Origin of the sequence: Photobacterium sanguinicancri (assembly GCF_024346675.1) — a bacterium.
GTDB classification, from domain to species: Bacteria; Pseudomonadota; Gammaproteobacteria; order Enterobacterales; family Vibrionaceae; genus Photobacterium; species Photobacterium sanguinicancri.
Genome location: NZ_AP024850.1, coordinates 3,460,292 through 3,690,977 on the forward strand (window position 1 = coordinate 3,460,292; position 230,686 = coordinate 3,690,977).

The window sequence follows — 230,686 nt, forward strand, 5'->3', positions numbered from 1 at the left end:
CAACGCTTGAGAATTGCTTTCGGTACTCACTAAATAGCGATCACCATGAGAACGGATCTGCAACAACTTACGAGGAACGCCAAGCTCAATCAGCATGGCAGCAACTTCCTCGGCTCGCTGGCGAGAAATACGCATCTTGCTACTGAATTGCCCTAATTGATCGGAATAACCATCAACTAACACTTTCTGAACCTGTGCATCAATACGAATATATTCAGCAATCCCTTTTAGCTTGTTAATATCTTGCTTATTTAAGCTTGAAGACGCGGCATTAAAATAAAATTCAGAATCTCTAATTTGTTGATAGTTATATGCTATTAATTGATTTTTACATTGCTGAAACTCAGCCATCGGCTCAGTTAAATTAATATTTTGAATTACTACACTGCTGTTTTTTTGACGGTCATCCGTCAAAGTAACTTTAACCCATCGGCCATGATTTAACTCATTAATAACATTCTCAGCATTGTTTATTATTAATTCATCAGCAGATTGAGAACGTTGAGCCTGGGTTTTTGAATATAACTTAACAGCTGGAGTCGATGTCCAAAATGGTGATACTGATTCCACATCAACAATATTAATAAATGGCTTAATTTTAGTGGATTTTATCTTTAAGCGTGTTTTTTCCCCTGCTTCAGAAATAAGTTTCACTGAACCAAAATCTCGGATCTCATGAGAAATAACACAAGAAGTTTTACTACCATAAAAATCCCACCCACTATCGTCTAATGCTGCCATCCATTTATTTTCTCGCGCATTAACTGCACAGGAAGCAATCAGCATAAGAGTGACAATGATTCTATTGCAAACCATTACAAGGAACTCCAGAACAACCTTCAAACACAGCCAAAGCTATTTAAATAGCATAAGAAACGCCAAAGCGACCAACCTTGAACAAATCTTAAATTTTATTTAATAAAAAGAATAAAAATAAAATAAATCTAATTTTTCAGCAACTTAAATAGATAAAACGACAAAAAAATGACATCACCCAATCAGGATAAATATCACCTCAAATAACATGGAAATTTATTATTTCACTTTTAATATACGCGCTAATAAGAATGCATTAGCTCTGGCATGTCAACTGTCAATAAAATGAACATTAAAAAGTCAATAATTTGGTCAATTATTAATCCAGTGGATAGCACCCATTATATAACACGACGTACAGTATATTATTGCACTACTAAAAGTGGATTGGTTTGACAAGGCAACCATTATAAAGGTAGTCTCTCTCGCCAAAATGAAGCCGTAATAAAAATAACAAAAACACCGATATTAACCAGTGAAATTTAACTTTTCCCGTTTTAATTATTTAAAACATTTCATTAACTTTTATTCCGTGTTTATTATTTAATATAATTTATCAAGAATATAAGCGTTTTTGTTCAACTTGATAATGACCACTATCCATCGACTGTCAGACTTATTATTTGCAAGTGATTATGACTAAAAAGAGTAAAATCATATCCAATACTGATCAGGTCGAAGTTCGCGATTTTGATCTTGCTAGCCCAGAACATCGTATCGGTGCGCTCCAAGCGATCATCGATAATGTCTGCAAACAATTTGAACGAACGGCTCGGCAGTCATACCATCATCTACTTCGCCACCCTGTATCGTTCAGCCTTGAACAGCAAGATACGCTGAAACTTCAAGATTACTTACAGCAAATGCCAAAGCCGTCACTGTATCGTGAGTTTATTGTGTCACCACATGACTTACACGGCACCATTGCGATTGATGGCGAACTGCTTTTCTTTATGGTCGATCTGTTCTTTGGTGGTCTCGGCAGTAATAAACGAAAACGTACTGAGATGAGTGATACGGAACTTCGCTTAGTCGAACGCTTTTTTTGTGTCGCCCTTGAGCATTTCTCCAACGGCTGGCACAGCATCACTAATTGGCAAAGCGAGCTAACCGAGAAGAATACACTGCGCCTCGGCAACATGATGCAAACCAATCAACTCTATCAAGTCTGTCACTTCACAATGGAAGTCGCCGGGCATAAGGGCTGGCTGGCCATCTCGCTACCTTTTGCCGGGTTGGACTTTTTACGTGACCAGCAAAAACCGATAGATATTGATACCGACCCTGAATTACAGGCCCGAATTCAAAATAAAATCTGTCAGGCGCCAATGCACCTAACAACAACATTAGCTGAGCGCCGTTTGCCTTTAGGTAACGTGATGGATCTAAAAGCTGGTGATGTTATTCCGATTGAGTTACCAAATGAAGTTACGGTTAAGGCGGGGAATACAGCCCTGTTTACTGCGCGCGTTGCGGAAAACAATGCCAGCCTAGTTCTTCAAGTCCAAAGCGTGATTAAGCAAAATAGGAATTAAAATGTCTGAACAAGTCTCTGATTTAAATATCGATCTTGATGACCTTGATCTTGGCAGCTTAGGGCAAGACCCAATGCCCGCTGCGATGAATACTCCAACGCAAGATATGAGCTTCATTCGAAATATTCCAGTCAATCTGACACTGGAAGTGGCGAGCACTGAACTGATGGTCGGTGACTTAATGAATGTCGGTTTAGGCACTGTAATTGAGCTTGATAAGCTTAGCGGTGAAGCGATGGATGTGAAAGTCAACGGTACTCTACTTGGCCATGCTGAAGTGGTTATTGTGAACAACAAATACGGCCTACGTTTAGTCGATGTGGTTGATGACAATGACATGCTAAAAGGGCTTACCAAGTAATGCGCTATCTGGCTTTAATGGGCTTATGGCTCTTTGCTTGTACGCCTGCATGGGCACAAGATTTGTCATTACTGACCATTAACGGCCCTGCAGGGCAAGAGGAATACAGCGTAAAGCTACAAGTCTTCTTGCTCATGACAGCACTGGCTTTTTTACCCGCCATGTTGCTGATGGTAACCAGCTTTACCCGCATTATTATTGTGCTCGGTATTTTACGCCAGGCCATGGGTTTACAACAAAGTCCACCCAATCGTATTTTAGTCGGTATCGCGATGACAATGACCTTATTTATCATGCGTCCCGTGCTTTACGACATCTATGATAATGCGGTCATTCCTTATCAAGAAAACCAAATGACGTTGCAAGATGCGGCACAAACAGCGGCAAAGCCACTACGCCAGTTTATGTTGCAGCAAACACGTGAAACCGACTTAGAACAAATTCTGCGTATAGCCAACGAGCCCGCACCTGACAATCTCGATGACCTCGATTTTCTGATAGTCATGCCCGCATTCGTCCTTAGTGAGCTTAAAACCGCGTTTCAAATCGGCTTTATGTTATTCATCCCCTTTTTGATTATCGACATCGTTGTCGCCAGTGTATTGATGGCGATGGGTATGATGATGCTATCGCCACTGATCATTTCCTTACCATTCAAGCTAATGATTTTTGTCATGGTCGATGGCTGGTCAATGACGGTTGGAACATTAAGTGCCAGCTTTGGCTAAGCAGTTATTCATCACCGGGGAAATGGATAAGATATGGGTTCAGAATTTGTAGCGGCATTTTTTGGTGATGCACTCGTTATCATCATCAGCATGGTGTGCGTATTAATTGTGCCAAGCCTTTTGGTTGGTCTTGTGGTCAGTATTTTTCAAGCCGCCACCCAAATCAATGAACAAACGCTGAGTTTTCTCCCGCGCTTACTGGTTACTTTGGCTATGCTGGGGTTTGCTGGCCCTTGGCTACTGCGCACATTGGGTGATTTATTTACCCGTCTGTTCCTCGATATTCCACATTTAATCGGTTAACCCATTATGGAGTTATCCGCAGCGCAATTCACCGCATTAATCGGGCAGGTATGGTGGCCGTTCTTTCGTATTAGTGCCGCATTAATGCTAATGCCTATCTTTGGTGGTAGCCAAATTCCGGTACAGGTCCGCATTGCCTTATCGCTCATTATTAGCGTGCTTGCCGCTCCGTTAATGCCGACAATGCCTGCGGTTGATCCCCTTTCTGTTGAAGCGCTAATTCTCGCGGGACAACAAGTGATCATCGGCGCTATGCTCGCCTTATTGCTCGATTTACTCTTTGCCATTTTCACTACGATGGGGCAGATCTTATCGATGCAAATGGGCCTAGGGATGGCGATGATGAATGACCCGATTAATGGGGTCAGTATTCCTGCGTTAGGTAAGTATTATCAACTCTATGCTTTAATGCTTTTTCTGGCGCTAGATGGCCATTTAGTCGCGTTAGATGTAATGGTACAAAGCTTCAACATTTGGCCCGTCGGCGAGATGATGAGCCAAATGGCACTGCATACTATCATCATGCGATTTGGCTGGATGATGGCCGCCGCTTTGCTGCTCTCGTTACCCGCTGTTTGTGCCATGTTATTGGTCAATGGATCATTCGGTATGATGAACCGCGCCGCACCTCAGCTTAACGTGTTTGCGCTTGGCTTCCCGATGACCATGCTATTAGGACTAATTTGTTTATTAATCACCACATCAGGGATCCCAGAGAACTTCACTCGCTTAAGCAGTGAAACTCTCTCCCTGATGCTGACCTTAGAGGAGGCGCATCCGTGAGTGAGAATAGCAGTCAGGACAAAACGGAACAGCCCAGTCAACAGAAATTACGTAAAGCCAGAGAGGACGGTAATCTCCCTCGTTCAAAAGAGCTGGTGACCGCATTAATGACACTGGGTAGTGCACTACTACTGACGGCCTTTGGTGGCACCTTGGCGGAAATGTTTCGTCAAGTTACCCTACTGAATATGCGGTTATCTAAAGAAGCCGCTTTTGACACTAAAATCATGCTTCAGAACCTCAGTGAAAGTTTATGGTTAATGGTATCAGCCATTGGCCCTATGCTAGGGCTACTGGTGCTCATTACCATTTTCGCCAATCTACTTCGCGGGGGCTGGAACCTGTCGGCAAAATCAGCCCAGCCCAAATTCTCCAAGCTTAATCCTATTTCAGGGATTAAGCGGATGTTCTCGACCAAGTCATTAGCTGAACTGGTTAAAAGTATTCTCAAGGTCACCTTGATTATCGCCACCTTGGTGCTGTTAATTAAAAACACCCTTAACGACATTGTGAATTTACAACGCTTACCGCTACCCGAAGCCATGCTACAAACCGTCGATTTTTTATGGCTTGGGCTGTTTAGCTTTGGTTTGGCACTGCTGTTCATTGCGATTTTAGAACTGCCATATTCGGGCTGGGAGTACACCAAACAGCTCAAGATGACCAAACAAGAAGTAAAAGAAGAAAGTAAAAACAGCGAAGGTCGCCCTGAAGTCAAAGCCCGAATTCGCCAGCTACAACAGCAAATGTCGCAACGTAGTTTGACCCAAACCGTGCCCCAAGCGGATGTCGTCATTACCAACCCAACGCACTATGCGGTGGCACTGAAATACGATTTAGATAAAGCTGGTGCACCCTTTGTGATCGCCAAAGGTGTCGATCAAATGGCGCTCCAAATTCAGCAAGTGGCACGCCGCCATGATTGCCCTGTGGTAGAAATTCCGCCGCTTACCCGTGCTGTGTATTACTCCACTAATGAATGGCAGGAAGTGCCTGCTCCTTTATATGTCGCCGTTGCACATATTCTGACGTTTGTTTTCCAAATGAAAGAATATCAAAAAGGGCGTCAGCCAAGTAAACCTGAATTTCCACGGGTCTCTATTCCCCGAGAACTTCGTCGTTAACGAGAACAATCTGCCATGAAACAGAAACTCGCTCCCATTATGTCCGTGCTTAGCAAAGGGCAAATAGGGATCCCGCTCCTCCTGATGACCCTTCTTGCAATGGTCATCTTACCCGTGCCGCCCGTTATTCTGGATATGTTGTTCACCTTCAACATTGTCTTGGCTTTGTTGGTGACCTTGGTCAGTGTTTACAGTAAACGTTCGCTCGATTTCTCGGTATTCCCGAGTATCTTGCTGATTGCGACATTGCTCCGTCTGGCATTGAATGTTGCATCAACACGGGTGGTATTACTCCATGGTCACGAAGGTGGCGATGCGGCAGGTAAGGTGATTCAAGCCTTTGGTGATGTGGTTATCGGCGGTAACTATGTTGTCGGTATGGTGGTGTTCGTTATTCTGATGATCATCAACTTCGTGGTGGTCACCAAAGGTGGCGAGCGAATTTCAGAGGTTAGCGCCCGCTTCACTTTGGATGCGATGCCCGGTAAACAGATGGCGATCGATGCGGATTTAAACGCGGGAATTATCGACCATAACCAAGCCAAGAAACGCCGTGAAGATGTCGCCCAAGAAGCCGACTTCTTTGGTTCGATGGACGGTGCGTCCAAGTTTGTTCGTGGTGATGCTATCGCGGGGATGTTGATCCTATTTATCAACATCATTGGTGGTGTCAGCATTGGTGTATTTCAACATGGCTTAGGCTTTTCAGACGCGTTCCAAACCTTTGTGCTGCTCACCATTGGTGATGGCCTTGTGGCGCAAATTCCATCGCTATTACTAGCAACATCTGCGGCTATTGTGGTAACTCGCGTTACCGACAGCAATGATTTAGCCAATCAAATTACCAGCCAAATGCTGGCATCGCCACGCGCACTGTATGTCGTGGCAGGTATCATGCTGGTGTTAGGCTTGATCCCGGGCATGCCCCATGTGGCATTTCTATGTTTTGCTGCCGTCGTTGCATTTGCTGGCTGGAAAATGCGGGAAGAAGCACCGACGATCAATCATGACGATTTGGCGCGTGCCGAAGAGATCGTTGAACAACATGATCAACCCGACCAACGTGAAATTGCGTCAAAAGATATTCCTCTCGTTCACGCTATCAGTCTGAATGTGGGCTATCGCTTAGTGAACTTGATCGACCGAAAGCAAGGTGCTGAATTACTTAGCCGCTTACTTGGGGTACGAAAAACCCTCACTGAGCATCGCGGCTTTGTGGTGCCTCAAATCCATGTGCGTGACGATTTAGCATTAGATGCCAATCATTATAAAATTGCCGTCCGCGGTGCCAACATCGTTGAAGCTGAAGTCGAGATGGACTGTCTACTGGCCATTAACCCAGGGCAAGTCTACGGCAATGTCGATGGCATTATGACGCGTGATCCCGCTTATAACATGGAAGCCATTTGGATTAAGCCTCACGATAAAGATAAAGCGGTGAACCTAGGCTATACCGTGGTCGACCATGCCACCATCATTTCGACCCATATCAGTAAAGTGATCAACGACTGTATTGAAGAAGTACTCAGCCCAGAAGAAGTAACCGGAATAATGGATCGCTTAGCGGCGCTTAACGGTAAATTAGCAGATGACCTACAGCAGAAGTTAACCCAGCAACAGCTACTGCGTGTTTTCCGTCAGCTGACCGTCGATGGGGTGTCACTATCGGATATTGTTACGATTGCCAACTCGCTGGTTGAATCAGCCGAACTATCCAAAGATCCTATCTTGTTAGCAGCCGATGTTCGCTGCATGTTACGCCGCGTCATTTTAGGCAACTTAGTGGGTACCAAGGCTGATATTCCTGCTATTACGCTGTCAGCAGAGCTCGAAAATATGCTGGTTAATGCGCTAAGCCAAGCACAAGCAGGTGGTCACGTTCAACTCGATGGTTTCGCCCTTGAGCCAACCGTGATTGAAAAACTACAACGCAGCTTGCCAGAGGTGCTGGATAACATGCGCCTAAATAGCCACACTCCAATTTTATTGGTGATGCCACAATTACGCCCACTGCTAGCACGTTATTCTCGAATTTGTGCCCGTGGTTTACATGTGCTGTCATTCAATGAAATCCCCGATGATCGCAATATCTCGGTCGTCGGCAACATGGGTTAAGCCATCGCGCTCACAAGAATAAACCCGCAATCATAAAAAACGGGGCACCTCATTGGCGCCCCGTTTTTCATTTAAGCCATTTCGTTATGGCTAAGAAACCACGTGTGCTGTGGTTTTCTTTTCGACCGGAATAAACAGAACAGGCACAGCCATGACAGCCATCAACCAGAATAAGTTAGCCCCCCACAAACCGTATAACCAACCACTCAGTGCAGTCATCAATGCCATGAACGCCCCTAATGGCAAGGCATTGTATAGCGCCTGCAAAGCAACCATTTGGTTACTTGGCGCTTGCTGAATATAGCGAATTGCCGCTAAGTGTGCCGCAGCAAATGTCACACCATGTAACGCTTGTGCAATGACCAACATCGGTAATGCCGTCATAGATGCGGTCATCCCCCAGCGCAGCAATACACCAAATGCCGCTAAACGGAACATCCCCGCCACACTCCAATTGACAAACAAACGCTTACTGGTGGCAAAGACGAAAATTTCAGCCACCACGCTGAAACTCCATAAGTAACCAATAATGGCTTCGCTATAACCAATTTCTTTCCAGTAAATTGCACTAAAACTATAATAAGCGGCATGACTACCTTGCAGTAATGCGGCAATCACCAATAAGCGAATCACTAAACTATCCCGCAACATTTCACTTAATGCTGGGCGACTCTGTCCACTTTCTTCATGAGCGCTTGGAGCAATAGTTGGGTTTCGCATAGAAAACACCAATGCTGCCGCGAGGCCCGCAATCGCCACCCACGGAATAACATTTGCGCCATATTGAGCGGCTAACAAACCCACCAGCGTTGAACCACCAATAAAAGCAATCGATCCCCAAAGGCGGGTACGACCATAGTCTAAGTGACCATCCTTCGCATAGTGATTGGCCAGTGCATCTGACAAGGGAATCACCGGACCTGCCGCTAAGTTAAACAGTACAGTGACTGCCGCTAACGCCCACAAACTGCCCCCACAGAATATGTAAATAACACAACTTAACAACGCAGCTAAAGCAAGCCAGCGCAGCGCAGGGATCAAATGTTCCACTTTATGAATGCGTGGTGTCAGCACTAAATTGGCAACACAACGCACTGCTAAACCCATGCCAATTAACAAACCAATATTTGAGGCGTTCACCCCTAGATGCGCAAACCACAATCCCCAAAACGGTAAATAAACACCATAACTAAAGAAAAAACCGAACAGGTACTGCGAGGTCCAACCATACGGACTACTACGAAACATGCGACATCCTAATGCACGAAAATAAGGCGGTATTATGCCTAAAGTTTCATCATGCGCCCACCGTAATAGCAGCATTATTTCGCCTAAAAGTGCCATGAACTGGCGTGAAGGAAGAGGTAAGATAAAATCTAGACTAAAGTCGTCTGGTTTCATTACGCATCAACACTGACAATAGCTTTATCCCTTTTTGTATGGTGCCAGCTTGGAGCTAAGATGACTGATAAATTTGATACTTCGCTGCCGCCTTTCGATCGCTTAACAGCCGCCGAACAACAAACATTACGTAACGCACTTGATGTTATCTATTTTCGGGCAGGCGAAACCGTTATTGCCGCTGGCGCTGAATGCCATCAGCTTTACATCATCATAAAAGGCAATATCGAAGAATATAGCGCGCCGTTAACCCCTGAAGAGCATCACCACAAAGAAACCTTCGCTCACTACGCCAATGATGATTTATTTGATGTCAGCGCCCAGATTAAAGGCCAGAGCCGTCACGCATTTAGAGCCTGTGAGGATACGATTTGTTATACCCTGCCGCGTGAATTATTCGTACAGTGCTATCAAAACAACAGTCAATTTGCAGCCTATTTCGATACGAATCTCACCAAGCGCCAAGCCTTATTAGAAGAAGCGCATCATCAACAAAACTTGGCGGAATTCATTCTGACAAAAATTGATGATGACAACATTCAACCTTGCTTGGTGGTACCGCATGACACCCCTTTATTATCGGTCACCCAGCAAATGAAAACCAAAGAGCTGGATGCCGCCTTTGTAACCCTCAATAACTTGCCGCAATACGGCATTGTGACCCGCACCGACTTATTACATGCCACTTTACTTGATGGGCACCCGCACAATACTGCGGTAAGTCGCATCGCCACCACACCGGTTGTCAGTGTCAATAAGGGGGATTATCTGTTCAATGCCATGCTGGCAATGACACGCCAAAAAGTAAAACGAGTACAGGTCTGCGATAACGATGCCGTGGTCGGTATGCTCGATTTAACCCAAGTGCTCAGCTTGTTTTCAACTCACTCTCATGTACTAACACTACGTATTGCGCGGGCTGAAACTATCGAAGAGTTAGCCCTTGCCGCTAATAGCCAGCAAACCTTGGTCGAGACGTTATTCAACAATGGGATTCGCACCCTATTTGTAATGGAACTGATAGCTGCCGTTAACGAACAAATCATAGAGAAAGCCTTCAAGCTGATAGTGCCCACTCACTTACAACCACACTGTTGTTTAATGGTGATGGGCTCTGAAGGTCGTGGTGAACAAATATTAAAGACAGATCAAGACAATGCATTAATCATTGAAGATGGTATCGACTGGCCTGATTGCGCCAGCGTGATGACTCAACTGACCAATACATTACAACAGCTCGGCTACCCACTTTGCCCAGGTAATGTCATGGTCAGTAATCCGCATTGGGTTAAATCACAGCGAATCTGGCTCCAGCACATCACCCAGCTCTGTCAGCATGGTGATCCTGATAGCATGATGACGCTTGCCATTTTAGCCGATAGCCATGCCGTTGCAGGTAACCAAGCCTTGCTGACACCATTACAAGCATGCCTTCATCAACACCTTGCCGACCAAGAACGTTTGCTCTCTATCTTCACCCGCCCAGCATTGAAATTTAGTATCCCGTTGACCTTATTTGGCAACTTAAAGGCAGGCAAACACGGACTGAACATCAAGCAAGGTGGGATTTTCCCCATCGTACATGGCATACGTGCACTGGCGCTGGAACACAACATTAGCCCCAACAATACGTTTGAGCGCATTGCGGTATTAACAGAGCAACGCGTACTGGAGCAACGTACTGCAGACAATTTAAGTGAAGCCCTAAAACTGTTTATTAAATTGCGCCTTCACCAACAATTGCGCCAACAAAAAGATGGGCAACAGCACCATATTGATATCAGCACCTTAAGCCGTGCCGAACGAGACGTGCTGCGACATAGTTTGCATGTCGTTAAAAAATTCAAAGAATGGCTGGGTTACCACTACCAGATCCGTGATTAATCAAAGCCAAGATAGTAAGAGAGAATCCTATGAATAGTCTTCGCCGCGCTTGGTATCAGCATAAAAATAAACACAGTCAGTACGCCGCGCTGTTTCAGCGTTACCAAGGTGATGAGTTAATCTCACTTGATTGTGAAACCACCAGCTTAGATCCACACAGCGCAGAGTTGGTCACGATTGCAGCCACTCGCATAAAAGCGAATAGGATACTCACCAGTCAATCCATCCATCTTTCACTCCAAGCCCCATCCAGTCTTGATGGAACCTCTGTTGCCATTCATCAGATCCGCCACCAAGACTTACAGCATGGCCTCAACAATGAGCAAGCACTTACCCAATTACTCGACTTTATCGGTAATCGCCCGTTAGTCGGCTACCATATTCGCTACGATAAAACGATCCTTGACCGGTATTTTCAGCAGCACTTTGGTTTCCCACTGCCGAACAAATTAGTGGAAGTCAGCCACCTATACCATGAACGGTTAGAGCGCTTATTACCTAACGCTTATTACGATTTAAGCCTAGAAGCGATTAGCCATCACCTTGGGTTACCCGTACCAGAACGCCACGATGCACTCGAAGATGCCATCGCCGCTGCTTTAATTTATGTACGCTTAAAGCATGGCGACATGCCGATGCTGACATCGTCTTAATCCTTCTTGGTATCAAAATTTCGCTCAGAAAGTACTGATACAAACCTTGATAAGGCCATTGCCTACTCACCTTTTTCAATGAAACATCCATGTAAACAGCTGTAATAACAGTTGATCTGTCCCTCTCATCCTAAAGTCTAATTGTGACAAACCAGAATCTGAATCAAGTTAATAACCAGTAAAGACAATAACGAAACAACAGCCTGAATACAGACAAGAATATCCCAGTCCAGATAGCGGCTATAGATGGGAACACAAGGAGAATAGGATGAGTGAGGTTCATGTTTACCCTGTCAATCAAGCGATTGCAGATACTGCACACATTACAGAAGACAAATACCGTGAGATGTACCAACAATCAGTCATCAACCCTGAAGGCTTCTGGCGTGAACACGGTCAGATCCTTGATTGGATCAAACCTTTCTCTAAAGTAAAAAACACTTCATTCGATACTGGTCACGTCAATGTAAATTGGTTTGAAGATGGTACCTTAAATGTGTCGGTCAACTGCCTTGACCGCCATCTCGCAACGCGCGGCGATCAACCCGCCATCATCTGGGAAGGCGATGATCCTACCGATGATGCCACCCTGACTTACAACGAATTACACGAAGAAGTCTGTAAATTCTCTAACGCCCTAAAAAGCCAAGGCGTACGTAAGGGCGATGTCGTTTGTCTTTATATGCCAATGGTGGCGGAAGCGGCCATTGCTATGCTGGCGTGTACCCGCATAGGTGCCGTTCATACCATCGTTTTTGGTGGCTTCTCACCCGAAGCACTTGCAGGCCGTATCGTCGATTCCAATGCCAAAGTTGTTGTCACCGCCGATGAAGGGGTACGTGCAGGCCGCGCAGTACCACTAAAGAAAAATGTTGATGCCGCATTAGCTAACGATAATGTCACCAGTGTAGAAAAAGTACTGGTACTTAAGCGTACTGGTGGCACCGTCGAATGGGATAGCGAACGTGATGTATGGTGGCATGAAGCTACAGCCGTTGCCTCTGCCAACTGCGAACCCGAAGAAATGAATGCCGAAGACCCGCTTTTCATTCTTTATACATCAGGTTCGACAGGGAAACCCAAAGGTGTACTTCACACAACAGGCGGCTACCTTGTGTATGCCACTATGACCTTTAAATATGTTTTCGATTATCAAGAAGGCGATATTTATTGGTGTACTGCCGATGTTGGTTGGATCACCGGTCATAGTTACTTGGTATACGGGCCACTGGCTAACGGCGCAACGACATTATTATTTGAAGGTGTACCTAACTACCCTGGCACTAGCCGAATGAGTGAAGTGGTCGATAAACACAACGTCAGCATTCTTTATACCGCCCCAACCGCTATCCGCGCTTTAATGGCCAAAGGGGATGAAGCCATTAAAGGCACCTCACGTTCAAGTTTACGTATTATGGGCTCAGTGGGTGAACCGATTAACCCCGAAGCGTGGGAATGGTATCACCGCACGATAGGCGATAGCCGCTGCCCAATTGTTGATACTTGGTGGCAAACAGAAACTGGCGGGATTTTGATCACCCCACTACCGGGTGCGACAGCACTGAAACCTGGCTCTGCGACGCGTCCTTTCTTTGGGGTGCAACCTGCAATTGTCGATAACATGGGTAATATCCTTGAAGGCGCAACTGAAGGTAACTTGGTGATGGTTGATTCATGGCCGGGCCAGATGCGTACCTTGTGGGGTGACCACGAACGTTTTGAGCAAACCTATTTCTCTACTTTCCAAGGCATGTATTTTACCGGTGATGGTGCGCGTCGTGATGAAGATGGTTATTACTGGATCACTGGCCGTGTCGATGATGTCCTGAATATTTCAGGTCACCGTATGGGGACGGCAGAGATTGAATCGGCACTGGTTGCCTTTGATAAAATAGCCGAAGCCGCAATCGTCGGAGTACCACACGACATTAAAGGCCAAGCCATTTACGCTTATATCACCTTAAATGATGGCGAAATCCCAAGTGCAGAACTGCACAAAGAAGTGAAAGATTGGGTACGTAAAGAAATAGGCCCAATTGCGACACCTGATTTCCTTCATTGGACCGATGCATTACCAAAAACACGCTCGGGTAAAATCATGCGTCGTATTCTCCGTAAGATAGCCACGGGTGACACCAGTACATTAGGTGATACATCAACCCTCGCCGACCCAAGCGTGGTTGATAAGCTTATCGAAGAAAAACAGAAGATCATGTAACGCTTCATTCGCATCACTCTGATTTGCTTGTAAAAACCAGACTTTTAGTCTGGTTTTTATTTTCCTACCTTTCACAAAGAAATATTTTCCCTCTTACGCATCCATGTGAAATAAATTTCCAAAATTAACGTTTTTTGTGACGACATAAAGAAAAAGGTTTCATAGCAAACCAACTACAATACCGCCACACTACAATTCACCTACAAGTTTTTAAAATGAAGGACACATTCGTCACATCGGCTCTATTTCTCTCGGTTTGCATCATTTGGGGAACAACTTGGATGGCAATGGAAATCGCCGTTGAGTCTATACCGCCGATCATAGCAACAGGGCTACGCTTTCTAATCTCTGCACCATGTATTTTATTACTAGCAAAATGTACTGGAGCGCCATTGTGTTTTCCCAAGGGACAGCGAAGCTTTATGTTTGCCGTGGCGGTGTTTTATTTTGCAATTCCTTTCACGCTAATGATTGTCGGTGAACAATATATTTCTTCAGGGTTAGCCTCTATCATCTTTGCCAATATGCCTTTAGCTGTACTGGCGATATCCATGCTAAGTCTGGGGCTTCGTTTAGTACCCCATCAACTCATTGGCCTTACTGTTGCCATTCTCTGCTTATGCTTGATCTTAAATAATGAGCTTGATATCGGCGATAATAATGATTACTCAGGTATTTTGGCATTGGTCGCTGCTGTTGCAATTCATGCTGTCATGTATGTCTTTACCCAAAAGTATGGGCAAGGAATCCAAGTATTAACCTACAACGCCCTGCCTTCAGCGATTGCGGCCATACTGTTACTCGTTGTTGGCAGTATCTGGGAGCAACCACAGTGGCACCTTATGGAGACCCATTCGCTTCAAGCTGTCGTATATTTAGGGCTCATTGCTAGCGTTGGTGGCATTGTTGCTTACTTCCGCTTAAACCAAGTAACATCCCCTTTTACTGCCTCATTATGCTTTTTAATCTTCCCAGTTGTGGCGCTATGTTTGGATGCTTGGCTCAACAACAATCATCTATCCGCTTGGTCACAGCAATTATTAGCGCCACTTTTCCTCGGTATCGTTGTTGCTAAACTCAATCGCTTTCCCTCAATTCGTGCTCTAGTGCGCAGTAAATAGCCGCCAAAAGCACTATCCTCCCAAAGCCTTTCCTTCAAATATTATCTATGTTCAGAGGGAAAGGCTGACTGATAGTCTAAAAACTATGCACTATCATAGATCTACCACCCTGGTGAGCAAATACACACAACGCGTGAAACATTTGCGTACAAGCTATATTTTACAGTTAGATGGCTGTCCATTTACATTTTGCAGTGATTAGACCAGTATTTTGCTGCTAATTGCGGTGAATTCTCTATAATTGGTCCACAAACACGATTTGGCTGTTTATTTTTGAGCACAGGGAAGCAGTGGTGCAACTTTTTGCACGTTGTTAGAGTTAAACATCAAAAAGAAGTGAGTTGCCCCCAAGATGTCGACCATTAAGCGCATTTTACTGATTAATGGACCTAATCTGAATTTGTTAGGTCTCAGAGAGCCGGGTCATTATGGTCAACAAACATTGACCCACATCGTGACAGATTTAACAGCCAAAGCGGATGCATTGAATATTAGTCTTGAGCATATTCAGTCCAATGCTGAACATGAATTGATCGATGCGATCCACCAAGCTCATGGCAAAGTGGATTTTATCATCATCAACCCAGCCGCTTTCACCCATACCAGCGTCGCTATTCGTGATGCATTATTGGGGGTAGCGATCCCGTTTATTGAAGTGCACTTATCTAATGTGCATGCACGGGAGCCTTTCCGCCATCATTCCTACCTATCAGATAAAGCGGTAGGCGTGATTTGTGGTTTAGGTGCCGACGGTTATGAATTCGCCCTGAATGCTGCGGCTCGCCGTCTGCATCAGAACGCTAAATGAACAATATAAGAGAAAGATAAATGGATATTCGTAAGATCAAAAAGCTGATTGAACTAGTAGAAGAATCAGGTATTGCGGAACTAGAAATCTCTGAAGGTGAAGAATCAGTACGCATCAGTCGTAACGTACCAGCTAGCGCGCTTCCCGCTCAACAGTTCATGGCAGCACCTGCTGCTCCAGTTGCAGCTCCAGCAGCGGCACCTGTTGCAGAAGCTGCAGCACCAGTAGCACCTGCAGAACCTGCTGGTCACAAAGTTCTTTCTCCAATGGTTGGCTCTTTCTACCGTGCACCAAGCCCTGAAGCGAAAGCATTCGTTGAAGTTGGTCAAACTGTCAATGTTGGCGATACCCTATGTATCGTTGAAGCAATGAAAATGATGAACCAAATCCAATCTGATAAAGCAGGTACGGTTGTAGCGATTCTTGCTGAAGACGGCGATGCTGTAGAGTTCGATCAGGCTCTAGTTATCATCGAGTAACCACGGGGACATTATGTTAGATAAATTAGTTATCGCTAACCGTGGTGAAATTGCACTACGTATTTTGCGTGCATGTAAAGAGCTAGGCATCAAAACTGTTGCCGTACACTCAACCGCTGACCGCGATCTAAAACACGTATTACTTGCTGACGAAACCATTTGTATCGGTCCAGCAAAAGGTACTGAAAGCTACCTCAACATTCCGCGCATTATCAGTGCGGCTGAAATCACGGGCGCAGTTGCGATTCACCCGGGTTACGGCTTCCTATCTGAAAACGCGGATTTTGCTGAACAAGTTGAACGCTCTGGCTTCGTATTCGTTGGCCCGACGGCAGAAACAATCCGTATTATGGGTGATAAAGTTTCTGCTATCAGTGCAATGAAAAAAGCAGGTGTTCCTTGTGTACCTGGTTCTGACGGCCCGTTGGACGACGATGAAGCACGTAACAAATCGTTCGCGAAACGCATTGGTTACCCAGTGATCATCAAAGCCTCTGGTGGCGGTGGTGGTCGTGGTATGCGCGTTGTTCGCTCTGAAGGCGAGTTAAGCGAAGCAATCGCAATGACGCGTGCAGAAGCAAAAGCATGTTTCAACAATGACATGGTTTACATGGAGAAATACCTAGAAAACCCTCGTCATATCGAAGTACAAGTCTTAGCTGATGGCCAAGGCAATGCTATTCACCTTGGTGAGCGTGACTGTTCAATGCAACGTCGTCACCAAAAAGTGGTTGAAGAAGCGCCAGCACCGGGCATCACCGAAGAAATGCGTAAGTACATCGGTGAGCGTTGTTGTCGAGCTTGTGTTGAAATCAACTACCGAGGTGCGGGTACGTTTGAATTCCTATACGAAAACGGTGAGTTCTACTTCATTGAAATGAACACCCGTATTCAGGTTGAGCACCCAGTAACTGAAATGGTTACGGGTATCGATTTGATCAAAGAACAACTGCGTATTGCAGCGGGTCAACCGTTGTCATTCAGCCAAAATGATATTCAAATTCGCGGCCATGCCGTTGAGTGTCGTATCAATGCTGAAGACCCTGAGCGTTTCCTACCTTGCCCTGGCAAGATCGAACGTTTCCATTCCGCAGGCGGTATGGGTGTGCGTTGGGAATCTCACATCTACGCAGGTTACACAGTGCCACCGCACTACGATTCAATGATCGGCAAGCTAATCACTTACGGTGAAAACCGTGATGTAGCGATCTCTCGTATGCGTAACGCTCTGGCAGAAACCGTTATCGACGGTATTAAGACTAACATCCCGCTACAGCAAGAAATCATGCTGGATGAAAACTTCCAACACGGTGGTGCGAACATCCACTACCTTGAGAAGAAATTAGGTCTGCAATAAGCACACTCTGCTTTGTGACTGAAAAAGGCTGCCTCTGGCAGCCTTTTTGTTATTTTGGCGCAGTGAAAACTCAGTCTCCAGCAACTCCGACTTTGCATCCCGAATAAGTTTTGCCACAATAACGTCCCTTTATCGGCCAAGACTGACTCTTTGCCGGTGGATGACCAATCGAATAACGGGAGATCCCCCATGAAAACGCTATCAAAGCGCTATCGCCAAGCACATCGCGAAGCCAAGTGGGCGGTGGGTTTAGCGCTCGCCTATTTCCTTTGGTGGTACGTTTCCGCTTATGCGTTTACTCCAGCAATCACAGATACCTCGATGCCAGAGCTGTATTTCGGCTTTCCACTTTGGTTTCTATTAGCTTGCATCCTTGGACCCATCATTTTCACCGCACTGTGCGGGTTAATGGTTAAATACATTTATCAAGATATGTCATTAGACATAGAGAAAGAATCGCACCATGAATAGCCAACTACTGATCCCTTTAGTGCTCTATTTACTGGCCGTCTTTGCCGTCGCTCTCTTTGCTCGACAAAAACGCACCCAAGGCTCCAACTTCCTGAGCGAATACCTACTGGGTAATCGCAGCATGGGTGGCTTCGTTCTCGCCATGACGCTTGCTGCGACTTATGCCAGTGCCAGCACCTTTATAGGTGGCCCAGGTGCTGCCTATAAAATGGGATTAGGCTGGGTGTTGCTGGCCATGATCCAGCTCCCCGCGGCTTGGTTAACCCTAGGAGTACTCGGTAAGAAATTTGCCATTGAAGCACGACGCCATAACGCCCTCACTCTTAACGACATTTTATACGCGCGTTACCGCAGTCGCACCGTGGTTATCTTTGCTTCATTAGCATTATTACTGGCCTTTTTTGGCACCATGGTGGTGCAATTTGTCGGGGGCGCTCGCTTACTGCAAACCATGACAGGGTTAAGCTACCAACAAGGCTTAATGATCTTTGCCATTACCGTCGGCTTGTACACCACAATAGGCGGTTTCCGCGCAGTGGTGATGACAGATACTATCCAAGGTATCATGATGATCATTGGTACTACCGCACTGCTGGTCGGCATCATTCATGCTGGGGGAAGCGTTGGCGAACTGGTACACGAACTGCACGATATCGATCCTGCATTAATCACGCCTTTTGGCCCAGACAACTTCCTCAGTCAGCCATTTATGCTGAGCTTTTGGATTCTGGTTTGTTTTGGTGTTATCGGCTTACCCCATGCCGCTATACGTTGCATGTCGTATAAAGATAGCGCTTCACTGCACAAAGGTATGGTGATCAGTACAGCAATGGTGGCTTTTCTGATGCTGGGTATGCACCTTGCTGGCGCCTTAGGTCGAGCTATCGTGCCGGATATCGCCAGTCCAGATCAAATCATGCCAACCTTGATGATCACCGTACTGCCCCCCGCCTTTGCTGGTGTCTTTTTAGCCGGACCAATGGCAGCCATCATGTCGACCATCGACTCACAGTTGATTCAAGCCTCAGCGACCTTACTTAAAGACTTGTACCTCAACTACATCAACCCAAAAGCGGCAGAAGCAGCTGATGCAGAACAGCGCCTGCCAAAGCTATCTTTGTGGGTAACCGGTATTTTCTCTGCCTTAGTGTTTGTTGCGGCGATGAATCCGCCCGACATGCTCATTTGGCTTAATCTGTTAGCTTTCGGTGGGATGCAGGCCGTCTTCCTGTGGCCATTAGTCTTAGGCTTATATTGGAAAAAAGCCTCTGCGGTCGGCGCTCTGGCCTCTATGCTGACCGGATTAACCACTTACGCTAGCCTTGCCATCCTTAAGCCTGACATGGGCGGCATACATGCCATTGTGCCAACATTGGCCATTGGTTTAGTCGCTTTTATTGCAGGCAGCCTTGCTAAACCTGTGATGGCCTCCGAGCCACCACAGACGGCCTAAAACACCGTTAACCTTTCTTTTCAGATAGCACCTTTGGGTGCTATCTTTTTATCTGCAGCACCGCTACAAACGGCTCAGCGAGTTTTTATCACACCTCGATAATAATTATTCACCACGCAACCAGTGTGGATTGTCGAAAAATCATGCTAGACTTCGCTCCCTCAATTTTAGTCAACACAAAAGCGAATACACCATGCCTTGGATTCAAATCAAACTGAACGCAACTGCTGAAAATGCTGAAGCGATTGGCGACATGCTGATGGAAGAAACTGGCGCACTCTCTGCCACATTCCTTGATGCACAAGATACGCCAGTATTCGAGCCACTTCCGGGTGAAACACGCCTATGGGGTGATACGGATGTAATCGGTTTATACGATGCAGAAGCCGACATGGAATTCGTGCTGACAATGTTGAAAAACAGCCCGCTGATTGCTGATGATTTTGCACATAAAATCGAGCAATTAGAAGACAAAGACTGGGAACGTGAGTGGATGGAAAACTTCCACCCAATGCGCTTTGGCCGCCGTCTGTGGATTTGCCCTAGCTGGCGTGAAGCGCCAGAACCAAATGCCGTTAACGTACTACTAGACCCAGGTTTGGCATTTGGTACAGGTACTCACCCAACCACATCTTTGTGTCTTGAGTGGTTAGACGGCCAAGACCTTGAAGGTAAAACCGTGATCGATTTCGGTTGTGGCTCAGGCATCCTAGCAATTGCTGCCCTAAAATTAGGGGCTAAAAGTGTCATCGGTATCGATATCGATCCACAAGCTATTTTAGCCTCACGCGATAATGCTCAACGTAACGGCGTATCAGAGCAATTAGAGCTATTCCTACCGAAGGACCAACCTGAAGGCATTCAAGCCGACATCGTGGTTGCTAACATCCTTGCTGGCCCATTGCGCGAACTATCGCCAGTGATTAAGAGCCTAGTCAAAGACGGTGGTGATTTGGCGATTTCAGGCGTGCTAGAGACTCAATCCGAAGATGTCGCGACATACTACAGCGATGAAGTCGCACTAGACCCTGTGGCAGTGCGTGAAGATTGGTGTCGTATTTCGGGTCGAAAAGCGTAATTTACGCCATTCGATAAAATTAAATGCTGGGTGCGCGTGCCTAAAAAACAGCCAATCGATTGAAAAACATACAGTTTTGAAAATCAAAACTTAAATGCTCAATTATTGGTCTTTTCAGACAGCGAAAAAATGCGTAAAATGCGCGCCCTTACTGGCACAGTCAGGTGTAGACGTTTTGCAGATCGGTCCTTATCAACTTAAAAACCAGTTAATTGTCGCGCCAATGGCGGGTGTGACCGATCGTCCGTTTCGTGAGCTGTGTCTCCGTTACGGTGCGGGGATGGCTGTCAGTGAAATGATGTCATCCAATCCAGACCTCTGGAAAACGGCTAAATCTCAGAACCGTATGGTTCATGAAGGCGAATCGGGGATCCGTTCAGTGCAAATCGCTGGCGCCGATCCAAAATTGATGGCCGAAGCGGCTCAATTCAGCGTTGAAAACGGTGCGCAAATCATCGATATCAACATGGGTTGCCCTGCGAAAAAGGTCAACAAGAAGCTGGCAGGCTCAGCCCTGTTACAGTATCCCGCGATTATCGAGGATATTCTTCGTACCGTGGTCGATGCCGTCGATGTACCTGTTACGCTGAAAACGCGAACAGGTTGGGATCTGGAAAACCGTAACTGTGTCGATATCGCAAAAATGGCCGAGCAATGCGGCATTCAGGCACTGGCCCTTCACGGCCGGACTAAAACCTGCATGTACAAAGGCGAGGCAGAATATGAATACATCAGAGCAGCGAAACAAGCGGTGTCTATTCCCGTGATCGCTAACGGTGATATCGATTCACCCGAAAAAGCACGCTTTGTACTCGATTATACGGGTGCCGATGCTTTGATGATTGGTCGTCCTGCACAAGGGCGTCCGTGGATTTTTCGCGAGATCCATCATTACTTAACAACCGGTGAACACTTACCTTCCCCAGCAATGGCTGAAGTGAGTGAAATCATGCTGGGCCATGTTCAAGAACTTCATCGTTTCTACGGTGAGTACTTAGGGTTGCGCATTGCACGTAAACACGTGTCTTGGTACTTAAAAGAACATGCACCAGCCGGTGATTTTCGCCGGACCTTCAACGCTATCGAGGATGCCCAACAGCAAATCGATGCGCTGCAAGGCTACTTCGAAAACGTTGCATAAATATTAGAAGAGCTTACAGAATTATGTTCGAACAAAATCTGACTTCCGAAGCACTAACAGTAACAACTGTAACTTCACAAGACCAAATCACACAGAAGCCACTACGTGACTCTGTGAAAGCATCACTTAAAAACTACCTTGCTCAACTAAATGGTCAAGAAGTCGATGATCTGTACGAGCTAGTACTTGCTGAAGTTGAGCAACCGCTACTAGACACCATCATGCAGTACACGCGCGGTAACCAAACACGCGCTGCGACCATGATGGGTATCAACCGTGGCACTCTTCGCAAGAAACTAAAAAAATACGGCATGAACTAATCCAATAGTTTTGCTATTTTTTCAAAAAGCCCTGCTTACTCAAGCGGGGCTTTTTGTGTTTTAAGACAGACATAGCCTTAAACTTTACGCGACTTCATTTGGATACAGCGCCGTGAAGTGTTCCACTTCAGGGAATGTTTCATAGAAGTGGTGCAATAAATCACGCCATTGCAGATACTCTGCCGACTGACGGAATCCCACTTGGTGATCAGCCAATGTTTCCCAGTTCACTAGCAAGACGTAACGATTGTCCTTTTCGATACACTTTTGCAGTTGGTGTGAAAGATACCCACTCATACCACTGATGATGCTCTGAGCCTCTGTAAATGCAGCCTCAAACGCTTGCTGTTGCCCTTGCTTCACATCCAGTAAAGCGACTTCCAATACCATGTATTACTCCTATCTGTTTGCTGGACTCAAATTTCAGACAAAAAAAAGCTCCGCAACGCGAAGCTCTTCTTTTTATAAATAATCACATAAATAAGCGGTGGGCACGTCCACCTTGACCTCAAAAGCGGAATCGCCCGGCACTTCGAACGAATCTCCAGCACTGTAAGTTTCCCACTCAACATGGCCGGGTAATTTCACTGTTAATGCGCCTTTTACGACGGTCATTTTCTCTGGCGCTGCCGTACCAAACTTGTATTCACCAATAGCCATGACACCAATACTGCAGTGATCGCCCTGAGTTTCAAACCCAATCGACTTCACCTGACCATCAAAATATTCGTTATTTTTTAGCATGATAATCCCTATATACAGCTACTTAATACCCTGAAGCTAACACAGTTAATTCACTTTCACTAGCGTATGTTATGCCACATTCAGCGCTATCTTAGGGTTTTTTAATAGCGAGATTTCGATACACTATCAATCTTACGACCACTCATGAATTGGATAAATAACGATGAAGAAAGCAATCCTAATGGTTGCGGCCCTTAGCAGCCTAGTTTTAGTGGGTTGTTCTGCACAAGAAAAGCAAGGCATCAAAGACGGCTTTCGTGATATTGGCCATGCCACCCGTGATGCAACCAAAGCAACGGGACACTTTTTCCGTGACACCACCAAAGATGCAATCGACAATGCGAAAGAAGCGACATCAGACGAAAGCTAAGCCGCCGACGTTATGCCGCCCTTACTTATTGCGACATTGCCCTGCACAGCATACGTCTGTCGGGGCTTTTGTTTTATCACCTTGGTGATCACCAAGTGCTTCTAAGATAGAGCAATGGCTGGCATTATCATCGTCATGCCCACAACAAGCATCATTGATTTTTTTCAATGCGACACGAATACGCTTTAACTCCGATATTTTGGTATCGACTTCGTCCAGCTTGGCTTGGGTGATGGCCTTTACCTCCGCGCAGCTATGCTGACTTGCTTCTAAACGTATATCTAATAGCTCTCGAATTTCATCTAAACTCAAGCCGATCGTTTTCGAACGAATAATAAATTTCACCCGTGATAAATTTTCTTCGCTATAAAGGCGATAACCGCTATCACTGCGCCCTGCGGGCTGAAGCAAGCCATTCTTTTCATAAAACCTTAAGGTATCGCTACTTACCCCTGAGCGTTTGGCCAGTTGACCAATCAAATACATCTCTCTCTCCTTTCCTCGCTAAATCTCTATGGAAATCACAAGGCAAACGTTTGCGCAACAGTCAGAATCATGTAAAATATGCGTCATCAACCTATCACACCATTAAATGACTCGGCACTACGCGATTTTAGCCGAGGATATTTCCCAAAACCAAACTATGGCTTTTATTCAGCTTAGTTTTGGAAAATATCCTATCCCCGTGTATTGAAAGAGATGCTTGCAATGGAAAACGCTCGTCCTATCCGCCGTGCGCTAATTAGCGTATCAGACAAAACTGGTATTGTAGAATTCGCACAAGCGCTAGCCAACCGTGGTGTTGATATCTTATCAACTGGCGGTACTGCTCGCCTACTTGCTGAGCAAGGTATCAAAGTTACTGAAGTTTCTGATTACACTGGTTTCCCAGAAATGATGGATGGCCGTGTTAAAACCCTTCACCCTAAAGTACACGGTGGCGTTCTTGGCCGTCGTGGTCAAGACGATGCGGTAATGGCACAACACGGTATCAACCCTATCGATATGGTCGTGGTCAACCTTTACCCCTTCGCTGAAACCGTCGCTAAAGAAGGTTGTACTCTTGCTGACGCGGTTGAGAACATCGACATCGGTGGTCCAACAATGGTTCGCTCTGCGGCGAAAAACCACAAAGATGTCGCTATCGTGGTTAACGCACACGACTATGGCCGTGTTATCACGGAAATGGACGCAAACGACAAATCTCTAACACTTGAAACTCGTTTCGACCTAGCGATTGCAGCGTTTGAGCACACGGCTTCTTACGACGGTATGATCGCTAACTACTTTGGTACTATGGTGCCATCTTACGGTGAGAACAAAGACGGAGACCAAGCGTCTAAATTCCCTCGTACGTTCAACCAGCAGTTCGAGAAAAAACAAGATATGCGCTACGGCGAGAACAGCCACCAAGCGGCGGCTTTTTATGTTGAAGCAACCCCAGAAGAAGCGTCTGTTTCAACCGCACGTCAAATCCAAGGTAAAGCGCTGTCTTACAACAATATCGCTGATACTGATGCGGCACTTGAGTGCGTCAAAGAATTCGACCTTCCAGCATGTGTCATTGTAAAACATGCTAACCCTTGTGGTGTTGCGCTAGGCGATAACATTCTTGAGGCTTACGACCGCGCTTACAAAACAGACCCAACATCGGCATTTGGTGGCATTATCGCATTTAACCGCGAGCTAGATGCGGCAACAGCAACGGCTATCACTGAGCGCCAGTTCGTTGAAGTGATCATCGCCCCTTCTGTTTCTGCTGACGCCATTGAAATTATTACAGCCAAGAAAAACCTACGCCTTCTTGAGTGTGGCGAGTGGACGACGAAAACAACCGGTTTCGATGTTAAGCGTGTTAATGGCGGCCTGTTAGTTCAAGACCGCGACCAAGGTATGGTTAACGAAGACGACCTAAAAGTTGTTTCTCAGCGTACGCCAAACGCTGACGAACTGCGTGATGCGCTATTTTGTTGGAAGGTAGCAAAGTACGTGAAATCAAACGCGATTGTTTACGCGAAAGGCAATATGACTATCGGTGTCGGCGCTGGCCAAATGAGCCGCGTTTACTCGGCAAAAATTGCTGGCATCAAAGCTGCTGACGAAAACCTTGAAGTTGCGGGTAGTGTAATGGCATCAGATGCATTCTTCCCATTCCGCGATGGTATTGATGCCGCAGCAGAAGCAGGGATTACTTGTGTCATTCAGCCGGGTGGTTCAATGCGTGATGACGAAGTGATTGCGGCTGCCGACGAACATGGCATGGCGATGCTATTCACTGGCATGCGCCACTTCCGTCACTAATATTATGTGACTAAAAAGCGAGAGTTTACTCTCGCTTTTTCTCGTTAAGCTACATGACAACTATTTCAAACTTTGCCATTTTGCGTTCACCGTTAACATGGCGTGGTGATAAGGATTAAAACATGAACGTATTGATCATTGGTGCAGGCGGTCGTGAGCATGCACTAGGCTGGAAAGCAGCACAAAATCCAAATGTAGAAACCGTTTTTATTGCTCCAGGTAACGCAGGTACTGCACTTGAGCCAAAACTAGAAAACGTACAAATTGGTGTGGAAAACATCGCTGATTTGGTTGCATTCGCACAAGACAAGAAAATCGAACTAACCATTGTTGGCCCTGAAGCGCCACTTGTTATCGGCGTTGTTGATGCGTTCCGTGAAGCCGGCTTGCCAATCTTTGGTCCAACAGAAGCCGCAGCTCAACTTGAAGGCTCTAAAGCATTCACCAAAGATTTCTTGGCTCGTCACGATATCCCAACAGGTTACTACTCAAACTTCACTGAGATTGAACCAGCATTAGCCTACGTTCGTGAGCAAGGCGCTCCTATCGTAGTTAAAGCCGACGGCCTTGCCGCTGGTAAAGGTGTTATCGTTGCGATGACGCTAACAGAAGCAGAAGACGCCATCAAAGACATGCTAGCGGGCAATGCATTTGGTGAAGCAGGAAGCCGTGTTGTTATCGAAGAATTCTTAGATGGCGAAGAGGCGAGCTTCATCGTTATGGTTGATGGTAAGAACGTTTTACCAATGGCCACCAGCCAAGATCATAAACGCGTTGGCGACAAAGACACAGGCCCTAACACTGGCGGCATGGGTGCATACTCTCCAGCCCCTGTTGTGACGCCTGAAATCCACAACCGCATCATGGAAGAGGTTATCTATCCAACGGTGCGCGGTATGGAAGCCGAAGGAAACCCGTACACAGGTTTCCTTTACGCAGGCTTAATGATTGATGCTGATGGAACGCCAAAAGTTATCGAATATAACTGCCGCTTTGGTGACCCTGAAACGCAACCTATCATGATGCGTATGGAGTCAGATCTTGTTGAACTATGTCTTGCAGCAATCGATGAGAAGCTAGATACCGTTGAGTCTAAGTGGGACCCACGCGCTTCAATTGGTGTTGTACTTGCTGCGGGTGGTTACCCTGCAGACTACGCAAAAGGTGATGTTATTTCACTGCCAGTAGTGGAATCTGAAGGCCAGAAGATTTTCCATGCGGGCACAACCAATAACAAATCTGGCGACGTTGTGACGAACGGCGGTCGTGTACTCTGTGCAACGGCTCTAGGTAATAGCGTTTCTGAAGCACAGGAGCGTGCCTACGCGCTAACTAAGCAAGTTAGCTGGGATGGCATGTTCCATCGCAACGACATCGGCTATCGTGCGATTGCACGCGAAAATGGCTAATCGCCCTTTTCCGTATTGCTCATCATTGAGCCGTACATACTTGCTATAAAAAACGCGCTTGATGCGCGTTTTTTAATTCTCAGTCGCCTGCTGATGAGTGATTATATGCCTGATGAGCGATTTACTCTGCAATCGAGGGTGGGACTAAACAGCTCCCTCCTTCCTTCAACAACAGCAACTCTGAAGCGGTTACTTCACTTCGACGGACTTTCCCCACTAGCGCAACAAAATAGCTATCCTGAGACGATGCTAATTGCTTAGTCAGGTTATCCGGTAATACCGACGTAAACGTCACTTTTAGCGCCTTCCCGTCATCACAACGCACTAACGTCCCATTTTGCCACTGACCTTGCACCAAGCGCTCTCCCTCTTTGCTTTGTGCTTTCATGGTATCCAGAGCTCTATCAGCCTGTTCGGTATAACGAAAAAGCTGAGCATCTGAAAGTGGCAAGACAATCTCATCCACCAAATAACGCTGGAAAACCGCTTTACCTTGGGTGTCATAACGAACATGTAAGGAAAAAGGTTTAACACTATCACCTTGTAGTTGCTGCCCTGCGCGCTTCACTTCACGTAGTTTACCAGCACGCCAGCGGTAGACTGATTGATAGTCACCGTAGTCGCCCATCCACACTTGTTCAGCTAAATCGACAGGGCGGTTTTGACGATGGGTATACCAATAGACAGACGTAGTATCGCCAAGTACTTGGCCACCAATGTCGGTTTCAATTTGGGTTACAGGATTATTAGGAATGTTGGCTGACTCACAACCGGCAAGCAGAAACGATGAGAGGAGAAAGAGAAAAGATCGCTTCATAAAAGAAAAACTCCGCCAGAATAAGGATACTGGCGGAGTATAGATTATTTCACTGCGTCTTTCAGTGCTTTACCAGAAACGAATGCAGGAACATTTGCAGCTGCAATTTGAATCTCTTGACCCGTTTGTGGGTTACGACCAGTGCGAGCTGCACGGTGGTTCACTTTGAATGTACCAAAGCCAATAAGTTGAACTTGGTCGCCATCTTTAAGCGCGTCAGTAATGCCCTCAAGTGTTGACTCTAGTGCAGCTTTAGCTTGAGCTTTAGAAAGATCCGCTTTTTCTGCGATCAGGTCAATCAGTTGGGTCTTGTTCATTTGGTGTCCCTTCTAAGGTTTTTCTTCAGACGGAACAACTCTAATTCAAAAGAAGCCTTTGTGGCAAAGGTTTGTCAGCCATCATTTGCTCAGATGCAGACTCTTTAACCATAAACTGAGCGCAAGTTCACAAAATGTTACGCATTTAACAAGAGAAATAATTGTATCTACTTATCGCAAGGCCGAATAATATAAATGTAATTTATTAATAAAATGCAGGTAACCATGTTACTCCTTACGATTTACATCGCTGTTGCGATTGGTGTTTCGTTTATATGTTCGGTATTAGAAGCCGTTCTTTTGAGTATATCGCCAAGCTACATTGGCACATTACGTCAGCAAAACCACCCGATGGCTCCTCGTTTAGCCGCGCTAAAAGAAAACATTGATCGCCCTCTCGCATCAATCCTAACCTTAAATACCATTGCTCATACCGTAGGTGCTGCCACAGCAGGTGCACAAGCCGCGGTTGTTTTTGGTAACCAATGGTTGGGTGTGTTTTCGGCTTTTCTGACGTTTGCTATTCTGCTTTTTTCAGAGATTATTCCTAAAACTATCGGCGCAACTTATTGGCGTCAGCTCGCACCAATGTCTGCCTCAATCTTACGCTGGATGGTATGGGCGCTAACTCCATTTGTGTGGGTATCAGAGCAAATCACGCGTCGTTTAGCTCACGGTCATGAGCAACCCAAGCTACGCGATGAACTCTCAGCGATGGCGATGCTGGCACGTGAATCGGGTGAACTAGCTGAAGGTGAATCAAAAATTTTGGTCAACTTACTCGAATTTCGAAATGTGAGCATCACTAAAATCATGACACCACGTCCGGTGCTGTTTCGTATTGAGGCTGAGCAATCCATCAATACTTTCCTAACGGAACATAAAGAAAGCCCGTTTTCTCGCCCGTTAGTTTACAGCGAGCAAAAAGATAACATTCTTGGCTTTGTTCACCGTTTAGAGCTGTTTGCCGAAAGCCAAGCAGGCCGTGGCGGCCAAGAAATCGGCGCCCTAATGCGCCCAATTCCCGTGGTATTAAACACCGCGAGCGTACCGAAAGCCTTTGAACGTTTAATGAAAGACAGATCTCAGCTGGCTCTCGTCGTGGACGAGTACGGTACAGTGCAAGGACTTGTCACACTTGAAGATGTGTTTGAAAGCTTAGTCGGTGAAGAGATTGTCGATGAAGCCGACACCAACACCGACATGCAGCAATTAGCATTTCAACGCTGGGAACGCTGGAAGAAGCTTCATGGCGTAATAGAAAGTAAAGACGACGAATAGGCCAAGCTTATAACCGTCATTAAGACTTAAACTAAAAAGGGACCGCTAGGTCCCTTTTTTACGCATAATAACCAAGACAAAGCATTACGACGTAGCTGATGCTACCACTGTAGAGCGCGCTTTTACTTTCGAGGTTGAATATACCAAGCTCATCACCAGCATCACAACCGCAGGCATGATCCAGCTTGCGTAGAAATCATAAAGAGGCAATGAGTGCTCAAACATCTCGTTTAAGCCAGCTGGCATCTTGCCAAGGATATGCAAAGCATCAACACAGCCAAATGCTGCTGTGGTGATCACTGTTGCCATCACTGCACCTTGAGTTAAACGCTTACGAACAGGGGCAATGAAAAGCAACACAATTGCAATCGGGTGTAGAGCAACAACCACAGGCAAAGTAATGGCCAGTAACTGATCCAAACCGACGTTAGCAACCAAACCAGATGCAATCATGGTTGCCCATACACTCGCCTTATACGACACAGGGGTAAAGGTACGGCTATAAAATTCACTGCCCGCAGTCGTCACGCCAATTGCTGTCGTTAAACATGCCAACACCATGACAGAGCCCAATAACAAGGTACCGTATACACCGAAGTGTAACGTGGTGAACGCCGTTAAAATTTCACCGCCATTAGAGAAGCTAGTGCCTAAATCAGCACTCGTGCTACCAATATAGGCCAATGCAATGTAAACCAGCGCCATGGCAACGGCATACATTGCTGCTGCGTAGAAAGTGTATTTCGCAATCGCTTTAGGTTCTGTTACACCCATCCCTTGAATCGCTCGGAAGATTACCCAACCAAAGCCAATAGAGCCCAGAGCATCCATGGTCATGTAACCTTGGGTTAAACCTTCAGCTAACGCGTTCTGTTGGTAAACCTCAGCCGTCGTCATCACATCACCACCAGGGAAGGCAATGGCGAAGATGCCTAACGTTGTTAGCATCACAATCAATACTGGCGTTAACCACTTACCTAAAGAATCCACCAGCTTACCTGGGTATAAGGAAAATAAGATCGCCGCTAAACAAAAGGCTGCTGAAAAGAAGGGAAGCGCGGTATCACCAACAAATGGCGCAAAAGTAAATTGGTAAGCAACAGTTATGGCACGAGGAATAATAAAAGCAGGGCCAATAACGATAAAGACCATCACCCAAAAACTGGTTGCTACACGACGTGGTAGCGCTGCTGTTAAGTTATCGGAACCATTAACGATAGCGACCATCACCAAAGCCAGTGCTGGTAAGCCAACGCCCGTTAGCAGGAATCCCACCATACCACTCAGAAAGTGGTCACCGGCTTGATAGCCTAAAAATGGAGGGAAAATTAGATTACCTGCGCCCAAATACATGGCGAAAGTCATAAAGCCTAAAGCGGCAATATTGCGTGTACTTAACATAGTTATCCTCAGCGTTTCATTACCAAAGCCCTGATCAAAAAAGTGACCGAAATGGCTGTGTTTGCATTGGTATAGTGTTGTAGATGAAATCAGCTTGGAGGAAAGTTAGTAAGGAGGGATATTATGGATATTATTCCTGCTAACTTTACTCAAGCTAACAGAAATTGCGTACAGCCTGTCAGCTCCGAATCAGGTTCAAAGAGAGGAGGAGTAGCGCAGGCATCGCAACCAGTGCAATATTCTGACAATGTGTGCGTACGATTGTATTCACAGTAACTCCTACCCTAAACAGGGACTATCCATAATCACGAAAAGAAATTATTTATCCTTTCGTTCGATAACTAATGTTATAAACGTCTAAGCGATGACAAACAAGCACCAAAATTAAATAAGTGATTTGGGTTACACCACAACCGATAACCAGCATATTAAGCTGCTTTTTCAGTTGAAATTCAGAACTATCAACTTAACAAGTCAACAACAAGTGCTGCCATTCAACATATTGGGCAAACCACAAACAACACGCACAAAAAAGGAGCCATCAGGCTCCTTTATAGTATTGCGCTATTTAATAACGCTTACAGTGCAACACCAATATTACTGACGGGTTCATCACGTAGCTCTTCACGTAGGCTACGAATTAATTCAATGTCACGCTTTTCTGCATCTTTTAGTGCACGGAAAATAGCCCACTGCACATCCCACTCTTCACATACGGCTTCATTTTCTTTCTGATTCTCGTGAGTGATTTCCTCACCAGAACGTGCTGTTTCTAAATCAGCAACGGTTTCTGCAGACAAGGTACTGATCTTATTGATCGTCTCAAGCATTAGATCGCGATCAAGTATTGCATGAAGTAAATCCGCTAAAGCAACACAAGCATCAATCGCTGGGTTAACCGCATAAATATCAAAATCATCTGCGCTCGGCACAAGATCTTCTAACTTTTCTAGCTGCTTTTCGAAATTAATTTTCGCTGACTTAACCGTTAAAATTTCCCAGATACTATCGAGGATGATTCGGTACGTATAAGCATCAGCAAACTCCGTTTCCTCACAGAACAGCACATAATTGGGATACATACGTTCACATAGCGACACCATAAAAGTAAGGTGTTGCCACGGTTCTAATTTCTCTAAACGAAGCTGAACTGGATTTTTTAACATGGAATAATCTGCGATAGTGGTTTGCAACGAATTCTACTTGATAATACCAAGCTGAACAATTAACTACGGGTTTCAACAGCAAGATCGATAAGATTCATATCATAAACATTGGCACAAAAGGAAAATGGCATGCACCAGGTACTGATCGTCTCTCGTCAACACCGAACCTACCGTGATTTATTGGATAAAGCCGCTTTGCCTGATCTTTCAATAACAGACGATCCTCAGCAAGCCACTATCATTTTAGCGGATCCGCCACGCATTGCATCTCAGCTAGGCGATTACCCGCAACTCAAGTGGCTACAATCGACATTCGCGGGCGTTGATGCACTCACCAAACCAGCATTACGCCGTGATTACTGCTTAACCAATGTGCGAGGCTACTTTGGCCAACTGATCAGCGAATATGTACTGGGCTTTTTAATCGACCGTTTCCGCCATATTAGCCATTACCAGCAGCTGCATCATCAGCAGCAGTGGCAACCTCAGCCCTATCGCTCTTTAGCTGATCTCAAGATGGTTATTCTAGGTACAGGGTCAATCGGTGCCCATCTTGCTCAGGCTTGCCAAGCACTAGGGCTCGATGTCATCGGAGTGAATCGCAGTGGCCACGCTGCATCACCAGCGTTTAATCGTAACTATTCGTATAACCAACTCTCAGATGCCTTTTCTGAAGCCGATATCATCGTATCGACATTACCGGCGACAGATAACACCAATGATATTCTTAATGCAGATAGTCTAAGCCACTGCCAAGGTGCGTTACTCTTTAATGTGGGGCGAGGTAACGCCATTTGCGAACACGGTTTATTAACAGCGATCAATAATGGTGCAATAGCTCATGCTTACCTTGATGTATTCAAGCAAGAACCCCTGCCCCCTACCCATCCTTTCTGGGGACATAGTCAGATCACAATTACTCCTCATATCGCCGCTGAAAGTTTTCCGGATCAAGTAATGACCATTTTTACAAAGAATTATCATCAATACCGCCAGCAACTGCCCTTAGAATATCAAGTCGATTTCGACCAAGGCTATTAAGATGGCAACGCAACAATTCAGTAACTTACTGGATCGTGTGCGAGCGTGCACGATCTGCCAGGATCATCTCAGTCATGGTGTACGTCCGATCATTCAAGCAAGCCCGAAAGCCAAGCTTCTGATCATAGGGCAGGCGCCGGGTCTTCGCGTGCATGAAAGTGGCATTCCTTGGAATGATCCCAGCGGTGAGCGATTACGCCGCTGGCTCGATCTGCCATCTGAAATATTCTATGACGAGACACAAATCGCCATTGTTCCGATGGGCCTTTGCTATCCAGGTAAAGGGAAATCCGGTGACTTACCGCCACGACCAGAATGTGCACCGCTTTGGCATCCGCAACTATTGCCAGCCCTGCCCAATGTGGGCATGACATTACTGATTGGCCAGTATGCGCAGAATCATTACCTCAGTGATAAACCAAAGACCCTGACAGAAACCGTCAAGCAATGGCAAACATGGGCACCCCGCTATTTACCTTTACCCCATCCATCACCGCGCAATACGCTATGGCTAAAACGTAATCCCTGGTTTGAAGATGAGGTGGTGCCTTATATTCGTGATTACGTCCACCAGCATCTAAAACTGTAACCGTTTACCTTGCCATAAAAAAAGCCCACACCGTAAACGGCATGAGCTTCTTAATCGTCTCTATAATAACGCGTGCCTCAAACGGCAAGGGTTAAGCAAAGCGTCAGCGTACTATTTGTGGTACGGCTTCGACAGCTCGTGGACCGCGTCAACAAACACACCTGCATTTTCAGGCGGCACATCAAGGTGGATGCCATGACCAAGGTTAAACACGTGGCCTGTACCTTCATCGCCATATCCTTCAAGGATAGAAGCCACTTCTTGGCGAATACGCTCAGGCTGGGCGTAAAGCATTGAAGGATCCATATTGCCTTGTAGAGCAACTTTATCACCAATGCGCGCTTTCGCATCTGCGATATTAATCGTCCAGTCTAGGCCAACCGCATCACAACCTGTCGCTGCAATTTGCTCTAACCACATACCACCATTTTTGGTGAACAAGGTGACAGGTACACGACGACCTTCATTTTCACGGATCAGTGCATCAACAATTTTGTGCATGTAACGCAGTGAGAATTCGTTGTAATCGCGTGGCGTTAATACACCACCCCATGTATCAAATACCATTACAGATTGCGCACCCGCTTTAATTTGCGCATTCAGGTATTCAATCACGCTATCTGCTAGCTTATCAAGTAACAGGTGCAGGGTTTGTGGCTCTGCGTACATCATCTTCTTGATCTTAGTGAACGCTTTCGAGCTGCCACCTTCAACCATGTATGTCGCTAGTGTCCATGGACTACCAGAAAAGCCAATCAACGGTACTTCGCCTTGCAGATCTTTACGGATCTGACGAACGGCGTTCATCACGTATTGCAGCTCGCCTTCTGGATCGGGCAGGCCAATCTTCTCTACGTCTGCTTTACAGGTAATTGGGCGCTCAAATTTAGGGCCTTCACCCGCTTCAAAGTACAGACCAAGACCCATCGCATCTGGAATGGTCAGAATGTCCGAGAATAGGATCGCCGCATCCAGCGGGAAACGACGCAATGGCTGAAGGGTTACTTCACTTGCCAACTCAGCATTCTTACATAGCGACATGAAATCACCAGCGACGCTACGTGTTGCACGGTACTCTGGAAGATAACGGCCAGCTTGACGCATCATCCACACAGGGGTGCAATCTACAGGTTGCTTCAGCAACGCACGTAGGTAACGGTCATTCTTTAATTCGCTCATTTGAAACTCCATGGGTAAATTCTGTCGCGTATTGTATCACTCCCTAGCGGCAACAAAAGAGGGCAATTGTTAAGCAGATCAAGTTTACTGCAACATTCTCATTACTCTATTTGTGAGAACCCCACCAGACGTGATACAAAACGGACGTGCTAGCAATAATAACAACTACTTACTCTATAGAGAGTAATGATTCACACCTTTCCCTCCCATTGGAGGGTTTTTTTATATTTTCCGTTAGCACTTACACTTTAGGGTTATTCATTAACTCGAGTGATAACTCAATCAGATGCCGTGCAATCGTTCCCGCCGGGGCAACCTCGGGCATATTCTCTTTTGTCGCCCAAACCGCATCACTCAACTCGGTATAATCCGGTTTTAATTGACCACTTTGATAATCAGCCAAGAAGCCCATCATCACATTGGACGGGAATGCCCAAGGCTGACTACCAACATAACGAATATTGGCAACCGTTATCCCTGTTTCTTCTAGGACTTCACGCGCAACACATTGCTCTAAGGTTTCTCCCGCTTCGACAAATCCGGCGATAACGGTGTACATTCCCGTTTTATGGCGAGGGTGCTGAGCAAGTAGCAATTCATGCTCTCGGCGTACAGCAACAATGACACACGGTGAAACACGCGGATAATGCTGGCTACCGCACTGCTGACACACCATGGCTAATTCTTTTGTTCCAAGCACACATGTACCGCCACAGGCAGAACAAAAGCCTTGAGTGTGGAACATGTGAGATAGTTGCGTCGCACGCCCAGCTAAATCAAATAACGCAGGCGGTAACCCAAGTAATTCTCTTTGCGTGTAAAATCCTGAACTATCAGCACCTTCAGGTGCCTCTAACCAATACACTGGGCGATTGTCGTATTCACCAATCTTGACTGCCATATCAGCACCAAACGCCAACTCTTTAGCATCTAGCAGAGGAAGAGCCCCTTGTGTAAGGTAAAGCTTACGATCTTGTACTACACACCAATACGCTAATTCTCGTTTTTTTAACATCAATGTCACATCCATCCTTGCAGGGTTTCGTTTTTACTGGCAATCTAAACTTGATAACGGAATATTAATCCGCATACAAGGTTCTCTTTATTAAGAGTTTCATGGGTATAGTATCTTGTTAGGATACTGCTAGATCATGAGGGCATGATCATGTTAAGTAAATTTGAACAAGTAAAACAACAATGGGGCGGCACCAGCGATGTTATTGATCACTGGTTAATGTCACGTCAGCAGTTGCTCATTGATTACTGTAAACTTGCAGGGCTACCACCCTTTGATAACAGTAAAAATCAACTACCTGAAGCCTCTCAATTACAGCTCTTCTCACAGCAACTCGTCGATTATATCTCAGCTGGTCATTTTAAAATCTACGACATGGTAATGGCTCGTTGGAATGATACGGGGTATTCACCAACTGAAGACATTTCTCTGCTATACGCTAAAATCACCCAAACCACTGACCCATTATTAAACTTTGCAGATCGCTACTGTGATGCAGATGAAGCAAGCACCATGGATGATTTTGACCTGCACCTATCAGCAGTCGGTGAACTTATTGAGCAACGCTTTGCGCTAGAAGATCAACTTATCGAGCTCATTAGCGAAAGTCTGGCTTGCCCTCCGGGCGCCTAGTACTCATCATCGTCTTATATAAACGGTGAGGCAGCGATGCTGCTTCTCGTTGCGCCTGTCATATCTGAAATACTTCTCACGTGTTTCGTTGCCCTCCGCGAAACCACGTTAAGATACTCGCTGCTCCCTCTTAAAATACCCATATTAATACCCACACTGCCTCTCAATATAGGGATTAATATCAGAGCATTAACCACTTCCAGCCCCCCTCTTATTTCATTACAGATCCACACCTATCAAATATTCCTGATCGCCAGAAAACAAAAAGGCATCCCGGAGGATGCCTTTTTTATATCAATCAAGTATGAATACTATGATTAATCGTCGTTCAGACCCGCATTAAGCAGTGCTGCTAGATCTTGAGTCGCTTGCTCTTGATCTACTTGAGGCGCTACTGGCTCAAGCTCTGCATTACGCTCGTTCTGACGGCGCTGGTGGTAAGAGAAACCTGTACCCGCAGGGATCAGACGACCCACGATTACGTTTTCTTTCAGACCACGAAGCTCATCACGCTTACCAGAAACCGCAGCTTCAGTAAGTACGCGAGTCGTTTCTTGGAACGATGCAGCTGAGATGAATGACTCAGTCGCTAGCGATGCTTTCGTAATACCTAGAAGGTCACGAGAGAACGTTGCGATACGCTTACCTTCAGCTTCTAGCTGACGGTTTGCAATAGTCACACGAGAGAACTCAACTTGCTCGCCAGGTAGGAAATCAGAATCTCCAGCCACAACGATAGTTACCTTACGTAGCATTTGACGAACGATAGTCTCAATGTGCTTATCGTTAATCTTAACGCCTTGTAGACGGTAAACTTCCTGTACTTCGTTCACAATGTATTCTGCTACTGCGTGAACACCACGTAGACGTAGAATATCGTGCGGAGTTTCAGGACCATCGGCGATTACATCACCACACTCAACCTTCTCACCTTCGAATACGTTCAACTGACGCCATTTATGGATCATTTCTTCGTATGCGTTGCCTTCAGCAGGCGTGATGATTAGGCGACGTTTACCTTTCGTTTCTTTACCGAACGAAACCGTACCCGTGATTTCTGCAAGAATTGCAGGCTCTTTCGGTTTACGTGCTTCGAACAAGTCAGCTACGCGAGGTAGACCACCGGTGATATCTTTAGTACCACTTGATGCTTGTGGGATACGTGCAAGCGTATCACCGATACCAACCATTGCACCGTCTTCAAGCTGAACGATCGCTTTGCCAGGTAGGAAGTATTGTGCTGGCATTTCAGTGCCGGCGATCATTACATCGTTACCTTGCTCATCAACTAGCTTAACCGTTGGACGCATGTCTTTACCTGCACCAGTACGCTCAGCAGCGTCTAGTAGGGTAATCATAGACAGACCCGTTAGGTCATCAGTTTGACGAGAGATCGTCACGCCATCAATCATATCAACGAACTGGATACGACCAGCCACTTCAGTGATGATTGGCATTGTGTGCGGATCCCAGTTAGCGATTACATCGCCAGCTGCAACCAAATCACCATCGCCACGAGACAGGTGTGAACCGTAAGGTAGTTTATAGTTCTCTTTAGTACGGCCAAATTCATCAATGATGCTCATTTGAGACGCACGAGAAGTAATAACTAACTTACCATCGCTGTTTGTTACAAACTTAGCATTCTGTAGTTTCACAGAACCTTTGTTTTTAACTTGAATGCTGTTTTCCGCAGCTGCTGCAGATGCCGCACCACCGATGTGGAACGTACGCATCGTTAGCTGTGTACCTGGTTCACCGATTGATTGTGCAGCAACAACACCTACTGCTTCACCAGTGTTAACCAAGTGACCACGTGCTAGGTCACGGCCGTAACAGTTCTTACAACAACCGAAGTCATTTTCACATGTTACAACAGAGCGTACTTTAACTTGGTCGACAGAGTTCTCTTCCAGGATTTCACACCACTTCTCATCAAGAAGGGTGTTACGTGGAGCAAGAATTTCATCAGTACCAGGTTTGATAACGTCTTCAGCAACAACACGACCAAGAACACGATCGCCTAGTTGTTCTTTAACATCACCGCCTTCAACTAGTGGCATCATAGTGATACCAGCATGTGTACCACAATCATCCGCAGTAATTACTACGTCTTGTGCTACGTCTACTAGACGACGTGTTAGGTAACCGGAGTTCGCTGTCTTAAGTGCGGTATCGGCAAGACCCTTACGAGCACCGTGCGTAGAGATGAAGTACTGTAGTACGTTCAGACCTTCACGGAAGTTCGCAGTGATCGGCGTTTCGATGATTGAGCCATCCGGCTTAGCCATCAGACCACGCATACCAGCAAGCTGACGAATCTGCGCTGCAGAACCACGAGCACCAGAATCGGCCATCATGTAAACACTGTTGAACGATTTCTGTTGTTCTTCTTCACCGTCACGGTTAATAACAGTATCGAAAGACAAGTTATCCATCATCGCTTTAGCAACTTGCTCATTCGCTGTTGCCCAGATATCGATAACTTTGTTGTAACGTTCGCCAGCTGTTACTAGACCAGATTGGAACTGCTCTTGGATTTCAGCAACTTCTGCTTCTGCTTCTGCGATCTTAGTGTACTTCGCGTCAGGTACAACCATATCGTCGATACCAACAGACACACCAGATAGTGCAGCGTAAGCAAAACCTGTGTACATGATTTGGTCAGCGAAGACTACAGTGTCTTTCATGCCCAATTCACGGTAACAAGTGTTAAGCAGTTTAGAAATTTGTTTCTTACCTAGTGCTTCAGTGTTCACAAGATCGTATGAAAGACCTTTAGGAACAATTTGCCATAGGATTGCACGACCAACAGTTGTATCAACAAGCTTAGTATCAGCAACTAGGTTGCCTTGCTCGTCGTAGCTGTGCTCGGTGATGCGAACTTTAACGCGAGCGTGTAGTTCTGCGTTACCAGTACGGTATGCCTTTTCAGCTTCAGATGAGCCTTCAAGGTACATGCCTTCACCCTTCGCGTTGATACGATCACGCGTCATGTAGTAAAGACCCAATACAACATCCTGAGAAGGAACGATGATCGGATCACCAGACGCTGGCGATAGGATGTTATTGGTAGACATCATCAGTGCACGTGCTTCAAGCTGTGCTTCCAGAGTTAGAGGTACGTGTACCGCCATCTGGTCACCATCGAAGTCGGCGTTGTATGCCGCACACACTAGTGGGTGAAGCTGAATCGCTTTACCTTCGATTAGTACTGGTTCAAATGCCTGAATACCTAAACGGTGCAGTGTTGGTGCACGGTTAAGCATTACTGGGTGTTCGCGGATCACTTCGTCTAGGATATCCCAAACAACAGCTTCTTCGCGCTCAACCATTTTCTTAGCAGCTTTGATTGTCGTTGCTAGGCCACGAGTCTCTAGTTTGCCGTAGATAAACGGTTTGAATAGCTCAAGTGCCATCTTCTTAGGAAGACCACACTGATGCAGACGTAAGTATGGACCTACGGTGATAACAGAACGACCTGAGTAGTCTACACGCTTACCAAGCAAGTTCTGACGGAAACGACCTTGTTTACCCTTGATCATATCAGCAAGAGATTTCAGAGGACGTTTGTTCGAACCTGTGATAGCGCGGCCACGACGACCATTATCAAGCAATGCATCAACAGACTCCTGAAGCATACGTTTTTCGTTACGTACGATAATATCAGGTGCTGCAAGATCCAGTAGACGCTTCAGACGGTTGTTACGGTTGATTACGCGACGGTACAGATCATTCAAATCTGAAGTAGCGAAACGGCCACCATCTAGCGGTACCAACGGACGAAGATCCGGCGGTAGTACTGGAAGTACAGACAGGATCATCCACTCTGGGTTGTTACCTGACTGTAGGAATGCTTCTACAAGCTTAAGACGCTTGGTCAGTTTCTTACGCTTAGTTTCAGAGTTAGTTTCTTCTAGCTCTTCGCGCATGTTTTCGATTTCAGCATTTAGGTCCATGTTGCCTAAAAGTGCTTTAACCGCTTCTGCACCCATCTTCGCGTCGAACTCATCGCCCCACTCTTCAAGTGCATCCAAGTACTGCTCTTCTGAAAGCAGTTGGCTACGCTCAAGGTTGGTCATGCCTGGTTCGATAACGACATATGATTCGAAGTAAAGAACACGTTCGATATCACGTAGCGGGATGTCCATTAACAGACCGATACGAGATGGAAGTGACTTTAAGAACCAGATGTGAGCTACAGGTGAAGCTAACTCAATGTGACCCATACGTTCGCGACGTACTTTAGTCTGAGTTACTTCAACGCCACATTTTTCACAAATAACACCGCGGTGTTTTAGGCGTTTGTATTTACCACAAAGACATTCGTAGTCTTTTACCGGGCCAAAAATACGTGCACAGAAAAGACCGTCACGCTCAGGCTTAAAGGTACGGTAGTTGATGGTTTCTGGCTTTTTAACTTCACCAAAAGACCATGAACGGATCATGTCAGGTGAAGCAAGACCGATTTTGATTGCATCAAATTCTTCGGTCTTATGTTGTGCTTTCAGAAACTTAAGTAAGTCTTTCACATTCGGCTCCTGTGAGGAGTTGACCCATAAAGGCGCCAGTCTGCTGGCGCCTTCATATATATACCGGAGTAACTAATAAGGTTGGCTAATGCCTACTTATTCGTCTTCCAGCTCGATGTTGATACCCAACGAGCGGATTTCTTTCAACAATACGTTGAAGGATTCCGGCATACCAGGTTCCATACGATGGTCGCCATCGACGATGTTTTTATACATCTTCGTACGGCCGTTAACGTCATCCGACTTAACAGTTAGCATTTCCTGTAGAGTGTAAGCAGCGCCATATGCTTCTAGCGCCCATACTTCCATCTCACCGAAACGCTGACCACCGAACTGAGCTTTACCACCCAGCGGCTGCTGAGTAACAAGGCTGTAAGAACCGGTAGAACGGGCATGCATCTTGTCATCAACCAAGTGGTTAAGTTTAAGCATGTACATGTAACCAACAGTTACAGGACGCTCAAACGCATCACCGGTGCGACCGTCAAACAGTTTCAACTGACCAGATTCTGGTAGATCACCAAGCTTAAGCAGTTCTTTGATAGATTTCTCAGGAGCACCATCAAATACAGGCGTAGCAATTGGTAGACCTTTACGTAGGTTCTGAACCAGCGTACGTACTTCATCGTCAGATAACTCTGCGATATCAACGTTCTGACGAGTTTCGCCTAGATCGTAAACTTTCTGCAGGAAGTTACGGAACTTATGAAGTTCTTGTTGCTGTTTCAGCATCTCGTTAAGTTTGTCACCGATACCTTTCGCTGCAAGACCCAAGTGAGTCTCCAGGATTTGACCGATGTTCATACGAGATGGTACACCCAGTGGGTTCAGAACGATGTCGACAGTCTGACCTTTTTCATCGTACGGCATATCTTCAACAGGGTTAATCTTAGAGATTACACCTTTGTTACCGTGACGACCCGCCATCTTATCACCAGGTTGGATACGACGTTTAACAGCTAGGTATACTTTAACAATCTTAAGTACGCCAGGTGCTAGGTCATCGCCCTGTGTGATCTTACGACGCTTGGTTTCGAATTTCTTATCGAATTCAGCTTTAAGCTCATCGTACTGCTCTGCCAACTGTTCTAGTTGGTTTTGCAGGTTTTCATCGTCAAGCGTTTGTGCAAACAGCGTTTCGCGGTTCATTGAAGACATTTTATCTTCGCTGTAACCCGCAGAAAGAAGCAGTGTACGAACACGAGCAAGAAGACCACCCTCAAGGATCTGGAATTCTTCTGTGATGTCTTTCTTCGCTTCTTTCAGCTGCATTTCTTCGATTTCAAGCGCACGCTTGTCTTTTTCTACGCCATCGCGAGTAAAGACTTGAACGTCGATGATGGTACCAGACACTGAGTTTGGTACACGTAGAGAAGAGTCTTTAACATCAGACGCTTTCTCACCGAAGATTGCACGAAGTAGCTTCTCTTCTGGAGTCAGTTGAGTTTCACCTTTAGGTGTCACTTTACCTACCAGAATGTCGCCGCCTTTAACTTCCGCACCGATGTAAACGATACCTGATTCATCCAGCTTAGATAGCGCTGCTTCACCCACGTTAGGGATATCGGCAGTGATTTCTTCTGAGCCAAGTTTAGTATCACGAGCCACACAAGATAGTTCTTGAATGTGGATAGTTGTCAGGCGGTCTTCCTGTACAACACGCTCAGATACTAAGATGGAATCCTCGAAGTTGTAACCGTTCCAAGGCATGAATGCGATACGCATGTTTTGACCAAGCGCTAGCTCACCAAGGTCTGTTGAAGGACCATCAGCAAGAACATCACCACGTGCTACTGGCTCGCCAGGTAGTACAGTTGGACGCTGGTTAATACATGTGTTCTGGTTAGAACGGGTGTACTTCGTCAGGTTGTAAATGTCGATACCAGCTTCGCCAGGTACTAGCTCGCTTTCGTTAACTTTAACAACGATACGAGAAGCATCTACTGACTGAACCATACCGCCACGTTTAGCAACAGCTGTAACACCTGAGTCAACCGCTACGTTACGCTCGATACCAGTACCAACTAACGGCTTATCAGCACGTAGTGTTGGAACTGCCTGACGTTGCATGTTCGCACCCATAAGGGCACGGTTAGCATCATCGTGTTCAAGGAACGGGATTAGGGATGCCGCCACAGATACAACCTGGTTGGTTGCAACGTCCATGTATTGAACATGGTCACGTGGGTGCAGACCTGAATCACCTTTCTGACGCGCAGTGATCAGTTCGTCAGCAAAAGAACCGTCTTCGTTAAGCGCGGCATTTGCCTGTGCGATAACGTATTGACCTTCTTCGATTGCAGACAGGTATTCAATTTCTTCGGTAACTTTACCATCAACTACTTTACGGTAAGGCGTTTCAAGGAAACCATAAGGGTTACATTGAGCAAACGCTGAAAGTGAGTTGATTAGACCGATATTTGGACCTTCAGGGGTCTCGATTGGACATAGACGACCGTAGTGAGTCGCGTGTACATCTCGAACCTCAAAGCCAGCACGTTCACGAGTCAGACCACCTGGACCAAGCGCCGAGATACGACGTTTGTGAGTAACTTCTGATAGTGGGTTGTTCTGGTCCATAAACTGAGACAGTTGTGAAGAGCCAAAGAACTCTTTTACTGCCGCAGAAATTGGCTTAGCGTTAATTAGGTCTTGAGGCATAATTGCATCAAGATCGCCTAGGCTTAGACGCTCTTTAACTGCACGCTCAACACGTACTAGACCAACGCGGAATTGGTTTTCAGCCATTTCGCCAACTGAACGGATACGACGGTTACCAAGGTGGTCGATATCATCAACTTCACCACGGCCATTACGGATCTCGATCAATTTACGCATAACATCAATGATGTCGTGCTCGTCTAGTGTGCCTGAACCTGTTGTTTCGTCACGTAGCATTGAGCTGTTGAACTTCATACGGCCTACAGCAGATAGGTCGTAACGATCTTCAGAGAAGAACAGACTTTCAAACAGTTGCTCAGCAGCTTCACGTGTTGGTGGCTCGCCAGGGCGCATCATGCGGTAGATTTCTACTAGCGCACTTAGACGATCTGTTGTGCTATCAACACGTAGTGTTTCAGACATGTATGGACCAAAGTCTAGATCGTTAGTAAATAACGTCTCAATAGACTTGTGACCTGCCTGAGAAAGCAATGCTAATGATTCTAGGCTCAATTCCTGGTTAGCTGATACGATCAACTCACCAGTTTCTTCGTTCACGTAATCGCGAGCAGAAATTTTGCCTACAATGTATTCAACAGGTACTTCGATATGATCTACGCCGTCTTTGCCTAATTGGCGAATATGACGGGCAGTAATACGACGACCAGTTTCAACGTACACCTTACCGTTCGCTTCGATATCGAAGCTTGCAGTTTCGCCACGTAGACGATCAGGTACTAGTTCCATTACTAAAGCAGTGCCTTGAACTTCGAAGTTTACTTTATCGAAGAATAGGTCAAGGATTTCTTCAGTAGTTTTACCTAGAGCACGAAGAATGATAGAAGCTGGAAGCTTACGACGACGGTCGATACGTACGAATACGTTATCCTTAGGATCAAACTCGAAATCCAACCATGAACCACGGTATGGGATTACGCGTGCGTTATATAGCACTTTACCTGAGGAGTGGGTTTTACCCTTATCGCTGTCGAAGAAGACACCCGGGCTACGGTGCAGCTGGGATACGATAACCCTCTCGGTACCGTTAATAACGAATGTACCGTTATCTGTCATGAGCGGAATTTCGCCCATGTAAACTTCTTGTTCTTTGATGTCTTTTACGGTGCCAGCAGGCGCGTCTTTATCGTACATAACAAGACGTAGCTTCACGCGTAGTGGAGCTGAATATGTTACGCCACGAATCTGACATTCTTTAACATCGAAGACCGGCTCACCGAGACGATAGCTAACGTATTGCAGCTCGGAATTGCCGTTGTAGCTCTGAATTGGAAAAACAGAACGAAAGGCAGCTTCTAGACCGTAATGCCCTTCAGGATCCTGCTCGATGAATTTTTTAAAAGACTCAAGCTGGATCGACAGCAAGTATGGTATGTCCAACACTTGCGGACGCTTACCAAAATCCTTACGGATACGCTTTTTCTCGGTATAAGAGTAAACCATAGGTTCCTCAGATCGCTGATAAGTGATCCAAACTGTCCAACAATGGGACAGTGACTAATGACATTGTTTATTGTAGGAACAACTCTAAAGAATATAGAGCTGTTTTTTGCATGAATAATGGTTACAAAACAATGTGAAAATTACCATTACCCTACAGCGCAAAAAGGCCGGTGACATTTAGCCACCAGCCATTAGCCTAAAAAGGCTAAGAAATCAAATAATTATTTGATTTCAACAGAAGCACCAGCTTCTTCTAGCTGAGCTTTAAGAGCTTCAGCTTCAGCTTTATCTACGCCTTCTTTAACAGCAGCAGGAGCGCCGTCAACTACAGCTTTCGCTTCTTTAAGGCCAAGACCAGTTGCGCCACGTACAGCTTTGATTACTTGTACTTTTTGAGCACCAGCAGCTGTTAGGATAACGTCAAATTCAGTTTGCTCTTCAACAGCTTCTGCTGCTGCGCCGCCTGCTACAACTGCAGCAGCAGCAGTAACACCGAATTTTTCTTCCATAGCTTCGATAAGCTCAACAACTTGCATTACAGACATTTCTGCAACTGCGTCTAGGATTTGCTCGTTAGTGATAGACATAACAATTCTCTTTGAAATCAACAATTAATTTAATATAGCGTTCAGATAAAACAGGGGCAATTAAGCCGCTGCTTCTTCTTTCTGATCGCGTACAGCTGCGATAGTACGTACCAGCTTGCCAGCTGAAGCTTCTTTCATGCACATCATTAGGCGTGCAATAGCTTCGTCGTAAGTTGGTAGTGTCGCTAGAACTTCTGCGTCAACAACAGCGCCTTCGAATGCGGCTGCTTTGAACTCGAAATCTTTATTCTCTTTAGCGAAGTCTTTAAAAAGACGCGCTGCAGCACCTGGGTGCTCATTAGAGAAACCGATTAGTGAAGGACCAACAAAAACGTCTTTTAGACATTCAAAATCAGTACCTTCAACTGCGCGGCGTGCTAGTGTGTTACGAACAACTTTCAGGTAAACGCCGTTTTCACGAGCTTGTTTACGAAGAGAAGTCATCGCACCAACTGCAACACCACGAGAGTCAGCAACAACTGCAGACAGGGCACCATTGGCAGCTTCGTTGACTTCAGCAACAATTGCTTTTTTGTCTTGAAGATTTAATGCCATTGGAATAGCTCCTGGATTTTTGCTGGGTTTCCCCAGTCATTACACCACTCACTGTCAGTATGACAGGAGAGTCTTTACGGCGCAGATCCAAGATAGATATACATCAATCATGTTCTGGCACCGTCTACGTAGGTAATATTAAGTTCTTAAAAAGAACGCCTACGGTCTTTGACGAAGGCTAATTATAAAATAATTAGCCTCAGCCATGAATTTGTGAACGCCAAATTATACATCAATTTGGCGTTTCTGCAAATTATTGTGCGTTAGTGTCCAGAGTATTCTGGTCTAGCGCTACACCTGCACCCATAGTGGTAGAGATGCTTACTTTCTTAACGAAAGTACCTTTAGCTGAAGAAGGCTTAGCTTTCTTCAGTGCAACGATAAGAGCTTCTAGGTTCTCTTTAAGTTGCGCAGCATCAAAGTCCACTTTACCGATAGTAGTGTGGATGATGCCGTTTTTGTCGTTACGGTAACGAACCTGACCAGCTTTAGCATTTTTAACAGCTTGAGCAACGTTAGGAGTCACAGTACCAACTTTAGGGTTTGGCATTAGACCGCGTGGACCAAGGATAGTACCTAATTGACCAACAACGCGCATTGCATCTGGAGATGCGATAACAACGTCAAAGTCCATTACGCCTTTCTTAACTTGATCAGCAAGTTCTTCCATACCCACTAGGTCAGCGCCAGCTTCTTTCGCAGCTTCAGCGTTTGCACCTTGTGTGAATACAGCAACACGGATATCACGACCAGTACCGTGTGGTAGCACAGTTGCGCCACGTACGTTTTGGTCTGATTTACGTGCATCGATACCAAGGTTAACAGCAACGTCAACACTTTCAGTAAATTTCGCAGTAGCTAGTTCTTTAAGAAGAGCAACAGCTTCGTTGATGTCGTACTCACGAGCGATATCAACTTTTTCGCGGATTACGCGCATACGTTTAGTAAGTTTTGCCATTGTCTTAACCCTCTACCACTAGACCCATTGAACGAGCAGTACCAGCAATCGAACGCTTCATAGCTTCGATGTCAGCACCTGTCATGTCCGCAGCTTTAGTTTCTGCGATCTCTTGGATCTGAGCGTCAGTTACAGTACCAACTTTCTCAGTGTTCGGACGGCCAGAACCAGACTTAACGCCTGCAGCTTTCTTAAGAAGAACTGCTGCCGGTGGAGTCTTAGTGATGAACGTGAAAGAACGGTCATTGTATACTGTAATAACAACAGGAGTCGGTAGACCTTTCTCTAGAGAGTCAGTCTTAGCGTTGAACGCTTTACAGAATTCCATGATGTTAACGCCGTGTTGACCAAGTGCTGGACCAACCGGTGGACTAGGGTTTGCTGCACCAGCTGCAACTTGCAGCTTGATGTACGCTTCTACTTTTTTAGCCATTGCTATATACCTAAATTTGGGTTCAAACGTCTGTTTCTTAAAAAACAGACTCCCCGTCTAACGAAAGGGCGCGAAATTATAATGCAATTTCACGCCCCTGACAATATCGTGCTGATTGTTTTTTGATCAGCTTTTTTCCACTTGACCGAATTCTAGCTCAACTGGCGTTGCGCGGCCGAAGATCGAGACAGATACCTTAATACGGCTCTTATCATAATCAACTTCTTCAACTGTACCGTTAAAGTCAGCAAATGGGCCATCATTAACGCGTACCACTTCACCTGGTTCAAAGACCGTTTTGTGAATTGGTGACTCACTCGCCTTCTCTAGACGATTAAGGATTGCCGCGGCCTCTTTATCAGAGATAGGCGATGGGCGATCAGACGTTCCGCCGATGAACCCCATTACACGAGGAATACTACGCACCAAGTGCCAGCTTTCATCATTCATCACCATTTGTACAAGTACATAGCCTGGGAAGAACTTGCGCTCGCTTTTGCGGCGCTGGCCTGCACGTACTTCAACCACTTCTTCTGTAGGTACTAAAACCTCATCAAATAGGTCTTCCATACCATGCATTTTGATATGTTCACGTAGTGATTGTGCCACACGGCCTTCAAAACCAGAGAAGGCCTGAACAACATACCATCGTTTTTTTGGAGCTTCGCTCATGAACTTTTACCTCACACACCGGTAACTAGGCGGACTAGACGGACCATAATGCCGTCAATGCCCCATAGGGCTAACGCCATAACAACAGTGACAGCTAGAACGATAAAGGTTGTCTGCGTAGCTTCCTGACGAGTAGGCCATACCACCTTGCGGACTTCCATGCGCGACTCACGAGCAAACGTAATCGCGGTTTTACCTTTCGCTGTAAGTGCAGCAACACCGGCAGCAGCAGCAACAAGTACTACTACAGCGCCTGCGCGCAACACTACAGAAACATCACTGTACAGGTAATTACCAACCACAGCGGCAGCGAGCAGCGCAATAACGACAACCCATTTAAGGCCATCCATATTGCTTGAGCTGCTTGGGTTTTCGGCATTCGCTTTCATACAACCAACCTGTAACTAGTCTCAATATAGACGAAAATCACCCCGCAAAAGCGAGGCAAAGAAAATGAAATTAAACGTTAACTTATTAATTAACGAACAGAAAATTTCATCTCTGCAGAATTTCTCTCTGCGTACAACGGCTAAAAAACATGCAATTTAAACGTTTAACGCAGAAAAAGGGCATCAAATGATGCCCTTTTTAGTACCGTGTCGTCAAATATTATTCAACGATAGTTGCAACAACACCAGCACCAACTGTACGGCCACCTTCACGGATAGCAAAACGTAGACCTTCATCCATCGCGATAGGTGCGATTAGAGTAACAGTCATAGAGATGTTATCACCAGGCATTACCATTTCTACGCCTTCAGGTAGTTCGATAGTACCTGTTACGTCAGTTGTACGGAAGTAGAACTGTGGACGGTAACCTTTGAAGAAAGGAGTGTGACGACCGCCTTCATCTTTAGAAAGAACATAGATTTCTGAAGTGAAAGTAGTGTGTGGAGTGATTGAACCAGGCTTAGCTAGAACTTGACCACGTTCAACTTCATCACGCTTAGTACCACGTAGAAGAACACCAACGTTCTCACCAGCACGGCCTTCGTCAAGAAGTTTACGGAACATCTCAACACCAGTACAAGTACTAACAGTAGTCTCACGGATACCGATGATAGCTACTTCGTCACCTACAGTGATGATACCTTGCTCAACACGACCAGTTACAACAGTACCACGGCCTTGGATTGAGAATACATCTTCGATTGGAAGGATGAACGGCAGATCAATAGCACGCTCTGGTTCTGGGATGTAAGAATCTAGTGCTTCTGCTAGCTCAACAATCTTGTCTTCCCACTGTTGTTCGCCGTTTAGAGCGCCAAGAGCAGAACCCATGATTACTGGGCAATCATCGCCAGGGAATTCGTATTCAGAAAGAAGTTCACGAACTTCCATTTCTACTAGTTCTAGTAGCTCTTCATCATCAACCATGTCACATTTGTTCATGAATACGATGATGTAAGGGATACCAACTTGACGACCAAGAAGGATGTGCTCACGCGTCTGTGGCATAGGGCCATCAGTTGCAGCAACAACTAGGATACCGCCGTCCATTTGAGCAGCACCAGTGATCATGTTTTTAACGTAATCGGCGTGTCCAGGACAGTCAACGTGTGCATAGTGACGGCTTGGAGTATCGTACTCAACGTGAGAAGTTGAGATTGTGATACCGCGCTCGCGCTCTTCAGGAGCGTTATCGATAGATGCGAAATCTTTAGCAACACCACCGTACACTTTTGCAAGTGTAGTACAGATAGCAGCTGTTAGAGTTGTTTTACCGTGGTCAACGTGGCCGATAGTACCAACGTTAACGTGCGGTTTTACGCGTTCAAATTTTTCTTTAGACATGGATAGTCCCTCTAGGCACGGTATTTGGTGGCATTACGACCACACAACCAATCATGGGTTTGTAGAGTATATATCAAATGTTTGAGAGTAACTTGGGAGGAGTGGTGCTAATAGGCAGAGTCGAACTGCCGACCTCACCCTTACCAAGGGTGCGCTCTACCAACTGAGCTATATCAGCACACAAAAGTGTGGAGCGGGCAGCGGGAATCGAACCCGCATCATCAGCTTGGAAGGCTGAGGTAATAGCCATTATACGATGCCCGCAAAACTCGTAACTCGTAGAGCTATTCAAACGTTTGAAAATGGTGGAGGGAGATGGATTCGAACCATCGAAGGCAGAGCCGACAGATTTACAATCTGTTCCCTTTGGCCACTCGGGAACCCCTCCAGGGGTGTAGCAAAAAACTGGTGCCGACTACCGGAATCGAACTGGTGACCTACTGATTACAAGTCAGTTGCTCTACCTACTGAGCTAAGTCGGCGTAATTGCTGCGCATTCTAGTGAATGCGTATAAATCTTGCAATACCTTTTAGTGATTTTTTCTGCTTTTTTTAGTGACTGTTTATTTTATAGCCACTAACGGCATTTTGCATAAAGAGCGAGCCCTTCAAGTACCAACTCAGATTTATGTCGGTAATGCTTCGCCCATGAAACGGGCAAATGACGAACACCACCACCACATAAAATCACTTCAGGCTCCGCGCCTAATCTGTCTTTTGCTTGTTTGAGGCCGTATTCAATCAATCCAAGTAACGCAGCTCTACAGCCGTTTTTAAGACCATCGGCTGTATTATCGGAGAACGTTAATGTTTCACTGTGTTCACGATCTGAAAATACTTTAGTCGTATTTTCTAATACTGACTTCATCATTAACTGGTAACCAGGAGCGATCCAACCACCGAGATGTTTCCCGTCGTCAGACATCACATCGAATGTTAGAGCGGTACCGATATCGACAATGACTGTTGGCTTTTTGAATTCTTGACGAATAGCAACCAGCGTCAACCAGCGATCAACGCCCAGATATTGGTACTCAGCATAGGCATTTTTTACACCAAAGTCTTTACGCAGTGTTTTAACTTGAAGCACTGGTATATTGGCCAGCTGCGCGATACGTTGAATGGAGTTATCGACTTCAACAGGACCAACACTCGCGAAAACAATCCTGTGAATTCCGTTTTCTAGCAGGGGTTCTAATACCATTTCTAGCTTTTTGCTAGGATAGCGTCCTAATAATTCCAGTTCGCCAGTTTGAAATAATTGGGCCACTTTCACATAAGTGTTACCCGCTTCTATTAGTAATTGCATCAACAACCTCTGAGGCTGATTTCACCACCGATATAAGGCGTTACACCCTGCTCGGTTTCTAGTAATAACCCACCCTGTTTATCGATACCGCGGGCAATTCCTTCGACCACACGCTCTCCAATCAATAACTTTACAGGGCGATTCAAAAAATTATCGTACTCATTCCAGCGTTCGACAAAACCTGCAAGACCAACTTGCTCATATTCCAATAACGTTTGCTGAAGCTGGGCGATCAAATTAGCTGCGAGTAAATTCCGCGAAGGTAAGCTCTCACACGCATCAGCTAAATTCGTCCATAGTTGATCGATATGCTCACCTTCACGATCTGGCATTGCTATATTTAATCCCATCCCAATGACTATATGCGCAGCATCACCCGCCTGCCCTGTCATTTCAGTCAGGATCCCAGCTAACTTTTTGTCCTGAAAGTACAAATCATTTGGCCATTTTAGCTTAATACTCTGCGCACCAAGAGAGGTCAATGTGTCAGCGATGGCAATACCAACAACGAGGCTTAATCCCATCGCTGCAGCCATCCCTGCATCGAGACGCCAATACATGGACAAATACAAGTTACTACCAAAAGGCGATAACCATTGTCGACCTCGACGCCCTCGCCCGGCCTGTTGGTACTCAGCCAAACAAACCGAACCACTTGGTAATTGACCTACACGATCCAGTAAATACTGATTGGTAGAATCAATAACAGGAAGCAAGCTTAAGTGTGAGCACTTTACCTGAGCCAAAATCTTATCGCAATCAAGCAGTTCCAGCTCTTTAGCCAAACAGTAGCCTTTACCTTGCACTCGAAAAATATCTAAGCCCCAACTTTGCAGTGTTTTGATATGTTTACTAATTGCAGCTCGAGAGATACCAATAGCTTGGCCTAATGTCTCTCCCGAATGAAAAGAACCATCAGATAATGCACGTATAAGTGCCAAGCGTGTCGCATGCTCTTTCATCGTATAACCTCAGCCAAATGCGTTTCGGCTGTCGCTGACATGAAGCGCACCTCATGCTCTAAGAGAATGCCAAATTTCTGTTTTACCTGCTCAACAACATAAGCGGCTAGCTGTGTGACATCTTTCGACGTTGCTGTACCTGTATTGATCAATACCAAAGCTTGCTGCTGATGCACTTTTGCACCACCAATCTGATGTCCTTTCAGCCCGCACTGTTCAATCAACCAGCCAGCTGCGAGTTTACACTCCGTATCCGACACACCATAACTTGGTAAATTAGAGTAAGAAACCAAAATCTTGTCGCGCTGGGCAACAGCAATGACAGGGTTTTTAAAAAAGCTTCCTGCATTACCTATCACATTTGGATCTGGCAGTTTTTCTTGGCGGATACTACACACACGCTCGAAAATATCACGGGCAGTCACAAAGTCGCTCTCTAGTTCAGATAGTGGACCATATGATAACTTCGGCTGCCACTGCCGCTCTAGTAGCAATCCAACAGCAATTATGGCTTTATTTTCTTTATGAGCATGCTTGAAAATAGAATCTCGATATCCAAATAAGCACTGACTATTAGATAAGCGTTGCTGCTCTCCGGTGACAAGGTCAAGCACATCAACATATTCACAAACATCTTTTAGCTCAACACCGTAAGCGCCAATATTTTGAATAGGCGACGAACCAACACAACCAGGGATCAACGCTAAATTTTCTAAGCCAGGCATATTATTATCAACCGTCCATTCAACCAGTTGATGCCAATCCTCACCCGCGCCAACATGAAGGTGAAAGCCCTGCTTCGATTCAGTAGTTGTGATACCTTTAATACGGTTAAGTACAACAACGCCTTGGAAAGGGACGGTAAATAACATATTACTTCCCTGCCCTAACAATAGCTTAGGTTGGTTCTGATACTCTTCACTCTGCCAAATTGAAAGTATATCCGTCGGGCTATTAGCCTCGATGATAACATCAGCGTTCACATCCAAATGGAATGTATGAAAAGGGGCAAGCGACCTTTCTGGCAAAATATTCATGCGTCTATCGAACCATACCTTTGTATAATATTCGTTGCATTTTAACCGATTCATTCAATCAACGCAGTGTTTTCCCATGAGTAAGCTAAGTTTCCACATATTACAACCTATCCGCTTCCCTCTTATTAATCGTCTATACAAGAGCTACTACCCTGCAGGAAAAGCAAAGAGAGATGAAACAATATGGATCGGCGAAGATGAATCGAACATCGTATGTTGTGTTCGTTTCAAAGCAATCGAAGGTATTCAATTGCTAACAGGGATGCTTGTGAAACCAGATTTTCGAGGACAAAGAATCAGCGAGCAATTACTAGTAGCTACTATAGAACAAATTGAGGAACAACCATGCTACTGCTTTGCTTTTAGCCATCTTGTCACCTTATACCAGAAGGCTAATTTTGTTGTCATCAATGATAATGAATTACCCCACTTCCTTGCATCTCGATTCAAACGCTACAGTGATAGTGGTAAAAGCCTTGTACCTATGATTTATCAAAAACCTGCGTTAAGTCAGAACTAAGGCTAACTCTGCTATACATGTGATGGTGTTTAATCTTTTTCTGATATAATTGCCCATCAAATTAACAGATTTATATCGTATAGGCCGCGAAACGAGGCGATGATGGATTCAGCTACAGTCAATAGACAGCTCATTGAGCAATTACCACGTATTGCACACAAACCGGAAGACCTTGAAACCCTGCTAGATGCGGGTTCCTTTCGTGAACGTTTACTGAGTGAGATTGCACAAGCAAAACATCGCATTTATCTTGTGGCTCTTTATTTACAAGATGATGAAGCTGGCCGTAGCGTACTGCAAGCCTTATACGATGCTAAGCAAGCTAACCCAGAGTTAGATATTAAGGTCTTGGTTGATTGGCACCGCGCCCAACGTGGGCTAATTGGGGCTGAAAAATCAGATGGTAATGCAGCCCTATATCGTGAATTTGCGGAGAAACACCAATTCCAAATTGAAGTGTTAGGCGTCCCTGTTCGTAATCGCGAAGTCTTTGGCGTACTGCACCTCAAAGGTTTTGTGATCGATAATAGCGTGATCTATAGCGGAGCAAGTCTAAATGACATTTATCTTGCTCAGCATAATCGTTACCGCTATGACCGCTACCACGTCATTCGCAATCAACACTTAGCAAATAGCATGGCTAACTTTATCAGTAACGTGTTAGTTGATAGCGATGCCGTTAATTGCCTCAATCAAAAAAACAGACCTGAAACTAAAAACCTCAAGGGAGCTATTCGAAAACTGCGTGGCTCACTACAGCGTGCAAGTTACGAGTTTGATGCGGAAACGATTGATGACAATCAAGTAGGGTTAACCCCTCTCGTTGGATTAGGCAAACGAAAGAATAAGCTTAATCGCCATATCTGTACGCTTATTGCAAGTGCTCAAACAGAGCTGACAATCTGCACACCTTACTTTAACTTCCCTCGTAGCATTAGCAGTGAAGTTCGTAGAGCTATTCGTCGCGGTGTAAAAGTGACCATTGTTGTCGGTGATAAAACAGCGAATGACTTTTTCATTCCGCCCAATGAACCTTTCAAAACAATTGCAGGCTTACCTTACTTATACGAAGTGAACCTACGCAATTTTGCCAAACAAAATGAAGCAGCCATTGCACAGCGCCAACTTTCAATCCATCTATGGAAGCACAATGACAATAGCTTCCACCTTAAAGGTATTTGGGTCGATAAAAAGTACATGCTGATTACAGGTAACAACCTGAACCCTCGCGCTTGGAAGCTAGATCTTGAGAATGCCATTTTAGTACACGATAAACATCAACTTCTTGCTGAACAAAAACAGCAAGAGCTAGATCAGATCCTGACTCATACTTTACGCATTGATAGCTACAAATACATCGAGAAAATCGAGTCATACCCAGCGCCAGTTCGAAAGCTGATTAAACGAATCAAAACGATTAAAGCAGATCATATCCTTAATCAGATCCTATAATCGAAACTGCTAATTAACACGCAATTCAAAGGCCAGTGATATCACTGGCCTTTTTCTTTCCTGACTTTCGCTAACACCACCGACACAAGTGAAATGGAGGGGTATTGCGAGTCAAATTTATAGGAAGTAAAAGAGCAGCAAGAATTCTAGATGGGAAAATAGATCTTCTAAATTAAAAGCAGCCATACCGAACATCAGTGCGACCTCGACGTGTCAGGCCGCTAAGCTCGCCAATAAAAAGGCTAGCCCACTAAACTACCACACGAAACAAAGTCAACCGATGTCACCGATGTCACCGATGTCACCGATGTCACCGATGATATTGCGCAGGGAAAACGTTGAGAGTAAAGCCCGCGATTGCTGGAATATCGCAAGAGCTAACCTAGCTATTATTAAGAGGGTTCTGCGTTTTTAACAAGCAATAGACGTAAAAAAGCCCAAGTCGTAAGACTTGGGCTTAGTATCAGTGGCGGAGCGGACGGCAGTTGCCATACCTAACCTCACGTGTCAGGCCGCTTATCTCGCCAATCAAAAGGCTAACCCACTGAACTATCGCTCAGAGAGACCCTTTCATAACTTTCAGACGTAAAAAAGCCCAAGTCGTGAGACTTGGGCTTAGTATAAGTGGCGGAGCGGACGGGACTCGAACCCGCGACCCCCGGCGTGACAGGCCGGTATTCTAACCAACTGAACTACCGCTCCACACGGTGATAAACAGTTGCCTGTCTATCCGATAAATGTCGTTCAATACACTTATCTAAATTTGAAGCCTGGCGATGACCTACTCTCACATGGGGAGACCCCACACTACCATCGGCGCTATTACGTTTCACTACTGAGTTCGGCATGGGATCAGGTGGGTCCATAATGCTATGGTCGCCAAGCAAATTTGGTTTATCTTACGCCATCGGCGGAAGATACAATCTGGGAAAATCTAACTAGTTACAATATCGTTCTTAACACGCATTCAAGCGTTATGGAGTCCGTAAAACCCCTTGGGTGTTGTATGGTTAAGCCTCACGGGCAATTAGTACAGGTTAGCTCAATGCCTCGCAGCACTTACACACCCTGCCTATCAACGTCGTAGTCTTCGACAACCCTTTAGAGACCTTAAAGGTCTAGAGATGACTCATCTTGAGGCTCGCTTCGCGCTTAGATGCTTTCAGCGCTTATCGATTCCGAACGTAGCTACCGGGCAATGCTATTGGCATAACAACCCGAACACCAGCGGTTCGTCCACTCCGGTCCTCTCGTACTAGGAGCAGCCCCTCTCAATCATCTAACGCCCACGGCAGATAGGGACCGAACTGTCTCACGACGTTCTAAACCCAGCTCGCGTACCACTTTAAATGGCGAACAGCCATACCCTTGGGACCGACTTCAGCCCCAGGATGTGATGAGCCGACATCGAGGTGCCAAACACCGCCGTCGATATGAACTCTTGGGCGGTATCAGCCTGTTATCCCCGGAGTACCTTTTATCCGTTGAGCGATGGCCCTTCCATTCAGAACCACCGGATCACTATGACCTGCTTTCGCACCTGCTCGAATTGTCATTCTCGCAGTCAAGCGGGCTTATGCCATTGCACTAACCTCACGATGTCCGACCGTGATTAGCCCACCTTCGTGCTCCTCCGTTACTCTTTGGGAGGAGACCGCCCCAGTCAAACTACCCACCAGGCACTGTCCGCACCCCCGATTAGGGGGCGACGTTAGAACATCAAGCATACAAGGGTGGTATTTCAAGATTGCCTCCACATCATCTAGCGACAATGCTTCAAAGGCTCCCACCTATCCTACACATGTAGGGTCAATGTTCAGTGCCAAGCTGTAGTAAAGGTTCACGGGGTCTTTCCGTCTAGCCGCGGGTACACAGCATCTTCACTGCGATTTCAATTTCACTGAGTCTCGGGTGGAGACAGCGTGGCCATCATTACGCCATTCGTGCAGGTCGGAACTTACCCGACAAGGAATTTCGCTACCTTAGGACCGTTATAGTTACGGCCGCCGTTTACCGGGGCTTCGATCAAGAGCTTCGACCGAAGTCTAACCCCATCAATTAACCTTCCGGCACCGGGCAGGCGTCACACCGTATACGTCATCTTTCGATTTTGCACAGTGCTGTGTTTTTAATAAACAGTTGCAGCCACCTGGTATCTGCGACTCCCAGCAGCTTAGAGAGCAAGTCTCATCACCGCGAGGAGCGTACCTTCTCCCGAAGTTACGGTACCATTTTGCCTAGTTCCTTCACCCGAGTTCTCTCAAGCGCCTTGGTATTCTCTACCTGATCACCTGTGTCGGTTTGGGGTACGATTGCTTATAACCTATCGCTTAGAGGCTTTTCCCGGAAGCATGGCATCAATGACTTCATCACCGTAGTGACTCGACATCGGGTCTCAGCCTTAAGATAGTCCGGATTTGCCTAAACTATCAGCCTACACCCTTGAACTTGGACGACCGTCGCCAAGCCCACCTAGCCTTCTCCGTCCCCCCATCGCAGTTATAAGCAGTACGGGAATATTAACCCGTTTCCCATCGACTACGCCTTTCGGCCTCGCCTTAGGGGTCGACTTACCCTGCCCCGATTAACGTTGGACAGGAACCCTTGATCTTCCGGCGAGGGAGTTTTTCACTCCCTTTATCGTTACTCATGTCAGCATTCGCACTTCTGATACCTCCAGCAGCCCTTACAGACCACCTTCAACGGCTTACAGAACGCTCCCCTACCCAATATGAACAAGTCATATTGCCGCAGCTTCGGTGTATAGCTTAGCCCCGTTAAATCTTCCGCGCAGGCCGACTCGACCAGTGAGCTATTACGCTTTCTTTAAATGATGGCTGCTTCTAAGCCAACATCCTGGCTGTCTGAGCCTTCCCACATCGTTTCCCACTTAGCTATAACTTTGGGACCTTAGCTGGCGGTCTGGGTTGTTTCCCTCTCCACGACGGACGTTAGCACCCGCCGTGTGTCTCCCGGATAGTACTTACTGGTATTCGGAGTTTGCAAAGGGTTGGTAAGTCGGGATGACCCCCTAGCCTTAACAGTGCTCTACCCCCAGTAGTATTCGTCCGAGGCGCTACCTAAATAGCTTTCGGGGAGAACCAGCTATCTCCAGGTTTGATTGGCCTTTCACCCCTAGCCACAAGTCATCCGCTAATTTTTCAACATTAGTCGGTTCGGTCCTCCAGTAAGTGTTACCTCACCTTCAACCTGCCCATGGCTAGATCACCTGGTTTCGGGTCTAATCCTAGCAACTATGACGCCCAGTTAAGACTCGGTTTCCCTACGGCTCCCCTAAACGGTTAACCTTGCTACTAAAATTAAGTCGCTGACCCATTATACAAAAGGTACGCAGTCACCCAACAAGTGGGCTCCTACTGCTTGTACGTACACGGTTTCAGGTTCTATTTCACTCCCCTCACAGGGGTTCTTTTCGCCTTTCCCTCACGGTACTGGTTCACTATCGGTCAGTCAGGAGTATTTAGCCTTGGAGGATGGTCCCCCCATGTTCAAACAGGATATCACGTGTCCCGTCCTACTCGTTTTCACTAATAATGCGTTGTCGGTTACGGGGCTATCACCCTGTATCGCTGTGCTTTCCAGCACATTCACCTAACGCAAGACTGGCTTAAGGGCTAATCCGATTTCGCTCGCCGCTACTCTCGGAATCTCGGTTGATTTCTCTTCCTTCGGGTACTTAGATGTTTCAGTTCCCCGAGTTCGCCTCGTTACGCTATGTATTCACGTAACGATACGTGCTTATGCACGTGGGTTTCCCCATTCGGAAATCCCAGTCTCAAGTGATTTTTACTATCTAAACTGGGCTTATCGCAAGTTAATACGTCCTTCATCGCCTCTGACTGCCAAGGCATCCACCGTGTACGCTTAGTCACTTAACCATACAACCCCAAGAGGTCTGTATGTTCAAACAACCAAGGTTTTATCGTCACTCATTTCCGATCAAGAAAAATGAGGACATTGGTTTTTCGCCGGACTCTACACAAGACACTTGAATGTGTGTTGTTTTGAGAACTCGTTTTTATCATTAAAGATAAAAACTATTGTAATTGAATCTATTGATTCAATTTACTAGTCAGCTTTCCAGATTGTTAAAGAGCATTGTGTTTCTAACTAAAGAACCACTTTCTAATGATTTTCGGCGGCAAAAAAGCTGACTCAACAAAGATAACCTTCATTGAATCTGCATTTACGCAGAAAACAGTTAGAGAGTGGTGGGCGATACCGGGCTCGAACCAGTGACCCCCTCCTTGTAAGGGAGGTGCTCTCCCAACTGAGCTAATCGCCCACGATAGTTTTAATTCCTTCGTGAGAAAGAATGGTGGGTCGTGCAGGATTCGAACCTGCGACCAATTGATTAAAAGTCAACTGCTCTACCAACTGAGCTAACGACCCATACTTCTAAAAGAAGTGGCGTCCCGTAGGGGAGTCGAACCCCTGTTACCGCCGTGAAAGGGCGGTGTCCTAGGCCTCTAGACGAACGGGACTAAGTATTTCTGCCATGTTGTTGGGCAACATGGTGCTCTCTTACATTTTAACCAAGCAATCTGTGTGGACACTGCATCAAACAAGCAGTCTATCGTTTAAGGAGGTGATCCAGCCCCAGGTTCCCCTAGGGCTACCTTGTTACGACTTCACCCCAGTCATGAACCACACCGTGGTAAACGCCCTCCCGAAGGTTAAGCTATCTACTTCTGGTGCAGCCCACTCCCATGGTGTGACGGGCGGTGTGTACAAGGCCCGGGAACGTATTCACCGTGGCATTCTGATCCACGATTACTAGCGATTCCGACTTCATGGAGTCGAGTTGCAGACTCCAATCCGGACTACGACGTACTTTCTGGGATTCGCTCACCATCGCTGGTTGGCAGCCCTCTGTATACGCCATTGTAGCACGTGTGTAGCCCTACTCGTAAGGGCCATGATGACTTGACGTCGTCCCCACCTTCCTCCGGTTTATCACCGGCAGTCTCCCTGGAGTTCCCACCATTACGTGCTGGCAAACAAGGATAAGGGTTGCGCTCGTTGCGGGACTTAACCCAACATTTCACAACACGAGCTGACGACAGCCATGCAGCACCTGTCTCAGAGTTCCCGAAGGCACTAAGCTATCTCTAGCGAATTCTCTGGATGTCAAGAGTAGGTAAGGTTCTTCGCGTTGCATCGAATTAAACCACATGCTCCACCGCTTGTGCGGGCCCCCGTCAATTCATTTGAGTTTTAATCTTGCGACCGTACTCCCCAGGCGGTCTACTTAACGCGTTAGCTCCGAAAGCCAGGACTCAAGGTCCCAACCTCCAAGTAGACATCGTTTACGGCGTGGACTACCAGGGTATCTAATCCTGTTTGCTCCCCACGCTTTCGCATCTGAGCGTCAGTCTTTGTCCAGGGGGCCGCCTTCGCCACCGGTATTCCTTCAGATCTCTACGCATTTCACCGCTACACCTGAAATTCTACCCCCCTCTACAAGACTCTAGTCTGCCAGTTCAAAATGCTGTTCCGAGGTTGAGCCCCGGGCTTTCACATCTTGCTTAACAGACCGCCTGCATGCGCTTTACGCCCAGTAATTCCGATTAACGCTCGCACCCTCCGTATTACCGCGGCTGCTGGCACGGAGTTAGCCGGTGCTTCTTCTGTTGCTAACGTCAAACGGCAACGCTATTAACGTTACCGCCTTCCTCACAACTGAAAGTACTTTACAACCCGAAGGCCTTCTTCATACACGCGGCATGGCTGCATCAGGGTTTCCCCCATTGTGCAATATTCCCCACTGCTGCCTCCCGTAGGAGTCTGGACCGTGTCTCAGTTCCAGTGTGGCTGATCATCCTCTCAAACCAGCTAGGGATCGTCGCCTTGGTGAGCCATTACCCCACCAACTAGCTAATCCCACCTGGGCTAATCTTGACGCGAGAGGTCCGAAGATCCCCCTCTTTGGCCCGTAGGCATTATGCGGTATTAGCTATCGTTTCCAATAGTTATCCCCCACATCAAGGCATATTCCCAGGCATTACTCACCCGTCCGCCGCTCGTCAGCAAATTAGCAAGCTAATTCCTGTTACCGCTCGACTTGCATGTGTTAGGCCTGCCGCCAGCGTTCAATCTGAGCCATGATCAAACTCTTCAATTTAAAGTTTTTGATGGCTCAATGAATACTGATTGAATATCGATAACTAGAAGCTAGTCATGATATTCGAATTGACTGTGCCAAAGCTTAAGTAAACTTAAGTTTTGTATTGGTCACTCAGTTCATTGATGCCAAAGTCATTGTTACTTAAAAAGTCACAATGAACAGTTTTGACTATTCATTTCACGAGTGCCCACACAGATTGCATGGTCAAATTGTTAAAGAGCTTTTCTTCGTCGCTTTCGCTCTGAAGAGGTGCGCCATTCTAAAGAAATCAAGGTAAGTGTCAAACACTTTTTGAAACTTTATATTCAAAGGCTTTCACCGCACTAACTCGTTGCTAGTCATCTCGTTTTGAGAAGCTGCTCTCCGTGTCAGTGAGGCGGCATTATAGAGACTTTGATCGCACTGACAAGCCTTTTTCTTAAAAAAATATGCAACCGATGAATATTTCACCTAATGTGTTATTTAGCCCCCACAGGGCAACATTTGACGATCGTCACATTCACTTACTGGTAATTATAAGTCAATGAAAGTAATATCAATGTGATTCTGATGTTAAAATAACCAATAAGCATTCTTCTTACTATTTACGACGATGTAGTATTGAATATGAAATTATCCAATCAAACCTTAGTAACCATCATCGCCCTAGCTGTACTTGGGGCTTTAATCATGAGCTTTATCGCTATTTCACCTTCTATCGCCTTTGCGTTAGGTGTCATCCTCTCTGGGTTAGCTGTCCACTTTATGCAAGGAGCCTCTCCTGCAGCTGTAACACCTGATGACTCATCCTCTACTTCGAGTTCGAGCAAAACCATTTATGTAGGTAACTTACCGTACCGCGCTAATGAGAATGATGTAAAAGATCTATTTTCTGAACACGGTGAAGTTTTCGCAGTTCGTCTAATGAAAGACAAACGCACAGGTAAACGTAGAGGTTTTGGCTTTGTTGTGATGAATAGTGCCGATGTGGGTACTGCTATCGCAAACCTAAACAATAAAGAATATGGCCAACGTACATTGAAAGTGCGCGAAGCCAATGAGCCTAAGAATGGGGAAGATCTAGATTCTGAATAGGACTTAGCCCCATTTCTGAAAGGAAAACATTCAGTGCCGCTTCATGATGTGAAGCGGCACTATTATATGTAACGTTCTTTTTCTGGTTTTGAACGATCTGATCTGTCTCACCCAGCAAAGCCTTTACGCGATTCGCGATTGCTTTACCAGAATCGATAATTTGTACGGGCGTAGAAAAAGCCAGTTGGATTTCATCTTTAATCAATGGGAAATGGGTACAGCCCAGAACAATACCGTCGACTCGATCCAACCAAGGTTGGAGTATTTGTTGAATTTCGACCAGAGATACCAGCTCTCCTCGCATTTTTTGCTCTGCTATTTCAACCAATCGTGTAGAACCAATCATCAGAACTTCACAATCTTTCGCAAATTCAGCGATCAACTCCTGAGTATAACGTCGCTTAATCGTTGCTGGCGTAGCAAGTAAACCAATGACTTTCTTTTCGCTCGATGCAGCTGCTGGCTTAATGGCTGGTACAACTCCCACTACAGGAACATCTAGCTGCTCACGTAAGGTAGGAAGAACAATCGTGCTGGCGGTATTACATGCAATCACAACTAAATCGACAGCATGTTTCAAGACCAACTTAGACACAATCTCTAATGTCCGCGAAATCAGTACCGATTCTTCAAGCTCACCATAAGGGAAAGCTGCATTATCAAAAGCGTAGACATAATGCTCATATGGCAGAAGTGTGCGGATTTCTTGATATACCGATAAGCCACCAACGCCAGAATCAAAAATAAGGACACTTTTCACTGAACACACCATATTTACGCTATTTAATAAGGCATATCATACTGCGATTTACAAGGTTCAGAAACCTGCATTATTACCTTAGTAGAGATACCGCTGGTAATGAAACCGTGTTGCTCTTTCTATAAATGAAGGTGAAATTGCTAATCGCCTTTTGAAGCAAGGTGCTGCTATGACAAGCGTATGAAATTCGCCATTTTCGCCACAGGGATCAACACCGCTAGGTAAAGAGTCTATAAATTCAGGCGTATACCATTGCCCGCAGTAATCACCCGTCAATTGTTGAGTATCCACGGTTGTAACTAGTGTTTGGATACCACGCGTAATTATTTCCTGCGCTAGTAGAGAGCTATCTTCTCCCATCAAAGGAAAAACGCATTGCCATCCAGCAGGTTCAATATAGCTGCGACGATAATCTGCAATACCATTACAGAACATATCACCAAATGCGACAGCATCAATGTTCAACTCTGAATCCTTTAACCCCATTATAACCGTAGACTGATAAACATCATTTGCAGGGAATACACTCGGCAATAAAATGGTGACCAAAGGAAGCTCAGCAAGATTAGCTTGCTGATAAACGACGTCAATTGGCGTTGCTTGGAAAGGCACTTCATCTGCAAGGTAGGTGGTGAATAAGCCCACCACGTTATATCGAGGGTCTTCAAGTAATCGAAGTAGAGTCAATGCTGAGTCTTTACCCGAGCTCCAGCTGATGATGACATTAATGGGTTTCATAGTTTATCAACGCTATGTGGTTATGAAATAGATATAAAGAAGGCCGCTAATAAGCGGCCTTTATCAACGAGATAATATTTCTAGAATTGGTATGAGCCGTTCACATAAAATGCGCGCTCTGGAGCTGGATACCCTTTTGCCGTTTCATACTTTTCATTTAGCAGGTTATCGACACGACCACGGACAACCAAAGCATCTGTCACTTGATAGGTCGCCGATAGATCCCACAAACTTGTCGCAGGTAAATAGCTGTCATCGGTAGGAGCAGTTGTCGGTAGGTCTAAACGCTTACCTGTATATAAGTAAGTTAAACTTACCGTAGCATCCCCAAATGCTACATCACCAATCCACTTATAATTCTGTTTTGCACGACGTGCGAGCTGAACATCTTTCGCATCTTTATGATCTTTAAAATCAGCAACAACAGTATGGTTTACAATGCCAGTCGCAAACTGAACATCAAGTTCAACACCTTTAATTCGAGCATCGACATTATCAGATTTAAACTTACCATCTGCGCCTTTATACCAAATAATTAAGTTGTCAACCTTGTTATCATAAGCTGCAAGATTCCATTGCATAAATTCATAATAACCCGATGCACCTAGTTCGAAGTTTTTAGACTCTTCAGGCTTCAATTCAGGCTTTGACGCTAAATCAGAATACGTTGGAGCTTTAAATGCAGTGCCATAGCTCGCTCGCACACGGTGCTGCTCATTAATTTGATATGCCGTTGCTAAAGACCACGTCGCATAGTTATCGTACTTGTCATGCTTGTCATAACGAGCATTACCTTCAACCGTTAGTTGGTTCAATTCCACTAAGCCAGAAACATAGCCACCGTAATTATTACGACTTTCACCCGCTAACTTATGCTTTGAACCATAACTTAAGGCATCATCCTTTAGCTTTTCACGGCGCCAATCAAGTCCGCCACCCAGTTGCAACATCTCTGTTAGTTGATAAAGGTTCGCCCACTGCACATTGAACATATCGGAATTTGCGCGAGTGCTCGCATTATCTTTACCTTCACTCTGACTGTAATTGAGTGACTGGGTGTCTTGATAGTTCGTACTAAACTGCGTTTGCCATGCTGCTGCTTGGTGTTCAAGCTGCGCGGTGACATTCTGGTTTCGCACATAACCAAAGTTTTTCACACCATAGCTATCATATTCAGCTTCATTCTCATACCAGCTCGCTGAACCATAGGCTTTAGTGTTATCAGCTAGTTGATGTTCATAACCAACTAGTGCATTTTTGCTGTCGTAGCCATGCTTTACACCATCATTTTTACCTGGTTGTGGTCGCACATTATAACCATCCGTTTGAACGAAACCTGCGGCCACTTGTAAATGACCCGCATCGCTCACGTCAGATTTAGCAACAAAGTTCGCTTCTTTGTATGCTCGACTACCACCGCCCAACGTCATTTGCTTAGTGTCATCACCTTGCTGAGAGCGAGTGATAATATTGATTACACCACCAATGGCATCAGAACCATATTTTGCAGCACCAGGACCACGGATGACCTCAACACGCTCGACTAAACCAATAGGGAAACGGTTAAAGTTAACACCACCACCAATTGACGAGCTGATTCGTACACCATCAACAAGCACTAGTGTCTGGTTACTATTTGCACCACGAATATAAACTGAAGCGTTTTGTCCTAAGCCACCATTTTGTGCAACCTCTACACCAGGTAAGCGACGCAATACTTCTGGTAGCGCTTTAGCTTGAATAGCTTCAATTTCTTCACGTGTTACAACACTGATCGGCGCTAAAACAGAAGATACGGGTTGTTCAAATCGATTCGCTGTTACCACCATCACATCATCGGTTGATGTTTCAGTCGCAAAAGCCTGACTTTGGATAAATAGAGGGGCTAACGCCACTGCTAAGAGCGTTTTTTTCATTAGATTGGATACCTTAAGTCGCGTTTATTACTAAGCACATTGCTTCGAAGCACTGGTTGGTATTCGGACTTAAGAGCGTGGTTTACACCGCCTACGGCAACAACTTCCCATTTCATCTATTGCTGAGTTTAATAGACAAAACAGTGTTTGGGACTACGTCCATGTGCTTTCGTTCTCTATCACCGCTGCGCGTCAGTTACGGATTTTCACCGTATTCCCTAGCCATCATGGCAAACCAGCGCACCGCGAATCCTAGTAACCCCGTCATTAATTGTCTAGCTTTGTTTAGACTTAACAGCAAATAAGCGCCAGCTTTGACACTTTATCTGCCTCAAGGCTGGACATCCCGCAACAATACAATAAAATCTCCGCTCTTAATTTGAGCAGTTTGAGGCAAACAAATGGCATCCACCGCAGTTAATCCCGCTGATTACCAACTTCAGTTGGATGAAAAAGCAGAACGAATTCAAAATATCTTCGCAGATTTTGAAACGCCAGAGCTTGAGGTTTTTGCCTCACCTGCTGAACATTACCGTATGCGAGCAGAGTTCCGTGTATGGCATGAAGGTGAAGACCTTTACTACGCAATGTTTAATCAAGCGACCCGCGAAAAATACCGCGTGGATCAATTCCCAGCAGCCAGTCGTCTTATCAACGATTTAATGCCACTGATAATCGATGCGCTAAAGCCAGTTCAAGCACTGCGCCACAAGCTATTCCAAGTGGATTTCCTCTCGACGCTAAGCGGTGAAATTTTAGTTTCATTGTTATACCACCGTCAGCTAGACGAAGCATGGGAAGCAGAAGCTAAAGCCTTAAAACAACGCTTAAATGATGAAGGGTTTAACCTGAATCTAATTGGCCGTGCACGTAAACAGAAAATTGTTCTAGACCAAGAACATGTGATTGAAAAGCTGAAAGTGCATGATCGCGTACTCACATACAAACAAGTTGAAAACAGCTTTACTCAACCCAACGGTGAAGTAGCACAGAAGATGCTTGAATGGGCTGTGGACTGCACCCAAGAAAGTGAAGGTGATCTGTTGGAGTTATACTGTGGTAACGGTAACTTCTCACTAGCGCTAGCACAAAACTTTGAACGTGTTCTCGCCACAGAGCTAGCTAAACCATCGGTAGACTCTGCGCAGTTTAACATTGCCGTAAATAATATCGACAACGTTCAGATCATTCGTATGTCAGCAGAAGATTTTACGGATGCGATGGAAGGTAAGCGTGAATTCCGCCGCCTCAAAGATCAAAATGTCGATTTGCAGAGCTATAACTGCAACACTATCTTCGTTGATCCACCGCGCTCGGGTATGGACGAAGGCACCTGCCGAATGGTGCAAGGCTATGAACGTATCATGTACATTTCATGTAACCCAGATACGTTAAAAGAAAACTTAGCTATCTTAAGCGAAACACACAACATCACGCGTTTTGCTCTTTTTGATCAATTCCCATACACCCACCACATGGAAGCTGGTGTATTGCTGGAACGTAAATAAGCCTCGCTTATTTATGACGGTCATCAAAAACAAAAAAGGCGCTTTAAGCGCCTTTTTTATTGCATTTATTTAATGAATAAATAAACGTTAAGCTGCCGCTTCTTCTTTCTTACCCATCACACCAAGTTTCACCGCAACCCAGAACAATAGGCCAAGAGAAATCATTAGTGGTAAGAAGTTTGAACCCATTTCAGGCATTTGTGCACGTAGGAAAGATGAATAGCCAAATGCACCTACTAAGAAACAAGCAAACGCAATTGCAGGCGTGCCTTCAGACATAGGTTTTGTTAAGTATTCTTGGTATAGGCAGTACACTGCCATGGCAAAAGCGATAACAGGAAAGACGGAGAAAGCAACGGCGCTTGACGTAAATACCGCCAGCGTTGCATTACCACATAAACCCGCTAACAAAGATAAAATCAATGTTTTACGTTCAGCTTTTACTTGTTCCTTGTTCATATTCTTCACCAGCAAAATAAGGTTATAGTTTTTGCCTGAGCTCACGACGCTCACGCTCTTTACGGTACCAGTAGGCACCTTTTGCAATCATTCGTAATTGCATGATCAGCCGTTCGGCATGCTCAGCACGCGCATGATTGTCTAGATCTAACGCTTCAGCGCCAGAACTGAATACTAATGTAACTGATGCCTCAGCTTGGGTGTAAGCCTCGTCGTGCGTTACCCCTGTTTTGGCTTCTAAATACTCGGCAAGTTCCGCTACAAAATGTTGAATTTCGCGCGCTACAGCCGCACGAAAGGCGGTAGATGTTCCCGAGCGTTCACGCAAAAGTAGTCTAAATACATTTGGACTACCTTCAATAAATTCAGTAAACGTTTCAACCGAAGTGCGAATAACACTTCCCTCTTCGGCAATCCGTTGGCGGGCCTGACGCATCAACTGACGCAGAATCAAACCACCTTCATCAACCATGGTAAGGCCAAGCTCATCCATATCTTTAAAATGACGATAAAAAGAGGTGGGAGCAATCCCCGCTTCACGTGCAACTTCACGCAAACTTAAGCTGGAAAAACTACGATCAGCACTAAGCTGACTAAACGCAGCATCAATAAGCGAGCGACGGGTTTTTTCTTTTTGTTGAGCCCTAATACCCATGAATCTATTGGTTCTCTAATACTCTGTGCTGCAACTATACGCGGTTTTCAATACCAGTTCAGCGAGAATCCTGATCTTTCGATAAGGCTCTTATGAAATTAATCAGACCATAGTAAGTCCTGACTTAAACTGAATCAAAGCGACATTTGTCACTTTTAACTACTGGCTCACAAAGTAGCATATTTTCGCCAAGGGTACTTGCAAGGTTAGTTTTCGATACGCTGACAACGTGATCGCTACCGAGCTATGGCTATCAACTGATTTTCCACCAGCAAAATCAAGGTTACACTGCCGCTACGGCAATGTTGCATGGATGATAATAAAGGCCAAGCCAATGACAAAGAAAAATCGACAAACCGCCCAACATTTTGACGCCATCGTAATAGGTAGCGGTCCTGGCGGTGAAGGGGCAGCGATGGGATTAACCAAAGCTGGCCTCAATGTCGCCATTATTGAACGCGAAGATAGCGTCGGTGGCGGTTGCACCCACTGGGGCACCATTCCCTCAAAAGCACTACGCCATGCCGTCAGTCGAATCATCGAGTTCAACCAAAACCCACTGTACTGCAAAAACAACTCTAGTCTGCACAGTACTTTCAGCCAAATCTTAGGCCATGCTCAAGACGTAGTGAACAAACAAACCCGTATGCGCCAAGGGTTTTATGACCGTAATCAGTGCAGCATTCTTTTTGGTGAAGCGAGCTTTGTTGATAGCCATACGGTACAGGTACGCAATAAAGACGGTAGCCACGATTTATACCATGCTGATACTTTTGTAATCGCCACAGGTTCACGCCCTTACCAGCCTGCAGATGTCGACTTTAACCACTCGCGAGTGTATGACAGCGACTCGATTCTGCAGCTCAAGCATGACCCTCGCCATATCATCATTTATGGTGCAGGTGTGATCGGCAGTGAATATGCGTCCATCTTCCGCGGGCTAGGTGTAAAAGTAGATTTAATTAATACTCGCGATCGCTTATTGGAATTTTTAGATAACGAAATTTCAGACTCCCTCTCTTATCACTTATGGAATAGCGGCGCGATGATCCGCAATGGCGAAACCTATGAGCGAATTGAAGGTACTGAAGATGGGGTGATTTTACACCTTGAGTCGGGTAAGAAGATGCGGGCTGATTGTTTGCTGTATGCCAATGGCCGCACAGGTAATACCGATAGGCTACAGCTTGATAAAGTGGGATTAACCCCAGATTCTCGCGGCCAACTCAAGGTTAATCAAAACTATCGCACCGATGTTGAACATGTTTATGCGGTTGGTGATGTTATTGGCTACCCTAGCCTTGCGAGTGCCGCTTACGATCAAGGTCGTTATGTCGCGCAAGCCATCAGTAATGGGGAGGCCCAAGGCAGTTTAATCGACCATATCCCGACCGGTATTTATACCATTCCTGAAATCAGCTCCGTCGGTAAAACCGAGCAGCAACTTACAGCTGACAAAGTGCCTTACGAAGTCGGTCGCTCCCAATTTAAACACCTTGCTCGCGCTCAAATTGCAGGGACTGAAGTTGGCAGTTTAAAACTATTATTCCACCGAGAGACCAAAGAGATCTTAGGGATCCACTGCTTTGGCGAAAGAGCTGCCGAGATCATTCATATCGGCCAAGCGATCATGGAACAAAAAGGAGAAGGAAATACGATCGATTATTTCGTGAATACCACCTTCAACTACCCAACCATGGCCGAGGCTTATCGCGTTGCTGCGTTGAATGGCCTAAATCGCTTGTTCTAACCTAACGTTTTTAATTAAACCCCAAAAAAAACGGAGCCATAGGCTCCGTTTCGCTAATGATTATTTGCCATCAGTGCCCTAGACCGCATCCATCATCCGATCGTCAGGTGTGAGGATCTTGGCCCACGGTAAATGCTCATCCCCTAATGTAATGAAGTTAGGGTTCTCTAGCGTATTTCGCTCATTATAAGACAACGGTGTTAGATGCGTATTCAAAATCCGACCACCAGCTTCTTCAACAATGCATTGTGTCGCCGCGGTATCCCATTCACCTGTCGGGCCTAAACGTAAATAACAATCCACAGCCCCTTCAGCAACTAAGCACGCTTTTAGTGCCGCTGAACCTAATGGTACTAAGTCATAGTTTAACGCTGGATCTAATCGATCGGTGATCGCTTGAATATTTTGACGACGGCTAATGGCTACTGCAATCGACTGGGTTGGTAACTCATGCTTATGGGTCGCAATGCGGAAGGTTTCACCATCGGGAGTGATCTTCCAGGCGCCTTTACCTTGATAAGCGTAATACGTCACCCCAGAAATGGGCGCATACACCACCCCCATCTTAGGTTGATTATTTTCCACCAATGCAATGATAGTCGCAAAGTCACCACTGCCAGCAATAAACTCTTGGGTACCATCCAGAGGGTCAACTAACCAATAACGATCCCATTGGCTACGCTCTGCTAACGGAATACTGGCATCTTCTTCTGATAATACAGGGATATCTGGCGTGAGCTCTGAAAGTTGCGCTACGATCAATTTATGCGCAGCAATATCCGCACTCGTCACTGGTGTATTATCGTGTTTGATTTGCTTTTCAAACTGGCCACGTTGATAAATATCGAGGATCACCTGGCCTGAAGCACGAGCAATTTCTATTACTGAAGGGATTAAATTCGACAATTCCATAGTAGATTCCTTCTTAGTCAGCCAATTGCTTTAAGGCTAAAAACAATGCTGTGATACTGCGCGCTTCTGCAAAATCCAGATGGTTAATTAGCTCTTCACCTTGATTGACGGGCCAACGAACCAATTCCAGTGGCTCGGGTTCATCCCCTTCTAGCTGTTCAGGGTACAAACCTTGCGCCAGAAAAAGGGTCATTTTACTAGAGAAGTACGATGGTGCTAGCACCACCTCTTTCAATGGCGTCAGCGTATTAGCACCAAAACCTATTTCTTCTTTTAATTCTCTATTCGCAGCTTCAACTGCACTTTCACCCGGATCAATTAACCCTTTTGGAAAACCCAGCTCATAACGATCGGTACCAGCAGCATATTCTCGCACTAATAAGAGATCGCCTTCAGCTGTAACAGGGACGACCAATACTGCATGACGGCCACTCGGCTTCATGCGTTCATATGTACGTTCCACCCCATTAGAAAAACGCAAATCAAGCGACTCAATTTTAAATAATCGAGATTGTGCAACAACCTCTGTCGATAGAATTTGGGGTTTGTTGTTATCAGCTGCCATGCTGTCGTCCTATTCGTTATGCTTACAAACGGCCATTAAAGTTCAAGTTATACCGCCCTTTGCCATCAGGATCACCTAACCATTTCAGTTGTTGCCCTAACTGTGGTGGGAATTCAGCGCCAGGCTTAAACCACCCAGAGAGGTTATAACTGTAATTTGGTGCTAAAGATGCCTTCCAGTCACTCGATACATCAACCGATGATTGATCCGCTGTCGCTAAGACACTGCCATCGTGACAACTTAAATCTGCAATCACCGGACCGGGGTTGATCCCACCCATTGGTGAGGAAATATTCGCGGTCGACCAAGCTAAGGAGGCATCTAGCGTTGAACAAAAAGGCTGAGCATGAAGGTAATCACGTACCGTCAGTTCCAGTAACCCATCCACTTTCACAGGCACAGGAACACGCGCATATTTAACAACTTCCGTGGCAGGAATAGAGACTAAAAAATTACGCGCAAAAGCCCCCGACATGCCGTAGCCCACAACACCACGGCCATCAACACGCATCTCACTACCTTGGCCAAAGCGCACCGTAAAAGCCACGTTACCAGTGAATAACGCACTGGCATTAAACTGCCATTGAATCTGACCTAGTTGGTACTGCTGCCAACGTACTTGAGTCGCTCGACCTTCCCAAGGTGTACCTTGGATGCCTGAAACATTAAGTCCATTAATCACCGGGGCTTGCAACCACAACCAACTTGCAGGCACATGTGCTATCGCACTGCCCAGCAATACCGCACCAAATGACGTTCCAAGGAGTAGCTTATACTTCACACTTAACCTCGACCCAGCTGTAAACGGTTCACTTCGACCACACCGTTTTGATCGGCTTTCGAAATATCTAAAAACTGCGCATCAATACCATGTTCATCACGTAAAAAGGCCAACCAATTCACTAAGGTATTAAACGGTACGGGCTTCACCCATACTTGAACAGCTTCGCTTCGCGGCTGCATACGGATCAATTCAATGCGAAAGCGAGTCGTAGTTTCATTAACAACTTGATTTAACCCTTTGTCACTGATCCCAGCGCTGCTTGATGCATTACCACGTAAACTGATAATGTTATTGGCTTTCTTACTCACCCAGCTAAGTAACTGACGTTCACTATTGATCCTCTGTTGCGCCACATCAGCACGCGTAGCCAAAGGTTGCCATAAGCCCCAATAGAAAATAGCAATCAACAATGCACCACCGGCGCCAAGCATCAAGCGCTGTTCGCGAAGGCTGAGGGCTTTCCACCATGATTTCATGACTTTCTCCTTAGCACGACAGCACCATTCACTTGACTACCTTCTTTACTTAATTGCCCTTGCTGTACCGTAAACTCGGCAGCAAGTAATGTTCGTAATTGCTCAAAATGTTGGAATTCTGCAGCCGTGGCTTGTAAGCGTAATTCACCCCGGTTTTGGTCGTATTTTAAATTGGTGTACGCGACTTGCGGTACCTTCTTAAAAATGGGTTCTAGTTGCGCTAGCCAAGGCAATAAACCTTCTTGGTTTCCACCGCCACCTAAACGCGCTAATTCGCTGTCCATTTGGCGCTTCAAATAACTCTGCGTTGGGATATTACGAAAATTAGGTAATACCTGACGGAAAATACGCTCGCTTTCAGTTCGGTATGCTTGGGCTTGTTGCTCCATACTTTGTACTGATAAAACGTGCTCGGTTAACATGGCTACCAGTACCAAGCCTGCCGCAATCGCGACTTTCCGCCACGGCTTAATATATTTACGCCATGCTGACTGTGCTTTATAAGGACCAGACAGCATATTAAGCTTGGTTTCTTCTGCCCCTTTAGCTAAAAGCTCCATCACTAATTCTGGCGTTTCTGCTTTCCACTGACACGGGATATTTTCAGGCTTAGGCGTAAAGTGATGAATAACAATATCAGCCGCATTTGGAATATGTGCTTCAGCAACGATATTGGTCTCAGTTACAAGCTTATCGGCTTCATCTGTATCTACCGAAGCTGCCATATCACCAGAATCATCAACATCTGCGTTATCAAGATCTGCCGTCGCAATAATGGGGGCATTTTGAGCCAATAGCCAACTACCTAACCAACTTGCTTCCGCGGCTACACCTTGTGTTTCTGATTGACGAACCAGCCACTGTTCGTCCAACTGCGCAGCACAATAACCCTGCTCAAAAAGCGGTAAACATAAAGCATCGGGTAGGAGTTTTTTCACTTCCATACCGGCATCATTAAGCGCTGTAAGCCATGCTTGCATACGTTTATGTTCAACAACCGCAACATGGGCAATATCCCCGTCACGTTTCAGTAGGTGCACATGCAAGGCATCGATATCTTGTGCTAACTCTTCTTCAAGTAAGAAGGGCAGGACAGCAGCTAATTGACGGCCACTTCCGGTAGGAATCGCAACTTGGGTTAGCAAAATATCTTGTGCAGGTGCCAACGCCAGCACTTGGCGCTGTGCTGCATAATCAGCTAATTCATTTAACTGGGTCATATCACTTAGCTGCCCTGAAGCAATCACTTCATTCTGCTGTGACGACCACACCAACCAATGTACAGGTTGGTCAGGACGGCTACTTAGCCTGATTGTCAGCAACTCGCTCACTGATTCCTCCATAACGGCGACGTACAACCGTCACCTGTTTTTGTTCGTCACGTTTAAGCAAGGCCACGACGCGAACTCGGGCGCGATCCACTAGGATCTCAGCATCCAGCTGAAAGTAGTCGCTTTTAATATCAATATGTTCTTTCGCTTTAGACTGCGTCGCACCATCGATACGAGCAATCACCCCTTCAGCAAAAAAATCATCTACATTTTGCCAGCCATCATAAGGGCGATTGGATAATAATGTCTTAGCGTCAGACACCGATAATTCAGGGGTGAATAACGCAGCAAGTAGCGCAGCATTATTTTCGCTAACGGTATTCACATTCAATTTGAACGTATCAACGGGTAATGCACAGACAGCACCCTTTACTTGGTTAAAGGCTTTCGCTGTTACTCCGTTAACGGCTCTTAGCTCACTCACATCTGCTATAAAATGATTAGCAGGCAAGTATGCCGGTTTAAAGCCTTCGTAGGTGCTATCTTCCGCCCCGAAGGCGGATTGTACTGTGTCATCGGGGTCGACGAATTCCCATGTCGATTCCGCTATCACTTCAGCTTCATAGCTTTCAATTCCCGATTCTTCCAATAATGCTTGTAGTACTTTAATCAAATAGGGTTTGGTACTGCGATCAGCTTCAGGCGCTACCGACGACAAGGCATTAAGGTTAAAACACGCTTGGCGATCGAGAATATCACCCACAGCATCACCACCTTCGAGTGGGTAACGCTGACCTTTGGTTGCCCATGCCTGACTTAAATTCACCGTATCGCTATCATCAATCCCTTCTTTGATGGCGACTTTTGCCAATGCTTCCAATCCCACGCTGTACCAATACGCTTGCTGGTGCTGAATTTGATTTTCTACTCGATAGAAATTGTGGTGAAGACGCTCCGTCATTTGCACCGCCAACAAGGTCATCATGGCCAATAGCATCAATACAACAATTAATGCGACACCGCCCTGTTTGCCTTTCGGTGATTTCATGCGAAGACTCATTGGTTATCATCCTCGCTATTGGTTTGCGCTAAGCCTGACTGTGGCACCAAATATACGCGCTCAATCTCGCCTCTGTCTTTTAACGTCAACCGCACTTCAATACCTTGCGGTAAGCTACCTGCTTGTTCCCATTTATCAGTCCACTTTTTATCAGCAAAAAAACGAAACGACAGCGCAGTCACATCGGCCAATACCTCACGAACCAGCGGTTCTGCACCCGCGACATTGTCTGGGTAGCGAAACCACACTCGCTCTAGCTTATCGTCGATAACACGATAACCAACGCGCACGACTTCACCCCGTGGAAACATTTGCTGTGGGTTTTGCCACCCAAGGCGCGTAAACATGATCCCTTCGCTGGCGGAATCCAGCACATACTCACCCGCTAACAAATATTTATCACTTGGCTTCTCACCCTGGCTACGGGTTTTACGGGCAACGATTTGACGAAAGTCGTTATCCATCATCACACTCATACGCTGGATTGCTTTAAGCCGCGCGTTGTGATCGCGAGATTGCTCATCGCTGCGCTGGACACCATTTAGTACTTGGTACGCTGATAAACTCAACATCGCAAAAACGGCGATAGCCACCAGCACTTCAAGAAGTGTAAAACCTTGCTGAAAATGGGATGAGCGACAAGGGGCTTGTTTAGTTGGCAACATACGTTCTCACTGTCACTACTGATTGCTTACGGTCTTTATCTGTCGCAACAACCATTTCTAACTGTCGTAGGTAGCCGTCTGTTGTTTTGGTACTTGATACTGTCCAATACCATTTGCGGCCTGCAAATTCACTTTCCCCACGCTTACTCGATGTCGGGATCTTGCCACTCAGCTGTAAACGGGCTAATTCATTATCCGCCACCATGGCGGCGAAGGTTTTCTCTTCCAGATAGCCCATGGTATTAATATGCTGAGTGACCGCTTTCATCACACTCAACGCAGCTGTTGCAAACACCGCGAGTGCCACTAGCACTTCAAGTAACGTCATCCCGCGTTGGGTCTTCATCGACGTGATTTCCTTTCTGGCATTTCTTCACCAGGTGCTAATAAATACAGCTCTCCAAGTTCGTCTGCGCGCACTTGCCAAAATTCATTCTCGCCGTCGATCTCAAACGCTAAGCTAAACGGGGTGTACTCCCCACTAGCCATAACAATCAATTGCGGCGGCTTTATTTTCTTCTTATCAGTTTGGTCAGCAAACAAGTCTTCATCGAATAAAGAGCCAGGCTTAAACAAGCGATCATTGTCTTGCCATGCATAGCCACCTAATTCAACTTCCAGCGTGATGTCATCCCCCACTTCAACCTCACTGAAATAGCGAGATTCTTTCATGGGCTGCCACTCTGTACCTGTTAGCTCAAGAAACTGATAACGGTGGCGCTCAATGCGAATACCGAAATCCGTTCCGTTAAGCAGTGCATCTTCACCAAGAAGCTGCACTAGTTGAAAGAAACGCGCCGCCTCTTCTTTCGCCTTATCATCATGACGCTCAGGGAGAGTCGCAATCACGGCCACAGCACTGCTTGCTAACAGCACCAGTACCAACATGATTTCAATCAGCGTAAAGCCCGCAGCACGTTTCATCATCATTCTTTTACCAACATCGCTCAGACTTAAAAGTCCAGCATGTTCCAGTTACCGATGTCAGTATTCACTTCTTCACCGCCTTCTTGACCATCAGCACCTAAGCTGAAGATATCAACCGCGCCATGCTCACCTGGCATCACGTAATTGTACTCATTGCCCCAAGGGTCATTAGGTAGTCGCTTGATGTAACCGCCGTTACGGTAGTTACGCGGCTCTGGACTTGAAGACGGCTTAGACACTAACGCATCAAGACCTTGGTCTGTCGTTGGGTAAACACTGTTATCCAACTTATACATATCCAATGCTTGCTCTAAAGCACTAATATCCGTTACCACTTTCTGTTGGTCGGCTTTTTCTTTGTTACCTAGTAAGTTAGGTACGACTAAACTTGCCAGCACCCCTAGGATCACAATCACGACCATAACTTCGAGCAGCGTAAAGCCACGTTGTTTGCGTTGCATTAACTTAACCTCCAAAAGAATTACATTCCGACCATATTATTGAGTTCAATGATCGGCATTAAAGTAGCGATAACGATGAACATGACAATGCCTGCCATCGCTACAATTAATAGGGGTTCAAATACCCCTAGCGCCATATTGACGAGGGATTCAAAGTCACGGTCTTGGTTATCCGCCGACCGTGTGAGCATCTGTTCTAACTCACCACTGCGCTCACCACTGGCAATCATGTGTAACATCATGGGTGGGAATAGCTTGGTTTGCTCAAGGGCGATACGTAACGTTGACCCTTCACGCACTTTGTCTGACGCCTCCAGAATTTGTTGATTAACCCAAGTATTGGTCATCACATCAGAAGCCACCTTCATTCCGTCCAGCAATGGAATGGCGCTAGAGGTACAAATAGACAAGGTACGCGCAAAACGAGAGGTGTTTAACCCACGAGCCACTTTTCCTATCACCGGGATATTCAGTACCCAGCGATCCCAGCGTAATCTGAAATCAGGCCTCTTCAATGCGGTTTTAATACCCATAACGATGGCAATGATGACAATCACCACCACGATGCCCCAATTCTGCACAAAGTCACTGGCAACAAGTAAGACTTCGGTAATACCCGGTAACTGCTGACCCATCTGCACAAATTGATCGACAATTTTCGGAACCACTGTCGCCAACAAGAAAGCCACCACAGACACGGCCACCAACGTTAGCATGGTAGGGTAAATCATCGCTTGTTGTAGCTTACTGCGCATTTGCTGACGATTTTCAGTGTAATCCGCCAAGCGATTCAACACCGTATCGAGGTGCCCTGATTTTTCACCTGCCGCCACCATGGCACGGAATAACTGATCAAACACATGCGGGTATTCCGCCATACTGTCAGATAAGGTGTAACCTTCAACAACACGCGAACGCACCGCTAATAGCATATTCTTCAATCGTGGCTTTTCACTTTGCTCTGCCACCGCTTTTAAACACTCTTCTAGCGGCATCCCCGCTTGTACTAAAGTGGCTAACTGGCGGGTGATCAGAGACAAGTCATGCGTGCTAATACCACGGCGAAAAGAAAAACTACTGCTCGCTTTTTTCTTTTCTCGCTCATTGGTTTGCACCACTTCGGTGGCCATCAAACCTTTTTCACGCAATTGCTGGCGTACTTGGCGGGCATTATCCCCTTCCAAGACCCCTTTTTTCTGTCGGCCCTTAGTATCAAGCGCTTTATATTCAAATGCCGCCATTAGCTTTCCTTGGTTACTCGCATGACTTCTTCAAGCGTAGTAATTCCTAGGCGTACTTTCGATAGGCCATCATCACGAATGCTTGGCGTGTATTCTCGTACTGCACGTTCAATCGCTTGTTCACCGGCTTCACCGTGAATAAGTTCTTGTACTCGATCATCAATTAATAATAATTCATGAATACCTGTACGCCCTCGGTAACCTTTATTATTACAGTGCTCACAACCAACAGGGTGGTACAGGGTTAATGATTCCTGCTCTGGCACATTAAACAGCTTTTTCTGTTCCGCATTCGCTTCGTACGGGTCACGACACTCCTTGCACAAGGTACGCACTAAACGTTGCGCTAACACGCCCAATAGCGACGATGACACTAAGAATGGTTCAATCCCCATATCGCGTAAGCGGGTGATTGCACCTACCGCCGTGTTGGTGTGCAACGTAGACATCACCATATGGCCCGTTAACGATGCCTGAACGGCAATTGCGGCAGTTTCTAAGTCTCGAACCTCACCAATCATCACCACATCAGGATCTTGACGCAAGATGGCACGAAGCCCCCGAGCAAAAGTCATATCGACTTTGGTATTCACTTGGGTTTGACCAATCCCATCGATATCAAATTCAATCGGGTCTTCCACCGTCAGAATATTGCGCTCTTGGCTGTTAAGCTCTTGCAAGCCTGCGTATAAGGTCGTGGATTTACCCGAACCTGTAGGGCCTGTTACCAAGATAATGCCATGCGGCCGATCGATGATTTTACGGAAATTAGCATGGTTAGCAGCGGTCATACCCAAGCTATGTAAATCAAGGCGGGTCGCATTCTTGTCCAATAGACGTAATACCACGCGCTCGCCATGAGACGACGGCATAGTCGAAACTCGGACATCCACGGCTCGGCCACCGATACGCAGAGAGATACGACCATCTTGTGGTACGCGTTTTTCAGCGATATCAAGTTTCGCCATAACCTTGATCCGCGAAACAAGTAGCGGTGCCAGTTTACGGCTTGGCTGTAGTACCTCACGTAACACGCCATCAATCCGAAAACGGATCGACAGCACTTTTTCAAAGGTTTCGATATGAATATCTGACGCAGCTTCTTTGATGGCTTCCGCTAACATGGCATTGATCAATTTAATGATCGGCGCATCATCTTCGGATTCAAGCAAATCTTCAGTTTCAGGTAAATCTTCTGCTAATGAGAAGAAATCATCATCAGAGCCTAAATCTTCCATCAATTGACGCGCTTCTGAAGAGTCACGTTGGTACGCTTCTGTCAGCTTCAATTCAAAGGCTTTCGCATCCAGTGCTACGGGAGTAAACCCCCGCGCAGCAACACGGCGCACTTCAGCCAACACAGTGGCAGATAGCGTGCCTGAATACAGTAATAGCCAACCTTCTTCACTCGCTTCAAGCACCACTTTATGGCGCTTAGCAAACGAAAAAGGTAAACGAAAGTACGGCTGCGTATCAGCAGCAAAGGTACTCATTACTGCTTCTCCAACTGCGCCACAAATGCACGTACTTCAGCAGGCAAAGCAATGTCTTCGCCATATTTTGGTATCACTGGAATTTGTGTATTCGGCATCAACTTCAAGCCTTGATCGGCTTTATACAGTTGCTCTGCTCGGATGTAGTTGTATTTACGTTGAGTAATACCATCAGCGGTCACACCATCACGGATAATGGTTGGTTTAATAAAGACCATCAAATTGGTTTTACTGGTGGTGGTATTGGTCGATTTGAACAAATACCCTAAGACAGGAATATCGCCCAAGATTGGAATTTTTGATTCACTCTCTTTGGTCTCTTCGTTAATCAAACCGCCTAAAGCAAGCATCTGACCATCTTGTACCAACACCGAGGTATTCAGCTGACGCTTAGCAAAACGGACATCGACTGCGCCATTAGCACCTAAGACACTCGAGACTTCTTGCTCGATTTTCAGTTGAACCGAATCACCTTCGTTGATCTGTGGCGTCACGTTCAGTTTGACACCCACTTCTTTACGTTCGATGGTTTGGAATGGGTTGTCATTATTCGAACTTGAAGCGGAGCCCGTAACAACAGGCACTTCCTCACCAACAATGAATGACGCTTCGCCGTTATCCATCACGGTAATACTCGGGCTAGATAGAATGTTTGAGTTACTGTCGGTTGATACCGCATTGACCAACATAGTCCAGTCACCCAATACAATCCCCATCATGGCACCATTAACACCACCAAGAGCTTTACCCAAGGTGCTGTAGTCACCGTTTTTATCTGGTGTCGTGGTTGTAACTGTACCCGTAGAGTTAACCGTGGTGGTGGTTGACCCTTTGATATCTTCGGCTTCTTTCAAACCAATCGCGTATTGTGAAATCGGTACGCCAGAGTTAGCAAATTGCACCACGCCACCTTGCTCAGACCCCCATTGCACACCGAAGTTAACACCGTCACCTTCTGAGATTTCAACAATCATGGCTTCAATCAGTACCTGAGCACGACGAATATCCAGCTGAGCGATCACATTCTCTAGGGCACGCATCACATCAGGCGGCGCGGTCAGAACTAAGGCATTGGTATCCGCATGAGCAGATATCATCACTGTATCTTTACTTGATGACGAACCGCCTTTCGCACTGTTACCTTTTTTTTCTGACTGGATATTGTCAGATACACCTTTAAGTACATCGACCATCTCTTCTGCATTGGCATATTTTAAATACACCACGCGGTTATTACCCGATGAGGCCATCTCTTTATCAAGCTGACGGATCAAGCGCTTTAAGCGCGCGCGTACTTTAGGGTCACCAGATAAAAGGACTGAGTTGGTTCTATCATCTGCCACTAATTTAGGCTGAAGAAAACTTGGGGTGGCTTTAGCGTCGGCCGTTTTATTTAACGCTTCAACAATACGCACCATTTCAGCAGCAGAAGCATTATTGAGTTCCACTACATCGATATCTTTATCACCTGCACGGTCTACACGCTCGATGATTTCCGCTAAGCGATTCACCACCGCGGCACGACCCGTGATCATAATGATATTCGCAGGATCGTAATGCACGACGTTACCCGCCCCGGCATTATCATTCAGCTGGCGTAGTAGCGGCGACAGTTCACGTACCGAAACATTACGTACCGCAATAACACGAGTAACAACCGCATCACCCGTTACTCCGTCTTTGCCATCTACAACGGGAATGGCTGAAATCTTGGCGTCTTTATCACGAATAACTTTAAGAACACCGTTCTCCATCTCAACCACAGCAAAACCGTAGACTTCCAATACATTTAAGAAGAATTGATAATACTGTTCATCATTAAGCAAGTCGTAACTACGCACATTGACTTGTCCACGAACCGCAGGATCAACAATGATAGTCTTTTCAAGGTTCCGTCCAACTATGTTGATGAACTCTTGAATATCAGTACCTTTAAAACTGGCGCTGAATTCACTGGCTGATACGGTGCCACATAGCAAACTACCAAGTAGCAGCCAAGCGCGCTTATTCATCCATCTTTTCACTAATCTCTCCTGCGTATTACGCATGCTTGCTTTGGTTGCTACTGCAACTCAATATAAATATCGTGTAACTGACCTTCACGCTCTACTGTCAAAGTAAAACTGGTCGCTTGAGATAGCTCAGTCCAGAGCTTCGCCATCACGGTTGGATCGGTTAAATCATTGCCATTTAAGCTAACGGCTAAATCATTGGCTTTTAAACCAACGGCGTCGAATAACACTCGCTCTTTACCAGGGTTAACGCGGTAACCTATCAGATCACCATCTTTTTTAACTTGAGAAAGGCGAATGTAACTAAAGAGGTTTTGCGGCTTATCGAGGATTTCTTGCTTAATCTTGCTCAGTTGCTCACCGGATACATTGCTTTGGCGATCTTTCGTTTGTGGCTTAGCTCGAGAAACAGGTGCAGCTCGTGACTGGGCTTTACCAAATTCCACACCATCAAGCATCAAAGTTTCATCTCGCCCGCTATTACGAATAATGACACGATCCGCATACACAGCTTGCAATGTTGCACGCGTACCATCAATTGCTTCGCTCAAGCCGTAGGTGTTTTGTTTTCCCTGATGCGCGATAACAGCAAGAGTCGTTTTGGTCTGAGAGCTCGCAACAACCCCAACCAAACGTAAATTCAGCCGTGTTTGAGGGGCATCTTGCTTAACAGGTTCTTGTTTAACAACTGCCGCACCTTGCTGATAGTTACCAAAAAGATTCATCGCAAGAATATCAGACACTTTTAAACCAGCTTGCTGACTGCTTGCCGATGCTTGAACTTGCGGTTGCCAACGTGAAACCGCCGTAGTGGGTTGTACCGCAGCCCAAATTAAACGCCCAAGGATCCATGCAAACATCACCACCAAAAGCCACGTTATACCGCGGGTTAATGTTTTTGTAGAAACGGGTCTTTTGTTGGGCAACATACCCAACCATTTTGATACAACCATATAAAATCCGTATTGAGTTGTTTTATAAAGCTACGTTATATGTGTGACGGACGATACAGAATACTCTGAGACAGGACAGTACACAGCTATTCTTTGCATGATCCACGTAATATACCAGAGCAGATCACGAAAAAAACACACTAGCTATCAATAGACTAGCCATTTAGGAGAATTAATTCCCATTTTAGCGTTGAAAACTCGATCATATATCACCATTTACTTGTCTTAACCCACAGCTGACGCTATCGCAGTAATATGCTATTTTTAGCGCCAAATTTTGGTAAGGAGCACGTTGTGAGCAACCGTTCAAGCGCATCAGAAGATACCCAAGTTCGCCTAGATAAATGGCTTTGGGCTGCCCGTTTTTATAAAACACGCTCAATCGCCCGTAATATGGTTGATGGTGGCAAGGTGCATTACAACGGCCAACGTTCAAAGCCAAGCAAAGTGGTTGAACTTGGTGCTGAAGTTCGAATACGACAAGGTAATGAAGAAAAAACCATCGTTATCATTAAATTGTCGAGTGCTCGCCGCGGCGCTCCCGAAGCACAAACTTTGTATCAGGAAACAGAAGACAGCATTAAACAACGCGAAGAGCATGCTAAATTGCGTAAGCTCAACGCCTTTGATAATCCAAGTCCTGAGAAACGTCCTGATAAGAAACAACGACGCGATATAATTAAATTTAAGAGCAGTAACTAAATTACCTGCTGGAGAAGACATGAACATGACAAACGACAGTCTCTATCGTTACCTATTTGAAGGTGTTTCTGTACGTGGTGAATTGGTACAGCTTGCTGACACCTACCAACAAATCATTTCCAGCAAGGAATACCCAGCACCGGTACAAAGCTTGCTTGGTGAACTCCTCGTTGCAACTAGCCTTCTTACGGCAACTTTAAAGTTCGAAGGTTCAATTACCGTTCAGCTTCAAGGTGACGGCCCGATCAAATTGGCAGTGATCAATGGTGATCACGACCAAAAAATGCGCGGTGTGGCTCGTTGGGAAGGAGATGTACCAACGACAGGTAACATCCACGATCTGCTTGGTAAAGGCCATATGGTTATTACCATCACCCCAACAAAAGGTGAACGCTACCAAGGTGTTGTTGGCCTTGAAGGTACAACACTGGCTGAGTGCCTTGAAGGTTACTTCGCTAATTCTGAACAGCTAAAAACGCAAATTATCCTGCGCGTTGGTGAGCACGAAGAAAAAGCGATGGCAGCAGGTATGTTGTTACAAATCATGCCGGATGGCCAAGGTAGTGCTGATGATTTCGATCACCTGTCTCAACTCACCAGCACAGTGAAGAACGAAGAACTATTTGGCTTAAAAGCAGAAGACGTTCTGTTCCGTCTCTATCACCAAGAAGAAGTGAAGCTGTTTGAACCACAACCCGTCGAATTCCACTGTGGTTGTTCACGTGAACGTAGCGCTTCGGCAATTTGTTCGGTTGAGCGAGTAGAAGTAGAGAAAATCTTAGCGGAAGACGGTAAGGTTTCTTTACACTGTGATTACTGTGGCACAACCTATGACTTTGATAGTGTTGACGTTGCAGCGCTGCATGAAAATGCAACAACAGGCGACAACCAAGTACACTGATTAATTTTTGTCCCGTATTAACTGACAGAAAAAATGATAATAGCCGAATTTAATTCGGCTATTTTTTTAACTGAAGCACACTTCTAGCCCTGCCTTACATTCATTTTTCACGCCTAAATATCGCTTTTTTCAAGAGAAATATTAATTTCGAGACCTAGCGCAAACGCGTAACACACCTGTAAACTAACAACCCCAATAGCATTAAATAAAATTACTTAGCCTTAACAAGTTAATGGTTAATTTTTGATAAACCTCCCTGAATTACCCATTTAGGGTTGTTAGCATGGTCAACAGTTAAACTACATCTTACCCAAGGAGCACCTATGACCGTCATGAACGTCGAAAAAAAGGTTGCAAAAAACATGGATCTGTCTAAATACGGTATCAATAATGTTACAGAAGTAGTACGTAACCCTTCTTACGAAGTTTTATTCGAAGAAGAGACTAAACCTGGCTTAGAAGGATACGAAAAAGGTATCGTGACTGAGCTTGGTGCAGTATCAGTCGATACAGGTATTTTCACAGGCCGTTCGCCAAAAGATAAATTCATCGTAAAAGATGATACGACCCGCGATACCCTATGGTGGGCCGACCAAGGCAAGAACGACAACAAAGCTATTGACCAAAATGTTTGGAACGACCTGAAAACCCTAGTAACAGGTCAACTTTCTGGCAAGCGTCTTTTTGTTATCGACGGTTACTGTGGTGCTAATCCTGATACTCGCTTATGTATCCGTGTTATCACTGAAGTTGCATGGCAAGCACACTTCGTAAAAAACATGTTCATCCGCCCCACAGAAGATGAATTAGAAAGCTTTGAGCCTGATTTCGTCGTAATGAATGGCGCGAAGTGCACCAACGAGAAGTGGGAAGAGCAAGGTCTGAACTCTGAAAACTTCACCGTCTTTAACCTCACAGAAAAAATGCAGCTCATTGGCGGTACTTGGTACGGCGGTGAAATGAAGAAAGGCATGTTCGCAATGATGAACTACTTCCTTCCTCTGCAAGATATCGCATCGATGCACTGTTCTGCCAACATGGGCGAAAATGGCGATGTTGCGGTGTTCTTCGGCCTTTCAGGCACAGGTAAAACGACATTATCGACCGATCCTAAACGTGCATTAATCGGCGATGATGAGCATGGTTGGGATGACAACGGTGTCTTCAATTTTGAAGGCGGCTGTTACGCAAAAACCATCAACCTATCTAAAGAAGCTGAACCTGATATCTACAACGCTATCCGTCGCGATGCCTTGCTAGAAAACGTAACGGTTCGTGCTGACGGTGCCATTGATTTCGACGACAACTCGAAAACAGAAAACACCCGTGTTTCTTACCCGATCTACCACATTGAAAACATTGTTAAGCCAGTATCGAAAGGTGGTCATGCTAACAAAGTTATTTTCTTGTCGGCTGATGCATTCGGGGTTTTACCGCCAGTATCTAAACTGACACCAGAGCAAACTAAGTACCACTTCCTATCAGGCTTTACCGCTAAACTAGCAGGTACTGAACGTGGTATCACGGAGCCAACACCCACTTTCTCGGCATGTTTCGGTAATGCATTCCTAACACTTCACCCAACGCAATACGCGGAAGTTTTAGTGAAACGTATGGAAGCGGCAGGCGCAGAAGCTTACCTAGTGAACACAGGCTGGAACGGTACAGGTAAACGTATTTCTATCCAAGATACGCGTGGCATCATTGATGCGATCCTTGATGGCTCGATTGATACTGCTGAAACCAAAGACATTCCAATCTTTAACCTAGAAGTGCCAACCTCGCTACCAGGAGTTGATCCTGCGATCCTCGATCCTCGCGACACTTACACTGATCCACTTCAGTGGCAAAGTAAAGCTGACGATCTAGCCCAGCGCTTTATCAACAACTTCGAGAAGTACACAGATACAACTGAAGGTGCATCATTAGTGGCTGCAGGTCCGCAAGTCGACTAATTATCCGCCGCATTAAATGGATACCTAAGCCCCTTATAAAAGGGGCTTTTTTTATTTTCACGCGACCTATTTCATTCAGATATAGGGCCAACACACGCTACGCGCAGATAGCTTTCATGCTTTTGTGCTCAACAGCTTGCCTGATCTCCGCTTTTACGCCACTCTGAACTATCTACATTAATTTGAGTTATGGGCACTGTATGCGACTGTTAGGGAAAATCATCGCAACCATTTTCATCATGCTACTTTTGGTGCTAACCATCATTGTCGCGCTACTGCATACTCGTCATGCAGCCCCAGTAATCAGCCAACTCACACAACGCCTGACCAATTACCAGTTTGATGCCGAAGTGGTCACTTACACCATCACAGATCCTTGGCACCTCACGATTGAACAACCAAGCGTTATCGATCCACAGCAGCAACGTTATCAGGCACAGCAAGCGCAAATTTGGCTAGCACCACACGAAACACTGGCGGCTTTACTCGGATTCTCGTCATCAACGACCACCTCCAAATCCGTCGCTGACTCGCAAACGCAGTTTGACTCTCCTCACTGGTACTTTGATAGCATTTTGATCAGCGGCATCGACATCCACCAGCCTGCGTTATCGAATATTCGTGATTCTGCGACGGCAGAGACAACGCTAGTCACTGCACAGACACCGCCTAGATCAAGCCTGCCCGCAATCTATACTCACCGTCTTGCTCTCACGCATTTCAACCTCACTACACCGACATTCGCCATCAGTGATGGCCAGATTCAACTCGATAACTGGCAACCAAGTGCCTCTTTCTGGGGTGACTTTTCTGGCGATTTTCGCATTGCGGCACCACGCTTAGATTGGCAACAACAAGCTTTCACGAACATCTTACTTGATGGCGAAAAAGGCAAAGGGAATAAAGCGCATGATGATTGGACAATTTATGGTTATTCATTTGAATGGTTAGGTGCCAGCATCAATGGCCAAGCAAGCATAGACACACAGGCCCGTCAGTTAATACTCAATCAGCTCACCATGACAGATTTTCATTTTCAATCTGACTTAACCATCGACCAGTTAACCCAGCAGACTAACGCCTTGGTATCTGATGCATTGAGGCTAGATAGTGATAAGCCAGACAATATTGCACTTCGCATAGGGCGATTAGACCTGATCGATAGCCAAATTGAACTCAATGATTTGTCACTCAACCAGCTCAATTTATCTCTACTCAATTGGCAGCACGGCCGCTCTGCATGGCAACAAACCGATAGTCAACTTTCACTCAGTGCCGACAGCGTTTTATGGCTCGAGACTGTCTTTGATAGCCCGCTGTTGGATCTGCGTTTTACGCCTGATGATATCCTCATTGAGGGGCTTTCAAGCAAAGTATGGCAAGGTTATCTACGTGCCAATGGCGAGATAACGCCAACGTCGATTGCACTCAACCAGCTGACACTGAATAACATCAAGGCTTTTTTACCATCCCAATGGCGCACTCGTGTCACGGATATTTTCGCGCCATATCAAGACATCCAGATTGATGAATTAGATATTGGCAACCTTCAGCTGACAGATACCACCCCCGAACGCCCTTTCCAGCTCAGCGGGGTCAATATCGATGGTAATGACCTGAGTATCAAGCAAGACAATCACTATGGACTATGGCAAGGCACCTTAGTTGCCAATGCAGGGTTTGCGAGTATCAACACGATTGAACTGGTTGAACCGTATATCAGTACCCATAGCCAAGCCGGAGAGTGGCAACTCGACCAACTGACGATCCCATTTAAAAATGGCTTACTGGAAGCCACAGGTCATTGGGGGTTAGCGCAACCAGCACAGCCTTGGCAATTCACTCTCACCACAGATAGCGCACCACTATTGTTGCTCAAGCAATGGTTCGACTTTCCGCTACCGCTTGAAGGCAACATCGACAGTTCACTCACCTTAAGTGGTCTAGCACACAATCGCGCCAGCTTTAATTACAGCTTGGTGGGCTCTTTACAAGCCGATTTCAGAGATACCCGTTTACTCAGTACACCTGCTGAATTTAATCAGCAACTCGCCAACTGGCGTCAGACGCAGAAAACAAAAACCACAACGTCAGGGGCGCACACACTCACCCAAACAAGACCGACCGCGAATGTTTCTCCTAAAAAAAACGCATTACCGACCGCACCTTTGATTGCCGTATCGCCGCTCAGCTTAACCAGTGATCGCGGCCGTATTACCCTAAAACCATTCAATATTGAAAATAAAGATATTCAGGCGACACTTGAGGGGGGATGGGATTTAGCGACACCGCAGAAACAAAAACTACGCCTTAATGTGGCGCAGTCTTGTCATCAATTAGAGCGTATTTGGCAACACAATCAGCAACACGTCTCCGTATCGCCGTCATCTTGTGAAGGAAACAACATATAAGTTCCGGTAAAAGTAGAAGCATGATGATCACCACTGAAGACATTCACTTCAACGGTGACGCGGCCTTTACGGCCACTGGCTAGGCGATCGAGGTCACCACTTAAGCCTTCAACAGATGCCACCGCGCGTGGTCGCTCTTTTACCGCAGCGCTGTAGCGGATATGACTATCCACCAGCACGATGTCGGCACTCAACTGACGCTCTTTGAGCAACATCCAAATAAAGCCCCAACCAGCCAAGGTTGCCATGGTAAATATGCTGCCAGCAAACATGGATTCATTAGGGTTTAAATTCGCATTAAAGAGCGCACTCACTTCAAAACGATAACCTGTGTATTGGCTGATTTTTATCCCCATTTTGTCGCTGATCGGGATTTGATATTGCCATAGTTCTTGCAGGGCTTGGCACCATTCAGGATGGCGCACCACCTCTGTGAGAGGGTCTAAATGTTTAAGCATTTGTTGGTGACGAACAGGACCACGTTCTTCACTCAACTCACCTTGGCTATCAAAACCGTTTTTAAGGTAGAAAGGGATCGCGTCTTCTCGCGCATTACACACTAAACGCTTAGCCCCTTCTTGGCGCGCCAAAGACTCTAAGGCCATCAGCACTAATGCGCCCATCCCCTTATGGCGATAATCCGTATGTACGGCCATAAAACGGATCTGGCCATCGTTATCAGGCGTCATATATAAACGTCCAATGGCTATAGCATCACCTTTGTCATCGACAATCATCCGATGGCAGCACAGCTCATCATAAGCATCCCGCTCTGAGCCTACGGGCATGTGCCATGGTTCACGCAGCATCCGCCAACGGAAGTCATAGTAACCTGCCAGCTCTTCATCTGTACTTGGGGTGATAAGTCGAAACATGAATTCCCTCTCTTAGTTATTACCCACAACTTGTCCATGTGGTGAACCCACACCAGGAAAAGCTAGACTTGAAGCCAGAATGTCACAGGGCCATCATTCAATAATGCCACTTTCATATCTGCCGCAAAGATACCCGTTTCAGTTTGGATTTCTTTACCCTTACAACATTCGACAAAATATTCGTACAGTCGTTCCGCTTCAGTAGGCGCTGCGCCTTTTGAAAAGCTAGGACGCATACCGCTATTGGTATCAGCGGCTAGCGTAAACTGAGATACAACCAACACGCTGCCACCCGCTTGCTGCACATTAAGATTCATCTTACCCGCGTCATCTTCAAACACTCGATAACCCAAGACTTTGTCACGTAACCGCTGCGCTTTTTTTTCATCATCGTCTTTCTCAACGCCAAGTAAGACTAATAACCCTTTACCAATTGCACCAGTGACTTGTCCATCGGCAGTCACACTGGCTTCACTAACGCGTTGAATAAGCGCAATCATTCCATTCTTTCCTTTTTAGTATCTATATCTTTTTCTGACACTGTTGTCTTATTTGTCGGATAAGCTTGGTTTGTCTCATCCTTTTGCTGAAGTGGGCACCACTGCGGACGCTCACCAAGGCTGGCGGTAATTTCAGCCCCCAGCAATACAATACACCAACACAAATAAACCCATACAAATAAAATCGGGATCACTGCCAATGCCCCGTAAATCACTTGGTATGAAGGAAAGTTAGTAATATACAGCGCAAAACCAGTTTTACTGGCTTCAAACAAGACACTGGCAATTAATGCTCCGATCAGCGCGTGGTTAAACTTCACTTTGGTATTGGGCACCAGCAAGTACAAACCAAGAAAGGCCAAGCTCGACATCACAACAGGTAAACCACGTAACATCTGCTGGAAGAACCCATTCACAAGCTCGCTTCCCAATAAGTTCAGCGACCCTAAATATGAGCTCACCGCAATGCTTGAACCCACTAAGATTGGCCCTAAAGTCAGCACCATCCAATAAATAGAAAATGACGTAATAGGCCGACGCTTTTCATGTATTCGCCAAATATAATTCAATGCCGTGTCAATAGTTGAAATCAGCATCATCGCCACGACAAACAAAGCCCCCATCCCGACAGCTGTCATCTTGCCTGCGTTAGCAACAAATTCATTGAGGTAGGTTTTAACGATCTCGCCCGCTGCGGGCACAAAGTTCTCTATCACAAAGTTTTGTAATAATTCCCCCAAGCCCGCAAACACAGGAAAGCTCGATAAAGCCGACAACACCACAGTGATCATTGGCACTAACGACAATAACGTCACATAGGCCATCGATCCTGCTGTCACCGTCAATCTGTCGTGCATCGCTCGCTGTTGAAGATAGCGCAAAAACGCAAATCCGACTTTTACGCGTTTAAATAATTGCAGCTTGCCAGTTGTCTTGTTGTCAGCCATATTCATTTAATCTATTGGTTGAGTTATTCATCTTGCTTGCCAACCTCTCGAATCAGCAAGAATTTTTACCACAAGGAGTGTGTTTATGCCTTACCTACTTGCGCTGCTATTAAGTGTATCGTTACTTTCTGGCTGCCAAAGTGCTTATTATTCCGCCATGGAAAAAGTTGGTGTTCACAAGCGCGATATCATGGTCGATCGCGTTGAAGAAGCGTCTGAAGCACAGCAAGATGCTCAGCAACAATTCACCAGTGCATTAGATGCGCTAAAAGCCTTGAATCAGTTTGACGGCGGTGAACTTGAAGCGGCATACAACAGCATTAACGATCAGTACGAAGACAGTGTCGATGCGGCTGATAAAGTCAGTAGTCGTATTGCGGCTATCGAAGATGTGGCTGATGCACTTTTTATTGAGTGGCAAGAAGAGCTTGAGCTTTACTCAAGCGCGAAGCTAAAACGCGATAGCCAAACCAAATTACGATCCACTAAAGCTTCTTACCAAACCATGCTCAGTGCCATGCACCGTGCCGAACAAAAAATGGCGCCAGTGCTTGATACGCTACGTGACAACACCTTGTACCTTAAGCATAACCTGAATGCCGCTGCCATTGGCTCTCTACAAGGTGAATTCAATGATTTGCAGCGTGATATTCAGCGCGCGATCAAAGATATGGAGACTGCCATTTCTGAATCTGAACGCTTTATTGCTCAGCTCAAAAAGGCGTAAATCATTCACACCCTATCCGCGATTCAACTTAATGGTTATTTAAACGAGTCAACACCCAGTTGGCTCGTTCTTCAACACTGCCCCAAGGCACATCGACGACGTCATATCCTAGCGCTTTATAAGTGCTAATTAACTGTAGATGAATAGCTTGCGCTTCTTCAAATGGGTATGGTCGCTCAGCATCTTGCACGTAAATAGTTTGGTTCGGTGCACAGAAAAAAACCGTCGAATGATAACCGACCGCCGCTTCTTGGTATTGAGCCGTCACCTCACAGCCACCAATGGTCAAATACGCACAGATGTCAGGGATTGCCCGATCAACAAACGCGGGCATAGTGTTACGTAAGGCTTCTCGACGCTGACGACTCATTGCGGTTAAGCATAGTTCAGCAAACGCAGGTAGGTTGGTCCATGGCAGCACACCATCAGGCTGTTGTGCTTGGTCTCGGATCAAAGTGCGTGATACTTCAGGAAAGACTAAATAGCCCTTATTCGCCAACGTATTCAGTAACGTTGTTTTCCCTGCGCCAGGGCCACCAGTAATGATGATTGGTTGCATTGTTGTATTCCTTTATAAGCTCAATGCCATCATACCAAACCTCAGCCAAGCACGAGGGCTAATACTGAAATTCAGGCATAAAAAAATCCCCCCAAAGCATGCGCCATGGAGGGATTTCTTAACGGAGGTTACTGGCTAATTACTTAGCTGTACGACCTGCACGTTTACGATCGTTTTCTGTAAGAAGTTTCTTACGGATACGAATGCTTACTGGTGTTACTTCTACTAGCTCATCGTTATCGATGAATTCTAGTGCTTGCTCAAGTGTGTACTTGATAGCAGGAGAAAGCGTTTGAGCTTCATCAGTACCAGATGCACGAACGTTAGTTAGCTGCTTACCTTTAAGACAGTTAACAGTCAGGTCGTTTGCACGGTTATGAATACCGATTACTTGGCCTTCGTATACTTCATCAGCGTGCTCTGCAAATAAGCGACCGCGCTCTTGAAGGTTGAATAGTGCGTAAGTTAGGGCTTTACCCGTAGCGTTAGAGATTAGAACGCCGTTGTTACGCTGACCAATAGTACCGCCCTTGTGAGGACCGTAGTGATCGAAAGAGTGGTAGATAAGACCAGAACCTGAAGTCAATGTCATGAATTCAGTTTGGAAGCCGATAAGACCACGAGAAGGCATCATGAAGTCCATGCGAACACGGCCTTTACCATCTGGTGCCATATCAGTCAGTTCACCTTTACGTAAACCGATGTTTTCCATGATACCGCCCTGGTGTTCTTCAACCACGTCGATAGTCACAGTTTCGAACGGTTCCATTAGTTGACCATCTTCTTCTTTGATGATTACTTCTGGACGAGATACCGCTAGCTCAAAACCTTCACGACGCATGTTTTCGATCAGGATAGATAGGTGAAGTTCACCACGGCCTGAAACACGGAAACGATCTGGGTTATCAGTTTCTTCAACGCGAAGTGCCACGTTGTGTACTAATTCTTTTTGAAGACGCTCAAGAATGTTACGAGAAGTAACGAACTTACCTTCTTTACCAGCAAACGGAGAAGTGTTTACTTGGAAAGTCATGGTTACTGTTGGTTCATCAACAGAAAGCGCAGGAAGTGCTTCAACGTCGCTTACGTCACAGATAGTGTCTGAAATTTTCAGCTCACCAAGACCTGTGATAGCGATGATGTCACCTGCTTTTGCTTCTTCAACTTCGTGACGCTCAAGACCAAGGTAACCAAGAACCGTACCTACTTTACCGTTACGTTTCTTACCGTCAGCACCAACAATAGTTACTTGTTGGTTAGGCTTAACTGTACCACGAGCAATACGAGCAACACCGATAACACCTACGTAAGAGCTGTAATCAAGTTGAGATACTTGCATCTGTAGTGCGCCATCAACGTCAACGCTTGGAGCGTCTACAGTATCAACTACTGCTTGGAACAATGGTTCCATATCTTCGCCAACTTCGCCTTCTTCCATTGTTGCCCAGCCGTTAAGAGCTGAAGCGTAAACAACAGTGAAGTCTAGTTGTTCGTCGGTTGCACCAAGGTTGTCGAATAGGTCGAATACTTGATCCATAACCCACTCAGGACGAGCACCTGGACGGTCAATCTTGTTGATTACAACGATTGGCTTAAGACCGTATGCGAACGCTTTTTGTGTAACGAAACGCGTTTGTGGCATTGGGCCATCAACGGCATCAACGATAAGAAGAACAGAGTCAACCATCGACATGATACGCTCAACTTCACCACCGAAATCGGCGTGTCCTGGGGTATCTACGATGTTGATACGGTAGTCATTCCAGTTAATTGCTGTGTTCTTAGCAAGAATGGTAATGCCACGCTCTTTCTCGATATCGTTAGAGTCCATTACGCGCTCTTCAGCTTCGCCGCGACCTTCTAGCGTACCAGATTGCTGTAACAGCTTATCAACCAGGGTAGTTTTACCGTGGTCAACGTGAGCAATAATTGCGATATTTCTTAGTTTATCGATCTGTTGATTAGACATGGATTTCACATTCACTCAGAACATGCAGCGACCAACGGGCAGCTACTTGGTTAAAAAAACGGCTCATAATTTAACAGATTTTACGCCAAAACCCACGAAATATGTGATTTATATCACCAGCTTTTTGAATTTAATCGCTGTAATACCGCTAAACCCTTATAAACACTGGGCTCAGCGAAAGATTAAGTTACTAAAAATACACTGTCATTTAGGCTAACAGTCAACGATAATGGCGAAAAATCACCCAGATATGGAATTGACAACGACCCTACCTACGATAAGGTAGTAGTCGCACTAAAAGGTAGTAAAGGCTTTATTGCACCAAAATGGTGCAATTGAATCACCATAATTGTGCAGAAATGGATTCTCATTGTCTCAAAAACACCAAAATCGTGCATTTTTTGGGACTTTAAAAATTGGCACACTTTTCGCTTAGCATAATTCATATAGCTCATCATCGAGCAATGAAAAAGTTTTGCGGCCAGTTGCCCAATCTAACACCGGAGGTTACTCAAGATGTCAGTAGAAAACGTACTCGCGCTAATCCAGGAAAATGAAGTTAAGTTTATTGATCTACGTTTTACCGATACCAAAGGTAAAGAACAGCACATCTCTATCCCTTCTCACCAAATCGATGCTGATTTTTTTGAAGAAGGTAAAATGTTTGATGGTTCATCTGTTGCTGGCTGGAAAGGCATTAATGAATCTGACATGGTGATGATGCCTGACGCATCAAGCGCAGTACTCGACCCATTCACGGAAGATGCAACGCTTAACATTCGCTGTGACATCCTTGAGCCTGCAACTATGCAAGGCTACGATCGTGACCCTCGCTCTATCGCTAAACGTGCTGAAGAGTTCATGCGCTCTACAGGCCTAGCAGATAACGTACTTGTGGGTCCTGAACCAGAGTTCTTCCTATTTGATGACGTGAAGTTCAACACTGACATGTCAGGCTCTTTCTTCAAAATTGACGATGTTGAAGCGGCATGGAACACAGGCTCTGATTTCGATGGCGGTAACAAAGGTCACCGTCCAGGCGTGAAAGGCGGTTACTTCCCAGTCGCGCCAGTTGATTCATCACAAGATATCCGTTCTGCTATGTGTTTAATCATGGAAGAAATGGGCCTTGTGGTTGAAGCGCACCACCACGAAGTGGCAACAGCGGGCCAAAATGAGATCGCGACACGCTTCAACACCCTAACCACCAAAGCTGATGAAATCCAAATCTACAAATACGTCGTACACAACGTGGCGCACGCATTTGGTAAAACAGCGACCTTCATGCCAAAACCACTGGTAGGTGATAACGGCAGCGGTATGCACGTACATATGTCACTAGGCAAAGACGGTGTAAACCTATTTGCTGGCGACAAGTACGGCGGCCTATCTGAAATGGCGCTTTTCTACATCGGCGGTATCATCAAGCACGCACGTGCAATCAACGCATTCGCAAACCCTGCAACTAACTCGTACAAACGTCTAGTTCCTGGTTTTGAAGCACCTGTAATGCTGGCTTACTCAGCACGTAACCGTTCGGCATCTATCCGAATTCCAGTAGTACCAAGCCCTAAAGGTCGTCGTATCGAAGTTCGCTTTGGTGACCCAGCAGCTAACCCATACTTAGCATTCGCAGCAATGCTGATGGCAGGTCTTGACGGTATCCAGAACAAAATTCACCCAGGTGAAGCGATGGATAAAGACTTGTACGACCTACCAGCAGAAGAAGCAGCTGAAATTCCAACAGTGGCTGAATCACTACAAGGTGCCCTACAGTCTCTAGACGAAGACCGTGAGTTCCTAACCGCTGGTGGCGTATTCTCTAACGACTTCATTGATTCTTACATCAAGCTAAAATCTGAAGACGTAGAGAAAGTAAACATGACAACTCACCCACTTGAGTTTGAACTTTACTACTCAGTATAAGTAACTGAGAAACCAATCAGTAAGTAAAACTTCGACCCGCTTCACAAGCGGGTCGTTTTATTATTGCCCCACTAGCTCTAATCACTAACCTCGATGTATCCATTCTTATTTTTTAGGTTATAGCGTGTTCAAATCATGGCTTACCTTCGCACTGGTTATTTGCTGCACCATCACATCGATACAGGCACAAGCAAACATTTACACCTGGACCGACGAAAATGGCATCGTGCATTTTTCTGATCAGCCCCACGCTAAAGCGGATATTTTCCCTATTGATGTCGCACCCGTATCAAAACCGCCAAAACAACCTACGAATAAAAACAGCGCCACCTCGGCGCAAGGTAATAACGGGGATAGCCGTCACCTTCTTTTTGATACTGAGTTACCTAAACATACCAAGCCATCAAGTATCCAAATCATGTCGCCATTACATGAGCAAACCATCCGTAACAACGAAGGTATTATCACGCTTTCTGCCGTCGCGAATCGCACTATGGATAAGGGGCATACCGCCAAGCTCTACCTCGATGGTAAGGCATATGGAAAAAGCCAAACCCGACTCGATTGGCGCTTAGTCGATATCGATCGTGGTAGCCATCAATTACAAGTTAAGTTATTAAAATACGGCAAGGTTATTGCATCATCAGAAAAGATAACTGTCTTTCTTCACCGCGCTTCACGCTTACACCCCAATAGGCCATAACAGGTACTATCGGGGGGCAAGTGTGCAAGGTTAGCCACCCCGCTATCACTCCGTAGTCAGACAGGTTACACTTGATTGCACCAACATAGTGCAATGCGATTTTTGGGAAATTACCTTTCAAGAATACGCACCACAAGGAAGATGACCGTGACTGCTGACTTTATGCCGCTGATTTTAGATAACCTCGTAACTGCGATCGTGCTACTCGATGAAGAGCTCACCATTCGCTATGTTAACCCAGCCACCGAGCAACTTTTTTCTTCAAGTCAGCGACGCCTCACTCATAGCCACTTCCCTGACTTACTGCAGCACTCGTCACTCGATTTAGGGCTAATACAAGCGACGTTACAAAGCGGTCAAGGCTTAGCCGACAGTGATGTCACCTTTGTTATTGATGGCCGTCACCACACCTTAGAGCTCAACGCGAGCCCAGTTTCGTGGCAAAAAGAATTACTGATCTTATTGGAACTCAAACCGATTGATCAACAACGTCGGATCAGCCAAGAGCAAAACCAATATGTGCAGCAGCAAGCCGCAAAAGAGCTTGTGCGCGGACTGGCGCACGAGATTAAAAACCCGCTTGGTGGCTTACGAGGTGCAGCCCAGCTCCTTGAAAAAACCTTGCCAGATCCAAGCTACACCGAATACACCCAAATGATCATCGAGCAAGCCGATCGCTTACGAAACTTGGTTGACCGCTTATTAGGCCCCCAACGTCCAGGGAATCGCCAAGTAGACAACATTCACGTGGTATTAGAAAAAGTACGCCAACTGGTGAGCTTAGACAATAATGATGCCATCACGATCGCCCGTGATTATGATCCTAGCCTACCCGATTTCACCATGGACCCCGAGCAGCTCGAACAAGCACTACTGAATATTGTCGGTAATGCCGCACTGGCGCTTCGCGATACCGAACAAGGGCGTATCACACTGAAGACACGCACTGCGCATCAAGCATTAATTCACGGCAAGCGCTTTCGCGTCGCAGCGAAAATCGACATTATCGATAACGGCCCAGGGATCCCGAGTGATATTCAAGATACCTTGTTTTACCCCATGGTCACTGGCCGTGATGGCGGTACAGGGCTGGGATTGTCGATTGCACGTAACTTGATTGATCAACACCAAGGAAAAATCGAAGTATTAAGTTGGCCGGGGCATACTCAATTTACGATTTTCCTACCCATTAAATAATCACAATAACGACAATTTCACTGAGGAGGCACAATGAGCAAAGGAATGATCTGGGTCGTTGACGACGACAATTCAATTCGTTGGGTATTAGAAAAAACCCTGACCACTGCAGGCATGCGCTGTGAAACATTTGCAGATGCTGACAGCGTGCTTGAAGCCTTAGAACGCAGTGTACCCGATGTACTCGTCTCTGATATTCGAATGCCAGGCACCGATGGTCTAACACTGCTTAAAGGCTTACAACAGGATCATCCAACGCTTCCCGTTATAATCATGACCGCCCATTCAGATCTTGATGCAGCCGTGAATGCCTATCAAGAAGGGGCTTTTGAATACCTGCCAAAACCCTTTGATATTGATGAAACCGTCAGTTTGGTTGAACGAGCCGTCAGTCACAGCCAAGAACAAAAACGCCAACAACCCGAGCAAGTGCTAAAACCGGCGCCTGAAATTATTGGTGAAGCGCCGGCAATGCAGGAAGTCTTCCGTGCTATTGGGCGACTATCTCGCTCCTCGATTTCAGTGCTGATCAACGGTGAATCTGGCACAGGTAAAGAACTCGTCGCGCACGCACTGCACCGCCACAGTCCACGTAAGAGCAATGCATTCATCGCTTTAAACATGGCTGCGATCCCTAAAGACTTGATTGAGTCTGAATTATTTGGTCACGAGAAAGGAGCATTTACAGGGGCGAACAGCGTACGCCAAGGGCGCTTTGAGCAAGCGAATGGAGGCACACTGTTTTTAGATGAAATCGGGGATATGCCACTGGATATTCAAACCCGATTATTGCGTGTATTAGCTGATGGTCAATTCTACCGTGTCGGCGGCCACTCTCCCGTCAACGTTGATGTTCGTATCATCGCGGCGACCCACCAAAACCTTGAGCGTCTCGTGGCTGATGGTGGTTTTCGTGATGATTTATTCCATCGCCTCAATGTTATTCGCGTCCATTTACCCGCACTCAAAGACCGCCGCCAAGATATTCCGCAACTCACCCAGCATTTTTTACAACGCGCCTCAGATGAACTCGCCGTTGAAGTAAAAACGTTGCATTCGAGCACTGAAGTGATGTTATCCAACTTGGATTGGCCGGGTAATGTTCGACAGCTTGAGAACACCTGCCGTTGGCTGACAGTTATGGCTAGTGGTAAAGAAATACTGCCTGCTGACTTGCCACCAGAGCTCATCCAACCGACACCTACAGTACAAGTTGGTGATCTCCCTGACTGGCACACTGCATTAGCCCGTTGGGCCAAAGAAGCCTTAGCTCAGGGCGAACATGACTTACTGAGTGAAGCGCTACCCGCTTTTGAAAAAATTTTATTAGATACGGCACTGGCACATACTCATGGCCATAAACAAGAGGCCGCAAAATTACTGGGATGGGGACGCAATACCCTTACGCGAAAGCTCAAAGAACTGGATATAAGCTAGTCTACTATTGCGTGCTTGCACAATCCCAAAAACAAACATCGCCAATGCGATTAAACCTTACCTTTTACAGTGGTAATTAGGGGTTTATTCGCATTACTCATTACGTTGCTAAATATGACTACCCCTTGATCATAAAAGGTATATTTGATGGCAACAAAATGTACTTTTTTCGACATGTTTAGTTGCATCAAAATTCAAGATAAGCCACTATCCCCTATCTCATTATACTGTACGATTCTCCAATAAGAATGATACGCCTTCCCATGTTGACGCTCCGCACAGCAGTGATGTTACCTTTTACTATGGTCCTACTTTTAACCGTGGGCGTCATCGCAATCGCACAACATAATAGCTATGAGCGCATGTTAGCGGAAGTCAGTAATAAGCTCTTATCGTCGTACACCAAAAACATCAGTAATGATTTAAATTTATTTCTTGGCGACCCATTCAAAACGAATAAAACGCTAGCCGACAGTATCCAACGACACCGCTTATATCAACCGCCAACACTCACGGTGCTGGAAGGCTACTTATTCGATGCTATTTCTTCGCTTTATATCAGCCAAAAACAAATCAATACCATCGCTTTTGCCAGCGAAGAAAAATTCTTCGTCGGTTACCGTAAAGAAAAAAATCAGCAATATTCATTACTGCTCAAAGATCAGCGTACGGCCAATGATTTATACATCTTTGATGGTAATAGCTACCACCACCCAACCAGCCATAAAATCAAAAATTACAACCCAGTAGAGCGACCTTGGTACCGCCCATTTGCCCAAAAACGTCAAGCTGGTTGGTCTGATGTTTATACCAATATGGACGAAAATCAGACCCTTACCATTTCTGCAGCCTCTCCAGTCATGCAAAATAATCGTCTTATCGGGGTCACAGTTACCGACATCAACCTCAGCCATATTAATAAATTTTTAGCCAATGAAGCACGATCGACTACTGGCACAACGTATATTTTGGATGATAAAGGGTTACTGATTGCCACATCCGTCAATCAAAAAGTAGTCAGTAATACTTTCAAACGCCTTCCGCCATCAGAAAGCGCTTCATCTGTGGTTGCTGCGAGTGGTCAGTATATTCAGGACCGCCAACTCAACACGCTTAGTCGCAGTACGGTTTTTTCATTCTCACACAACAATACCCGTTATTTCAGTCGTATCACGCCCTATCAAGATGAATATAACCTCAATTGGTCGATTGTTGTCACCACTGCCGAAACCGATTTATTAGGTCAGTTACCGCAACAGCAAATGATGGGGCTTATTGCCGCATTAATCCTCGGCGGTGGCGGGCTACTGATAGGTTTATCCGTTTTAGGGCGGATTACCCGCCCAATCACAGATATCGCTGAAGCGTCAAAAAAATTGACTGAAAGTAACTGGGACATCCCTGTGCGTGAAGGGATCTCGTTGAAAGAGACCCAGCAGCTCGTTAGTTCAATCAAATCCATGTCACACCGCTTGCAGCAGTCGTTCACTTCTCTGAGAAAGCATGTCCTTTTTGATAACTTAACGGGTTTATTAAGCCAGCAAGGTTTGGTGGATAGCACCAGTAAACTGCGTTCAGGAACAGATGCAGGGTTAGTGCTGATTGGCTTGAAATCGTTTAGGAATATCAACGACAGCTTGGGCCACATCAATGGTGACCAGCTATTAGTACAGATTGCCACTCGCTTTGAACAAGTAATGTCTAATCACATTCAATTAAGTCGACTCAGCCGTGATGAGTTTGCGCTTTTTAGCCAACAATCCTTCACTACAGAGCAAATTGAACAACTAGCAAAGCGGGCATTAGAAATTTTCCATCGACCTTTTGTTATTGATGGTATCGACGTAATGCTGCGGGCTCGGGCAGGTATCGTGAATGGGGCATTACCGGAGAGTGGCATCAATGGATGGTTGCGTAATGCGAGCTTGGCGCTCAGTGAAGCAAAACAACATGAGCACCCACTTCACTGCCATTACCAACCAAGCATGATGACAACGTCAATCGAACAAACACGATTAACCGCCGATCTAAAACGGGCAATCGACAATCATGAATTTGAAGTGTATTACCAACCCATCATCGATTTACACCACAATAAAGCCTGTGGTGCAGAAGCATTGGTGCGCTGGCATAGCCCGACACGAGGCTTAGTACCACCTAATGACTTCATTCCCTTAGCCGAAGATAGCGGCATGATTATCGAAATTGGCCACCAAATTTTGCATCAAGCCTGTATGCAGACTTACGACCAAATTCAAAAAGGCCACTGGCCAACCGACTTCTTACTACACGTGAATTTATCGGTCTGCCAACTGCTACAAACTGGATTCCTTGCTCAACTGGAAACCGTATTAGCAGAAACCAAACTTCCTGCGAAAAATTTGACCTTAGAAGTCACTGAATCACGTTTAGTGACTCAACCATTACTGACAACACAGATATTGAAGGAAATTCAAAGCTTAGGAATCCACATTGCCATCGATGATTTTGGCACGGGTTACTCTTCCCTGGCTTACCTAAATCAGCTTCCGTTTAATAGCCTTAAAATTGACCGCTCATTCATCAATCAAATGATGGTGACAGAAAACTACAGCGCCATTGTCACCGCCGTCATTAGCATTGCACACAACTTTCAAGCTGATACGGTGGCAGAAGGTGTCGAAACGGCCGAGCAAGCAACTAAGCTCAAGCAGTTAGGTTGCCGCTATGCCCAAGGCTTTTACTATGCACAGCCTAAACCAATGAGTGAATGGTCAACAGAAACGGTAAACAAATCAGGAAAGACACATCAGTTGGCTGAATATCAGGCCTGACTATACTGATAGTCTGTGCTGCTTTACGTATAATAACGCACCAAATTTTCTCAGACTTCAATTAGGGCACCCAAAATTATGATTACTAAGCACCTTCCTCTTACCGATATTCACCGTCACCTTGATGGTAATATTCGTATCAAAACTATCTTAGAGCTTGGTCAACAATTTGGTATGACCCTACCTGCAAATGACATTGAAGCATTGCGCCCGCATGTACAAATTGTCGAAGCTGAACCAAGTTTGGTGGCGTTTCTTTCTAAGCTAGATTGGGGGGTTGCGGTACTGGGTGACTTAGATGCTTGTCGCCGTGTCGCATACGAAAACGTTGAAGACGCCCTGAATGCTCAGATCGATTATGCCGAGTTACGCTTCTCACCTTACTACATGGCAATGAAACATAACCTACCTGTTGCGGGTGTGGTTGAAGCGGTTGTTGATGGTGTAAAAGCAGGTTGTCGTGACTTCAACGTACAAGCCAACCTGATCGGTATCATGAGCCGTACTTTTGGTATTGATGCTTGCCAACAAGAGCTAGATGCATTGCTAACACAAAAAGAAAACTTGGTGGCTATCGATCTAGCGGGTGACGAATTAGGTCAACCGGGCGATCAATTTGTAAAACACTTTAAGCAAGTACGCGATGCTAACCTTCGCGTCACCGTGCATGCTGGTGAAGCTGCTGGCCCTGAAAGTATGTGGCAGGCAATTCAAGAACTGGGCGCGGTACGTATCGGCCACGGTGTTAAAGCGGTGCACGATCCAAAGCTGATGGACTACCTAGCAGAAAACAACATAGGTATCGAATCTTGCCTAACGTCTAACATTCAAACCAGTACCGTTGAGTCTTACCAATCTCACCCTGTGAAGCAGTTCCTTGACCACGGTATTCTGGCCTGCCTAAATACCGACGATCCTGCTGTTGAAGGTATAGAGTTACCATACGAATACGAAGTGGCAGCACCTAAAGTTGGTCTGAGCCAAGATCAAATTCGCCAAGCACAAATTAATGGCCTAGCGCTGTCTTTCCTATCGGATAGTGAAAAACAAAACTTAAAAGATAAAGCGGCCAAGCGCGCTTAATAAATTGATGAAATATTGCGCAAAAACAGTTTTCAATAGCAATATTTCGCGTAGAATACGCCCACTTTACAATTTTCAGTTACCGATATTGCTATCGGTAACTGTTTAAATAACGTCATTGTGGGGAAATTCCATGCTCGAAAGTTTACTTTCAGTTAGCGTGGCTATGCCAGCCGTCAGTGATTTAGCCGCAGGTGGTATTAACCATTTTGCTGCTGGGGTACTGGCTTTAATAGCCGCCGTAAATATGTTTTCAAATTAGTTTTACTTAGTTTGAAAGCATATTAAAAAAGCCGCGTTATCTGAGATAACGCGGCTTTTTTTGTATTCAAATTATGGTTAACCTAACACGTAAAAGTTAGATAACACGAGAGAACTGCTGCTGACGGGCGCGGTCACGCAGGTACTTATCGAAACACATACAAATATTACGGATCAATAAGCGCCCTTTTAGCTCAACAAAAATCTGATCATCACTCACGGTAACCAGTTCATCGTTAATGAAGGTTTTCAGCAACGCTAAATCTTCTGCAAAGTAGCTATCAAAATCGAGATTAAACTCAGCCTCAATGGCTTTTTTGTCTAACTGGAAGTTACAAATTAGCGCTTTAATCACTTCACGACGTAGTAAATCATCAGCGTCTAAACCCACGCCTCGCCACAGCGCATGGTGATGATCGTTCACATCCGCATAGTACGCTTTCAACTCTTTTTGGTTCTGCGCATAGCAATCACCAATCATCGAAATTGCAGATACGCCAAAGCCTAGCAAGTCACAATCGCCTTGGGTGGTATAGCCCTGGAAATTACGGTGCAAGATACCTTCGCGCTGTGCCACCGCTAATTCATCATCGGGTAACGCAAAGTGATCCATGCCGATAAACTGGTAGCCCTCACCCGTTAAGGTCGCAATCGTATCTTGCAGCATCGCCAGTTTTTCTTTCGCCTCGGGTAAATCTTCATCTTTAATTTTACGCTGAGCAGCAAACAAGCTAGGCATGTGTGCGTAGTTAAAGACCGACAGACGCCCCGGTTTCATTTCGAGTACTTGCTTCAGTGTTTCGGCAAATAATGCTTGGTTTTGTTTTGGCAAACCATAGATCAGATCGAGGTTAGTTGAACGAAAGCCGAGGTCTGTAGCCCGTTGCACCATGGCAAAAATGAATTCTTCATCTTGCTCACGGTTAACCAGTTTCTGCACTTCTTTATTGAAATCCTGTACACCGATACTCAGGCGATTAAAGCCTTCGCTACGCAGGTGATCCAGCATATCCAATTCAATTTCGCGCGGGTCAACTTCAATACTGATTTCAGCATCAGCGTCGAAGTTAAATTGCTCGCGCAAAATGGTCATTAATCGTGTCACTTGCGGCTTAGTCAAAAACGTTGGCGTACCACCACCCCAGTGAAGTTGGCTCACTTGGCGTTGGCCCATTGTCTTGCCGCGCTGACGGATCTCTTGCTCTAGCACATCAAGGTACTGATCCGCTTTGTGCTGATGACGAGTAATAATTTTATTACAACCGCAGTAATAACAAAGCTTATGACAAAATGGAATGTGTACATACAACGACAGTTTACGGTCAGGGTATTGTACGCACGCGCTGTCAAACGCCGCCTCGGTGAAGTCTTCATGAAACTCCAGTGCGGTTGGGTATGAGGTGTAACGTGGCCCTGAATAGTTATACTTTTCGATCAGTGCCTGATCCCAAATAATCTGCTCGTTCGACATGGCGTAATTCCAATAGTGTAGGGATTTTGTTAATGGCTAAGTGTGCCACAAGTCAGTAAAGATGTAGAACACTTGCGTGTTATAAGAAGAATAAACTCCGCCTTGATCACTGCGTGTTATCAAGGCGGTGCTTTTATTTCGTTGCGAGGATGGCATCAAGCTCGAGTTTAATGCTGTCTTGCAAACGCGCTTCGGCTTTCATTCGTTCCAAATCTAGCTTCATGCGCTCTTGCTTCTGGAGGATCTTACGAGCCTCACCGCGTGGCATGTCTTTCACCACTTGATAAAGTTCATACATTGCAGGGTATGAGAGAGCAAAATTAATTGCCTTTTCAGCCTGTAATACTTCCATCAGCTTATACAGTCGAATAGAGACTTCCGACATATCACACTGCGCCTGTTTACCCGCATCAGCGATAATAAACACGCTTTCCATAATAGTAGCATTTCGCTGTTTGAGCTTTTCCCCTTGCTCGGCTTCAGCCCGAACAAGGAATGCTTTATGGCGTTGAGTTTGTTGGTACAGTTTAAATAACAAATAGCCTGCATAACACGCGAGTACTGTAACAATACTCCCAGCAAGACCTAACCACAGTGTCATATTCTGCAAGGGTTACTCCTTGTCGAAGTCGTCAAAGCCCATGTTTTCAAACTGATCTAATAGGTCGTCGTCAGATTTAGGGCCTTTCGCGACAGGTTTTACTTCTTCAACAGGCTCTTCATCAAGAAGACCCAGTTGCTTCATCAGTCTTTCGATACGATCAAGTTTGTCATCAACTTGCTTTTGCAAACCAGCACCTAGTGACTCGCCCGCTTCAATACGGTCAAGTAATACCATTAGCTGTGCATCGTTTTCTAGCATCGCAAGCTCTTGCTCAGCACTTAGACGACGCTCTTTCTTGCTCTTTGGCTTCGTATCCACAACCAGAGGGACCAATTTTTTGCTGCCTAGACGTGGATCTTTTCCACGGCCATTGCCTTTTTGTTGCTCATCAAGACCCGCAGAGTGACGGCTACCTGATTTTAAACCTTTACGCTTTTTATCTTTCTGACGCTTACGAGCATCAAGTTCACTTTGCGAAGCTGTTTTTTCGCGATATACCGCAGGGCCTTCACTGCCGACTTTACGGGCTCTTTTCTTACGAGTCATTACTGGGTCTTCCTCAGCAAAATTACATCATTGCCAACAAATTCAACTTCCAGTCCGTCACGTTGCGCTAAGTAGCGGAACGTCTCACGGCTGAAGAAGCTCACATGGGTTGGGTCGTTTTTATAATACCAATGTGCGAAATCATCAGTACTAGGTGCTAGTTTGGTCATAATGCCCAGCCAACCGCCGGTTTTAACCATATTCACTAGCTGCCCCCATTCCTTAGCAGGCGTATTAAAGTGCTCAATTGCCTCAGTACAGGTAACAAAATCATACTGTTGCCTTAATACTGCAGGTTCATAAGCAAAATAGGGATCATATATCGTCATATTATACCCCATCTCGCTCAACATTATGGATAATGTCGGCCCCGGACCACTGCCAAAATCAAGCCCATATAAAGGAGGGGCTGTTAGTTTGGTCACTAAGGGGATAGCTAAACGGTTTAAAAATTGACGATAACCCTGATCTAAAGGGGTATTTTGGTGTTGTTGATACACCTTTTTTTCTTGCTCTGCAGATAACTGGAAGGCGGGGTCGGCAAAGATCAATGCACACTGCTGGCACTGAAAATACGGCCTGAGACGATCTTCAAAAAAGACCACAGCCGCAACATTGTGACAAAGTGGACATGCCTGCATGATGACTCCCTCCTCTTAGCAAAGAATGGGCAGAAACATAACAGAAACGCCATAAAGAAAAAAGCGACAGGCTTTCGCCTATCGCTCTATGAGTTGCCATCGCTGGCTAAATTCTGTCTAGTCGTCCATAACCAGTATAAAAACATCCCGGTTCGACAATAATCCTTTTGTTATTGGTGCTTTCCCTGCCAAACATTGTTGTTCTTCATCATCCTGATGAATTTTCGCTGTCCTTTACACATCCTGTGTCTTCAGCTCATCCTAAGCTGGCTTTCCTTTTGCGTGTTATCGTCCTGATAACAAATTTCACCATCCATGTGGATACACGATTCCTTCATGTATCTGTCTCACGCTTTCGCGTAATCCTTGAGTCCCGTCCTAGGTATCCAATCGCATCCTGCGAATTATTTGGTCTCCGAACCAGACAGCCTTGTATCCTTCGAGCTCCTGCTCATGCCAATCAATGGCGCTTCCTGTTCCCTTGCCGCGTTCCTTGTCGACAGGGGTAACTTTACGCGAATACCAACACCAAACAAGGCACTATAAAAGAAGGAGTTACTGTAATATTTTTACAACAAACCTAACTCTTTATAAATAAAGAAATTTACTTCTATTGGCTTTCATTTATTCAGCTTGAACAACCGCCATGAATGGCCGATCTCGCACACACTAGACAGTCATTCGCATATTTAAGATAACACTCAGAGCAAATACCGTTCTTTAGATACAAAAAAAGCAGCCGAAGCTGCTTTTTTCACACTGGTCATCAATCAGTGTAATCCACCAACATACTGCGATAGCGCGGTAATTTCGCCATCACTCAGTTTTGCGGCAACCGCACGCATCATGGTGTTCATATCATTCTGGCGCTGGCCTGCACGGAATTTTTCCAGCTGCAGTTTTACGTATTCCGCATTCTGACCTGAAATTTTAGGGAAGCCAGACAAGCTTGTACCATTACCACGTGGGCCATGACACGCCGTACATGCAGCAATACCACGCTCGGCATCACCAAAACGGTAAAGTTGTTGACCAATTTCAATCGAAGACTCAGGGGTGGTGCTTTCTGAAATAGGTAAAGATGCATAGTATGCAGCAAGATCTGACATATCTTGTTCTGATAACGGCATCGCCATTGCACTCATCACAGGATCGTTACGACCTTGTTGACCACCAGAGGTAATACCTAACTTAAATTCTTTCAGCTGCTTTTCCAAATAGCCAGGGTGCTGACCAGCAATTTTAGGGTATTGCGCCATAATGCTATTTCCATCTGCACCATGACAAGCTGCACATGTCGCAGCTTTCGCTTTCCCTGCCTCTGCGTCTCCCTGGGCCCAGGCTGAGCAACTGGCAAGAAGAGACAATATCAATACTAATTTCTTCATGACATTCCGTTTATAATTATTGAGCTTCCAGTACCACAAGTAATGCTCAGCAACATGGTATACAATCGACCACAAACCGAGCACGGTTAGATATATTTTACACAATTTCACATAAAAGTAATCAGTCGACTACATGAAGACTTGACGGAGTTAACAGTGAATCAACTTCTCAACTATAGAAATACACGTTTTATCACAAGTGCACCTGATATTCGCCACTTGCCTACTGACGCTGGTGCTGAAATCGCATTTGCTGGTCGCTCGAATGCTGGTAAGTCAAGCGCACTTAACCGTCTGACTGACCAGAAAGGTTTAGCGCGTACGTCTAAAACTCCAGGTCGTACTCAGCTGATCAATATGTTTGAAGTCACGCCGGGTTGTAACCTGATCGATTTACCAGGCTACGGCTTTGCACAAGTACCGCTTGAACTTAAAAAGAAGTGGCAACGTGCATTAGGTGAATACCTGCAAAAACGTGAATGTTTACAAGGCTTAGTGGTGTTGATGGATATCCGTCACCCAATGAAAGATCTCGACCAACAAATGATTTTGTGGGCTGTCGAGAGCCGCCTACCAGTGCTTGTTTTGTTAACAAAAGCAGACAAACTGAAAAGCGGTGCGCGTAAGCAGCAACTGATGAAAACCCGTAAAGACTCATTAGCCTTTGGTGGCGATGTTCAAGTCGAGTTTTTCTCATCATTGAAAGGCTTAGGTGTTGATCAAGTACGTGCAAAACTAACTGAATGGTTTACGCCGGAACTAGAGCGCCAACAAGCATTTTTAGCAGAAGATGACGCAGAACAAATCAGCGAGAACACGGACGATTAATTCAACGTGTACTGCTATTTATTGCTCTAAGGACAGAGCAATAAAAATTCCCCACCAGCATGGTGGGGCAACGGGAGAGAAATAGGAGGTTTTTTTATTTTTATCCAAAAAGGATCAATGATTTCCCCCCCCAACGCAAGTTTTTTGTCCTACCTTTGTTGATATTTCCAACAGCTATACCTCAGGCTTTATCACTAGTCTACAGCCAAAACATCACCTTTTAGTGACTTGACCGACAAAACCCTTTCAGTTGTTTTTTATTACAAATTAAGCAAACTGAAAACAAGTCACTCGGCATACCCAAGTGAAATTTTATTACATAACTCAAATTTCAGGCAAAAAAAAGCCACCGCTAAAATGTGGGTGGCTATTTCATGTCTTTGTAAACAAAGCGACAAATGATCGCATTGCTTAATACAAATATGAACAAGAAGCTGGGGCTATTATACCGTATCAATCTTTAAATTAAAGTAATTGCTCTAATTTTTATTCGAATGCACTGCAACTAAGTTTTTATATGTAACTGCGCTCATATTGAAGGTGCGATTAAAGTGTTCTTATCCAAAAGTGTATTAATAGAGTGAGTGACTGATACCGCTGGCTTGAAAGCAGACGTAAGGCTGTTTAGGTAATAAAGAAAAGGAATGAGGAAAAAAGAAGGATGTAGGTGATAACATCAATTTTAGTTGGCCCAATAAAAAACGCCCCGGTCAAAAGACCAGGGCGGCTGAATCAGCCAAATCCAATAACGTGAAACAAAAGGTCTGAAAGATAGAACATCTTACCTCTGTACCCTACGTTGCTAACTGTATAACAAACGCTCAGGTAATGAAAGTATATTTCGTTATTTTTTTTCACATATTTGTAATTTGCTTTTACATATAATTGTCATTAGCCGCTTAATTCACATAAAAAAATAGCCAGCTAAGGCTGACTATTCGTCTTCTTTCTCAATAAATAGAGTGTTGAGCCCTTAGTGGGCTTGATCCCAGTTATCCCCAGAATCAGCGTCAGCAACAAGAGGAACATCCAATTGTGCCGCCGCTTCCATCAAACGCTGTACCTCTGCAGTTACAGCATCTAAATGCTCATTCTGTACTTCAAATACAAGTTCATCGTGCACTTGCATGAGTAGACGAACTTGACCTTCAGGTTGCTGTTGGACCCACTCATCAACCAACACCATTGCACGCTTAATAATATCAGCCGCGGTACCTTGCATCGGCGCATTTATAGCAGCTCGTTCTGCTGCTTTACGACGAATACCGTTACGTGATTTGATATCAGGCAGGTGCAAACGACGACCAAATAAGGTTTCAACAAAGCCCTGCTCGCTCGCGGTATTACGGGTGCTTTCCATATATTCCAGCACACCAGGGTAACGTTCAAAGTACAGATCCATATACTCTTGCGCTTCGTTACGCCCCATGCCCAGTTGTTTCGCTAAACCAAATGCACTCATGCCATAGATCAAACCGAAGTTGATCGCTTTAGCACGACGACGCTGCTCGGTTGATACCGAGTCAATCGGCAAGCCAAGGATCTCAGCCGCTGTTGCAGCATGAATATCTTTACCCGTGCGGAACGCCTCAAGCAATGCTTCATCACCCGACAAATGCGCCATAATACGTAATTCGATTTGCGAGTAATCGACCGCCAGTACTTTGTATCCCGTTGGGGCTATAAACGCTTGGCGAATTCGACGGCCTTCAGCATTACGAATAGGGATATTCTGTAAATTTGGATCGCTTGACGACAAGCGCCCAGTCGCTGTTACCGCTTGATGGTACGAGGTATGTACTCGCCCAGTAGCCGGATTCACCATTTTCGGCAGTTTATCGGTGTACGTTGACTTCAACTTCGACAAACTACGGTATTCCAAAATTAATTTGGGTAATGGGTAATCAAGCGCCAATTCTTGCAGCACTTCTTCATTAGTAGAAGCCGCACCAGACGGTGTTTTCTTCAAGATAGGTAAACCCATCTTTTCAAACAAAATAGCTTGCAGTTGCTTCGGTGAACTTAAGTTAAATTCTTGCTCTGCAATTTCATACGCTTGCTGTTGGAGTTCGTCTAAGCGCACGGCTAATTCTGACGATTGTGCGCCCATTAGCATGCTGTCAATCAACACACCGGTACGTTCAATACGCGAGAGAACAGGCACCAGTGGCATTTCAATCTCTTCAAATACAGATTTTAATTTCTCGTCTGCATTCACTTTGGCAATCAGTACGTTATGAAGGCGTAAAGTAATATCCGCATCTTCCGCCGCATAAGGGCCAGCTTGTTCTAGATCGATTTGATTAAACGTCAGCTGCTTTTTGCCTTTACCTGCGATATCTTCAAAGCTAATTGTTTTATGCTCTAGGTAACGCAGCGACAGGCTATCCATATCATGGCGGCCAACCACGCTATTGAACACGTACGACTCCAGCATGGTATCAAACACAATACCCTGCATATCAATATCGTATCGCGCCAAAATGCTGGCATCAAACTTCAGATTTTGACCCACTTTCGCTTTGGTTGCATCTTCAAGTAATGGTTTTAGCTGTGCTAATACCCAATCTCGATCCAATTGTGCTGGAGCATCAAGGTAATCATGCGCGACAGGTACGTATGCCGCTTTCCCTTCTTCAACCGCAAATGACACACCAATCAAGTTAGCGGTCATGTAATCTAGGCCGTCCGTTTCGGTATCAAACGCGACAACCTCTGCGGTATTCAGTTGCTCAAGCCAAGCGCTAAAGCTGGCTTCATCTAATACGGTTTCGTAACCGCTGCGATCAATGACTGGCGCAACAATTTTAGGCTCATCCGTTGCGCTACCACCAACAACGCGTTCATCGGCCACGATTTTACCATCGCTACCATCAAGCATTTCGCTCAACCAACGACGGAACTGTAATTTACCAAAGAGTTTGGTCAGCTCATCGGTATCTGGGGTGGTTTTAACCAACTCATGCGGTGCCATCTCAAGCTCAACATCCAGCTTGATCGTTGCCAGTTGGTACGACATATATGCCGCATCTTTGTTATCTTCCAGCTTTTTAGGCATGGTTTTCGAACCACGGAAACCTAAGGCTGGAATCGCATCAAGATTGTCATACAGCGCATCTAAACTACCAATACCTGTTAGCAAGGCTTTCGCTGTCTTTTCACCCACACCCGGTACACCCGGAATGTTATCAACTTTATCGCCCATCAAGGCTAAATAGTCGATGATCAGTTCGGGACCAATACCAAACTTCTCTACTACGCCAGCAGGATCCATCACCACATCTGTCATGGTATTGATCAGAGTGACATTCTCATCCACTAGCTGCGCCATATCCTTATCACCCGTACTGATCAGTACAGGCATCCCCGCCTGTGATGCTTGGCTTGCTAACGTACCAATCACATCATCGGCTTCCACCCCTGAAATCGAGATCAAGGGTAAACCCATTGCTTTAATTACAGCGTGAAGTGGTTCAATTTGACCACGAAGATCGTCCGGCATTGGTGGACGATTCGCTTTGTATTCCGGATACATATCATCACGGAAAGTCTTGCCTTTCGCATCGAAAATGACCGCAATATGTTCAGTTGAGAACTGGCGCAACATACTGCGCAGCATGTTCACAACACCATATACCGCTCCTGTTGGTTCTCCATCAGAATTGGTGAAGTTAGGTGCAGCATGGTAAGCACGGTAAAGATAAGATGATCCATCGATCAAAATAAGCGGGTTATCTGGAATAGTAGCCATAGAGATATTCTTATATCCGGAAAAGTCATAATCACTCGGCACACAGATTGCGCATAATATATGCTCAAAGAGAGGAATCTGTATGGCGGGTTACTAGAATGCCACGACAACTCGCCAGTGTTAACTGATGTTTTCCCCGAGACACCCTCAATCTGTGGATAACTTTGTTAGTATTTAATTTTAAAGCTGGGATCAACTTTTAAAACAAAATCAAAACATCGCCCAAAAACCATTAAATTCAATAAGATAACAAAAAACAGGCAAATAGATCTTTGATCGAGCAATGATCATTGATTGTGGACAACGTTAGCGTAGCAATCTTAAATTAAGCATACAGACTGTAAAAATAGACAATTTTGACTAGAAAGGAAGCCAGAATGAAAAGAATTGCGGTAATTTTAAGCGGCTGTGGGGTCTTTGATGGCAGTGAGATTCACGAATCGGTACTTTCCCTGCTAGCAATTGAACAAGAAGGCGCCAGCTGGCACTGCTTTGCTCCCAATATTGATCAACACCATGTGATCAACCACCTCACTGGTGAAGAAAGTACAGAATCTCGCAATGTATTGATCGAAGCCGCCCGCATTGCCCGTGGTCAGATCCAAGACGTCAAAGATCTTAGTGCGAACCAATTCGATGCATTGTTGGTACCTGGGGGATTTGGCGCAGCCAAAAACCTATCAGACTTTGCCATCAAAGGCAGTGATTGCACGATCCACCCCGACGTACTCAGTGCCTGCCAAACTTTTGCCCAAGCCGACAAACCAGCGGGTTATCTGTGTATAGCCCCGGCGATGATCCCGCTCATTTATGGCTCAGGAGCGAAAGGGACGATCGGCACGGATCCTGACACTGCCCAAGTCTTTAATAATATGGGGGGGGAACACATTGAATGCCCAGTTCATGACTTCGTATTAGACCAAAAACGCCGTTTACTCACCACACCTGCATACATGCTTGCTGGCAGTTTAAGTGAGGCTGCAAGTGGCATTAATAAGCTGGTCAAAGAGTTGGTGAAATTAGCGTGATCGGATTGGTCAAAAAGATTGGAATAAGAAGTAAAATGGGTAAACGCTAGAAAAGAAAAAGCGGCGCAACTTTGGAAGGCGCCGCTCAGCAGAAGTGGTGTATTGTTCCTAGCCCTACACTGGGAACATTCATCCATGAGCTGAAGTACACTGGAAGCAATGTGAGCAATGTCGTGCCTTCAGAACGCTAGCTGATGTAACCGCCATCGCCTGAGTGCCTGTTAATAATAACCATTCTCATCTTTATTGCAAGTACTTATTGAGAATTAATTTCATTTAGATGCTAACCAGAGGTCCTTTACGTCTTTACTCTGCCCATTTAACACCCACTAAAACCACGTGAAGCACCCGTAAGACATTGTTATTTAGCCAGTACCTTCTCAAAGTACAAACGGTAATCAGCCACTTGACCTTTCTTTTCAAGATCAAGGATCTGATAGCCATTACGCAGCAACAAGCGCAACATGGCAGCAAACCGATTACGAGACTTCACCGTTAAGCGTTTATAGCCCTCTGCTTTTACCCATGCTTCTTGTGCTTCTAACAAAGCTTGCGCGACGCCATGACCACGTCCTGAGGGTGAAACACCGCCTATCCAGCTATAAAACTCATCATCAGATTTCGCATACCCGACTTTAACGCCAACAAGTTGCTGATTCATTTGGGCGACTAATACCAGCGCAGGCTGATCCGCGATCCGAGCCTGTAAACTCTCTACTGTTTCAACATGATCAAACTCTTTGATCGTAGCAAGCACCGTGAGTGCATCTTCCAAACTCGCTTGACGAACCAACATAGTTTTCACCTCATTTCACCTTAACGTTCATCAACAGCACAGCATACTGCACCCTATTTCAAATGAAAAAAAACCAGCAAAATTTGCTGGCTTCTTGTTTGATACTGAGTATCACACTAATTTTTGCTCCCCCATATAATTGGGGTTCAATGCGGTAAGCTTTTTCACTAAGTAGTTAAGCAATACACCATAAATAGGCACAAATAAACCTAAACTAATTAATAACTTAAATGTGTAATCCACTAAGGCGATTTCAGTCCAGTTCGCAGCCATAAAAGCATCTGGACTGTTGTAGAAAGCGATAGAGAAAAACGCAATCGTATCTAAAGCATTACCAATAATGGTTGAGCATGTTGGGGCAACCCACCAGCTTTTAGCTTGGCGTAAGCGGTTAAATACCGAGACATCCAAAATTTGGCCCAATAGATAAGCCATAAAGCTCGCGACAGCAATACGAGCAACAAACAGGTTAAATTCCAATAAGTGAGCAAAACCTTGGTACTCCCCTTGGAAAAATACCACCGACAAACCATAAGATATCAGTAAGGCGGGCATCATCACGCGCAGAATGATTTTACGCGCCATCTGAGCACCAAAAATGCGTACGGTTAAATCCGTTGCCAAGAAGATAAAAGGAAAGGTAAACGCCCCCCACGTGGTATGGAATCCCATCACCGTAAAAGGAAGTTGTACTAAGTAGTTGCTTGAAGCAATGATCACTAAGTGGAATAACACTAAGTAGGAAAGTGCTTTGCGCTGCTGCGCGGGTGTAAATTGCGAAGTCGTCATTAAAGAGACCTTTTTGTCATTGGGGGAGAGGGAACCCAAATATATTCACGCGGTAGGATCTCACCCCTACGCGACCAAGCGGGCGATTATACAGTAACCAATCGAGCTGCCTAGCCCTGCTGCTGCCATCCACCACACGCAATCGTTTCACTGCGGAAGAAAAGGACACACGAGCCGATTAACAATATTGTGCTGTATCTGTCGGTAGCATACTCGCGATAAAAGCCAAGGTGTCATTATCGGCACTCGACATCGCTTCTATCCACAGCGCCCCACTGTAGTGCTCGCCTTTGAGCAAGAGTCGACAGCCTTCGAAATCAATCAGCCAAACATGTAAATCGGCATTTTTTTCTTGCTCAATGACAGTTGAGTCAATCCGCACGACTAACGCTGTCGCCACTTCACTAAAAGTGTCGTAATCAAAGTCAGGCGCAGTTAATAGTAAATGACTGTGTTCAAAATCAAGGCGACGAACCGAGAAAGGTTCGTAGGGAAATGATGACATATAGAGTCCTTTTTCGGCGATTTAGTAGCTAAAATTCGCTATTTGGCTTAATTCCTGTAACCAATTGTTGCTATGGGTATCAAACCATAAGACAACTATAGCCAAGCGCTATAGCTTCATGGTTTTATAACTGTGTTGCCGACAATACTGCATTAATACGGCTCATCACCCTTAATGCAATGTTGGTAACCGGTGATGTTAACATTCTCACCAAATACGCAAGCTGTTTTGTTGCGACGACAACATAGTCTTATTATGTTCGAAACGCATTTTATACCGGACTCGGATAAGTCCGGTATTTTTTTGCCTGCCATGTACCAAGCAAAAATAGTACTTCAATCGCAACGGCTAATAATCAACGGTCGCCATCAAGTGCTCTTCAATCAGCGTTAAAAAAGCGTCGCCGTATTTTTCCAACTTACGCTGGCCTACGCCATTCACCGCAAGTAAAGCCCCCGATGAGGTCGGTAATTTCTCTGCCATTTCCATCAAGCTGGCATCGTTAAATACCACATACGGTGGCAAATCATCTTCATCGGCAATCGCTTTGCGTAGCTTGCGTAATTTCGCGAACAGTTTTTTATCGTACTGACGATTGGCCAATTTATCATTTTTCGCCGTACGTGCTGCGCTATCCAGCCTTGGCACTGCTAACTCTAAGTTGATTTCACTGCGCAATACCAAACGGGCTTTTTCCGTCAGTTGTAATGTTGAGCTACGCATGATGTTTTGATTTAAAAAACCCAAATGCACCAATTGACGCAAAATGCTGATCCAAAATTCATTACTGTGCTCACGGCCAATACCGTAGGTGGTCAATTGATCATGACCATGCTCGCGGATCCGCTGATTTTGCATCCCGCGTAGTACTTCCACCACATAGGTCATGCCAAAGTTTTGATTGACGCGGTAAACACACGATAACGCCTTCTGCGCGACTTCAAGGGCAGCAAAGCGTTTAGGTGGGTCGATACAAATATCACAGTTACCGCAGGGCTGTTCTCGGTGCTCACCAAAGTAATGCAGCAAAACTTGGCGGCGACAAGTTTGCGCTTCAGCAAACGCGCCCATTGCATTCAGTTTATGGCTCTCAACCCTTTTTTGCTCCCCTTCTTCTTTCTCATCGAGGCAACGGCGTAGCCACGCGAGATCTGAAGGGTCATAAAAGGTCACCGCTTCAGCGGGTAGGCCATCTCGCCCTGCGCGCCCTGTCTCTTGATAATAAGATTCGATATTGCGGGGAATATCGTAATGCACCACAAAGCGAACATTGGGCTTATTAATCCCCATGCCAAATGCCACGGTGGCCACCACAATATGAACATCATCACGCTGAAAACTTTCTTGTACATGCGCTCGCTCGCTAAAATCGAGCCCTGCATGGTAAGCCGCCGCGCGAATGCCTTCGCCACACAGCTTTTCAGTTATTTGTTCTACCCGTTTACGGCTATTGCAATAAATAATACCGCACTGGCCACGTACCCCGGCTAGGTAGCGGGTTAGTTGCGCCATAGGTTTGTATTTTTCTTGCAAGGTATAGCGAATATTAGGGCGATCAAAACTGCCCAAATACACATGCGGATCCATCAACGCTAAGCGTCCCATAATGTCACTGCGTGTGGTGTCATCGGCCGTGGCAGTTAACGCTAAAATAGGCACGTCAGGGAAATGTTGTTTAAGTAACCCCAGCTCGGCGTATTCACGGCGGAAATCATGTCCCCACTGCGAAATACAGTGCGCTTCATCCACCGCAATTAAACATAGTGGGATGCCCTTAAGACGCTCAATAAAATCATACATCAGGGCGCGCTCAGGTGAGACATACACCAATTTCACGGTCCCCGACTGCATCGCCTCAAAGGTTTCCATTACCGCTTCACGAGTCATGGTCGAATTTAAGTATGCCGCCGCTACCCCATTGGCTTGCAGTTGATCGACCTGATCTTTCATTAATGAGATAAGCGGTGAGATCACCAAGGTCAGGCCATCTAACATCAACGCTGGAATTTGATAGCACAGTGATTTGCCGCCACCAGTAGGCATGATCACTAAACCGTCTTGCCCTGCTGCCGCTGCTTCAATGACTTCTTGTTGACCCAGACGGAACGCTTGGTAGCCAAACACATCCTGCAAAATTTGTTCGCTTGCAGATGGGGCGCTCGGCGTCTGAGATTCAGCACAGCTTGATGACATAACACGGCTCTTTGAACAAAAGGGGCGAGTATTCTATACCAAACTCCGTCGTCGGGCATTCTCTGTTGAATCTGGTTGGTTTCTGTTCGACCCTCGTTTTATACTGCAGCCACATTTTTTGGCAAAAAATGCCTTTCTTTCGCTTTTTTATAAAACAAGATTTGGAATTCAATGGACGAACAAGCACAACAAACACGACGAGGCGTTTTTCTCGCTCTTGCCGCCTATACCATGTGGGGCATTGCGCCTATCTATTTCAAATCGCTGCAACATGTCAGCGCATTTGAGATTTTAAGCAGCCGTGTTATTTGGTCTTTCTTTTTTTTAGCAGCCATCATAGGTGTACGCCGTCACTGGCATAAAGTGTCGGTGATCATGCGCCAACCCAAAATGCTGTTGATCTTGGCACTAACCTCGGTGTTGGTGGGCAGTAACTGGCTGATTTTCATTTGGGCAATTAATAATAACTACATGCTTGATGCCAGCTTAGGCTATTTTATCAATCCTTTGTTTAATGTCGTTTTAGCCATGGTTTTTTTAGGCGAACGGTTACGCCCATGGCAATGGGTTGCGGTTACACTTGCGACATGTGGTGTGTTGGTTCAACTGATCAAATTTGGTTCCTTACCTTGGATAGCGCTGGCGCTAGCTGCCACCTTTGCTAGCTATGGTTTACTTAGGAAAAAAGTCAACCTTGATGCGCAGACCGGTCTTTTTATTGAAACCTGCTTACTGCTGCCTGTCGCCGCTTTTTATGTTTTCATGATTGCCGATACTCCCACCTCTGATTGGTCACAAAACAGTACAACGACCAACTTGCTGTTAATGGCAGCAGGGATTGTGACGACAGTACCTTTACTCTGTTTTACTGGCGCCGCCACTAAGTTGAAGTTCTCAACATTGGGCTTCTTCCAGTACATAGGGCCAAGCTTAATGTTCTTACTGGCTGTCGCGGTTTATGGCGAAGCCTTTACGGCTGATAAAGGCATAACATTTGGCTTTATTTGGGCTGGTCTGGTGATATTCAGTGCCGATGGCTTACGCACTCACCGCAAGAATAAAAAACAAATACCACTTGTTTAGCCCTTACCGATAAATACCTTTAGCCATTCGGTGCTGTGAATTTTTTACAAGCAGCACCGCCATGGCTATGTTGTACTCACTACGCACCAAGAAACGGGGAGTGTCTTCAATTTCCTCTTCGGCATTACTGACTGTTACGCAATATCATTGGGGAGTTGTTATGAATAAAATCAGCCATCGCAAAAGCCCCATTGACGACATCAACCTCATTGACGCCCACTATCAAAACTTTGCATTTAAACGCCACTATCACCTGGATTACCATTTAGGGTTGATCACCCAAGGCCAACAACAGTATTTTTATCAAGGCGAGAAACACATCGCAGGGGCGGGACAGCTGGTGATCATGCCACCGGATGAAATTCATGACGGTCAGGCCAAAGAGCAATCAGGCTATCGCGTGAAAGTATTTAGTATTACGCCAGATTGGCTTAGCCAGCAAGCTGAAGAAGTTTCAGGCAAAGGCCACTACTGCTTTCCACAAAACAACATTGCCGATCAGCCGTTATTTCACCAATTAACGCAGCTCCACCAACAGCTCGATAATCCGTTGGTCTCGCAGCTGGCCCGAGATAGCCTACCCATCGAATCGTTTTCTTATTTATTAACGCATTATGGGCAAGTTCGTGAAGCACCCATCACGGCGTTAGGCAGTAAAGATTTATCCCAGCTACGTGACTATGTGATGGCCCATTTGGATCAAAAAATCGGCTTAGAGGATTTGGCTTCCTTATGCGGGCTTAGCCCTTCTCAAATGCTGCGCCAATTTAAAAAAGCAACCGCAATGACGCCGTATGCATGGTTAGCCCGCCTTCGGTTAGAGCATGCCATGGCGCTATTAAAAGCGGGCTTTAGCAGTACTGAAGTAGCATATCATGTCGGTTTTTACGACCAAGCCCACTTCGCCAACGCGTTCAAACAGACCTATGGCATTGCCCCTTCACATATCAAATAGCCGTTAAGCCTATTCACTGTCATTATTTTACAAGCTTCTATCTGCAAACTACGGCATTCTGACGGCCGCTGGGCATTCCGCCTCGCCATTTGAAGGATGTCATCGCCACAATGATCAACGAAGTCACCACGCTATTCACGCTTGTCACTGTCCACATTATTGCCCTGATGAGCCCTGGGCCTGATTTTGCCTTAGTGGTGCAAAATGCAGGTCGCTATGGTCGTCAAACAGGGATCAGTATTGCCTTGGGATTATCTCTAGGTATTTTGATGCATTCTATTTTGAGCCTCACAGGGGCAAGCCTGCTTATTCATCAACATCCGATGTTATTTGCCTTACTGCAAGCCGCAGGCGGTAGTTACTTATTGTGGCTTGGGATTGGCGCAGTAAAGGGGATTTTATTGCCTCTGTGGCGAGCAAAGCGCAGCAGTGAACACAGGAATGAAAAGTCGCAGCCAGCCACACAACCAGCCGCTTCACCAACACCACCGCGTGTCTTGGCAAACCGTAAGCAAGCCCTGATGAAAGGCTTCACCACCAATATTCTTAACCCGAAAGCCTTGGTGTTTTTTATTAGCTTACTCTCAACGCTAGTGCCTGCCGATATGTCGCTAACGGGGAAAATCAGTGCCATCGCTATTTTATGGCTCACCTCTTTTATGTGGTTTGCGCTATTAGCTTGGCTCTTAACGGGAAAACGTCTTCAGCAAAAACTGCAATATGCCGCTCCCTACATTGACGGTATCTGCGGTGTGCTTTTCATCAGTATTGGTTCAATCATTCTATGGTCTGTGGTCAGCGGAATTTGAATTTAAGCACAAAACCTGTCCAATAATTAGACAAGGCATAATAAGGCTGCCACTCTGATTTCATTGCAAATGGAATGCACATAAATCAGAGGACACCCAATGCCGAAAATGACGCCCCCAACTCTCGCCAAGCTCACTCTCAGCTTGGCGTTTGTTTTTTCTAGCTCCTCACTTTTTGCCAGCCAAACCACAGACAGCATCGCCCCAGAAGCGGCGACAGGTTTACAACAACAAACGCTGGTCAAAGGCACTGAATGGATGGTGGCCGCTGCCAATCCATTGGCCAGTGATGCAGGGGCGCAAATGCTGCGCCAAGGCGGGAATGCGATTGATGCCATGATTGCCACCCAGCTCGTACTTGGCTTAGTGGAGCCGCAATCATCGGGCATTGGTGGCGGCGCCTTCTTGGTCTATTGGGATGCAAAAAAGCAAGCGATGACCACCTTTGATGGCCGTGAAACCGCACCTTATGCTGTCACCCCCATTTTGTTTCAAGACAACAAAGGCCAACCGTTAAAGTTCTTTGATGCCGTGGTAGGCGGACGGTCTGTGGGCACGCCGGGCACCGTCAAATTGCTTTGGCACACCCACCAGCGTTTAGGGAAATTAAAATGGAAAGATCTGTTTGCGCCAGCACTCAAACTGGCACAGAAAGGGTTTCCTGTCAGCCCTCGCTTGGCGTCACTCGTCGAGAAAGACCAAGAATATCTTCAACGTTTCGCCCCAACCAAAGCCTACTTTTTTAACGATGATGGCACCCCAATTCAAGCAGGGCAACAACTCAAAAATCCTGAATACGCCAAGACACTGCGCCTAATCGCCGATCAAGGTGCGACCGCCTTTTACCACGGTCAGATCGCCAAAGACATCGTCAAAACAGTGCGGAGCGTGGAAGAAAACCCTGGGGTATTGAGCGCCATGGATTTCGCCACTTACCAAGTGAAAGAACGTCCTGCGGTGTGCGCCCCTTACCGCCAGTACAGTATCTGTGGCATGGGACCTCCGAGCTCTGGGGCACTCACGCTCGGGCAAATCATGAGCATGCTAAGCTATTATCCGCTCGATAAAATGGGGGCCAGTGATGTCCACAGCTGGCGCTTACTTGGCGATGCTTCACGCCTCGCTTTTGCCGATCGAGGCCGTTATATGGCCGATAGCGACTATGTGCCGATGCCTACCAAAGGCTTGCTCGCCGATGACTATATTGAAGAGCGCGCGAAGTTACTTAAGGGTAATCAGGTACTAACAAAAGCAGAAGCCGGTATGCCGACTTGGAACTACGCCAACACCTACGCGCCAGATGAATCCATAGAGCTGCCCTCCACCAGCCATTTCACTATTGTCGATAAAGATCGCAATGTCGTATCCATGACCACCACGATAGAAAATGGCTTTGGCTCTCGCTTAATGGTACGGGGATTCTTGCTCAACAATGAGCTGACCGACTTTTCTTTCCGCAGCCATGTCGATGGTATTCCCATTGCTAATCGCATTGAGCCAGGCAAACGCCCTCGCTCATCGATGGCACCGACTATCGTGTTAGAAGATGGGGAACCACGCTTAGCCGTTGGTTCACCCGGTGGCAGTCAGATTATTGGGTATGTCGCTAAAACTTTGGTCGGCCATCTCGATTGGGGGCTCGATTTACAGCAGGCCATCAACTTACCTAACATGAACAACCGCTTTGGTGCTTTTGAGCTAGAACAAGACACCAATGCTGAACTCTGGGCGCCAAAATTAGAGCGATTAGGCTTTGATGTGAAAATAAAGCCGCTTAACTCTGGGGTACAAGCAATCCGCATTGACGGCAAAAACCTGATTGGCGCCGCCGATCCACGTCGCGAAGGCAAAGTCGTCGCCCAGTAATAACGCGCACCTGTAATACCTTGTAATAAGCGCGCCTGCACCTACCAACAAAAAGCCCGCGATATTTTCATATCGCGGGCTGTTCATTATTTAACACATACGCTGTGATTACATCGGATCAAGCTTGGCGTATTGGGTTACCAACCACTTAATCCCTTCACCGTTAAAGGCGACTTGCACGCGACTTTGCGCACCACTGCCTTCAAAGTTGATAATTGTCCCCTCACCAAATTTCGGATGCTGAACACGCTGGCCTAAGCTAAATCCGGTTTGGTTAAAGTTGTCGTTCACCGTAGTTTGGCTAAAGCGCCCACCAGTCGCTGGGCGCGACACTTGCGCCTTCATGCGGACTTCTTCGACATGCTGCTCGGGGATCTCCCGAATAAAACGTGACGGCTTGTGGTAATTATCTTTACCGTATAAGCGGCGCATTTCAGCATGGGTGATGTAGAGCTTTTTCATGGCGCGGGTCATGCCCACGTAACACAAACGACGCTCTTCTTCTAACCGACCCACTTCTTCGGTCGTGCGAGAACTCGGGAACATGCCCTCTTCAACGCCGACCATAAAGACCACTGGGAACTCCAAACCTTTGGCACTGTGCATTGTCATCAGCTGCACAGCATCATCAAACTCATCGGCTTGGCCTTCACCCGCTTCCAGTGCCGCATGCGACAAGAACGCCGATAACGGACTCATCTCTTCGGCTTCTTCTGGTACTTCAAACTGACGGGTTGCGGTCACCAGCTCTTCCAAGTTTTCGATCCGCGCTTGCGCTTTTTCGCCTTTCTCTTGCTCGTACATCGCACGTAAGCCAGAGTTTCGGATCACTTCATCGGTTTGCTGGTACATAGGTAACTCAGCAGTATCGTCTTCTAACGCGTTCACCAATTCGATGAAACGACGTAGCGCATTGGCCGCACGGCCTGCGAGCACTTGTTCTTCAAGCAAGGAAATACTCGCCTGCCACATCGTCATGCCACGATCACGCGCCGCTAAACGAATAGTTTCTAAAGTGCGATCACCAATGCCACGCGTTGGGGTATTCACCACCCGCTCAAACGACGCATCATCGTTACGATTGCTCATTAAGCGCAAGTAAGACAATGCATCTTTAATTTCTTGGCGTTCGAAGAAACGCATCCCGCCGTAAATACGGTAAGGCATACCCGCTTGGATTAAGGCTTCTTCCAACACGCGCGATTGGGCATTACTACGGTACAAGAATGCCGTGTCTTTCAACACCCCACCTTGTTCACGCCACTCTTTGATTTTACCGACCGCAAAGCGAGCTTCATCAAGCTCGTTAAACGCCGAGTAAATTGAGATCAAATCGCCTTCGGCACCGTCGGTCCACAAACTCTTGCCCATACGCTCATTGTTATTGGCAATCAGTTCATTGGCCGCTTTTAGAATATTCCCTGTCGAACGGTAGTTTTGCTCGAGGAAAATAGATGACGCCCCTTGGAAATCATTCAAGAAACGTTGAATATTCTCAACTTTCGCCCCACGCCAACCGTAGATAGATTGGTCATCATCACCGACGATCATCACATTACAATCTGGTCCCGCCATTAGGCGTAACCATGCAAATTGGATGTTGTTGGTATCTTGGAATTCGTCGACCAAAATATGCTTAAAGCGCGCTTGGTAATGCTCACGAATATGTTTGTTATCGCGGATTAACTCAAAGGCACGCAGCAATAATTCAGCAAAATCGACTAAACCAGCACGATCACAGGCTTCTTGATACGCGGTGTATAAACGCAGCCAGGTTTGTTCAACCGGGTCGTTGAAGGTATCGATATGTTTCGGGCGTAGCCCTTCGTCTTTTTTACCGTTGATGTACCATACCGCCTGACGGGCAGGCCATTGTTTTTCATCAAGGTTATGCAGCTTAATCAGACGGCGCATCAAACGCATCTGATCATCAGAATCAAGGATATTGAAGTCTTCAGGCAAACGCGCTTCAAGATAATGCGCCCGTAGCATGCGGTGACATAGACCATGGAAAGTACCATTCCACATGCCCGCCGATGAGCCATGCATTAGCTCGTTAATACGGCCTCGCATTTCTGCCGCCGCTTTATTGGTAAAGGTCACCGACATAATCGAATACGGTGACGCTTGCTCAATCGACATTAACCAAGCAATACGATGAACCAGCACCCGTGTTTTACCACTGCCCGCACCTGCCAGCACTAAGTGGTTACCTAACGGTGCTGCCACCGCTTCGCGTTGTTTGTCATTAAGACCATCTAACAGGAGTGATACGTCCATCGCCATCTACTGGTTATTTATACAATGCTGTCGATTATAACAGCTCCATTTCAGAATACTCTGAGAAGTTATCAGTGATTCAACCTCTTGCTGACTATTTTTTGTTCTATGCTTGGAACTAGCGGAAAGTTACACCTAAGTAAATTAATTGTAAAAAAGGTGAAATTATTTTCTTGCTACCCCTTTCTTATGTTCCGAGAGCGCAAAAAGCGCCATTAAAAACCAAAAGGAAATGTTGCTACATCAAGCAACAGTCAGCGTATAAAGAGGAATTACTATGAAGAAGACAAATATCGCCCTAGCCACTGCTGTTACTGGTCTTATTGCACTTGCAGGTACTATGGCTTCAACGTCAGCTGTTGCGGCTGATGGCGCAAAAGAGAAATGCTACGGCGTCGCTAAAGCAGGTAAAAATGATTGTGCGACTAAGACGAGTTCATGTGCTGGTACATCTAAAGTCGATGGTCAGAAAGATGCCTTCATCATGGTACCAAAAGGTTTATGTGACCGTCTGTCTGGTAGCGCTTCAGAGGCGAAATAATTGAGCAGACTGACACAGCAACAGATGGTTGGGGTGGGCTTACGCTCCCCCCACATCTTACAAATCATCGAACAGCGCCCCAACATTGGCTGGCTTGAAATCCATAGTGAAAATTACTTCAATCCCCATTCCACTGCGCGTGAACAGCTTCGAGAAATAGTAAACCACTACCCCATCAGCTGCCACGGAATTGGGTTATCACTGGGGTCTACTGATCCGTTGGATAAACAACACCTCAAACAGCTCAAGCACTTAGTGGATGAAGTAAATCCAATTGCGGTATCGGATCATTTAAGTTGGAGTTCGGTCGACGGCCAGTATTTTAATGATTTACTGCCACTGCCCTACACCGAAGAGGCCTTAGCAAATTTTTGCCATAAGGTTGAGCAAGTTCAAGATTACTTAGGGCGAGAGTTTCTGGTTGAGAACCCCTCGAGCTATCTCAGCTTTCGCCATTCAGCGATCCCCGAGTGGGAGTTTCTGCACGAAGTACAACAGCGCACTGGCTGCGGTTTATTGCTCGATTTCAATAATATTTACGTCAGTAGCTTTAACCATGGCTTTGATTGCCAGCAATATATCAGCGCGCTCAACCCAGCTGCCGTCAAAGAGATTCACCTCGCAGGCTTTACGGTAAAAGAGTTTGAACAAGGTGAGATTTGGATCGACACCCATAGCCGCCCAGTCAGTAAACCCGTCTGGTTACTCTATCAGCTGTGGATCCGCCAGCATGGCGCAGTTCCGACCCTGATTGAGTGGGATCTAGATATACCTGAATTAGATGTTTTGTTGGCAGAGGCCCATAAAGCAACCACCATTATTACGCAGGAGGCGCACTATGGAAAAATCACCCTCCCCTGATTCAGCACCCGCTTTGCACCAATTACAGCAAGACTTTTCGACGGCCTTGCACTATCAACCCAGCGATGTGACCGAGCATATTCAGGTGGGCCGCTTTCCCGCCGACCAACTCATTCAGGTATATCGCAATAATTTCGTCGTAAGTCTATGCGAAGTACTTGAAGCAACCTACCCCTGTACCCAGGCGGTAATTGGTGAAGAGTGCTTTACCCAATTAGCCCGCCAGCATGTGCTCAATTACCCTCTCAAGCAAGGTGACGTAACACCATACGGTGCGTGTTTCGGTAATACAGTATGTACTCATCCCAGCTTATTAGAAGCGGTGCCTTATCTAGTCGAATTAATTCAACTGGAATGGCTGATCGACAGCGCGAATCAGCACCCTTGCCATGCCATCAACTTCCCCTTCGAGAAATTACAATATCTCACCGAAGACAATATCGCCCACGCAACGCTAACGGTGCCTGAGCATACCTATTTACTGGATGCTAACTACCCAGTCGGCAGTATCTGGCATATGGTCCATCAAGATAAGGTCGAAGAGATCGATCTCACCCAAGCCGAGTCGGTCATTATTCAACATCACCCCGAGCAGCTATCAGTGCTTACCACCACCCCCGCCGCCACCGCGCTGGTGCAATTAAGCCAACAAGGTCGTTCACTAGGGGAAGCCACTGCGGCAATGATGGCAATACTCGGCGAATTGATCCAACAGCAGGTTTTTTCAGACATTCAAGGATTGCCACAGGGAGATAGCGCATGCTGAATTTTATGAAACACATCGATGGGGTCGCTAAACGGATCACCGATCCCCTGATCCCTTTTCTATTGCTCTTTACTCGCCTGTGGGTCGCATGGGTCTTTTTTAAATCAGGAATGGTGAAATATTCCAGCTGGGACAGCACCCTGTATTTATTTGAATTTGAATACCAAGTTCCACTTATTCCGTGGCAATTAGCCGCCTACATGGGGACAGCGGCAGAATTAATTTTACCGGCTTTCTTAGTACTTGGGTTATTTACCCGTCCAATGGCGTTGGTGCTGTTTGTGTTTAACATTATCGCCGTAGTGTCCTATCCCTTACTGTGGGAGAAAGGTTTTTTCGACCACCAGCTATGGGGCATGATGATGCTAGTGAACGTCTTCTGGGGGGCTGGCTTATTCTCGGTAGACAAACTGATCAGCAGCGAACCGAAAAAACACAGCGCACTGCAATAAAGCCTTTCCTGACGAGACACAACAAAAAAAAGCTCAATAAAAAAGGCGACGTGAATAACGTCGCCTTGTTGTTTCTGTTCACTTGCTTATTCGCTATTCAGCGACCACATCCAATAATGCCGCCAACGATGATATCTCAATATCGGGTAACCGACGGGCGCGCGGCTCACGATGCAAACAACGGTTAAGATCGTTAAACCAGCAGGCTTGATAGCCATTCAATAAGGCACCACTAACATCGGTATGTAAGTGATCGCCGACATGGAGAATATTTTCACAAGGTACACCAATGAGCTGAGCAGCCCGAACAAACATATCAGGCGCGGGTTTAGCCGCCCCATCACGACCTGCCTGTAATAGGTGGCTAAAATAGCCACTCAAGCCAATCTTATCAGCATCCACGTTACCATTGGTGATGGCCACTAACGGCACGCGTTGGGCTAACAATGCCAGCACACGGTGGGTCTCTGGCGGGACATCAACCTGATTACGGACTGCCAACACTGTCGCGACACCGTCGTTTGCGGCTTGAGTCGCTTGATTGAGCGAATAACCTAACTGCATTAAGCCTATTTTCAATAACTCAAAACGCCAAAGGGTCACATCATGGCGCAACCAAGGGTCGATGTTCGCCAACCGCAACTTTAACGCCATCCAATCGGCAACGGTCAGCATGCGTGACACTGGGTGCTTCGAATGCAACCAGTCATACATCGCCTGCTCGGCACGACGGATAACAGGGCGGTTATCGTAAAGTGTATCGTCTAAATCAAAGGTTAAGGCTTTGATTGGCTTTAAAGGTCGGTAAAACTGCATTACTCGCTCAACACATTATTTATTGCCGCGCTTGGCACGTGGATGGGATTCATCGTACACCTTCGCAAGGTGTTGAAAATCAAGATGGGTATAGATTTGGGTCGTTGATAGGTTCGCGTGACCCAGTAGTTCTTGTACCGCACGTAAATCCCCGCTCGATTCCAGCATATGGGTAGCAAAGCTGTGGCGGAGTTTATGCGGGCTAATGTGGCTCGACACTGATTGTTTCTGCCCCCATTCAGCCATCCGTTTTTGAACATTACGGGTCGAAATACGGGTACCTAGCTTAGAAACAAATAACGCAGGTTCACCTGCACTCGCCAATTGGCCACGAACTTTTAGCCATTTTGCCACCCATTCACGGGCAAGACCTGCAAACGGCACTATCCGCTCTTTATCACCTTTACCTATCACGCGAAGATCGCCTTTGCTTAAACTGATGTCACGAACATTCACGCCGACAATTTCAGCTAAACGTAATCCCGCGCCATACATCAATTCCATCAAAGCACGATCACGAATCGATAATGGATCATCCTCGTTCACATTCAGCAGCTGATCCATTTCATCGACGTCGAGGTTTTTCGGTAGCGGCCGCGCTTTACGCGGTGCCGATACCCCTTTCGCTGGATTGGCAGCTAGCACTTTAATCTGAACTAAATAATCAAAGAAGCTGCGCAGCGCCGATAAACGCATCGATAAACTACTGGCTTTTAAGCCATCGCGCATGCCTTTACTCGCAAGCTGACGTACCCAGCCAGCATCCACTTGCTGCCAATCTGTCACGCCGAGCACCACTAGCTGCTCTGCCATGGTCGTTAACTGACGCTTATAGTTATGCTGAGTATGTAAGCTCAGTTCACGCTCACTACGAATATACTCGTAAAAGCGATTAAGCGACTTTTCTAAGCTCACGGGTAACCCACTCACTCAAATATCTCACGGCTGTATTCCCAGTGGCTGATCAAACGCGAAATGATCAACGCCAACTGTTCAACAAACAAGGTATCCATATTGGGCTGAAAATGCCCGCCATCGGCACTTGAGAAACTCAAGACTCCAATCGGACGGTCTAGTCCTAGCGGTAACACCACAAATGAACCTAATTGTGGTGGTTGCTCAAACAGCATTTCACTCTCTTTTTTACGCAAGCGGCCTAAATACACCGAGCGACGAGACATATGTGAAACACGGAAAGATTCAAACTCGCGACGATCTAAAAATAAGTTATCGTCCATGCTATCGAACAAACGCAAACTGTATTCAAGGTTCAATTCAGTGGTTAATTCATCCAGCACGAGCAAAGCTTGATAGATATTGTGAGTTTGGAACAACTTCACCTGTGCTTGTGAAAATAACGCATGTAAGTCGCTATTTTTCGCGGCGATATCCACTAAGCGCGTAATGTTGCCTTCCAGTTCATTCACTCTATGGCGTAAACGCTCAAGCTGGATTTCAACCAAAGACACTACGCCACGTTCACTTTGTGGTATGTGCAAATACGCCAGCAAATCAGGCTGGCGTAAAAAGAACTCAGGGTGACTCAGTAAATACTCCGCCACCGCTTCATCGTGTAATTTGTCATTCAACGGGGTGTCTGACACCACTTCGGTCAGTTCATCCAGTTGCGATACATCGGTCATAATACAATTTGTCCATCATAGACATGCGCCACAGGCCCAGTCATGTAGAGGGGTTTCCCTTCACCAGCCCAGCTGATGTGCAGGTCACCACCAGGTAATACTACTTTTACTTTTTCGTCGAGCAAGCCTTGGCGCTGGCCAATCGCAACAGCCGCACACGCACCACTGCCACAGGCCTGAGTTTCACCTGCGCCACGCTCGTACACACGCAACTTCACTTCATTGGCGCTAATCACTTGCATGAAACCAGCATTAACACGTTCAGGAAAACGTTCATGCGACTCCATCAATGGCCCTAACGTTTCGACACCAGCGGTATCTACATCGTCCACCACGGTGACACAGTGAGGATTGCCCATGCTGACCGCACCACAAAAAAGGGTGCTATCGCCGACGCGCAATAAATAGGTTTTTTCTGTCTGTTTGGCACGAAATGGAATCTTGCTCGGCTCGAAAATCGGCTCACCCATGTTGACGGTGACTTGGTTGTCGTTCTCAAGCTTCAGTAACATTTTGCCCGCTTTGGTGCTAACCGAAATCAGGTACTTATTGGTTAACCCTTTCATCCAGACAAAACGCGCAAAACAACGCGCACCATTGCCACACTGTTCAACTTCACTGCCATCCGCATTGAATATGCGGTAATGGAAGTCGGTTTCAGGATCGTACGGCGGTTCAACTACCAGCAACTGATCAAAACCGACACCACGATGGCGATCCGCTAAGCGGCGGATCGCATCAGGTGAGAAGAATACGTTTTGTGTGACACAGTCGACCACCATGAAGTCATTGCCCAAACCATGCATTTTGGAAAAATTAATCTGCATGTTGTTCCTTTTTTATAGTTATACCCATAGAGGTGCCTGTGTGTTCAATACCGTAAAGATTAAGGCAATAGCGATTCAGACTGCCAAAGTTGCTCTAGCTGCTCACGTTGGCGAACAACATGTGCAGTATCACCGTCGACCATAATTTCAGCCGCGCGGGCGCGGGTATTGTAATTCGATGACATCACAAAACCATAAGCACCCGCCGAACGAACCGCGAGTAGATCACCTTCAGCTAAACAAAGCAGGCGTTCTTTACCCAGATAATCACCCGTTTCACAGATTGGTCCGACAAAATCATACTCAGTAGTTTCACCATCACGAGGAACAACAGCGATAATATCTTGCCATGCTTGGTACAAGGTTGGACGGATCAAATCATTCATTGCCGCATCAATAATGGCAAAGTTTTTATGTTCAGTATGTTTGAGGTATTCAACGCGAGTCAGCAAAATACCCGCATTGGCCGCAATGGCTCGACCAGGCTCAAAAATCAGTTCAAGTTCAGGATGATTCTCTAACCGCTTGAGCAACGCCGTTGCGTATTCCGACGGTAACGGTGGCTGCTCTTCATTATACGTCACTCCCAAACCACCACCGACATCAAGGTGATCGATATAAATGCCTTCCGCTTTTAGTTCGTCTACCAACGCCAGTAAGCGATCTGTCGCATCAATGAACGGATCGATATCCGTCAGCTGAGAGCCAATATGACAGTCCATGCCTGTCACTTTTAAATTCGGTAAACTGTGCGCTAATCGGTACACCACTGGTGCACGGTCAAAGGCAATACCGAATTTATTATCACGCAGTCCCGTTGAAATATAAGGGTGCGTTTTCGCATCCACATCTGGGTTAATACGCAGTGAAATAGGAGCAATAACACCAAGCTCTGCCGCAACACGGTTTAAACGCTCTAACTCAGGTTCAGATTCGACATTGAAACACTTTATACCTAATTCTAGCGCACGTTTCATTTCGGCCGAGGTTTTACCCACCCCCGAAAAGACAATCTTGGCTGGATCACCACCGGCCGTTATTACACGTTCTAACTCACCTTGCGAAACAATGTCGAAGCCCGATCCCAAACGCGCCAGAACATTCAGTACACCAATGTTCGAGTTTGCCTTCACGGCATAGCAAATGAGGTGTGGCTGATCGGCAACCGCATGATCAAACGCTTTCCAGTGACGCTCTAACGTCGCACGAGAATATACATACAATGGTGTGCCATGTTGCTCGGCGAGCTCAGTGAGTGCCACTTCTTCGGCCCATAACTGGCCATCTTGCTGGTAATTAAAGTAATCCAATGTCTTTCTTCCCTGTTCGGTATCGCTACTGTTGTTGTTGCTGATCGGCATCTTGCGGCATGTACAATGCGCCACTCTGGCCACAACCCGAGATCGCCAACACACCCAGTACTAAAATCGCTAATAAACCTTTACGCATTTTTAAAGCCAGTGATTATCGTTTCAATGCCCTCTATAATCGCACCAAGAATAGGAAAAGCAATAGGACGTAATGGGATGAATGATACTGAATTTCACAACTTGGCTGATCTAGCCCTACAAGCACTTGAAGATGGCATCGATGAATCGGGTGCAGATATCGAGCCTGAGACGACTGGTAATGTCCTGACACTGGAGTTTGAAAACCGTAGCCAAATCGTTATTAACCGCCAAGAGCCGCTTCATGAATTGTGGTTGGCATCTAAATCTGGTGGCTACCATTTCAAATTTGATGGCACAGAATGGCGCTGCACCCGCAGTGGCGAAGAGTTTTTTGCCTTGGTTAAACGTGAGTGTTCTTTGCATGCAGGTGAAGCTGTGGAGTGGTAACCACCGCTTCTTTTGCTTGCCACATAACAAAAAAGCCTTCCAACGTGATGAACGGGAAGGCTTTTTTATTTTATTGCTCATTAAGGTTGAGCAAAGTAATTAACGCGATGAAAACGACATAACGGCTGCTGCTGAGCTACCAGAGCTAGGTCGACGCTGTACTTGCTGACCACTCTTAAACGGAATAACTTGGCAACCACCAGATTCAGAATGCACGATGTCATAAAACTGCGGCAGGTTGAAGTTAATGAAGTTCGCACTGTAACTGAAGCGATCTTGTGCTGAGGTGTAGAAACGGTTTACACCGTGCACCATCTCGTCTTTATCGCCGCTGCATTGACGGTATACTTCAATCCGATTGGTTTCATCCAAAATATAAATATTGAAACCCTGATCGCAATCTTCAAAGAAAAATTGGATTAAACCTTCACTCGCATACGCATCAACAATTTCAGGTGGATGCGGTTCATCCGTCTTACCCATCACCAACTGCGGTGAACCAATCAGCTTGTTACTGGAAATGCAGCTGTAGAAATCGACCGAATTTTCCAGCTTCTGTACCGATACACCACGACGCTCAAAGAACAGGCCATGGGTTTGGTCACCAATGCGAATGGCTTTAAAACGGCGACGTTTTTCTTGTTCAACCGGCTTCAAGCGCATTTCAATACACTCAGCCACCAATTGATACACCAAGTTACGGATCAAGCCGCGCATGTGTTTGCTATAACAGAACACATCCACCGATTCTGGTGGAATCGCATCTTGGTGCATTTTGCCCAACACCGTTTTCAGCGCATCAAGCATCGAATTTTCACCACTGAAATTCAGGGTACGCACTTCATTCCACGAATTGCGGTACACCAAATCAACACTGCCGACTAAGCACTGCTGGTCTGGGCCGTAGCTGAAAATATCGGTGTTTTTAAAATCAAAACGGATCGAGCGATTTTTTAATTCAGTCGTCGGATCATTTTCAAGGTTGATAAATAACCCTAACTGACGAATTTCACATGGGCTCGATAACGCTTGTAAACTTGGCTGTGGGCGACGAATAGGGAAAGTATTACGAATGTCACTGACCAATTGGTACAGCTTATCGATATCCAAATCGGTGTCACGCACCACATTGTGCAAACAGGTTGATTCCGTTAGCAGACCATTAAAGTAGGACCATGCCACCAGCTTGCTGAGGTAACGGTTATGCTCTAACGATGGCTGCCCCAAAATCGCGTATGGATCGAGCGGCTGCTTGTACAAATACCACCCTGCAGCATTAGTACGCCCCGCTGGTACTTGAATAAATGTCAGGTCTGATTCGTGCAAATCCGGTGAAATCTGCGGATTCAGCAGCGTCACCTTGCCCGGAAGCACCTCAAATGCCGCGTACAGTTTACGCGCCAAAATACTGATATCTTCAGGGCTGATTGCCGAGGTAATGTCGTTACGACGCGCAAAACGGATCAGGTTACGGTAGCTCAGCATTAAGGCATCAAGCAGCTCATTGTGAGCACGTTTAACCTGACCGACTTTCCAATTACGACGATTATCAAGTTCACTTAATACTTCGTGTGACCATTGCCACTCGGTAGTCAATTCTTGCAACACCCGACGACGCCATGCCACTGAACCAGAAGACGGTTCACGGGTGAGCTTCTCGTGGGTTTTAAGGTAAAAGCAGCGACGCACTAAATCTAAACGACGGTGATCGTCGATACGTTCAAGATAGCGAGTCACTTTTTCCAGCATCAGGTAATACGCGTCCATACAGTACTCAAAGCGCTCTTCCGCAAAGAAGCGACGCTTAGCATCTACGCTCAGTAGCTGGGTATGCGGGTATTCCCAAGAATAAGCTTCAAGCAGAATGGCTTTCAGTACCGACTTATACGGTGAGTCGATACTCTTATAAAGCTGCCATAAGCTTGAGCCAAAATATTCTTCAGCTGGAATGCGGGTTAATCCGCCAAAATCGATCCATTCTTCACGGCGAATATGACCAGCAGAAACAAGGTAATCGACATATTCGTCGTAACACTCTTCCATTTCTGGCGGTACCATAAACCACAATAGCGGCTGGCCTGCCATTAGCACGGCAGAACGGTAAAACTCGTCCAATAGCAACAAGTGCTGACTTGAACCACAGTTTTCCCCAGTCATGGCTTCAGAGAAGTTGTCGCGGAATCGATTTTCATCAATTAAAAAGAAATTAGCTTCAACACCTTGTGCCATCGCCCAATCAGAAATCAGGGAACATTTGCTGTCGAGCGCTTCACGCTCATCAACTGGCATATTGGTGCGAATACAGACCCAAATATCCAAATCGCTGGTCAAGCTTTGTCCCAGCGAAGAGGTACTGCCCATCGCATACAAGCCCAGGATCGGTGAAGAGAGTCCATTAGAAGGAAGTGTTAGTTCAGCGCCAACAGCTAACCCACAGTCGTCAACGAACTGTTGCTGTTGCTCAGATAGCGAAAACGACACAATACCGTGCTGTACCTCTTGATCGAGATAGCCCGGAATTGCAGGGTGATTATAATGCAGTAAGACAGGCAACAAGTGATACACCTGCTGCGAGGTCGCCGTCATTGCGGCATGAGCACGTTCATTACGAAGTATATGAAGTGCATCCAGTCTACTTTTTAGCGTCTGAATATAGTTGTGCAAATTACTCTTCCAAGAGCTGCCAGCATTAAGCGGCCCAAATCTTGTCATTAATAGTGTAGAGAACGTTCTACATACGAGCAAAAACGTGATCAATCTAACACTTTTTGCATTACTCGTAAAGTTAGTGACGATTTATGACAACTTATGAATAGCAGATGCGGTGATGGCCGGCGTTATCCTTTTGCCTCATCCCTCAAGCTAGTATATTCCGGCAATTTCGCCAGCGCACCAACGGGGTTACCGTGGCATCTTGAGGGTTATGTGAGAAATATCACATTAATCGAGACACATTTCAAGACAATACAACTTCCATGCATTCCTGACTAGTTGTTCATTACCATCACGCGGCAGGAGTGATACGATTAGCGAAAATAACGCCTTTTTATGGATCCTATTCTATGACCGATAAACCCATCCGTATTGCTACGCGCAAGAGTCCACTCGCCATGTGGCAAGCTGAATTTGTAAAAGCTGAACTAGAACAAGCGCACCCAGGCTTAACGGTAGAATTAGTACCTATGGTCACTAAAGGCGACATTATCCTTGATACCCCACTCGCCAAAGTGGGTGGTAAAGGATTGTTCGTGAAAGAGCTGGAAGTGGCGATGTTAGAAGACCGCGCCGATATTGCCGTGCATTCGATGAAAGATGTACCGGTCGAATTCCCTGAAGGCTTGGGCTTAGTGACAATTTGTGAACGTGAAGACCCACGTGATGCATTTGTCTCGAATACCTACAACAACATTGATGAACTGCCTGAAGGTGCCATTGTGGGCACATCTAGCTTACGTCGCCAATGCCAACTACGCGCCAACCGTCCTGATCTTGTGGTGAAGGATTTACGCGGCAACGTTAACACACGCTTACGTAAACTTGATGAAGGCCAATACGATGCCATCATTCTTGCGTGTGCTGGCCTTATCCGTCTAAAAATGGAAGACCGTATTCGTTGTGCGATTGAGCCTGAAGTCAGCCTACCAGCTGTAGGCCAAGGCGCAGTAGGCATTGAATGTCGTTTAGATGATGAGCGTGTCCGCCGCTTATTAGCCCCACTTAACCACCCAGACACCGCAACGCGCGTCTTGTGTGAGCGTGCGATGAACAATCGCCTGCAAGGTGGCTGCCAAGTGCCAATCGGCAGTTACTCTTTGCTTGATGGTGACCAAATCTGGTTACGTGCCCTTGTGGGTGAGCCCGATGGTAGCAAGATTGTAAGTGGCGAGATTTCTGGCGCTGCCGCTGATGCTGAAAAACTCGGCACAGAACTAGCAGAGCAACTACTGGCTGATGGCGCTAAAACCATTCTTGATGAATTGTACGGCAACGCGTAATGACCATTTTGATCACCCGCCCATCACCCGATGGTGAGCAACTCGCTCAACAGCTTAACAGTGCGGGGATCAAAGCCATTGTCCAACCACTCCTTACAATCCAGGCAGGTCCCGACCTGCCGACCCTCATTTCTCAACTAAATTTACTGCAACCAAATGATTTTCTGATTGCCGTCAGTGTTCATGCAGTAAATTTAGCTCACAATTACTTACTTTCACACTGTGCTAGCTGGCCAAAAAACGTGCATTATATAGCTGTTGGTCATAAAACGGCTGCTGCCCTGAGCAAAGCAACGGGACAATCGGTACACCAGCCACAGCATCAATGTGATAGTGAAGGCTTACTTGCACTACCTGAATTAGCCAACGTTAATCAACGCCGTATAATTATTTTACGCGGTAATGGTGGACGAGAGCTCATTCATCAAGCACTTAGCGAACGTGGCGCCCAAGTAAGTTATTGTGAATGCTACCAACGATGCTTGCTACCTTTAAATGGGGAGCAACTCTGTCAGCAGTGGCAATCACAAGATGTAACAGCGTTAGTTGTAACCAGCGGTGAGCAACTTTCGCATTTATGCGCCGCAATACCGCAAAACCAACAGGCTTGGTTTTATCAACGCCAGCTTTACGTACCAAGCCAAAGGATTGCAAACCAAGCAAAACAGCTTGGTTTTAAAAACTTTTCCACCGTGGGCAGCGCATCCAATAACGCGCTATTCACGTTCCTAAGCAAGATAGGCACGATGGGATAATCGGATGACTGATAAAAAAACCAATAATAACACTCCTGCAGAAAATGGCTCAGCTGCCGCTAAGCCAACCAACCAGCAAGGGCAGGCGAGCGCTAACGCAAGTAAGCCACAAACGTCAGCACAAAAAGAAGCCGACAAAAAAGCCACAAGCTCTGCTGAGAAATCAGCACCTGAGGCCAAAGCTACAGCACAGCCTGCAGCACCCGCCGACAAAAAAAGTGGCAGTAAAACTGGCGCAATAGCCATTGCGTTAGTGATTGCTCTGGGTGCTGGCCTTTATTATCACGGCCATCAACAAACCCAAACCCAAAATGCCCAAGTTGCCGCGCTACAACAGCAACTGACCAGCATGAAAGCAGCACTTGCTGCAAACCAACAAGAAACCTTGGGTAAAGTAGAGCAAAGCCTACATGGCACCGACGTGTCGATTACTCAGCAAGAGCAATCAATCCAAGGTTTACAACTCGCCCTCGCAGAAATGAAAGGCCGTCGTCCGAACGACTGGTTACTGGCTGAAGCGGATTACTTGGTGAAAATGGCGGGCCGTAAATTATGGTTAGAGCATGATGTGGTGAGCGCAACTGTCTTACTGGAATCTGCGGACAACCGTATTGCCGAGCTGAACGACCCAAGTCTGACGCCTGTGCGTAAAGCAATGAACACCGATATTACATCACTAAAATCGGTAGCACGTATCGATCGTGATGGCTTGGTGCTTCGCTTAACCAGCCTACAAGAACAAGTGGCAAACCTGCCATTGGCCAATGCCATCATGCCAGAAGCTGAAGTCGTAGAAGACACAACAGTCAGCACGTCGGTAGACGACTGGAAAACTAACTTAATGACATCGCTACAGAACTTCAGCGATCATTTCATTACGTACCGTAAGCGTGATGGCAGCGTGATACCTCTGCTTTCACCAAAACAAGATTTCTATCTGCAAGAAAATATCAAATCTAAGCTAGAGACAGCCATCAAAGCGGTTTACCGTGAAGAAGGTGAGCTATACAGCAAGTCGCTGGTCATGGCGAAAGACTGGGCGCAGCAGTTCTACAACCAAGATGCCCCTGAAACCCAAAGCTTCATCAAAACACTGGATCAACTTGCGGGTGAAGGCATTGAAGCTAGCTACCCTACGCGTTTGCAATCTCAGCCGTTAATCACCGATTTGATCAGTGAACGTCTTCGCAACCAAGTAAAACCAATCAGCACTGAGGAGAATCCAGCATGATCAAACTGTTACTACTTGTAGCGGCGCTGATTGCTGGTGTCGTGGTTGGCCCTATGCTGGCAGGTAATCAAGGTTATGTCCTGATATCAGCAGCTAACCAAACCATAGAAATGAGTGTCACTACGCTTATCTTATGTGTTGTGGTGTTGTTAGGCGTGTTGTTCTTACTCGAAAACATCCTAAAACGTATCTTCTCACTCAGCAGTTCAACTCGTGGCTGGTTTGCGGGTCGTAAAACCCGTAAAGCGCGAGCACTCACAGCAAACGGCTTGATGAAAGTGATCGAAGGTGACTGGAAACAAGCAGAAAAGCTCGTTGTGAAAGCGGTGAAGTACAGCGATACACCAATGCTAAACTACTTGGCTGCAGCGGAAGCCGCACAAGGCCAAGGCGATACAGAACAACGTGATGATTACCTTCGCTTAGCCTCTGACCTTGATAGCCAAAACCTCGCTGTTGCGTTAACTCGTGCCAAGCTACAGTTACGCCAAAAAGAATATGAGCAAGCATTAGCTACACTTTGTGATATCAAACAAAACCACGGTCGCAACCCGATCATGCTGGGCCTACTCAAAGAGTGCTACATCCAGCTTGAAGATTGGAAACCGTTATTAGCCCTACTACCTCAGCTTGAGAAACAACACGTTATTACGGCTGAAGAAGCTGTAATACTGGCTCAGAAGGCTGAATGTGGTTTGATGGTACACATAGCTCAACACAGTGGTAGCGATGGCCTAATGGGTCACTGGAACGGCCTTAGCCGTAAAGACAAGCAACGCCCAGAACTCGTGGCCTGCTTTGTTCGCCAAATGATCACCAAAAAAGCAGATAGCGAAGCGTACGCAGTGCTACGTGATTCGCTGAAAAAGCAAAGCAACGACACCTTAATTGAGTTAGTGGCTGAACTGAATCTGCCAGATAACCACCCAGCGATTGTTCGCCTGCAAGATTTACTACGCTACGACAGCAACAACCCAGTGACGCATAGCGCACTGGCGCAACTGTTTATGCGAGATGAAAAGTGGGAAGAAGCAAAAGGTCATTTCGAGCAAGCTATCGCGCTTCGTCCTGATGTGACCGATTACGCGCATTTGGTTAAAGTGCTAGAAAAACTCAATGATGAACAAGGTGCCGCGTCGGTTTCTCGTCAAGCACTAACATTAGCACTTCCTGCTAAGATCTAAATCTATTAGCAAATAACATAAAGCACTCCTCGGAGTGCTTTTTTTATACCCATAACCAATGATTTAGCTTTCCCCAGCAACATAATTGTTTCTAAGTGTTAATAGTTATTTCATCTTATATCCACACCATTGATAGCGTTTTGTAAACGTTATTCAATATAGCTTCTTCTCGCTAACAAATGGACAACCGAAATGGATATGTTTGCATGGCTACTTGTTTCAGGCATCATTGTTTCAGTGATCACATGTGTGATGACAGCGGTTCTTGTAAAAGAAGCGTGATTCAGACATAAAAAAGCCTCCACTATCGGAGGCTTTTTTATTGTTTATTATCCATAAGTACGGCCAACGACTACGCGTCACCCTCTTCTGTTTTTTGCGCTTTCTTTACCGCTTGGTTATAACGCTTCACCGCTTTCGCAGCTTGCTTTAACCGCTTGGCTTTTTTCTTCGCCAACTTAGTGACTTTTTTACCCAAGTCTTGCTCTGGTTGCGCTTCATGTTCTTTTAGCGCGGTCATCTCTGGCACTATGGTGCTCATGCTCGATGCAGGCTGAACTTTCGCTAAACGCGCTTGAGAGACTAATGCGCTGGGTTTACACAGATACACTTTCTCACTGGCGACACGCGCACAGCTCGAACACATAAAATTAGGTTCACTGACAATCTTGCTAATAATGGCAATCTTGTCGGCAATTTCGACGCGACGATACTTACATAATGACTTTGCCATTGACGACTCTCCAAGCAAAAGCGACTTACTCATCTCAAAACGAGGCCACATCTCGGTGCGGCGCATTATTATCGTGTGCTGTTTTGTAGACGTATTTCTTCCATGTCTGCAGTTATACCAGTAAGGCGCCCCTCTCTCTAGTAGCGCCAACCAATCGTCATTGCTTGATGGGGTTTATTTCATGGCCGCCTTTACATAAACATCGAACCGATTCTTTTTAGTTTCAATCGCCGTAGAAGGCTTCACCAAATCTAAAAATTCAGCATAGTCAGGGCGTTTAACCACCACCCGTTTAGTCGCTAGCGCCAGTGCCGGTGTTAATAAGCCATCAGCATCCAGATCCGCACCGACTAGCGATTGGAATACCCGCATCTCTTTTTTCACCAATGCCGATTTCTTTTTATGTGGATACATAGGATCCAAATACACCACTTCTGGTGCTTCAAAGTCAGCATTATCCGCTAAGTCGATCAAAGCTTGCTGGCTTGATGCGTGCAGTAACGTCAACCGTTCACTTACCCAACCACCAATTTCAGGATCTTGTTTAGCACGGGTTAAGCCATCATCAAGCAGTGCAGCCACAACAGGGTGACGTTCGACCATCTGCACTTTACAACCCAAGCTTGCCAGCACAAAAGCATCACGCCCTAAGCCAGCGGTACCATCTAGCACCTTAGGCATCACACCGCCTTTAAGGCCAACAGCTTTAGCAATCGCTTGTCCACGGCCACCACCGAATTTACGACGATGAGAAGCGGCACCACCAGCAAGATCGACATACACTGCACCCAGCTTAGGTTCGTCTAACTTACGCAGTTCAAGACGCTCTTCAGTAAGTACCAACGCAAAATCGCTGCTATCAGTATGGCTAAGTCCCCAGCGTTGCGCTAATTGGTCTAGCTCGCCCTGACGTTGTGGGGCTTCACAGATTAAAGCTAATTGCACAAAATACTCCGGTAAATGCGGCTAATCAGAATAAGGGGCGGGATTATACCACCGCATTTTGGTCTTGGCTCAACTCTGCCACCAGTTTCGCTAACGGCTGGGGTTTGCCAAATAAATAGCCCTGCGCGTAATCAACCCCGAGATCTTGCAGCTTCGCCAAGATGGCTTCATTTTCAACAAACTCTGCCACGGTTTTCTTACCCATTTTTTTGGCTAGTTCATTGATCGCTTTTACCATCGCAAAATCCATCTCATCTTCGGCAATATCGCGGACAAACATACCATCGATTTTAATAATATCGACCGGCATCCGCTTCAAATAGCCAAACGATGATAGCCCTGACCCAAAATCATCCAGCGAAATTAAACAGCCTAACGATTTTAATTGAGTAAAGAGTTGTATCGCCTCACTCATGTTACCAATGGCCGCGGTTTCAGTAATTTCTAAGCAGAGTTTTTCAGTAGGGATCCCAGAATGGCGAATACGATCAATCAAGAATTCAACAAAATCACGATTGCCCATCGACTGTCCCGACAAGTTTATCGCACACAGCTCTAACTGCTCGATAGCTTTCGGGTTTGCTTGCAGCCATCCAATCGCTTCTTGCACCACATAACGATCGATCAAGTGCGCTAAGTTATAACGCTCAGCCGCGGGAATAAACAATCCAGGCGAGACCATCGAGCCATCTTGATTACGCATCCGCACCAAGATTTCATAATGATGCTTACCGTGCTCGCCCCCTAACGGCGAGATTTGCTGCGCATATAAATCTAACCGCTTTTCAGCCAAGGCGTCACGAATATGATTAACGTATTCCATTTCTAATTCACGACGCTTTAGCTCTTCATCATCCGGATGGTAGAGGTGTAAGCGATTACGCCCTTCATCTTTGGCGGCGTAGCATGCGGTATCCGCTTGGGCGTGAACTTGCTGGGGTGAACCTGCCGTTTCATCAATCAAACGCACCCCAATCGAGCAACTAAAACTAAAACGAGAGTTCTGCCAATAGAATTCAGATTCATCAAGCAGCAATAGAATTTCCCGACCAAAAGCGAGGGCATCGCTAGCATCACAGTGACGTAAGATCACGGCAAATTCATCGCCCCCTAATCGGGCTAAGGTCGCTTTACTCGGCGTGATGCTTTGTAGCATTAACGCCACTTGCTTTAGCGCTTCATCACCAGCTTCATGCCCTGCGGTATCGTTAATCACTTTGAACTGGTCTAAATCAATATAGAACATGGCATGACGCGCACCTTTGTCGCACACGTCTAACAAGACCCGTTCTAATTGCTGTTCAAAGTAAGATCGGTTAAACAAATCCGTCAGGTAATCATGGCATGCTTGATACGCCAACTTGGCTTCCAGCTGATGGGTAGAGGTAATGTCTTCTCCCACAATCAACAACTGTTTTTTCGATTGAGCTGGACGGATGGTTTCACGAATCCAGACTGTATCACCGCGAGCACAGCGATACTGCAACTGACGACGCCATACTTTTTGATCACTTTCTTGAGCGGCCGACGCAACAAATTGCTGAGGAATAGCGGTGCTATCCAAATAGAAATCCGTGACTTTATGACCAAGTAGCTGGCGTTTATCGTAACCCAGAAGATCGGCTGCAAATTGATTGACCGATTGAATGCGCGCTTGGCTATCAATAGTCAGTAAAATAACGGGCTGCTGTTCATACAACAGGCTATAGCTCACCTCACGATCGCGCAGTTTATCTTCCATCTGGCTGCGAGCCGTAATATCCCGCGCTTCAAATAACATTTGGCCAGAACCCGCCTCATCAAATGGCATGCTTTTGATGGTGATATCTAACATCAAGCGATCGCCATCGCTGCTTTGTAGCTCCGCGGTAAAGCGTGACATTTGATCGCTTTGTGCCAAGAGGAAAGCTTGGCTAAGCTGCAATGCCCCATCTTGATCCCAACAATCCCAACGCCATAGTGGGCGATCATACTTAATGATGCTGCGGCCTAATAAATTCTGTAGCGCTAGATTCGCAGAGACTAAACTGCCATGCGTTTCCAAGATCGCGATATATTGAAAGCTTTGATCAAACACCCCTTCAAATAATGCCTGACTTTGCTGCAATTGATGTTCGCTCTTACGCTGGCGGCGGATCATAAGAGACAACAAAATAATCACAGGCCCCATCACCAAAATGGTAAACAGCATGGTTTTGAGTTCTTTCTTGTGACGTTCAAACCAAGTCAGCGGCTGATTAAGCAATAACGCTTGGTCGTTATCAACATCAATCCCCCACTTCTCTAACATTGGATAATTGAGCATCAACTGGCTCGGACTCGACTGCAATACTGGATAGCTGACGATATCACCGTCTAAGACATTATTGAGTAATTTACCCATCATAGTGCCCAGGTCATAACCACTGGTCACCACCCCGCCTGTCGCCCCATACTGCAACATGAAGTTATACATCACATAAACAGGTGCCGATGCTCTCTCTGTTAGCTGCTTAACAAACTTTCGACTGGCCCGAAACTGACCATCGCCATCTTTAAAATACACAAGCAAGATGATCGCTGAATCGGGTGGTAAATCACTGGCAAAGTCCAGCACATCATCAAACTTATAGTTAGGCAATTTAATCAATTCGATATCAAGACTGGGAGCTTTACGCTTATATTCTTCTACATCGTGCCACAACTCTTGCCCGGTATAAGTTCGATCGGCTAAAACATATAAACGCTTAAGGTTCGGCTGTAAGCTTTTGGCTAACTTAACATTCTCAACCGCCCGAGATAACTCAAGCACACCGACAACATGTTTAATTTTGTTATGTTTTTGGGCGTTATAATTATTAATACCGCCAAACACCACAGGGGTATCCCCTACATAGTCGCCAAGCTGGTTCACTAGCCATAAAGCATGATCGTCAGTTACGACAATCGCATCATATTTTTCTTTTTGCAGTTTTGTACGATAGACATCAAGCAGTTCATTTAGATATTTTGGCGACTGATAACGCTTACTGTCCATATAGCTAATACTGAAGGGGATATCACGTGAATTAGTCGCCACTTCTAAACCCGCTTGCAGTGAATCAGTCCAGCGAAGCCCTTGATGATAGGAGTGGATCACTAAGGTTTTAGGCGGAGCCGCAAAAGTGGAAAAGGTCACAGGAAAAAGTAACAAGAGAAGAAAGCGCATAATATTGCCAGTGATCCTTTAATTCATTGCTTAAGTATTTTTACTGTAGCCTTTAGATCTACATTATCGCAGAATGCATAAGTATATTTTTCAATCACACCCGATCCGACGTCAGTATAAAAGATGCTCGCACAGGTATAAACCAAGGGATGGTAAATAACGATGACCCCGCTACCACGGATAGATGACCTCGACCGCGATATCTTAGATGCTCTAATGACCGATGCCCGTACACCATACGCGGAGATGGCTAAGCGTTTCAATGTTAGCCCTGCAACGGTGCACGTGCGGGTAGAAAAAATGCGCGCAGCGGCGATCATTACGGGAACCGAGGTGGTCGTGAATCCGAAGCTGCTCGGTTACGATGTCTGTTGTTTTATTGGCATTAACTTAAATGCAGCCCGTGATTACCATTCAGCCTTGGCAAAACTCAATGACCTCGATGAAGTGGTTGAAGCTTATTACACCACAGGGGCATATAACATCTTCGTCAAATTGATGTGTAGATCAATTGAAGAATTACAACACGTGTTGATTGATAAGCTCCAAGCGATTGATGAAGTGCAATCGACTGAGACCCTGATCTCATTGCAAAATCCGATCAATCGAAACGTAAAACCTTAACGTTAAATGGTTAGCAAAAAAAACGAGCGACAAGGTGATCCTCATCGCTCGCTATATATTCAGTCTTTACGTCTTACTATGGTAAGCACAAGAGACGAATATTATTGTTCGCCACTGATAGATGCAGCATCTGCCTGACGAGCAGCCGCTTCTTCAGCCAACCACTCTGCAACGCTCTTCGCAAAGTAAGTCAAAATACCATCTGCACCTGCACGCTTGAAGCACATAAGCGATTCCAATACGGTCTCTCGCTCTTTCAGCCAACCATTTTGGATTGCCGCCATGTGCATCGCATACTCACCAGATACTTGGTAAGCAAACGTCGGTACTTTCAGTTCGGTTTTCACTCTGCGAACCACATCTAGGTATGGCATGCCTGGCTTCACCATCACCATGTCAGCGCCTTCATTGATGTCCATCGCCACTTCATGCAGTGCTTCATCTGAATTCGCTGGGTCCATTTGGTAGGTTTTCTTATCTCCACCTTTGAGGTTACCCGACGAACCGACGGCATCACGGAACGGACCGTAATAGTTAGACGCATATTTCGCTGAGTACGCCATGATTTGGGTATGAATAAAACCCGCCTCTTCAAGCGCTTCACGAATGGCACCAATACGGCCATCCATCATGTCTGATGGTGCAACCACATCGGCACCCGCTTCCGCGTGTGATAGTGCTTGTTTAATTAATATTTCAGTGGTGACGTCATTGATCACGTAACCATCTTCATCAATGATGCCATCTTGGCCGTGAATGGTGAATGGGTCTAATGCCACATCCGTAATCACGCCCATCTCTGGCACATGCTCTTTTAACAGACGCACGGCGCGCTGTACCAAACCTTCTGGGTTGTAAGCTTCACCGGCACAAACGCTTTTAAAGTCTTGGGAAACGACTGGGAATAAGGCTATCGCAGGTACACCAAGCTTCGCTAAATATTCCGCTTCTTGGAGCATCAGATCAATCGACAGACGCTCAATACCCGGCATCGACTCTACCGTTTCACGACGATTTTTACCCATAAGAACAAACATTGGGTAAATCAGATCGTTTACGGAGATCTGGTTTTCAGCCATTAAACGACGACTGAAGTCATGTTTACGCATTCTGCGCATACGGCGTGCTGGAAACGCGCCCTGAATAGATACAGACACGGCCTACTCCTTGTATAGGTTGATTCGCAATCTAGTTCGATAATACCACTGTCGATAAATTTAGCATGGTTCGATCGCAAAAAATGCTTGGGTTGTAGCACGAGAATTCATCATTACATCAGCGACTTGCTGATCACGACATGCCGCAATCACTGTCGCTATATGCGGTAAAAACTGAGGTTCGTTACGACTCGATTTGGGTTTTGGTCGATAATCACGCGGTAAAAGATATGGACAATCGGTTTCGATCATCAAGCGATTATCGGGGATATGGCGAACAATATCCCGCAACTCGGTACCACGGCGTTCATCGCATACCCACCCCGTAATGCCAATATGCAGATCAAGTGCAAGGCATTCTCGTAGCTCTTGTTCACTGCCCGTAAAGCAATGCAGAACCGCCGCAGGTAACTTATCGCGCCATGGGGAAAGAATATCAATAAAGCGCTGATGAGCATCGCGACAATGCATAAAAACGGGCATGTTCAATTCTGCCGCTAGCGCGAGTTGTGCTTCAAACACCGCTTCTTGCTGGGGACGGGGAGAAAAGTCACGATTGAAATCTAAGCCACATTCACCAATGGCCACCACTTCAGGCTTGGCAGCTAAAGCACGGATAGCGGGGAGTGTTAGATCATCCACTGACTTAGCGTCATGGGGGTGCACCCCTGCCGTACTGAAACAATAGTTTGGCCATTGTGCAGCCATTTGCCATGCCTGCTGGCTTTCTTCAATACTGGTTCCCGTTAATATCAGCCCCGTCACACCCGCCGCTTGAGCTCGCGTTATCACTTCATCACGATCTTTATCAAATCGCGCATTGGTTAGATTTACGCCAATATCAATCATTGGTTTTTGCTTCCTTAAAAAACAAAAAACCGGCTAAAAGCCGGTTTTTTCATTGTCGCAATTATCACTCTTCTTCAGCGTCTACATCTTTACGGACATAGAAACGCGCGAAGAATAAGCCAACTTCAAACAAAATACACATCGGCACTGCAAGCAGTGTTTGCGAAATAATGTCTGGTGGTGTCAGCATCATACCTACCACGAACGCCCCTACAACAATGTATGGACGCTTTTGACGTAAGCTTTCAGGATCAGTGGCTCCCGTCCAGCACAACAAGATAATCGCAACAGGCACCTCGAATGCAATACCAAACGCCATGAACAGCGCGAGGATAAAGTCGAGATAACTGGATATATCCGTTGCTACTTGCACCCCTTCAGGCGCAATGCTGGTGAAGAAACCAAACACCAATGGAAATACCACAAAGTACGCAAAAGACACACCGGCATAAAACAGCAGTGAGCTAGAGAATAATAGTGGCATGATCAGCTTACGCTCATGCTTATACAAGCCCGGTGCAATAAAGCCCCAAACTTGGTACAAAATCATAGGCACAGCAACAAACACCGAGGCGACTAAGGTCAGTTTTATCGGAGTAAAGAACGGTGACGCCACATCTGTTGCAATCATGCTGGCACCTTCAGGTAGTTTTTCTACCAAAGGGGCTGACAAGAAGGCATAGATGTCGTTGGCGAACCATACTAAACACAGAAATACCACCAAGACACTCAGTAGCGAACGCAATAGTCTATTTCGCAACTCTAGCAAATGGCTAAAGAGAGGTTGCGTCTCTTCGACTGTCGACATAGTGATCTAATCTACTCCTGCTTTTGAGAAGTCGTGGCTGAGGATTGCTCGCTTTTTTTATCAGCATAAGGACGCTGCACGTCTGACGCGGCTTTTTTCAGCTCATCGACAGAGTCACGCAATTCAGGCGATAAATCCTGCATCCCCATTTGCTCGGCTTTTTTAAGATTTTCTTGTAGCTCTTGAATCTTTAATTCTTGAGACAATTCATCTTTAACCGAGTTTGCCATATTACGAGCAGCACCTACCCAACGCGAAACAGAACGAATCGCGACTGGCAGACGCTCCGGCCCCAGTACGACTAATCCCACAACGGAGATCAGTATTAACTCCCAGAACCCGATATCAAACACGTATTAAACCTGCTCTTTGTCTTTTTGGTCTTTCTGGCCAGATTGAACTTGCTCACCCTCTTTTTCAGACAATTGCTTCTGATCGAAATCAGCGTCGTTATCTTTCTTAGCAGCAGCTTGTTCGTCATCGCCGATCGCTTTTTTGAAACCCTTCACTGCTGAGCCTAAATCACCGCCCAGTGTACGAAGTTTTTTGGTTCCGAATAAAAGAACAATGATCAGTGCAATGATTAATAATTGCCAAATACTGATACCACCCATGCTTGTTATACCTCAGCTCTTTGTGGTTAAAACCGTAAAGTTAATATTGCAACGTACTCTCACCGCTATTTGCGGCAAGCTCGCCACCCTAGTAACCAAAACGTGACGCCCATTGCAGCAGAGACTGCCGGATAGGTTTCAACATGATTACTAAAAAGTATGGCAGAACATACAACCAAAGTTGCACCAATGCCAAAATGGAATCTAGCTTGGCCTTGATTGCGACGGCTCTCCATGAAATTGTCATAGAGTTTATCCATTCGCTGATTCATCGCTTTGCCTTGGCGCAAACTGTCGTAAAGTAATTCAGGTAATTCGGGTAATTTTTCAGCCCAAAATGGTGCTTTACTCTTTACAGCTTCCACGATGGCTTGCGGGCCAACTTGACGCGACATCCAATCTTCAAGGAAAGGTTTAGCGGTATCCCACAAATCTAATTGTGGATATAACTGGCGACCTAATCCTTCTACATATAGCAGTGTTTTCTGCAGCAATACTAGCTGCGGCTGCACTTCCATATTAAATCGACGCGCGGTATTAAATAAATTCAACAGCACATGACCAAATGAGATTTCACAAATTGGCTTCTCAAAAATAGGTTCACATACCGTTCGAATAGCAACTTCAAATTCGTCAACATTAGTATCTGGTGGAACCCAGCCAGAGTCCACATGTAACTCCGCGACTTTACGGTAGTCACGGTGGAAAAAGGCCAGTAAGTTTTCAGCCAGATAGCGCTTATCTTCTCGATTAAGCGTACCAACAATACCGCAATCTAGTGCTATCCACTGTGGGTTTTCAGGTCGCTCATACGAAACGAAAATATTCCCAGGGTGCATGTCGGCATGAAAGAAGCTATCACGAAATACTTGGGTAAAGAAGACTGTGACTGCATTTTCTGACAGTAACTTTAAATCTGTTCCGTTCGCTTTGAGCGCATCAATATCTGAAACTTGAATACCATATATGCGTTCCATGACAAGTAATCGTTCACGGCTGTAATCAGTGAACATTTCTGGCACGTACAGCATATCGCTGTCTTCAAAGTTACGACGCAGTTGAATACTGTTCGCCGCTTCACGCATCAAATTCAGCTCATCGAGCAGGGTTTTTTCGTATTCACGCACCACTTCTGTCGGACGCAGACGGCGCGCTTCAGGTAGCAAGCTAGAAACAATCCCAGCCATGCGGTACATCAGTTTAATGTCCGCTTGAATCACTGGCAGAATGTCTGGGCGGATGACTTTCAGTACCACTTCACGGCCATTTTCTTTCAAAATAGCGGTGTGAACTTGCGCTATCGATGCCGACGCCAATGGCACTTCATCAAAATCATCAAACCATTGTTCTAGCGGCCCACCTAAGGCTTCTTCCATGTGTTGCTTAGCTAAGCGACCATCAAACGGCTCAACTTGGTCTTGCAGCATGGCAAGTTGATCGGCGATGTGTGGCGGAAACAAATCTCGGCGGGTCGACATCATCTGACCCAGCTTGATCCACACAGGCCCTAGCTCTTGTAGTGCTAAGCGTAAGCGCTCACCCAATGATTTATCCGCGTGTTGGTTCTTAACCCAAAAAAGAGATTTTCGGGCAAGTTTCGGGAGTTTCACTCGGGGATCATCAGGTAAGAAATCGTCGAGACCGTATCGAAGTTTCACTTCGATAATTTGGTATAGACGCTTTAATTCGGAATAAGTCATCATGGTTTAGTAACGCTCTAACAGCTGGTTAATGCGCGCATCTAAACGAGCCACATCGGTTTTTACATCATCAACCTGATCGGCAAAATGAGCGATTTCTAGTGCTTGAGGGGCAAGTTTCCACTCTTCAGTGATCACTTCAGCTAAATCACGCTGACGACGTGTAATGCCGCGTTGGACAAAGCTCAAACCTGTTTTCGCGCCCTGTACTAAGGTATGAGCAACCACGTCACCAGTATACTGCGACAGTTTTTCTTCAACATCGGGCTTTAAACCACTCAGTAATGAAGAGAACTGTTGAGCAAGTTGAATATCACCGTCCAATGATAGCTTGTCGGCTTTGATGAGCTGCGTCAGGTTAGCCTGTTGGCGCAACTCTGGTAATACACTTAAATTCAACGCGAGTTGGCAATCCACCTCGCCTTCAAATGCACCCAATACATCCAATTGCTGACTAAACACAAAGTACAGTGTTTTACCCATTTCATTAATGGTGACACTGATGACTTTGCCACGTAAACGGGCTAAACGACGCTGCGATTCAACATCGTCATTCAGTAGTGTATTGAGCGAGGTTTCAACCACGCCGGTAACAAATACATCAATTGGCATAGGGGCCTCAGAACTTGTAACCACGGTGAAGCGCAACAATACCACCCGTGAGGTTGTAATAATTTGTTTGCTCAAAACCGGCTTCTTGCATCATCCCTTCCAGCGTTTCTTGGTTTGGGTGCATGCGAATAGATTCAGCGAGGTAACGGTAACTTTCGGCATCATTCGCAATCAGCTCGCCCATTTTAGGCAGCAAGTGGAACGAATACGCATCGTAAATTTTTGATAACGGCTCTAATACTGGCTTTGAGAACTCCAGTACCAATAAACGACCACCGGGTTTCAATACACGGTACATTGAGCGTAGTGCTTTATCTTTATCTGTTACATTACGAAGACAGAAACTAATCGTAATACAGTCAAAGTAGTCATCTGGGAACGGAAGTTCTTCAGCATTTGCTTGAACATAACCAACGTTACCCACAATACCGCTATCACGCAGTTTACTACGGCCAACTTTTAGCATTGAGTTATTGATGTCTGCCAGAACAACTTGGCCAGTTTCACCAACGATACGTGAGAATTTTGCGGTTAAATCACCAGTACCACCACCAAGGTCAAGCACACGATGACCTCGACGAACGCCGCTGCAATCAATCGTAAAGCGCTTCCAAACACGGTGAATACCCATAGACATCATGTCGTTCATAATGTCGTATTTCGCAGCTACCGAGTGGAAAACCTCTGCGACCATGTTAGCTTTTTCTTCCTTGGCTACAGTGCGGAAGCCAAAGTGAGTTGTATCTTGCGTGGTGTCCGTCATGCTATGTCCGTCATGCTGATTGGGGTGTAAACAATTGGCCTAGTTTACTTGATGGTCGCGGTTTGCTCAAAGTTATGTCGACATTCATTTACGACAATGCGCGTGGTGCTGATATTGGAGGGATACTTTGTGATCCACTTTCATCTAACGGCAACGCTTTTTCAACCAATGCTGGTGTAATATCACGCTTCACTTCGACCCCTAGCGATTTAAAACTTTCAGCCTGACGGATAACGTTACCGCGCCCAGTAGACAATTTATTCATCGCCCCTTGATAGCTCTGGTTGGCTTTCTCAAGCGAAGCACCAACACCTTCCATGTCGGTCACAAATAAACGCAATTTGTCATACAGCTTACTCGCACGCTCGGCAATTTCTTTGGCATTGTGATTCTGGCGCTCATTACGCCATAAGTTGTTGATTGTACGCAATGCCACTAATAGGGTAGTTGGACTCACCAACATGATATTTTGATCCATAGCATCACGGATCAAAGAAGGGTCGGCTTCAATAGCGGCTTGGAATGCAGGTTCTACCGGGATAAACATCAAGACGTAATCCAAACTATGGACACCATGTAGTTGATGGTAATCTTTACGGCTTAATCCGCGAATATGGCTACGGATAGAGGCAGTGTGCTCACTCATGGCCAGTTCACGTTCGGCGATAGTTTCAGCGTTAAAGTAACGCTCATACGCCACCAGCGACATTTTTGCGTCGATCACTACGTCTTTATTTTGCGGTAAATGCACGACAACATCAGGTTGATAACGCTTACCGTCTTCATTTTCTAGGCTAATTTGAGTTTGGTATTCATGACCCTCGCGTAAACCAGACTCACTCAGCACTCTAGCTAGCACCACTTCACCCCAGTTACCTTGGGCTTTGTTATCCCCTTTTAACGCTTGAGTTAGGTTAACCGCCTCCTGCGCCATTTGTTCATTCAACTGCTTAAGGTTATTAATTTCATGTACCAAGGTATGACGCTCTCGCGCCTCGGCACTAAAGCTGTCGTGGACCTGCTTTTTAAAGCCTTCAAGTTGAGCGCGTAGCGGGTAAAGAATGCTTTCTAAGCTCTGCTTATTTTGTTCATCAACGGTTCGTGTTTTCTGTTCAAACATCCGATTAGCAAGGCTTTCAAACTGAATACGAAAACGCTCTTCCGCGCTTTCTAATAAGGCAATTTTCTCTTCTGCCGATTTTTGCTCTTCAAAATGGCGGGCTTCTTGCTCGCGTAAATCACCTTCCAAGCCAGCATTAGCGCCTCGAGCATTTTCAAGTTGCTCGGTCAGGTACTGCTTTTCATTTTTAAGCGCTTCAAAATGCCGCATCTTCTCTAATGCAGCCGCTAAGCGTGCATGCATTTGGCGTAGTTCATGACTTAAACGATCACGATCAACATCGGTTTCATCCAACTCTTGGCTGCGTTCATTCAATTGCTGTTGAATTTGTTGCTCGCGGGTATCGGCCAAACGCTGATCAGCGGTGCGCTGTTGTTGCCAGAGTGCAATTTGCTGTTTGTGTTTACCATTCAGCCACAGTGCTGTTACTACACTGGCTAATGTTGCTCCTGTTGCGGCAGCAACCGCGAATAGCAAGTCGCCGCTAAGCCACTCTGTCATGATGTTTAACCCTGAAAAATACCAATAATTTCTGAATTTAAGGCTAAGTGGATACTGGATAAATGTCCAGCACTTAAAGCGGTGAACCCAACAAGATAACGGTGAAGAGACAAACCAAAATGGAAATGTAGAATGGAGTGCGCTAAGGGTCACAGCCTGAAGTTTTGACCTCTAGTCGCCTGAAATACAATCGCATAGACTGTCGATCATCCCTTACTGGCATTAACTCTGTGCCACAAGAATAACGCGATATCGTAAACAAGGACGACAATGAACGAACGTTATGCCCTCGGCTATGGCATGGCTGCTGTGCTGTTATGGTCAACAGTAGCGACTGCCTTTAAAATCACTCTCGATTATTTCACCCCCATTCAAATGGTCGTGGCAGCCAGTGTGGTCTCTGCGATTGCGCTAACAGGCATCGCCTACTGGCAAGGTAAACTGCATTTACTGGGACGCACTTTCGCTGAACGCCCTTTTTATTATTTCTGTTTGGGCTTAATCAACCCGTTTGCCTATTACGTGGTGTTATTTAAAGCTTACGAGCTGCTACCCGCGTCGCAAGCACAACCACTGAATTACAGCTGGGCAATTACGCTGACATTAATGGCGGCAGTATTTCTAGGACAAAAGATCCGTAAACAAGACTGGGCGGCCTGTGCCCTCGGATATTTCGGCGTTATCGTAATTGCCACGAAAGGGGATGTATTCGCTTTACAATTTGATAGCCCAACAGGCGTAGCGCTGGCATTGCTATCAACGCTGTTATGGGCAATGTATTGGATCCTCAATACCAAAAACCAAGCCGATCCTGTTCTCGGAGTATTACTTGGATTTTTAGTCTCACTGCCTTTTTCAATTAGCTTGAGCTTATACAGTGGCGAATGGCCGTCGATCCCATGGCAAGGTTGGCTCGCTGTCAGCTATGTGGGCTTGTTCGAGATGGGGATTACGTTTGTCTTGTGGATCAATGCACTAAAGCTCACTCAAAATACCGCCAGGATCAGTAACCTGATTTTCATCTCTCCGTTTATTTCACTGATGTTATTAGCCACTATTATTGGCGAAGAAATCCATCCATCCACCTTAGTCGGTTTGCTTCTGATTGTCTGTGGCTTGGTGATCCAGCAATTTAAGGGGAAAAAGAGTCCCGAAGCTGTATCTGACCGTTCCCAATAAATGGACATAAAAAAGCCTGTCACATAGGTGACAGGCGAAAGTGTATTAGGGTTGTCGAGACCCTGCGCCTTTAAGGAGCCAAGCGTCTAGTTATAAAGGATTAATAACCCTTAAGCGGCACAAGGTGCATGCCATTTTCGGCCTATCTTAGACCATAAAATCAGTAGGCCTGGTACCACCAGCCACATCTGTAGTGTCATTAACACGGGTGGCGATAAATCTAAACGTTGCATCAAGCTCACCATCAAGCCAGCACCACTCATCTGGAATAAACCCAGTAGTGCAGCAGCAGTACCTGCACGATCACCAAACGGGGCAAGGGCTTTACCTGCCGCCGAGCCAAGCACAAACGCAAAGCCGATTGATGACATAAAGATCGGCACCATAAACGCCCATGCTGCAAATAAGCTGCTAAGCGCAAGCATGGTCGCACCAGATATCACTAACATCACTAGACCCGTGTTCAGTGTTTGGCGTGAGCCAAAGCGGTCCATAAATTTAGGGGCTGCCATACAGGCCATAATATTCAACACAGCATTAAGACCAAACCAGTACGTAAATTGGCCCATGTCTAAGCCCATGTTCATCATCAACCATACCGGTGCTGATGTGACATACGCCAAAATTACCGCCATCGCCAACATGCACAAAATCGCGTGGAATAAGAATACAGGCTCACGCAGTACTGACATGTAGCGCTCAAGGCTGATCAACGACCCCGATGTGTTGGTATCTGTTGGGCGTGTTTCTTTAAAGCCTACCGCTATCAGACTACCTGCGACCAAAGCAAAGCCCACCATGAAGCTAAAGTTTGAGCGCCAGCCAAACTCGTGAGTTAGCCATGCGCCCATTAAAGGCGCCAGTGCCGGAATAAAGCAGATAGCACCATTGAGGTAGCTGATCATACGACCACTGCGTTCTGGGCCAAAGCTGTCACGCACAGCAGCAAACGCAGCAACTGAGGTTGCACATGCACCAAAACCTTGCGCTAAACGAGCAAAGAGTAGTAAGTCGAGTGATTGCGCAGTGTAAGCCAATGCAGAGCTCACGGTGTAAATTGCAATACCCGTTAGGGCTATCGGACGACGACCATAGCGATCCGCTAAAGGACCTGCTAATAGTTGGCCAAGACCTAGGCTAAACATAAAGAGTGTCACCGTGTCTTGGACACGAGTGGTATCAACCGCAAATGTCTCTGCCATTGCTGGCAAAGCAGGTAAATAAAGGTCGATGGCTAATGGGCTAAATAGCACCAAGACCACCATCAAGGCTACAAGGCGTGTGCCTGCCGCAGTTGAATCTGGTTTCATGTTCGTTTCCTAATAGATAGTAGCGGCACTATAAGCGGTTAGTGATATGAATAGAAATGGTTTATATTCAGGTCAGATTTTCCATTCAGGAATATCACTACATAATGGGGGAAGTTCGCGTGTCTTTTGAAAAATTATCACGTCTCGATTTAAACTTACTAGTCTGCCTACATGTATTGATCACTGAGTGCAGCGTGACCCATGCAGCTAAACGTTTAAACCTCAGTCAATCAGCTGTCAGTAAAAGCCTGACCCGTTTGCGCGAACAGTTTAATGACCCATTATTTATCCGTAGCGCCCATGGTTTAGTCCCCACCCCTCGTGTACGCGCGTTACAACCATACTTAGAACAACTGCTCCGCGATATTGAACACATTACGGCACCGCCTGAATTTAACCCAGCCACCAGCGACCGCCATTTTAGAATGGCGTTAGTAGAGAGCGCCTATCCGCTATTTCTGCCGCAGTTTTTGGGGGATATTTTCAGTGAGGGGCCAAATATTATTTTAGATACTCAAGCGTGGGAGCCCAATACCTTCGATAAGCTGCACAGCGGTGAAATCGACTTTGGCATTACAGGTAAAGACCTCAACCCTAAAGATGCGATGCTTACGCTGATGCCGCCGAAAGGCATCGTTTTTCGAGAACTGTGTCGCGACACCCAACGCTGTATTGTTCGTAAAGGCCACCCCGTGCTTAGTCAAAAGTGGGATCAGGATAATTACTTGCGCCAACGTCATATCCAAGTGCGCTGTGGCCGAGATGATCGCTGGTTACTCGATTACAAACTGGCAGAACACGGACTCGATCGCGATATTGCGATGTACGTACCTGACTTTAATAGCGCCGCCAGCCTCTGTACCCATACTGACTTAGTGTTTACCGCACCCAGTCACTTTGCGGGACATATTGCTGCGCAGCTAGACTTAGTTGTCTTGCCCTTGCCTTACCCATTACCTGCAATGGCATACACCCTATTTTGGCATCAGCACCAAGAAAGCGAACCCGGACATACTTGGCTCAAAAATTTAATCATCAGCCGCTGTCGTGGAATTGCAGGTAACAGTTAAAAGCGCTACCGTAGCTAGACTTACCTCGCATAATGCACGGTGATTATGTTGGCAGGCTAAGGATTACTCCGTCAGCAAGGACGGTGACAACCATTAAGGAACAACAAACATGCAAGCAGTTATCTCACAACGTGTTGAGCAGATCCGTCAGTGGCTGGCTGAAAACCAGTATGATGCTTTGCTTATTCCTCATGAAGACGAATACCTCGGTGAATACATTCCGGCCCATAGCGAACGCCTACTCTGGGCAACAGGCTTTACGGGCTCAGCGGGAATGGCTGTTATCACCCAAGATAAAGCCGCTGTATTTGTTGATGGTCGCTACGTGGTTCAAGTACGAAAGCAAGTACCTGGTGATGTATTTGAATACTGTCACTTAATTGATGAGCCACCTGTCACATGGGCACAAGAGAACTTAGCTGCAGGCAGCACCGTCGCCGTTGATGCTCGCTTACACAGCTCTGCATGGTTAGCTCGTACCTGCGAAAGTGTTGCAGGCAAGCTAAACATCATCAGTATTGATGCTAACCCGATCGACACCTTATGGCACGATCGCCCTGCGCCAACACTTTCGAGTGCCAAACTGATGGGACTCGACTTTGTCGGCCAAAGCAGCACAGACAAACGAGCATTGATTGCCGCAGAACTGAAGAAGCAAGGTGCAGAAGCAGCGCTATTAACTCAGCTAGATAGCATTGCATGGATCCTTAATGTGCGCGGTAGCGATGTACCAAGCCTGCCGATCTTACTATCAACCGCAATTATTCATGCCGATGCCAGTATTGATTTCTACATCGACCCAGCACGTTTACCGCAAGACTTTGCCACTCATGCTGGTGAAGGCGTGCGTGTTGAAGCACCTGACGCACTCGAAACTGGGCTACAAGCCCTAACTGCACGTAAAGTGCTAGTCGACCCAACCTCCAGCAACGCATGGGCAAGCCAAGTACTATTGGCTGCAGGCGCTGAATTAATTGATGCCGCAGATCCTTGCTTACTACCAAAAGCAGCGAAAAACCCAACCGAAATTGCGGGCATGAAAGCCTGTCATATTCGCGATGGCGTGGCGATCACTAAATTCCTCGCTTGGGTTGACCGCCAAGTCGCGGCAGGCAATCTATTAGATGAAGGCACACTCTCTGACCGCCTATGGCAGTTCCGCATTGAAGACAGCAGCTGTACCGATGTCAGTTTCGACACCATCTCTGCAGCAGGCGGCAACGCGGCTATGTGTCACTACAATCACCAAAACCAGCCACAACCAAGCGTATTGGAAATGGATAATGTGTACTTGGTGGATTCAGGCGGCCAATACCCAGACGGCACCACAGATATCACTCGTACCATTGCGATTGGTCAGCCAAGTGATGAAGTCAAAACCGCGTTTACCTTGGTGTTAAAAGGCCATATTGCGCTGGCGTCAGCTCGCTTTCCGAAAGGCACCACAGGTTCTCAGTTAGATGCATTAGCACGCCAACACCTATGGGCACATGGCTTTGATTACGATCACGGTACTGGCCATGGTGTAGGCCACTTCTTGAGTGTTCACGAAGGACCACAACGTATCGCGAAAGTGTACAACCCAACCGCACTGCTGGCGGGTATGGTGTTATCAAACGAGCCAGGCTACTACCGTGCCGATGCCTTTGGTATTCGTATCGAAAACCTAGAACTGGTGGTTGAAGTACCAACACAAGGTGACATGACAGTGCTTGGATTTGAATCACTGACCCGTGCCCCGATCGATCAGCGTTTGATTGATTTAAGCCTAATGAACGATGTTGAGTTAGCTTGGCTAAACAACTACCACCAAACAGTATTGGCAGCATTAAGCCCATCGTTTGATGGTGAAGACTTAATATGGTTAGAGCATGCGACTAAGCCGCTAAGCCGCTAATCAGCACGGCTCCAACGAAATAAAACGCCCGCTGGTGTAGTATCACCAGCGGGCGTTTTCTATTGTCTAGGCCGAAAAACTGCCGCGTACTAGCCTGAATACGCGTGATGCCAGTCTTTCCACACCACTTCAAAACCATGCTGCTTCACAGCGTCGGCAACAGCAGCCACCGAGCGATCATCACTAATCGCAAACTGTTCAAGCTCTGGCTCATCATCAGCATAACCACCTGGTTGGGTTTTCGAGCCTGCCGACATGCTGGTTATCCCCAGCGGCAGCACGTTATCGCGAAAATCAGGCGCTTCTCGGGTGGATAACGACAGCTCGACTTCAGGATTAAACAAACGATAGGCACAAATAAGCTGCACCAGTTGGCGATCATTCATCACCGATTTCGGCTGTAAGCCGCCTTCACAAGGACGCAATCGAGGGAAAGAGATCGAATAACGGGTTTGCCAATAAGTCCGCTCAAGGTAGTCCAAGTGATTTGCCACAAAGAAGCAATCAGTCCGCCACTCTTCTAAACCAATCAAGGCTCCAATGCCGATCTTATCAATGCCTGCTTTCGCCAACCGATCGGGCGTCGCTAAGCGGTACTCAAAATCCATTTTATTACCACGAAGATGATGCTGTGCATAAGTTGGGGCACTGTAGGTTTCTTGGTACACCATCACCGCATCCAAGCCTAAAGTTTTCAGTTCAGCATACTCGTGCTGATCCAATGGCTGCACTTCCATCGCCAAGTAACTAAATTGCTGCTTAATCGGCGGTAGGGCTTCACGAAAGTATTCCATGCCAACTTTACGTTCGTGCTCACCAGTAACTAATAGCACGCTATCAAAGTTCATCGCCTTAATGGCCTGACACTCACGCTCGATTTCTGTCGTATTCAACGTCCGGCGCTTAATGCGATTTTCCATCGAAAAGCCACAATAGGTACACGCATTGGCACACAGATTCGACAAATATAACGGCACATAAAATGCCATCGTATGGCCAAAGCGTTTACGTGTTAACGCAGCCGACTGCTGAGCCATTTGCTCTAAATACGGTTCAGCGGCAGGCGAGATTAAGGCTTTAAAGTCTTCCAGATCGCGCTTCGATTTACGTAATGCCCGCTCAACATCTGCCGCAGTTTTACTGTAAATGGAAAGACGAACGTCATCCCAATTCAGTTGCTTCCACACATCAACATAGCTCATGGTGTTTTTTCCTACGCGCTGCGATCAAGAAACGCCGTTAACGGACTAGAGGCAATCGCATGGTTAACCGTTCCCGCTAAGCCCGCTTCATATGCCATACGGCCACTTTCCACTGCCAATCTAAACGCGCGTCCCATCGCAATAGGATCAGCTGCAGCAGCAATCGCAGTGTTGACCAATACAGCATCCGCCCCCATCTCCATCGCTTCAGCAGCATGTGATGGCGCACCAATCCCAGCATCGACAATCACAGGTACACGCGCTTGGTCGATGATAATTTCAAGGAAATCACGAGATGCTAAGCCTTTATTCGAGCCAATAGGAGCACCCAATGGCATCACAGCCGCACAACCAACTTCTTCTAGTCGCTTACACAACACAGGATCTGCATGACAATATGGCAACACGATGAAGCCTTCACGTACTAACGTTTCCGCTGCTGCTAAGGTTTCAATCGGATCTGGCATTAAATATTTAGGGTCTGGATGAATTTCTAATTTCAGCCAATTGGTGCCTAGAGCTTCACGCGCTAACTTAGCGGCAAAAATGGCTTCCTTCGCATTCTTGGCACCTGAGGTATTCGGCAGTAAGTTCACCCCAGCTTTAACTAACGGCGCCAGAATATCGTCGTCACGGTTATCAATATCAACCCGTTTAAGCGCCATAGTCACAAGCTCAGATTCGGTCGCAATGATCGATTCCGTCATCATTTGGCTATTGGCATATTTACCCGTACCAGTGAACAGGCGTGAAGAAAATGTTTTATCCGCAATAGTTAACATCATTAACCTCCAGCAATCGCTTGAAATAGGGCAATACGATCGCCAGTATTGAGTAAAGTTGAATCCCAGTGATGACACGCCACAATGTCATCATTTACCGCAACAGCTGTAGCCTGCAATGGCATCTCAAGCTGCACCAACAAAGCTGAGAGACTCAGTTCTGATGGACAAGACATTGGCTTATCGTTCACTGAAATCTGAATTTCGGCGTTATGGGTTGTCATTGTTTACTCCTGCGCCACAAACAGGGCAGCATTTATCTTGGGCTAAATTAAATTTTTGCCATGCCATGGTTAAACCATCAAATTGCTGCAAAGTGGCAAAACCAACCTGACCAGCTTCGGTTATCGCCTTGATGGTCTCTAATGCTTGCAAGGTTCCCACTATGCCAACCACTGGACCTGCAATACCTGAATTACTGCAGTTCATCGCCGGCGCCTTCGCTGCTGGGTCATAGGGAAACAGGCAGTGATAACACGGGCCGACACCTTGACGAAAATCAAATGGCATTAACTGACCTTGCCATCGGATTGCCGCGCCAGCGATCAAAATTTTGCTGGCCTTAAAACACGCTTGATTCACTGCATGACGCGTCGGCAAGTTATCGGAACAATCGAGCACCACATCCGCTAGTTCAACTTCCATCGCTAAGCGTTGATCCGCTAAGCGCGCTTTTACCGCTCGAACGCGAATATGAGGGTTTAATGCACGTACTTGTTCGGCAGCCATTGCGGCTTTGCTTTGCCCTTGATGCTGATCGCGGTAAATAATCTGGCGCTGAAGATTGGAGCTATCGACCTCATCATCATCGGCAATCACTAAAGTACCGATGCCTGCACCCGCTAAATACAATGCCGCCGATGATCCCAGTCCCCCCGCACCGACCATCAACACATGCGCATTTGCTAGCCGTGCCTGACCGTGCTCACCGATTTCAGGCAACATGATTTGGCGGTTGTAGCGCAAAAAATCTTGATCGCTCAACATACTATCGAACCAATAATTGATTAAAAGCGTCTACCGCTGCGCCAGTATCCGCCGCTTGCGTCACCGCACGTACGACAGCGACGCTACTTACACCGGTTTGCCACACGGATTCAGCACGAGAAAGATCAATGCCACCAATGGCCACTGTCGGAAAATCTTGGCCAATCAGCTTTTGGTATAACGCTAAACGGCTCAGTCCTTGGGGTTTCGATGGCATATCTTTGGTGGTGGTCGGGAAAATATGACCGAGTGCGATATAACTCGGCGAAAACTCAGCCGCTCGCAATATTTCATAATAACCATGGGTTGAAAGGCCTAAGCGCAAGCCTGCCTGCTGGATCTGAGTTAAGTCGGCTGTTTCTAGATCTTCTTGACCAAGGTGAACACCATAAGCCTGATGCTTAATTGCGAATTGCCAGTAATCATTTACAAACACTTGTGCCTGATGGGCATTGCCCACTGCAATAATTTGTGCAATTTGCGCTTCAAGTGCTGGGTCTTGAGGATCTTTAATCCTCAACTGCGTGGTTTTCACACCCAAATTCAATAAACGATCAACCCATTCTGCGGAGTCCACTACTGGGTACAGCGCCAGCTGTTTAGCATTCGTTGCAGCAAAAGGGGCAACCGCGACCTCTTTACTTTGCCAACCCAATGTCATGATCTCGGGATGATTTGCCGTCATAGGTCGAGGGAAAACATCACGCGTCAGTGGCCATTGCTTATCACCATGCAATTGAACATAACGAGCATATGCACGCGCCAAGGTCACCGCATCTTCTACTGGGTAATCTAATGCCAGCGCAGCCAGTAACATGGCACGCACAGCTTCAGTATCGCCAGCCTGATGACAATACACGGCTCGCGCTTCACCATTATGGTGCCAGATATCAAACACCCCTCCTTGAGCGGGGAAGCCACACACAATCAAGGAAGGGTTGGCGGCGACTTGGCGCTGAATTGCGGTGACATCAACCTTCTCGCTCCACTGATCACACACCACAAAATGGCTTTTTATCAGCGAAATATCGGCAGGAACAGCTTGAGCAAAGCTCAAACTGAACGAGCGAGAGTCAACGCGCATGTCTACCACATCAGATTGCTGAGCAGTCACAACTACCGCTTCACCCAATTGATATTGAGCCGCTTGAGCCAACAGAGGCTCAAGGTGGGTAAGTAGTGACTTTAGGCAGTCAGGTAAACAGATTGAACTCATTAATTTTCCTCTTTCACGGGATGGTATAGCTCGCTTCCTGTCGAACGGAATTCATCCGCCTTTTGGCGCATACCTTCGAGTGGGTCTTCGAGCATTTTTATCGCAAGATCACCATTTTTTTCGAGGTTATTTGCATAATCTCGAACTTCTTGTGAGATCTTCATTGAGCAGAATTTCGGGCCACACATGGAACAAAAATGGGCAACCTTGCCAGACTCTTGCGGTAAGGTTTCATCGTGGTATGCGCGGGCAGTGATCGGATCAAGACTCAAGTTAAATTGGTCTTCCCAACGGAATTCAAAGCGGGCTTTTGATAGGGCGTTATCACGGACTTGTGCACCAGGGTGACCTTTCGCAAGATCGGCGGCATGAGCACACAGCTTATAAGTGATCAGGCCAACTTTAACGTCTTCTTTATTCGGTAAGCCAAGGTGCTCTTTAGGCGTAACGTAACAGAGCATGGCACAGCCGTACCAACCTATCATGGCAGCACCAATACCCGAGGTAATGTGATCGTAACCAGGGGCAATATCGGTAGTCAGCGGGCCTAATGTATAGAAAGGGGCTTCATGGCAGTGCTTAAGTTGCTCTTCCATGTTTTCTTTAATCATGTGCATTGGGACATGACCCGGGCCTTCGATCATCACCTGTACATCGTATTCCCAAGCTACTTTCGTTAACTCACCTAGGGTGCGTAGCTCACTAAATTGTGCTTCATCGTTCGCATCGGCCACAGAGCCTGGACGCAAGCCATCGCCTAACGAGAGTGAAATATCGTACTTGGCACAAATTTCACAGATCTCACGGAAATGAAGGTACAAGAAACTTTCTTCATGGTGAGCCAGACACCACTTCGCCATGATAGAACCACCGCGAGACACTATGCCAGTCACGCGTTTTGCCGTCATAGGCACATAGCGCAGCAATACACCCGCATGAATAGTAAAGTAATCGACCCCTTGCTCAGCTTGTTCTAGTAACGTATCGCGGAAAACGTCCCAAGTGAGGTTTTCGGCGATGCCATTCACTTTTTCAAGCGCTTGGTACATCGGCACTGTGCCAATAGGGACAGGGCTATTGCGAATGATCCACTCGCGTGTTTCGTGAATATTACGCCCTGTCGATAAATCCATCACAGTATCGCCGCCCCAACGGGTCGACCACACTAACTTCTCGACTTCTTCTTCAATAGAAGAGCTCACTGAAGAGTTGCCGATATTGGCATTCACTTTAACTAAGAAGTTACGGCCAATGATCATTGGCTCTGATTCAGGGTGATTAATATTGGCAGGGATGATTGCTCGACCTTCAGCAATTTCTTTACGAACAAACTCAGCTGAAATTTCTTCTGGTAGATTAGCGCCAAAATTCATACCGGGGTGCTGATGATTCAACACTTCATCACGGTATTTAGCGCGTCCCATATTCTCGCGAATCGCGATGTATTCCATTTCAGGCGTTATCACACCTTGGCGCGCATAATGCAGCTGAGTAACACGTTGCCCTTCTTTTGCACGACGAATACGCGCTCGCTCACCAAAGCGAAGGTCATCTAGAGTGTCATCAGCAAGACGCTCTTTAGAATAAATGGAACTCAGGCCATCAAGCAGGTTGGTATCGTTACGTTCAGCGATCCAAGCCTCTCGCACTTTTGGCAATCCCGCATAGATATCGATATCTTGCTCGGGATCAGTGTAGAAGCCAGAAGTATCGTACACACGGATCGCTTCATTCGGTTCTAAGATAGGCTGATCTTTAGTTCCGCCCACTAAGCTATCGGCCAGTGCAATTTCTCGCATCGGTACTTGGATATCAGGGCGACTACCTTCGATATATACCTTCTGGGAGTTCGGGTATGGTTGGGCGGTAAGTGAATCTATAAATTGTTTAGCTTCCAGTCTCGCTTGTTTGCGAATCGACATAGCAAAATCCTTACGGTTCCATGGTTGGGATATTTGCTTGACGGATTGGTGCATAAACAAGAGGCGTACACGTAGGGTGTGCAGCATCATCTGACAGCTTAACGGTGATGAAAGGAAATACAGGTACCGTTAAACAGAAGATTTTCTCTTGTTCCCTTCGCAGGTATTAGCCTGATCAGGTTCTACGGATCCCGCAATGCGGTCTCAGCCAAATGGCACTCCGACAAGTTTCAGCAAGGAGTATAGGGAAGGGAAGAAAGCGCAGCAAGGAAGAAACCAATAAATTTGGCCTAAGCACCATAAAAAAGAAAGGCTGCAAAAGCAGCCCCAACTATTATTTTGAAAATTTCTTCACTAATGCTTTGAGTAATGATGAATGCGTCTCTCTCAATTCACCCAGCTTATGAGTGATTTTAGGAGCACCTTCATCATCAAAAAGTTTTGGTACAGCGACACGCTGTGAAGAGTAAATTCCAGTATGACCACTAAAGTAATACGCGGTATAACAGGCTATTGCGAAATACAGCATATGGTCAGCACCAAACAACTCAACCCCCATAATGGTACAAGCCAGTGGTGTATTGGTCGCAGCAGCAAAAACTGCTAAAAAGCCAAGCGCGGCAAATAAATCAACGGGCGCCCCAAGTAGCCAAGCCATGGTGTTACCAAGCGTAGCCCCCACAAAGAACAGTGGTGTAACTTCACCACCCTTATAACCTGCGGCCAAAGTAATTGCGGTTAATAACAACTTCAAAGCCCAGCTATACCATTCTGCGCCACCTTCTTGAAACGCGCTTAAAATACTAACGCCCCCTTCACGAGTGCTATAAACACCAAGGCCGATATAATCGTAATTACCAATCCACTGGGTTAGGCCAATCACAATCAAGCCTCCCGTTACGACGATCACATAGGGGTTCTTAAGGGTCGCTTTAAAGATATCTTTAAACGCATGGGTCAACTCACCAAACAAATAGCCAGCTAAGCCAAACGCAACTGAACCAATAATAATTTTAACCATTAACCAAAGATCAACCTTGAGTACCTGATCAAATAAGGTGATATTTTGAAGAAAATCGATTCGGTAGTGAGTGTGGTGAGCCCCTAATGCAGAGCAGACAAAGTCAGCAAGAATAGCAGCAAATAAGGCGGGGATGATGGCATCGTAACGCAGTCGGCCAATTGCCAATACTTCCAATGCAAAAATAGCCCCCGTTAATGGAGTACCAAAAACAGCACCAAAGCCAGCCGCAACACCAGAAATCAAAATAAGCCGAGTATCGGCTTCATTCAACTTAAAGAGACGAGCAAGCCAGTGTGTGGTTGCGCCACCAATTTGCACCGCCGTACCTTCTCGACCCGCCGAACCACCAAATAAATGTGTAATAACCGTCGTAATTAATACCAAGGGGCCCATACGTGTTGGGATCCCTGCACCCGGTTGGTGAATTTCATCCATGATAAGGTTATTGCCACCTTCGGAGTTTTTACCCAAGTTACGATAGCAATAGACAATCACAATACCCGCTAAGGGCAATAAATAAATCAACCAAGGGTTATCAACACGAGTCGCTGTCGCTGTACTTAATATCCACAAAAAGAACGCATTTAGTGAACCAACAAGGATAGCAACAGGAGTAATCAGAAGTGTCCAGCGAATGATCTGGATAAATATTTTAGGATTTGCACTTAGAGGGTGAGCCATACTATCTCTGTTTATCTCTTAATGAATTTTTAAGGATAGACAATATGATAGTTAATTACCCCACCATAGATAGATCTATCCTAACTATAGCAGGAGTCATTATCTCAGTATGAGCGGTTAAGGTGGAACTCCATCACCCGTGATCGGCTCGATCGCCGTTCAGCGAATAAATCCTACTCTCAAATACAAACAACAACAAGACCAAGATCAATAGATAATAATAAAAATAAAATTTGAGGCGACAGAAACGAAAAAGGCTCTAGCATTTCTGCTAGAGCCTTAAAGATGGCAGGGGTGGAGAGATTCGAACTCCCAACACGCGGATTTGGAATCCGCTGCTCTGCCAATTGGAGCTACACCCCTATTAGTTATTTTAAAGACTTAACTCTGTCTAAATAAGTGGCGGAGCGGACGGGACTCGAACCCGCGACCCCCGGCGTGACAGGCCGGTATTCTAACCAACTGAACTACCGCTCCACACGGTGATAAACAGTTGCCTGTCTATCCGATAAATGTCGTTCAATACACTTATCTAAATTTAAAGCCTGGCGATGACCTACTCTCACATGGGGAGACCCCACACTACCATCGGCGCTATTACGTTTCACTACTGAGTTCGGCATGGGATCAGGTGGGTCCATAATGCTATGGTCGCCAAGCAAATTCGGTTTATCTTACGCCGTTGGCGGAAGATACAATCTGGGAAAATCTAACTAGTTACAATATCGTTCTTAACACGCATTCAAGCGTTTATGGAGTCCGTAAAACCCCTTGGGTGTTGTATGGTTAAGCCTCACGGGCAATTAGTACAGGTTAGCTCAATGCCTCGCAGCACTTACACACCCTGCCTATCAACGTCGTAGTCTTCGACAACCCTTTAGAGACCTTAAAGGTCTAGAGATGACTCATCTTGAGGCTCGCTTCGCGCTTAGATGCTTTCAGCGCTTATCGATTCCGAACGTAGCTACCGGGCAATGCTATTGGCATAACAACCCGAACACCAGCGGTTCGTCCACTCCGGTCCTCTCGTACTAGGAGCAGCCCCTCTCAATCATCTAACGCCCACGGCAGATAGGGACCGAACTGTCTCACGACGTTCTAAACCCAGCTCGCGTACCACTTTAAATGGCGAACAGCCATACCCTTGGGACCGACTTCAGCCCCAGGATGTGATGAGCCGACATCGAGGTGCCAAACACCGCCGTCGATATGAACTCTTGGGCGGTATCAGCCTGTTATCCCCGGAGTACCTTTTATCCGTTGAGCGATGGCCCTTCCATTCAGAACCACCGGATCACTATGACCTGCTTTCGCACCTGCTCGAATTGTCATTCTCGCAGTCAAGCGGGCTTATGCCATTGCACTAACCTCACGATGTCCGACCGTGATTAGCCCACCTTCGTGCTCCTCCGTTACTCTTTGGGAGGAGACCGCCCCAGTCAAACTACCCACCAGGCACTGTCCGCACCCCCGATTAGGGGGCGACGTTAGAACATCAAGCATACAAGGGTGGTATTTCAAGATTGCCTCCACATCATCTAGCGACAATGCTTCAAAGGCTCCCACCTATCCTACACATGTAGGGTCAATGTTCAGTGCCAAGCTGTAGTAAAGGTTCACGGGGTCTTTCCGTCTAGCCGCGGGTACACAGCATCTTCACTGCGATTTCAATTTCACTGAGTCTCGGGTGGAGACAGCGTGGCCATCATTACGCCATTCGTGCAGGTCGGAACTTACCCGACAAGGAATTTCGCTACCTTAGGACCGTTATAGTTACGGCCGCCGTTTACCGGGGCTTCGATCAAGAGCTTCGACCGAAGTCTAACCCCATCAATTAACCTTCCGGCACCGGGCAGGCGTCACACCGTATACGTCATCTTTCGATTTTGCACAGTGCTGTGTTTTTAATAAACAGTTGCAGCCACCTGGTATCTGCGACTCCCAGCAGCTTAGAGAGCAAGTCTCATCACCGCGAGGAGCGTACCTTCTCCCGAAGTTACGGTACCATTTTGCCTAGTTCCTTCACCCGAGTTCTCTCAAGCGCCTTGGTATTCTCTACCTGATCACCTGTGTCGGTTTGGGGTACGATTGCTTATAACCTATCGCTTAGAGGCTTTTCCCGGAAGCATGGCATCAATGACTTCATCACCGTAGTGACTCGACATCGGGTCTCAGCCTTAAGATAGTCCGGATTTGCCTAAACTATCAGCCTACACCCTTGAACTTGGACGACCGTCGCCAAGCCCACCTAGCCTTCTCCGTCCCCCCATCGCAGTTATAAGCAGTACGGGAATATTAACCCGTTTCCCATCGACTACGCCTTTCGGCCTCGCCTTAGGGGTCGACTTACCCTGCCCCGATTAACGTTGGACAGGAACCCTTGATCTTCCGGCGAGGGAGTTTTTCACTCCCTTTATCGTTACTCATGTCAGCATTCGCACTTCTGATACCTCCAGCAGCCCTTACAGACCACCTTCAACGGCTTACAGAACGCTCCCCTACCCAATATGAACAAGTCATATTGCCGCAGCTTCGGTGTATAGCTTAGCCCCGTTAAATCTTCCGCGCAGGCCGACTCGACCAGTGAGCTATTACGCTTTCTTTAAATGATGGCTGCTTCTAAGCCAACATCCTGGCTGTCTGAGCCTTCCCACATCGTTTCCCACTTAGCTATAACTTTGGGACCTTAGCTGGCGGTCTGGGTTGTTTCCCTCTCCACGACGGACGTTAGCACCCGCCGTGTGTCTCCCGGATAGTACTTACTGGTATTCGGAGTTTGCAAAGGGTTGGTAAGTCGGGATGACCCCCTAGCCTTAACAGTGCTCTACCCCCAGTAGTATTCGTCCGAGGCGCTACCTAAATAGCTTTCGGGGAGAACCAGCTATCTCCAGGTTTGATTGGCCTTTCACCCCTAGCCACAAGTCATCCGCTAATTTTTCAACATTAGTCGGTTCGGTCCTCCAGTAAGTGTTACCTCACCTTCAACCTGCCCATGGCTAGATCACCTGGTTTCGGGTCTAATCCTAGCAACTATGACGCCCAGTTAAGACTCGGTTTCCCTACGGCTCCCCTAAACGGTTAACCTTGCTACTAAAATTAAGTCGCTGACCCATTATACAAAAGGTACGCAGTCACCCAACAAGTGGGCTCCTACTGCTTGTACGTACACGGTTTCAGGTTCTATTTCACTCCCCTCACAGGGGTTCTTTTCGCCTTTCCCTCACGGTACTGGTTCACTATCGGTCAGTCAGGAGTATTTAGCCTTGGAGGATGGTCCCCCCATGTTCAAACAGGATATCACGTGTCCCGTCCTACTCGTTTTCACTAATAATGCGTTGTCGGTTACGGGGCTATCACCCTGTATCGCTGTGCTTTCCAGCACATTCACCTAACGCAAGACTGGCTTAAGGGCTAATCCGATTTCGCTCGCCGCTACTCTCGGAATCTCGGTTGATTTCTCTTCCTTCGGGTACTTAGATGTTTCAGTTCCCCGAGTTCGCCTCGTTACGCTATGTATTCACGTAACGATACGTGCTTATGCACGTGGGTTTCCCCATTCGGAAATCCCAGTCTCAAGTGATTTTTACTATCTAAACTGGGCTTATCGCAAGTTAATACGTCCTTCATCGCCTCTGACTGCCAAGGCATCCACCGTGTACGCTTAGTCACTTAACCATACAACCCCAAGAGGTCTGTATGTTCAAACAACCAAGGTTTTATCGTCACTCATTTCCGATCAAGAAAAATGAGGACATTGGTTTTTCGCCGGACTCTACACAAGACACTTGAATGTGTGTTGTTTTGAGAACTCGTTTTTATCATTAAAGATAAAAACTATTGTAATTGAATCTAACGATTCAATTTACTAGTCAGCTTTCCAGATTGTTAAAGAACAGGTGTTTTGATCATCAGAGATGAAAAATCCACTTTCTAATCACACTCTGTCGAATGTCTTTAGAAAGTGGTGGAGCTATGCGGGATCGAACCGCAGACCTCCTGCGTGCAAGGCAGGCGCTCTCCCAGCTGAGCTATAACCCCAACGTATAAAAAGACTGTTTACCGCCACTTTTTCTGGGAGAAAAAGTGGTGGGTCTGAGTGGACTTGAACCACCGACCTCACCCTTATCAGGGGTGCGCTCTAACCACCTGAGCTACAGACCCAAGTCTTTTTTGCGTTCTTTTACATTTTAACCAAGCAATCTGTGTGGACACTGCATCAAACAAGCAGTCTATCGTTTAAGGAGGTGATCCAGCCCCAGGTTCCCCTAGGGCTACCTTGTTACGACTTCACCCCAGTCATGAACCACACCGTGGTAAACGCCCTCCCGAAGGTTAAGCTATCTACTTCTGGTGCAGCCCACTCCCATGGTGTGACGGGCGGTGTGTACAAGGCCCGGGAACGTATTCACCGTGGCATTCTGATCCACGATTACTAGCGATTCCGACTTCATGGAGTCGAGTTGCAGACTCCAATCCGGACTACGACGTACTTTCTGGGATTCGCTCACCATCGCTGGTTGGCAGCCCTCTGTATACGCCATTGTAGCACGTGTGTAGCCCTACTCGTAAGGGCCATGATGACTTGACGTCGTCCCCACCTTCCTCCGGTTTATCACCGGCAGTCTCCCTGGAGTTCCCACCATTACGTGCTGGCAAACAAGGATAAGGGTTGCGCTCGTTGCGGGACTTAACCCAACATTTCACAACACGAGCTGACGACAGCCATGCAGCACCTGTCTCAGAGTTCCCGAAGGCACTAAGCTATCTCTAGCGAATTCTCTGGATGTCAAGAGTAGGTAAGGTTCTTCGCGTTGCATCGAATTAAACCACATGCTCCACCGCTTGTGCGGGCCCCCGTCAATTCATTTGAGTTTTAATCTTGCGACCGTACTCCCCAGGCGGTCTACTTAACGCGTTAGCTCCGAAAGCCAGGACTCAAGGTCCCAACCTCCAAGTAGACATCGTTTACGGCGTGGACTACCAGGGTATCTAATCCTGTTTGCTCCCCACGCTTTCGCATCTGAGCGTCAGTCTTTGTCCAGGGGGCCGCCTTCGCCACCGGTATTCCTTCAGATCTCTACGCATTTCACCGCTACACCTGAAATTCTACCCCCCTCTACAAGACTCTAGTCTGCCAGTTCAAAATGCTGTTCCGAGGTTGAGCCCCGGGCTTTCACATCTTGCTTAACAGACCGCCTGCATGCGCTTTACGCCCAGTAATTCCGATTAACGCTCGCACCCTCCGTATTACCGCGGCTGCTGGCACGGAGTTAGCCGGTGCTTCTTCTGTTGCTAACGTCAAACGGCAACGCTATTAACGTTACCGCCTTCCTCACAACTGAAAGTACTTTACAACCCGAAGGCCTTCTTCATACACGCGGCATGGCTGCATCAGGGTTTCCCCCATTGTGCAATATTCCCCACTGCTGCCTCCCGTAGGAGTCTGGACCGTGTCTCAGTTCCAGTGTGGCTGATCATCCTCTCAAACCAGCTAGGGATCGTCGCCTTGGTGAGCCATTACCCCACCAACTAGCTAATCCCACCTGGGCTAATCTTGACGCGAGAGGTCCGAAGATCCCCCTCTTTGGCCCGTAGGCATTATGCGGTATTAGCTATCGTTTCCAATAGTTATCCCCCACATCAAGGCATATTCCCAGGCATTACTCACCCGTCCGCCGCTCGTCAGCAAATTAGCAAGCTAATTCCTGTTACCGCTCGACTTGCATGTGTTAGGCCTGCCGCCAGCGTTCAATCTGAGCCATGATCAAACTCTTCAATTTAAAGTTTTTGATGGCTCAATGAATACTGATTGAATATCGATAACTAGAAGCTAGTCATGATATTCGAATTGACTGTGCCAAAGCTTAAGTAAACTTAAGTTTTGTATTGGTCACTCAGTTCATTGATGCCAAATTCATTGTTACTTAAAAAGTCACAATGAACAGTTTTGACTATTCATTTCACGAGTGCCCACACAGATTGCATGGTCAAATTGTTAAAGAACGTTGACTTTCAATACCTTAGCGTTGAACGCTTCAGCAAGTCAGGACGCGTATAATACGCTTCTCAACTTTTAAGTCAAGATAAAACTTTCATCTTTTTAATCATTCGATTAAAACATAAAAACCTTATATTGACTCCGCTCACACCGCTTGATGCTAGAGCGAAATAAAAGCCCGTTGTTGCCAACGGGCTCTCAAAATTGAAGCCTGGCGATGACCTACTCTCACATGGGGAGACCCCACACTACCATCGGCGCTATTACGTTTCACTACTGAGTTCGGCATGGGATCAGGTGGGTCCATAATGCTATGGTCGCCAAGCAAATTCGGTTTATCTTACGCCGTAGCGGAAGATACAATCTGGGAAAATCTAACTAGTTACAATATTCGTTCTTAACACGCATTCAAGCGTTATGGAGTCCGTAAAACCCCTTGGGTGTTGTATGGTTAAGCCTCACGGGCAATTAGTACAGGTTAGCTCAATGCCTCGCAGCACTTACACACCCTGCCTATCAACGTCGTAGTCTTCGACAACCCTTTAGAGACCTTAAAGGTCTAGAGATGACTCATCTTGAGGCTCGCTTCGCGCTTAGATGCTTTCAGCGCTTATCGATTCCGAACGTAGCTACCGGGCAATGCTATTGGCATAACAACCCGAACACCAGCGGTTCGTCCACTCCGGTCCTCTCGTACTAGGAGCAGCCCCTCTCAATCATCTAACGCCCACGGCAGATAGGGACCGAACTGTCTCACGACGTTCTAAACCCAGCTCGCGTACCACTTTAAATGGCGAACAGCCATACCCTTGGGACCGACTTCAGCCCCAGGATGTGATGAGCCGACATCGAGGTGCCAAACACCGCCGTCGATATGAACTCTTGGGCGGTATCAGCCTGTTATCCCCGGAGTACCTTTTATCCGTTGAGCGATGGCCCTTCCATTCAGAACCACCGGATCACTATGACCTGCTTTCGCACCTGCTCGAATTGTCATTCTCGCAGTCAAGCGGGCTTATGCCATTGCACTAACCTCACGATGTCCGACCGTGATTAGCCCACCTTCGTGCTCCTCCGTTACTCTTTGGGAGGAGACCGCCCCAGTCAAACTACCCACCAGGCACTGTCCGCACCCCCGATTAGGGGGCGACGTTAGAACATCAAGCATACAAGGGTGGTATTTCAAGATTGCCTCCACATCATCTAGCGACAATGCTTCAAAGGCTCCCACCTATCCTACACATGTAGGGTCAATGTTCAGTGCCAAGCTGTAGTAAAGGTTCACGGGGTCTTTCCGTCTAGCCGCGGGTACACAGCATCTTCACTGCGATTTCAATTTCACTGAGTCTCGGGTGGAGACAGCGTGGCCATCATTACGCCATTCGTGCAGGTCGGAACTTACCCGACAAGGAATTTCGCTACCTTAGGACCGTTATAGTTACGGCCGCCGTTTACCGGGGCTTCGATCAAGAGCTTCGACCGAAGTCTAACCCCATCAATTAACCTTCCGGCACCGGGCAGGCGTCACACCGTATACGTCATCTTTCGATTTTGCACAGTGCTGTGTTTTTAATAAACAGTTGCAGCCACCTGGTATCTGCGACTCCCAGCAGCTTAGAGAGCAAGTCTCATCACCGCGAGGAGCGTACCTTCTCCCGAAGTTACGGTACCATTTTGCCTAGTTCCTTCACCCGAGTTCTCTCAAGCGCCTTGGTATTCTCTACCTGATCACCTGTGTCGGTTTGGGGTACGATTGCTTATAACCTATCGCTTAGAGGCTTTTCCCGGAAGCATGGCATCAATGACTTCATCACCGTAGTGACTCGACATCGGGTCTCAGCCTTAAGATAGTCCGGATTTGCCTAAACTATCAGCCTACACCCTTGAACTTGGACGACCGTCGCCAAGCCCACCTAGCCTTCTCCGTCCCCCCATCGCAGTTATAAGCAGTACGGGAATATTAACCCGTTTCCCATCGACTACGCCTTTCGGCCTCGCCTTAGGGGTCGACTTACCCTGCCCCGATTAACGTTGGACAGGAACCCTTGATCTTCCGGCGAGGGAGTTTTTCACTCCCTTTATCGTTACTCATGTCAGCATTCGCACTTCTGATACCTCCAGCAGCCCTTACAGACCACCTTCAACGGCTTACAGAACGCTCCCCTACCCAATATGAACAAGTCATATTGCCGCAGCTTCGGTGTATAGCTTAGCCCCGTTAAATCTTCCGCGCAGGCCGACTCGACCAGTGAGCTATTACGCTTTCTTTAAATGATGGCTGCTTCTAAGCCAACATCCTGGCTGTCTGAGCCTTCCCACATCGTTTCCCACTTAGCTATAACTTTGGGACCTTAGCTGGCGGTCTGGGTTGTTTCCCTCTCCACGACGGACGTTAGCACCCGCCGTGTGTCTCCCGGATAGTACTTACTGGTATTCGGAGTTTGCAAAGGGTTGGTAAGTCGGGATGACCCCCTAGCCTTAACAGTGCTCTACCCCCAGTAGTATTCGTCCGAGGCGCTACCTAAATAGCTTTCGGGGAGAACCAGCTATCTCCAGGTTTGATTGGCCTTTCACCCCTAGCCACAAGTCATCCGCTAATTTTTCAACATTAGTCGGTTCGGTCCTCCAGTAAGTGTTACCTCACCTTCAACCTGCCCATGGCTAGATCACCTGGTTTCGGGTCTAATCCTAGCAACTATGACGCCCAGTTAAGACTCGGTTTCCCTACGGCTCCCCTAAACGGTTAACCTTGCTACTAAAATTAAGTCGCTGACCCATTATACAAAAGGTACGCAGTCACCCAACAAGTGGGCTCCTACTGCTTGTACGTACACGGTTTCAGGTTCTATTTCACTCCCCTCACAGGGGTTCTTTTCGCCTTTCCCTCACGGTACTGGTTCACTATCGGTCAGTCAGGAGTATTTAGCCTTGGAGGATGGTCCCCCCATGTTCAAACAGGATATCACGTGTCCCGTCCTACTCGTTTTCACTAATAATGCGTTGTCGGTTACGGGGCTATCACCCTGTATCGCTGTGCTTTCCAGCACATTCACCTAACGCAAGACTGGCTTAAGGGCTAATCCGATTTCGCTCGCCGCTACTCTCGGAATCTCGGTTGATTTCTCTTCCTTCGGGTACTTAGATGTTTCAGTTCCCCGAGTTCGCCTCGTTACGCTATGTATTCACGTAACGATACGTGCTTATGCACGTGGGTTTCCCCATTCGGAAATCCCAGTCTCAAGTGATTTTTACTATCTAAACTGGGCTTATCGCAAGTTAATACGTCCTTCATCGCCTCTGACTGCCAAGGCATCCACCGTGTACGCTTAGTCACTTAACCATACAACCCCAAGAGGTCTGTATGTTCAAACAACCAAGGTTTTATCGTCACTCATTTCCGATCAAGAAAAATGAGGACATTGGTTTTTCGCCGGACTCTACACAAGACACTTGAATGTGTGTTGTTTTGAGAACTCGTTTTTATCATTAAAGATAAAAACTATTGTAATTCAATCATTTGATTGAATTTACTAGTCAGCTTTCCAGATTGTTAAAGAGCATAACGCAAAAAGCGTTAATCAATAACCGAAGTCATTCATTAGCGCTTTCGCTATTTCTAAAACTAATTTACCAAGCAATCTGTGTGGACACTGCATCAAACAAGCAGTCTATCGTTTAAGGAGGTGATCCAGCCCCAGGTTCCCCTAGGGCTACCTTGTTACGACTTCACCCCAGTCATGAACCACACCGTGGTAAACGCCCTCCCGAAGGTTAAGCTATCTACTTCTGGTGCAGCCCACTCCCATGGTGTGACGGGCGGTGTGTACAAGGCCCGGGAACGTATTCACCGTGGCATTCTGATCCACGATTACTAGCGATTCCGACTTCATGGAGTCGAGTTGCAGACTCCAATCCGGACTACGACGTACTTTCTGGGATTCGCTCACCATCGCTGGTTGGCAGCCCTCTGTATACGCCATTGTAGCACGTGTGTAGCCCTACTCGTAAGGGCCATGATGACTTGACGTCGTCCCCACCTTCCTCCGGTTTATCACCGGCAGTCTCCCTGGAGTTCCCACCATTACGTGCTGGCAAACAAGGATAAGGGTTGCGCTCGTTGCGGGACTTAACCCAACATTTCACAACACGAGCTGACGACAGCCATGCAGCACCTGTCTCAGAGTTCCCGAAGGCACTAAGCTATCTCTAGCGAATTCTCTGGATGTCAAGAGTAGGTAAGGTTCTTCGCGTTGCATCGAATTAAACCACATGCTCCACCGCTTGTGCGGGCCCCCGTCAATTCATTTGAGTTTTAATCTTGCGACCGTACTCCCCAGGCGGTCTACTTAACGCGTTAGCTCCGAAAGCCAGGACTCAAGGTCCCAACCTCCAAGTAGACATCGTTTACGGCGTGGACTACCAGGGTATCTAATCCTGTTTGCTCCCCACGCTTTCGCATCTGAGCGTCAGTCTTTGTCCAGGGGGCCGCCTTCGCCACCGGTATTCCTTCAGATCTCTACGCATTTCACCGCTACACCTGAAATTCTACCCCCCTCTACAAGACTCTAGTCTGCCAGTTCAAAATGCTGTTCCGAGGTTGAGCCCCGGGCTTTCACATCTTGCTTAACAGACCGCCTGCATGCGCTTTACGCCCAGTAATTCCGATTAACGCTCGCACCCTCCGTATTACCGCGGCTGCTGGCACGGAGTTAGCCGGTGCTTCTTCTGTTGCTAACGTCAAACGGCAACGCTATTAACGTTACCGCCTTCCTCACAACTGAAAGTACTTTACAACCCGAAGGCCTTCTTCATACACGCGGCATGGCTGCATCAGGGTTTCCCCCATTGTGCAATATTCCCCACTGCTGCCTCCCGTAGGAGTCTGGACCGTGTCTCAGTTCCAGTGTGGCTGATCATCCTCTCAAACCAGCTAGGGATCGTCGCCTTGGTGAGCCATTACCCCACCAACTAGCTAATCCCACCTGGGCTAATCTTGACGCGAGAGGTCCGAAGATCCCCCTCTTTGGCCCGTAGGCATTATGCGGTATTAGCTATCGTTTCCAATAGTTATCCCCCACATCAAGGCATATTCCCAGGCATTACTCACCCGTCCGCCGCTCGTCAGCAAATTAGCAAGCTAATTCCTGTTACCGCTCGACTTGCATGTGTTAGGCCTGCCGCCAGCGTTCAATCTGAGCCATGATCAAACTCTTCAATTTAAAGTTTTTGATGGCTCAATGAATACTGATTGAATATCGATAACTAGAAGCTAGTCATGATATTCGAATTGACTGTGCCAAAGCTTAAGTAAACTTAAGTTTTGTATTGGTCACTCAGTTCATTGATGCCAAATTCATTGTTACTTAAAAAGTCACAATGAACAGTTTTGACTATTCATTTCACGAGTGCCCACACAGATTGCATGGTCAAATTGTTAAAGAGCTTTGCTTTCAGTGCCTTAACACTTAAGCAGGAGGCGTATAATACGCTTTCTACTTTGAAAGTCAACATAAAATTCTATGTAATTCACACAAAACATTATGTTGACTCGTCTCATTGAGACAAGTCGAAATTGAAGCCTGGCGATGACCTACTCTCACATGGGGAGACCCCACACTACCATCGGCGCTATTACGTTTCACTACTGAGTTCGGCATGGGATCAGGTGGGTCCATAATGCTATGGTCGCCAAGCAAATTCGGTTTATCTTACGCCGTAGCGGAAGATACAATCTGGGAAAATCTAACTAGTTACAATATTCGTTCTTAACACGCATTCAAGCGTTATGGAGTCCGTAAAACCCCTTGGGTGTTGTATGGTTAAGCCTCACGGGCAATTAGTACAGGTTAGCTCAATGCCTCGCAGCACTTACACACCCTGCCTATCAACGTCGTAGTCTTCGACAACCCTTTAGAGACCTTAAAGGTCTAGAGATGACTCATCTTGAGGCTCGCTTCGCGCTTAGATGCTTTCAGCGCTTATCGATTCCGAACGTAGCTACCGGGCAATGCTATTGGCATAACAACCCGAACACCAGCGGTTCGTCCACTCCGGTCCTCTCGTACTAGGAGCAGCCCCTCTCAATCATCTAACGCCCACGGCAGATAGGGACCGAACTGTCTCACGACGTTCTAAACCCAGCTCGCGTACCACTTTAAATGGCGAACAGCCATACCCTTGGGACCGACTTCAGCCCCAGGATGTGATGAGCCGACATCGAGGTGCCAAACACCGCCGTCGATATGAACTCTTGGGCGGTATCAGCCTGTTATCCCCGGAGTACCTTTTATCCGTTGAGCGATGGCCCTTCCATTCAGAACCACCGGATCACTATGACCTGCTTTCGCACCTGCTCGAATTGTCATTCTCGCAGTCAAGCGGGCTTATGCCATTGCACTAACCTCACGATGTCCGACCGTGATTAGCCCACCTTCGTGCTCCTCCGTTACTCTTTGGGAGGAGACCGCCCCAGTCAAACTACCCACCAGGCACTGTCCGCACCCCCGATTAGGGGGCGACGTTAGAACATCAAGCATACAAGGGTGGTATTTCAAGATTGCCTCCACATCATCTAGCGACAATGCTTCAAAGGCTCCCACCTATCCTACACATGTAGGGTCAATGTTCAGTGCCAAGCTGTAGTAAAGGTTCACGGGGTCTTTCCGTCTAGCCGCGGGTACACAGCATCTTCACTGCGATTTCAATTTCACTGAGTCTCGGGTGGAGACAGCGTGGCCATCATTACGCCATTCGTGCAGGTCGGAACTTACCCGACAAGGAATTTCGCTACCTTAGGACCGTTATAGTTACGGCCGCCGTTTACCGGGGCTTCGATCAAGAGCTTCGACCGAAGTCTAACCCCATCAATTAACCTTCCGGCACCGGGCAGGCGTCACACCGTATACGTCATCTTTCGATTTTGCACAGTGCTGTGTTTTTAATAAACAGTTGCAGCCACCTGGTATCTGCGACTCCCAGCAGCTTAGAGAGCAAGTCTCATCACCGCGAGGAGCGTACCTTCTCCCGAAGTTACGGTACCATTTTGCCTAGTTCCTTCACCCGAGTTCTCTCAAGCGCCTTGGTATTCTCTACCTGATCACCTGTGTCGGTTTGGGGTACGATTGCTTATAACCTATCGCTTAGAGGCTTTTCCCGGAAGCATGGCATCAATGACTTCATCACCGTAGTGACTCGACATCGGGTCTCAGCCTTAAGATAGTCCGGATTTGCCTAAACTATCAGCCTACACCCTTGAACTTGGACGACCGTCGCCAAGCCCACCTAGCCTTCTCCGTCCCCCCATCGCAGTTATAAGCAGTACGGGAATATTAACCCGTTTCCCATCGACTACGCCTTTCGGCCTCGCCTTAGGGGTCGACTTACCCTGCCCCGATTAACGTTGGACAGGAACCCTTGATCTTCCGGCGAGGGAGTTTTTCACTCCCTTTATCGTTACTCATGTCAGCATTCGCACTTCTGATACCTCCAGCAGCCCTTACAGACCACCTTCAACGGCTTACAGAACGCTCCCCTACCCAATATGAACAAGTCATATTGCCGCAGCTTCGGTGTATAGCTTAGCCCCGTTAAATCTTCCGCGCAGGCCGACTCGACCAGTGAGCTATTACGCTTTCTTTAAATGATGGCTGCTTCTAAGCCAACATCCTGGCTGTCTGAGCCTTCCCACATCGTTTCCCACTTAGCTATAACTTTGGGACCTTAGCTGGCGGTCTGGGTTGTTTCCCTCTCCACGACGGACGTTAGCACCCGCCGTGTGTCTCCCGGATAGTACTTACTGGTATTCGGAGTTTGCAAAGGGTTGGTAAGTCGGGATGACCCCCTAGCCTTAACAGTGCTCTACCCCCAGTAGTATTCGTCCGAGGCGCTACCTAAATAGCTTTCGGGGAGAACCAGCTATCTCCAGGTTTGATTGGCCTTTCACCCCTAGCCACAAGTCATCCGCTAATTTTTCAACATTAGTCGGTTCGGTCCTCCAGTAAGTGTTACCTCACCTTCAACCTGCCCATGGCTAGATCACCTGGTTTCGGGTCTAATCCTAGCAACTATGACGCCCAGTTAAGACTCGGTTTCCCTACGGCTCCCCTAAACGGTTAACCTTGCTACTAAAATTAAGTCGCTGACCCATTATACAAAAGGTACGCAGTCACCCAACAAGTGGGCTCCTACTGCTTGTACGTACACGGTTTCAGGTTCTATTTCACTCCCCTCACAGGGGTTCTTTTCGCCTTTCCCTCACGGTACTGGTTCACTATCGGTCAGTCAGGAGTATTTAGCCTTGGAGGATGGTCCCCCCATGTTCAAACAGGATATCACGTGTCCCGTCCTACTCGTTTTCACTAATAATGCGTTGTCGGTTACGGGGCTATCACCCTGTATCGCTGTGCTTTCCAGCACATTCACCTAACGCAAGACTGGCTTAAGGGCTAATCCGATTTCGCTCGCCGCTACTCTCGGAATCTCGGTTGATTTCTCTTCCTTCGGGTACTTAGATGTTTCAGTTCCCCGAGTTCGCCTCGTTACGCTATGTATTCACGTAACGATACGTGCTTATGCACGTGGGTTTCCCCATTCGGAAATCCCAGTCTCAAGTGATTTTTACTATCTAAACTGGGCTTATCGCAAGTTAATACGTCCTTCATCGCCTCTGACTGCCAAGGCATCCACCGTGTACGCTTAGTCACTTAACCATACAACCCCAAGAGGTCTGTATGTTCAAACAACCAAGGTTTTATCGTCACTCATTTCCGATCAAGAAAAATGAGGACATTGGTTTTTCGCCGGACTCTACACAAGACACTTGAATGTGTGTTGTTTTGAGAACTCGTTTTTATCATTAAAGATAAAAACTATTGTAATTCAATCATTTGATTGAATTTACTAGTCAGCTTTCCAGATTGTTAAAGAGCATAACGCAAAAAGCGTTAATCAATAACCGAAGTCATTCATTAGCGCTTTCGCTATTTCTAAAACTAATTTACCAAGCAATCTGTGTGGACACTGCATCAAACAAGCAGTCTATCGTTTAAGGAGGTGATCCAGCCCCAGGTTCCCCTAGGGCTACCTTGTTACGACTTCACCCCAGTCATGAACCACACCGTGGTAAACGCCCTCCCGAAGGTTAAGCTATCTACTTCTGGTGCAGCCCACTCCCATGGTGTGACGGGCGGTGTGTACAAGGCCCGGGAACGTATTCACCGTGGCATTCTGATCCACGATTACTAGCGATTCCGACTTCATGGAGTCGAGTTGCAGACTCCAATCCGGACTACGACGTACTTTCTGGGATTCGCTCACCATCGCTGGTTGGCAGCCCTCTGTATACGCCATTGTAGCACGTGTGTAGCCCTACTCGTAAGGGCCATGATGACTTGACGTCGTCCCCACCTTCCTCCGGTTTATCACCGGCAGTCTCCCTGGAGTTCCCACCATTACGTGCTGGCAAACAAGGATAAGGGTTGCGCTCGTTGCGGGACTTAACCCAACATTTCACAACACGAGCTGACGACAGCCATGCAGCACCTGTCTCAGAGTTCCCGAAGGCACTAAGCTATCTCTAGCGAATTCTCTGGATGTCAAGAGTAGGTAAGGTTCTTCGCGTTGCATCGAATTAAACCACATGCTCCACCGCTTGTGCGGGCCCCCGTCAATTCATTTGAGTTTTAATCTTGCGACCGTACTCCCCAGGCGGTCTACTTAACGCGTTAGCTCCGAAAGCCAGGACTCAAGGTCCCAACCTCCAAGTAGACATCGTTTACGGCGTGGACTACCAGGGTATCTAATCCTGTTTGCTCCCCACGCTTTCGCATCTGAGCGTCAGTCTTTGTCCAGGGGGCCGCCTTCGCCACCGGTATTCCTTCAGATCTCTACGCATTTCACCGCTACACCTGAAATTCTACCCCCCTCTACAAGACTCTAGTCTGCCAGTTCAAAATGCTGTTCCGAGGTTGAGCCCCGGGCTTTCACATCTTGCTTAACAGACCGCCTGCATGCGCTTTACGCCCAGTAATTCCGATTAACGCTCGCACCCTCCGTATTACCGCGGCTGCTGGCACGGAGTTAGCCGGTGCTTCTTCTGTTGCTAACGTCAAACGGCAACGCTATTAACGTTACCGCCTTCCTCACAACTGAAAGTACTTTACAACCCGAAGGCCTTCTTCATACACGCGGCATGGCTGCATCAGGGTTTCCCCCATTGTGCAATATTCCCCACTGCTGCCTCCCGTAGGAGTCTGGACCGTGTCTCAGTTCCAGTGTGGCTGATCATCCTCTCAAACCAGCTAGGGATCGTCGCCTTGGTGAGCCATTACCCCACCAACTAGCTAATCCCACCTGGGCTAATCTTGACGCGAGAGGTCCGAAGATCCCCCTCTTTGGCCCGTAGGCATTATGCGGTATTAGCTATCGTTTCCAATAGTTATCCCCCACATCAAGGCATATTCCCAGGCATTACTCACCCGTCCGCCGCTCGTCAGCAAATTAGCAAGCTAATTCCTGTTACCGCTCGACTTGCATGTGTTAGGCCTGCCGCCAGCGTTCAATCTGAGCCATGATCAAACTCTTCAATTTAAAGTTTTTGATGGCTCAATGAATACTGATTGAATATCGATAACTAGAAGCTAGTCATGATATTCGAATTGACTGTGCCAAAGCTTAAGTAAACTTAAGTTTTGTATTGGTCACTCAGTTCATTGATGCCAAATTCATTGTTACTTAAAAAGTCACAATGAACACTTTTGACTATTCATTTCACGAGTGCCCACACAGATTGCATGGTCAAATTGTTAAAGAACATACTGACTTCGTAGCGGGCTTAGCGCCTTGCTCCGTGTCAGTGAGGTCGTATTATAGAGACTTCGATCACATTGGCAAGGGGCATTTAGAGATAATTATGACATTTAGGTTTAAGCGCTCAACTATCGAACAATAAGCCTTATTTTAGGTATTATTCACACCGTTACAGCGTTATTCTTTTCACTCTTATCATCAAAGCAGACTATTTCTATGCCAGATTCTATGCGTACCTTTAAAGGAAAAGCTCCAAAATTAGGCCTTAATACCTATATAGATGTGTCTGCCGTTATGATCGGTGAAATTTCACTTGGTGATGAATCAAGTATTTGGCCTTTAGTCACCGCGCGAGGCGACGTTAATCATATATCGATTGGTCATCGCTCAAATATTCAAGATGGAACTGTACTCCATGTCAGCCGTGCTACTCATGATAACCCCAGTGGCCACCCTTTAATCATTGGTGATGATGTTACCGTTGGCCATAAAGCAATGCTGCATGGTTGCCATATTGGTGATCGAGTATTAGTCGGCATGGGAGCGATCATTTTAGATGGTGCCGTCATTCATAATGACATCATCATCGGAGCGGGGAGTTTAGTGCCGCCAGGTAAGATATTAGAGAGTGGCTTCCTTTATATAGGTAGCCCTATAAAACAAGCGCGCTCTTTAACGGATAAAGAACGCGCTTTCCTGTCTATCTCTGCTGATAACTATGTTCGCCTGAAAGATGACTACTTAGCTGAGATTAGCCAATAACAACAGAGCCATCAGGCTCAAAGTTTTCATCTTCGATTTTTTCTTCAGCGAGATCTTCAAGGTCGAAGCGTAGATGTATAAATGCAGAAAGAATATCGGCTTCATTAACCAAGGAACCTTCGCTCCGTTGTTGTAACCAGCCAAGCGATACCCAGCAATCAATCAATGCACCCGCTTGTTGTGCAGGGAAGCTTACCGCTTGGCGTTTTGCATCCCAAGTTTGAATATCTGCAAATAAAATATCTTGGTTCATGATTTTTGTTCTCTATTTATTATAATTGAAGCTGAAGTCTCAGTTCGCGTTGTACCTGCTTCGCACTAGGGCGCAAGCCTCGCCATAGCATAAAGCTTTCGGCAGCTTGGCCCACTAACATCCCAAGTCCATCAAGTGTTCTATGCGCGCCTAAATCTTTTGCCCATTGATTAAAGGTGGTGGTTTGCGCGCTATACACCATATCGTAGCAAGTCACTTGACTTGAAATCAGGCTATGGGGCAGGGAAGGTAATTGCCCGGATAACCCTGCAGACGTCGAGTTGATAATAATGTCGAATGTCAGACCATCAAGTTCATCGATCGCTTGCGAAGCAATTGTGCCATGTGAAGAAAAAAGGGCGGCTAATTGTTGCGCTTTGGCTTCAGTTCGATTGGCCACAACCACTTCTGCTGGCTGCTGAGCTAATAAAGGGAGGATAACCCCACGCGCGGCACCACCAGCACCAACCAATAAAATACGCTTTCCCTTTAAAGGGACTTGATGCTGCAATAAGTCCTGAACTAATCCTTCACCATCGGTGTTATCACCAAGAATCACACCATCGTCAAGTTTCTTCAAAGTATTCACTGCGCCCGCTAAGCGTGCACGTTCAGTTAATTGCTGCGCATATTGGAAAGCTTCTTCTTTAAAGGGGGCTGTAATGTTACAGCCGCGACCACCCTGAGCAAAAAAACGATCCGCAGCCACAGTAAAACCATCTATATCAGGTTGCTCAGCATGGTAGACCATGTCTTGCGCAGTTTGGCGAGCAAATAAGGTATGAATAAAAGGCGATTTGCTTTGAGTGATGGGATTACCAAAAACAACGTACTGATCCATGTGGGAAAGCTTCCAATAAATGAGGGACGATCATTCGACCCTAACACTGCATCTATGGAAGCTCAAACAGTTCGTTTACCAAGATCGTGGTTTTAAATACTCTTGGTATAACTTGGCTTCTGCAGAATCCGCTTCTGGTTGGTAGCTATATTCCCAACGCGCTAATGGCGGCATTGACATTAAGATCGACTCGGTACGACCGCCACTTTGCAAACCAAATAGGGTGCCGCGATCATAAACTAAGTTAAATTCAACATAGCGACCACGTCGATAAAGCTGGAACTCACGCTCGCGTTCACCGAAGGGTAGGGTGTGACGCTTTTTAACGATAGGGAGGTACGCATCAATGTAGCCATTCCCGACAGCTTGCATGTAATCAAAACTCTTCTCAAAACCCCATTCATTCAAATCATCGAAGAACAAGCCTCCGACACCACGCGTTTCATCACGGTGGGGTAGATAGAAGTATTTATCACACCATGCTTTATGCTCGGCATACACCTGATCACCAAATGGTTGGCACAAGGTTTTTGCCGTATCATGCCAATGCTGACAGTCTTCTTCAAAAGGATAGAATGGGGTTAGGTCAAAACCACCGCCAAACCACCATACCGGTGCTTCACCTTCCTTTTCAGCAATAAAAAATCGAACGTTTGCATGTGAGGTCGGTACATATGGGTTATTTGGGTGGATAACCAATGACACGCCCATAGCTTCAAAGCTACGACCTGCTAATTCTGGGCGATGTGCAGTCGCTGAGGCTGGCATTTTAGTCCCAAAGACATGAGAGAAATTCACGCCCCCTTGCTCGAAGACTGCCCCTCCTCGCATCACTCGGCTACGACCACCGCCACCTTGTTCACGCAGCCATTCGTCTTGTTCAAAGGTCGCTTGACCATCTTGCACTTCAATCGCCCGGCAAATTCGGTCTTGAAGATCGAGTAAAAAGGCTTTAACTGCGGCTTTATCTACTGTTTGCATGCTCTCTATCCTTGGCGAAAAACATTACCTGTGATCGCATCACGAATTTCAGATGGGTTATCACGACCACCTGTTTCCCCCTGCAAAATAGCAGGTAAACAATGACCGAGTTGTAATTCAACTTCGGCAGCTGTTCGTCCCGGCTCTTGGCCTGACAGATTAGCGCTGGTTGAAGTGATGGGTTTACCAAATTCTCGGCATAATTGTTGAACCAACGGGTGATCCGTTACTCGAACAGCAATTGTTGAAAATTGCCCTGTCAAATAACTAGGCACGCTCGCTTTGGTAGGCATAACCCAAGTCACAGGTCCCGGCCATGTCGCTTTAATTTTCTGACGCTGAGCTGGTGATAACTGGCTATCATCAATGTAAGGCAACAGCTGGTCATAATCTGCGGCTATTAAAATCAGACCTTTTTCTATTGGACGTTGCTTAATATCGAGCAATTTCATAACTGCTGGCTCATTGTCGGGGTCACAGCCCACGCCAAAGACAGCTTCAGTCGGGTAGGCGATAACCTCTCCCTGTTGCAGTGCGGTGATCACTTGCGCAAAATTTTCCACGTCACCCTCATTATTATTTAGCTGATTATCATTTAACTTCCTATTTACTAGTTTACCCACTCTGAGCAAGCAACTCCATGACGGTAATACAATGAGACAAATACACCGACGCAAACGTTTTCCTTCGTTTAAAATCACCGTATAATGCGGCCAACACGTATTATTTGCGACGTTTTAAGTTATCAACAGGAGATCGGAATGAAAGTTGGAATTATCATGGGTTCGAAATCTGACTGGCCAACCATGCAACATGCCGCTGAAATGCTAGATCGCTTCAATGTGCCTTATGAAACAAAAGTAGTTTCTGCTCACCGTACTCCTCAACTTCTTGCTGATTACGCCAACAGTGCTAAAGAACGCGGGATCAAAGTCATCATCGCAGGCGCAGGCGGAGCCGCTCATCTTCCTGGAATGGCTGCGGCATTTACCAGCCTACCTGTACTTGGTGTTCCCGTGCAATCACGCGCTCTGAAGGGCATGGACTCATTACTGTCTATCGTTCAAATGCCAAAAGGTATTGCGGTTGGTACCTTAGCCATTGGTGAAGCAGGCGCCGCAAATGCCGGCATTTTGGCCGCACAAATCATTGGCACGCACGATGAAGAAGTGATGGCAAAAGTAGAAGCGTTCCGCAGCGAACAAACCGAAACCGTTCTTGCGAATCCAAACCCAGCAGAGGACTAAACACATGCACGTACTGGTTTTAGGCGCAGGTCAGCTCGCTCGTATGATGTCATTAGCAGGTGCTCCACTGAATATTGAGATCTCTGCGTTTGATGTGGGCAGTGAAAATATCGTTCACCCACTAACGCAAGTGGTGATAGGCCAAGGATTAGAAGCAGCCATTGCGCGTGCCGATGTCATCACTGCTGAGTTTGAGCATATCCCGCACCATATCCTTGATGTGTGTGAGCAAAGTGGTAAGTTCCTGCCAACCACTGATGCGATTAAAGCCGGAGGCGATCGCCGAATAGAAAAAGCATTACTTGATAGTGCAAAAGTGCGCAATGCCAAATATTACGTTATCAATAACCGTGCCGATTTTGATGCTGCAGTCCAACATGTAGGCCTGCCTATGGTATTAAAAAGTGCGCTTGGTGGTTACGATGGCAAAGGACAGTGGCGTTTAAAAGATCCCGCTCAGATGGATACCATGTGGGATGAAATGGCACAGTGCATTGCCGCGACACCAACTCAAGCTATTGTCGCTGAAGAATTTGTACCCTTTAATCGCGAAGTATCACTGGTTGGTGCACGTGGCAAAGATGGATCTGTTTCCGTCTATCCACTCGCGGAAAATGTGCATACCAATGGTGTATTAAGTCTATCGACTGCAATTAACGAAGAAGCACTACAAGCACAAGCAAAGCACATGTTTACCGCTGTCGCTGAGAGCCTTGATTATGTCGGCGTATTAGCCCTTGAGTTTTTTGACCTTGATGGTGAGCTACTGGTTAATGAAATTGCCCCTCGCGTTCATAACTCAGGCCACTGGACGCAGCAAGGTGCTGAAACCTGTCAATTTGAAAACCATTTACGTGCCGTTTGTGGCTTACCCCTGGGGAGCACAGACTTGATTCGGCCAACGGCAATGATCAATATTTTAGGTGAAGATACTTTACCTAAAAGCGTGCTGACCGAAGCAGGTTGCCATGTTCACTGGTACGGCAAAGAAAAGCGAGCGGGGCGAAAAATGGGACATATCAATGTGTGTGCCCCTACACCTGAAGCGCTGGTTAATAAATTACAAGCTCTCAGCCAGCAGCTTGATAGCACGGCATTTCCAGCACTATCGCTTTAGATAAAAAAGACGAGCACTCTGTCTCGCCCTAAACGACAAAAGCCAGCATCAATGCTGGCTTTTTTATCTGCTCACGTCTGTACTTACTCTGCAGGCTCGCGATGCTCAGGCTCTACAGCATCTTGGTATGCATGGCATTTACGATCAGCGCATTGCAGTTTAATACCACTCGCTAATTTCTTCTCAATCAGCAAACCGTAGCCGCATAACTGACAGCGCCCCATGATGGGTTTATGGTTAACCGCAAAACGGCACGTTGGAAATTGATCGCAAGCAAAGAACATTTTGCCATAACGAGACTTACGCTCAGTTAACGCTCCCTTATGACAACTTGGGCAGGCAATATGCGTTTCTTCCGCTTTTTTTTCAAGCGGCTCGATATGGTGACAGGTAGGGTAATTTAAACACCCAATAAACATCCCATAACGGCCTTGTCGCAATACAAGCTCATCATTACATTCAGGGCAAGGCTTACCTAAATGTTTAACAATATGACCATCATTTTGATGAAGCGGCTGAATAAATTCACAGTTTGGGTATTGGCTACAGCCCAAAAATGGACCTCGCTTACCAAAGCGCATGGTTAGCTCATTACCACACTCAGGGCAGGCTTGGTGCGTTAACGCGTGCTCGTGAGTCGTAAAAAGTTCTTGGTCAATTTTACCAGACATGATGATTGATACTGCCGTTCGCTAATTAGTGAATGTAGCCATCTTCCATGCCATACAACAGCTCTTCCATTTGGCTGTAAGCACTTTCGTTACCTGGCGCATTGAAAAGCACCATTAAGATAATCCATTGAAGGTCATCCAGAATAAATTCATTCGTTTCAAGCTCCATTACTCGGTCAATCACCATCTCACGAGTATCAGCACTCAGAACATGAATCTGCTCTAGGTAAATTAGAAAGCCACGACACTCGACATCAAGACGTGTCATCTCTTGTGGGGTATAAATTCGAATTGACGTCACCGCACTGGTATTCATGTACGGGTTCTGTTCAGTTTCTTGTAGCGCAGCCAGCTTTTCTAACCAAGATAGTGCTTTGTATATGTCTTCTTGATGAAAGCCCGCTCGAAGTAGCTCATCGGATAGTTCTTCCTGATCAACCAACAGCTCTGCATCGCTGTGTATATAGGTTTCAAACAGGTACATTAAGATATCCATCATGACTTGCCCCTCCTCGTTCTGATATAGCCACCGGGTACTGAGGTAACAAACCCAAGCAATTCTAGCTCTAATAATTGCATCATAACTTCATGCACGGGTTGTTCACTACGTTCAGCAACCACATCTACGGGTGTTGCTTCATTGCCTACGGTAGCCAACAAGGCGGGAAATGGCAATTGCTGATCTTCACCCTGTGGCAGAGTTTTGCTTAATTGACTATTTATTGCGCACTCTGTCAGTGCACCTACCTCCTCAAAGATATCGACCGGGGTTTCTACCAATTTAGCACCCGATTTTATTAATGCGTTACAGCCTCTACTTTCAGGGTTACGGATCGAACCTGGTAGAGCAAAAACATCTCGCCCTTGCTCTAAGGCATAACGCGCCGTAATCAAAGAACCACTTTTTTCTGCGGCCTCTACAACTAATACGCCCACCGACAAGCCACTGATCACTCGGTTACGCCGAGGAAAGTTTTGCGGGCGTGGTTTTTCATCTGGCCAGAACTCAGAAACTAACGCCCCTTGCTCTTTTATCTTAGCGGCTAAATCACGATGACGAGCAGGATAGACCTGTGACAGGCCTGCTCCCAAAACGGCAATTGTCGCACCACCATGCTTTAATGCGCCATGATGCGCTTGACCATCAACCCCTAACGCCAAGCCACTGGTTACCACATAATTGGCCGCAACCAAGGCACCAGCAAACTCATAGGCTGATTCACGCCCGTCAATACTGGCAGAGCGACTCCCCACAATAGCAAGCTGAGGTGCACTCAGGTATTCCACTTGACCACTCACAAATAAGACTGGAGGCGCGGCAGCAATTTGCTTGAGTAAAGCAGGATAATAGGGGGAATCGATAGTCAGGATCGTATTATCTTGATGGTCGGCCCACCAAAGGCAACGATCAATCTGCGCTTGAAGAGGAGTACGAAAGGCTGATATTTGAGAAAGGGATAAGCCGAATGTCTGTAACTGTTCTGTCGACATGGCACGCAATTGCGTTGGCGTACCATGTTGTAATAAACGACTGACTTTTACACCACCAACGCCAGGAACGGCAGTGAGTGCAAGCCAGTCTTCCAGACTATTCATGGTGTAGATTGAGGTGATAGCGCCGAAACGCCAGAACTAAATGGCTCAGAACTGCGCAAGACAATCGCCAAACTAAAAGCTTCATAGGCACGAATAACCATCACCTCGCCAATACCTCGAGGGGCAAGTTGAAACTGCTTTCCAGTATAAGAGGAGCGTTTATAGTCATAACTCCCTTTTTTACCTTCAATCTCTGTCACAGGGTGATGTAATTGCAACACGTGGCCCGCCTGAAGCGAATCTAAATGGCCTTTATCTAATACCACAACTTCAGACGTCGCAATGTACGATTGGCCACCGATCGCCCCCATCACTTGCGCTTTAACACCGACGGGTGGCGTAGCAGGTACAAAAAATAACTCCGAGCTAGCACCTAAGGCTGGCGCGGGTAATAACACGTCATTCAAATTGATCTCTTGACGATACGACTGCAATTCAAGGGTGCTGGTTTCGGCTTGCTGCGCATTCACCTTCATCTTTGCCACTTCTTTTAGCACTGTGACTGGCTTACTGCCTTTACGTGTATACGTTTCGACGGGACGATAAACCCACCATTCCTCACCAAGCGGTAACACTGTATCTGCCCACACAATATCACCCGCAGACAGCTGTTTACGTTGATCATCACTCCCTAAAACACGCGGCGCATCCGCTAACGCGGCATCTGACAACAAGCGGTGTTCTTCTAAATAAGGCAGTACCAGTGATGATTGTAATGTCGTAATCGGGGAACGGATCACTTTAATCTCGGGCGATACTTTGACTATTTTTGATGGTTTACGTTGTAAGCGCGGCTGACCATCAACCCACACTAAATACAATTTATCGCCAGGATAAATTAGGTGGGGATTTTCAATTTCAGGGTTAGCTTGCCACAGTTTTGGCCATAGCCAAGGTGTCGCGAGAAAATGATTAGAAATATCCCACAAGGTGTCACCTTTCTTTACGGTGTACACGTCTGGGATATTTTCATTCAAAACAATATTATTACTCGTGTTGCTCGCCCAGCCAGGTTGAATACACACCACGGCAGTTAGCACGCACGAAAAAAGAAAAGAGAGGGGCTTCATGATGCCATCCTTGCACTACACAGATTCGTTATCCGGCAAGCTGTTTGCCTATAGTTGTCGTCCAGCGTGACAGCGGCAGACGTTCAGTGTCTATCTTCTTATTTTGGCTAACAATCGCTTTTCGACTGACTTCACGCTTTCAATTTACCCTTTGCAACAACACGCACTAAGGGTGTTGAACTTACCGAAAACTGTGTACTTAGCTTTACAGCGAACTGCTGATATTGAACATTCATCACCGATGCTGTTATTTGATCGTTAAAATGACTAGAATTAGAACAAATTATTTTTCGGCACTGTTCACTTTTCGAGTACCTATGTCTTTATTGCAAGTATTAACATTCCCAGATGATCGCCTGCGCACTGTCGCTAAGCCAGTTGAAGCCGTTACCCCTGAGATCCAAAAAATTGTCGATGACATGATTGAAACCATGTACGACGAAGAAGGTATCGGTCTAGCAGCCACGCAAGTTGATGTTCACCAACGCATCGTGGTGATTGATATCTCCGAAGAACGCGATCAACCCATGGTACTGATTAATCCTGAAATCACCGAAAAACGCGGTGAAGATGGTATCGAAGAAGGTTGTCTTTCTGTTCCGGGCGCTCGTGCTTTAGTTTCTCGTGCAGCCGAAGTATCAGTCAACGCGCTTGATCGCGATGGCAACCCGTTCTCGTTTGAAGCTGATGATCTGCTGGCAATTTGTGTTCAACATGAATTAGACCATTTAGCAGGAAAGCTGTTTGTTGATTACCTATCGCCACTGAAGCGTAAGCGTATTCAAGACAAGCTAACGAAAATCAAACGCTTTAACGAAAAGAACTAATAAGCCAAAACCTTTAAGGACGCTACCTTGAGCAAACCTTTGAAAATCGTTTTTGCTGGTACGCCAGACTTCGCCGCCCGTCATCTGGCGGCGTTGTTGTCTTCACAGCATGAAGTTATTGCCGTTTATACTCAACCTGACCGCCCTGCGGGTCGTGGTAAAAAGCTAACGGCGAGCCCAGTAAAAGCACTAGCGCTTGAACATGACATTCCCGTATACCAACCAGAAAACTTCAAATCAGATGAAGCCAAGCAAGCGCTGACCGATTTGAATGCAGACTTAATGGTTGTGGTTGCGTACGGTTTGCTATTACCGCAAGCCGTATTGGATACCCCAAAACTGGGTTGTATCAATGTTCATGGCTCAATTTTACCGCGCTGGCGTGGTGCGGCACCAATCCAACGTTCGATCTGGGCGGGAGATGCCGAAACAGGCGTTACCATCATGCAGATGGATATTGGCCTAGATACTGGCGATATGCTAAGCATTGCAACCCTACCAATTGAAGCAACAGACACCAGCGCAAGCATGTACAACAAGCTTGCTGAACTGGGTCCTGATGCATTAATTGACTGCCTTGGTGATATTGCAGAAGGCAAAGCAGTACCAGTGAAACAAAATGATGAACTGGCTAACTACGCGAAAAAGCTAAGCAAAGAAGAAGCAAAAATCGATTGGACCATGGATGCTGAAGCGATTGAACGTTGCGTTCGCGCTTTTAACCCTTGGCCAATGAGCTACTTCACCGTGGCAGAGCAAAACGTAAAAGTTTGGCGCACAGCTGTGGAAGCCGATAATCAAGGTAAGCCCGCTGGTACGGTTCTATCTGCAGACAAGCACGGCATTGTGGTTGCAACAGGTAAAGGCGCACTACGCCTGATAGAGCTACAACCACCCGGTAAGAAAGCGATGCAAAGCCAAGATTTGCTGAACTCTCGCCGTGAATGGTTTGAGCCCGGCACCGTTTTGTAATGCGAAAGCCAGTGCTTGCACTGGCTTTTCTTTTCTATCCAAATAGAAAATACGCAACACTATCGCGCTTAATACCTTCCAGTATTAACGTTAAAAGAATTTCAGGAAAATCCGAATGAATGTAAGAGCCGCTGCAGCCAAAGTTATCTATCAGGTTGTTGATCAGGGCCAATCCCTTTCCAACGTACTCCCTGCTGCTCAACAAGAAGTGAGAGAGCGAGACCAAGCACTATTGCAGGAGATTTGTTATGGCGTACTGCGCTGGTTACCGCGATTAGAGTCCATTACTAACCACCTAATGGACAAACCACTGAAAGGCAAACAACGGGTTTTCCATCACCTTATTTTAGTGGGTCTTTATCAACTCGGTCACATGCGTATTCCCGCACATGCCGCTGTTGCTGAAACGGTTGATGCCACTAAAACACTGAAAAAGCCGCAACTTCGTGGCTTGATAAACGCTATTTTGCGTAACTATCAACGTCAACAAGAAGCACTAGATGCTCAATCAATCAGCCATGATGCGGGTCGTTATGGCCACCCTAGCTGGTTACTAAAGCTGCTTAAGGCGAGCTACCCTGAACAACTTGAAGCGATTGTTGAAGCAAACAACACCAAAGCACCAATGTGGCTACGTGTGAATCGCCAACACAATACCCGTGATGAATACCGAGTCCTGCTAGACAACGAAGGTATTGCCACAGAATTGCACCCACAAGCAGGTGATGCACTGCGCCTGTTAAAACCTTGCGATGTTACACAACTGCCAGGGTTTGCTGACGGTTGGGTATCCGTTCAAGATGCAGCGGCACAATTGGCGGTTGAATACTTACAACCTCAAGCTGGCGAATTGATCCTAGATTGCTGCGCTGCACCCGGTGGCAAAACCGCGCATATTATGGAGCGTCAACCCGATACCCAAGTGGTGGCCATTGACTGTGATGAGCACCGCCTATCACGTGTACACGAGAACCTTGAACGTTTAAATCTAACCGCTCAAGTTTTGTGTGCCGATGCGCGCTACCCAAGCGATTGGTGGCAAGGTGAGAAATTTGACCGCATCTTACTCGATGCGCCGTGTTCAGCAACCGGTGTTATTCGTCGCCACCCAGACATCAAGTGGCTACGCCGTGCTGATGACATTGCAGCATTAGCCGAACTACAAGCTGAAATTTTTGATGCAATGTGGCTGCAACTCAAATCAGGCGGCACCTTGGTATACGCAACCTGTTCTATCACTCCGCAAGAAAACAGCGAGCAAGTAAAAGCCTTCTTAGGCCGCACCGCTGACGCGACGTTAATGGATAGCGATCCGACCAACCCTGGTCGTCAAATCCTACCAGGTGAAGAACAAATGGATGGCTTCTACTACGCCGTATTGAAGAAGCAATAACAGCCATCTAACGCTGAAACGAGAACAATCAGGCTATTTCAATCTAGCCTGATTTAAAAATCGGAGTAAGCTACGTCAATATTAGAACGGGGCACATACGTGCCTTTGTGCCAATTTAGAGAAACTCAGTCAGGCGAATGCTATGAAAATAATCATCCTCGGAGCCGGTCAGGTCGGGGGCACACTCGCAGAAAACCTTGTGGGTGAAAACAACGATATTACTATCGTTGATAAAGACCCAGAGCGTCTGCGGGAGCTGCAAGACAAGTACGATCTTCGTGTCGTACAAGGTTTTGCTAGCCACCCAAAAACCTTGCGTGATGCAGGTGCACAAGATGCTGATATGCTGGTTGCCGTCACCAATTCTGACGAAACCAACATGATCGCCTGTCAAATTGCCTTCTCTTTATTTAATACCCCAAACCGTGTGGCGCGTATTCGCTCACCTGAATACCTGAAAGAAAAAGAACAGCTATTCCAATCCGATGCTGTTCCTGTCGATCACCTTATTGCACCAGAAGAACTGGTAACAGGTTATATCGAGCGATTAATCGAGTACCCAGGTGCGTTACAGGTTGTTGGTTTTGCGGAAGATAAAGTTGGCCTTGTCGCAGTTAAAGCCTACTACGGTGGTCCACTTGTGGGGAATGCCTTGTCAGCACTACGCGAGCACATGCCGCATGTTGATACTCGTGTCGCTGCCATTTTCCGCCAAGGTCGTCCTATTCGCCCACAAGGTACCACGATTATTGAAGCCGATGATGAAGTGTTCTTTGTCGCAGCCAGCAACCATATTCGCTCCGTCATGAGTGAACTTCAGCGCCTTGAAAAGCCGTACAAACGGTTGATGATTGTCGGTGGCGGCAACATTGGGGCAGGGTTGGCACGACGTTTAGAGCAAACCTACAGCGTCAAGCTGATAGAGCGAAACCCTAACCGTGCTGAAAACCTATCAGAAATGCTAGAGAACACTATCGTGTTTTGTGGTGATGCGTCAGATCAAGAGCTCCTCAGCGAAGAGCACATCGAACAAATTGATGTTTTCATTGCCGTAACCAATGATGATGAAGCGAATATCATGTCAGCGATGCTGGCCAAACGTATGGGCGCCAAAAAAGTCATGGTGCTTATTCAGCGTGGCGCTTACGTTGATTTGGTACAAGGTGGTACGATTGATATTGCGATTTCCCCGCAACAAGCCACTATTTCAGCCTTACTCACCCATGTCCGTCGAGCGGATATTGTCAATGTATCGTCACTCCGTCGTGGGGCGGCAGAAGCGATTGAAGCCATTGCCCATGGTGATGCCAGTACATCAAAAGTCGTGGGACGCGCTATCAGTGACATTAAGCTACCACCGGGTACCACTATTGGTGCCATTGTTCGTGGCGAAGAAGTATTGATCGGCCATGACAGAACGGTTATTGAACAAGACGATCACGTAGTGATGTTCTTGGTTGATAAGAAATATATCCCAGATGTTGAACGCTTGTTCCAACCAAGTCCGTTCTTCTTGTAAAGTATTTATGGTTAATTACCGTCCTATCTTATTCGTGATTGGGTTGGTCTTATCGAAGATCGCCCTCTTCATGTACGTCCCTACTTTAGTGGCGTTTTTTACCGGCACTGGTGGCTTTATTGATTTTGCCACAGCGGTGATCATCACTCATGTGGTGGCCTTCCTATGCCTCACCTTTGGCCGTACCAACGAGTTTAAACTCGGGGTGCGCGATATGTTTCTGATCACCACCTTGGTTTGGACCATCGCCAGCGCTTTTGCCGCGCTGCCCTTTGTGTTCATCAATCATATCAGTTTCACCGATGCCTATTTTGAAACCATGTCAGGGATCACCACCACAGGTTCAACGGTACTCAGTGGCCTCGATGATATGGCACCGAGCATTCTATTGTGGCGGTCAACGCTACAATGGCTTGGCGGTGTCGGCTTCATCGTGATGGGGGTTGCCATCTTGCCGATGCTCAACGTCGGTGGGATGCGGCTGTTCCAAACGGAATCATCAGATTGGTCCGATAAAAGCTCACCGCGTACCAAAAATGTCGCCAAAAACATTGTGAATGTGTACTTGATCCTAACGGGTCTTTGCGTGGTCGGTTACATGCTGGCGGGGATGAATACCTTTGATGCCATCAACCACGCCTTCACAACATTATCGACCGGCGGTTATTCCACCTCTGATGGCTCGATGAACCACTTCTCCAATGCCGCGCATTGGGTAGCGATCATCTTCATGTTTGCTGGCGGCTTACCTTTCTTATTGTTCGTTCAGATGTTGAGAAAGAAAAGTGCGACCGCTTTATTCAATGATGCACAAGTACGCGGATTTACCCTGTTGGTCTTTGGTGCCGGGTTATTGGTCGCAATATGGCTCACGCTTGATAAAGACTATACGTTTGCCGATGCCTTCCGTGTTTCGCTGTTCAACATCATTTCAGTGGTCACCACCACAGGCTTTGGCTTAGATGACTTTACCAACTGGGGTCCATTCCCTGCGATTGTGTTTGCCTTCATTATGCTGGTGGGCGGTTGTTCAGGCTCCACGGCTGGCGGCATTAAAATCTTCCGTTTCCAAGTGGCTTTTGCCTTACTGCGTAAGCAAATGATGCAATTGATCCACCCATCAGGGGTGTTTATCCAGCGCTACAATGGCCGTCCTGTCACGGATGGTATCGTACGTTCTGTTGTGGCCTTTGCATTGACGTTTATTATTACGATAGTTGTGGTAGCTGCGATTTTAGGCATGCTCGGACTGGATCCCGTAACCAGCATTACAGGCGCGGTCACAGCAGTTGCGAACGTAGGACCAGGGATGGGCAATATTATCGGCCCAACAGGGAACTTTGCGACATTACCCGATGCAGCAAAATGGGTACTGAGCTTCGGCATGTTGATGGGGCGTTTAGAGATATTAACGGTATTAGTGGTGTTCTTCCCCGCATTTTGGCGAGATTAGTCCTGCACAGGTCCTGAGAATCACGAACCAAAAGATACAAAAACGGCGCTCATCAGCGCCGTTTTTTATTGCTTATTAAGCTTGATTAGATCGGTTTTACATATAAGTAAATCGCGAAGAAATGACAAATCGTGCCACCTAATACAAACAAATGCCAAATCGCATGATTGTAAGGAATGCGCTTATTCACGTAGAACACCACACCCAGCGAGTAAATCACCCCGCCAAGCCCTAGCAAGACAAGACCGCCTGTTGCTAAGGACAAAGACAACTGATACACCGCAATCAGCGCTAACCACCCCATCACCAAATAAGTTGCCAGCGATAGCTTTTTAAAGCGGTATACAAACATAATTTTAAGGGCAATACCCAGTAACGCTAACCCCCAAATCACCGCCATTAATGTCATGGCGAGTGGGGTACGTAATGTGATCAACAAAAATGGGGTATAGGTACCCGCGATCAATAAGTAAATCGCACAGTGATCTAGGGTTTTCAGTACACGCTTGGCTTTTTCTAGTGTGATAGCATGATACAAAGTCGAAGCCAAATACAGCAGGATCATACTGCCGCCATAGACGCTTAAACTCGCAATACTCATGGTATCAGCATTCAGATTATTCGCCTGCACCAGCAGCAAAACTAACCCTACAATCCCAAATAGCATACCAAGGCCATGACTCACACTGTTGGCAATCTCTTCTGCTACCGAATACTGTGGGCCGGCACTTTTATTCATTGTTGTCGCTCCTAATAGAGTTAAAACTCAGCTAAAGAGCAGTATCGCACAACTTAGCTTACACTTGTACGCTGAAATGCATTTATCATCATTTTAACACTCAGCGCCCAAGTTATAATCCACAACGTCACTATCACTAAGTGGTCTCATCAAGGAAGGCGACAACTTGCTCACCCGCAGATTCAGGAGAACAATCAGCGCTAATCTGTAATTCGCGTTTTAATTCACCACGCCCTAAGAACCCCGCCAACATACCAGACACACCTTTTAAACGACGATCCACTTCAAACCACAATTGCAAACCTTGTTCATCACGGTAGGCCACCACTTCAAGCTCTCGCCAGCGACCGTGGAATGGTCCAGAAACAGGCACAAATTCAAATTCTTGTACAAATGGCAACGCAAAACCTTTGGCAGCTTCACATTCCACCTGACGAATACGCAAGCCTGCTTGCTCTAAAGCCGTAAACACCCCATCCATCAAAGGCTCGGGACGCACGGTTAAGGTGTCTTTATCTTTAGGATCAATCGCAAGCGCAATATCTAATGAGGTATCAAGCCACACTTGAGCATCACCAATCGTAACGGGCGTATTAAATGGAAGGTCGAAAGTAAATGAAAATTGACGCTCTTCCTGCACTCCAATCACAAAAGCTTCGGGTAATGACCATTCGGCCAACTTACAAATTTGCGGTATTTTTTCTTTACGCTGATCACTGTCGCCACGGCCAGTCGCCACCTCATCAAGATAACGGCAGCATAAAGATAAATGAATATTATCAATTTGCTGTTCGGTTGCCCCACCTTGAACGCGAATTTCAATTGGCAGCGGTTGGCCTGGGATCAAAACATCATGAGGTAAAATTGTATCGACTTTAGCAGCGCCAATGCCAAAACTCGCGAGACTTTTTCGAAATAAAGACATGCATCCTCCTTGCGCATTGCATCAATACTGGCCATTAGCTTGGCGCTATCGATGGTGCAAATAAACAGTTAAAAACCAGTAGGCTTAAGATACGTTGACTCTATCTTGTACAGTCCGAGATCAAATCGCAAGTCAATTCCACTACTGACTATTTGAGCGATTAGAGAATTCCGACAGAGGCTTTAAAAAGTAGAAAATAAGGCAGAGAAATAACAACATTGGCGTTAAATTGAGCGGATAAGTACCCACATAAATAACGAGTCATCGACAATAAAAAATAGGGGGAGAAACTCGACTTTACGAGAGATGTAGCGAACACCAAAAGAAAACGGAGCGTCTGACACGCGGGGTAACGCTCCGTCTGTAGGGTATTTCTTATTACTTAAGTAGCTCAATGGTTGCTTGGCGAGCAGCTTCAGGGTCTCGCGCTAAAATCGCATCAACTACATTCTGATGAAGTTCCAACTTCAGCATTCTATCCCGCGTAATAATGCGGAAATAGCTTTCAAATACAGCCTTGAATAAATTTCCAAATGGGCTAATAAAATGATTACCAGAAGCAAAGTAAATCAGTTGGTGAAGACGGGTATCAACCGCAATCCATCGCTCTTGATCAAATTGCTCACCGAGCTTATGCATTTCAAGCACCAATGATGCAAGCTCATCACGATCAGCATCACTCGCATTGATCGCGGTACAAGCCGCCGCTTCTGGCTCTAGGGTTAACCGTACACGTTGAAATTCTTCAATAAGCTCACCCGAATCATTGAAGTCGAGCCATGCTAATAAATCTTGATCCAGATAGTTCCAGTTACGCTTTGGTAATACACGAGTACCAATACGCGGACGCGGTAATACCATGCCTTTCGCTGCCAGCATTTTAATCGCTTCACGTACTGCGGTTCGGCTGACGCCATACATTTCACCCAGCTCAACTTCACCCGGTAAAATATCTCCCGGTGGCGTTTCACCTTTTAAAATACGCTGACCGATTGATTCAGCTAATCGATACGACAAGTTCCGGCTAGTCACTAACCGTTGCTGATCTCGCTCCATCATTCCCCCTCAAAGGCTCTTTTTATAATAGTTGCCAATTTATTTCATGACCTATCAATATTGATATGCCTAATACGGCGCAATTAGACCACAAAGCCTGCATGGTGAAACGGCTTATCTTCACACTTGCATCAGATATCCATGTTTTTGCCTTTTTTATGACCCAGCCTCATCCTAAATGAAGAGACTATTGTTCATAATTTACTCGACTATATGAATAGTTGTTGGTATCCTACCCGCGTTTTTTAACAGCAAGTATCACGCTAAACACTACGGTGAAGATAACCCCTCTCACCACACCGTTAGCCTGGTCCCATTTGTAATCTTTCTTGGCCACGGATGTGCCTGATTTATAGGTAAAAACCATGCGCCCTATGACTTACGCTCGCTCGAACACCCGCAGCCCATCACTGTCTCGTACAACATCTCATGCACCACGCTTTAAAGCGCGTACAGCACCACAGGTGTCAGCGGACATTCATCAGATGCCAAGTCAAACCATCACCTCGACTAAAAGTGCTAACGAGAAAGCGGCATAAACCAAGAGATGACAAGGCAGCAGCCTTTGTTGCCTTCCTTTCAGAAACCATCTTGGTATACTTTATCCACAATAAAAATATGACAATTTATTCAGCCTTCATTGTGGAGATAAAATGAAAACCCACCGCGTTAACGAACTGATCGAACTTATCCATCCTGAATGGAAAAAGCACTCAGAACTCAACCTTGTCGAGTTCCTATTAAAGCTAGCCGAAGAAGCTAAATTTGAAGGCAAGCTTGAAGACCTGAGCGACGATGTTCTGATCTATCACCTAAAAATGCGTAACAGTGATCAGAAAGAGATGATTCCTGGCTTAGCGAAAGATTGCGAGAATGATTTCAAAACCGCTATTTTGCGAGCACGTGGCATTATTAAGTAGCCTGAAATAACAATCTCATCTTAGCAAAATCACATTGGGTGCTCGCTGTCAGTCTCATCACAGCGCACCTGATGTTTTTCCACGCCAACTTTCCTTCTGTTATAGCCTAAAAACGCTTCTTCTGTACCGATAACTGAAATTATGACCGTGCTAGAGTAATCCGCAATCCGGCTGTTATATAATCAGCTGATAACATACGCGTATCATTTATAGCGATCAGGCAACGTATCTGATCAAACGGCGCACCAAAGTGTGGGCACCCAAGGAAAGCAATGTCATGAGCCAAGATAAAATCAAGATTAAGGATGTCACCCCCCAACAATTTAACCCCAAAACGCACAAAGGTAACGCCGACCGCTTTAACCCAAGCAATCGTATTTATGTTCGTGCCGTAAAAGGGATTTACCAACAACTCCGTCAACGGATGGGGTGGGTGTTAATGGTCTTATTTATGGGGCTCCCATGGATACCCTATGGTGACCGCCAAGCCATTTTGCTGGATATAGGCCACCAGCAATTCAATTTTTTTGGTACCACATTGTGGCCACAGGATCTGACCTTACTTGCCACCGTATTCATGATTGCGGCTTTCGCTTTATTTTTTATTACCACGTTTTTAGGCCGAGTCTGGTGTGGGTATTTCTGCCCACAAACCGTATGGACCTTTATTTATATTTGGTTTGAAGAGAAACTCGAAGGTGCTGCGAACAAACGTCGTAAACAAGACAGCCTAAAAATCACCGCTAAATTACTGATAAGAAAAACCCTAAAACACATTGCTTGGATCGCTGTTGCACTTCTAACGGGTCTCACTTTTGTTGGTTACTTCGTGCCAATTCAATCACTGTTTATTGATTTTTTCACCTTTAGCACCAGCTTCTCAGCAGGGTTTTGGGTGCTGTTTTTTGCGGGATGTACTTATGCCAACGCAGGTTGGATGCGATCGATTGTGTGCATTCATATGTGCCCTTATGCGCGCTTCCAATCAGCCATGTTTGATAAAGATACCTACATTGTGGGTTATAACGTTGAACGTGGTGAGGCTCGCGGACCCCGCTCTCGTAAAAAAGATCCCAAGGAGCTTGGACTAGGTGACTGTATTGACTGTAACTTATGTGTACAAGTCTGCCCTACGGGCATCGATATCCGTGATGGCTTACAGTATGAATGCATCAACTGTGGTGCCTGTGTCGATGCCTGCGATGAAACCATGGATCGTATGGGCTATGACAGCCGCCTGATCAGTTACACCACAGAGCATAAACTCGAAGGTAAACATACCAAGGTTATGCGACCGAAATTAATTGGCTACGGTGCCGTCATGGTCGCCATGGTGGGGCTCTTTTTTATCTTACTTTCGAGTGTGAACCCGATGGGGCTAGATGTGATCCGCGATCGCAGTCAGCTCTTTAGAGAAAATAACGAAGGATTGATCGAAAATACTTACACCTTAAAGATTCTGAACAAAACTCAACAAGCACGCACTTATCAGCTGTCGGTTTCCGGGCTTGAAACCGTTGAATGGTATGGGGCAACAGCAGTCAATGTGGCTGCAGGTGAAATTTATACCTTACCGATCAGTCTTGGGGTTGACCCTTATGATCTGACCACACCGATTGCTGATATCACTTTCATTATTCAAGATACCGCCAATGATGCTGGCGACCCATTACATACCGAAAGTCGATTTATTGGTGAGCTACGCTAAATTATCTTTAAGATAAACCCGCACGATAACAAAAGGACCGGTAACGGTCCTTTTTTGATCTAGTGATATACTGGGCGTATTCATTCGGCTGTGGACCCCCCCATGACACAACAAAGCTTTAGTTTTTCTGACCTCACTCCTGACTTACTACTTGATGCGCTTGATAGCATCGGCGTTCGCGCAGAGTCTGGGCTCCTAGCACTCAATAGCTACGAAAATAGGGTTTATCAGTTCCAAGCTGAAGATCGCTCACGCTATGTCGTCAAGTTCTACCGTCCTCAGCGTTGGAGCAATGAACAAATTCAGGAAGAACACGATTTCAGCCATGAACTGGTTGAACAAGACATCCCCATTGCAGCTCCCGTAAAAATTGATGGTGAAAGCCTGCTCCACTATCAAGGTCACCGCTTTGCTTTATTTCCAAGTGTCGGTGGTCGCCAGTTTGAAGTGGACAACTTTGATCAGCTAGAGGGCGTCGGGCGCTTTCTTGGTCGTATCCACCAAGTGAGCCAAGGCTCTTCTTTTAAATACCGTCCAACGATTGGCATAGACGAATATCTGCATCAACCACGCCAAATACTTGAAAATGCCGATTTCATTCCCGATCACCTTAAAAATGTTTTTTTTGCCGATCTTGACACCTTAATTGGCGAACTTAGCCAGCAATGGCACACTAATTGGCAACCTCTTCGCCTACACGGTGATTGCCATCCTGGCAATATTTTATGGCGAGATGGGCCGATGTTTGTCGACCTCGACGATGCCCGTAACGGCCCAGCGATTCAAGACTTGTGGATGCTATTAAATGGCGATCGCAATGATCAGCTAGCCCAACTCGATACCATCCTTGAAGGTTATAATGAGTTTGCTGATTTTAATCATAATCAGCTGCAACTAATTGAGCCTTTACGCGGTCTTAGAATGGTGCACTATATGGCTTGGCTAGCAAAACGTTGGCAAGATCCTGCATTCCCACGGGCATTCCCATGGTTTGCAGATCATAAGTATTGGGAAGGGCAAGTGCTGTCATTTAAAGAACAAATTGCAGCATTGCACGAGGCTCCCTTACAGCTTATGCCACAATGGTAGCTCAGCTTTAGCAACATAAGTCACTGTAACAACAATCAATAATTACAAGGGATTAATCCCAATACCATCGTACTGTTTGCCGCAATCAACCAGTACCACTAATACACCAAATAAGGGAGACTTCATGCGTATAATGAAGACAATTTTAACGATAGCCAGTGCCGCACTGTTATCGTTTTCTGTGCAGGCAGCAAAATTTACTGAAGGGGATTACTACAAGGTATTGGATTTACCTAAGTCTTCAACACCCATAGTTACCGAATACTTTTCATTCTTTTGCCCACACTGTAATAGCTTTGAGCCGATGATTAAGGAACTCAAAAAAACATTACCTGAGAACGCGAAATTCCAAAAAAATCACGTCTCTTTCATGGGCGGTCCAATGGGTAAATCATTGAGCAAAGCGTACGCAACCTCTCTTACGCTGGGTATCGATGATAAAATGACACCTGTGCTATTTAACCGTATCCACGGTATGCAAAATGCACCACGGAACGATGCTGAACTACGCCAAATTTTCTTAGATGAAGGTGTAAAAGCAGAAGATTACGACGGTGCATTCAATAGCTTCGCCGTAAACTCCATGGTAAATCGTTACAACAAAGCTTTTCAAGACAGTGGCCTAACAGGCGTACCTGCCGTTGTTGTTAACAATAAATACCTAGTACAAACCGGTGAAATTGAATCGGCAGACGAGTATTTTGAATTGGTAAACTTCCTGTTGAAGAAATAATCTTTACTGGCAGTTACAAAAGGGCGCTTGCGCCCTTTTTTCATTTTTACCACTCACCCAAGATTCAGACCATTTGCGCACTTAACTGCTTCAGCAATCGATCCATCGCACGATAACCCAGCGCTTCTGCTAGATGGCTCCGTGAAATCTGACTTTCTCCGGCTAAATCGGCAATGGTTCGCGCTACCTTGATAATCCGATGGTAGGCGCGGATAGATAACCCCAATTGATGAAGAGCAGTTTCTAAAAACGTCGCATCTGCTTTCGACAATCCACAATAACGATCGAGCTCTCGGGTCGATAGCAACGCATTCACTTTCTCTGAACGCTCAACCATCAATTGCCTCGCTTGCAACACCCGCTCTTGAATCACCGCAGTCGGCTCTCCCCGATCGCCCCCTTCGGCAAGTGTCCCTCGTGGCAATAACGGGATCTCAATCGACATATCAAAACGGTCTAATAACGGCCCAGAGAGACGACTTAAATAACGCAAAATCGCCTGCGGATTGGTTCGTGATTGGTTGCCTTCGTAATAACCTGTTGGACTGGGGTTCAAGGCACCAATAAGCTGAAAACGGGCAGGGAAGGTCGCTTTACTGGTCGCGCGCGAAATCACAATTTCGCCCGATTCAAGCGGTTCTCGTAATGAATCCAAAACCTTACGTTCAAACTCAGGCATCTCATCCAAAAAAAGTAACCCATTGTGCGCCAGTGATATTTCCCCAGGTCGCGGCACAGAACCGCCCCCCACCAAGGCTGCCATTGAGCTCGAATGGTGAGGAGTTCGAAATGGACGTTGTCGCCAGTTGCCTTGGTGCAAACTTTGCTGGGTCAGCGAAGTCACGGCTGCCGTTTCGAGTGCTTCGGCTATCGACATCGGTGGTAACAAATCACACAGGCGAGACGCAAGCATGGTTTTACCTGTTCCTGGCGGCCCGAGAAACAGTACGTTATGACCACCCGCCGCCGCAATTTCTAACGCACGTTTACCTTGTTTTTGGCCGATAATATCTTGCATATCGCGCTGATAATCATCAACAATAACCTCATCTTCAGTCGCGGTACGTTGGAACAAAGAGAGAGGCTGCTGATCACATAAATACCCACACACCGCCAGTAAATCAGCCGCTGATTTATGCTCACAACCTTCCACCAGACCAACCTGATCACCATTACCATCGGGAACCACTAAGCAGCGACTCAACCGTTTTGCTGCAAGGGCGGCAGGCAATGCACCTTTAACAGCACGAAGCTGGCCAGATAACGCTAACTCGCCTAAAAATTCATGGCTCGGTAGCTTAGTTGTCGGTATTTGTCCTGATGCTGCAAGTATGCCAAGAGCAATAGGCAAGTCAAAACGGCCCCCTTCTTTCGGTAGATCCGCAGGGGCTAAGTTGACGGTAATACGGCGTGAAGGGAACTCAAAGTTGGCATTTACAATCGCACTGCGTACCCGATCACGGGCCTCTTTCACTGTGGTTTCAGGCAGCCCGACTAACGTGAGCGCTGGCATCCCATTACTAATATGTACTTCCACGGTAACAGGCGGCGCATTCACTCCAACACACGCACGGCTATGAACAATGGCCAAAGTCATAATTTAATCATCCTGATGATGGTTCACACCAATAAGTTAATGAAAGTTATCAATTTCGTTTCATGCTTAGCCTATATATGCAGAGGAAATGAAAACAAATCCTTAGTTTTTGCTTGTCATGCGACTCATGTCTGTGTTACCACTTAGTAAGCACAACAAATAAACAAATTAGTTGGATAGATAACAATGCGATTTAACGCCAAAGCCCTCGTACTCATTATTAACGTCATTGTGGTGATTATTCTCACCGCAACGGGGAGTGCTAGGCGTTAAACAAACGCAAAAGAAACAACGCACAAGCCCCCGTAACCACAAGGTCCGGGGGCTTTTTTCTAACTATAAGCAATAGACAATCCGCAATATGGAATAAGGGGATCGTGATGACAGGGGCAGAGTTAGTTGTAACAGCACTGCAGCAACAAGGAATAACAACAATATTCGGCTACCCAGGCGGTGCAATCATGCCAATTTATGATGCACTCTACGACGGTGGTGTTGAGCATATTCTTTGCCGTCACGAGCAGGGAGCCGCAATGGCCGCGATTGGAATGGCACGTGCAACCCAAGAGGTTGCAGTATGCATGGCAACCTCAGGGCCAGGAGCAACCAACCTCGTTACTGGCTTAGCCGATGCCTTTCTCGATTCCGTCCCGCTAGTGGCCATCACAGGTCAGGTAGCCAGTACCCACATCGGCACCGATGCATTCCAAGAAATGGATGTGATTGGAATGTCGTTATCCTGTACCAAGCACAGTTATTTGGTTACCGACATTGACGAGTTAGCCCCCACCTTGTCTGAAGCATTTGAAGTAGCAAAATCAGGGCGCCCCGGCCCAGTTATTGTCGATATCGCCAAAGATGTACAGTTAGCACAAACCCCTGTTGATACTCTCCCTTCTTTTACACCACCCGTAATCCCTCAAGTTTGCAGTAAATCACTACAAACAGCGCAGCAACTACTGGCCGCAAGCGAGCGTCCGGTCTTGTACGTTGGGGGCGGAGTTCAGTTAGCAAAAGCAACCCATACCGTTCGCCAATTCTTGCAGATCAATCCAATGCCAGCAGTGAGCACCTTAAAAGGATTAGGCACAATTGAACGTCATCACCCTCATTATTTGGGGATGCTAGGCATGCATGGCACTAAAGCCGCAAATTTAGTCGTACAAGAATCTGACTTATTAATTGTGGTCGGTGCGCGTTTTGATGACAGGGTGACAGGGAAGCTAGATACGTTTGCCCCTCATGCAAAAGTGATCCACTTAGATATTGATGCCGCTGAGTTCAATAAACTCCGCCAAGCACATGCAGCACTACGTGGCGATATTAATACCATTTTGCCTCAACTAGAGCTGAGCCAATCTATTGCCCCTTGGTTGAATCATTGCGATAGCTTACGCCGCGATTTCAAATGGCGTTACGACCACCCCGGTGAGCTCATTTACGCACCTGGATTAATGAAGCAACTGTCTGACATGATGCCCGACACGGCAATGGTCTCTACCGATGTCGGCCAACACCAAATGTGGGCAGCCCAACATATTCAGCCGCGCGAACCCCAAAATTACATTACCTCCGCAGGCCTTGGCACCATGGGGTTTGGTCTACCTGCAGCGATGGGGGCCAAAGTAGCTCGCCCCGACGATGAGTCGATCTTAATCTCGGGAGATGGCTCGTTTATGATGAATGTCCAAGAACTGGGCACCCTAAAACGCAAGCAGATCCCCGTTAAAATGGTGTTAATCAACAACCAACGCCTCGGCATGGTAAGGCAGTGGCAGTCCTTGTTTTTTGATGGCCGCCATAGTGAAACCATTCTTGATGACAACCCAGATTTCGTGATGCTCGCCAAGGCCTTTGATATTCCAGGAAAAACCATCACCAAAAAAGACGAAGTCGAGCCAGCCCTACAGGAAATGCTGGCCAGTGACACCGCCTACTTACTCCATGTATTAATCTCAGAAGAAGAAAATGTATGGCCACTGGTACCACCGGGCGCGGCTAACCAAGATATGCTGGAGAACACCTAATGGATAGATATTTACTCGACATCAAAGCGGATGATAAACCAGTATTACTAGAGCGAGTATTGCGCGTTATTCGTCACCGTGGCTTTATTATCAAGAAAGTCATCGCGACTCAGAACCATGAAAGTAAGGTTGCCAGCGTTGAAATTGTGGTTGATAGCGATCGACCAATCAGCACTCTGGTCAACCAAATTGAAAAACTTTGGGATATTCGCACCGTAACAACAACTCTCTTAGAAAACCAAGACTAGTGCATAAGGAAGAAATGCAAAATGGCAAATACAGCAGATTTTATTTGGTTTAATGGTGACATGGTTCCTTGGGGCGAGGCTAATGTCCACGTGCTGACTCACGCAATGCACTATGGCACCTCGGTTTTTGAAGGCATTCGTTGCTATAACACCCCAAAAGGCCCAATCGTATTCCGTCATAAAGAGCACATGGAGCGCCTAAAAAACTCCGCCAAAATTTACCGGTTCCCAATTCCCTACAGCGCTGATGAGCTAATGGAAATCTGTCGCGAAACCATTCGCGTTAATAAGCTCGAATCAGCCTATATTCGCCCTCTGGGCTATGTCGGTAACGTTGGTTTGGGAGTTTGTCCACCTGTTGATACCGAAATGGATTTGATTGTTGCCGCTTTCCCTTGGGGATCATACTTGGGTGAAGAAGCTCTCGAAAACGGCGTCGATGCCATGATTTCAAGCTGGAATCGTGCCGCACCCAATACGATCCCGACCGCAGCCAAAGCTGGGGGGAATTATCTGTCGTCACTACTTGTGGGCAGTGAAGCTCGCCGTCATGGTTACGCCGAAGGTATCGCCCTTAGCGTTGATGGTTACCTCTCAGAAGGCGCCGGCGAAAACATCTTTGTGATCAAAAATGGGGTACTGCTAACCCCGCCAGCCACCAGTGCCATTTTACCGGGTATTACTCGCGATTCGATCATGGTGTTAGCCAAAGAGCTGGGCTACGAAGTACGCGAAGAGAACATCGCGCGCGAAGCGCTGTACCTCGCAGACGAAATCTTCATGACAGGTACCGCCGCTGAGATTGTTCCAGTACGCTCGGTTGACCAAATCACCGTTGGCGAAGGTAAACGAGGCCCTATCACCAAAGTTATTCAAGCAACTTACTTTGGCCTGTTTAACGGCACCACTGAAGATAAATGGGGCTGGTTAGATTACGTCTACCCCGATAAAAAGTAAGCCACCGCTAAGAATCACCGCCATCACCCGCAGCTATCAAACTCAGCGGGTGATGCAACAAAAAGGATATTTGTAGTTATGCCTAAGTACCGTTCCGCCACCACCACTCACGGCCGTAATATGGCTGGAGCCCGCGCTTTATGGCGCGCCACTGGCGTTAAAGATGAAGATTTCGGTAAGCCGATTATTGCCGTAGTGAATTCCTTCACCCAATTTGTTCCTGGCCATGTGCATTTAAAAGATATGGGACAACTGGTTGCGGGGGAAATTGAAAAAGCAGGCGGGATCGCCAAAGAATTTAACACCATAGCAGTCGATGATGGTATCGCGATGGGGCATGGCGGCATGCTGTATTCGCTGCCATCTCGCGAACTCATCGCCGATTCGGTCGAGTACATGGTTAACGCCCACTGTGCCGATGCCATGGTGTGCATTTCTAACTGTGACAAAATCACCCCGGGCATGCTAATGGCATCACTGCGCCTCAATATTCCGGTTATTTTTGTGTCTGGCGGCCCAATGGAGGCAGGGAAAACCAAGCTATCGGATCAAATCCTCAAGCTCGATCTTGTGGATGCCATGATCCAAGGCGCGGATCCTAAAGTCTCAGACGAGCAAAGTGAGCAGATCGAACGATCAGCCTGCCCGACATGTGGATCGTGCTCAGGCATGTTTACTGCCAACTCGATGAACTGCCTAACTGAAGCACTTGGTTTAAGTCAGCCGGGTAATGGTTCTATGCTGGCAACCCATGCCGACCGTGAACAACTGTTCATCAATGCGGGAAAACGTATTGTTGATTTAACCAAACGTTATTACCAAGACGATGACATCAACGCACTGCCTCGTAATATCGCCAATAAAAAAGCGTTTGAAAATGCAATGGCACTCGATATCGCGATGGGCGGTTCGACTAACACCGTCTTGCATTTATTAGCAGCAGCGCAAGAAGGCGAGATCGACTTCACGATGGAAGACATTGATCGGATGTCTCGCCGAGTGCCACACCTCTGCAAAGTCGCACCATCCACCCCTAAATATCACATGGAAGATGTCCACCGTGCGGGGGGCGTCTATGGCATCTTGGGAGAGTTGAATCGCGCAGGGCTATTTCATAGCGATTGCCATAACATCCTAGGCCAAAGCTTTGCACAAACATTGCCGATTTATGATATTGCCGTAACTGAATCACAAGAAATAAAAGATTTCTTCCGTGCAGGGCCTGCAGGCATTCGCACCACTCAAGCTTTTTCACAAAGCTGCCGTTGGGATACGGTGGATGACGATCGTGAAAATGGCTGTATCCGAACAAAAGAACATGCGTTTAGCCAAGATGGTGGCCTGGCTGTCTTATCAGGCAATATGGCACTTAATGGCTGTATCGTAAAAACCGCAGGAGTTGATGAAAGCTGCCTAACGTTCACCGGTCCTGCGGTGGTATTTGAAAGCCAAGACAGCGCTGTTGAAGGTATCTTAGGGGGTAAAGTCAAAGCTGGCGATGTCGTCGTGATCCGCTACGAAGGGCCAAAAGGCGGCCCAGGAATGCAAGAAATGCTGTATCCAACCACTTATCTAAAGTCGATGGGGCTCGGCAAAGAGTGTGCATTAATTACTGATGGTCGTTTCTCTGGTGGCACCTCGGGCCTGTCGATTGGCCATGTCTCACCAGAAGCAGCAAGCGGTGGCACTATTGGGTTAATCACAAATGGCGACACAATTGCCATTGATATTCCTAATCGTAGCATCGAGCTGAAGGTCGATGAAAAATCATTAGCAGAGCGTCGTGCCAAAGCTGATCAGCGCGGTTGGAAACCAGTCGATCGTCAACGTGATGTTTCTTATGCACTTCGTGCTTACGCTTTACTCGCGACCAGTGCAGACCAAGGCGCCATCCGCGACAAGTCCAAACTGGAAGGATAATCGCCATGAATGACATCCAGCAGGTTAACAACACCACCTCGCAAGCACCATTAAGTAGCGCAGAGTATCTACGCGATATTCTTCGTGCTCCTGTTTATGAGGTGGCGCAAGTTACCCCCTTACAAACGTTACCACGATTATCAGAGCGCAGTGGCAATCAGATCCAACTGAAACGTGAAGACCGTCAGCCCGTGCATTCTTTTAAATTGCGTGGCGCTTACAACATGATGTCGCAGTTAACGCTAGCTCAACAGCAAGCAGGGGTGATTGCCGCATCGGCTGGCAACCACGCGCAAGGGTTAGCACTTTCAGGCAAACAGTTAGGGGTACAAGCCACTATCGTCATGCCATTAACGACCCCGAATATCAAAGTGGAAGCGGTTAAAAGTTTTGGTGGGAAAGTGGTGTTGCATGGCAATAATTTTGATGAAGCCAAAGCCCGCGCAGTCGAGCTTGCCGAACAACATCACTTCACCTTTATACCTCCCTTTGATCACCCACAAGTGATTGCAGGGCAGGGCACCATCGGCATGGAGTTACTCCAGCAAAATGGTCACCTTGATTATGTGTTTTTACCTGTCGGGGGTGGGGGCTTAGCCGCAGGTGTCGCAGTCCTTCTCAAACAGTTATTGCCACAAATCAAAGTGATTGGTGTTGAAGCGGAAGACTCTGCCTGCCTGAAAGCAGCACTGGCTGCAGGCGAACCCGTCACTCTGGATCAGGTCGGCATGTTTGCCGATGGTGTGGCCGTTAAACGCATTGGCGATGAGACTTTCCGCTTATGCCAACAACACCTTGATGACGTGATCACCGTGAGTTCAGATGAAATATGTACGGCGGTAAAAGATATTTTTGAGGATACTCGGGCAATTGCCGAGCCGTCCGGTGCACTATCGCTGGCAGGTTTGAAGAAGTATGCCGATCGCCACCAGCTCAAAAATAAACAGTTAGCGGCGGTATTATCTGGGGCCAACCTCAACTTCCACGGCTTACGCTATGTCTCGGAACGCTGCGAGCTCGGTGAGAAACGCGAAGGCTTGTTGGCAATCACCATTCCTGAACGCCAAGGCGCTTTCCTCGATTTTTGTCACATTCTAGGAGGCCGTGCTGTCACTGAGTTTAACTACCGTTACAGTGATGACAGCTTGGCTAATGTGTTTGTCGGTGTACGATTGATGCAAGGACAAGAAGAACTCGACGGCATTATCGAAGATCTACGCCAAGGCGGTTATCCAGTGGTGGATCTGTCTGATGATGAAATGGCAAAACTGCACGTGCGCTACATGATTGGTGGACGCCCATCGAAGCCGTTACAAGAAAAGCTCTATAGCTTTGAATTTCCGGAATACCCAGGGGCATTACTGAAATTCTTAAATACACTGGGCACCCGTTGGAATATCAGTTTATTTAACTACCGTAACCACGGCGCTGATTATGGCCGAGTACTCTGTGGTTTTGAACTTGAAGAAAATGATGTTCTCTCATTTACTAGTTACTTACGAGAACTTGGCTACCAGTGGAAAGATGAAACAGCCAACCCAGCTTATCAATTTTTCCTCGCACAATAACGCTCATTCTGGGTGAACGCCGCGCATTAAAAAAGCAGCCATTGGCTGCTTTTTTATATACAGAAGCTCGATATAAAAGATAAACACTAAGATCTTTTACGTCGATGTACTATTTAGGTACTTTCTTTTGTTGTTCAAACCAACAAGAAATAAAACTCAAATTAAGTTCAATTAACCGAGCGCGTAAAGAGGGAGGAACTTCAGCGAGCATATTAATCAATTGCTGAGTGTCTTCCTGCATACACGGACTGCTCGTTGGATTCTCTTCGAATAAAAACCAACCCAGTGGACGCTCTGTCACTTCCGCGATTAGCATTAATGTCGAGACTCGAGGCTCTGTTTTCGCAGACTCTAAATCAAGATAAGTTTGACGCGCGATGCCAAGCTTTTTAGCCATTCCAACTTGCGTAATCTCTTGCCATTCTCTCGCTTCACGAATTTTATTGGCGATCAATAATTTGGAAGTATTCATGCATATACCATCTACTTCATCGCTTATGCCAGTACAATAACTTGTACGACAACAAACGATCGCCTTAAGGCATACCTAAGTTGTTAATAACAAGGAATTATGCCCTTCGCATTTCACGCGTCACCGAGTGAACAGTCAATTTGTGACCCACGGCCCTCAATGTAAGCCTAAGTAGACATACATATTTTGACAATGCCTACAACATCGTACAACTCAATGCAGTGAGCGCTGTAACATAAATCTGCTTATTTTTTATCGCGCTGGGTTAATGCTTTAGTGTATTCCGCCATAAAGCCCGCTAAGTTGATACTTTGCTGCAAAATCACATTACGTGCCGAATGCGGCAAACGACTAAAGTATTGCAACAAACGATCGATCTCTTCTTTGTACTCGCTTTCTAAAATCTCGATCCCTTCATCACCATACACAAACCACGTTAGAGGGCGTTCGGTGATTTCTGAAATTTCTGACAGTAAGCGTACCTTAGGTTCGGTTTTACCGGTTTCAAGATCAAGATACGTTTGGCGAGCAACTTTTAGCTGTTGCGCCATATGTACTTGTGTCAGTCCTTTCCACTCACGAGCTTCACGGATACGTGCTGCTATTTTCGTTTTAGAATCTGTCATGTCTAACCTCCAATACACATCTAATAGAAGACTACTTAGTGTTCATGACTGAACTTGCACAAGGTGAGCCAATTTGGAAGAATCTAAAAAACGACAACCAATCAATACTTTACAAATAACAACAACAAACATGGTTAAAGCATTTTTATTTTGATTCGCAGAAAGTTGTACATCGCTATCTAGATTTTCATTTCGCAATATTCTCGTCACCCGAGCAAAACAACCTAGACAAATCCGTGTATTGGCTGCAATTTACCGTAGAAATAAGCGTCATTTATGTACTAGAGAATAGACGCTTTCGTTCTTGCTCGAATCCCAGCCATAAAAAAAGCACCGATAACGGTGCTTTTTCTCATTAATAGTACGTAAGCTAATACGCGACTACAGGGACATTATTCCACGGTTACAGCTTTAGCTAAGTTACGCGGTTGGTCAACATCGGTACCTTTAATTAACGCAACATGGTACGACAGTAGCTGCATCGGTACGGTATAGAATATAGGCGCAATCACGTCATCAACCCGTGGCATGGTAATAATTTTCATGCCGTCACACGCTTCAAAGCCCGCTTCGCTATCAGCAAAGACATACAGTAGACCACCACGCGCACGGACTTCTTCAATATTTGATTTCAGCTTTTCAAGCAAGTCGTTAGTCGGCGCAACTACAATCACCGGCATATCAGCATCAATTAAGGCAAGCGGACCGTGTTTCAATTCACCTGCTGCGTATGCTTCAGCGTGAATATAAGAGATTTCTTTCAGTTTCAGTGATGCTTCCATCGCAATTGGATAGAACTCACCACGACCTAAAAATAATGCATGGTGCTTGTCAGCAAAGTCTTCTGCTAATTGCTCAATCGGCTTATCAAACGCAAGTGCTTTCTCGATTTGGGTTGGTAACTGGTGCAATGACGCGACAATCTCTCGCTCTTTCTCTGCACTGATCAGGCCTTTTTCTTTACCTAATGCCGTTACAAACATCAGCATTGCCACCAACTGAGTGGTGAACGCTTTGGTTGATGCCACACCAATTTCAGTGCCCGCTCGGGTCATGAAAGCCAAATCCGATTCACGGACCAATGAAGAACCGGCAACATTACAGATAGTGATTGCTGACATGTAGCCTTTTTCTTTCGCCAAACGTAGCGCAGCCAAAGTGTCAGCCGTTTCACCTGATTGAGAAAGGGTTAGCAGTAAGCTATTTGGACGAGTGACAAATTTGCGGTAACGGAATTCAGAGGCAATTTCAACGTCACAGCTCACACCCGCCATCGATTCAAACCAGTAACGCGCCACCATACCTGCATTGTAAGAGGTACCACAGGCGATGATTTGGACGTGCTCAACTTTCTCTAGAATGTCTTTCGCACCGCTACCAATACTCTCAACAATCACGCTGTCGTTGGTAATACGGCCTTCCATGGTGTTAATTAACGCGCTTGGCTGCTCGTAAATTTCTTTTTGCATGTAATGACGGTACTGACCTTTATCGGCTGCATCTTGCTGTAGGTTCGACTCATGCACTTCACGCTCAACCGGTGCACCGCTGTCATCAAACACATTCACTTCACGGCGAGTAATTTCAGCCACATCGCCTTCTTCAAGAAACATGAAGCGACGTGTTACATTCAATAGCGCTAATTGATCCGAAGCTAAGAAGTTTTCACCAACGCCTAAACCAATAACCAATGGGCTACCAGAACGTGCCACAACAACTCGCTCAGGATCACGACGGTCCATTACGACCGTACCGTATGCCCCTTCAAGCTGTGTCACGGTTTTTTGTACCGCTTCAAGCAAGGTTGCCGCTGATCGCAGTTCCCACTCCACTAAGTGAGCAATGACTTCGGTATCAGTTTGCGATACAAAGCAGTAACCACGCTCAGTCAGTAGGTTACGAAGTTCTTCGTGGTTTTCAATGATGCCGTTATGAACTAATGCAATATGATCACCTGAAACATGGGGATGAGCATTAGATTCAGAAGGTTCACCGTGCGTAGCCCAACGCGTATGAGCGATACCCGTTCCGCCAATCACAGGATTACTTTCAACGGCATCGGCCAGTGCTTGCACTTTACCTAAACGACGTACTCGCGTTAAGTTGCCACCTTGATCGACCACAGCGACACCAGCCGAGTCATAACCGCGATACTCTAAACGACGTAAACCTTCGACTAAAATCTCAGCCACATCACGTTGTGCTACTGCACCCACAATTCCGCACATATGAAAACTCTCCTAATTTTTTTCGACTGGCGCGCAAATCACTTGCACACCACACTGTTCAATTTGTTTTTTTGCCTCAGTATCGAGGCCTTCATCAGTAATCAAGGTACTAATGCTATTCCAAGGTAATTCCAAGTTTGGAATACGGCGGCCAATCTTGCTGGATTCCACCATCACAACAACTTCACGTGACACTTCCGCCATGACACGGCTCAGCCCGATGAGCTCGTTAAAGGTTGTCGTCCCTCTTTCGATATCAATGCCATCTGCACCAATGAATAGTTGATCAAAGTCATACGAACGTAGCACCGACTCCGCCACTTGGCCTTGGAAGGCTTCAGAGTGAGGATCCCAAGTACCGCCCGTCATTAATAACGTCGGTTCGTTCTCTAATTCATTAAGGGCATTGGCGACATTTAAGGAGTTGGTCATCACAATCAGACCCTGTTTGTCGTTCAAGAGGGGGATCAAACAGGCAGTGGTGCTGCCGCTATCAAAAATTAAGCGGTTATGGTCACGAATACGTTCAGCTGCCGCTTTGGCAATCGCTAACTTTCGTTCTGAAACATATTCTTCAGTCTCATCGACAGCAACTATTTCCGACGGCATCGCAATCGCACCGCCATAACGGCGCAATAGCAAGCCACTTTTTTCTAACGTCGCAAGATCTTTACGAATAGTCACTTCGGATGTGGCAAACTGCTGTGCCAAAGCATCCACGCTAGCTTCACCTTGCTGAGCAATAAAAGCGGCAATGCCATGACGGCGTTGCTGAGTATTTCGTTTCGACATGATATTTCGATTCATTAATCATAAGTTTCGATATGAAAGATAATAGTAGCAAAACAAAAGATAAAAGATCAATGCAACACTGGCATATTAATTGACGAAAATAATGTTTCAGCGGAGGAAATAGAAATGAAAAAGCGAGGACATCTAAAATAAAACAAAAAAAGGCAGATTTACACCTGCCTTTTCAATTCGTTATATCACCATGATAAATGGCTATTTTTGTTTTTCTGGGCGTTTCCAACCTTTAACGGTACGAGCAGGCGCACGCGTGATCACGAGTTCACCCTCACCAACATCACGGTTAATGGTTGCACCAGCACCAATCGTAGCACCTTGACCAATTTTTACTGGGGCAATTAGCTGCGTATCAGAACCCACAAACACATCATCGGCAATTTCAGTTTTAAACTTGTTCGCACCATCGTAGTTACAAGTGATTGTGCCAGCGCCGATATTAACGCGATCGCCAATTTCAGCATCGCCTAAATAAGTCAGGTGGTTAGCTTTAGAGCCTTTGCCTAAACGTGATTTTTTCATCTCGACGAAGTTACCCACGTGCGAATCACCCGCTAGCTCAGCGCCTGGACGTAAACGGCTAAATGGACCAACTGTACAGTCTTCACCGACAGTCGCCCCTTCAATCACGCTGTACGGACGAATAATGGTGTTATCGTCGATCTCACAATCCTTCAGGATAGAACCTGCACCAATCACAACATTATTACCGAGTGATACGCAGCCTTCAATGATCACATTGACATCGATTTCGACATCCGTACCACATTGCAACTCACCACGAAGATCAAAACGCGTTGGGTCACGAAGCATTACACCTTGCTCTAACAAACGCTCAGCTTGCATTGCTTGATGCGCACGTTCTAGCTTAGCCAATTGAACACGGTTGTTCACGCCTTCGACTTCAATTGCACTTGCAGGATGTACCGCTTCCACTGCACGGCCTTCATTGTGAGCAATCGCAATAATGTCAGTCAGGTAGTATTCGCCTTGGGCATTGTCATTCTTAAGCGCAGATAACCAACGCTTCATGTCACCGCCGTTAACAACCATCACACCGGTATTGATTTCTTTGATCAGCTTTTGTTCTTCAGAGGCATCTTTTTGCTCAACAATCGCAACCACCGGGCCATTACGGCGCACAATACGGCCGTAGCCCATTGGGTTATCAAGCACGACAGTTAACAAGGCAATGCCGCCATCAGGCTGAGCATCCAATAAGTTTTCCAGCGTCTGACCGCTGATCAGTGGCACATCACCGTATAAGATCAGGACTTTCTCATCGTCAGCCACACCAGGACATGCTTGATTGACCGCATGGCCAGTACCTAACTGCTCTGCCTGCAGTACCCAATTAACAGGCTCATTCGCTAGTACTTCTTGCATGGCGTCGCCACCATGACCGTAGACAAGGTGAATGTTATTGGCACCAAGATCCACACAGGTGTCAATCACGTGCTTAGCCATTGGCTTACCAGCAAGGGTATGAAGTACCTTTGGCAGGTTAGAGTACATACGGGTGCCTTTTCCCGCGGCGAGAATTACAGCGCTGAAGTTCATGCAGCGTATCCTTTTGAGTGCATATTAAAAATAAAATTATGGCTATTGTAACTGGAGGGAAGTGGAGTTTTAAGATAAAGCCGTTATTTTTTACCATGTATTAACTTGCTATCACGCGCAAAAGACATAAAAAAAGCGACCCTAAGGTCGCTTTTTGTATCAGGCGTCTGATTAACGCGCTTTACGAGTCAGCTCTATAACACGAAGCTGAGCGATCGCTTTCGCGAGATCACTTGCCGCTTGAGCAAAGTCGATATCGCCATGCTGATTGTGGATACGCTCCTCAGCTTGACGTTTCGCTTCTTCAGCCTTGGCTGCATCCAAATCTTGACCGCGGATCGCGGTATCAGCTAATACAGTGACTGTATTTGGCTGAACTTCAAGCATACCACCAGAAAGATAAATAATTTCTTCCTCGCCGTGCTGCTTAGCAATTCGGATCATCCCTGGCGTAATAGTGGTCAACAACGGAGTGTGGCCTGCGTGGATACCCAGTTCACCTTCGCTACCAGTCACCTGAATATTTTCAGCACGACCAGAGAACAATTTTTTCTCTGCGCTGACTACATCCAGATGGAAGGTTATCGCTGCCATGTCGCCTCCTAGTTAGCTTAAAGCTTCTTCGCTTTTTCTAATACGTCTTCAATCGCACCACAGTACATAAATGCCTGCTCTGGGATATCGTCGTATTCACCCGCTAGAATGCCTTTGAAGCTACGTAATGTCTCTTTAAGAGATACGTAAATACCAGGCGAACCAGTGAAGACTTCTGCAACGTGGTAAGGCTGAGTAAGGAAACGTTCAATCTTACGCGCACGAGATACAGCTTGCTTATCTTCTTCAGATAGCTCATCCATACCTAGGATTGCGATGATGTCTTTTAGCTCTTTATAGCGTTGTAGCATTGACTGAACGCCACGTGCGATGTCGTAGTGCTCTTGGCCAACCACTAGTGGATCAAGCATACGAGATGTTGAATCCAGTGGGTCGATCGCAGGGTATAGACCTAGCGATGCGATTTGACGAGAAAGTACTACTGTTGCATCCAAGTGAGCAAACGTCGTTGCTGGCGATGGATCCGTCAAGTCATCCGCAGGTACGTATACCGCTTGAACCGACGTGATAGAACCGCTCTTCGTAGACGTGATACGCTCTTGAAGTACACCCATCTCTTCTGCAAGAGTTGGCTGGTAACCTACCGCTGAAGGCATACGACCTAGCAGTGCTGATACCTCTGTACCCGCAAGGGTGTAACGGTAGATGTTATCGATGAACAATAGAACGTCACGACCTTCGTCACGGAAACGTTCAGCCATTGTTAGACCTGTCAAAGCAACACGTAGACGGTTACCTGGAGGCTCGTTCATCTGACCGTAAACCATCGCTACTTTTGATTCTTCAGGCTTCTCAACGTTAACAACGCCAGCTTCCTGCATTTCAAAGTAGAAATCGTTACCTTCACGTGTACGCTCACCAACACCCGCAAACACAGATAGACCTGAGTGTTGAATCGCGATGTTGTTGATAAGTTCCATCATGTTTACGGTCTTACCAACACCCGCACCACCGAATAGACCGATTTTACCACCCTTAGCGAATGGGCAAATCAAGTCGATAACTTTCACGCCAGTTTCTAGCAGTTCAGTTACATTCGATTGTTCTTCGTAGCTTGGTGCTGCACGGTGGATAGAGTAACGCTCTTTCTCACCGATCTCACCACACTCATCAATTGGATGACCTAGAACGTTCATGATACGTCCTAGCGTAGCTGTACCGACTGGTACTTCAATTGGGCGGCCTGTGTTTTCAACAGACAAACCACGACGTAAGCCATCAGAGGTACCCATTGCGATACCACGTACAACACCGCCACCAAGTTGCTGCTGAACTTCCAGTACTAGTGTACCGTTTTCTTTTGCATCAACATGTAGGGCGTCGTATACCTGTGGTACAGAGTCCTGTGGAAACTCTACGTCGACTACCGCACCGATGATCTGTACGATCTTACCTGTAGCCATCGTTAATCCTCTAAACTTATTAATTCTTTGCCTTAAACAACAGATGCACCAGAAACAATTTCTGATAGTTCTTGTGTAATCGCAGCCTGACGGGCTTTGTTGTACACAAGTTGCAGGTCATCGATAAGATTACTTGCATTATCTGTCGCAGCTTTCATTGCAACCATTCGTGCCGCTTGCTCACTGGCAAGGTTTTCCACCACACCTTGGTACACTTGTGATTCAACATAGCGAACCAATAGGGCATCAAGCAGTGGTTTTGGCTCGGGCTCATAAATGTAGTCCCAAGAGTGGCTGCGCTGCATGTCTTCGTCTTCCGACTTCGGCAAAGGCAGCAATTGATCAATCACGGGTTCTTGTACCATGGTGTTCACAAACTGGTTGTAAACTAGGTACAGGCGATCAAGTTCACCTTCATCATATTTCTTCAGCATCACGCCGACAGTACCAATCAGTTCATCCACTGTTGGTGCATCACCCAAGCCAGAAACTTGAGCTGCTACGTTACCGCCGTAGTTATTAAAGAACGATGTTGCTTTTGCACCAATAAGGGCAAGTTCAACATCAGCACCTTGCTGAGACCAACCTTGGATATCTGTCATAGCTTGCTTGAACAAGTTAATGTTCAAACCGCCACACAGACCACGGTCAGAAGAAACAATGATGTAACCCACGCGCTTGGCTTCACGCTCTTCGAGATAAGGATGCTTATACTCAAGGCTACCAAGGGCGATATGACCGATCACTTTGCGCATAGTTTGTGCGTATGGACGTGATGATTCCATTGCGTCCTGCGTTTTACGCATTTTAGACGCTGCAACCATCTCCATCGCTTTAGTGATCTTTTGAGTGTTTTTAACACTACCGATCTTGTTACGAATCTCTTTTGCGCCGGCCATCGTTACTCTCCGTTAGTAGGTGATCGCAAGCGATCACCAACCAATTACCAAGTCTGGGTCGCTTTGAAATCGTCAACCAGTTTTACAAACTGAGCTTCAATTTCATCATTCCAAGCGCCCGTTTCATCAATCTGAGATACAAGCTCAGCAAAATGACCTTTGGCATATGAAAGCAACGCGGCTTCGAAATCAGCAAGCTTCGTCAGCTCAACATCAGTCAAATAACCTTTTTCAGCAGCAAAAATCACCATGCCTTGTTCGAAAACAGACATAGGTGCGTATTGCTTTTGCTTCATCAATTCAGTCACTTTCTGACCGTGATCAAGCTGCTTCTTGGTCGCTTCATCAAGGTCTGACGAGAACTGTGCGAAAGCCGCTAGTTCACGGTACTGTGCCAGTGCGGTACGGATACCACCAGACAGTTTCTTGATGATCTTAGTTTGAGCAGCACCACCTACACGCGATACAGAAATACCTGGATCAACCGCTGGACGAATACCGGCGTTGAACAGTTCTGTTTGTAGGAAGATCTGACCATCGGTGATCGAGATTACGTTAGTCGGTACGAAAGCTGATACGTCACCTGCTTGCGTTTCGATAATTGGAAGCGCAGTTAGGGAACCCGTCTTACCTTTCACTTCACCGTTAGTGAATTTTTCTACGTAATGTGCGTTTACACGCGCTGCACGCTCTAGTAGGCGAGAGTGAAGGTAGAAAACATCACCAGGGAATGCTTCACGACCCGGTGGGCGTTTAAGCAATAGTGAAATTTGACGGTACGCTACCGCTTGCTTAGACAAGTCATCGTATACAATCAGTGCGTCTTCACCGCGATCGCGGAAGTACTCACCCATTGCACAACCTGAGTAAGGTGCAAGGTATTGTAGTGCAGCCGCTTCAGAAGCAGAGGCAACAACAACAACTGTGTTAGCAAGTGCGCCATGCTCTTCAAGCTTGCGTACTACGTTAGCAATTGTTGATGCTTTCTGACCGATAGCTACGTAAACAGAGTAGATACCAGAATCTTTCTGGTTGATGATTGCATCGATCGCCATCGCTGTTTTACCAGTCTGACGGTCACCGATGATAAGCTCACGCTGACCACGGCCGATTGGAATCATCGCATCAACTGCTTTGTAACCAGTTTGCACTGGTTGATCAACAGATTGACGATCGATTACGCCAGGTGCAATTACTTCAACAGGAGAGAAAAGCTCTGTTTCAATTGGACCTTTACCATCGATAGGCTCACCTAGTGTGTTCACTACGCGACCTAACAATGCAGGGCCTACTGGTACTTCAAGAATACGACCAGTGCCCGTTACTTTCATGCCTTCCTGAAGGTCAGCATATGGACCCATTACAACCGCACCTACCGAGTCTCGCTCAAGGTTAAGTGCTAGTGCATAACGGCCATTAGGTAATTCAATCATTTCACCTTGCATAACGTCTGCAAGGCCATGGATTCGAACGATACCATCACTTACCGAAATGATAGTACCTTCGTTACGCGCTTCACTCACAACATTGAATTTTTCAATACGTTGCTTGATCAGTGCGCTAATTTCCGTGGAATTAAGTTGCATGCTCCAATTCCCCAAATCAAGACTGCAAAGTATCGCTCAGGCGGTTTAATTTTCCGCGTACTGAGTTATCGATTACTAAGTCTCCAGCTCTAATCACGACCCCGGCAATCAGGGTCTCGTCTACACTGCAATTCAGCTTCACTTTGCGCGCTAAACGCTGCTCAAGCTTCTCACTGATAGCAATAAGTTGATTGTCGTCAAGAGTGATCGCAGAGATCACTGTTGCTTCAATCGTTTTCTCGTGTTCACTTTTCAGGAACACGAACTCATCACTGACATCAGGAAGCGCTTTAAGGCGTCCATTTTCAGCCATTACTTTCAATAAGTTTTGGCCGAACTCGTCAAGTTGCTCACCACACACTGAAACAAAAATTTCAGTCAGTTTATCCGCAGCAAAACCGCTATCCAGAATATCCTGCATAGTCTCGTTTTTAACTACTTCGGCAGCAAAGGTCAGCATTTCCGCCCATTGGGCTAGCTCACCTTTCTCAACAGCAAAATCAAAGGCTGCTTTAGCGTAGGGGCGTGCGATAGTAGTCATATCCGACATGTGCTTGCCCCTTTAATTACAGTTCTGCTGTGACTTTGTTAAGAAGATCAGCGTGCGCATCTTTATCGATAGTACGCTCAATGATTTTCTCAGCACCAATCACGGCTAGAGTTGCAACTTGTTTTCTTAGTTCGTCACGCGCGCGGTTACGTTCAGCTTCGATCTCAGCAAGACCTTGAGCTAGAATTTTGTCACGCTCAGCAAGGGCTTCTACCTTTGCTTCGTCAACGATTTGAGCTTTACGCTTATTAGCTTGCTCAATAACATCAGTTGCAGTACGTTTCGCTTCTTTGAGTTGATCAGAAGCATTTGCCTGCGCAAGGTTCAGGTCTTTGGTCGCGCGATCAGCGGCAGCCAAACCGTCAGCAATTTTTTTCTGACGTTCTTCAATCGCTTCCATAATTGGTGGCCATACATATTTCATGCAGAAAACCACAAATAGGAAGAAAGCGATCGCCTGACCCAGCAAAGTTGCATTCATATTCACAACTGCATCTCCTTAAAAAGGGTTGCTAGGGGACCGTTCGTTATTAACCAGCTAGTTGGCCAACGAATGGGTTTGCGAATGTGAATAGTAGAGCGATAACGATACCGATCATTGGAACCGCATCAAGCAGACCCGCAATGATGAACATCTTAACTTGTAGCATTGGTGCCATCTCAGGTTGACGAGCTGCACCTTCAAGGAATTTACCACCTAGTAGTGCGAAACCGATCGCTGTACCAAGTGCAGCAAGACCTACAATGATGCCCACGGCAATTGCAGAAAAGCTAAGTAAAGTTTCCATCACTATCTCCAGTTTATTGTTGTCGGCTAAAGTGCCAGTAAAAATTGAACAAAAATATTTTACAAATAATCGTTAATGATTGTCTTCATGTGCCTGAGACAGGTACACAATAGTCAACATCATAAACACGAATGCTTGAATTGTAATGACCAGGATGTGGAAAATTGCCCACGGTACTGAACCCAGCCATTGTGCCCACCACGGCATCAATGCCGCGATTAGGATAAACACCACCTCACCGGCAAACATGTTACCAAACAGACGCATACCTAATGAAATAGGTTTCGCTAGTAGCGATACCACTTCAAGAAGCAGGTTGAACGGAATCATGATCGGGTGATTGAACGGGTGAAGAGCCAGTTCTTTAGCAAAACCGCCAATGCCTTTCACTTTGATGCTGTAGTAAATCATCAATGCGAAGACACCCAACGCCATTGCCATGGTGATGTTAACATCAGCAGTCGGTACAACCTTAAGATAAGGAATACCTAAACCATGTTCTGCAGCATACGGAAGAAAATCAATTGGCACTAAGTCCATGATGTTCATCAGCATAATCCAGCAGAAAATGGTCAAACCCAACGGAGCGATCAGCGGGTTACGGCCGTGGAAAGTATCTTTAACGTTGGTATCAACGAATTCAACCATGATTTCCACAAAACACTGTAACTTACTTGGAACTCCTGATGTCGCCTTTTTCGCTACTGAACGGAATAACCATAAAAAGGCTATACCCGTTAAGACAGAGAAAAATAGGCTATCTATATGAACCGTCCAGAAGCCACCATCACCCACTGCCAAATTGGTCAGGTGGTGAGAAATGTATCCTGACGGCGTTAGCGCTTCACCTGGCGCAGCCATAACTCATCCTATTTGTTGTTGTTAATGAATAAAACCGGCCCAAAGATATTGATACCCAGAACCAGCAAATAGGCCAGTTTGAGGGGAACGAGTTCCACCTCCATATACAGGAAAACAACGGAAAACAGGATGACTGTGATGAGAATCTTCAATGCTTCACCACCAAAAAAGGAGGCCATCACCAATCGAGCCTTAGAGGCACCACTGAAGAGAAAAGCACAACCAGCAAATGCCGCGTTAGCAACAATAAAGATGCTACCACCGATAAGAGCTGAGATTCCCCAGTCAACACTGACAGCAAACACCGCCATTATTGCCGTTGTTAAAACGACGCCAGATTGTAACAACAGTAGCCTTTTCGCCAATTGGCGGCCGGGCTTCACTAGCGCCGATACCATGTATTCGTTCCTCGAGTCCATTCCACTGCACAAGTGTCGTGCTGGGAAAACTGCAAAAATTATACGGCTCATTAGATTGAAAGCAATCTAATTGCAGCAAAAAAAAGTGTTAGATTTTACAACACAATAACCTGATCACGTCATTGTAAATTATGCAACATCTCATACACGTTTGGTGTCACACTTCGTGACCAAACATTGCAAGAATTTGCGCTAACTTGTGCGGTTCATCGTAAGCGATAACGAGTTTTCCTCTACCACTTTTTTGCTGATTTAACGCAACATTGGCACCTAACTGCTCACTTAAGCGGCGTTCGAGGTCAACCACTTTAGGATCAGGGACTTTAACTGCGGATTCAACCGCAGGGTTTAGTAACTTTTTAACAAGCTTTTCAGTATCACGCACTGTTAACATTTTGTTAGTAACAATTTGCGCGGCTTCAAGCTGATTTTCATCATCGGTTATCGCCAATAATGCGCGAGCATGACCCATTTCAATCAATCGCTGCTCAACCATTTTTTTCACTGGCAAAGATAGTTGATTCAAGCGTAATAAATTCGAGACACTCGCGCGAGATTTGCCGACAGCATCCGCGACTTGCTGGTGAGTAAGTGAGAACTCACCTTGCAGCTGCTCTAATGCCTGTGCTTCTTCAATTGCATTCAGATCTTCACGCTGAATGTTCTCTATCAATGCCATTGCAATAGCGGCACGATCGTCAATCTCCTTAATAATACAAGGGACTTTCTGAAGGCCAGCTTGACGAGCCGCACGCCAGCGGCGTTCGCCAGCGATAATTTCATACCGTTCTTGAGCAACAAGGCGTACCACAATCGGCTGGATAACGCCTTGGGCTTTAATCGACTCAGCCAGTTCCGCTAAGGCTTCATCAGCCATCACTTTTCGTGGCTGATATTGGCCCGGTTGCAGCTGGTTGAGCGGCAAATCTTTGAAGGTACCTTCCGTTGACAGCGATTGGGCACGTTCAGCATGTTGTTGCTTTGAATGTGCAGCAGAACTGGTAGCCAATAGTGCATCGAGGCCTTTACCTAAGCCACGTTTATTCATGTTCATGTTTAACCCTTAAGACTGCATCGCATCGTCATTATGCGTACTTGTTAGTGTTTGCTCACGTGCAAGCTCATCACGGCGGATTATTTCACCAGCGAGGGCTAAATACGCTTTAGCACCACTTGAGTACTTGTCGTAATACATAGCAGGACGGCCATGACTTGGCGCTTCAGCTAAACGAACATTACGTGGGATCACCGTGCGGTAGACTTTATCCCCAAAATGCTTTTTCAATTGCTGTGAAACTTCGTTAGCTAAGCGGTTGCGCGGATCAAACATAGTGCGCAATAAGCCTTCAATTTTCAGATCGGCATTGACGACTGCGGTAAGCTTACTGATGGTATCCATCAATGCGGTTAAGCCCTCAAGGGCAAAATATTCGCACTGCATCGGTACTAATACCGAATCAGCAGCAGTCATAGCATTGATTGTAAGGAGGTTAAGCGCGGGAGGGCAATCAATAAAGATGAAATCATAGTTATCACGAACTGCAGCTAATGCATTACGCAAGCGTACTTCACGTGCAAAGACTTCCATCAATTTAATTTCAGCCGCAGTCACGTCTCCATTGGCGGCAACTAAATGGTAACCGCCCGTGGTCTCAGTGACTGCAACTTGTTCAAACGGGGTTTCTTCGACCAGAAGATCATAAGCCGTTGCATCAACCTGATATTTATCCACGCCGCTAGCCATGGTGGCATTGCCTTGCGGATCCAAATCTATCAGTAATACCTTACGTTGCGTCGCAGCAAGTGATGCTGCAAGGTTCACGCATGTTGTGGTTTTACCCACTCCGCCTTTTTGGTTGGCGACAGCTATAACTCTTCCCACGAAAAAACCTCAAGCAATTATTCCTTTGCCGTCAAGATTACTAGATGACGCTCCCCATCCAACTCAGGGACTTGCAAAGATTTGACCTCAGTCACAGAACACCATTCAGGTAGCTCAGCAACTTCCTGTTGATCGAACTGACCTTTAAGTGCCATGAAACAACCAGTTTCTGCTGGTAAATGATGACACCAAGAGACCATATCGTTCATTGAAGCAAATGCACGACTTAATACACCGTCAAAACCGATTTCAGGTTGGAATTCTTCCACACGGCTTTGCACAGGCGTAACGTTGGTAATTTTTAATTCAAAAACAACCTGGCGAATAAATCGAATTCGTTTACCTAAGCTATCAAGCAGAGTAAATGATTTCTCTGGATTCATAATCGCGAGTGGGATACCCGGTAAACCAGGGCCCGTACCAACATCGATAAAGCGATCACCGACAAGGTGCTCGCTAACCACAATACTATCCATGATATGTTTCACTATCATCTCATGAGGATCGCGGACCGAGGTCAAATTATACGCTTTATTCCATTTGTGGAGCAGCGCCACGTAACCAATAAGTTGATCGATCTGCTGCTCACTTACCACTAAATCAGTCTGCGCGATTAATTGCGCTAAACGCTGTTTCACTGTAACGCTCCTATTCGCCTTTTTTCAGCAAACCTTGTTTTTTCAAGTAAACCAATAACAATGAGATTGCCGCAGGGGTAATACCTGAAATACGTGATGCCATTCCAACCGTTTCAGGTCTTGCATCACTGAGTTTGGCAATAACTTCATTCGACAGGCCTTTTACGATGCTGTAATCCATATCAAATGGCAGCTTCGTTTTCTCATGACGTAGGGATTTTTCCACTTCGTCTTTTTGGCGATCGATGTAGCCTTGGTATTTCACTTGAATCTCAACTTGCTCGCTGGCTTCTGCATCAGGATGCGAAGGGGCAAACGCTTCTAGTTCAGTCAATAAATCATAAGTCACTTCAGGACGGCGAAGAAGATCCTCACCACTCGCTTCACGATTGATCGGCGACTTCAGGATCTTATTCACATTTTCTACATGATCCGAACCGGTATGGATCCAAATATCTTTTAAACGCTGGCGTTCTTTCTCGATATTGTCCATTTTTTCATTAAAGCGTGCCCAACGAGTATCATCCACTAAGCCAAATTCACGGCCAGCTTCTGTTAAACGAATGTCGGCATTATCTTCACGTAGTAACAGGCGATATTCAGCACGTGACGTAAACATGCGGTACGGTTCTTTAGTACCCATGGTCGACAAATCGTCAATCAAAACGCCCATGTAAGCTTGATCACGACGAGGACTCCAGCCATCTTTGCCTTGTGCCTGTAACGCGGCGTTCATACCCGCTAGCAAACCTTGAGCGGCCGCTTCTTCATAGCCTGTAGTACCGTTGATTTGACCAGCAAAGAACAGACCTTCGATAAATTTAGTCTCAAAAGTTTGCTTTAAATCACGCGGGTCAAAGAAATCGTATTCAATCGCATAACCAGGTCGAACAAT

196 protein-coding genes, 12 tRNA genes, 12 rRNA genes and 3 riboswitches (2 of these 223 cut by a window edge) are annotated in these 230,686 nt (G+C 46.4%); of the genes, 80 read left to right on the forward strand and 140 right to left on the reverse strand.

Features of this window, described 5'->3' with window-relative positions; all coding sequences use genetic code 11:
- A protein-coding gene (locus OCU87_RS15910; RefSeq protein ID WP_261857538.1) for a MotY family protein crosses the window boundary here: on the reverse strand, positions 1–816 show its 5' portion. Its footprint begins 57 nt before the window's first position; 816 of the gene's 873 nt are visible here — the first part of the coding sequence; its start codon is at positions 814–816; its stop codon lies beyond the left edge, outside the window.
- 635 nt (positions 817–1,451) lie between these two features.
- Between OCU87_RS15910 and OCU87_RS15915 the strand changes: the two genes are divergently transcribed.
- From OCU87_RS15915 to flhA, 7 genes are read left to right on the forward strand one after another with little or no spacing between them, the layout of a single operon-like run.
- Complete coding sequence (locus OCU87_RS15915; RefSeq protein WP_094956279.1) at positions 1,452–2,351, forward strand: flagellar motor switch protein FliM; 900 nt, start codon at positions 1,452–1,454, stop codon at positions 2,349–2,351.
- Between the two features lies 1 nt (position 2,352).
- Complete coding sequence (fliN, locus tag OCU87_RS15920; protein WP_062690156.1) at positions 2,353–2,712, forward strand: flagellar motor switch protein FliN; 360 nt, start codon at positions 2,353–2,355, stop codon at positions 2,710–2,712.
- Complete coding sequence (gene fliP, locus OCU87_RS15925; protein ID WP_062690154.1) at positions 2,712–3,440, forward strand: flagellar type III secretion system pore protein FliP; 729 nt, start codon at positions 2,712–2,714, stop codon at positions 3,438–3,440. Before fliN ends, fliP begins: the two co-directional genes overlap by 1 nt.
- A 33-nt stretch (positions 3,441–3,473) precedes the next feature.
- Positions 3,474–3,743 carry a flagellar biosynthetic protein FliQ gene (locus tag OCU87_RS15930; protein WP_048899827.1) on the forward strand — a complete coding sequence of 90 codons (270 nt, stop codon included), beginning with the start codon at positions 3,474–3,476 and terminating at the stop codon, positions 3,741–3,743.
- A 6-nt stretch (positions 3,744–3,749) separates the two neighbouring features.
- The gene (gene fliR, locus OCU87_RS15935) at positions 3,750–4,526 is read left to right on the forward strand and encodes a flagellar biosynthetic protein FliR (RefSeq protein WP_261857539.1); all 777 of its coding nucleotides are present in this window, start codon (positions 3,750–3,752) and stop codon (positions 4,524–4,526) included.
- Positions 4,523–5,650: a flagellar biosynthesis protein FlhB gene (gene flhB / locus OCU87_RS15940; protein ID WP_261857540.1), complete on the forward strand. Its 1,128-nt coding sequence runs from the start codon at positions 4,523–4,525 to the stop codon at positions 5,648–5,650. The genes fliR and flhB overlap by 4 nt, the downstream gene beginning before the upstream one ends.
- A 15-nt stretch (positions 5,651–5,665) precedes the next feature.
- Entirely contained in the window at positions 5,666–7,765 is a 2,100-nt protein-coding gene (gene flhA / locus OCU87_RS15945; RefSeq protein WP_094956275.1) for a flagellar biosynthesis protein FlhA, read from the forward strand.
- A 90-nt stretch (positions 7,766–7,855) separates the two neighbouring features.
- Here the strand turns inward: flhA and OCU87_RS15950 are convergent, their stop codons facing one another.
- Positions 7,856–9,013, reverse strand: a complete 1,158-nt coding sequence (locus tag OCU87_RS15950) for a 3-phenylpropionate MFS transporter (protein ID WP_261857541.1) — start codon at positions 9,011–9,013, stop codon at positions 7,856–7,858.
- A gap of 213 nt (positions 9,014–9,226) precedes the next feature.
- Between OCU87_RS15950 and OCU87_RS15955 the strand changes: the two genes are divergently transcribed.
- The 12 genes from OCU87_RS15955 (at position 9,227) to fis (ending at position 22,149) form a co-directional block, all read left to right on the forward strand.
- Positions 9,227–11,050: a DUF294 nucleotidyltransferase-like domain-containing protein gene (locus OCU87_RS15955; protein WP_062690146.1), complete on the forward strand. Its 1,824-nt coding sequence runs from the start codon at positions 9,227–9,229 to the stop codon at positions 11,048–11,050.
- A 29-nt stretch (positions 11,051–11,079) separates the two neighbouring features.
- Positions 11,080–11,703, forward strand: coding sequence for a 3'-5' exonuclease (locus OCU87_RS15960; RefSeq protein ID WP_062690144.1), 624 nt, complete (start codon positions 11,080–11,082; stop codon positions 11,701–11,703).
- A 268-nt stretch (positions 11,704–11,971) separates the two neighbouring features.
- Complete coding sequence (acs, locus tag OCU87_RS15965) at positions 11,972–13,921, forward strand: acetate--CoA ligase (RefSeq protein ID WP_261857542.1); 1,950 nt, start codon at positions 11,972–11,974, stop codon at positions 13,919–13,921.
- A gap of 215 nt (positions 13,922–14,136) precedes the next feature.
- The gene (locus tag OCU87_RS15970; protein ID WP_261857543.1) at positions 14,137–15,042 is read left to right on the forward strand and encodes a DMT family transporter; all 906 of its coding nucleotides are present in this window, start codon (positions 14,137–14,139) and stop codon (positions 15,040–15,042) included.
- A gap of 352 nt (positions 15,043–15,394) precedes the next feature.
- On the forward strand, positions 15,395–15,850 hold the full coding sequence (aroQ, locus tag OCU87_RS15975) for a type II 3-dehydroquinate dehydratase (RefSeq protein WP_062690141.1): 456 nt from the start codon (positions 15,395–15,397) through the stop codon (positions 15,848–15,850).
- A gap of 20 nt (positions 15,851–15,870) precedes the next feature.
- Positions 15,871–16,329 (forward strand): acetyl-CoA carboxylase biotin carboxyl carrier protein, encoded by a 459-nt coding sequence (accB, locus tag OCU87_RS15980; RefSeq protein WP_062690139.1) that lies wholly within the window; start codon positions 15,871–15,873, stop codon positions 16,327–16,329.
- 13 nt (positions 16,330–16,342) lie between these two features.
- Positions 16,343–17,686, forward strand: coding sequence for an acetyl-CoA carboxylase biotin carboxylase subunit (gene accC, locus OCU87_RS15985; protein WP_062690137.1), 1,344 nt, complete (start codon positions 16,343–16,345; stop codon positions 17,684–17,686).
- 189 nt (positions 17,687–17,875) lie between these two features.
- On the forward strand, positions 17,876–18,157 hold the full coding sequence (locus OCU87_RS15990) for a YhdT family protein (protein ID WP_261857544.1): 282 nt from the start codon (positions 17,876–17,878) through the stop codon (positions 18,155–18,157).
- Complete coding sequence (gene panF / locus OCU87_RS15995; protein WP_261857545.1) at positions 18,150–19,610, forward strand: sodium/pantothenate symporter; 1,461 nt, start codon at positions 18,150–18,152, stop codon at positions 19,608–19,610. Before OCU87_RS15990 ends, panF begins: the two co-directional genes overlap by 8 nt.
- A 193-nt stretch (positions 19,611–19,803) precedes the next feature.
- Positions 19,804–20,688 (forward strand): 50S ribosomal protein L11 methyltransferase, encoded by an 885-nt coding sequence (gene prmA / locus OCU87_RS16000; RefSeq protein ID WP_261857546.1) that lies wholly within the window; start codon positions 19,804–19,806, stop codon positions 20,686–20,688.
- 175 nt (positions 20,689–20,863) lie between these two features.
- Complete coding sequence (gene dusB, locus OCU87_RS16005) at positions 20,864–21,829, forward strand: tRNA dihydrouridine synthase DusB (protein WP_261857547.1); 966 nt, start codon at positions 20,864–20,866, stop codon at positions 21,827–21,829.
- Positions 21,830–21,852: 23 nt separating this feature from the next.
- Positions 21,853–22,149: a DNA-binding transcriptional regulator Fis gene (gene fis / locus OCU87_RS16010; RefSeq protein ID WP_005372656.1), complete on the forward strand. Its 297-nt coding sequence runs from the start codon at positions 21,853–21,855 to the stop codon at positions 22,147–22,149.
- Positions 22,150–22,233: 84 nt separating this feature from the next.
- Here the strand turns inward: fis and OCU87_RS16015 are convergent, their stop codons facing one another.
- Together OCU87_RS16015 and ppnP are read right to left on the reverse strand one after the other, a co-directional pair.
- Positions 22,234–22,539, reverse strand: a complete 306-nt coding sequence (locus OCU87_RS16015; protein ID WP_094956266.1) for an antibiotic biosynthesis monooxygenase family protein — start codon at positions 22,537–22,539, stop codon at positions 22,234–22,236.
- A 72-nt stretch (positions 22,540–22,611) separates the two neighbouring features.
- Positions 22,612–22,893, reverse strand: a complete 282-nt coding sequence (ppnP, locus tag OCU87_RS16020; RefSeq protein WP_094956265.1) for a pyrimidine/purine nucleoside phosphorylase — start codon at positions 22,891–22,893, stop codon at positions 22,612–22,614.
- A gap of 163 nt (positions 22,894–23,056) precedes the next feature.
- Here ppnP and OCU87_RS16025 point away from each other — a divergent pair, with 163 nt between their 5' ends.
- Positions 23,057–23,263, forward strand: a complete 207-nt coding sequence (locus OCU87_RS16025; RefSeq protein ID WP_062690129.1) for a hypothetical protein — start codon at positions 23,057–23,059, stop codon at positions 23,261–23,263.
- A 21-nt stretch (positions 23,264–23,284) separates the two neighbouring features.
- Here OCU87_RS16025 and zntR read toward each other — a convergent pair whose 3' ends face one another.
- Positions 23,285–23,749: a Zn(2+)-responsive transcriptional regulator gene (gene zntR, locus OCU87_RS16030; protein ID WP_062690127.1), complete on the reverse strand. Its 465-nt coding sequence runs from the start codon at positions 23,747–23,749 to the stop codon at positions 23,285–23,287.
- Between the two features lie 222 nt (positions 23,750–23,971).
- Between zntR and purH the strand changes: the two genes are divergently transcribed.
- Both purH and purD read left to right on the forward strand, forming a co-directional pair.
- A complete protein-coding gene (gene purH, locus OCU87_RS16035; protein ID WP_261857548.1) occupies positions 23,972–25,564 on the forward strand; it encodes a bifunctional phosphoribosylaminoimidazolecarboxamide formyltransferase/IMP cyclohydrolase in 1,593 nt (530 codons plus the stop codon).
- Between the two features lie 122 nt (positions 25,565–25,686).
- Positions 25,687–26,973 carry a phosphoribosylamine--glycine ligase gene (gene purD / locus OCU87_RS16040; RefSeq protein WP_261857549.1) on the forward strand — a complete coding sequence of 429 codons (1,287 nt, stop codon included), beginning with the start codon at positions 25,687–25,689 and terminating at the stop codon, positions 26,971–26,973.
- A gap of 121 nt (positions 26,974–27,094) precedes the next feature.
- Here purD and OCU87_RS16045 read toward each other — a convergent pair whose 3' ends face one another.
- Both OCU87_RS16045 and hupA read right to left on the reverse strand, forming a co-directional pair.
- On the reverse strand, positions 27,095–27,790 hold the full coding sequence (locus tag OCU87_RS16045) for a DUF1481 domain-containing protein (protein WP_094956263.1): 696 nt from the start codon (positions 27,788–27,790) through the stop codon (positions 27,095–27,097).
- Between the two features lie 44 nt (positions 27,791–27,834).
- Positions 27,835–28,107 carry a nucleoid-associated protein HU-alpha gene (hupA, locus tag OCU87_RS16050; RefSeq protein ID WP_062690119.1) on the reverse strand — a complete coding sequence of 91 codons (273 nt, stop codon included), beginning with the start codon at positions 28,105–28,107 and terminating at the stop codon, positions 27,835–27,837.
- 225 nt (positions 28,108–28,332) lie between these two features.
- On the opposite strand from hupA, the gene OCU87_RS16055 reads away from it, so the two are divergent.
- Complete coding sequence (locus OCU87_RS16055) at positions 28,333–29,388, forward strand: CNNM domain-containing protein (protein ID WP_062690117.1); 1,056 nt, start codon at positions 28,333–28,335, stop codon at positions 29,386–29,388.
- A gap of 84 nt (positions 29,389–29,472) precedes the next feature.
- Here the strand turns inward: OCU87_RS16055 and brnQ are convergent, their stop codons facing one another.
- Both brnQ and OCU87_RS16065 read right to left on the reverse strand, forming a co-directional pair.
- Positions 29,473–30,789, reverse strand: a complete 1,317-nt coding sequence (gene brnQ / locus OCU87_RS16060) for a branched-chain amino acid transport system II carrier protein (protein WP_261857550.1) — start codon at positions 30,787–30,789, stop codon at positions 29,473–29,475.
- Between the two features lie 578 nt (positions 30,790–31,367).
- Positions 31,368–31,955 carry a YjaG family protein gene (locus OCU87_RS16065; protein ID WP_062690113.1) on the reverse strand — a complete coding sequence of 196 codons (588 nt, stop codon included), beginning with the start codon at positions 31,953–31,955 and terminating at the stop codon, positions 31,368–31,370.
- A gap of 129 nt (positions 31,956–32,084) precedes the next feature.
- On the opposite strand from OCU87_RS16065, the gene OCU87_RS16070 reads away from it, so the two are divergent.
- Together OCU87_RS16070 and OCU87_RS16075 are read left to right on the forward strand one after the other, a co-directional pair.
- The gene (locus OCU87_RS16070) at positions 32,085–32,996 is read left to right on the forward strand and encodes a D-2-hydroxyacid dehydrogenase (protein ID WP_261857551.1); all 912 of its coding nucleotides are present in this window, start codon (positions 32,085–32,087) and stop codon (positions 32,994–32,996) included.
- A 1-nt stretch (position 32,997) separates the two neighbouring features.
- Positions 32,998–33,585 carry a uracil-DNA glycosylase family protein gene (locus OCU87_RS16075; RefSeq protein ID WP_261857552.1) on the forward strand — a complete coding sequence of 196 codons (588 nt, stop codon included), beginning with the start codon at positions 32,998–33,000 and terminating at the stop codon, positions 33,583–33,585.
- Positions 33,586–33,696: 111 nt separating this feature from the next.
- Here the strand turns inward: OCU87_RS16075 and hemE are convergent, their stop codons facing one another.
- Entirely contained in the window at positions 33,697–34,764 is a 1,068-nt protein-coding gene (gene hemE, locus OCU87_RS16080) for a uroporphyrinogen decarboxylase (RefSeq protein WP_261857553.1), read from the reverse strand.
- Positions 34,765–35,005: 241 nt separating this feature from the next.
- Positions 35,006–35,779 (reverse strand): NAD(+) diphosphatase, encoded by a 774-nt coding sequence (gene nudC / locus OCU87_RS16085; RefSeq protein WP_094956257.1) that lies wholly within the window; start codon positions 35,777–35,779, stop codon positions 35,006–35,008.
- 150 nt (positions 35,780–35,929) lie between these two features.
- Between nudC and rsd the strand changes: the two genes are divergently transcribed.
- Entirely contained in the window at positions 35,930–36,412 is a 483-nt protein-coding gene (gene rsd, locus OCU87_RS16090) for a sigma D regulator (RefSeq protein ID WP_094956280.1), read from the forward strand.
- Positions 36,413–36,729: 317 nt separating this feature from the next.
- Here the strand turns inward: rsd and rpoC are convergent, their stop codons facing one another.
- From rpoC to murB, 16 genes are all read right to left on the reverse strand, one after another.
- On the reverse strand, positions 36,730–40,944 hold the full coding sequence (rpoC, locus tag OCU87_RS16095) for a DNA-directed RNA polymerase subunit beta' (RefSeq protein ID WP_094956256.1): 4,215 nt from the start codon (positions 40,942–40,944) through the stop codon (positions 36,730–36,732).
- A gap of 96 nt (positions 40,945–41,040) precedes the next feature.
- Positions 41,041–45,066 (reverse strand): DNA-directed RNA polymerase subunit beta, encoded by a 4,026-nt coding sequence (gene rpoB / locus OCU87_RS16100; RefSeq protein ID WP_094956255.1) that lies wholly within the window; start codon positions 45,064–45,066, stop codon positions 41,041–41,043.
- 221 nt (positions 45,067–45,287) lie between these two features.
- Complete coding sequence (rplL, locus tag OCU87_RS16105; RefSeq protein WP_062690104.1) at positions 45,288–45,653, reverse strand: 50S ribosomal protein L7/L12; 366 nt, start codon at positions 45,651–45,653, stop codon at positions 45,288–45,290.
- Positions 45,654–45,713: 60 nt separating this feature from the next.
- On the reverse strand, positions 45,714–46,208 hold the full coding sequence (gene rplJ / locus OCU87_RS16110) for a 50S ribosomal protein L10 (RefSeq protein WP_006233765.1): 495 nt from the start codon (positions 46,206–46,208) through the stop codon (positions 45,714–45,716).
- 253 nt (positions 46,209–46,461) lie between these two features.
- On the reverse strand, positions 46,462–47,166 hold the full coding sequence (gene rplA / locus OCU87_RS16115; RefSeq protein ID WP_094956254.1) for a 50S ribosomal protein L1: 705 nt from the start codon (positions 47,164–47,166) through the stop codon (positions 46,462–46,464).
- Between the two features lie 4 nt (positions 47,167–47,170).
- Positions 47,171–47,599, reverse strand: coding sequence for a 50S ribosomal protein L11 (gene rplK / locus OCU87_RS16120; RefSeq protein ID WP_062690100.1), 429 nt, complete (start codon positions 47,597–47,599; stop codon positions 47,171–47,173).
- A gap of 126 nt (positions 47,600–47,725) precedes the next feature.
- Entirely contained in the window at positions 47,726–48,271 is a 546-nt protein-coding gene (gene nusG / locus OCU87_RS16125) for a transcription termination/antitermination protein NusG (protein WP_062690098.1), read from the reverse strand.
- Positions 48,272–48,282: 11 nt separating this feature from the next.
- Complete coding sequence (gene secE / locus OCU87_RS16130; RefSeq protein WP_094956253.1) at positions 48,283–48,660, reverse strand: preprotein translocase subunit SecE; 378 nt, start codon at positions 48,658–48,660, stop codon at positions 48,283–48,285.
- A 220-nt stretch (positions 48,661–48,880) separates the two neighbouring features.
- The gene (gene tuf / locus OCU87_RS16135; RefSeq protein ID WP_261857554.1) at positions 48,881–50,065 is read right to left on the reverse strand and encodes an elongation factor Tu; all 1,185 of its coding nucleotides are present in this window, start codon (positions 50,063–50,065) and stop codon (positions 48,881–48,883) included.
- Between the two features lie 102 nt (positions 50,066–50,167).
- Positions 50,168–50,243 (reverse strand) — tRNA-Thr (locus OCU87_RS16140).
- Positions 50,244–50,254: 11 nt separating this feature from the next.
- Positions 50,255–50,329, reverse strand: a tRNA-Gly gene (locus OCU87_RS16145).
- A 39-nt stretch (positions 50,330–50,368) separates the two neighbouring features.
- Positions 50,369–50,453, reverse strand: a tRNA-Tyr gene (locus tag OCU87_RS16150).
- A gap of 18 nt (positions 50,454–50,471) precedes the next feature.
- Positions 50,472–50,547, reverse strand: a tRNA-Thr gene (locus tag OCU87_RS16155).
- A gap of 95 nt (positions 50,548–50,642) precedes the next feature.
- Positions 50,643–51,374: a type III pantothenate kinase gene (locus OCU87_RS16160; protein ID WP_094958699.1), complete on the reverse strand. Its 732-nt coding sequence runs from the start codon at positions 51,372–51,374 to the stop codon at positions 50,643–50,645.
- Positions 51,374–52,336 (reverse strand): bifunctional biotin--[acetyl-CoA-carboxylase] ligase/biotin operon repressor BirA, encoded by a 963-nt coding sequence (gene birA, locus OCU87_RS16165; RefSeq protein WP_062690222.1) that lies wholly within the window; start codon positions 52,334–52,336, stop codon positions 51,374–51,376. Before birA ends, OCU87_RS16160 begins: the two co-directional genes overlap by 1 nt.
- The gene (gene murB / locus OCU87_RS16170; protein ID WP_261857555.1) at positions 52,333–53,373 is read right to left on the reverse strand and encodes a UDP-N-acetylmuramate dehydrogenase; all 1,041 of its coding nucleotides are present in this window, start codon (positions 53,371–53,373) and stop codon (positions 52,333–52,335) included. Before murB ends, birA begins: the two co-directional genes overlap by 4 nt.
- A gap of 76 nt (positions 53,374–53,449) precedes the next feature.
- Here murB and OCU87_RS16175 point away from each other — a divergent pair, with 76 nt between their 5' ends.
- Together OCU87_RS16175 and pssA are read left to right on the forward strand one after the other, a co-directional pair.
- Entirely contained in the window at positions 53,450–53,893 is a 444-nt protein-coding gene (locus OCU87_RS16175) for a GNAT family N-acetyltransferase (protein ID WP_261857556.1), read from the forward strand.
- 102 nt (positions 53,894–53,995) lie between these two features.
- Positions 53,996–55,345: a CDP-diacylglycerol--serine O-phosphatidyltransferase gene (pssA, locus tag OCU87_RS16180; protein ID WP_094958702.1), complete on the forward strand. Its 1,350-nt coding sequence runs from the start codon at positions 53,996–53,998 to the stop codon at positions 55,343–55,345.
- A 625-nt stretch (positions 55,346–55,970) separates the two neighbouring features.
- Here the strand turns inward: pssA and OCU87_RS16185 are convergent.
- From OCU87_RS16185 to OCU87_RS16215, 7 genes are all read right to left on the reverse strand, one after another.
- Positions 55,971–56,047, reverse strand: a tRNA-Asp gene (locus OCU87_RS16185).
- Positions 56,048–56,113: 66 nt separating this feature from the next.
- Positions 56,114–56,229, reverse strand: a 5S ribosomal RNA gene (gene rrf, locus OCU87_RS16190).
- 122 nt (positions 56,230–56,351) lie between these two features.
- Positions 56,352–59,244 (reverse strand): 23S ribosomal RNA (locus OCU87_RS16195).
- Between the two features lie 331 nt (positions 59,245–59,575).
- Positions 59,576–59,651 (reverse strand) — tRNA-Val (locus OCU87_RS16200).
- A 31-nt stretch (positions 59,652–59,682) separates the two neighbouring features.
- A tRNA-Lys gene (locus OCU87_RS16205) sits at positions 59,683–59,758 on the reverse strand.
- 16 nt (positions 59,759–59,774) lie between these two features.
- Positions 59,775–59,850 (reverse strand) — tRNA-Glu (locus tag OCU87_RS16210).
- A 97-nt stretch (positions 59,851–59,947) separates the two neighbouring features.
- Positions 59,948–61,490 (reverse strand): 16S ribosomal RNA (locus OCU87_RS16215).
- The 16S, 23S and 5S rRNA genes sit together here with 4 tRNA genes alongside, the layout of an rRNA operon.
- A gap of 609 nt (positions 61,491–62,099) precedes the next feature.
- On the opposite strand from OCU87_RS16215, the gene OCU87_RS16220 reads away from it, so the two are divergent.
- On the forward strand, positions 62,100–62,567 hold the full coding sequence (locus OCU87_RS16220) for an RNA recognition motif domain-containing protein (RefSeq protein ID WP_062690365.1): 468 nt from the start codon (positions 62,100–62,102) through the stop codon (positions 62,565–62,567).
- On the opposite strand, the gene murI is transcribed toward OCU87_RS16220, so the two are convergent.
- The 3 genes from murI to OCU87_RS16235 form a co-directional block, all read right to left on the reverse strand.
- Entirely contained in the window at positions 62,536–63,339 is an 804-nt protein-coding gene (gene murI, locus OCU87_RS16225; protein WP_062690364.1) for a glutamate racemase, read from the reverse strand. The two genes, OCU87_RS16220 and murI, sit on opposite strands and share 32 nt — an antisense overlap.
- Before the next feature lie 66 nt (positions 63,340–63,405).
- Entirely contained in the window at positions 63,406–64,065 is a 660-nt protein-coding gene (locus tag OCU87_RS16230; protein WP_261857557.1) for a Dph6-related ATP pyrophosphatase, read from the reverse strand.
- 80 nt (positions 64,066–64,145) lie between these two features.
- Positions 64,146–65,981: a TonB-dependent receptor domain-containing protein gene (locus tag OCU87_RS16235; RefSeq protein WP_261857558.1), complete on the reverse strand. Its 1,836-nt coding sequence runs from the start codon at positions 65,979–65,981 to the stop codon at positions 64,146–64,148.
- 37 nt (positions 65,982–66,018) lie between these two features.
- A riboswitch (cobalamin riboswitch) is annotated at positions 66,019–66,236 on the reverse strand.
- A gap of 146 nt (positions 66,237–66,382) precedes the next feature.
- Here OCU87_RS16235 and trmA point away from each other — a divergent pair.
- The gene (gene trmA / locus OCU87_RS16240) at positions 66,383–67,489 is read left to right on the forward strand and encodes a tRNA (uridine(54)-C5)-methyltransferase TrmA (protein WP_062690361.1); all 1,107 of its coding nucleotides are present in this window, start codon (positions 66,383–66,385) and stop codon (positions 67,487–67,489) included.
- An 87-nt stretch (positions 67,490–67,576) separates the two neighbouring features.
- On the opposite strand, the gene OCU87_RS16245 is transcribed toward trmA, so the two are convergent.
- Both OCU87_RS16245 and fabR read right to left on the reverse strand, forming a co-directional pair.
- Entirely contained in the window at positions 67,577–67,948 is a 372-nt protein-coding gene (locus OCU87_RS16245; protein ID WP_062690373.1) for a YijD family membrane protein, read from the reverse strand.
- A gap of 22 nt (positions 67,949–67,970) precedes the next feature.
- Complete coding sequence (gene fabR, locus OCU87_RS16250; protein ID WP_062690360.1) at positions 67,971–68,603, reverse strand: HTH-type transcriptional repressor FabR; 633 nt, start codon at positions 68,601–68,603, stop codon at positions 67,971–67,973.
- A gap of 334 nt (positions 68,604–68,937) precedes the next feature.
- Here fabR and sthA point away from each other — a divergent pair, with 334 nt between their 5' ends.
- Positions 68,938–70,353 carry a Si-specific NAD(P)(+) transhydrogenase gene (sthA, locus tag OCU87_RS16255; RefSeq protein ID WP_261857559.1) on the forward strand — a complete coding sequence of 472 codons (1,416 nt, stop codon included), beginning with the start codon at positions 68,938–68,940 and terminating at the stop codon, positions 70,351–70,353.
- A 78-nt stretch (positions 70,354–70,431) separates the two neighbouring features.
- On the opposite strand, the gene cysQ is transcribed toward sthA, so the two are convergent.
- The 14 genes from cysQ to gspC are packed head-to-tail and all read right to left on the reverse strand — an operon-like array spanning position 70,432 to position 83,173.
- Positions 70,432–71,265 carry a 3'(2'),5'-bisphosphate nucleotidase CysQ gene (cysQ, locus tag OCU87_RS16260; RefSeq protein ID WP_062690359.1) on the reverse strand — a complete coding sequence of 278 codons (834 nt, stop codon included), beginning with the start codon at positions 71,263–71,265 and terminating at the stop codon, positions 70,432–70,434.
- Positions 71,266–71,278: 13 nt separating this feature from the next.
- Positions 71,279–71,830 carry an ADP compounds hydrolase NudE gene (gene nudE / locus OCU87_RS16265; RefSeq protein ID WP_062690358.1) on the reverse strand — a complete coding sequence of 184 codons (552 nt, stop codon included), beginning with the start codon at positions 71,828–71,830 and terminating at the stop codon, positions 71,279–71,281.
- 22 nt (positions 71,831–71,852) lie between these two features.
- Complete coding sequence (locus OCU87_RS16270; protein ID WP_261857560.1) at positions 71,853–72,611, reverse strand: type II secretion system protein N; 759 nt, start codon at positions 72,609–72,611, stop codon at positions 71,853–71,855.
- A 2-nt stretch (positions 72,612–72,613) separates the two neighbouring features.
- Positions 72,614–73,090, reverse strand: a complete 477-nt coding sequence (locus OCU87_RS16275; protein WP_261857561.1) for a type II secretion system protein M — start codon at positions 73,088–73,090, stop codon at positions 72,614–72,616.
- A complete protein-coding gene (gene gspL, locus OCU87_RS16280; protein WP_261857562.1) occupies positions 73,087–74,421 on the reverse strand; it encodes a type II secretion system protein GspL in 1,335 nt (444 codons plus the stop codon). Before gspL ends, OCU87_RS16275 begins: the two co-directional genes overlap by 4 nt.
- A complete protein-coding gene (gene gspK / locus OCU87_RS16285) occupies positions 74,390–75,409 on the reverse strand; it encodes a type II secretion system minor pseudopilin GspK (protein ID WP_390960844.1) in 1,020 nt (339 codons plus the stop codon). Before gspK ends, gspL begins: the two co-directional genes overlap by 32 nt.
- A gap of 8 nt (positions 75,410–75,417) precedes the next feature.
- Complete coding sequence (gene gspJ, locus OCU87_RS16290) at positions 75,418–76,086, reverse strand: type II secretion system minor pseudopilin GspJ (RefSeq protein WP_094956286.1); 669 nt, start codon at positions 76,084–76,086, stop codon at positions 75,418–75,420.
- Complete coding sequence (gene gspI / locus OCU87_RS16295) at positions 76,073–76,432, reverse strand: type II secretion system minor pseudopilin GspI (RefSeq protein WP_062690354.1); 360 nt, start codon at positions 76,430–76,432, stop codon at positions 76,073–76,075. Before gspI ends, gspJ begins: the two co-directional genes overlap by 14 nt.
- Complete coding sequence (gene gspH / locus OCU87_RS16300) at positions 76,429–77,013, reverse strand: type II secretion system minor pseudopilin GspH (protein ID WP_062690371.1); 585 nt, start codon at positions 77,011–77,013, stop codon at positions 76,429–76,431. The genes gspI and gspH overlap by 4 nt, the downstream gene beginning before the upstream one ends.
- A gap of 26 nt (positions 77,014–77,039) precedes the next feature.
- A complete protein-coding gene (gene gspG / locus OCU87_RS16305) occupies positions 77,040–77,474 on the reverse strand; it encodes a type II secretion system major pseudopilin GspG (RefSeq protein WP_062690353.1) in 435 nt (144 codons plus the stop codon).
- 20 nt (positions 77,475–77,494) lie between these two features.
- Positions 77,495–78,715 (reverse strand): type II secretion system inner membrane protein GspF, encoded by a 1,221-nt coding sequence (gene gspF / locus OCU87_RS16310; RefSeq protein ID WP_062690352.1) that lies wholly within the window; start codon positions 78,713–78,715, stop codon positions 77,495–77,497.
- Positions 78,715–80,208, reverse strand: a complete 1,494-nt coding sequence (gene gspE / locus OCU87_RS16315) for a type II secretion system ATPase GspE (protein ID WP_094956288.1) — start codon at positions 80,206–80,208, stop codon at positions 78,715–78,717. Before gspE ends, gspF begins: the two co-directional genes overlap by 1 nt.
- On the reverse strand, positions 80,208–82,232 hold the full coding sequence (gene gspD / locus OCU87_RS16320; protein WP_094956289.1) for a type II secretion system secretin GspD: 2,025 nt from the start codon (positions 82,230–82,232) through the stop codon (positions 80,208–80,210). Before gspD ends, gspE begins: the two co-directional genes overlap by 1 nt.
- Before the next feature lie 38 nt (positions 82,233–82,270).
- A complete protein-coding gene (gspC, locus tag OCU87_RS16325; RefSeq protein WP_062690350.1) occupies positions 82,271–83,173 on the reverse strand; it encodes a type II secretion system protein GspC in 903 nt (300 codons plus the stop codon).
- A 294-nt stretch (positions 83,174–83,467) separates the two neighbouring features.
- Between gspC and hslR the strand changes: the two genes are divergently transcribed.
- The 4 genes from hslR (at position 83,468) to OCU87_RS16345 (ending at position 89,142) form a co-directional block, all read left to right on the forward strand.
- Positions 83,468–83,875 carry a ribosome-associated heat shock protein Hsp15 gene (gene hslR / locus OCU87_RS16330; protein ID WP_239928731.1) on the forward strand — a complete coding sequence of 136 codons (408 nt, stop codon included), beginning with the start codon at positions 83,468–83,470 and terminating at the stop codon, positions 83,873–83,875.
- A 25-nt stretch (positions 83,876–83,900) separates the two neighbouring features.
- Positions 83,901–84,776 (forward strand): Hsp33 family molecular chaperone HslO, encoded by an 876-nt coding sequence (gene hslO, locus OCU87_RS16335; RefSeq protein WP_062690370.1) that lies wholly within the window; start codon positions 83,901–83,903, stop codon positions 84,774–84,776.
- A gap of 323 nt (positions 84,777–85,099) precedes the next feature.
- Entirely contained in the window at positions 85,100–86,731 is a 1,632-nt protein-coding gene (gene pckA / locus OCU87_RS16340) for a phosphoenolpyruvate carboxykinase (ATP) (protein ID WP_094956290.1), read from the forward strand.
- Positions 86,732–86,931: 200 nt separating this feature from the next.
- Positions 86,932–89,142 (forward strand): AsmA family protein, encoded by a 2,211-nt coding sequence (locus OCU87_RS16345; protein ID WP_261857564.1) that lies wholly within the window; start codon positions 86,932–86,934, stop codon positions 89,140–89,142.
- On the opposite strand, the gene OCU87_RS16350 is transcribed toward OCU87_RS16345, so the two are convergent.
- From OCU87_RS16350 to OCU87_RS16360, 3 genes are all read right to left on the reverse strand, one after another.
- A complete protein-coding gene (locus tag OCU87_RS16350) occupies positions 89,091–90,017 on the reverse strand; it encodes a bifunctional GNAT family N-acetyltransferase/hotdog fold thioesterase (RefSeq protein ID WP_062690345.1) in 927 nt (308 codons plus the stop codon). The genes OCU87_RS16345 and OCU87_RS16350 overlap by 52 nt on opposite strands.
- A 62-nt stretch (positions 90,018–90,079) precedes the next feature.
- Positions 90,080–90,517 carry a D-aminoacyl-tRNA deacylase gene (gene dtd / locus OCU87_RS16355; RefSeq protein ID WP_261857565.1) on the reverse strand — a complete coding sequence of 146 codons (438 nt, stop codon included), beginning with the start codon at positions 90,515–90,517 and terminating at the stop codon, positions 90,080–90,082.
- On the reverse strand, positions 90,514–91,464 hold the full coding sequence (locus tag OCU87_RS16360; RefSeq protein ID WP_083540907.1) for a virulence factor BrkB family protein: 951 nt from the start codon (positions 91,462–91,464) through the stop codon (positions 90,514–90,516). The genes dtd and OCU87_RS16360 overlap by 4 nt, the downstream gene beginning before the upstream one ends.
- A gap of 85 nt (positions 91,465–91,549) precedes the next feature.
- Here OCU87_RS16360 and OCU87_RS16365 point away from each other — a divergent pair, with 85 nt between their 5' ends.
- Entirely contained in the window at positions 91,550–92,191 is a 642-nt protein-coding gene (locus OCU87_RS16365) for a DUF2959 domain-containing protein (protein WP_062690342.1), read from the forward strand.
- A gap of 28 nt (positions 92,192–92,219) precedes the next feature.
- On the opposite strand, the gene OCU87_RS16370 is transcribed toward OCU87_RS16365, so the two are convergent.
- Together OCU87_RS16370 and typA are read right to left on the reverse strand one after the other, a co-directional pair.
- Positions 92,220–92,750, reverse strand: a complete 531-nt coding sequence (locus OCU87_RS16370) for an AAA family ATPase (RefSeq protein WP_062690341.1) — start codon at positions 92,748–92,750, stop codon at positions 92,220–92,222.
- A 139-nt stretch (positions 92,751–92,889) separates the two neighbouring features.
- Positions 92,890–94,719, reverse strand: a complete 1,830-nt coding sequence (typA, locus tag OCU87_RS16375) for a translational GTPase TypA (protein WP_261857566.1) — start codon at positions 94,717–94,719, stop codon at positions 92,890–92,892.
- A gap of 516 nt (positions 94,720–95,235) precedes the next feature.
- Here typA and glnA point away from each other — a divergent pair.
- The 7 genes from glnA (at position 95,236) to OCU87_RS16410 (ending at position 104,140) form a co-directional block, all read left to right on the forward strand.
- The gene (gene glnA, locus OCU87_RS16380; RefSeq protein ID WP_062690339.1) at positions 95,236–96,645 is read left to right on the forward strand and encodes a glutamate--ammonia ligase; all 1,410 of its coding nucleotides are present in this window, start codon (positions 95,236–95,238) and stop codon (positions 96,643–96,645) included.
- A gap of 124 nt (positions 96,646–96,769) precedes the next feature.
- The gene (locus tag OCU87_RS16385) at positions 96,770–97,348 is read left to right on the forward strand and encodes a DUF4124 domain-containing protein (RefSeq protein WP_062690338.1); all 579 of its coding nucleotides are present in this window, start codon (positions 96,770–96,772) and stop codon (positions 97,346–97,348) included.
- Between the two features lie 147 nt (positions 97,349–97,495).
- Entirely contained in the window at positions 97,496–98,545 is a 1,050-nt protein-coding gene (gene glnL / locus OCU87_RS16390; RefSeq protein WP_094956299.1) for a nitrogen regulation protein NR(II), read from the forward strand.
- Positions 98,546–98,578: 33 nt separating this feature from the next.
- Positions 98,579–99,982: a nitrogen regulation protein NR(I) gene (gene glnG, locus OCU87_RS16395; protein ID WP_062690337.1), complete on the forward strand. Its 1,404-nt coding sequence runs from the start codon at positions 98,579–98,581 to the stop codon at positions 99,980–99,982.
- Between the two features lie 263 nt (positions 99,983–100,245).
- Positions 100,246–102,795, forward strand: a complete 2,550-nt coding sequence (locus OCU87_RS16400; protein ID WP_261857567.1) for a bifunctional diguanylate cyclase/phosphodiesterase — start codon at positions 100,246–100,248, stop codon at positions 102,793–102,795.
- A 78-nt stretch (positions 102,796–102,873) separates the two neighbouring features.
- Positions 102,874–103,878 carry an adenosine deaminase gene (add, locus tag OCU87_RS16405; protein WP_094956295.1) on the forward strand — a complete coding sequence of 335 codons (1,005 nt, stop codon included), beginning with the start codon at positions 102,874–102,876 and terminating at the stop codon, positions 103,876–103,878.
- A 133-nt stretch (positions 103,879–104,011) separates the two neighbouring features.
- The gene (locus tag OCU87_RS16410; RefSeq protein ID WP_261855995.1) at positions 104,012–104,140 is read left to right on the forward strand and encodes a hypothetical protein; all 129 of its coding nucleotides are present in this window, start codon (positions 104,012–104,014) and stop codon (positions 104,138–104,140) included.
- 96 nt (positions 104,141–104,236) lie between these two features.
- Here OCU87_RS16410 and hemN read toward each other — a convergent pair whose 3' ends face one another.
- The 5 genes from hemN to OCU87_RS16435 form a co-directional block, all read right to left on the reverse strand.
- Positions 104,237–105,610 (reverse strand): oxygen-independent coproporphyrinogen III oxidase, encoded by a 1,374-nt coding sequence (gene hemN, locus OCU87_RS16415; RefSeq protein WP_062690336.1) that lies wholly within the window; start codon positions 105,608–105,610, stop codon positions 104,237–104,239.
- A 133-nt stretch (positions 105,611–105,743) separates the two neighbouring features.
- Positions 105,744–106,220, reverse strand: a complete 477-nt coding sequence (locus OCU87_RS16420) for a DUF2489 domain-containing protein (protein WP_083540905.1) — start codon at positions 106,218–106,220, stop codon at positions 105,744–105,746.
- A 3-nt stretch (positions 106,221–106,223) separates the two neighbouring features.
- Positions 106,224–106,760 carry a Der GTPase-activating protein YihI gene (gene yihI, locus OCU87_RS16425; RefSeq protein ID WP_062690334.1) on the reverse strand — a complete coding sequence of 179 codons (537 nt, stop codon included), beginning with the start codon at positions 106,758–106,760 and terminating at the stop codon, positions 106,224–106,226.
- Positions 106,760–107,401, reverse strand: a complete 642-nt coding sequence (locus tag OCU87_RS16430; RefSeq protein ID WP_261857568.1) for a class I SAM-dependent methyltransferase — start codon at positions 107,399–107,401, stop codon at positions 106,760–106,762. Before OCU87_RS16430 ends, yihI begins: the two co-directional genes overlap by 1 nt.
- Before the next feature lie 770 nt (positions 107,402–108,171).
- Entirely contained in the window at positions 108,172–108,789 is a 618-nt protein-coding gene (locus tag OCU87_RS16435; RefSeq protein WP_062690332.1) for a c-type cytochrome, read from the reverse strand.
- A 156-nt stretch (positions 108,790–108,945) separates the two neighbouring features.
- Between OCU87_RS16435 and yihA the strand changes: the two genes are divergently transcribed.
- Positions 108,946–109,617 (forward strand): ribosome biogenesis GTP-binding protein YihA/YsxC, encoded by a 672-nt coding sequence (gene yihA, locus OCU87_RS16440; protein WP_062690331.1) that lies wholly within the window; start codon positions 108,946–108,948, stop codon positions 109,615–109,617.
- A 732-nt stretch (positions 109,618–110,349) separates the two neighbouring features.
- Here yihA and OCU87_RS25115 read toward each other — a convergent pair.
- Both OCU87_RS25115 and polA read right to left on the reverse strand, forming a co-directional pair.
- Positions 110,350–110,397 carry a hypothetical protein gene (locus OCU87_RS25115; RefSeq protein ID WP_438616993.1) on the reverse strand — a complete coding sequence of 16 codons (48 nt, stop codon included), beginning with the start codon at positions 110,395–110,397 and terminating at the stop codon, positions 110,350–110,352.
- A 193-nt stretch (positions 110,398–110,590) separates the two neighbouring features.
- Positions 110,591–113,368 carry a DNA polymerase I gene (gene polA, locus OCU87_RS16445; RefSeq protein ID WP_094956006.1) on the reverse strand — a complete coding sequence of 926 codons (2,778 nt, stop codon included), beginning with the start codon at positions 113,366–113,368 and terminating at the stop codon, positions 110,591–110,593.
- Positions 113,369–113,745: 377 nt separating this feature from the next.
- Here polA and elbB point away from each other — a divergent pair, with 377 nt between their 5' ends.
- Complete coding sequence (gene elbB, locus OCU87_RS16450) at positions 113,746–114,396, forward strand: isoprenoid biosynthesis glyoxalase ElbB (protein ID WP_094956007.1); 651 nt, start codon at positions 113,746–113,748, stop codon at positions 114,394–114,396.
- Between the two features lie 361 nt (positions 114,397–114,757).
- Here elbB and OCU87_RS16455 read toward each other — a convergent pair whose 3' ends face one another.
- From OCU87_RS16455 to recQ, 4 genes are all read right to left on the reverse strand, one after another.
- On the reverse strand, positions 114,758–115,192 hold the full coding sequence (locus OCU87_RS16455; RefSeq protein ID WP_062690330.1) for a GNAT family N-acetyltransferase: 435 nt from the start codon (positions 115,190–115,192) through the stop codon (positions 114,758–114,760).
- Between the two features lie 111 nt (positions 115,193–115,303).
- The gene (locus tag OCU87_RS16460; RefSeq protein ID WP_062690329.1) at positions 115,304–115,981 is read right to left on the reverse strand and encodes a 7-cyano-7-deazaguanine/7-aminomethyl-7-deazaguanine transporter; all 678 of its coding nucleotides are present in this window, start codon (positions 115,979–115,981) and stop codon (positions 115,304–115,306) included.
- Between the two features lie 178 nt (positions 115,982–116,159).
- Positions 116,160–116,486 carry a DUF3630 family protein gene (locus OCU87_RS16465; RefSeq protein ID WP_062690328.1) on the reverse strand — a complete coding sequence of 109 codons (327 nt, stop codon included), beginning with the start codon at positions 116,484–116,486 and terminating at the stop codon, positions 116,160–116,162.
- A gap of 348 nt (positions 116,487–116,834) precedes the next feature.
- Positions 116,835–118,679: an ATP-dependent DNA helicase RecQ gene (recQ, locus tag OCU87_RS16470; RefSeq protein ID WP_261857569.1), complete on the reverse strand. Its 1,845-nt coding sequence runs from the start codon at positions 118,677–118,679 to the stop codon at positions 116,835–116,837.
- A gap of 171 nt (positions 118,680–118,850) precedes the next feature.
- Here recQ and rarD point away from each other — a divergent pair, with 171 nt between their 5' ends.
- The 4 genes from rarD (at position 118,851) to ggt (ending at position 123,392) form a co-directional block, all read left to right on the forward strand.
- Positions 118,851–119,762, forward strand: coding sequence for an EamA family transporter RarD (gene rarD, locus OCU87_RS16475; RefSeq protein ID WP_062690327.1), 912 nt, complete (start codon positions 118,851–118,853; stop codon positions 119,760–119,762).
- Between the two features lie 160 nt (positions 119,763–119,922).
- Complete coding sequence (locus tag OCU87_RS16480) at positions 119,923–120,717, forward strand: helix-turn-helix transcriptional regulator (protein WP_261857570.1); 795 nt, start codon at positions 119,923–119,925, stop codon at positions 120,715–120,717.
- 113 nt (positions 120,718–120,830) lie between these two features.
- Positions 120,831–121,526: a LysE family transporter gene (locus tag OCU87_RS16485; RefSeq protein WP_062690368.1), complete on the forward strand. Its 696-nt coding sequence runs from the start codon at positions 120,831–120,833 to the stop codon at positions 121,524–121,526.
- A gap of 99 nt (positions 121,527–121,625) precedes the next feature.
- Positions 121,626–123,392 carry a gamma-glutamyltransferase gene (gene ggt, locus OCU87_RS16490; protein WP_261857571.1) on the forward strand — a complete coding sequence of 589 codons (1,767 nt, stop codon included), beginning with the start codon at positions 121,626–121,628 and terminating at the stop codon, positions 123,390–123,392.
- A gap of 108 nt (positions 123,393–123,500) precedes the next feature.
- Here the strand turns inward: ggt and uvrD are convergent, their stop codons facing one another.
- A complete protein-coding gene (gene uvrD, locus OCU87_RS16495) occupies positions 123,501–125,672 on the reverse strand; it encodes a DNA helicase II (protein WP_094956017.1) in 2,172 nt (723 codons plus the stop codon).
- Positions 125,673–125,949: 277 nt separating this feature from the next.
- Between uvrD and OCU87_RS16500 the strand changes: the two genes are divergently transcribed.
- Genes OCU87_RS16500 through OCU87_RS16515 form a run of 4 tightly spaced genes read left to right on the forward strand, consistent with a single transcriptional unit; the run spans position 125,950 to position 128,292 of the window.
- The gene (locus tag OCU87_RS16500) at positions 125,950–126,213 is read left to right on the forward strand and encodes a BufA1 family periplasmic bufferin-type metallophore (RefSeq protein ID WP_062690326.1); all 264 of its coding nucleotides are present in this window, start codon (positions 125,950–125,952) and stop codon (positions 126,211–126,213) included.
- 24 nt (positions 126,214–126,237) lie between these two features.
- The gene (bufB, locus tag OCU87_RS16505) at positions 126,238–127,074 is read left to right on the forward strand and encodes an MNIO family bufferin maturase (RefSeq protein WP_261858396.1); all 837 of its coding nucleotides are present in this window, start codon (positions 126,238–126,240) and stop codon (positions 127,072–127,074) included.
- Entirely contained in the window at positions 127,052–127,840 is a 789-nt protein-coding gene (locus OCU87_RS16510; protein WP_261857572.1) for an HvfC/BufC N-terminal domain-containing protein, read from the forward strand. The genes bufB and OCU87_RS16510 overlap by 23 nt, the downstream gene beginning before the upstream one ends.
- On the forward strand, positions 127,834–128,292 hold the full coding sequence (locus OCU87_RS16515) for a DoxX family protein (RefSeq protein WP_062690323.1): 459 nt from the start codon (positions 127,834–127,836) through the stop codon (positions 128,290–128,292). Before OCU87_RS16510 ends, OCU87_RS16515 begins: the two co-directional genes overlap by 7 nt.
- Positions 128,293–128,385: 93 nt before the next feature.
- Here OCU87_RS16515 and yigB read toward each other — a convergent pair whose 3' ends face one another.
- The 6 genes from yigB to lptM are packed head-to-tail and all read right to left on the reverse strand — an operon-like array spanning position 128,386 to position 133,027.
- On the reverse strand, positions 128,386–129,108 hold the full coding sequence (gene yigB / locus OCU87_RS16520; RefSeq protein ID WP_261857573.1) for a 5-amino-6-(5-phospho-D-ribitylamino)uracil phosphatase YigB: 723 nt from the start codon (positions 129,106–129,108) through the stop codon (positions 128,386–128,388).
- A gap of 15 nt (positions 129,109–129,123) precedes the next feature.
- Positions 129,124–130,038 carry a tyrosine recombinase XerC gene (gene xerC, locus OCU87_RS16525; protein WP_261857574.1) on the reverse strand — a complete coding sequence of 305 codons (915 nt, stop codon included), beginning with the start codon at positions 130,036–130,038 and terminating at the stop codon, positions 129,124–129,126.
- On the reverse strand, positions 130,035–130,751 hold the full coding sequence (locus OCU87_RS16530; protein WP_062690322.1) for a DUF484 family protein: 717 nt from the start codon (positions 130,749–130,751) through the stop codon (positions 130,035–130,037). Before OCU87_RS16530 ends, xerC begins: the two co-directional genes overlap by 4 nt.
- Positions 130,748–131,578 carry a diaminopimelate epimerase gene (gene dapF / locus OCU87_RS16535; RefSeq protein WP_062690321.1) on the reverse strand — a complete coding sequence of 277 codons (831 nt, stop codon included), beginning with the start codon at positions 131,576–131,578 and terminating at the stop codon, positions 130,748–130,750. Before dapF ends, OCU87_RS16530 begins: the two co-directional genes overlap by 4 nt.
- A 59-nt stretch (positions 131,579–131,637) precedes the next feature.
- On the reverse strand, positions 131,638–132,888 hold the full coding sequence (gene lysA, locus OCU87_RS16540; protein WP_062690320.1) for a diaminopimelate decarboxylase: 1,251 nt from the start codon (positions 132,886–132,888) through the stop codon (positions 131,638–131,640).
- Between the two features lie 25 nt (positions 132,889–132,913).
- Positions 132,914–133,027, reverse strand: coding sequence for an LPS translocon maturation chaperone LptM (gene lptM, locus OCU87_RS16545; RefSeq protein WP_083540904.1), 114 nt, complete (start codon positions 133,025–133,027; stop codon positions 132,914–132,916).
- Between the two features lie 77 nt (positions 133,028–133,104).
- Here lptM and cyaY point away from each other — a divergent pair, with 77 nt between their 5' ends.
- Positions 133,105–133,416, forward strand: a complete 312-nt coding sequence (gene cyaY / locus OCU87_RS16550) for an iron donor protein CyaY (RefSeq protein ID WP_062690319.1) — start codon at positions 133,105–133,107, stop codon at positions 133,414–133,416.
- 99 nt (positions 133,417–133,515) lie between these two features.
- On the opposite strand, the gene OCU87_RS16555 is transcribed toward cyaY, so the two are convergent.
- Positions 133,516–136,080 (reverse strand): class I adenylate cyclase, encoded by a 2,565-nt coding sequence (locus tag OCU87_RS16555; RefSeq protein ID WP_261857575.1) that lies wholly within the window; start codon positions 136,078–136,080, stop codon positions 133,516–133,518.
- Between the two features lie 398 nt (positions 136,081–136,478).
- Here OCU87_RS16555 and hemC point away from each other — a divergent pair, with 398 nt between their 5' ends.
- From hemC to OCU87_RS16575, 4 genes are read left to right on the forward strand one after another with little or no spacing between them, the layout of a single operon-like run.
- Entirely contained in the window at positions 136,479–137,411 is a 933-nt protein-coding gene (gene hemC / locus OCU87_RS16560; RefSeq protein WP_261857576.1) for a hydroxymethylbilane synthase, read from the forward strand.
- Positions 137,411–138,166, forward strand: a complete 756-nt coding sequence (locus OCU87_RS16565; protein ID WP_261857577.1) for a uroporphyrinogen-III synthase — start codon at positions 137,411–137,413, stop codon at positions 138,164–138,166. The genes hemC and OCU87_RS16565 overlap by 1 nt, the downstream gene beginning before the upstream one ends.
- A gap of 4 nt (positions 138,167–138,170) precedes the next feature.
- Positions 138,171–139,397, forward strand: a complete 1,227-nt coding sequence (hemX, locus tag OCU87_RS16570; RefSeq protein WP_062690318.1) for a uroporphyrinogen-III C-methyltransferase — start codon at positions 138,171–138,173, stop codon at positions 139,395–139,397.
- Entirely contained in the window at positions 139,394–140,581 is a 1,188-nt protein-coding gene (locus tag OCU87_RS16575; protein WP_261857578.1) for a heme biosynthesis HemY N-terminal domain-containing protein, read from the forward strand. The genes hemX and OCU87_RS16575 overlap by 4 nt, the downstream gene beginning before the upstream one ends.
- A gap of 352 nt (positions 140,582–140,933) precedes the next feature.
- On the opposite strand, the gene OCU87_RS16580 is transcribed toward OCU87_RS16575, so the two are convergent.
- From OCU87_RS16580 to OCU87_RS16590, 3 genes are all read right to left on the reverse strand, one after another.
- Positions 140,934–141,314, reverse strand: coding sequence for a hypothetical protein (locus OCU87_RS16580; protein WP_062690316.1), 381 nt, complete (start codon positions 141,312–141,314; stop codon positions 140,934–140,936).
- A gap of 174 nt (positions 141,315–141,488) precedes the next feature.
- Positions 141,489–142,259: a class I SAM-dependent methyltransferase gene (locus OCU87_RS16585; protein ID WP_261857579.1), complete on the reverse strand. Its 771-nt coding sequence runs from the start codon at positions 142,257–142,259 to the stop codon at positions 141,489–141,491.
- A gap of 43 nt (positions 142,260–142,302) precedes the next feature.
- Positions 142,303–145,446: an ABC transporter substrate binding protein gene (locus OCU87_RS16590; RefSeq protein WP_261857580.1), complete on the reverse strand. Its 3,144-nt coding sequence runs from the start codon at positions 145,444–145,446 to the stop codon at positions 142,303–142,305.
- Positions 145,447–145,608: 162 nt separating this feature from the next.
- Here OCU87_RS16590 and asnC point away from each other — a divergent pair, with 162 nt between their 5' ends.
- A complete protein-coding gene (gene asnC / locus OCU87_RS16595; RefSeq protein ID WP_062690315.1) occupies positions 145,609–146,070 on the forward strand; it encodes a transcriptional regulator AsnC in 462 nt (153 codons plus the stop codon).
- Positions 146,071–146,171: 101 nt separating this feature from the next.
- Here asnC and hemB read toward each other — a convergent pair whose 3' ends face one another.
- The 9 genes from hemB to rmuC form a co-directional block, all read right to left on the reverse strand.
- A complete protein-coding gene (gene hemB / locus OCU87_RS16600; RefSeq protein ID WP_094956040.1) occupies positions 146,172–147,227 on the reverse strand; it encodes a porphobilinogen synthase in 1,056 nt (351 codons plus the stop codon).
- Positions 147,228–147,287: 60 nt separating this feature from the next.
- Positions 147,288–148,076, reverse strand: a complete 789-nt coding sequence (gene tatD / locus OCU87_RS16605) for a 3'-5' ssDNA/RNA exonuclease TatD (RefSeq protein ID WP_261857581.1) — start codon at positions 148,074–148,076, stop codon at positions 147,288–147,290.
- 64 nt (positions 148,077–148,140) lie between these two features.
- The gene (tatC, locus tag OCU87_RS16610; RefSeq protein ID WP_062690313.1) at positions 148,141–148,884 is read right to left on the reverse strand and encodes a Sec-independent protein translocase subunit TatC; all 744 of its coding nucleotides are present in this window, start codon (positions 148,882–148,884) and stop codon (positions 148,141–148,143) included.
- 11 nt (positions 148,885–148,895) lie between these two features.
- Positions 148,896–149,237 (reverse strand): Sec-independent protein translocase protein TatB, encoded by a 342-nt coding sequence (gene tatB, locus OCU87_RS16615; protein WP_062690312.1) that lies wholly within the window; start codon positions 149,235–149,237, stop codon positions 148,896–148,898.
- 3 nt (positions 149,238–149,240) lie between these two features.
- A complete protein-coding gene (tatA, locus tag OCU87_RS16620; protein ID WP_062690311.1) occupies positions 149,241–149,498 on the reverse strand; it encodes a Sec-independent protein translocase subunit TatA in 258 nt (85 codons plus the stop codon).
- Positions 149,499–149,563: 65 nt separating this feature from the next.
- A complete protein-coding gene (gene ubiB / locus OCU87_RS16625) occupies positions 149,564–151,198 on the reverse strand; it encodes a ubiquinone biosynthesis regulatory protein kinase UbiB (protein ID WP_062690367.1) in 1,635 nt (544 codons plus the stop codon).
- Between the two features lie 6 nt (positions 151,199–151,204).
- Positions 151,205–151,810 (reverse strand): ubiquinone biosynthesis accessory factor UbiJ, encoded by a 606-nt coding sequence (locus OCU87_RS16630; protein ID WP_062690310.1) that lies wholly within the window; start codon positions 151,808–151,810, stop codon positions 151,205–151,207.
- Positions 151,811–151,817: 7 nt separating this feature from the next.
- Entirely contained in the window at positions 151,818–152,573 is a 756-nt protein-coding gene (ubiE, locus tag OCU87_RS16635; RefSeq protein ID WP_094956043.1) for a bifunctional demethylmenaquinone methyltransferase/2-methoxy-6-polyprenyl-1,4-benzoquinol methylase UbiE, read from the reverse strand.
- Positions 152,574–152,661: 88 nt separating this feature from the next.
- Positions 152,662–154,194 (reverse strand): DNA recombination protein RmuC, encoded by a 1,533-nt coding sequence (gene rmuC, locus OCU87_RS16640; protein WP_062690309.1) that lies wholly within the window; start codon positions 154,192–154,194, stop codon positions 152,662–152,664.
- A gap of 270 nt (positions 154,195–154,464) precedes the next feature.
- Here rmuC and OCU87_RS16645 point away from each other — a divergent pair, with 270 nt between their 5' ends.
- Positions 154,465–155,373: a DMT family transporter gene (locus OCU87_RS16645; protein WP_062690308.1), complete on the forward strand. Its 909-nt coding sequence runs from the start codon at positions 154,465–154,467 to the stop codon at positions 155,371–155,373.
- A 110-nt stretch (positions 155,374–155,483) separates the two neighbouring features.
- Here OCU87_RS16645 and OCU87_RS16650 read toward each other — a convergent pair whose 3' ends face one another.
- Complete coding sequence (locus OCU87_RS16650; protein ID WP_094956046.1) at positions 155,484–156,683, reverse strand: multidrug effflux MFS transporter; 1,200 nt, start codon at positions 156,681–156,683, stop codon at positions 155,484–155,486.
- Between the two features lie 119 nt (positions 156,684–156,802).
- Between OCU87_RS16650 and OCU87_RS16655 the strand changes: the two genes are divergently transcribed.
- Positions 156,803–157,753, forward strand: a complete 951-nt coding sequence (locus OCU87_RS16655) for a LysR family transcriptional regulator (RefSeq protein ID WP_261857582.1) — start codon at positions 156,803–156,805, stop codon at positions 157,751–157,753.
- A gap of 109 nt (positions 157,754–157,862) precedes the next feature.
- Entirely contained in the window at positions 157,863–159,650 is a 1,788-nt protein-coding gene (locus OCU87_RS16660; protein WP_261857583.1) for an aminopeptidase P family protein, read from the forward strand.
- 89 nt (positions 159,651–159,739) lie between these two features.
- Here OCU87_RS16660 and thiH read toward each other — a convergent pair whose 3' ends face one another.
- The 20 genes from thiH to OCU87_RS16760 form a co-directional block, all read right to left on the reverse strand.
- Positions 159,740–160,852, reverse strand: coding sequence for a 2-iminoacetate synthase ThiH (thiH, locus tag OCU87_RS16665; protein ID WP_261857584.1), 1,113 nt, complete (start codon positions 160,850–160,852; stop codon positions 159,740–159,742).
- Between the two features lie 11 nt (positions 160,853–160,863).
- Positions 160,864–161,634 (reverse strand): thiazole synthase, encoded by a 771-nt coding sequence (locus OCU87_RS16670; protein WP_094956049.1) that lies wholly within the window; start codon positions 161,632–161,634, stop codon positions 160,864–160,866.
- A gap of 2 nt (positions 161,635–161,636) precedes the next feature.
- Complete coding sequence (gene thiS / locus OCU87_RS16675; RefSeq protein WP_261857585.1) at positions 161,637–161,858, reverse strand: sulfur carrier protein ThiS; 222 nt, start codon at positions 161,856–161,858, stop codon at positions 161,637–161,639.
- Complete coding sequence (locus OCU87_RS16680; RefSeq protein WP_261857586.1) at positions 161,845–162,621, reverse strand: HesA/MoeB/ThiF family protein; 777 nt, start codon at positions 162,619–162,621, stop codon at positions 161,845–161,847. The genes thiS and OCU87_RS16680 overlap by 14 nt, the downstream gene beginning before the upstream one ends.
- 1 nt (position 162,622) lies before the next feature.
- Positions 162,623–163,837 (reverse strand): thiamine phosphate synthase, encoded by a 1,215-nt coding sequence (thiE, locus tag OCU87_RS16685; RefSeq protein ID WP_261857587.1) that lies wholly within the window; start codon positions 163,835–163,837, stop codon positions 162,623–162,625.
- Positions 163,837–165,759 (reverse strand): phosphomethylpyrimidine synthase ThiC, encoded by a 1,923-nt coding sequence (thiC, locus tag OCU87_RS16690; RefSeq protein ID WP_261857588.1) that lies wholly within the window; start codon positions 165,757–165,759, stop codon positions 163,837–163,839. The genes thiE and thiC overlap by 1 nt, the downstream gene beginning before the upstream one ends.
- A gap of 135 nt (positions 165,760–165,894) precedes the next feature.
- A riboswitch (TPP riboswitch) is annotated at positions 165,895–165,992 on the reverse strand.
- Between the two features lie 101 nt (positions 165,993–166,093).
- A complete protein-coding gene (locus OCU87_RS16695) occupies positions 166,094–167,464 on the reverse strand; it encodes a voltage-gated chloride channel family protein (RefSeq protein WP_261857589.1) in 1,371 nt (456 codons plus the stop codon).
- Positions 167,465–167,547: 83 nt separating this feature from the next.
- Positions 167,548–167,611, reverse strand: a riboswitch (Fluoride riboswitch).
- Between the two features lie 139 nt (positions 167,612–167,750).
- A tRNA-Trp gene (locus tag OCU87_RS16700) sits at positions 167,751–167,827 on the reverse strand.
- A gap of 37 nt (positions 167,828–167,864) precedes the next feature.
- Positions 167,865–167,941, reverse strand: a tRNA-Asp gene (locus OCU87_RS16705).
- Between the two features lie 66 nt (positions 167,942–168,007).
- A 5S ribosomal RNA gene (gene rrf / locus OCU87_RS16710) occupies positions 168,008–168,123 on the reverse strand.
- A 123-nt stretch (positions 168,124–168,246) separates the two neighbouring features.
- Positions 168,247–171,139: ribosomal RNA gene (locus tag OCU87_RS16715) — 23S ribosomal RNA — on the reverse strand.
- 287 nt (positions 171,140–171,426) lie between these two features.
- Positions 171,427–171,502, reverse strand: a tRNA-Ala gene (locus OCU87_RS16720).
- Between the two features lie 46 nt (positions 171,503–171,548).
- Positions 171,549–171,625 (reverse strand) — tRNA-Ile (locus OCU87_RS16725).
- 76 nt (positions 171,626–171,701) lie between these two features.
- Positions 171,702–173,244 (reverse strand): 16S ribosomal RNA (locus OCU87_RS16730).
- Between the two features lie 427 nt (positions 173,245–173,671).
- Positions 173,672–173,787 (reverse strand): 5S ribosomal RNA (rrf, locus tag OCU87_RS16735).
- Positions 173,788–173,909: 122 nt separating this feature from the next.
- Positions 173,910–176,802 (reverse strand): 23S ribosomal RNA (locus OCU87_RS16740).
- A 336-nt stretch (positions 176,803–177,138) separates the two neighbouring features.
- Positions 177,139–178,681: ribosomal RNA gene (locus OCU87_RS16745) — 16S ribosomal RNA — on the reverse strand.
- A 358-nt stretch (positions 178,682–179,039) separates the two neighbouring features.
- Positions 179,040–179,155: ribosomal RNA gene (rrf, locus tag OCU87_RS16750) — 5S ribosomal RNA — on the reverse strand.
- A gap of 122 nt (positions 179,156–179,277) precedes the next feature.
- Positions 179,278–182,170 (reverse strand): 23S ribosomal RNA (locus OCU87_RS16755).
- Positions 182,171–182,506: 336 nt separating this feature from the next.
- Positions 182,507–184,049: ribosomal RNA gene (locus OCU87_RS16760) — 16S ribosomal RNA — on the reverse strand.
- Between the two features lie 435 nt (positions 184,050–184,484).
- Between OCU87_RS16760 and OCU87_RS16765 the strand changes: the two genes are divergently transcribed.
- Complete coding sequence (locus OCU87_RS16765; RefSeq protein WP_261857590.1) at positions 184,485–185,030, forward strand: gamma carbonic anhydrase family protein; 546 nt, start codon at positions 184,485–184,487, stop codon at positions 185,028–185,030.
- Here OCU87_RS16765 and OCU87_RS16770 read toward each other — a convergent pair.
- From OCU87_RS16770 to tsaC, 4 genes are all read right to left on the reverse strand, one after another.
- Complete coding sequence (locus tag OCU87_RS16770; RefSeq protein WP_261857591.1) at positions 185,020–185,283, reverse strand: DUF1488 family protein; 264 nt, start codon at positions 185,281–185,283, stop codon at positions 185,020–185,022. The two genes, OCU87_RS16765 and OCU87_RS16770, sit on opposite strands and share 11 nt — an antisense overlap.
- Before the next feature lie 19 nt (positions 185,284–185,302).
- Positions 185,303–186,124, reverse strand: a complete 822-nt coding sequence (gene aroE, locus OCU87_RS16775) for a shikimate dehydrogenase (protein WP_261857592.1) — start codon at positions 186,122–186,124, stop codon at positions 185,303–185,305.
- A 75-nt stretch (positions 186,125–186,199) separates the two neighbouring features.
- Positions 186,200–187,105 (reverse strand): oxygen-dependent coproporphyrinogen oxidase, encoded by a 906-nt coding sequence (gene hemF, locus OCU87_RS16780; RefSeq protein ID WP_261857593.1) that lies wholly within the window; start codon positions 187,103–187,105, stop codon positions 186,200–186,202.
- A gap of 5 nt (positions 187,106–187,110) precedes the next feature.
- Positions 187,111–187,668, reverse strand: coding sequence for an L-threonylcarbamoyladenylate synthase type 1 TsaC (gene tsaC, locus OCU87_RS16785; protein ID WP_094958746.1), 558 nt, complete (start codon positions 187,666–187,668; stop codon positions 187,111–187,113).
- A 198-nt stretch (positions 187,669–187,866) separates the two neighbouring features.
- On the opposite strand from tsaC, the gene purE reads away from it, so the two are divergent.
- Both purE and OCU87_RS16795 read left to right on the forward strand, forming a co-directional pair.
- A complete protein-coding gene (purE, locus tag OCU87_RS16790) occupies positions 187,867–188,352 on the forward strand; it encodes a 5-(carboxyamino)imidazole ribonucleotide mutase (protein WP_094958741.1) in 486 nt (161 codons plus the stop codon).
- Positions 188,353–188,356: 4 nt separating this feature from the next.
- On the forward strand, positions 188,357–189,469 hold the full coding sequence (locus tag OCU87_RS16795) for a 5-(carboxyamino)imidazole ribonucleotide synthase (protein ID WP_261857594.1): 1,113 nt from the start codon (positions 188,357–188,359) through the stop codon (positions 189,467–189,469).
- An 83-nt stretch (positions 189,470–189,552) separates the two neighbouring features.
- On the opposite strand, the gene OCU87_RS16800 is transcribed toward OCU87_RS16795, so the two are convergent.
- Genes OCU87_RS16800 through OCU87_RS16815 form a run of 4 tightly spaced genes read right to left on the reverse strand, consistent with a single transcriptional unit; the run spans position 189,553 to position 192,806 of the window.
- Entirely contained in the window at positions 189,553–190,140 is a 588-nt protein-coding gene (locus OCU87_RS16800) for a DNA topoisomerase family protein (RefSeq protein WP_062690446.1), read from the reverse strand.
- Between the two features lie 25 nt (positions 190,141–190,165).
- Complete coding sequence (locus OCU87_RS16805; protein ID WP_062690445.1) at positions 190,166–190,639, reverse strand: DUF494 family protein; 474 nt, start codon at positions 190,637–190,639, stop codon at positions 190,166–190,168.
- Positions 190,636–191,736 (reverse strand): DNA-processing protein DprA, encoded by a 1,101-nt coding sequence (gene dprA / locus OCU87_RS16810; RefSeq protein WP_062690444.1) that lies wholly within the window; start codon positions 191,734–191,736, stop codon positions 190,636–190,638. The genes OCU87_RS16805 and dprA overlap by 4 nt, the downstream gene beginning before the upstream one ends.
- On the reverse strand, positions 191,733–192,806 hold the full coding sequence (locus tag OCU87_RS16815) for a LysM peptidoglycan-binding domain-containing protein (RefSeq protein ID WP_261857595.1): 1,074 nt from the start codon (positions 192,804–192,806) through the stop codon (positions 191,733–191,735). Before OCU87_RS16815 ends, dprA begins: the two co-directional genes overlap by 4 nt.
- 317 nt (positions 192,807–193,123) lie before the next feature.
- On the opposite strand from OCU87_RS16815, the gene def reads away from it, so the two are divergent.
- The 5 genes from def to OCU87_RS16840 all read left to right on the forward strand — a co-directional run bounded on the left by def (position 193,124) and on the right by OCU87_RS16840 (position 198,970).
- Entirely contained in the window at positions 193,124–193,633 is a 510-nt protein-coding gene (gene def, locus OCU87_RS16820; RefSeq protein ID WP_062690443.1) for a peptide deformylase, read from the forward strand.
- A 27-nt stretch (positions 193,634–193,660) separates the two neighbouring features.
- Entirely contained in the window at positions 193,661–194,605 is a 945-nt protein-coding gene (gene fmt / locus OCU87_RS16825) for a methionyl-tRNA formyltransferase (protein WP_261857596.1), read from the forward strand.
- 115 nt (positions 194,606–194,720) lie between these two features.
- Complete coding sequence (rsmB, locus tag OCU87_RS16830; RefSeq protein ID WP_261857597.1) at positions 194,721–195,998, forward strand: 16S rRNA (cytosine(967)-C(5))-methyltransferase RsmB; 1,278 nt, start codon at positions 194,721–194,723, stop codon at positions 195,996–195,998.
- 142 nt (positions 195,999–196,140) lie between these two features.
- Positions 196,141–197,517: a Trk system potassium transporter TrkA gene (gene trkA / locus OCU87_RS16835; protein ID WP_094957141.1), complete on the forward strand. Its 1,377-nt coding sequence runs from the start codon at positions 196,141–196,143 to the stop codon at positions 197,515–197,517.
- Between the two features lie 7 nt (positions 197,518–197,524).
- The gene (locus OCU87_RS16840; protein ID WP_062690441.1) at positions 197,525–198,970 is read left to right on the forward strand and encodes a TrkH family potassium uptake protein; all 1,446 of its coding nucleotides are present in this window, start codon (positions 197,525–197,527) and stop codon (positions 198,968–198,970) included.
- A gap of 85 nt (positions 198,971–199,055) precedes the next feature.
- Here OCU87_RS16840 and trhA read toward each other — a convergent pair whose 3' ends face one another.
- The 3 genes from trhA to OCU87_RS16855 form a co-directional block, all read right to left on the reverse strand.
- A complete protein-coding gene (gene trhA, locus OCU87_RS16845) occupies positions 199,056–199,709 on the reverse strand; it encodes a PAQR family membrane homeostasis protein TrhA (RefSeq protein ID WP_261857598.1) in 654 nt (217 codons plus the stop codon).
- Positions 199,710–199,845: 136 nt separating this feature from the next.
- Positions 199,846–200,634: a sporulation protein gene (locus tag OCU87_RS16850; RefSeq protein WP_261857599.1), complete on the reverse strand. Its 789-nt coding sequence runs from the start codon at positions 200,632–200,634 to the stop codon at positions 199,846–199,848.
- A gap of 378 nt (positions 200,635–201,012) precedes the next feature.
- Positions 201,013–201,690, reverse strand: coding sequence for a FadR/GntR family transcriptional regulator (locus OCU87_RS16855; protein ID WP_062690450.1), 678 nt, complete (start codon positions 201,688–201,690; stop codon positions 201,013–201,015).
- 365 nt (positions 201,691–202,055) lie between these two features.
- Between OCU87_RS16855 and OCU87_RS16860 the strand changes: the two genes are divergently transcribed.
- From OCU87_RS16860 to OCU87_RS16880, 5 genes are all read left to right on the forward strand, one after another.
- Positions 202,056–202,229 (forward strand): hypothetical protein, encoded by a 174-nt coding sequence (locus tag OCU87_RS16860; protein WP_261857600.1) that lies wholly within the window; start codon positions 202,056–202,058, stop codon positions 202,227–202,229.
- A 114-nt stretch (positions 202,230–202,343) separates the two neighbouring features.
- Positions 202,344–202,610, forward strand: a complete 267-nt coding sequence (locus OCU87_RS16865) for a YihD family protein (protein WP_062690438.1) — start codon at positions 202,344–202,346, stop codon at positions 202,608–202,610.
- A 277-nt stretch (positions 202,611–202,887) separates the two neighbouring features.
- Positions 202,888–204,318 carry a cytochrome c oxidase accessory protein CcoG gene (gene ccoG, locus OCU87_RS16870; protein WP_094957146.1) on the forward strand — a complete coding sequence of 477 codons (1,431 nt, stop codon included), beginning with the start codon at positions 202,888–202,890 and terminating at the stop codon, positions 204,316–204,318.
- A 102-nt stretch (positions 204,319–204,420) separates the two neighbouring features.
- Positions 204,421–205,407, forward strand: a complete 987-nt coding sequence (locus OCU87_RS16875; protein ID WP_261857601.1) for a serine/threonine protein kinase — start codon at positions 204,421–204,423, stop codon at positions 205,405–205,407.
- Between the two features lie 133 nt (positions 205,408–205,540).
- Positions 205,541–206,140, forward strand: a complete 600-nt coding sequence (locus OCU87_RS16880) for a DsbA family protein (protein WP_390960849.1) — start codon at positions 205,541–205,543, stop codon at positions 206,138–206,140.
- Positions 206,141–206,204: 64 nt separating this feature from the next.
- Here the strand turns inward: OCU87_RS16880 and OCU87_RS16885 are convergent, their stop codons facing one another.
- Positions 206,205–207,737: a YifB family Mg chelatase-like AAA ATPase gene (locus OCU87_RS16885; RefSeq protein ID WP_261857602.1), complete on the reverse strand. Its 1,533-nt coding sequence runs from the start codon at positions 207,735–207,737 to the stop codon at positions 206,205–206,207.
- 380 nt (positions 207,738–208,117) lie between these two features.
- On the opposite strand from OCU87_RS16885, the gene ilvG reads away from it, so the two are divergent.
- From ilvG to ilvA, 5 genes are all read left to right on the forward strand, one after another.
- The gene (gene ilvG / locus OCU87_RS16890) at positions 208,118–209,764 is read left to right on the forward strand and encodes an acetolactate synthase 2 catalytic subunit (RefSeq protein ID WP_062690436.1); all 1,647 of its coding nucleotides are present in this window, start codon (positions 208,118–208,120) and stop codon (positions 209,762–209,764) included.
- Positions 209,764–210,012: an acetolactate synthase 2 small subunit gene (ilvM, locus tag OCU87_RS16895; RefSeq protein WP_062690435.1), complete on the forward strand. Its 249-nt coding sequence runs from the start codon at positions 209,764–209,766 to the stop codon at positions 210,010–210,012. The genes ilvG and ilvM overlap by 1 nt, the downstream gene beginning before the upstream one ends.
- Before the next feature lie 21 nt (positions 210,013–210,033).
- Positions 210,034–210,969 (forward strand): branched-chain-amino-acid transaminase, encoded by a 936-nt coding sequence (gene ilvE, locus OCU87_RS16900; RefSeq protein WP_261857603.1) that lies wholly within the window; start codon positions 210,034–210,036, stop codon positions 210,967–210,969.
- Between the two features lie 78 nt (positions 210,970–211,047).
- Positions 211,048–212,889: a dihydroxy-acid dehydratase gene (gene ilvD / locus OCU87_RS16905; RefSeq protein WP_094957149.1), complete on the forward strand. Its 1,842-nt coding sequence runs from the start codon at positions 211,048–211,050 to the stop codon at positions 212,887–212,889.
- Between the two features lie 5 nt (positions 212,890–212,894).
- Positions 212,895–214,457 (forward strand): threonine ammonia-lyase, biosynthetic, encoded by a 1,563-nt coding sequence (ilvA, locus tag OCU87_RS16910; protein WP_261857604.1) that lies wholly within the window; start codon positions 212,895–212,897, stop codon positions 214,455–214,457.
- A gap of 109 nt (positions 214,458–214,566) precedes the next feature.
- Here ilvA and OCU87_RS16915 read toward each other — a convergent pair whose 3' ends face one another.
- From OCU87_RS16915 to mnmG, 18 genes are all read right to left on the reverse strand, one after another.
- A complete protein-coding gene (locus OCU87_RS16915) occupies positions 214,567–214,929 on the reverse strand; it encodes a helix-turn-helix transcriptional regulator (protein ID WP_062690433.1) in 363 nt (120 codons plus the stop codon).
- Between the two features lie 245 nt (positions 214,930–215,174).
- A complete protein-coding gene (locus tag OCU87_RS16920) occupies positions 215,175–215,555 on the reverse strand; it encodes a helix-turn-helix transcriptional regulator (protein ID WP_062690432.1) in 381 nt (126 codons plus the stop codon).
- A 392-nt stretch (positions 215,556–215,947) separates the two neighbouring features.
- The gene (glmS, locus tag OCU87_RS16925) at positions 215,948–217,783 is read right to left on the reverse strand and encodes a glutamine--fructose-6-phosphate transaminase (isomerizing) (protein WP_062690431.1); all 1,836 of its coding nucleotides are present in this window, start codon (positions 217,781–217,783) and stop codon (positions 215,948–215,950) included.
- Between the two features lie 12 nt (positions 217,784–217,795).
- Positions 217,796–218,575, reverse strand: a complete 780-nt coding sequence (locus OCU87_RS16930) for a DeoR/GlpR family DNA-binding transcription regulator (RefSeq protein ID WP_094957643.1) — start codon at positions 218,573–218,575, stop codon at positions 217,796–217,798.
- Between the two features lie 213 nt (positions 218,576–218,788).
- Complete coding sequence (gene glmU / locus OCU87_RS16935) at positions 218,789–220,150, reverse strand: bifunctional UDP-N-acetylglucosamine diphosphorylase/glucosamine-1-phosphate N-acetyltransferase GlmU (RefSeq protein ID WP_062690430.1); 1,362 nt, start codon at positions 220,148–220,150, stop codon at positions 218,789–218,791.
- Between the two features lie 171 nt (positions 220,151–220,321).
- Positions 220,322–220,744 carry a F0F1 ATP synthase subunit epsilon gene (locus OCU87_RS16940; RefSeq protein WP_062690429.1) on the reverse strand — a complete coding sequence of 141 codons (423 nt, stop codon included), beginning with the start codon at positions 220,742–220,744 and terminating at the stop codon, positions 220,322–220,324.
- 17 nt (positions 220,745–220,761) lie between these two features.
- The gene (atpD, locus tag OCU87_RS16945; RefSeq protein WP_094957642.1) at positions 220,762–222,168 is read right to left on the reverse strand and encodes a F0F1 ATP synthase subunit beta; all 1,407 of its coding nucleotides are present in this window, start codon (positions 222,166–222,168) and stop codon (positions 220,762–220,764) included.
- Between the two features lie 32 nt (positions 222,169–222,200).
- Positions 222,201–223,067 (reverse strand): F0F1 ATP synthase subunit gamma, encoded by an 867-nt coding sequence (atpG, locus tag OCU87_RS16950; protein WP_062690428.1) that lies wholly within the window; start codon positions 223,065–223,067, stop codon positions 222,201–222,203.
- 44 nt (positions 223,068–223,111) lie between these two features.
- Entirely contained in the window at positions 223,112–224,653 is a 1,542-nt protein-coding gene (gene atpA, locus OCU87_RS16955) for a F0F1 ATP synthase subunit alpha (protein WP_062690427.1), read from the reverse strand.
- A 16-nt stretch (positions 224,654–224,669) separates the two neighbouring features.
- On the reverse strand, positions 224,670–225,203 hold the full coding sequence (gene atpH, locus OCU87_RS16960; RefSeq protein WP_062690426.1) for a F0F1 ATP synthase subunit delta: 534 nt from the start codon (positions 225,201–225,203) through the stop codon (positions 224,670–224,672).
- Positions 225,204–225,219: 16 nt separating this feature from the next.
- The gene (gene atpF, locus OCU87_RS16965; RefSeq protein WP_062690425.1) at positions 225,220–225,690 is read right to left on the reverse strand and encodes a F0F1 ATP synthase subunit B; all 471 of its coding nucleotides are present in this window, start codon (positions 225,688–225,690) and stop codon (positions 225,220–225,222) included.
- Positions 225,691–225,733: 43 nt separating this feature from the next.
- Positions 225,734–225,991: a F0F1 ATP synthase subunit C gene (gene atpE / locus OCU87_RS16970; RefSeq protein WP_005302247.1), complete on the reverse strand. Its 258-nt coding sequence runs from the start codon at positions 225,989–225,991 to the stop codon at positions 225,734–225,736.
- A gap of 72 nt (positions 225,992–226,063) precedes the next feature.
- A complete protein-coding gene (atpB, locus tag OCU87_RS16975; protein ID WP_094957641.1) occupies positions 226,064–226,852 on the reverse strand; it encodes a F0F1 ATP synthase subunit A in 789 nt (262 codons plus the stop codon).
- An 8-nt stretch (positions 226,853–226,860) separates the two neighbouring features.
- Positions 226,861–227,250, reverse strand: coding sequence for a F0F1 ATP synthase subunit I (locus tag OCU87_RS16980; protein ID WP_261857605.1), 390 nt, complete (start codon positions 227,248–227,250; stop codon positions 226,861–226,863).
- 178 nt (positions 227,251–227,428) lie between these two features.
- Positions 227,429–228,319 (reverse strand): ParB/RepB/Spo0J family partition protein, encoded by an 891-nt coding sequence (locus OCU87_RS16985; RefSeq protein ID WP_189337883.1) that lies wholly within the window; start codon positions 228,317–228,319, stop codon positions 227,429–227,431.
- Positions 228,320–228,334: 15 nt separating this feature from the next.
- Positions 228,335–229,153: a ParA family protein gene (locus OCU87_RS16990; RefSeq protein WP_062690422.1), complete on the reverse strand. Its 819-nt coding sequence runs from the start codon at positions 229,151–229,153 to the stop codon at positions 228,335–228,337.
- Between the two features lie 17 nt (positions 229,154–229,170).
- A complete protein-coding gene (rsmG, locus tag OCU87_RS16995) occupies positions 229,171–229,791 on the reverse strand; it encodes a 16S rRNA (guanine(527)-N(7))-methyltransferase RsmG (RefSeq protein ID WP_062690421.1) in 621 nt (206 codons plus the stop codon).
- 10 nt (positions 229,792–229,801) lie between these two features.
- Positions 229,802–230,686, reverse strand: the final stretch of a protein-coding gene (gene mnmG, locus OCU87_RS17000; RefSeq protein ID WP_062690420.1) for a tRNA uridine-5-carboxymethylaminomethyl(34) synthesis enzyme MnmG. It continues 1,005 nt past the right edge of the window; 885 of the gene's 1,890 nt are visible here — the last part of the coding sequence; its start codon lies beyond the right edge, outside the window; its stop codon occupies positions 229,802–229,804.

Coding starts and splice junctions, on each gene's coding strand:
- OCU87_RS15915 (WP_094956279.1), top strand. CDS start 1,452: ATGACTAAAAAGAGTAAAATCATATCCAATACTGATCAGGTCGAAGTT.
- fliN (WP_062690156.1), top strand. CDS start 2,353: ATGTCTGAACAAGTCTCTGATTTAAATATCGATCTTGATGACCTTGAT.
- fliP (WP_062690154.1), top strand. CDS start 2,712: ATGCGCTATCTGGCTTTAATGGGCTTATGGCTCTTTGCTTGTACGCCT.
- OCU87_RS15930 (WP_048899827.1), top strand. CDS start 3,474: ATGGGTTCAGAATTTGTAGCGGCATTTTTTGGTGATGCACTCGTTATC.
- fliR (WP_261857539.1), top strand. CDS start 3,750: ATGGAGTTATCCGCAGCGCAATTCACCGCATTAATCGGGCAGGTATGG.
- flhA (WP_094956275.1), top strand. CDS start 5,666: ATGAAACAGAAACTCGCTCCCATTATGTCCGTGCTTAGCAAAGGGCAA.
- OCU87_RS15950 (WP_261857541.1), bottom strand. CDS start 9,013: ATGTTTCGTAGTAGTCCGTATGGTTGGACCTCGCAGTACCTGTTCGGT.
- OCU87_RS15955 (WP_062690146.1), top strand. CDS start 9,227: ATGACTGATAAATTTGATACTTCGCTGCCGCCTTTCGATCGCTTAACA.
- OCU87_RS15960 (WP_062690144.1), top strand. CDS start 11,080: ATGAATAGTCTTCGCCGCGCTTGGTATCAGCATAAAAATAAACACAGT.
- acs (WP_261857542.1), top strand. CDS start 11,972: ATGAGTGAGGTTCATGTTTACCCTGTCAATCAAGCGATTGCAGATACT.
- OCU87_RS15970 (WP_261857543.1), top strand. CDS start 14,137: ATGAAGGACACATTCGTCACATCGGCTCTATTTCTCTCGGTTTGCATC.
- aroQ (WP_062690141.1), top strand. CDS start 15,395: ATGTCGACCATTAAGCGCATTTTACTGATTAATGGACCTAATCTGAAT.
- accB (WP_062690139.1), top strand. CDS start 15,871: ATGGATATTCGTAAGATCAAAAAGCTGATTGAACTAGTAGAAGAATCA.
- accC (WP_062690137.1), top strand. CDS start 16,343: ATGTTAGATAAATTAGTTATCGCTAACCGTGGTGAAATTGCACTACGT.
- OCU87_RS15990 (WP_261857544.1), top strand. CDS start 17,876: ATGAAAACGCTATCAAAGCGCTATCGCCAAGCACATCGCGAAGCCAAG.
- panF (WP_261857545.1), top strand. CDS start 18,150: ATGAATAGCCAACTACTGATCCCTTTAGTGCTCTATTTACTGGCCGTC.
- prmA (WP_261857546.1), top strand. CDS start 19,804: ATGCCTTGGATTCAAATCAAACTGAACGCAACTGCTGAAAATGCTGAA.
- fis (WP_005372656.1), top strand. CDS start 21,853: ATGTTCGAACAAAATCTGACTTCCGAAGCACTAACAGTAACAACTGTA.
- OCU87_RS16015 (WP_094956266.1), bottom strand. CDS start 22,539: ATGGTATTGGAAGTCGCTTTACTGGATGTGAAGCAAGGGCAACAGCAA.
- ppnP (WP_094956265.1), bottom strand. CDS start 22,893: ATGCTAAAAAATAACGAATATTTTGATGGTCAGGTGAAGTCGATTGGG.
- OCU87_RS16025 (WP_062690129.1), top strand. CDS start 23,057: ATGAAGAAAGCAATCCTAATGGTTGCGGCCCTTAGCAGCCTAGTTTTA.
- zntR (WP_062690127.1), bottom strand. CDS start 23,749: ATGTATTTGATTGGTCAACTGGCCAAACGCTCAGGGGTAAGTAGCGAT.
- purH (WP_261857548.1), top strand. CDS start 23,972: ATGGAAAACGCTCGTCCTATCCGCCGTGCGCTAATTAGCGTATCAGAC.
- purD (WP_261857549.1), top strand. CDS start 25,687: ATGAACGTATTGATCATTGGTGCAGGCGGTCGTGAGCATGCACTAGGC.
- OCU87_RS16045 (WP_094956263.1), bottom strand. CDS start 27,790: ATGAAGCGATCTTTTCTCTTTCTCCTCTCATCGTTTCTGCTTGCCGGT.
- hupA (WP_062690119.1), bottom strand. CDS start 28,107: ATGAACAAGACCCAACTGATTGACCTGATCGCAGAAAAAGCGGATCTT.
- OCU87_RS16055 (WP_062690117.1), top strand. CDS start 28,333: ATGTTACTCCTTACGATTTACATCGCTGTTGCGATTGGTGTTTCGTTT.
- brnQ (WP_261857550.1), bottom strand. CDS start 30,789: ATGTTAAGTACACGCAATATTGCCGCTTTAGGCTTTATGACTTTCGCC.
- OCU87_RS16065 (WP_062690113.1), bottom strand. CDS start 31,955: ATGTTAAAAAATCCAGTTCAGCTTCGTTTAGAGAAATTAGAACCGTGG.
- OCU87_RS16070 (WP_261857551.1), top strand. CDS start 32,085: ATGCACCAGGTACTGATCGTCTCTCGTCAACACCGAACCTACCGTGAT.
- OCU87_RS16075 (WP_261857552.1), top strand. CDS start 32,998: ATGGCAACGCAACAATTCAGTAACTTACTGGATCGTGTGCGAGCGTGC.
- hemE (WP_261857553.1), bottom strand. CDS start 34,764: ATGAGCGAATTAAAGAATGACCGTTACCTACGTGCGTTGCTGAAGCAA.
- nudC (WP_094956257.1), bottom strand. CDS start 35,779: ATGTTAAAAAAACGAGAATTAGCGTATTGGTGTGTAGTACAAGATCGT.
- rsd (WP_094956280.1), top strand. CDS start 35,930: ATGTTAAGTAAATTTGAACAAGTAAAACAACAATGGGGCGGCACCAGC.
- rpoB (WP_094956255.1), bottom strand. CDS start 45,066: ATGGTTTACTCTTATACCGAGAAAAAGCGTATCCGTAAGGATTTTGGT.
- rplL (WP_062690104.1), bottom strand. CDS start 45,653: ATGTCTATCACTAACGAGCAAATCCTAGACGCAGTTGCAGAAATGTCT.
- rplJ (WP_006233765.1), bottom strand. CDS start 46,208: ATGGCATTAAATCTTCAAGACAAAAAAGCAATTGTTGCTGAAGTCAAC.
- rplA (WP_094956254.1), bottom strand. CDS start 47,166: ATGGCAAAACTTACTAAACGTATGCGCGTAATCCGCGAAAAAGTTGAT.
- rplK (WP_062690100.1), bottom strand. CDS start 47,599: ATGGCTAAAAAAGTAGAAGCGTACATCAAGCTGCAAGTTGCAGCTGGT.
- nusG (WP_062690098.1), bottom strand. CDS start 48,271: ATGAGCGAAGCTCCAAAAAAACGATGGTATGTTGTTCAGGCCTTCTCT.
- secE (WP_094956253.1), bottom strand. CDS start 48,660: ATGAAAGCGAATGCCGAAAACCCAAGCAGCTCAAGCAATATGGATGGC.
- tuf (WP_261857554.1), bottom strand. CDS start 50,065: ATGTCTAAAGAAAAATTTGAACGCGTAAAACCGCACGTTAACGTTGGT.
- OCU87_RS16160 (WP_094958699.1), bottom strand. CDS start 51,374: ATGCAATTACTAATAGAAGCGGGTAACACTTATGTGAAAGTGGCCCAA.
- birA (WP_062690222.1), bottom strand. CDS start 52,336: ATGAAAGAGCATGCGACACGCTTGGCACTTATACGTGCATTATCTGAT.
- murB (WP_261857555.1), bottom strand. CDS start 53,373: ATGAATATTTTGCCAGAAAGGTCGCTTGCCCCTTTTCATACATTCCAT.
- OCU87_RS16175 (WP_261857556.1), top strand. CDS start 53,450: ATGAGTAAGCTAAGTTTCCACATATTACAACCTATCCGCTTCCCTCTT.
- pssA (WP_094958702.1), top strand. CDS start 53,996: ATGGATTCAGCTACAGTCAATAGACAGCTCATTGAGCAATTACCACGT.
- OCU87_RS16220 (WP_062690365.1), top strand. CDS start 62,100: ATGAAATTATCCAATCAAACCTTAGTAACCATCATCGCCCTAGCTGTA.
- murI (WP_062690364.1), bottom strand. CDS start 63,339: ATGGTGTGTTCAGTGAAAAGTGTCCTTATTTTTGATTCTGGCGTTGGT.
- OCU87_RS16230 (WP_261857557.1), bottom strand. CDS start 64,065: ATGAAACCCATTAATGTCATCATCAGCTGGAGCTCGGGTAAAGACTCA.
- OCU87_RS16235 (WP_261857558.1), bottom strand. CDS start 65,981: ATGAAAAAAACGCTCTTAGCAGTGGCGTTAGCCCCTCTATTTATCCAA.
- trmA (WP_062690361.1), top strand. CDS start 66,383: ATGGCATCCACCGCAGTTAATCCCGCTGATTACCAACTTCAGTTGGAT.
- OCU87_RS16245 (WP_062690373.1), bottom strand. CDS start 67,948: ATGAACAAGGAACAAGTAAAAGCTGAACGTAAAACATTGATTTTATCT.
- fabR (WP_062690360.1), bottom strand. CDS start 68,603: ATGGGTATTAGGGCTCAACAAAAAGAAAAAACCCGTCGCTCGCTTATT.
- sthA (WP_261857559.1), top strand. CDS start 68,938: ATGACAAAGAAAAATCGACAAACCGCCCAACATTTTGACGCCATCGTA.
- cysQ (WP_062690359.1), bottom strand. CDS start 71,265: ATGGAATTGTCGAATTTAATCCCTTCAGTAATAGAAATTGCTCGTGCT.
- nudE (WP_062690358.1), bottom strand. CDS start 71,830: ATGGCAGCTGATAACAACAAACCCCAAATTCTATCGACAGAGGTTGTT.
- OCU87_RS16275 (WP_261857561.1), bottom strand. CDS start 73,090: ATGAAATCATGGTGGAAAGCCCTCAGCCTTCGCGAACAGCGCTTGATG.
- gspK (WP_390960844.1), bottom strand. CDS start 75,409: ATGAAATCACCGAAAGGCAAACAGGGCGGTGTCGCATTAATTGTTGTA.
- gspJ (WP_094956286.1), bottom strand. CDS start 76,086: ATGTTGCCAACTAAACAAGCCCCTTGTCGCTCATCCCATTTTCAGCAA.
- gspI (WP_062690354.1), bottom strand. CDS start 76,432: ATGAAGACCCAACGCGGGATGACGTTACTTGAAGTGCTAGTGGCACTC.
- gspH (WP_062690371.1), bottom strand. CDS start 77,013: ATGATGAAACGTGCTGCGGGCTTTACGCTGATTGAAATCATGTTGGTA.
- gspG (WP_062690353.1), bottom strand. CDS start 77,474: ATGCAACGCAAACAACGTGGCTTTACGCTGCTCGAAGTTATGGTCGTG.
- gspF (WP_062690352.1), bottom strand. CDS start 78,715: ATGGCGGCATTTGAATATAAAGCGCTTGATACTAAGGGCCGACAGAAA.
- gspE (WP_094956288.1), bottom strand. CDS start 80,208: ATGAGTACCTTTGCTGCTGATACGCAGCCGTACTTTCGTTTACCTTTT.
- gspC (WP_062690350.1), bottom strand. CDS start 83,173: ATGGTTGTATCAAAATGGTTGGGTATGTTGCCCAACAAAAGACCCGTT.
- hslO (WP_062690370.1), top strand. CDS start 83,901: ATGACAAACGACAGTCTCTATCGTTACCTATTTGAAGGTGTTTCTGTA.
- pckA (WP_094956290.1), top strand. CDS start 85,100: ATGACCGTCATGAACGTCGAAAAAAAGGTTGCAAAAAACATGGATCTG.
- OCU87_RS16345 (WP_261857564.1), top strand. CDS start 86,932: ATGCGACTGTTAGGGAAAATCATCGCAACCATTTTCATCATGCTACTT.
- OCU87_RS16350 (WP_062690345.1), bottom strand. CDS start 90,017: ATGTTTCGACTTATCACCCCAAGTACAGATGAAGAGCTGGCAGGTTAC.
- dtd (WP_261857565.1), bottom strand. CDS start 90,517: ATGATTGCGCTTATTCAACGCGTTAGTGAAGCCAGTGTGACTGCCGAT.
- OCU87_RS16360 (WP_083540907.1), bottom strand. CDS start 91,464: ATGGCTGACAACAAGACAACTGGCAAGCTGCAATTATTTAAACGCGTA.
- OCU87_RS16365 (WP_062690342.1), top strand. CDS start 91,550: ATGCCTTACCTACTTGCGCTGCTATTAAGTGTATCGTTACTTTCTGGC.
- OCU87_RS16370 (WP_062690341.1), bottom strand. CDS start 92,750: ATGCAACCAATCATCATTACTGGTGGCCCTGGCGCAGGGAAAACAACG.
- typA (WP_261857566.1), bottom strand. CDS start 94,719: ATGTCTAATCAACAGATCGATAAACTAAGAAATATCGCAATTATTGCT.
- glnA (WP_062690339.1), top strand. CDS start 95,236: ATGTCAGTAGAAAACGTACTCGCGCTAATCCAGGAAAATGAAGTTAAG.
- glnG (WP_062690337.1), top strand. CDS start 98,579: ATGAGCAAAGGAATGATCTGGGTCGTTGACGACGACAATTCAATTCGT.
- OCU87_RS16400 (WP_261857567.1), top strand. CDS start 100,246: ATGTTGACGCTCCGCACAGCAGTGATGTTACCTTTTACTATGGTCCTA.
- add (WP_094956295.1), top strand. CDS start 102,874: ATGATTACTAAGCACCTTCCTCTTACCGATATTCACCGTCACCTTGAT.
- OCU87_RS16410 (WP_261855995.1), top strand. CDS start 104,012: ATGCTCGAAAGTTTACTTTCAGTTAGCGTGGCTATGCCAGCCGTCAGT.
- hemN (WP_062690336.1), bottom strand. CDS start 105,610: ATGTCGAACGAGCAGATTATTTGGGATCAGGCACTGATCGAAAAGTAT.
- yihI (WP_062690334.1), bottom strand. CDS start 106,760: ATGACTCGTAAGAAAAGAGCCCGTAAAGTCGGCAGTGAAGGCCCTGCG.
- OCU87_RS16430 (WP_261857568.1), bottom strand. CDS start 107,401: ATGCAGGCATGTCCACTTTGTCACAATGTTGCGGCTGTGGTCTTTTTT.
- OCU87_RS16435 (WP_062690332.1), bottom strand. CDS start 108,789: ATGAAGAAATTAGTATTGATATTGTCTCTTCTTGCCAGTTGCTCAGCC.
- polA (WP_094956006.1), bottom strand. CDS start 113,368: ATGGCTACTATTCCAGATAACCCGCTTATTTTGATCGATGGATCATCT.
- elbB (WP_094956007.1), top strand. CDS start 113,746: ATGAAAAGAATTGCGGTAATTTTAAGCGGCTGTGGGGTCTTTGATGGC.
- OCU87_RS16455 (WP_062690330.1), bottom strand. CDS start 115,192: ATGTTGGTTCGTCAAGCGAGTTTGGAAGATGCACTCACGGTGCTTGCT.
- OCU87_RS16460 (WP_062690329.1), bottom strand. CDS start 115,981: ATGACGACTTCGCAATTTACACCCGCGCAGCAGCGCAAAGCACTTTCC.
- OCU87_RS16465 (WP_062690328.1), bottom strand. CDS start 116,486: ATGTCATCATTTCCCTACGAACCTTTCTCGGTTCGTCGCCTTGATTTT.
- recQ (WP_261857569.1), bottom strand. CDS start 118,679: ATGTCATCAAGCTGTGCTGAATCTCAGACGCCGAGCGCCCCATCTGCA.
- rarD (WP_062690327.1), top strand. CDS start 118,851: ATGGACGAACAAGCACAACAAACACGACGAGGCGTTTTTCTCGCTCTT.
- OCU87_RS16480 (WP_261857570.1), top strand. CDS start 119,923: ATGAATAAAATCAGCCATCGCAAAAGCCCCATTGACGACATCAACCTC.
- ggt (WP_261857571.1), top strand. CDS start 121,626: ATGCCGAAAATGACGCCCCCAACTCTCGCCAAGCTCACTCTCAGCTTG.
- uvrD (WP_094956017.1), bottom strand. CDS start 125,672: ATGGACGTATCACTCCTGTTAGATGGTCTTAATGACAAACAACGCGAA.
- OCU87_RS16500 (WP_062690326.1), top strand. CDS start 125,950: ATGAAGAAGACAAATATCGCCCTAGCCACTGCTGTTACTGGTCTTATT.
- bufB (WP_261858396.1), top strand. CDS start 126,238: ATGGTTGGGGTGGGCTTACGCTCCCCCCACATCTTACAAATCATCGAA.
- OCU87_RS16510 (WP_261857572.1), top strand. CDS start 127,052: ATGGAAAAATCACCCTCCCCTGATTCAGCACCCGCTTTGCACCAATTA.
- OCU87_RS16515 (WP_062690323.1), top strand. CDS start 127,834: ATGCTGAATTTTATGAAACACATCGATGGGGTCGCTAAACGGATCACC.
- yigB (WP_261857573.1), bottom strand. CDS start 129,108: ATGCAGTTTTACCGACCTTTAAAGCCAATCAAAGCCTTAACCTTTGAT.
- OCU87_RS16530 (WP_062690322.1), bottom strand. CDS start 130,751: ATGACCGATGTATCGCAACTGGATGAACTGACCGAAGTGGTGTCAGAC.
- dapF (WP_062690321.1), bottom strand. CDS start 131,578: ATGCAGATTAATTTTTCCAAAATGCATGGTTTGGGCAATGACTTCATG.
- lptM (WP_083540904.1), bottom strand. CDS start 133,027: ATGCGTAAAGGTTTATTAGCGATTTTAGTACTGGGTGTGTTGGCGATC.
- cyaY (WP_062690319.1), top strand. CDS start 133,105: ATGAATGATACTGAATTTCACAACTTGGCTGATCTAGCCCTACAAGCA.
- hemC (WP_261857576.1), top strand. CDS start 136,479: ATGACCGATAAACCCATCCGTATTGCTACGCGCAAGAGTCCACTCGCC.
- OCU87_RS16565 (WP_261857577.1), top strand. CDS start 137,411: ATGACCATTTTGATCACCCGCCCATCACCCGATGGTGAGCAACTCGCT.
- hemX (WP_062690318.1), top strand. CDS start 138,171: ATGACTGATAAAAAAACCAATAATAACACTCCTGCAGAAAATGGCTCA.
- OCU87_RS16575 (WP_261857578.1), top strand. CDS start 139,394: ATGATCAAACTGTTACTACTTGTAGCGGCGCTGATTGCTGGTGTCGTG.
- OCU87_RS16580 (WP_062690316.1), bottom strand. CDS start 141,314: ATGGCAAAGTCATTATGTAAGTATCGTCGCGTCGAAATTGCCGACAAG.
- OCU87_RS16590 (WP_261857580.1), bottom strand. CDS start 145,446: ATGCGCTTTCTTCTCTTGTTACTTTTTCCTGTGACCTTTTCCACTTTT.
- asnC (WP_062690315.1), top strand. CDS start 145,609: ATGACCCCGCTACCACGGATAGATGACCTCGACCGCGATATCTTAGAT.
- tatD (WP_261857581.1), bottom strand. CDS start 148,076: ATGATTGATATTGGCGTAAATCTAACCAATGCGCGATTTGATAAAGAT.
- tatC (WP_062690313.1), bottom strand. CDS start 148,884: ATGTCGACAGTCGAAGAGACGCAACCTCTCTTTAGCCATTTGCTAGAG.
- tatA (WP_062690311.1), bottom strand. CDS start 149,498: ATGGGTGGTATCAGTATTTGGCAATTATTAATCATTGCACTGATCATT.
- ubiB (WP_062690367.1), bottom strand. CDS start 151,198: ATGACTTATTCCGAATTAAAGCGTCTATACCAAATTATCGAAGTGAAA.
- OCU87_RS16630 (WP_062690310.1), bottom strand. CDS start 151,810: ATGCCAATTGATGTATTTGTTACCGGCGTGGTTGAAACCTCGCTCAAT.
- ubiE (WP_094956043.1), bottom strand. CDS start 152,573: ATGACGGACACCACGCAAGATACAACTCACTTTGGCTTCCGCACTGTA.
- rmuC (WP_062690309.1), bottom strand. CDS start 154,194: ATGACAGAGTGGCTTAGCGGCGACTTGCTATTCGCGGTTGCTGCCGCA.
- OCU87_RS16645 (WP_062690308.1), top strand. CDS start 154,465: ATGAACGAACGTTATGCCCTCGGCTATGGCATGGCTGCTGTGCTGTTA.
- OCU87_RS16650 (WP_094956046.1), bottom strand. CDS start 156,683: ATGAAACCAGATTCAACTGCGGCAGGCACACGCCTTGTAGCCTTGATG.
- OCU87_RS16660 (WP_261857583.1), top strand. CDS start 157,863: ATGCAAGCAGTTATCTCACAACGTGTTGAGCAGATCCGTCAGTGGCTG.
- thiH (WP_261857584.1), bottom strand. CDS start 160,852: ATGAGCTATGTTGATGTGTGGAAGCAACTGAATTGGGATGACGTTCGT.
- OCU87_RS16670 (WP_094956049.1), bottom strand. CDS start 161,634: ATGTTAACTATTGCGGATAAAACATTTTCTTCACGCCTGTTCACTGGT.
- thiS (WP_261857585.1), bottom strand. CDS start 161,858: ATGACAACCCATAACGCCGAAATTCAGATTTCAGTGAACGATAAGCCA.
- OCU87_RS16680 (WP_261857586.1), bottom strand. CDS start 162,621: ATGTTGAGCGATCAAGATTTTTTGCGCTACAACCGCCAAATCATGTTG.
- thiE (WP_261857587.1), bottom strand. CDS start 163,837: ATGAGTTCAATCTGTTTACCTGACTGCCTAAAGTCACTACTTACCCAC.
- thiC (WP_261857588.1), bottom strand. CDS start 165,759: ATGTCGATTCGCAAACAAGCGAGACTGGAAGCTAAACAATTTATAGAT.
- OCU87_RS16695 (WP_261857589.1), bottom strand. CDS start 167,464: ATGGCTCACCCTCTAAGTGCAAATCCTAAAATATTTATCCAGATCATT.
- OCU87_RS16765 (WP_261857590.1), top strand. CDS start 184,485: ATGCCAGATTCTATGCGTACCTTTAAAGGAAAAGCTCCAAAATTAGGC.
- OCU87_RS16770 (WP_261857591.1), bottom strand. CDS start 185,283: ATGAACCAAGATATTTTATTTGCAGATATTCAAACTTGGGATGCAAAA.
- aroE (WP_261857592.1), bottom strand. CDS start 186,124: ATGGATCAGTACGTTGTTTTTGGTAATCCCATCACTCAAAGCAAATCG.
- hemF (WP_261857593.1), bottom strand. CDS start 187,105: ATGCAAACAGTAGATAAAGCCGCAGTTAAAGCCTTTTTACTCGATCTT.
- purE (WP_094958741.1), top strand. CDS start 187,867: ATGAAAGTTGGAATTATCATGGGTTCGAAATCTGACTGGCCAACCATG.
- OCU87_RS16795 (WP_261857594.1), top strand. CDS start 188,357: ATGCACGTACTGGTTTTAGGCGCAGGTCAGCTCGCTCGTATGATGTCA.
- OCU87_RS16800 (WP_062690446.1), bottom strand. CDS start 190,140: ATGTCTGGTAAAATTGACCAAGAACTTTTTACGACTCACGAGCACGCG.
- OCU87_RS16805 (WP_062690445.1), bottom strand. CDS start 190,639: ATGATGGATATCTTAATGTACCTGTTTGAAACCTATATACACAGCGAT.
- dprA (WP_062690444.1), bottom strand. CDS start 191,736: ATGAATAGTCTGGAAGACTGGCTTGCACTCACTGCCGTTCCTGGCGTT.
- OCU87_RS16815 (WP_261857595.1), bottom strand. CDS start 192,806: ATGAAGCCCCTCTCTTTTCTTTTTTCGTGCGTGCTAACTGCCGTGGTG.
- def (WP_062690443.1), top strand. CDS start 193,124: ATGTCTTTATTGCAAGTATTAACATTCCCAGATGATCGCCTGCGCACT.
- rsmB (WP_261857597.1), top strand. CDS start 194,721: ATGAATGTAAGAGCCGCTGCAGCCAAAGTTATCTATCAGGTTGTTGAT.
- trkA (WP_094957141.1), top strand. CDS start 196,141: ATGAAAATAATCATCCTCGGAGCCGGTCAGGTCGGGGGCACACTCGCA.
- OCU87_RS16840 (WP_062690441.1), top strand. CDS start 197,525: ATGGTTAATTACCGTCCTATCTTATTCGTGATTGGGTTGGTCTTATCG.
- trhA (WP_261857598.1), bottom strand. CDS start 199,709: ATGAATAAAAGTGCCGGCCCACAGTATTCGGTAGCAGAAGAGATTGCC.
- OCU87_RS16850 (WP_261857599.1), bottom strand. CDS start 200,634: ATGTCTTTATTTCGAAAAAGTCTCGCGAGTTTTGGCATTGGCGCTGCT.
- OCU87_RS16855 (WP_062690450.1), bottom strand. CDS start 201,690: ATGGAGCGAGATCAGCAACGGTTAGTGACTAGCCGGAACTTGTCGTAT.
- OCU87_RS16860 (WP_261857600.1), top strand. CDS start 202,056: ATGCGCCCTATGACTTACGCTCGCTCGAACACCCGCAGCCCATCACTG.
- OCU87_RS16865 (WP_062690438.1), top strand. CDS start 202,344: ATGAAAACCCACCGCGTTAACGAACTGATCGAACTTATCCATCCTGAA.
- ccoG (WP_094957146.1), top strand. CDS start 202,888: ATGAGCCAAGATAAAATCAAGATTAAGGATGTCACCCCCCAACAATTT.
- OCU87_RS16875 (WP_261857601.1), top strand. CDS start 204,421: ATGACACAACAAAGCTTTAGTTTTTCTGACCTCACTCCTGACTTACTA.
- OCU87_RS16880 (WP_390960849.1), top strand. CDS start 205,541: ATGAAGACAATTTTAACGATAGCCAGTGCCGCACTGTTATCGTTTTCT.
- OCU87_RS16885 (WP_261857602.1), bottom strand. CDS start 207,737: ATGACTTTGGCCATTGTTCATAGCCGTGCGTGTGTTGGAGTGAATGCG.
- ilvG (WP_062690436.1), top strand. CDS start 208,118: ATGACAGGGGCAGAGTTAGTTGTAACAGCACTGCAGCAACAAGGAATA.
- ilvM (WP_062690435.1), top strand. CDS start 209,764: ATGGATAGATATTTACTCGACATCAAAGCGGATGATAAACCAGTATTA.
- ilvE (WP_261857603.1), top strand. CDS start 210,034: ATGGCAAATACAGCAGATTTTATTTGGTTTAATGGTGACATGGTTCCT.
- ilvD (WP_094957149.1), top strand. CDS start 211,048: ATGCCTAAGTACCGTTCCGCCACCACCACTCACGGCCGTAATATGGCT.
- ilvA (WP_261857604.1), top strand. CDS start 212,895: ATGAATGACATCCAGCAGGTTAACAACACCACCTCGCAAGCACCATTA.
- OCU87_RS16915 (WP_062690433.1), bottom strand. CDS start 214,929: ATGAATACTTCCAAATTATTGATCGCCAATAAAATTCGTGAAGCGAGA.
- OCU87_RS16920 (WP_062690432.1), bottom strand. CDS start 215,555: ATGACAGATTCTAAAACGAAAATAGCAGCACGTATCCGTGAAGCTCGT.
- glmS (WP_062690431.1), bottom strand. CDS start 217,783: ATGTGCGGAATTGTGGGTGCAGTAGCACAACGTGATGTGGCTGAGATT.
- OCU87_RS16930 (WP_094957643.1), bottom strand. CDS start 218,575: ATGTCGAAACGAAATACTCAGCAACGCCGTCATGGCATTGCCGCTTTT.
- glmU (WP_062690430.1), bottom strand. CDS start 220,150: ATGAACTTCAGCGCTGTAATTCTCGCCGCGGGAAAAGGCACCCGTATG.
- OCU87_RS16940 (WP_062690429.1), bottom strand. CDS start 220,744: ATGGCAGCGATAACCTTCCATCTGGATGTAGTCAGCGCAGAGAAAAAA.
- atpD (WP_094957642.1), bottom strand. CDS start 222,168: ATGGCTACAGGTAAGATCGTACAGATCATCGGTGCGGTAGTCGACGTA.
- atpG (WP_062690428.1), bottom strand. CDS start 223,067: ATGGCCGGCGCAAAAGAGATTCGTAACAAGATCGGTAGTGTTAAAAAC.
- atpA (WP_062690427.1), bottom strand. CDS start 224,653: ATGCAACTTAATTCCACGGAAATTAGCGCACTGATCAAGCAACGTATT.
- atpH (WP_062690426.1), bottom strand. CDS start 225,203: ATGTCGGATATGACTACTATCGCACGCCCCTACGCTAAAGCAGCCTTT.
- atpE (WP_005302247.1), bottom strand. CDS start 225,991: ATGGAAACTTTACTTAGCTTTTCTGCAATTGCCGTGGGCATCATTGTA.
- atpB (WP_094957641.1), bottom strand. CDS start 226,852: ATGGCTGCGCCAGGTGAAGCGCTAACGCCGTCAGGATACATTTCTCAC.
- OCU87_RS16980 (WP_261857605.1), bottom strand. CDS start 227,250: ATGGTATCGGCGCTAGTGAAGCCCGGCCGCCAATTGGCGAAAAGGCTA.
- OCU87_RS16985 (WP_189337883.1), bottom strand. CDS start 228,319: ATGAATAAACGTGGCTTAGGTAAAGGCCTCGATGCACTATTGGCTACC.